The sequence below is a fragment of the Streptomyces sp. BPTC-684 genome, from assembly GCF_030028635.1.
Classification (GTDB): domain Bacteria; phylum Actinomycetota; class Actinomycetes; order Streptomycetales; family Streptomycetaceae; genus Streptomyces; species Streptomyces noboritoensis.
Genome location: NZ_CP124863.1, coordinates 1,411,636 through 1,640,423, shown reverse-complemented (window position 1 = coordinate 1,640,423; position 228,788 = coordinate 1,411,636). Strand labels below are relative to the sequence as shown.

At 70.9% G+C, this 228,788-nt stretch carries 181 protein-coding genes, 1 tRNA gene, 33 pseudogenes and 1 riboswitch (2 of these 216 only partly in view); of the genes and pseudogenes, 109 read left to right on the top strand and 106 right to left on the bottom strand.

Annotated elements, in window-relative coordinates:
• The 7 genes and pseudogenes from QIY60_RS07220 to def all read left to right on the top strand — a co-directional run.
• Positions 1 to 354 (top strand): annotated as a pseudogene (locus tag QIY60_RS07220) (alpha/beta family hydrolase) (it extends 282 nt beyond the left edge of the window).
• Between the two features lie 81 nt (positions 355 to 435).
• Positions 436 to 1,244: pseudogene (locus QIY60_RS07215) on the top strand (sigma-70 family RNA polymerase sigma factor).
• Positions 1,241 to 1,534: a mycothiol system anti-sigma-R factor gene (rsrA, locus tag QIY60_RS07210; RefSeq protein ID WP_283141673.1), complete on the top strand. Its 294-nt coding sequence runs from the start codon at positions 1,241 to 1,243 to the stop codon at positions 1,532 to 1,534. Before QIY60_RS07215 ends, rsrA begins: the two are co-directional and overlap by 4 nt.
• 214 nt (positions 1,535 to 1,748) lie before the next feature.
• A pseudogene (locus tag QIY60_RS07205) lies at positions 1,749 to 3,090 on the top strand (HD-GYP domain-containing protein).
• Positions 3,087 to 4,351 (top strand): annotated as a pseudogene (locus QIY60_RS07200) (HD domain-containing protein). The pseudogenes QIY60_RS07205 and QIY60_RS07200 overlap by 4 nt, the downstream one beginning before the upstream one ends.
• A 114-nt stretch (positions 4,352 to 4,465) precedes the next feature.
• Positions 4,466 to 5,453 (top strand): annotated as a pseudogene (locus tag QIY60_RS07195) (hypothetical protein).
• Positions 5,454 to 5,512: 59 nt separating this feature from the next.
• A pseudogene (def, locus tag QIY60_RS07190) lies at positions 5,513 to 6,144 on the top strand (peptide deformylase).
• A 111-nt stretch (positions 6,145 to 6,255) separates the two neighbouring features.
• Here the strand turns inward: def and QIY60_RS07185 are convergent.
• From QIY60_RS07185 to QIY60_RS07160, 6 genes and pseudogenes are all read right to left on the bottom strand, one after another.
• Positions 6,256 to 7,269, bottom strand: coding sequence for a ribonucleotide-diphosphate reductase subunit beta (locus tag QIY60_RS07185; protein ID WP_283141672.1), 1,014 nt, complete (start codon positions 7,267 to 7,269; stop codon positions 6,256 to 6,258).
• Complete coding sequence (locus QIY60_RS07180; protein WP_283146145.1) at positions 7,269 to 7,451, bottom strand: hypothetical protein; 183 nt, start codon at positions 7,449 to 7,451, stop codon at positions 7,269 to 7,271. Before QIY60_RS07180 ends, QIY60_RS07185 begins: the two co-directional genes overlap by 1 nt.
• A 12-nt stretch (positions 7,452 to 7,463) precedes the next feature.
• Positions 7,464 to 9,729, bottom strand: a pseudogene (locus QIY60_RS07175) (ribonucleoside-diphosphate reductase subunit alpha); the annotation flags it as partial.
• A gap of 35 nt (positions 9,730 to 9,764) precedes the next feature.
• Positions 9,765 to 9,906: riboswitch (cobalamin riboswitch) on the bottom strand.
• Between the two features lie 213 nt (positions 9,907 to 10,119).
• A pseudogene (locus QIY60_RS07170) lies at positions 10,120 to 11,713 on the bottom strand (sodium:solute symporter family protein).
• A 20-nt stretch (positions 11,714 to 11,733) separates the two neighbouring features.
• Complete coding sequence (locus QIY60_RS07165; RefSeq protein WP_190090063.1) at positions 11,734 to 11,988, bottom strand: DUF3311 domain-containing protein; 255 nt, start codon at positions 11,986 to 11,988, stop codon at positions 11,734 to 11,736.
• A gap of 136 nt (positions 11,989 to 12,124) precedes the next feature.
• Positions 12,125 to 12,887: pseudogene (locus tag QIY60_RS07160) on the bottom strand (GntR family transcriptional regulator).
• 281 nt (positions 12,888 to 13,168) lie between these two features.
• Here QIY60_RS07160 and QIY60_RS07155 point away from each other — a divergent pair.
• The 4 genes and pseudogenes from QIY60_RS07155 to QIY60_RS07140 all read left to right on the top strand — a co-directional run bounded on the left by QIY60_RS07155 (position 13,169) and on the right by QIY60_RS07140 (position 17,877).
• Positions 13,169 to 14,447 (top strand): annotated as a pseudogene (locus QIY60_RS07155) (extracellular solute-binding protein).
• Positions 14,448 to 14,525: 78 nt separating this feature from the next.
• Positions 14,526 to 15,519, top strand: a pseudogene (locus tag QIY60_RS07150) (sugar ABC transporter permease).
• Positions 15,520 to 15,522: 3 nt separating this feature from the next.
• Positions 15,523 to 16,377: a carbohydrate ABC transporter permease gene (locus QIY60_RS07145; RefSeq protein ID WP_283141671.1), complete on the top strand. Its 855-nt coding sequence runs from the start codon at positions 15,523 to 15,525 to the stop codon at positions 16,375 to 16,377.
• Between the two features lie 9 nt (positions 16,378 to 16,386).
• Positions 16,387 to 17,877: pseudogene (locus QIY60_RS07140) on the top strand (glycoside hydrolase family 3 protein).
• Between the two features lie 231 nt (positions 17,878 to 18,108).
• On the opposite strand, the pseudogene nagB reads toward QIY60_RS07140, so the two are convergent.
• Positions 18,109 to 18,891: pseudogene (gene nagB / locus QIY60_RS07135) on the bottom strand (glucosamine-6-phosphate deaminase); the annotation flags it as partial.
• 156 nt (positions 18,892 to 19,047) lie between these two features.
• Here nagB and QIY60_RS07130 point away from each other — a divergent pair.
• A pseudogene (locus tag QIY60_RS07130) lies at positions 19,048 to 20,116 on the top strand (SIS domain-containing protein).
• Positions 20,117 to 20,125: 9 nt separating this feature from the next.
• On the opposite strand, the pseudogene QIY60_RS07125 reads toward QIY60_RS07130, so the two are convergent.
• Positions 20,126 to 20,877 (bottom strand): annotated as a pseudogene (locus QIY60_RS07125) (SDR family oxidoreductase).
• Positions 20,878 to 20,968: 91 nt separating this feature from the next.
• Here QIY60_RS07125 and QIY60_RS07120 point away from each other — a divergent pair.
• Positions 20,969 to 21,572: pseudogene (locus QIY60_RS07120) on the top strand (TetR/AcrR family transcriptional regulator).
• Positions 21,573 to 21,868: 296 nt separating this feature from the next.
• Positions 21,869 to 23,331 (top strand): annotated as a pseudogene (locus QIY60_RS07115) (PAS domain-containing sensor histidine kinase).
• Between the two features lie 156 nt (positions 23,332 to 23,487).
• Here the strand turns inward: QIY60_RS07115 and QIY60_RS07110 are convergent.
• Both QIY60_RS07110 and QIY60_RS07105 read right to left on the bottom strand, forming a co-directional pair.
• Positions 23,488 to 23,744 (bottom strand): annotated as a pseudogene (locus tag QIY60_RS07110) (WhiB family transcriptional regulator).
• Between the two features lie 312 nt (positions 23,745 to 24,056).
• Positions 24,057 to 25,021 (bottom strand): annotated as a pseudogene (locus tag QIY60_RS07105) (diacylglycerol kinase family protein).
• 101 nt (positions 25,022 to 25,122) lie between these two features.
• Between QIY60_RS07105 and QIY60_RS07100 the strand changes: the two are divergent.
• A pseudogene (locus tag QIY60_RS07100) lies at positions 25,123 to 25,562 on the top strand (hypothetical protein).
• 86 nt (positions 25,563 to 25,648) lie between these two features.
• Here QIY60_RS07100 and QIY60_RS07095 read toward each other — a convergent pair.
• From QIY60_RS07095 to QIY60_RS07085, 3 genes are all read right to left on the bottom strand, one after another.
• The gene (locus QIY60_RS07095; protein WP_349253903.1) at positions 25,649 to 26,557 is read right to left on the bottom strand and encodes an RNA polymerase sigma factor SigF; all 909 of its coding nucleotides are present in this window, start codon (positions 26,555 to 26,557) and stop codon (positions 25,649 to 25,651) included.
• A gap of 52 nt (positions 26,558 to 26,609) precedes the next feature.
• Entirely contained in the window at positions 26,610 to 27,023 is a 414-nt protein-coding gene (locus QIY60_RS07090) for an anti-sigma regulatory factor (RefSeq protein WP_283141670.1), read from the bottom strand.
• Between the two features lie 303 nt (positions 27,024 to 27,326).
• Positions 27,327 to 27,596 carry a UBP-type zinc finger domain-containing protein gene (locus QIY60_RS07085; RefSeq protein WP_283145843.1) on the bottom strand — a complete coding sequence of 90 codons (270 nt, stop codon included), beginning with the start codon at positions 27,594 to 27,596 and terminating at the stop codon, positions 27,327 to 27,329.
• Between the two features lie 31 nt (positions 27,597 to 27,627).
• Here QIY60_RS07085 and QIY60_RS07080 point away from each other — a divergent pair.
• A pseudogene (locus QIY60_RS07080) lies at positions 27,628 to 29,225 on the top strand (cation:proton antiporter).
• 3 nt (positions 29,226 to 29,228) lie between these two features.
• Here QIY60_RS07080 and QIY60_RS07075 read toward each other — a convergent pair.
• The 6 genes and pseudogenes from QIY60_RS07075 to QIY60_RS07050 form a co-directional block, all read right to left on the bottom strand.
• A pseudogene (locus tag QIY60_RS07075) lies at positions 29,229 to 30,218 on the bottom strand (pyridoxal-phosphate dependent enzyme).
• Between the two features lie 178 nt (positions 30,219 to 30,396).
• Positions 30,397 to 30,747 (bottom strand): hypothetical protein, encoded by a 351-nt coding sequence (locus QIY60_RS07070; RefSeq protein ID WP_283141669.1) that lies wholly within the window; start codon positions 30,745 to 30,747, stop codon positions 30,397 to 30,399.
• 46 nt (positions 30,748 to 30,793) lie between these two features.
• Positions 30,794 to 31,072, bottom strand: a complete 279-nt coding sequence (locus tag QIY60_RS07065) for a hypothetical protein (protein ID WP_283141668.1) — start codon at positions 31,070 to 31,072, stop codon at positions 30,794 to 30,796.
• 1,003 nt (positions 31,073 to 32,075) lie between these two features.
• Positions 32,076 to 32,661: pseudogene (locus QIY60_RS07060) on the bottom strand (peptidoglycan recognition family protein); the annotation flags it as partial.
• 145 nt (positions 32,662 to 32,806) lie between these two features.
• Positions 32,807 to 34,021: pseudogene (locus tag QIY60_RS07055) on the bottom strand (globin domain-containing protein).
• A gap of 76 nt (positions 34,022 to 34,097) precedes the next feature.
• Positions 34,098 to 34,552: pseudogene (locus QIY60_RS07050) on the bottom strand (Rrf2 family transcriptional regulator).
• Positions 34,553 to 34,812: 260 nt separating this feature from the next.
• Here QIY60_RS07050 and QIY60_RS07045 point away from each other — a divergent pair.
• Both QIY60_RS07045 and QIY60_RS07040 read left to right on the top strand, forming a co-directional pair.
• Positions 34,813 to 36,142 (top strand): annotated as a pseudogene (locus QIY60_RS07045) (family 2B encapsulin nanocompartment shell protein).
• A 188-nt stretch (positions 36,143 to 36,330) separates the two neighbouring features.
• A pseudogene (locus QIY60_RS07040) lies at positions 36,331 to 37,329 on the top strand (family 2 encapsulin nanocompartment cargo protein polyprenyl transferase).
• A gap of 95 nt (positions 37,330 to 37,424) precedes the next feature.
• Here QIY60_RS07040 and QIY60_RS07035 read toward each other — a convergent pair.
• Complete coding sequence (locus QIY60_RS07035; protein ID WP_283146144.1) at positions 37,425 to 37,622, bottom strand: hypothetical protein; 198 nt, start codon at positions 37,620 to 37,622, stop codon at positions 37,425 to 37,427.
• Here QIY60_RS07035 and QIY60_RS07030 point away from each other — a divergent pair.
• Positions 37,533 to 38,065 (top strand): annotated as a pseudogene (locus tag QIY60_RS07030) (GNAT family N-acetyltransferase); the annotation flags it as partial. The gene QIY60_RS07035 and the pseudogene QIY60_RS07030 overlap by 90 nt on opposite strands.
• 48 nt (positions 38,066 to 38,113) lie before the next feature.
• Here the strand turns inward: QIY60_RS07030 and QIY60_RS07025 are convergent.
• Positions 38,114 to 38,689 (bottom strand): annotated as a pseudogene (locus QIY60_RS07025) (TetR family transcriptional regulator); the annotation flags it as partial.
• 126 nt (positions 38,690 to 38,815) lie between these two features.
• Here QIY60_RS07025 and QIY60_RS07020 point away from each other — a divergent pair.
• The 4 genes from QIY60_RS07020 to QIY60_RS07005 all read left to right on the top strand — a co-directional run bounded on the left by QIY60_RS07020 (position 38,816) and on the right by QIY60_RS07005 (position 41,369).
• Positions 38,816 to 39,391, top strand: a complete 576-nt coding sequence (locus QIY60_RS07020; protein WP_283141667.1) for a dihydrofolate reductase family protein — start codon at positions 38,816 to 38,818, stop codon at positions 39,389 to 39,391.
• Positions 39,392 to 39,449: 58 nt separating this feature from the next.
• Positions 39,450 to 39,893 (top strand): DUF6304 family protein, encoded by a 444-nt coding sequence (locus QIY60_RS07015; RefSeq protein WP_283141666.1) that lies wholly within the window; start codon positions 39,450 to 39,452, stop codon positions 39,891 to 39,893.
• 154 nt (positions 39,894 to 40,047) lie between these two features.
• The gene (locus tag QIY60_RS07010) at positions 40,048 to 41,013 is read left to right on the top strand and encodes a DUF1648 domain-containing protein (protein WP_283141665.1); all 966 of its coding nucleotides are present in this window, start codon (positions 40,048 to 40,050) and stop codon (positions 41,011 to 41,013) included.
• Positions 41,013 to 41,369 carry a GntR family transcriptional regulator gene (locus QIY60_RS07005; protein WP_283141664.1) on the top strand — a complete coding sequence of 119 codons (357 nt, stop codon included), beginning with the start codon at positions 41,013 to 41,015 and terminating at the stop codon, positions 41,367 to 41,369. The genes QIY60_RS07010 and QIY60_RS07005 overlap by 1 nt, the downstream gene beginning before the upstream one ends.
• Positions 41,370 to 41,511: 142 nt before the next feature.
• On the opposite strand, the gene QIY60_RS07000 is transcribed toward QIY60_RS07005, so the two are convergent.
• From QIY60_RS07000 to sodN, 6 genes are all read right to left on the bottom strand, one after another.
• Positions 41,512 to 41,919, bottom strand: coding sequence for a glyoxalase/bleomycin resistance/extradiol dioxygenase family protein (locus tag QIY60_RS07000; protein WP_283141663.1), 408 nt, complete (start codon positions 41,917 to 41,919; stop codon positions 41,512 to 41,514).
• Between the two features lie 9 nt (positions 41,920 to 41,928).
• Positions 41,929 to 42,561 carry a hypothetical protein gene (locus QIY60_RS06995; RefSeq protein ID WP_283141662.1) on the bottom strand — a complete coding sequence of 211 codons (633 nt, stop codon included), beginning with the start codon at positions 42,559 to 42,561 and terminating at the stop codon, positions 41,929 to 41,931.
• Positions 42,562 to 42,575: 14 nt separating this feature from the next.
• Complete coding sequence (locus QIY60_RS06990) at positions 42,576 to 43,139, bottom strand: hypothetical protein (RefSeq protein ID WP_283141661.1); 564 nt, start codon at positions 43,137 to 43,139, stop codon at positions 42,576 to 42,578.
• A complete protein-coding gene (locus QIY60_RS06985) occupies positions 43,139 to 44,725 on the bottom strand; it encodes a hypothetical protein (RefSeq protein ID WP_283141660.1) in 1,587 nt (528 codons plus the stop codon). The genes QIY60_RS06990 and QIY60_RS06985 overlap by 1 nt, the downstream gene beginning before the upstream one ends.
• A 79-nt stretch (positions 44,726 to 44,804) precedes the next feature.
• Positions 44,805 to 45,599, bottom strand: coding sequence for an AraC family transcriptional regulator (locus QIY60_RS06980; RefSeq protein ID WP_283141659.1), 795 nt, complete (start codon positions 45,597 to 45,599; stop codon positions 44,805 to 44,807).
• A gap of 295 nt (positions 45,600 to 45,894) precedes the next feature.
• Complete coding sequence (gene sodN, locus QIY60_RS06975) at positions 45,895 to 46,290, bottom strand: superoxide dismutase, Ni (protein ID WP_067163856.1); 396 nt, start codon at positions 46,288 to 46,290, stop codon at positions 45,895 to 45,897.
• A gap of 166 nt (positions 46,291 to 46,456) precedes the next feature.
• Here sodN and sodX point away from each other — a divergent pair, with 166 nt between their 5' ends.
• A complete protein-coding gene (gene sodX / locus QIY60_RS06970) occupies positions 46,457 to 46,882 on the top strand; it encodes a nickel-type superoxide dismutase maturation protease (RefSeq protein WP_283141658.1) in 426 nt (141 codons plus the stop codon).
• Here sodX and QIY60_RS06965 read toward each other — a convergent pair.
• The 4 genes from QIY60_RS06965 to QIY60_RS06950 all read right to left on the bottom strand — a co-directional run bounded on the left by QIY60_RS06965 (position 46,786) and on the right by QIY60_RS06950 (position 50,317).
• Positions 46,786 to 47,415: a CGNR zinc finger domain-containing protein gene (locus QIY60_RS06965; protein ID WP_283141657.1), complete on the bottom strand. Its 630-nt coding sequence runs from the start codon at positions 47,413 to 47,415 to the stop codon at positions 46,786 to 46,788. The genes sodX and QIY60_RS06965 overlap by 97 nt on opposite strands.
• 164 nt (positions 47,416 to 47,579) lie before the next feature.
• On the bottom strand, positions 47,580 to 48,341 hold the full coding sequence (locus QIY60_RS06960) for an amino acid ABC transporter ATP-binding protein (RefSeq protein WP_283141656.1): 762 nt from the start codon (positions 48,339 to 48,341) through the stop codon (positions 47,580 to 47,582).
• Positions 48,341 to 49,279, bottom strand: a complete 939-nt coding sequence (locus QIY60_RS06955; RefSeq protein ID WP_283141655.1) for an amino acid ABC transporter permease — start codon at positions 49,277 to 49,279, stop codon at positions 48,341 to 48,343. Before QIY60_RS06955 ends, QIY60_RS06960 begins: the two co-directional genes overlap by 1 nt.
• A gap of 72 nt (positions 49,280 to 49,351) precedes the next feature.
• Entirely contained in the window at positions 49,352 to 50,317 is a 966-nt protein-coding gene (locus QIY60_RS06950; protein WP_283141654.1) for an ABC transporter substrate-binding protein, read from the bottom strand.
• Between the two features lie 545 nt (positions 50,318 to 50,862).
• Between QIY60_RS06950 and QIY60_RS06945 the strand changes: the two genes are divergently transcribed.
• The 3 genes from QIY60_RS06945 (at position 50,863) to QIY60_RS06935 (ending at position 54,616) form a co-directional block, all read left to right on the top strand.
• Positions 50,863 to 52,077 (top strand): NADP-dependent malic enzyme, encoded by a 1,215-nt coding sequence (locus QIY60_RS06945; RefSeq protein WP_283141653.1) that lies wholly within the window; start codon positions 50,863 to 50,865, stop codon positions 52,075 to 52,077.
• A 147-nt stretch (positions 52,078 to 52,224) separates the two neighbouring features.
• Positions 52,225 to 53,190, top strand: a complete 966-nt coding sequence (locus tag QIY60_RS06940; RefSeq protein WP_283141652.1) for a zinc-binding dehydrogenase — start codon at positions 52,225 to 52,227, stop codon at positions 53,188 to 53,190.
• A 64-nt stretch (positions 53,191 to 53,254) separates the two neighbouring features.
• Positions 53,255 to 54,616: a cellulase family glycosylhydrolase gene (locus tag QIY60_RS06935; RefSeq protein ID WP_283141651.1), complete on the top strand. Its 1,362-nt coding sequence runs from the start codon at positions 53,255 to 53,257 to the stop codon at positions 54,614 to 54,616.
• Positions 54,617 to 54,629: 13 nt separating this feature from the next.
• Here QIY60_RS06935 and QIY60_RS06930 read toward each other — a convergent pair whose 3' ends face one another.
• From QIY60_RS06930 to QIY60_RS06920, 3 genes are all read right to left on the bottom strand, one after another.
• Entirely contained in the window at positions 54,630 to 55,487 is an 858-nt protein-coding gene (locus tag QIY60_RS06930) for an MBL fold metallo-hydrolase (RefSeq protein ID WP_283141650.1), read from the bottom strand.
• Between the two features lie 358 nt (positions 55,488 to 55,845).
• The gene (locus QIY60_RS06925) at positions 55,846 to 56,739 is read right to left on the bottom strand and encodes a PadR family transcriptional regulator (protein WP_283141649.1); all 894 of its coding nucleotides are present in this window, start codon (positions 56,737 to 56,739) and stop codon (positions 55,846 to 55,848) included.
• Between the two features lies 1 nt (position 56,740).
• The gene (locus QIY60_RS06920; protein ID WP_283141648.1) at positions 56,741 to 57,604 is read right to left on the bottom strand and encodes a DUF4097 family beta strand repeat-containing protein; all 864 of its coding nucleotides are present in this window, start codon (positions 57,602 to 57,604) and stop codon (positions 56,741 to 56,743) included.
• A 144-nt stretch (positions 57,605 to 57,748) separates the two neighbouring features.
• Here QIY60_RS06920 and QIY60_RS06915 point away from each other — a divergent pair, with 144 nt between their 5' ends.
• Complete coding sequence (locus QIY60_RS06915; RefSeq protein ID WP_283141647.1) at positions 57,749 to 58,573, top strand: hypothetical protein; 825 nt, start codon at positions 57,749 to 57,751, stop codon at positions 58,571 to 58,573.
• A 217-nt stretch (positions 58,574 to 58,790) separates the two neighbouring features.
• Here QIY60_RS06915 and QIY60_RS06910 read toward each other — a convergent pair whose 3' ends face one another.
• Positions 58,791 to 58,973, bottom strand: a complete 183-nt coding sequence (locus QIY60_RS06910) for a DUF6104 family protein (RefSeq protein ID WP_101390066.1) — start codon at positions 58,971 to 58,973, stop codon at positions 58,791 to 58,793.
• 137 nt (positions 58,974 to 59,110) lie between these two features.
• Between QIY60_RS06910 and QIY60_RS06905 the strand changes: the two genes are divergently transcribed.
• The 16 genes from QIY60_RS06905 (at position 59,111) to QIY60_RS06830 (ending at position 81,869) form a co-directional block, all read left to right on the top strand.
• Positions 59,111 to 59,515 carry a CU044_2847 family protein gene (locus QIY60_RS06905; RefSeq protein WP_283141646.1) on the top strand — a complete coding sequence of 135 codons (405 nt, stop codon included), beginning with the start codon at positions 59,111 to 59,113 and terminating at the stop codon, positions 59,513 to 59,515.
• Positions 59,508 to 61,478: a trypsin-like peptidase domain-containing protein gene (locus QIY60_RS06900; protein ID WP_283141645.1), complete on the top strand. Its 1,971-nt coding sequence runs from the start codon at positions 59,508 to 59,510 to the stop codon at positions 61,476 to 61,478. The genes QIY60_RS06905 and QIY60_RS06900 overlap by 8 nt, the downstream gene beginning before the upstream one ends.
• Positions 61,479 to 61,707: 229 nt before the next feature.
• Positions 61,708 to 62,709 (top strand): MoxR family ATPase, encoded by a 1,002-nt coding sequence (locus QIY60_RS06895; protein ID WP_283141644.1) that lies wholly within the window; start codon positions 61,708 to 61,710, stop codon positions 62,707 to 62,709.
• Between the two features lie 5 nt (positions 62,710 to 62,714).
• Entirely contained in the window at positions 62,715 to 66,119 is a 3,405-nt protein-coding gene (locus tag QIY60_RS06890) for an SAV_2336 N-terminal domain-related protein (protein ID WP_283141643.1), read from the top strand.
• On the top strand, positions 66,116 to 66,382 hold the full coding sequence (locus QIY60_RS06885) for a hypothetical protein (protein ID WP_283141642.1): 267 nt from the start codon (positions 66,116 to 66,118) through the stop codon (positions 66,380 to 66,382). Before QIY60_RS06890 ends, QIY60_RS06885 begins: the two co-directional genes overlap by 4 nt.
• Positions 66,379 to 67,617: an FxsB family cyclophane-forming radical SAM/SPASM peptide maturase gene (locus QIY60_RS06880; RefSeq protein ID WP_283141641.1), complete on the top strand. Its 1,239-nt coding sequence runs from the start codon at positions 66,379 to 66,381 to the stop codon at positions 67,615 to 67,617. Before QIY60_RS06885 ends, QIY60_RS06880 begins: the two co-directional genes overlap by 4 nt.
• Before the next feature lie 91 nt (positions 67,618 to 67,708).
• Positions 67,709 to 70,696 (top strand): FxSxx-COOH system tetratricopeptide repeat protein, encoded by a 2,988-nt coding sequence (gene fxsT / locus QIY60_RS06875; RefSeq protein ID WP_283141640.1) that lies wholly within the window; start codon positions 67,709 to 67,711, stop codon positions 70,694 to 70,696.
• A 295-nt stretch (positions 70,697 to 70,991) separates the two neighbouring features.
• Positions 70,992 to 72,242 (top strand): acyltransferase, encoded by a 1,251-nt coding sequence (locus tag QIY60_RS06870; protein ID WP_283141639.1) that lies wholly within the window; start codon positions 70,992 to 70,994, stop codon positions 72,240 to 72,242.
• A gap of 60 nt (positions 72,243 to 72,302) precedes the next feature.
• Entirely contained in the window at positions 72,303 to 73,013 is a 711-nt protein-coding gene (locus QIY60_RS06865; protein ID WP_283141638.1) for an SDR family oxidoreductase, read from the top strand.
• Between the two features lie 159 nt (positions 73,014 to 73,172).
• Positions 73,173 to 74,084 carry a sigma-70 family RNA polymerase sigma factor gene (locus QIY60_RS06860; RefSeq protein ID WP_283141637.1) on the top strand — a complete coding sequence of 304 codons (912 nt, stop codon included), beginning with the start codon at positions 73,173 to 73,175 and terminating at the stop codon, positions 74,082 to 74,084.
• A 419-nt stretch (positions 74,085 to 74,503) separates the two neighbouring features.
• On the top strand, positions 74,504 to 76,024 hold the full coding sequence (locus QIY60_RS06855; RefSeq protein WP_283141636.1) for an MFS transporter: 1,521 nt from the start codon (positions 74,504 to 74,506) through the stop codon (positions 76,022 to 76,024).
• Between the two features lie 147 nt (positions 76,025 to 76,171).
• Positions 76,172 to 76,588 (top strand): TIGR03618 family F420-dependent PPOX class oxidoreductase, encoded by a 417-nt coding sequence (locus QIY60_RS06850; protein WP_283141635.1) that lies wholly within the window; start codon positions 76,172 to 76,174, stop codon positions 76,586 to 76,588.
• A gap of 206 nt (positions 76,589 to 76,794) precedes the next feature.
• Positions 76,795 to 78,282 (top strand): FAD-dependent monooxygenase, encoded by a 1,488-nt coding sequence (locus QIY60_RS06845; protein ID WP_283141634.1) that lies wholly within the window; start codon positions 76,795 to 76,797, stop codon positions 78,280 to 78,282.
• Positions 78,283 to 78,418: 136 nt separating this feature from the next.
• The gene (locus tag QIY60_RS06840) at positions 78,419 to 79,255 is read left to right on the top strand and encodes an NAD(P)H-binding protein (protein ID WP_283141633.1); all 837 of its coding nucleotides are present in this window, start codon (positions 78,419 to 78,421) and stop codon (positions 79,253 to 79,255) included.
• 82 nt (positions 79,256 to 79,337) lie between these two features.
• Positions 79,338 to 80,324: an alpha/beta hydrolase gene (locus tag QIY60_RS06835; protein WP_283141632.1), complete on the top strand. Its 987-nt coding sequence runs from the start codon at positions 79,338 to 79,340 to the stop codon at positions 80,322 to 80,324.
• A gap of 75 nt (positions 80,325 to 80,399) precedes the next feature.
• Positions 80,400 to 81,869, top strand: coding sequence for an FAD-dependent monooxygenase (locus tag QIY60_RS06830; protein ID WP_283141631.1), 1,470 nt, complete (start codon positions 80,400 to 80,402; stop codon positions 81,867 to 81,869).
• Positions 81,870 to 81,939: 70 nt separating this feature from the next.
• Here QIY60_RS06830 and QIY60_RS06825 read toward each other — a convergent pair whose 3' ends face one another.
• The 3 genes from QIY60_RS06825 to QIY60_RS06815 all read right to left on the bottom strand — a co-directional run bounded on the left by QIY60_RS06825 (position 81,940) and on the right by QIY60_RS06815 (position 83,944).
• Positions 81,940 to 82,074, bottom strand: coding sequence for a hypothetical protein (locus QIY60_RS06825; RefSeq protein ID WP_257583886.1), 135 nt, complete (start codon positions 82,072 to 82,074; stop codon positions 81,940 to 81,942).
• A gap of 93 nt (positions 82,075 to 82,167) precedes the next feature.
• Positions 82,168 to 82,989, bottom strand: coding sequence for an AfsR/SARP family transcriptional regulator (locus QIY60_RS06820; RefSeq protein ID WP_283141630.1), 822 nt, complete (start codon positions 82,987 to 82,989; stop codon positions 82,168 to 82,170).
• A 106-nt stretch (positions 82,990 to 83,095) separates the two neighbouring features.
• Positions 83,096 to 83,944 carry an AfsR/SARP family transcriptional regulator gene (locus QIY60_RS06815; protein WP_283141629.1) on the bottom strand — a complete coding sequence of 283 codons (849 nt, stop codon included), beginning with the start codon at positions 83,942 to 83,944 and terminating at the stop codon, positions 83,096 to 83,098.
• A gap of 627 nt (positions 83,945 to 84,571) precedes the next feature.
• Here QIY60_RS06815 and QIY60_RS06810 point away from each other — a divergent pair.
• Positions 84,572 to 84,976: a carboxymuconolactone decarboxylase family protein gene (locus QIY60_RS06810; protein WP_349253902.1), complete on the top strand. Its 405-nt coding sequence runs from the start codon at positions 84,572 to 84,574 to the stop codon at positions 84,974 to 84,976.
• 205 nt (positions 84,977 to 85,181) lie between these two features.
• Here QIY60_RS06810 and QIY60_RS06805 read toward each other — a convergent pair whose 3' ends face one another.
• Positions 85,182 to 85,880, bottom strand: coding sequence for a gamma-glutamyl-gamma-aminobutyrate hydrolase family protein (locus QIY60_RS06805; RefSeq protein WP_283141627.1), 699 nt, complete (start codon positions 85,878 to 85,880; stop codon positions 85,182 to 85,184).
• A 339-nt stretch (positions 85,881 to 86,219) separates the two neighbouring features.
• Between QIY60_RS06805 and QIY60_RS06800 the strand changes: the two genes are divergently transcribed.
• Both QIY60_RS06800 and QIY60_RS06795 read left to right on the top strand, forming a co-directional pair.
• Positions 86,220 to 86,915 (top strand): hemerythrin domain-containing protein, encoded by a 696-nt coding sequence (locus QIY60_RS06800; protein WP_283141626.1) that lies wholly within the window; start codon positions 86,220 to 86,222, stop codon positions 86,913 to 86,915.
• 174 nt (positions 86,916 to 87,089) lie between these two features.
• Positions 87,090 to 87,272 carry a DUF6191 domain-containing protein gene (locus QIY60_RS06795; RefSeq protein WP_283141625.1) on the top strand — a complete coding sequence of 61 codons (183 nt, stop codon included), beginning with the start codon at positions 87,090 to 87,092 and terminating at the stop codon, positions 87,270 to 87,272.
• Between the two features lie 83 nt (positions 87,273 to 87,355).
• Here QIY60_RS06795 and QIY60_RS06790 read toward each other — a convergent pair whose 3' ends face one another.
• From QIY60_RS06790 to QIY60_RS06775, 4 genes are all read right to left on the bottom strand, one after another.
• A complete protein-coding gene (locus QIY60_RS06790; RefSeq protein WP_283141624.1) occupies positions 87,356 to 91,168 on the bottom strand; it encodes a multifunctional oxoglutarate decarboxylase/oxoglutarate dehydrogenase thiamine pyrophosphate-binding subunit/dihydrolipoyllysine-residue succinyltransferase subunit in 3,813 nt (1,270 codons plus the stop codon).
• A 259-nt stretch (positions 91,169 to 91,427) separates the two neighbouring features.
• The gene (locus QIY60_RS06785) at positions 91,428 to 92,588 is read right to left on the bottom strand and encodes a HAMP domain-containing sensor histidine kinase (RefSeq protein ID WP_283141623.1); all 1,161 of its coding nucleotides are present in this window, start codon (positions 92,586 to 92,588) and stop codon (positions 91,428 to 91,430) included.
• Positions 92,585 to 93,322, bottom strand: a complete 738-nt coding sequence (locus tag QIY60_RS06780) for a response regulator transcription factor (protein ID WP_067163879.1) — start codon at positions 93,320 to 93,322, stop codon at positions 92,585 to 92,587. Before QIY60_RS06780 ends, QIY60_RS06785 begins: the two co-directional genes overlap by 4 nt.
• A gap of 84 nt (positions 93,323 to 93,406) precedes the next feature.
• A complete protein-coding gene (locus QIY60_RS06775) occupies positions 93,407 to 94,093 on the bottom strand; it encodes a spermidine synthase (protein WP_283141622.1) in 687 nt (228 codons plus the stop codon).
• Between the two features lie 332 nt (positions 94,094 to 94,425).
• Between QIY60_RS06775 and QIY60_RS06770 the strand changes: the two genes are divergently transcribed.
• Complete coding sequence (locus QIY60_RS06770; RefSeq protein WP_283145842.1) at positions 94,426 to 95,142, top strand: rhomboid-like protein; 717 nt, start codon at positions 94,426 to 94,428, stop codon at positions 95,140 to 95,142.
• On the opposite strand, the gene QIY60_RS06765 is transcribed toward QIY60_RS06770, so the two are convergent.
• Both QIY60_RS06765 and QIY60_RS06760 read right to left on the bottom strand, forming a co-directional pair.
• Complete coding sequence (locus QIY60_RS06765) at positions 95,101 to 95,631, bottom strand: hypothetical protein (RefSeq protein WP_283141621.1); 531 nt, start codon at positions 95,629 to 95,631, stop codon at positions 95,101 to 95,103. The genes QIY60_RS06770 and QIY60_RS06765 overlap by 42 nt on opposite strands.
• Positions 95,628 to 96,284 (bottom strand): GNAT family N-acetyltransferase, encoded by a 657-nt coding sequence (locus QIY60_RS06760; RefSeq protein WP_283141620.1) that lies wholly within the window; start codon positions 96,282 to 96,284, stop codon positions 95,628 to 95,630. The genes QIY60_RS06765 and QIY60_RS06760 overlap by 4 nt, the downstream gene beginning before the upstream one ends.
• A 157-nt stretch (positions 96,285 to 96,441) precedes the next feature.
• Here QIY60_RS06760 and lon point away from each other — a divergent pair, with 157 nt between their 5' ends.
• Entirely contained in the window at positions 96,442 to 98,853 is a 2,412-nt protein-coding gene (gene lon, locus QIY60_RS06755) for an endopeptidase La (protein WP_283141619.1), read from the top strand.
• A 167-nt stretch (positions 98,854 to 99,020) separates the two neighbouring features.
• Here the strand turns inward: lon and QIY60_RS06750 are convergent, their stop codons facing one another.
• Both QIY60_RS06750 and QIY60_RS06745 read right to left on the bottom strand, forming a co-directional pair.
• The gene (locus tag QIY60_RS06750; protein WP_283141618.1) at positions 99,021 to 99,818 is read right to left on the bottom strand and encodes a trypsin-like serine protease; all 798 of its coding nucleotides are present in this window, start codon (positions 99,816 to 99,818) and stop codon (positions 99,021 to 99,023) included.
• A 79-nt stretch (positions 99,819 to 99,897) separates the two neighbouring features.
• Entirely contained in the window at positions 99,898 to 100,722 is an 825-nt protein-coding gene (locus QIY60_RS06745; RefSeq protein WP_283141617.1) for a lysozyme, read from the bottom strand.
• A 509-nt stretch (positions 100,723 to 101,231) separates the two neighbouring features.
• Here QIY60_RS06745 and QIY60_RS06740 point away from each other — a divergent pair.
• Positions 101,232 to 104,024 carry a M4 family metallopeptidase gene (locus QIY60_RS06740; RefSeq protein ID WP_283145841.1) on the top strand — a complete coding sequence of 931 codons (2,793 nt, stop codon included), beginning with the start codon at positions 101,232 to 101,234 and terminating at the stop codon, positions 104,022 to 104,024.
• 110 nt (positions 104,025 to 104,134) lie between these two features.
• Positions 104,135 to 104,611, top strand: a complete 477-nt coding sequence (locus QIY60_RS06735; protein WP_283141616.1) for a MarR family transcriptional regulator — start codon at positions 104,135 to 104,137, stop codon at positions 104,609 to 104,611.
• 48 nt (positions 104,612 to 104,659) lie between these two features.
• Here QIY60_RS06735 and QIY60_RS06730 read toward each other — a convergent pair whose 3' ends face one another.
• A complete protein-coding gene (locus QIY60_RS06730; protein ID WP_283141615.1) occupies positions 104,660 to 105,445 on the bottom strand; it encodes a hypothetical protein in 786 nt (261 codons plus the stop codon).
• A gap of 378 nt (positions 105,446 to 105,823) precedes the next feature.
• Here QIY60_RS06730 and QIY60_RS06725 point away from each other — a divergent pair, with 378 nt between their 5' ends.
• Genes QIY60_RS06725 through QIY60_RS06705 form a run of 5 tightly spaced genes read left to right on the top strand, consistent with a single transcriptional unit; the run spans position 105,824 to position 111,260 of the window.
• Entirely contained in the window at positions 105,824 to 108,418 is a 2,595-nt protein-coding gene (locus QIY60_RS06725; protein WP_283141614.1) for a nitrate- and nitrite sensing domain-containing protein, read from the top strand.
• Positions 108,415 to 108,900 carry a roadblock/LC7 domain-containing protein gene (locus QIY60_RS06720; RefSeq protein ID WP_283141613.1) on the top strand — a complete coding sequence of 162 codons (486 nt, stop codon included), beginning with the start codon at positions 108,415 to 108,417 and terminating at the stop codon, positions 108,898 to 108,900. Before QIY60_RS06725 ends, QIY60_RS06720 begins: the two co-directional genes overlap by 4 nt.
• A 23-nt stretch (positions 108,901 to 108,923) precedes the next feature.
• On the top strand, positions 108,924 to 109,334 hold the full coding sequence (locus QIY60_RS06715; protein WP_283145840.1) for a DUF742 domain-containing protein: 411 nt from the start codon (positions 108,924 to 108,926) through the stop codon (positions 109,332 to 109,334).
• Positions 109,315 to 109,959 carry an ATP/GTP-binding protein gene (locus tag QIY60_RS06710; RefSeq protein WP_283141612.1) on the top strand — a complete coding sequence of 215 codons (645 nt, stop codon included), beginning with the start codon at positions 109,315 to 109,317 and terminating at the stop codon, positions 109,957 to 109,959. The genes QIY60_RS06715 and QIY60_RS06710 overlap by 20 nt, the downstream gene beginning before the upstream one ends.
• Before the next feature lie 59 nt (positions 109,960 to 110,018).
• Positions 110,019 to 111,260, top strand: coding sequence for a styrene monooxygenase/indole monooxygenase family protein (locus QIY60_RS06705; RefSeq protein WP_283141611.1), 1,242 nt, complete (start codon positions 110,019 to 110,021; stop codon positions 111,258 to 111,260).
• 311 nt (positions 111,261 to 111,571) lie between these two features.
• Here the strand turns inward: QIY60_RS06705 and QIY60_RS06700 are convergent, their stop codons facing one another.
• The 5 genes from QIY60_RS06700 to QIY60_RS06680 form a co-directional block, all read right to left on the bottom strand.
• On the bottom strand, positions 111,572 to 112,705 hold the full coding sequence (locus QIY60_RS06700) for a C40 family peptidase (RefSeq protein WP_283141610.1): 1,134 nt from the start codon (positions 112,703 to 112,705) through the stop codon (positions 111,572 to 111,574).
• A 147-nt stretch (positions 112,706 to 112,852) separates the two neighbouring features.
• Positions 112,853 to 115,138 (bottom strand): PQQ-binding-like beta-propeller repeat protein, encoded by a 2,286-nt coding sequence (locus QIY60_RS06695; RefSeq protein ID WP_283141609.1) that lies wholly within the window; start codon positions 115,136 to 115,138, stop codon positions 112,853 to 112,855.
• 59 nt (positions 115,139 to 115,197) lie between these two features.
• Entirely contained in the window at positions 115,198 to 115,467 is a 270-nt protein-coding gene (locus tag QIY60_RS06690; protein ID WP_101390105.1) for a hypothetical protein, read from the bottom strand.
• A 39-nt stretch (positions 115,468 to 115,506) separates the two neighbouring features.
• A complete protein-coding gene (locus QIY60_RS06685) occupies positions 115,507 to 116,232 on the bottom strand; it encodes a TetR/AcrR family transcriptional regulator (RefSeq protein WP_283141608.1) in 726 nt (241 codons plus the stop codon).
• A gap of 106 nt (positions 116,233 to 116,338) precedes the next feature.
• Entirely contained in the window at positions 116,339 to 117,268 is a 930-nt protein-coding gene (locus QIY60_RS06680) for a diiron oxygenase (RefSeq protein ID WP_283141607.1), read from the bottom strand.
• 190 nt (positions 117,269 to 117,458) lie between these two features.
• Between QIY60_RS06680 and QIY60_RS06675 the strand changes: the two genes are divergently transcribed.
• Positions 117,459 to 118,565, top strand: coding sequence for a ferritin-like domain-containing protein (locus QIY60_RS06675; RefSeq protein WP_283141606.1), 1,107 nt, complete (start codon positions 117,459 to 117,461; stop codon positions 118,563 to 118,565).
• A 39-nt stretch (positions 118,566 to 118,604) separates the two neighbouring features.
• Here QIY60_RS06675 and QIY60_RS06670 read toward each other — a convergent pair whose 3' ends face one another.
• Both QIY60_RS06670 and QIY60_RS06665 read right to left on the bottom strand, forming a co-directional pair.
• A complete protein-coding gene (locus QIY60_RS06670) occupies positions 118,605 to 120,056 on the bottom strand; it encodes a penicillin-binding transpeptidase domain-containing protein (protein ID WP_283141605.1) in 1,452 nt (483 codons plus the stop codon).
• Positions 120,053 to 121,432, bottom strand: coding sequence for an FtsW/RodA/SpoVE family cell cycle protein (locus QIY60_RS06665; protein WP_283141604.1), 1,380 nt, complete (start codon positions 121,430 to 121,432; stop codon positions 120,053 to 120,055). Before QIY60_RS06665 ends, QIY60_RS06670 begins: the two co-directional genes overlap by 4 nt.
• Positions 121,433 to 121,555: 123 nt before the next feature.
• On the opposite strand from QIY60_RS06665, the gene QIY60_RS06660 reads away from it, so the two are divergent.
• Positions 121,556 to 121,990 (top strand): DUF6325 family protein, encoded by a 435-nt coding sequence (locus QIY60_RS06660; protein WP_283141603.1) that lies wholly within the window; start codon positions 121,556 to 121,558, stop codon positions 121,988 to 121,990.
• Positions 121,991 to 121,993: 3 nt separating this feature from the next.
• Positions 121,994 to 122,248: an SHOCT domain-containing protein gene (locus tag QIY60_RS06655; RefSeq protein WP_283141602.1), complete on the top strand. Its 255-nt coding sequence runs from the start codon at positions 121,994 to 121,996 to the stop codon at positions 122,246 to 122,248.
• A 9-nt stretch (positions 122,249 to 122,257) separates the two neighbouring features.
• Here QIY60_RS06655 and QIY60_RS06650 read toward each other — a convergent pair whose 3' ends face one another.
• The 5 genes from QIY60_RS06650 to QIY60_RS06630 form a co-directional block, all read right to left on the bottom strand.
• Positions 122,258 to 122,560 (bottom strand): SH3 domain-containing protein, encoded by a 303-nt coding sequence (locus QIY60_RS06650; protein WP_283145839.1) that lies wholly within the window; start codon positions 122,558 to 122,560, stop codon positions 122,258 to 122,260.
• A 127-nt stretch (positions 122,561 to 122,687) separates the two neighbouring features.
• Positions 122,688 to 123,977: a HAMP domain-containing sensor histidine kinase gene (locus QIY60_RS06645; RefSeq protein WP_283141601.1), complete on the bottom strand. Its 1,290-nt coding sequence runs from the start codon at positions 123,975 to 123,977 to the stop codon at positions 122,688 to 122,690.
• Positions 123,974 to 124,720, bottom strand: coding sequence for a hypothetical protein (locus QIY60_RS06640; protein ID WP_283141600.1), 747 nt, complete (start codon positions 124,718 to 124,720; stop codon positions 123,974 to 123,976). The genes QIY60_RS06645 and QIY60_RS06640 overlap by 4 nt, the downstream gene beginning before the upstream one ends.
• Before the next feature lie 48 nt (positions 124,721 to 124,768).
• Complete coding sequence (locus QIY60_RS06635; protein ID WP_283141599.1) at positions 124,769 to 125,407, bottom strand: class F sortase; 639 nt, start codon at positions 125,405 to 125,407, stop codon at positions 124,769 to 124,771.
• A 78-nt stretch (positions 125,408 to 125,485) separates the two neighbouring features.
• A complete protein-coding gene (locus QIY60_RS06630) occupies positions 125,486 to 125,803 on the bottom strand; it encodes a zinc-ribbon domain-containing protein (RefSeq protein ID WP_283141598.1) in 318 nt (105 codons plus the stop codon).
• A 122-nt stretch (positions 125,804 to 125,925) separates the two neighbouring features.
• Between QIY60_RS06630 and QIY60_RS06625 the strand changes: the two genes are divergently transcribed.
• The gene (locus QIY60_RS06625) at positions 125,926 to 126,726 is read left to right on the top strand and encodes an NERD domain-containing protein (protein ID WP_283141597.1); all 801 of its coding nucleotides are present in this window, start codon (positions 125,926 to 125,928) and stop codon (positions 126,724 to 126,726) included.
• A gap of 356 nt (positions 126,727 to 127,082) precedes the next feature.
• Here the strand turns inward: QIY60_RS06625 and QIY60_RS06620 are convergent, their stop codons facing one another.
• Positions 127,083 to 127,973: an ATP-dependent DNA ligase gene (locus tag QIY60_RS06620; RefSeq protein WP_283141596.1), complete on the bottom strand. Its 891-nt coding sequence runs from the start codon at positions 127,971 to 127,973 to the stop codon at positions 127,083 to 127,085.
• Positions 127,970 to 128,854: a non-homologous end-joining DNA ligase gene (gene ligD, locus QIY60_RS06615; RefSeq protein ID WP_283141595.1), complete on the bottom strand. Its 885-nt coding sequence runs from the start codon at positions 128,852 to 128,854 to the stop codon at positions 127,970 to 127,972. The genes QIY60_RS06620 and ligD overlap by 4 nt, the downstream gene beginning before the upstream one ends.
• Before the next feature lie 40 nt (positions 128,855 to 128,894).
• Here ligD and QIY60_RS06610 point away from each other — a divergent pair, with 40 nt between their 5' ends.
• The gene (locus tag QIY60_RS06610; RefSeq protein ID WP_283141594.1) at positions 128,895 to 129,923 is read left to right on the top strand and encodes a Ku protein; all 1,029 of its coding nucleotides are present in this window, start codon (positions 128,895 to 128,897) and stop codon (positions 129,921 to 129,923) included.
• Between the two features lie 60 nt (positions 129,924 to 129,983).
• On the opposite strand, the gene QIY60_RS06605 is transcribed toward QIY60_RS06610, so the two are convergent.
• The 5 genes from QIY60_RS06605 to QIY60_RS06585 form a co-directional block, all read right to left on the bottom strand.
• The gene (locus tag QIY60_RS06605; RefSeq protein WP_283141593.1) at positions 129,984 to 131,711 is read right to left on the bottom strand and encodes an MFS transporter; all 1,728 of its coding nucleotides are present in this window, start codon (positions 131,709 to 131,711) and stop codon (positions 129,984 to 129,986) included.
• Between the two features lie 409 nt (positions 131,712 to 132,120).
• Positions 132,121 to 132,669: a cupin domain-containing protein gene (locus tag QIY60_RS06600; RefSeq protein WP_283141592.1), complete on the bottom strand. Its 549-nt coding sequence runs from the start codon at positions 132,667 to 132,669 to the stop codon at positions 132,121 to 132,123.
• A 411-nt stretch (positions 132,670 to 133,080) separates the two neighbouring features.
• Positions 133,081 to 134,295 (bottom strand): FAD-dependent oxidoreductase, encoded by a 1,215-nt coding sequence (locus QIY60_RS06595; RefSeq protein ID WP_283141591.1) that lies wholly within the window; start codon positions 134,293 to 134,295, stop codon positions 133,081 to 133,083.
• Between the two features lie 152 nt (positions 134,296 to 134,447).
• Positions 134,448 to 134,903, bottom strand: a complete 456-nt coding sequence (locus tag QIY60_RS06590; RefSeq protein ID WP_283141590.1) for a carboxymuconolactone decarboxylase family protein — start codon at positions 134,901 to 134,903, stop codon at positions 134,448 to 134,450.
• Positions 134,904 to 135,188: 285 nt separating this feature from the next.
• On the bottom strand, positions 135,189 to 136,052 hold the full coding sequence (locus QIY60_RS06585) for a GNAT family N-acetyltransferase (protein WP_349253901.1): 864 nt from the start codon (positions 136,050 to 136,052) through the stop codon (positions 135,189 to 135,191).
• Positions 136,053 to 136,361: 309 nt separating this feature from the next.
• On the opposite strand from QIY60_RS06585, the gene kdpF reads away from it, so the two are divergent.
• From kdpF to QIY60_RS06550, 7 genes are all read left to right on the top strand, one after another.
• Positions 136,362 to 136,451: a K(+)-transporting ATPase subunit F gene (gene kdpF / locus QIY60_RS06580; protein WP_063801986.1), complete on the top strand. Its 90-nt coding sequence runs from the start codon at positions 136,362 to 136,364 to the stop codon at positions 136,449 to 136,451.
• Between the two features lie 8 nt (positions 136,452 to 136,459).
• Entirely contained in the window at positions 136,460 to 138,124 is a 1,665-nt protein-coding gene (gene kdpA / locus QIY60_RS06575; RefSeq protein WP_283141589.1) for a potassium-transporting ATPase subunit KdpA, read from the top strand.
• Entirely contained in the window at positions 138,121 to 140,274 is a 2,154-nt protein-coding gene (gene kdpB / locus QIY60_RS06570; protein ID WP_283141588.1) for a potassium-transporting ATPase subunit KdpB, read from the top strand. The genes kdpA and kdpB overlap by 4 nt, the downstream gene beginning before the upstream one ends.
• A gap of 6 nt (positions 140,275 to 140,280) precedes the next feature.
• Complete coding sequence (locus QIY60_RS06565; protein ID WP_283141587.1) at positions 140,281 to 140,964, top strand: potassium-transporting ATPase subunit C; 684 nt, start codon at positions 140,281 to 140,283, stop codon at positions 140,962 to 140,964.
• 31 nt (positions 140,965 to 140,995) lie between these two features.
• Positions 140,996 to 141,706: a response regulator transcription factor gene (locus QIY60_RS06560; RefSeq protein WP_283141586.1), complete on the top strand. Its 711-nt coding sequence runs from the start codon at positions 140,996 to 140,998 to the stop codon at positions 141,704 to 141,706.
• 182 nt (positions 141,707 to 141,888) lie between these two features.
• The gene (locus tag QIY60_RS06555) at positions 141,889 to 142,341 is read left to right on the top strand and encodes a nucleoside deaminase (protein ID WP_283141585.1); all 453 of its coding nucleotides are present in this window, start codon (positions 141,889 to 141,891) and stop codon (positions 142,339 to 142,341) included.
• Positions 142,342 to 142,438: 97 nt separating this feature from the next.
• Complete coding sequence (locus QIY60_RS06550) at positions 142,439 to 143,644, top strand: serine hydrolase domain-containing protein (protein ID WP_283141584.1); 1,206 nt, start codon at positions 142,439 to 142,441, stop codon at positions 143,642 to 143,644.
• Positions 143,645 to 143,678: 34 nt separating this feature from the next.
• Here QIY60_RS06550 and QIY60_RS06545 read toward each other — a convergent pair whose 3' ends face one another.
• The 3 genes from QIY60_RS06545 to QIY60_RS06535 all read right to left on the bottom strand — a co-directional run bounded on the left by QIY60_RS06545 (position 143,679) and on the right by QIY60_RS06535 (position 145,602).
• Positions 143,679 to 144,092, bottom strand: a complete 414-nt coding sequence (locus tag QIY60_RS06545; protein ID WP_283141583.1) for a DNA-binding protein — start codon at positions 144,090 to 144,092, stop codon at positions 143,679 to 143,681.
• A complete protein-coding gene (locus QIY60_RS06540; protein ID WP_283141582.1) occupies positions 144,089 to 144,352 on the bottom strand; it encodes a CopG family transcriptional regulator in 264 nt (87 codons plus the stop codon). Before QIY60_RS06540 ends, QIY60_RS06545 begins: the two co-directional genes overlap by 4 nt.
• Positions 144,353 to 145,194: 842 nt before the next feature.
• The gene (locus tag QIY60_RS06535; protein ID WP_283145837.1) at positions 145,195 to 145,602 is read right to left on the bottom strand and encodes an NUDIX hydrolase; all 408 of its coding nucleotides are present in this window, start codon (positions 145,600 to 145,602) and stop codon (positions 145,195 to 145,197) included.
• A 121-nt stretch (positions 145,603 to 145,723) separates the two neighbouring features.
• On the opposite strand from QIY60_RS06535, the pseudogene QIY60_RS06530 reads away from it, so the two are divergent.
• From QIY60_RS06530 to QIY60_RS06520, 3 genes and pseudogenes are all read left to right on the top strand, one after another.
• Positions 145,724 to 146,514, top strand: a pseudogene (locus tag QIY60_RS06530) (GntR family transcriptional regulator).
• A 242-nt stretch (positions 146,515 to 146,756) separates the two neighbouring features.
• Positions 146,757 to 146,918, top strand: a complete 162-nt coding sequence (locus tag QIY60_RS06525; protein ID WP_283141581.1) for a hypothetical protein — start codon at positions 146,757 to 146,759, stop codon at positions 146,916 to 146,918.
• A 302-nt stretch (positions 146,919 to 147,220) separates the two neighbouring features.
• Positions 147,221 to 147,589: pseudogene (locus QIY60_RS06520) on the top strand (hypothetical protein).
• A gap of 620 nt (positions 147,590 to 148,209) precedes the next feature.
• On the opposite strand, the gene QIY60_RS06515 reads toward QIY60_RS06520, so the two are convergent.
• Entirely contained in the window at positions 148,210 to 148,704 is a 495-nt protein-coding gene (locus QIY60_RS06515) for a hypothetical protein (RefSeq protein WP_283141580.1), read from the bottom strand.
• Positions 148,705 to 149,556: 852 nt separating this feature from the next.
• Positions 149,557 to 150,165: a hypothetical protein gene (locus tag QIY60_RS06510; RefSeq protein ID WP_283141579.1), complete on the bottom strand. Its 609-nt coding sequence runs from the start codon at positions 150,163 to 150,165 to the stop codon at positions 149,557 to 149,559.
• Between the two features lie 688 nt (positions 150,166 to 150,853).
• Here QIY60_RS06510 and QIY60_RS06505 point away from each other — a divergent pair.
• Positions 150,854 to 151,253 (top strand): annotated as a pseudogene (locus QIY60_RS06505) (transporter); the annotation flags it as partial.
• A gap of 59 nt (positions 151,254 to 151,312) precedes the next feature.
• On the opposite strand, the gene QIY60_RS06500 reads toward QIY60_RS06505, so the two are convergent.
• The 4 genes from QIY60_RS06500 to QIY60_RS06485 all read right to left on the bottom strand — a co-directional run bounded on the left by QIY60_RS06500 (position 151,313) and on the right by QIY60_RS06485 (position 158,393).
• Positions 151,313 to 153,382: an FG-GAP-like repeat-containing protein gene (locus QIY60_RS06500; RefSeq protein ID WP_283141578.1), complete on the bottom strand. Its 2,070-nt coding sequence runs from the start codon at positions 153,380 to 153,382 to the stop codon at positions 151,313 to 151,315.
• A 276-nt stretch (positions 153,383 to 153,658) separates the two neighbouring features.
• On the bottom strand, positions 153,659 to 155,464 hold the full coding sequence (locus QIY60_RS06495) for an FG-GAP-like repeat-containing protein (RefSeq protein ID WP_283141577.1): 1,806 nt from the start codon (positions 155,462 to 155,464) through the stop codon (positions 153,659 to 153,661).
• Between the two features lie 894 nt (positions 155,465 to 156,358).
• Positions 156,359 to 157,843 (bottom strand): FG-GAP-like repeat-containing protein, encoded by a 1,485-nt coding sequence (locus QIY60_RS06490; protein ID WP_283141576.1) that lies wholly within the window; start codon positions 157,841 to 157,843, stop codon positions 156,359 to 156,361.
• A 178-nt stretch (positions 157,844 to 158,021) separates the two neighbouring features.
• Positions 158,022 to 158,393, bottom strand: coding sequence for a hypothetical protein (locus tag QIY60_RS06485; protein ID WP_283141575.1), 372 nt, complete (start codon positions 158,391 to 158,393; stop codon positions 158,022 to 158,024).
• Between the two features lie 470 nt (positions 158,394 to 158,863).
• Here QIY60_RS06485 and QIY60_RS06480 point away from each other — a divergent pair, with 470 nt between their 5' ends.
• Both QIY60_RS06480 and QIY60_RS06475 read left to right on the top strand, forming a co-directional pair.
• Positions 158,864 to 162,784 (top strand): polymorphic toxin-type HINT domain-containing protein, encoded by a 3,921-nt coding sequence (locus QIY60_RS06480; RefSeq protein ID WP_283141574.1) that lies wholly within the window; start codon positions 158,864 to 158,866, stop codon positions 162,782 to 162,784.
• Positions 162,739 to 163,248 carry a hypothetical protein gene (locus QIY60_RS06475; RefSeq protein WP_283141573.1) on the top strand — a complete coding sequence of 170 codons (510 nt, stop codon included), beginning with the start codon at positions 162,739 to 162,741 and terminating at the stop codon, positions 163,246 to 163,248. The genes QIY60_RS06480 and QIY60_RS06475 overlap by 46 nt, the downstream gene beginning before the upstream one ends.
• Positions 163,249 to 163,494: 246 nt before the next feature.
• On the opposite strand, the gene QIY60_RS06470 is transcribed toward QIY60_RS06475, so the two are convergent.
• The 8 genes and pseudogenes from QIY60_RS06470 to QIY60_RS06435 form a co-directional block, all read right to left on the bottom strand.
• Positions 163,495 to 164,628, bottom strand: coding sequence for an IS630 family transposase (locus QIY60_RS06470; protein WP_283141572.1), 1,134 nt, complete (start codon positions 164,626 to 164,628; stop codon positions 163,495 to 163,497).
• A gap of 21 nt (positions 164,629 to 164,649) precedes the next feature.
• The gene (locus QIY60_RS06465; protein ID WP_283141571.1) at positions 164,650 to 165,018 is read right to left on the bottom strand and encodes a VOC family protein; all 369 of its coding nucleotides are present in this window, start codon (positions 165,016 to 165,018) and stop codon (positions 164,650 to 164,652) included.
• 98 nt (positions 165,019 to 165,116) lie between these two features.
• Complete coding sequence (locus tag QIY60_RS06460) at positions 165,117 to 166,823, bottom strand: mobilization protein (protein ID WP_283141570.1); 1,707 nt, start codon at positions 166,821 to 166,823, stop codon at positions 165,117 to 165,119.
• Between the two features lie 15 nt (positions 166,824 to 166,838).
• Positions 166,839 to 167,183, bottom strand: coding sequence for a plasmid mobilization relaxosome protein MobC (gene mobC, locus QIY60_RS06455; protein ID WP_283141569.1), 345 nt, complete (start codon positions 167,181 to 167,183; stop codon positions 166,839 to 166,841).
• A 413-nt stretch (positions 167,184 to 167,596) separates the two neighbouring features.
• Positions 167,597 to 167,788: a hypothetical protein gene (locus QIY60_RS06450; protein ID WP_283141568.1), complete on the bottom strand. Its 192-nt coding sequence runs from the start codon at positions 167,786 to 167,788 to the stop codon at positions 167,597 to 167,599.
• 800 nt (positions 167,789 to 168,588) lie between these two features.
• A pseudogene (locus QIY60_RS06445) lies at positions 168,589 to 169,002 on the bottom strand (DUF2637 domain-containing protein); the annotation flags it as partial.
• A gap of 390 nt (positions 169,003 to 169,392) precedes the next feature.
• Positions 169,393 to 170,160: an ATP-binding protein gene (locus QIY60_RS06440; protein WP_283141567.1), complete on the bottom strand. Its 768-nt coding sequence runs from the start codon at positions 170,158 to 170,160 to the stop codon at positions 169,393 to 169,395.
• A complete protein-coding gene (locus tag QIY60_RS06435) occupies positions 170,157 to 171,428 on the bottom strand; it encodes a hypothetical protein (RefSeq protein WP_283141566.1) in 1,272 nt (423 codons plus the stop codon). The genes QIY60_RS06440 and QIY60_RS06435 overlap by 4 nt, the downstream gene beginning before the upstream one ends.
• A 609-nt stretch (positions 171,429 to 172,037) precedes the next feature.
• Here QIY60_RS06435 and QIY60_RS06430 point away from each other — a divergent pair.
• On the top strand, positions 172,038 to 172,289 hold the full coding sequence (locus QIY60_RS06430) for a helix-turn-helix transcriptional regulator (RefSeq protein WP_283141565.1): 252 nt from the start codon (positions 172,038 to 172,040) through the stop codon (positions 172,287 to 172,289).
• Between the two features lie 72 nt (positions 172,290 to 172,361).
• On the opposite strand, the gene QIY60_RS06425 is transcribed toward QIY60_RS06430, so the two are convergent.
• The 10 genes from QIY60_RS06425 to QIY60_RS06380 form a co-directional block, all read right to left on the bottom strand.
• A complete protein-coding gene (locus QIY60_RS06425) occupies positions 172,362 to 174,344 on the bottom strand; it encodes an ABC transporter ATP-binding protein (RefSeq protein ID WP_283141564.1) in 1,983 nt (660 codons plus the stop codon).
• A 636-nt stretch (positions 174,345 to 174,980) separates the two neighbouring features.
• Positions 174,981 to 175,199, bottom strand: coding sequence for a hypothetical protein (locus QIY60_RS06420; RefSeq protein WP_283141563.1), 219 nt, complete (start codon positions 175,197 to 175,199; stop codon positions 174,981 to 174,983).
• Between the two features lie 84 nt (positions 175,200 to 175,283).
• Positions 175,284 to 175,631, bottom strand: coding sequence for a UDP-N-acetylmuramoylalanyl-D-glutamate--2,6-diaminopimelate ligase (locus tag QIY60_RS06415; RefSeq protein WP_283141562.1), 348 nt, complete (start codon positions 175,629 to 175,631; stop codon positions 175,284 to 175,286).
• Positions 175,624 to 176,259, bottom strand: a complete 636-nt coding sequence (locus QIY60_RS06410; RefSeq protein WP_283141561.1) for a C39 family peptidase — start codon at positions 176,257 to 176,259, stop codon at positions 175,624 to 175,626. Before QIY60_RS06410 ends, QIY60_RS06415 begins: the two co-directional genes overlap by 8 nt.
• A gap of 16 nt (positions 176,260 to 176,275) precedes the next feature.
• Positions 176,276 to 177,232: a D-alanine--D-alanine ligase gene (locus QIY60_RS06405; protein ID WP_283141560.1), complete on the bottom strand. Its 957-nt coding sequence runs from the start codon at positions 177,230 to 177,232 to the stop codon at positions 176,276 to 176,278.
• An 8-nt stretch (positions 177,233 to 177,240) separates the two neighbouring features.
• Positions 177,241 to 177,912, bottom strand: coding sequence for a hypothetical protein (locus QIY60_RS06400; protein WP_283141559.1), 672 nt, complete (start codon positions 177,910 to 177,912; stop codon positions 177,241 to 177,243).
• Between the two features lie 82 nt (positions 177,913 to 177,994).
• Positions 177,995 to 178,186, bottom strand: a complete 192-nt coding sequence (locus QIY60_RS06395) for a hypothetical protein (RefSeq protein ID WP_283141558.1) — start codon at positions 178,184 to 178,186, stop codon at positions 177,995 to 177,997.
• Entirely contained in the window at positions 178,183 to 178,794 is a 612-nt protein-coding gene (locus tag QIY60_RS06390) for a class I SAM-dependent methyltransferase (RefSeq protein ID WP_283141557.1), read from the bottom strand. The genes QIY60_RS06395 and QIY60_RS06390 overlap by 4 nt, the downstream gene beginning before the upstream one ends.
• A gap of 118 nt (positions 178,795 to 178,912) precedes the next feature.
• A complete protein-coding gene (locus QIY60_RS06385) occupies positions 178,913 to 179,398 on the bottom strand; it encodes an ATP-binding protein (protein ID WP_283141556.1) in 486 nt (161 codons plus the stop codon).
• 90 nt (positions 179,399 to 179,488) lie between these two features.
• Entirely contained in the window at positions 179,489 to 180,628 is a 1,140-nt protein-coding gene (locus QIY60_RS06380) for a methyltransferase domain-containing protein (protein WP_283141555.1), read from the bottom strand.
• Between the two features lie 398 nt (positions 180,629 to 181,026).
• On the opposite strand from QIY60_RS06380, the gene QIY60_RS06375 reads away from it, so the two are divergent.
• The gene (locus tag QIY60_RS06375; protein WP_283141554.1) at positions 181,027 to 182,265 is read left to right on the top strand and encodes a helix-turn-helix transcriptional regulator; all 1,239 of its coding nucleotides are present in this window, start codon (positions 181,027 to 181,029) and stop codon (positions 182,263 to 182,265) included.
• Between the two features lie 4 nt (positions 182,266 to 182,269).
• Here the strand turns inward: QIY60_RS06375 and cutA are convergent, their stop codons facing one another.
• Entirely contained in the window at positions 182,270 to 182,605 is a 336-nt protein-coding gene (cutA, locus tag QIY60_RS06370; protein ID WP_283141553.1) for a divalent-cation tolerance protein CutA, read from the bottom strand.
• A gap of 1,649 nt (positions 182,606 to 184,254) precedes the next feature.
• Here cutA and QIY60_RS06365 point away from each other — a divergent pair.
• Positions 184,255 to 184,428 carry a helix-turn-helix domain-containing protein gene (locus tag QIY60_RS06365; protein ID WP_349253984.1) on the top strand — a complete coding sequence of 58 codons (174 nt, stop codon included), beginning with the start codon at positions 184,255 to 184,257 and terminating at the stop codon, positions 184,426 to 184,428.
• On the top strand, positions 184,425 to 185,810 hold the full coding sequence (locus tag QIY60_RS06360) for a site-specific integrase (protein ID WP_283141551.1): 1,386 nt from the start codon (positions 184,425 to 184,427) through the stop codon (positions 185,808 to 185,810). Before QIY60_RS06365 ends, QIY60_RS06360 begins: the two co-directional genes overlap by 4 nt.
• 210 nt (positions 185,811 to 186,020) lie before the next feature.
• On the opposite strand, the gene QIY60_RS06355 is transcribed toward QIY60_RS06360, so the two are convergent.
• Positions 186,021 to 186,092, bottom strand: a tRNA-Arg gene (locus tag QIY60_RS06355).
• Between the two features lie 158 nt (positions 186,093 to 186,250).
• Between QIY60_RS06355 and QIY60_RS06350 the strand changes: the two genes are divergently transcribed.
• From QIY60_RS06350 to QIY60_RS06230, 25 genes are all read left to right on the top strand, one after another.
• Positions 186,251 to 186,697 carry a response regulator gene (locus QIY60_RS06350; protein WP_283141550.1) on the top strand — a complete coding sequence of 149 codons (447 nt, stop codon included), beginning with the start codon at positions 186,251 to 186,253 and terminating at the stop codon, positions 186,695 to 186,697.
• 394 nt (positions 186,698 to 187,091) lie between these two features.
• Positions 187,092 to 188,096, top strand: coding sequence for an ArgS-related anticodon-binding protein NrtL (nrtL, locus tag QIY60_RS06345; protein ID WP_283141549.1), 1,005 nt, complete (start codon positions 187,092 to 187,094; stop codon positions 188,094 to 188,096).
• 36 nt (positions 188,097 to 188,132) lie between these two features.
• Positions 188,133 to 189,524, top strand: coding sequence for a diaminopimelate decarboxylase (gene lysA, locus QIY60_RS06340; protein WP_283141548.1), 1,392 nt, complete (start codon positions 188,133 to 188,135; stop codon positions 189,522 to 189,524).
• 131 nt (positions 189,525 to 189,655) lie between these two features.
• Entirely contained in the window at positions 189,656 to 190,945 is a 1,290-nt protein-coding gene (locus QIY60_RS06335) for a homoserine dehydrogenase (protein ID WP_190091100.1), read from the top strand.
• A 6-nt stretch (positions 190,946 to 190,951) separates the two neighbouring features.
• On the top strand, positions 190,952 to 192,010 hold the full coding sequence (gene thrC / locus QIY60_RS06330; RefSeq protein WP_283141547.1) for a threonine synthase: 1,059 nt from the start codon (positions 190,952 to 190,954) through the stop codon (positions 192,008 to 192,010).
• Between the two features lie 229 nt (positions 192,011 to 192,239).
• The gene (thrB, locus tag QIY60_RS06325) at positions 192,240 to 193,157 is read left to right on the top strand and encodes a homoserine kinase (protein ID WP_283141546.1); all 918 of its coding nucleotides are present in this window, start codon (positions 192,240 to 192,242) and stop codon (positions 193,155 to 193,157) included.
• A 401-nt stretch (positions 193,158 to 193,558) separates the two neighbouring features.
• Positions 193,559 to 195,607 carry a transcription termination factor Rho gene (gene rho / locus QIY60_RS06320; RefSeq protein ID WP_283141545.1) on the top strand — a complete coding sequence of 683 codons (2,049 nt, stop codon included), beginning with the start codon at positions 193,559 to 193,561 and terminating at the stop codon, positions 195,605 to 195,607.
• 239 nt (positions 195,608 to 195,846) lie between these two features.
• Positions 195,847 to 196,962: an LCP family protein gene (locus QIY60_RS06315; protein ID WP_283141544.1), complete on the top strand. Its 1,116-nt coding sequence runs from the start codon at positions 195,847 to 195,849 to the stop codon at positions 196,960 to 196,962.
• Positions 196,963 to 197,122: 160 nt separating this feature from the next.
• On the top strand, positions 197,123 to 197,344 hold the full coding sequence (gene rpmE, locus QIY60_RS06310; protein WP_101390144.1) for a 50S ribosomal protein L31: 222 nt from the start codon (positions 197,123 to 197,125) through the stop codon (positions 197,342 to 197,344).
• 100 nt (positions 197,345 to 197,444) lie between these two features.
• The gene (gene prfA, locus QIY60_RS06305) at positions 197,445 to 198,524 is read left to right on the top strand and encodes a peptide chain release factor 1 (protein WP_283141543.1); all 1,080 of its coding nucleotides are present in this window, start codon (positions 197,445 to 197,447) and stop codon (positions 198,522 to 198,524) included.
• A 75-nt stretch (positions 198,525 to 198,599) separates the two neighbouring features.
• On the top strand, positions 198,600 to 199,481 hold the full coding sequence (gene prmC / locus QIY60_RS06300) for a peptide chain release factor N(5)-glutamine methyltransferase (protein WP_190090866.1): 882 nt from the start codon (positions 198,600 to 198,602) through the stop codon (positions 199,479 to 199,481).
• A 56-nt stretch (positions 199,482 to 199,537) separates the two neighbouring features.
• On the top strand, positions 199,538 to 200,185 hold the full coding sequence (locus tag QIY60_RS06295; protein ID WP_283141542.1) for an L-threonylcarbamoyladenylate synthase: 648 nt from the start codon (positions 199,538 to 199,540) through the stop codon (positions 200,183 to 200,185).
• Complete coding sequence (locus QIY60_RS06290; protein ID WP_283141541.1) at positions 200,182 to 200,832, top strand: protein-tyrosine-phosphatase; 651 nt, start codon at positions 200,182 to 200,184, stop codon at positions 200,830 to 200,832. Before QIY60_RS06295 ends, QIY60_RS06290 begins: the two co-directional genes overlap by 4 nt.
• A gap of 87 nt (positions 200,833 to 200,919) precedes the next feature.
• Positions 200,920 to 202,218: a serine hydroxymethyltransferase gene (gene glyA, locus QIY60_RS06285; RefSeq protein ID WP_283141540.1), complete on the top strand. Its 1,299-nt coding sequence runs from the start codon at positions 200,920 to 200,922 to the stop codon at positions 202,216 to 202,218.
• 115 nt (positions 202,219 to 202,333) lie between these two features.
• Entirely contained in the window at positions 202,334 to 203,680 is a 1,347-nt protein-coding gene (locus QIY60_RS06280) for an MraY family glycosyltransferase (RefSeq protein ID WP_283145836.1), read from the top strand.
• Between the two features lie 262 nt (positions 203,681 to 203,942).
• Complete coding sequence (locus QIY60_RS06275; RefSeq protein WP_283141539.1) at positions 203,943 to 204,377, top strand: hypothetical protein; 435 nt, start codon at positions 203,943 to 203,945, stop codon at positions 204,375 to 204,377.
• 273 nt (positions 204,378 to 204,650) lie between these two features.
• Positions 204,651 to 205,421: a F0F1 ATP synthase subunit A gene (gene atpB, locus QIY60_RS06270; RefSeq protein WP_283145835.1), complete on the top strand. Its 771-nt coding sequence runs from the start codon at positions 204,651 to 204,653 to the stop codon at positions 205,419 to 205,421.
• 79 nt (positions 205,422 to 205,500) lie between these two features.
• Positions 205,501 to 205,737: an ATP synthase F0 subunit C gene (atpE, locus tag QIY60_RS06265; protein WP_067163944.1), complete on the top strand. Its 237-nt coding sequence runs from the start codon at positions 205,501 to 205,503 to the stop codon at positions 205,735 to 205,737.
• Between the two features lie 38 nt (positions 205,738 to 205,775).
• Entirely contained in the window at positions 205,776 to 206,330 is a 555-nt protein-coding gene (locus QIY60_RS06260) for a F0F1 ATP synthase subunit B (protein WP_190090870.1), read from the top strand.
• The gene (locus QIY60_RS06255; RefSeq protein ID WP_283141538.1) at positions 206,327 to 207,142 is read left to right on the top strand and encodes a F0F1 ATP synthase subunit delta; all 816 of its coding nucleotides are present in this window, start codon (positions 206,327 to 206,329) and stop codon (positions 207,140 to 207,142) included. The genes QIY60_RS06260 and QIY60_RS06255 overlap by 4 nt, the downstream gene beginning before the upstream one ends.
• 138 nt (positions 207,143 to 207,280) lie before the next feature.
• A complete protein-coding gene (gene atpA / locus QIY60_RS06250; RefSeq protein WP_283141537.1) occupies positions 207,281 to 208,873 on the top strand; it encodes a F0F1 ATP synthase subunit alpha in 1,593 nt (530 codons plus the stop codon).
• A 20-nt stretch (positions 208,874 to 208,893) separates the two neighbouring features.
• Positions 208,894 to 209,811, top strand: coding sequence for a F0F1 ATP synthase subunit gamma (locus tag QIY60_RS06245; protein ID WP_283141536.1), 918 nt, complete (start codon positions 208,894 to 208,896; stop codon positions 209,809 to 209,811).
• A complete protein-coding gene (atpD, locus tag QIY60_RS06240) occupies positions 209,811 to 211,253 on the top strand; it encodes a F0F1 ATP synthase subunit beta (protein WP_283141535.1) in 1,443 nt (480 codons plus the stop codon). The genes QIY60_RS06245 and atpD overlap by 1 nt, the downstream gene beginning before the upstream one ends.
• A 210-nt stretch (positions 211,254 to 211,463) precedes the next feature.
• On the top strand, positions 211,464 to 211,838 hold the full coding sequence (locus QIY60_RS06235; RefSeq protein ID WP_101390157.1) for a F0F1 ATP synthase subunit epsilon: 375 nt from the start codon (positions 211,464 to 211,466) through the stop codon (positions 211,836 to 211,838).
• Positions 211,839 to 211,975: 137 nt separating this feature from the next.
• Positions 211,976 to 212,422, top strand: coding sequence for a DUF2550 domain-containing protein (locus QIY60_RS06230; protein WP_067163959.1), 447 nt, complete (start codon positions 211,976 to 211,978; stop codon positions 212,420 to 212,422).
• A 230-nt stretch (positions 212,423 to 212,652) separates the two neighbouring features.
• Here QIY60_RS06230 and QIY60_RS06225 read toward each other — a convergent pair whose 3' ends face one another.
• The 3 genes from QIY60_RS06225 to QIY60_RS06215 all read right to left on the bottom strand — a co-directional run bounded on the left by QIY60_RS06225 (position 212,653) and on the right by QIY60_RS06215 (position 216,510).
• Positions 212,653 to 214,512 carry a glycosyl hydrolase family 18 protein gene (locus QIY60_RS06225; RefSeq protein WP_283141534.1) on the bottom strand — a complete coding sequence of 620 codons (1,860 nt, stop codon included), beginning with the start codon at positions 214,510 to 214,512 and terminating at the stop codon, positions 212,653 to 212,655.
• A gap of 160 nt (positions 214,513 to 214,672) precedes the next feature.
• Positions 214,673 to 215,317 carry a response regulator transcription factor gene (locus tag QIY60_RS06220; RefSeq protein ID WP_283141533.1) on the bottom strand — a complete coding sequence of 215 codons (645 nt, stop codon included), beginning with the start codon at positions 215,315 to 215,317 and terminating at the stop codon, positions 214,673 to 214,675.
• Positions 215,314 to 216,510, bottom strand: a complete 1,197-nt coding sequence (locus tag QIY60_RS06215) for a histidine kinase (RefSeq protein WP_283141532.1) — start codon at positions 216,508 to 216,510, stop codon at positions 215,314 to 215,316. Before QIY60_RS06215 ends, QIY60_RS06220 begins: the two co-directional genes overlap by 4 nt.
• Before the next feature lie 156 nt (positions 216,511 to 216,666).
• On the opposite strand from QIY60_RS06215, the gene QIY60_RS06210 reads away from it, so the two are divergent.
• Positions 216,667 to 217,227, top strand: coding sequence for a hypothetical protein (locus QIY60_RS06210; protein ID WP_283141531.1), 561 nt, complete (start codon positions 216,667 to 216,669; stop codon positions 217,225 to 217,227).
• 178 nt (positions 217,228 to 217,405) lie between these two features.
• Here QIY60_RS06210 and QIY60_RS06205 read toward each other — a convergent pair whose 3' ends face one another.
• Positions 217,406 to 217,978, bottom strand: a complete 573-nt coding sequence (locus QIY60_RS06205) for a cob(I)yrinic acid a,c-diamide adenosyltransferase (RefSeq protein ID WP_283141530.1) — start codon at positions 217,976 to 217,978, stop codon at positions 217,406 to 217,408.
• Between the two features lie 270 nt (positions 217,979 to 218,248).
• Between QIY60_RS06205 and QIY60_RS06200 the strand changes: the two genes are divergently transcribed.
• The 3 genes from QIY60_RS06200 (at position 218,249) to QIY60_RS06190 (ending at position 222,329) form a co-directional block, all read left to right on the top strand.
• Positions 218,249 to 219,097, top strand: coding sequence for a 3-hydroxyacyl-CoA dehydrogenase family protein (locus QIY60_RS06200; protein WP_283141529.1), 849 nt, complete (start codon positions 218,249 to 218,251; stop codon positions 219,095 to 219,097).
• Between the two features lie 159 nt (positions 219,098 to 219,256).
• Positions 219,257 to 219,580, top strand: a complete 324-nt coding sequence (locus QIY60_RS06195) for an STAS domain-containing protein (RefSeq protein WP_067163978.1) — start codon at positions 219,257 to 219,259, stop codon at positions 219,578 to 219,580.
• Positions 219,581 to 219,869: 289 nt separating this feature from the next.
• Entirely contained in the window at positions 219,870 to 222,329 is a 2,460-nt protein-coding gene (locus QIY60_RS06190; protein ID WP_283141528.1) for an ATP-binding protein, read from the top strand.
• A gap of 284 nt (positions 222,330 to 222,613) precedes the next feature.
• Here the strand turns inward: QIY60_RS06190 and nucS are convergent, their stop codons facing one another.
• Complete coding sequence (gene nucS / locus QIY60_RS06185) at positions 222,614 to 223,285, bottom strand: endonuclease NucS (protein WP_190090883.1); 672 nt, start codon at positions 223,283 to 223,285, stop codon at positions 222,614 to 222,616.
• A gap of 214 nt (positions 223,286 to 223,499) precedes the next feature.
• Between nucS and QIY60_RS06180 the strand changes: the two genes are divergently transcribed.
• Positions 223,500 to 223,892, top strand: a complete 393-nt coding sequence (locus QIY60_RS06180) for an SCO5389 family protein (protein WP_190090884.1) — start codon at positions 223,500 to 223,502, stop codon at positions 223,890 to 223,892.
• Between the two features lie 108 nt (positions 223,893 to 224,000).
• Here QIY60_RS06180 and QIY60_RS06175 read toward each other — a convergent pair whose 3' ends face one another.
• Complete coding sequence (locus QIY60_RS06175; protein ID WP_283141527.1) at positions 224,001 to 225,032, bottom strand: LLM class flavin-dependent oxidoreductase; 1,032 nt, start codon at positions 225,030 to 225,032, stop codon at positions 224,001 to 224,003.
• A 215-nt stretch (positions 225,033 to 225,247) separates the two neighbouring features.
• Between QIY60_RS06175 and QIY60_RS06170 the strand changes: the two genes are divergently transcribed.
• A complete protein-coding gene (locus tag QIY60_RS06170) occupies positions 225,248 to 225,574 on the top strand; it encodes an ATP/GTP-binding protein (RefSeq protein WP_283141526.1) in 327 nt (108 codons plus the stop codon).
• A 19-nt stretch (positions 225,575 to 225,593) separates the two neighbouring features.
• Here QIY60_RS06170 and QIY60_RS06165 read toward each other — a convergent pair whose 3' ends face one another.
• From QIY60_RS06165 to QIY60_RS06150, 4 genes are all read right to left on the bottom strand, one after another.
• On the bottom strand, positions 225,594 to 226,430 hold the full coding sequence (locus QIY60_RS06165) for an ABC transporter permease (RefSeq protein ID WP_283141525.1): 837 nt from the start codon (positions 226,428 to 226,430) through the stop codon (positions 225,594 to 225,596).
• Complete coding sequence (locus tag QIY60_RS06160; RefSeq protein ID WP_283141524.1) at positions 226,427 to 227,626, bottom strand: ABC transporter ATP-binding protein; 1,200 nt, start codon at positions 227,624 to 227,626, stop codon at positions 226,427 to 226,429. Before QIY60_RS06160 ends, QIY60_RS06165 begins: the two co-directional genes overlap by 4 nt.
• Before the next feature lie 237 nt (positions 227,627 to 227,863).
• Complete coding sequence (locus QIY60_RS06155; RefSeq protein ID WP_283141523.1) at positions 227,864 to 228,643, bottom strand: ABC transporter permease subunit; 780 nt, start codon at positions 228,641 to 228,643, stop codon at positions 227,864 to 227,866.
• 3 nt (positions 228,644 to 228,646) lie between these two features.
• Positions 228,647 to 228,788, bottom strand: partial view of an ABC transporter ATP-binding protein gene (locus QIY60_RS06150; protein WP_283141522.1) — the 3' end only. 887 nt of this gene lie beyond the right edge of the window; 142 of the gene's 1,029 nt are visible here — the last part of the coding sequence; the start codon falls outside the window, past its right edge; its stop codon occupies positions 228,647 to 228,649.

Sequence of the window (228,788 nt, the reverse complement as noted above, 5' to 3'; positions counted from 1 at the left end):
CCATCGTCGCCGGGGACGCAGCGCCGGGGCACGGGTCGCCCGCCGCACCGCCGCCGAGCTCGGCGCGCACGCCGTCCTCGCGCTGAGCTTCCCCTCCACCCGCCCGGCCGCCCTGAGAAGTCCCGCGCGGACGAGCTGCTCGGCGCCGGCGTACCCACCCTGGTCGTACAGGGCGGGAACGATCCCTTCGGGCGGCCCGGGGAGTTCCCGGACGGTGATCACGGTAATTACGGGCTCATCGAAGTGCCCTTCGGTGACCACGGGTTCGCCGTCCCCAAGCGAGCCTCCCTCAGCCAGGAGGACGCCCTCGGGATCATCACCGAAGGCGTCGGGCAGTGGGCCGACACGCTCTAGGGAATGCCGCGTACCGGGCCGCTGTTGTGACGGACGTAAACATCCGTAGGCCTGGTATTTCGTGGAGAGGGAGTCCGTCGCATGGGTTCGACCATCTGCCCCAGCCGCTCGCGCGCCGCTGACCTCGAGTGGACGGTGCTGTCGGCGGCCAAGACCGCTCCTATTCGAGCGGCGGGCGGACCGGATCGTCGTCTATCCTCCGATTCGAGCTGGTCCAGCTTCGGACCCGCAACAGCGTTCGAGGAGGTGGGTCCGGTCACAGGGACCGACGACGGCCACGTGGAAGAGTCGACCGCCGAGCGAAACGCGCGCTTCGAGCGGGATGCCCTCGGCTACCTCGACCAGATGTACTCGGCCGCGCTGCGCATGACGCGCAACCCGGCCGATGCCGAGGACCTGGTGCAGGAGACCTACGCGAAGGCGTACGGATCCTTCCACCAGTTCCGGGAGGGGACGAACCTCAAGGCTTGGCTCTACCGGATTCTCACCAACACCTTCATCAACTCGTACCGGAAGAAGCAGCGCGAACCCCAGCGCAGCGCCGCCGAGGAGATCGAGGACTGGCAACTCGCGCGCGCGGAGTCGCTCATGTCGACCGGACTGCGGTCGGCCGAGTCGCAGGCGCTGGACCACCTGCCCGACTCCGACGTGAAGGAAGCGCTCCAGGCGATCCCCGAGGAGTTCCGTATCGCCGTGTATCTGGCGGACGTAGAGGGCTTTGCGTACAAGGAGATCGCGGACATCATGGGTACACCCATCGGTACGGTGATGTCCCGGCTGCACCGGGCCGCCGCCAACTGCGCGGAATGCTGGAGGACTACGCCCGTGACCGCGGGCTCGTCCCGGCCGGCGCCGGCGAGTCGGACGAAGCGAAAGGCTCGGGCTCATGAGCTGCGGAGAGCCGCACGAGACGGACTGCTCTGAGGTCCTGGACCATCTCTACGAGTTCCTCGACCACGAGATGCCCGACAGTGATTGCAACAAGTTCGAGGTGCATTTTGAGGAATGCTCGCCGTGCTTGGAGAAGTACGGGCTTGAGCAGGCCGTGAAGAAGCTGGTCAAGCGGTGCTGCGGGTCGGACGACGTGCCCGCCGACCTGCGCTCCAAGGTCATGGGCCGGATCGATCTGATCCGCTCGGGGCAGGCCGTGCCCGATCAGGACATCGTCGCCGAGAGCTGAGCCGCCGGCGGTTCCACGGAAGGGTCGCGACCTCGGTCGCGGCCCTTTTCCTCTCTCGAAGGTTCCTCCCACGTCACTCGAAGGTGCTAATCCGGCGGGACCGAAACGGTTCAATCCGACAATGCGCCTACTCGCCGTCCCGCGCGGGCCTATCCTCCCGATCCGGAGCTGGAGGGAGGCGTGCCATGGACGGACCGCGGCGGCGGAGCCTGCCCTGGGGGCGCGCGCCGTTCTGTTGGGCGCCGTCGTGGCCGCCGGGGCGTGCGTGTTACCCGTGGCGCGCGGAAGCATCCCCTGGGGCGCGTTCGGGCTGCTCGCCGGTCTGTACGCGCTCTGCGAATGGCCCGCGCGCTGCCCCTTCCTCGCAGGCCGGGTCACCGTCCCGACCGGCTCCGGCTCCTTCTTCCCCGTCCTGCTCGCCGCCGCGTTCCTGCTGCCGCCCGCCGCCGCCGCGCTGGCCGCCGTCCCGGGCGCGCTCCTCGGCCCAGTCGAACAGCCGCCCCGGTCCATACGCCGCGTCTGGCGCGCCGCCCAGCTGGCGCTCGCCGTGGGCGCCGCCGCCGAGGTGCACGGACGGCTCGGGGGGGGCCGCCGCTCTCGGGGCCCTCGCCCCCGACTTCCCGTACGTCCTGCTGCCCGCCGGGGCCGCCGCGCTGGTCTTCTGCGCGGTCCTGGCCGTGCTCGACGGGCTGATCCTGTGGACCGCCGAGCGGCTGCCCGCCCGCACCGCCTGGCGCGGACTGTTCCTGCGCTCCCTGGCCCCGTACTGCGTCCACGGGCTCGCCGGGCTGATGATGGCCGTGCTCTGGCGCAGCCCGTACGGCCCGCCCGCCGCCCTCCTGGTGCTGCTGCCGATGTACATCTCGTGCTGGGTCTTCGCCCAGTACCACCGCGAGCACGCCGCCCACCAGGCCACCATCCGGGCCCTGGTGCAGGCCGTCGACATCAAGGACACCTACACGCGCGGCCACAGCGAGCGCGTCGGCCTCGCCTCCGTGCTGATCGCCCGCGAACTCGGCATGGAGGAGAGCCGGCTGGAGGTGCTGCGGTTCGCCGGGATCCTGCACGACGTGGGCAAGCTGGGGGTGCCGACCCGGCTGCTGCGCAAGGACGGGCCGCTCACCCCGCAGGAGCGCGCGGTGATCGAGCTGCACCCCGAGTACGGCCACGAGATGGTGCGCGGCATCGGCTTCCTCGGCGAGGCGCGCGCCGCGATCCTGCACCACCACGAACGGCTCGACGGCAGCGGCTATCCGTACGGCCTGGCCGGTCCCCAGATCCCCGAGTTCGCCCGGGTCGTCGCCGTCGCCGACGCGTTCGACGCGATGACCTCGACCCGCTCCTACAGCCGCGCCCGGCCGGTCGGGGCGGCGGTCGAGGAGCTGGAGCGGTGCGCCGGGCGCCAGTTCGACCCCGCGATGGTGCGGGCGCTGGCGCGCGCGCTCGACCGGCACGGCTGGCACCCCGCGGTGACGGCGGACGAGCCGGACCGGGGCGGCGGAGCCGGCAGCGGAAACGTCCCGGCCTGCGACGCCGCCCCGGCCGGGCACGCATGAGACGGGCCGGGGCGCGTCCGCTGCCGGTCACCGTCGCCGGGGTCTACGGGGCCGCCGCCGCGCTCACCGTCTGGGCGCTGGCCCGGACCCTCTGGTACGGGGTCGACGAGCCCGGTGTCGCGCTCGCCTTCGGGACTCTCGTCGCGGTCGGGGAGCTGGTCCGCTGGGGCTCCCCGGGTGAGGAGCGGGAGTCCGCGCCGCTCGGCTCGGCGGGCGCCCTCGCGTACGCCCTGCTCGGCCAGAACGCCGGGCACGCCACCCACCACGGCGTCCTCGAGGCCGTCGCCGTCGTCCTCGCCGCCGCCCTGGTCGGCGCCGTCCCCACGTGGCCCTCGGCCGCGGCCCCACCCTGGACCAGGTGGCCCGGCGGGTGCTGACCGTCGCCTTCGCCGCCGCCTGCTTCCAGCCGCTCTACAACTCCGGCACCCTGGAGCGCCGGGTCGGGCACGGCCCGTACTACGCGCTCTTCCTGCTCCTCGTCCTGGTGCTCACCGCGCTGTGCGACGCGGTCGTCGCCGCCGCGCTGCTGCGGGCCCGCACCTCCTTCCCGTACGGCCCGCTGCTGCGCGACGAGCTGCGCGCGCTGGTCGGCGTCGGCTCGGCGGTCTGCGCCACCGGGGCCGTCATCGCGCTCGCGGTCGCGGTGGCGGGGCTGTGGGCGCTGCCGCTGTTCTGCGTGCCGCTGCTCCTCACCCAGCTGGCGTTGCGGCGGTACGCGGCGGTGCGCACCACCTACCGGCAGACCATCACCTCGCTCGCCCGCGCCACCGAGATCGCCGGGTACACCCAGCCGGGCCACGCCCGCCGGGTCGCGGTGCTCAGCCGGGCCGTGGGGCGCGAGCTGGGGCTCTCCGAGTCCGAGCTGACCGTCCTGGAGTACGCGGCCCTGATGCACGACATCGGGCAGCTCTCGCTGGTGGACCCGGTGCCGCCGGGGCCACCGCGCCGCTGCCCGCCGCCGAGCAGCGCCGGATAGCCCTGCTCGGCGGGGCCGTGGTGCGCCAGACCGGGGTGCCCGCCGAGGTCGCGGTGATCGTGGAGCGGCAGGCCGACCCGTACCGCGAGCAGCCGCTGCCCGCCCGGATCGTGCGCGCGGTCAACGCCTACGACGACCTGGCGGGCTCCCCGGGCGGCCCCGGGGCTCCTGAGCGCCCTGGAGCAGCTGCGCCTCGGAACCGGCCGGGACTACCAGCCCGAGGTCGTCGAATCACTCGCACGCGTCCTGGCCAGGGGCTGTCTGACCCTGGTGGCACCTGGGTAACCCAGGAGTACCGAGCGGCCTTCCGGCCGGGCATGGTTGGATGCGAAAGAACCCAGAAAACTGGGAGACCGAAAGACCGGCTCGGAGGCAGGCCGGTCTGGGCAGGCGGGAATCGTGAGGATCTTCGGCAAGGGACGGCACCGGCCCTCCGCCTCGTGGCGGCAGGCCACGGACCGTGCGTTCACGCTGATCGGCGACGGCAGGTACGAGGACGCCGGCGCGCTGCTGACGCGCGCCGCGGACCTGGAACCGTGGCTCTCCGAGTCCTGGTTCAACCTGGCGCTGCTGCACAAGTTCCGGCACGACTGGGAGCAGGCGCGGGCCGCGGCCTGCGGGCCGTCGCGCTGCTCGACAAGGAGACCGGGGCCCCCGACTGGTGGAACGTGGGGATCGCCGCCACCGCGCTCCAGGACTGGCCGCTGGCCCGCCGCGCCTGGCAGGCGTACGGCCTCAAGGTGCGCGGCTACCAGGAGACCGCCACCGGCACCGGCGAGCCGTCCGGCATGGAGCTGGGCAGCGCGGCCGTGCGGCTCTCGCCCGAGGGCGAGGCCGAGGTGGTGTGGGGCCGCAGGCTCGACCCTGCGCGGATCGAGGTCCTGTCGATCCCGCTGCCGTCCTCCGGGCGGCGCTGGGGCGAGGTGGTCCTGCACGACGGGGTGCCGCACGGCGAGCGGACGGTCGCGGCCGGGCCCTCCTTCCCGGTCTTCGACGAGATCGAGCTCTGGGCGCCCTCGCCGGTGCCCACCTGGGTGGTGCTCCTGGAGGCGGCCACCGAGGCCGACCGGGACGCGCTTGAGCGGCTCGCGGCCGACGCGGGCTTCGCCGCCGAGGACTGGTCCTCGTCGGTGCGGCTGCTGTGCCGGGCCTGCTCGGAGTCGCGGATGCCCAGCGACGAGGGCGACGGCGAGCACCTCGACCCGCACGACCACAGCGAGCCGGGCCACCCGGGCCCGCTGGGCCACCGCACGGCCGGTGAGCTGTGGGTGCCCGAGCGCGAGTGCGGCATCGCGGCGCCGCCCGGCCGGTGCGCGGCCTGCTCGACGGCTGGGTCGCGGACAGCCTGGACAGCCGCGAGTGGCGGGATCTCGAAGAAGTCTGCTGACCCTGCCCGTAGGCTGTACGGGTTGGGAATCGGGTTTTTCAGGAAGGCGTACGGCGGACATGTCGCAGCAGGAGACGGACCAGCAGGTCGAGAACGACGGGTTCGTCGTCGACACGGAGGACTGCGAGGAGCGCGAGGAGGCGTACCGCGCGCGGGGCACGTCCCGGCCGATCACGGTCGTCGGCAACCCGGTGCTGCACAAGGAGTGCAAGGACGTCACCGAGTTCGGCGACGAGCTCGCCGCGCTGATCGACGACATGTTCGCCAGCCAGCGCACCGCCGAGGGCGTGGGCCTGGCCGCCAACCAGATCGGTGTCGACCTCAAGGTCTTCGTCTACGACTGCATGGACGACGAGGGCGTGCGCCACGTCGGCGTCGTGTGCAACCCGGTCCTGGAGGAGTTGCCGGCCGACCGCCGGGTCCTGGACGAGTCCAACGAGGGCTGCCTGTCCGTTCCGACCGCCTACGCCGAGCTGGCCCGCCCCGACTACGCGGTGGTCAGCGGCCAGGACGCCGAGGGCAACCCGATCCGGTGCGCGGCACGGGCTACTTCGCGCGGTGCCTGCAGCACGAGACGGACCACCTGTACGGGTACCTGTACATCGACCGGCTCTCCAAGCGGGATCGCAAGGATGCGCTGAAGCAGATGGCGGAGGGTACGCCTCGGTACGAGGTTGTGCCGAACGCCTGATTTCCGGTCGCTGAAAGGGGCCCCGCACCCTTCTGGTGCGGGGCCCCTTTCTTTCTAGATCGTCTGCGGGCCGGTGGGGCTTGTCGCGCAGTTCCCCGCGCCCCTAAAAGACTAGAACTCCTCGTCGAAGCCCACCGAGCCCTCGACCGCGACCTGGTACGCGGACGGGCGGCGCTCGAAGAAGTTCGTGAGCTCCTGGACGCCCTGGAGCTCCATGAAGGAGAACGGGTTCGACGAGCCGTACACCGGGGCGAAGCCGAGGCGCTGGAGGCGCTGGTCGGCGACGCACTGGAGGTACTCGCGCATCGACTCGGTGTTCATGCCCGGCAGGCCCTCGCCGCACAGGTCGCGGCCGAACTGGAGCTCGGCCTCCACCGCTTCCTTGATCATGTCGGTGACCTGCTGCTGAAGCTGGTCGTCGAAGAGCTCCGGCTCCTCCTTGCGGACGGTGTCCACGACCTCGAAGGCGAAGTTCATGTGCATCGTCTCGTCGCGGAACACCCAGTTGGTGCCGGTGGCGAGGCCGTGCAGCAGACCGCGGCTGCGGAACCAGTACACGTACGCGAAGGCGCCGTAGAAGAACAGGCCCTCGATGCAGACCGCGAAGCAGATCAGGTTGAGCAGGAAGCGGCGGCGGTCGGCCTTCGTCTCCAGGCGCTCCAGCTTCTCGACCTCGTTGATCCACTTGAAGCAGAACTGGGCCTTCTCGCGGATCGAGGGGATGTTCTCGACCGCGTCGAACGCCGCCGCGCGGTCGTCCAGGTCAGGCAGATAGGTGTCGAGCAGCGTCAGATAGAACTGGACGTGCACGGCCTCCTCGAAGAGCTGACGGCTCAAGTAGAGCCGCGCCTCGGGGGAGTTGATGTGCTTGTACAGCGTCAGCACGAGGTTGTTCGCCACGATCGAGTCGCCGGTCGCGAAGAACGCGACCAGACGGCCGATCATGTGCTGCTCGCCCGGCGACAGCTTGGCGAGGTCGGCGACGTCGGAGTGGAGGTCGACCTCCTCCACCGTCCAGGTGTTCTTGATGGCGTCCCGGTAGCGCTCGTAGAAGTCCGGGTAGCGCATCGGACGCAGGGTCAGTTCGAAGCCCGGGTCGAGCAGGTTCTTTTCGGTGGAGCTCATTACTGGCAGGCCTCGCAGGACTCGGGGTTCTCAAGGGAGCAGGCGATCGCGTCGGCGTCGGGGGCCGCCTGCTGGACGGGGATCGGGGCGGTGGCCTGGGCGGCGCGGGCGATCCGGGTCGCCGGGCGCGAGCGCAGGTAGTACGTCGTCTTCAGACCCTGCTTCCAGGCGTACGCGTACATCGACGACAGCTTGCCGATGGTGGGCGTCTCCAGGAACAGGTTCAGCGACTGCGACTGGTCCAGGAACGGGGCGCGCCGCCGCCATGTCGATCAGGCCGCGCTGCGGATCTCCCACGCCGTGCGGTAGAGCGCGCGCACGTCGGCCGGGATCCAGCTGCAGTCCTGCACCGAGCCGCTGGCGTCGCGCAGCGCCTCGCGGGACTGCGCGTCCCACACGCCGAGCTTCTTCAGGTCCTCCACCAGGTAGCCGTTGACCTGGAGGAACTCACCCGACAGCGTCTCGCGCTTGAACAGGTTGGAGACCTGCGGCTCGATGCACTCGTAGACACCGGCGATGGACGCGATGGTCGCGGTCGGGGCGATCGCGAGCAGCAGCGAGTTGCGCATGCCCACCGAGGCGATCCGCTCGCGCAGCGCCGCCCAGCGCTCCGGCCAGTTCAGCTCGACGTCGTAGTGGTCGGGGTGCAGCACGCCGCGCGCGGCACGGGTCTTGTCCCACGCGGGCAGCGGGCCCGAGCGCTCGGCGAGGTCGCGGGACGCCTCGTACGCCGTGAGCATGATGCGCTCGGCGAGCTTGGTGGAGAGCGCCTTCGCCTCGGGGAGTCGAAGGGCAGGCGCAGCTTGAAGAAGACGTCCTGGAGGCCCATCGCGCCCAGGCCCACCGGACGCCACTTGGCGTTGGAGCGGCCGGCCTGCTCGGTCGGGTAGAAGTTGATGTCGACGACCCGGTCCAGGAAGGTCACGGCCGTACGGACGGTCTCGTCCAGGCGCTTCCAGTCGATCTCGCCGGAGGCGAGGACGAAGGCGCCGAGGTTGACCGAGCCGAGGTTGCAGACGGCCGTCTCGCCGTCGTCCGTGACCTCGAGGATCTCGGTGCAGAGGTTGGAGGAGTGGACCGTGTGGCCCGGCTCCGCCGTCTGGTTGGCGGTGCGGTTGGAGGCGTCCTTGAAGGTCATCCAGCCGTTGCCGGTCTGCGCCAGGGTGCGCATCATCCGGCCGTACAGGTCCCGGGCCGGGATGGTCTTCTGGGCGAGACCGGCCGCCTCGGCCTTGCGGTAGGCGGCGTCGAACTCGTCGCCCCACAGGTCGACCAGCTCGGGCACGTCGGCGGGGAGAACAGCGACCAGGTGCCGTCCGCGTCCACGCGGCGCATGAACTCGTCCAGGATCCAGTGCGCCAGGTTCAGGTTGTGCGTACGCCGGGCGTCCTCACCGGTGTTGTCGCGCAGCTCCAGGAACTCCTCGATGTCGGAGTGCCAGGTCTCCAGGTAGACCGCCGCCGCGCCCTTGCGCCGCCCGCCCTGGTTGACGGCCGCGACCGAGGCGTCCAGCGTCTTCAGGAACGGGACGATGCCGTTGGAGTGGCCGTTGGTGCCCCGGATGAGCGAGCCGCGCGAGCGGATGCGGGAGTACGAGAGGCCGATGCCGCCCGCGTGCTTCGACAGGCGGGCCACCTGGTGGTAGCGGTCGTAGATCGAGTCCAGCTCGTCCAGCGGCGAGTCCAGCAGGTAGCAGCTGGACATCTGCGGGTGGCGGGTGCCGGAGTTGAAGAGCGTGGGGGAGGACGGCAGGTAGTCGAGGCGGCTCATCAGGCCGTACAGCGAGGCGACCTCGTCGAGCGCGCGCACCGAGTCGTCCTCGGCCAGGCCCGCCGCGACCCGGAGCATGAAGTGCTGCGGGGTCTCGATGACCATGCGGGTGATCGGGTGCCGCAGCAGGTAGCGCGAGTAGAGCGTGCGCAGGCCGAAGTAGCCGAAGCGGTCGTCGGCGCCGTCCGCGAGGGAGTCCGCCACCAGCGCGTCCAGGCGGGCCGCGTGCAGCCGTACGAAGTCGGCGGTGCGGTCCGCGATCAGGCCCTCGCGGTGGCCGACCTCGACCGACTCGGAGAACGAGACCGAGCCCTGGGTCGCGGCCTCCTCGGCGATCGTGAGCGTCAGCAGCCGGGCGGCGAGGCGGGAGTACGCCGGGTCCTCGGAGATCAGACCGGCGGCGACCTCGGTGGCGAGCCCACGCAGCTCCGCCTCGTCCGAGCGCGCGTTGCGGCCGCGCAGCGCGGCGGCGGCGACACGGCCGGGGTCGGTGTCCGGCAGATCGGCGGTGAGGTCGGTCAGGGTCCGCAGCAGGGCGGTCCCGGGGGCATCGGCCGGCTCTTCGGCGATCGCTGAGGCGGGATCCGCAGGGGCGATGGTCACGTGGGGGCACTCGCTCGGCACGGGGCCTTGGGGAGGTGCGGGCACACGGACACACCCCCTCGGGGGTACGCCGCGTCCACTGCCCATTCCGCGAGGCCTGGACGTCTGGCACCCGGGCCGGACGGCCAGGGCGCGCTGTCGGCAGGTCCTCGGACTGACCAGGTACGCAAATGCGTACGAGTACACCGTTGCGGGACAGTTCCGGATTTGCACCGGATTCCCCTGCGGCGACAGCGAGCACGAGCATACATCTTGTGCCGGGCTGTGTGGTGCCCCCACATGTTGTGTTGCTGGGTAGTCGGTTGACTGCGGGCCGTCTTGGGCTGGTCGCGCCCACGCGGCGGAGCCGCACATGTCACACCCCCGCGCCCTCAAGGGGGTTGGGAGCGCCGTAGACCGAACCTTCTGGCGGTCGTGGGCATTCCCCAGGAACGGGCCGCCGGGTTTCACCGGCGGCCGGTTTTTCTGCGGCTTGCGTCAGTGTGTCGCCGCCGGGAGTTTCGTCTGTACGCCCGGGTCGCCCGCGTCCGCCGTGTAGTCCTCCGGGGACGTCTCGTCGACGCCGTCGAGGGCCTTCACGGCTCGCAGGACGACCGTGAGGACGACGGTGGTGGCGACGTTCAGGAGGAACGCGGTGAGGCCGATGTAGCCGATCTCACCGATGCCGGGGATCTCCTTGGAGCTGCCGCCGAAGTGCTTCTGGGTGGGCGAGGCGACCCCGTACGCGGCGAGCGTGCCGTACGCCATGCCCACCGCCCAGCCCGCGAGCAGCGCCCAGCGGTGGAACCAGCGGGTGAACAGACCGCCCACCAGGGCCGGGAAGGTCTGCAGGATCCAGATGCCGCCGAGCAGCTGGAAGTTGATCACGACCGTCTTGTCCATCGTCAGGACGAAGACCAGCGCGCCCACCTTCACCAGGAGCGAGACCAGCTTGGAGACCTTGGTCTCCTGCGCCGGCGTGGCGTTCGGCTTGAGGAAGTCCTTGTAGATGTTGCGGGTGAAGAGGTTCGCGGCCGCGATCGACATGATCGCCGCCGGGACGAGCGCGCCGATGCCGATGGCGGCGAACGCCACGCCCGCGAACCAGTCCGGGAACATGTCCTCGAACAGCTGCGGGATCGCCAGCTGGCCGTTCTTGACCTTGACCCCGGCCGCGATCGCCATGAAGCCGAGCAGCGCGAGCAGGCCCAGCATCAGCGAGTACAGCGGCAGGATCGTGGTGTTGCGGCGGATGACGTTGCGGCTGCGGGAGGAGAGGGTCGCCGTGATCGAGTGCGGGTACATGAAGAGCGCGAGCGCCGAGCCGAGGGCGAGCGTGGCGTACGTCCACTGCCCGGCCTCGGGGGCACGAGCGCGCCCGTGGGCTTCCCGGGCGCGTTGGGCGTCTCGAACTTGTGCCGGGCCGCCGCGAAGATGTCGTCGAAGCCGCCCAGCTTGATCGGGATGTAGATGATCGCCACCAGGATGACGATGTAGATCAGCGTGTCCTTCACGAACGCGATCAGCGCGGGGGCGCGCAGACCCGACGAGTACGTGTACGCGGCGAGCACCGCGAACGCGATCAGCAGCGGCAGGTCCTTGGCGAACCAGTTGCCCGACCCGCCGATGCCCATCACGTCGAGCACCGCCTGGATGCCGACCAGCTGGAGCGCGATGTACGGCATCGTGGCGAGGATGCCGGTGACCGCGACCGCGAGCGAGAGGCCCTTGGAGCCGAACCGGCGCGCACGAAGTCGGACGTCGTCACATAGCCGTGCTTGTGCGAGACCGACCAGAGCCGGGGCAGGAACGTGAAGATCAGCGGATAGACGAGGATCGTGTACGGCACGGCGAAGAACCCGGCCGCGCCCGCCGCGTACACCGCCGCCGGAACCGCGACGAACGTGTACGCCGTGTAGAGGTCGCCGCCCAGCAGGAACCAGGTGACCCAGGTGCCGAACGAGCGGCCGCCGAGCCCCCATTCGTCGAGGCTCTGCTCGTTCTCGGCGCGGCGCCAGCGGGCGGCCATGAAGCCGATGACCGTGACGGCCAGGAAGAAGAAGATGAAGACGCCGAGCGCGACGCCGTTCACCCCGTCGTTGGCTGCGAGAGTCACTTGCCCTCACCCGCCTTGCGGCCCTGCTGGTCGTGCTGCCACAGCTTGTACGCGAGCATCGTGAGCGCAGTCGAGATGACCACCCACAGCATCTGGTACCAGTAGAAGAACGGGATCCCGGCGAGGGCCGGGTCGGCCTTCGCGTACGAACCGACCCAGAGCATCGCCACGAAGGGCGCGATCAGGCAGAGGGCGATGACCACGCGCGCGGGCGTGATCACCGGTCTCCGCTCTTGCGTTGATTCCGGCATACGTTGGCTCCGTCCCCTCACTTCACCTGTGTAATGCGCAGGAAATCCAGGGGACGGATAACCGTCGCAACACCCCGTCCGGATAGCGGACGTGGCGAAGGAAGTCGGTGCAGGCCGGAGGCTATTTCCGGCTATGTCAGTCCGTCGGCCTTTTCAGCCGCGCGACGAACTTGTACCGGTCGCCCCGGTACACCGAGCGCACCCACTCCACCGGTTCGCCGTCGCCGTCCAGGGAGTGGCGGGAGAGCATCAGCATCGGCAGGCCCACGTCCGTGCCGAGCAGCCCGGCCTCGCGCGGGGTGGCGAGCGACGTCTCGATCGTCTCCTCGGCCTCGGCGAGCTGCACCCCGCACACCTCCGCGAGGGCGGTGTAGAGGAGGTGTACTTGACGAGCGAGCGGCGCAGCGCGGGGAAGCGCTTGGCCGACAGATGGGTCGTCTCGATCGCCATCGGCTCGCCGCTGGCCAGCCGCAGCCGCTCGATGCGCAGCACCCTGCCGCCCGCCGCGATGTCGAGCAGCCCCGCCAGTGTGTCGTCGGCGGTGACGTAGCCGATGTCCAGGAGCTGGGAGGTCGGCTCCAGGCCCTGGGCGCGCATGTCCTCGGTGTAGGAGGTGAGTTGCAGCGCCTGGGAGACCTTGGGCTTGGCGACGAACGTGCCCTTGCCCTGGATGCGCTCAAGACGCCCCTCGACCACCAGCTCCTGGAGGGCCTGGCGCACGGTGGTGCGGGAGGTGTCGAACTCGGCGGCCAGGGTGCGCTCGGGCGGCACCGGGGTGCCCGGCGGAAGGGTCTCCGTCATGTCGAGGAATGCTTCTTGAGGCGGTAGTACTTGGGCACGCGAGCGGTACGGGCGCCGGCGCCCGCCTCTGTCTCCGTACCGCTCCCGTCGGTGGTCATGGCCCGCCTTCCCGAGTGCTGCGCTGCTGCCGTCACCGGCTCCTCCGTCTGTCGCGGCTCACATGGTGGCACGGACCGGTCACGGGTCGTCGCCCTCCCTCTGGTGTCGGTCCGATAACGGACGCGACAGCCCTTCTTATACACCCTTGACACCCCTAAAGGTCTAGGCCAAGCTCCCGGTACTGGTCTAAACCATTAAAGACCAGGTCCAGCCCCACAGGCAGTACACGTCGTATGGCTTCGCGGTGGGCGGGGGTTGCAGCATCCCTGAGGAGGGTGGCGTGAAGCGCAAGCTCATCGCGGCGATCGGCGTCGCGGGCATGTTGGTCAGCATCGCGGCGTGCGGCGACGACGACAAGAAGGGCGACGACGCGAAGGGCGACGCCAAGTCGCTGACGGTCTGGCTGACGGTCGACGCCCAGAAGAACTGGCCGGACCTGGTCAAGGCGGCCGACGACGCGATCGTCGCCAAGCACCCGGGCCTGAAGATCAACCACGAGTACTACGGCTGGCCGGACAAGAACGCCAAGCTCGACGCGGTGCTCGCCACCGACAAGGCCCCCGACGTGGTCGAGATGGGCAACACCGAGATGCTCGCCTACTCGGTCAGGGCGCCTTCGCCGAGATCGACCCGTCGAAGTTCGACAACTCCTCCGCCTGGCTCGACGGCCTCAAGGCCTCGGTCACGTACGACAGCAAGACCTACGGCGTCCCCTACTACGCCGGTGGCCGCACGGCGACCTGGCGCAAGGACATCGCCGCCGGGGCCGGCGTCACCGCCGCCCCGAAGACGTACACCGAGCTGACCGCCGACCTGGACAAGATCCAGGAGAAGAAGGGCGACAAGTTCAGCGCCTGGTACCAGCCGACCCGCGACTGGTACGCGGCCATGTCGTACGTGTACGACGCCGGCGGCTCCATCGCCAAGGAGGACGGCGGCAAGTTCAAGGCGAACCTGTCCTCGCCGGAGTCCCTCAAGGGTCTGAACGAGTACAAGAACATCCTCGGCAAGTACATGCACGGCGACAAGACGAAGGACGAGGCCGACCGCCCGATCGTCTACGGCCAGGGCAAGTCCGGCCTGATCTTCAGCGCCGCCTGGGAGGGTGGCAGCGCCGCCTGCCCGAGAACGACAAGGTCGGCAAGCTCACCGACAAGCTCGAGTCGTTCGTGATGCCCGGCCCGTCCGGCAAGGCCATGCCGGTCTTCCTCGGCGGCTCCGACCTGGCCGTCCCGGTCAAGTCCAAGGCGCAGGCGCTCGCGGCCGAGTGGATCAACGCGTTCACCGGCACCCAGGGCCAGAAGGGCCTGATCGCCAAGCAGAACCTGCCCAACAACAAGACGGCCCTCGCTCCGCTGAAGTCGGACCCGAAGACGGCCGTCGCGGCCACCGCGGCCGAGTCCAGCTGGTTCGTGCCCATGGCGCCGGGCTGGGGCCAGGTCGAGAAGGCCAAGGTCCTCCAGGACATGCTGCAGGCCATCGGCACCGGCAAGAAGTCGGTCGAGCAGGCGGCGAAGGACGCGGACGCCGCGATCGACAAGGTCATCAACACCAAGTGACCTGTGGGCGAGGGCCCCGTCGGACAGCGACGGGGCCCTCGCCCGGCCACTACCGGAGAGGGACCGTAGGAGCGCGCGATGAGTGCCGCAGGGACAACCACCGCCAAGGTGCCGCCGGCGCAGCGCGACCCCGACCGGGTGGGGATCCGGGAAGCCCCCGAAGGGACCGGGCAGAAAGCGCAGTGCGGGACAGGCGGCCGTGCCCTGGGCGCTGCTCGCCCCCTGCCTCCTGGCGCTCGCCCTCGTACTGGGCTATCCGCTGGTACGCCTGGTCACCCTGTCCTTCCAGAAGTTCGGCCAGCCGCAGCTCTGGGGGTTCAAGGACCCCGAGTCGGTCGGCTTCGACACTTCACCAACGTCCTGAGCGACGGCGAGTTCTGGACCGTCGTCGTCCGTACGGTCCTGTTCGCCTTCACCGCGGTCGTGCTGACCATGGTGCTCGCATGCTGATCGCCCTGCTGCTCCAGCAGGTCTCCGGCTGGGTGAAGACCCTCGTCAACATCGCCCTGGTGGCGAGCTGGGGCATGCCGATCGTCGTCGCATCACCATCTTCAAGTGGATGTTCGACGGTGACTTCGGCGTACTGAACTGGCTGCTCAGCCAGGTGCCGGAAGTCGACATGGTCGGCCACAACTGGTTCGCCAGTGGCACCCAGGGCCTCGCCGTCATCATGCTGCTCGTGGTCTGGGGCGCGGTGCCGTTCGTCGTCATCACGCTGAGCGCGGGCCTCACCCAGGTCCCCAAGGAGCTCGAAGAGGCCGCGCGGCTCGACGGCGCCAGAGCCTGGGGCGTGTTCCGGCACGTCACCCTGCCGATCCTCAAGCCGATCATCGTGATGCTGGCGACGCTCTCGGTCATCTGGGACATGGGCGTCTTCCCGCAGGTCTTCGTGATGCGCGGCAACCACCCCGAGCCCGAGTTCCAGCTCCTCACCACGTACTCGTACGACAAGGCGTTCGTGGTCAACGACTACTCGCAGGGCTCCGCGATCGCGCTGCTCACCGTGCTGCTGCTGCTCGGTGTGATCGCCGTGTACATGCGCCAGATGCTGAAGATCGGAGAGGTGGAGTAACCGATGGCTACCTCGACCCAGGCGCTCGCGCGCCCCAAGCGCAAGAAGTCCAAGCTCGGCTGGAACCTGCTCGGCCTGCTGGTCTTCGCCACCGCGGGCTTCCCGGTCTACTGGATGCTCAACACGGCGCTCAAGCCCGCCAAGGACGTGATCGACCGGAGCCCGCACTTCTTCCCCCGGTCCTTCACCCTGGAGAACTTCCGCCGGGCGCTGGACATCGGTGACTTCTGGGGCTCGATCGGCCGCTCGCTGATCGTCTCCGTCGTCGTCGTGCTGATCGGCATCGTGGTCGGCCTGCTCGCGGCGCTCGCCATCTCGCGGTTCGCCTTCCGCGGCCGCAAGATCGTGATCGTCGGCATCCTGGCGGTCCAGATGGTCCCGCTGGTCGCGATGATCATCCCGGTCTTCCTGCTCCTGAACGACCTCGGTCAGTACGACAAGTTGTCCGGGCTGATCCTCACCTACCTCACCTTCATCCTCCCCTTCACGGTCTGGACGCTGCGCGGCTTCATCGTCAACGTCCCCAAGGAGCTGGAGGAGGCGGCGATGGTCGACGGGTGCAGCCGCACCGGCGCCTTCATCCGCGTGGTCTTCCCGCTGCTGGCCCCGGGCATGGTGGCCACCTCGGTTTACGGCTTCATCCAGGCGTGGAACGAATACCTCTACGCCCTGATGCTGATGAGCCAGAACCACCAGACCGCCACCGTCTGGCTGTCCAGCTTCACCACCCAGCACGGCACCGAGTTCGCCCCCATGATGGCCGGCTCCACCATGATGGCCGTCCCCATCGTGGCTCTGTTCCTCCTCGTCCAGCGCAAGATGGCCGCGGGTCTGACGGCCGGCGCAGTGAAGGGATAACGCCGCCTCATGACGACGATCGCACGCAGCACAGACACACTCACGCGCGACGCCCTGACCGTCCTGCAGCCCGGTTTCGTCGGCACCACCGCCCCCGACTGGCTGCTGCGTCGGATCGGCGAAGGCCTCACCTCGGTGGGCCTGTTCGGCCACAACATCGCCACCGCCGACCAACTGGCCGCGCTGACCGCCCAGTTGCGGTCCGAGCGGGACGACGTCCTGGTGGCCATCGACGAGGAGGGCGAGGACGTCACCCGCCTGGAGGTCCGTACGGGCTCGTCGTTCCCGGGCAACCTGGCGCTGGGTTCGGTGGACGACACGGACCTGACCCGAGCGGTGGCCCACGAGCTGGGCCGCCGCCTGGCGGCCTGCGGGGTGGACCTCAACTGGGCCCCGTCGGCGGACGTGAATTCAAATCCCGACAACCCGGTCATCGGCGTACGGTCCTTCGGCGCCGACCCGCAGCTCGTGGCGCGGCACACCGCCGCGTACATCGAGGAGCTGCAGGCCGCCGGGGTCGCCGCCTGCACCAAGCACTTCCCGGGCCACGGCGACACGGCGGTCGACTCGCACCACGCGCTGCCGCGCATCGACGTGGACCTCGACACGCTCCACGCCCGTGAACTGGTGCCGTTCCGCGCCGCGATCGCCGCGGGCTCCAAGTCGGTCATGAGCGCGCACATCCTTCTTCCCGCGCTCGACCCGACCCGCCCGGCGACGCTGAGCCCGCGCGTCCTGACCGGACTGCTGCGCGAGGAACTCGGCTACGACGGGCTGATCGTCACCGACGCCGTGGAGATGCAGGCCATCGCCTCGACGTACGGGATCGAGCGCGGCTCGGTCCTCGCGATCGCGGCCGGTGCCGACGCGCTGTGCGTCGGCGGCGGGTTGGCCGACGAGGACACCGTGCTGCGGCTGCGGACGCGCTGGTCGCGGCGGTACGGGCCGGTGAACTGCCCGAGTCGCGCCTCGCCGACGCGGCGGCCCAGGTACGCGCCCTCGCGTCCTGGACGCGGCAGGCCAGGGGGAACGTGGCGGGGCCGGGCGCGGAGGAGCAGGAGGGGACCGCGCCCGGTTCCGACATCGGCCTGGTGGCGGCGCGGCGTGCGCTGCGGGTGACGGGTTCGGCCGCGCCGCTGCAGTCCCCGCCCTACGTGGCTTCCTTCACCCCGTCGCGAACATCGCGGTCGGGGACGAGACACCGTGGGGGTGGCGGCGGGTCTGTCCGCTCTGCTGCCGGGGACGTCGACGGGTACGTACGGTCCGTCGGCGGATCCGGCCGCGGTCCTGGCCGCGGCGGGCTCGCGCCGTATCGTCGCCGTCGTCCGCGACGAGCACCGGCACCCGTGGATGTCCGCGGCCCTGTCCGCGCTGCTTTCGGCGCGGCCCGACACGGCGGTGATCGAGATGGGGGTGCCGCAGGCTGCGGCGCGGGGTGCTGTGCACATCGCCACGCACGGGGCGGCGCGGGTCTGCGGCCGGGCGGCCGCCGGGCCCTGACCCCCACCCACCCCTTCCCTAAAGCCCTCTGGCGGGCGGCCGGGTCCGCCGGCTGCGAGCCAGTGGGGGCTGGCCGCGCAGTTCCCCGCGCCCCTAGGTGGCTAGGGGCGCGGGGACTGCGCACAAACCAGCACGATCCGCAGACGAACGGGGTCCGGGGCCCCGCCCCCGCGTCACCTCCCGGCCCCTCCCACCCCCGGAGGGGCGGGAAGGGGCGGGGTGGGGGCTCCACAGGCCCTGCCACGTCGGCTTGTTCGCGTACGTGTGCCGGAAATAGTGCGCAAGCTTCAGCTTCGACGCAGCAGCCTCATCCACCACCACCGTCGCATGCGGGTGCAGCTGAAGCGCCGAGGCGGGCACGACAGAGGCGACCGGCCCCTCGACCGTCGCCGCCACCGCCTCCGCCTTCCCCTCACCCGTCGCCAGCAGCACCAGATGCCGCGCCTCCAGGATCGTCCCGATCCCCTGCGTGATCACGTGGTGCGGCACCTGCTCGATGTCGTCGTCGAAGAAGCGCGCGTTGTCCACCCGCGTCTGCTCCGTCAGCGTCTTGATCCAGGTACGGGACGCCAGCGACGAGCACGGCTCGTTGAAGCCGATGTGCCCGTCGGTGCCGATCCCCAGGATCTGGAGGTCCACGCCCCCGGCCGAAGACAGCGCCCGGTCGTACGCCTCGCACGCCGCCTGGACGTCCGCCGCCGAGCCGTCCGGCCCGATGAACGAGTCCGCGCCGAGCCCGAGCGGCTCCACGACCTGGCGGATCACGGTCGCGCGGTAGGACTCGGGGTGCCCCACCGGCAGCCCGACGTACTCGTCGAGCTGACAGACCCAGGCCCGCGACACGTCCACCGCACCCGCCGCGACCTTGGCCGTCAGCGCGTCGTAGATGGGCAGCAGGGTCGAGCCGGTGGCCACGCCGAGCAGGGCGTCGGGCTTGCGGCGCCACAGTGCCGCGATGGACTCCGCGATGAGCTCGCCGCCCGCCTTGGCGTCCGGGACGATGACAACTTCCACGTGGGCCTGCCGATCTGGAGACGTAAACTAACCAGGGTGGTATAGACCAATCTAGCAGAGCGGGCGGCGCTCCGGCTGGCGGTCGCGCCTTCTCCCATGGTCGACTGGAGGGGTTTCGGCAACGCGTACACAGACCGCCATTTGGAGGCATCGCGCATGTCGTCGACGTACCGTGAGGCGCACAGCGAGCAGCCCGGCCGGATCATGCACGGCGAGATGGCGGAGCAGCCCGCCGTACTGCGGCGGATCCTCGCCGACGGCGCGCCCTGCATCCGCGAGGTCGCGGCCGCGATCGCCGCCCGCAAGCCCCGCTTCGTCCTGCTGACCGCCCGCGGCACCTCCGACAACGCCGCCCTGTACGCGAAGTACTTGATCGAGATCCGGCTCGGGTTGCCGTGCGGGCTGACCTCGATGTCGACGATCACCGCGTACGGTGCCCGGCCCGATCTCAGCGACGTCCTCGTCATCACCGTCAGCCAGTCCGGCGGCTCGCCCGACCTCGTCGACTCCGCCCGGGCGGCCCGCGCCGCGGGCGCGATCACGCTGGCCGTCACCAACAACGCCGACTCGCCGCTCGCGGCCGTCTCCGAGCACCACATCGACATCCTGGCCGGGCCGGAGAAGGCGCTGCCCGCGACCAAGACGTACACCGCCTCGCTGCTCGCCCTCTACCTCTTCGTCGAGGGCCTGCGCGACGGCGACGTCTCGGCCGCGGGGCGCTGCCCGAGCTGGCGGACCGGATCCTGGCCCGGCAGGACGAGGTGAGGGCGCTGGCTTCCCGCTACCGGTTCGCCGAGCGGATGGTCATCACCTCGCGGGGGTACGGCTATCCCACGGCCAAGGAAGCCGCCCTCAAGCTGATGGAGACGAGCTACATCCCCGCCCTCTCCTACTCCGGCGCCGACCTGCTGCACGGCCCGCTGGCCATGGTCGACAACATCTCGCCGGTGATCGCGGTGGTCACCGACGGGCGCGGCGGCCAGGCGCTCCAGCCGGTGCTCGACCGGCTGCGCGGCCAGGCGCCGACCTCTTCGTCGTCGGCCCCAAGCCGCAGGTCGACGCGGCCTCGGCGGGGTTCGTCCTGCCGGTCGAGGGCGTCCCCGAGGAGCTCCAGCCGATCCTGGAGATCCTCCCGCTCCAACTCCTCGCGTACGAGGTGACCATCGCCCGCGGCCAGGACCCCGACGCACCGCGCGCCCTGGCTAAGGTGACGGAAACCCGCTGATACCCGGGCCTACGCCAGCGAGCCGCCCGTGGCGTCCACCCACGCCCCGTCACCCAGCGACCGTCCGCCGAGGCGAGGAACGCCACCACGTCCGCGATGTCGGACGGATCGCCCACCCGGCCGAGCGCCGACACCGCGGCGGCGCCCGCCCACGCCTCGTCGCTCGTGCGCAGCCAGTCCGCGTTGACGTCGGTGTCGACGATGCCCAGGGCCACCGAGTTCACCGTGATGCCCCGACTGCCCACGATCTTGGACAGGTTGCGGGTGAAGACGTCGAGCGCGCCCTTGGTCATGGCGTACGCGATCAGGTCCGGCAGCATCGCCGACTTCGAGGCGCCGGAGGAGATGTTGACGATCCGGCCGCCGTCCCGCATCCGCTCCAGGCCGAGCCGCGCCAGGAAGAACGGCGCCTTCGTGTTCACGGCGAACAGCCGCTCGTACTCGTCCTCGGCGATCTCCCCGAACGTCCAGACCGTGCCGATGCCCGCGTTGTTGACCAGGATGTCCACCCCGTCCGCGTGCCGGTCGAAGGCCGCCCACAGCGCCTCGGCGTCGCCGGGGACGCCCAGCTCCTGGCCGAGGGCGAAGGCCGAGCCGCCGGCCGCCTCGATCGCGGCGACCGTCTCCTTGGCGGCCACCTCGTTGCTGCCGTAGTGGACGGCGACCCGTGCCCCGTCCCGGCCGAGCAGTTCCGCGATGCCCCGGCCGATGCCGCGGCTGCCGCCGGTGACCAGTGCCGTCCTGCCCGTGAGTGCGCCCATGACGTATGTCCTCCCCGTGGATGAAAATCTGTAGCGCTCGCTGCAGAACGAAACGTAACACATTCTCTAGTGGTCGCTATAGAATTCGTCCATGACCACCGGACAGCGCGGCCGCCCCCGCTCCTTCGACCGTGCCCGCGCGCTCGAAAAGGCCACGCTGACCTTCTGGGAGCACGGCTACGAGGCGACCTCCGTGGCCAGGCTTGACCCGGGCGATGGGCATCGGGGCGCCCAGTATGTACGCGGCCTTCGGCGACAAGAGGGCCCTGTTCGACGAGGTCGTGGGGGCGTACGGGCAGACGTACGGGGCGTTCATCGGCCGGGCCGTCGCCGAGGAGTCCGGTGCGCGGGCGACGATCGGGCGGATCCTGCGCGAGGCCGCCACCGAGTTCACCCGGCCGGGCCGCCCGCGCGGCTGCCTGGTGCTCAGCGCCGCCGTCAACTGCACCAGCAAGGAGGTCGAGGAGGCCCTGCGCGAGGTGCGCAACGCCAACCTCGCCGAGTTCGAGCGCCTGATCGCCGCCGATGTCGCGGCCGGTGTGCTCCCCGCCGGAACCGACGCCCGCACCCTCGCCCGGTTCAGCGCGGGCGTGTTCCAGGGCATGTCCCAGCAGGCCAGGGACGGGGCAGGGGAGGAGGAGCTGGCGGCAGTGGCCGAACAGGCCATGCTCGGCTGGCCGGAGGAACGGGACTAGGCCTGCAACGGCCGGACGTGGCAGGCTCGGCACTGGCCGGAGCAGGGCCGGTAAACGGATGGACAGCGAGGAATGGTCGAGTCCACAATGGCCCGAGCAGGCCTCCGGCCTCCCCGCACAGGAGGCCGGACAGAGGTACGCGGCGCTCTCTGCCCTGACAGCGCCGAGCACCTCCCGTAAGGCCGAGGGGCACCGCACACCCGTCGGCCGGCAGTTCCGGGCTGCGGTGCCGGACGGGCCGAGGGTCCCGCCCCGGCGCCGTAGCCCGCGCGAGTACCCTCGCTGACGTGCCCTCCATGAACGACCTCGTACGTCAGCACACCGCTCTCGGTGAATCCGACCTGGAGTGGCTCCATCTGCTGGTCTCGGAGTGGCAACTGCTCTCCGACCTCTCCTTCGCCGACCTCGTGCTGTGGGTGCCCACGCTCGACGGCACCCGGTACGTCTCGGTCGCGCAGATGCGGCCCAACACCGGCCCCACCTCCTACCAGGACGACATGGTCGGCCGCCTCGTCCCGCGCGGCCGCCGCCCGCTGCTCGACGCCGCGCTCGACGAGGGCCGGATCGTGCGCGAGGGCGACCCGGAGTGGCGCGAGGAGGTGCCGGTGCAGGTCGAGTCCATCCCCGTACGCAGGGAAGGCCGCGTCCTCGGAGTGATCGCGCGCAACACCAATCTGCTCACCGTGCGTACACCCTCCCGGCTTGAGCTCACCTACCTCCAGTCCGCCTCCGACCTGGCGCAGATGATCGCCGCCGGGTCCTTCCCCTTTCCGGGGCAGCAGGTCGACATGGACGCGTCGCCGCGCGCCGGCGACGGGCTGATCAGGCTGGACGCGGACGGCATCGTCCAGTACGCCTCGCCCAACGCCCTCTCCGCGTACCACCGCCTCGGGCTCGCCTCCGACCTGGTCGGCCAGCACCTCGGCGAGCTCACCGCCCAGCTCGCGCCCTCGCGCGAGCCGGTGGACGAGGCCATCGTCAAGCTGGCCAGCGGCTACGCCCCGCGCAGACCGAGGTCGAGGGCAGCGGCAGGGTCATCCAGCTGCAGGCCATCCCGCTCAAGCCCAAGGGCATCCGCATCGGTTCGCTCGTCCTGCTGCGGGACGTCACCGAACTGCGCCGCCGCGAGCGCGAGTTGATCACCAAGGACGCCACCATCCGGGAGATCCACCACCGGGTGAAGAACAACCTCCAGACGGTCGCGGCCCTGCTGCGCCTGCAGGCCCGGCGGATCGACTCCGAGCAGGGGCGCGAGGCGCTCAACGAGGCGGTGCGGCGCGTCGGCTCGATCGCGATCGTGCACGAGACGCTCTCCCAGAACCTGGACGAGCGCGTCGAGTTCGACGAGATCGCCGACCGGGTGCTGGCGATGGTGGCGGAGATCTCCCCGGGCAAGGTCAGCTGCCGCCGTACGGGCCGCTTCGGCATCCTGGACGCCGAGGTCGCCACCCGCTCGCGATGGTCCTGACCGAGATCCTCCAGAACGCCCTTGAGCACGCCTTCGCCCAGGGGAGCAGGGCACCGTGGAGGTCTCGGCGGTGCGCGGCGGCACCCGCGACGACGCCCGGCTGCTGATCACGGTGCGCGACGACGACCGGGGGCTGCCCGAGGGCTTCGACCCGCAGAAGGCCGGGAACCTCGGCCTCCAGATCGTCCGCACCCTGGTCGAGGGCGAGCTGGGCGGCGCCTTCGACATGGTGGCGGCGCGGGGCAGGGCACCCAGGTGGTGCTCGACGTACCGGTGCGGGCGGACAAATAGCCCGCACGCCTGCGACACGGGCGGAAAGAGCAGCGAGCCCCGGACCGCGAACGGTCCGGGGCTCGAATGCTGTGGGTTACTGCGGCGCGCTGCGGCTCGGGGGGCGGTGAGTGCGTACTCGCTGTACGCGCCGCGCAGGCCTAGGCAGGTGGGGGATCAGGCGGTCGCGTTGCGCGCCCGGTTGCGAGCGGCACGGCGCTTCATCGCGCGGCGCTCGTCCTCGCTGAGGCCACCCCAGACGCCGGAGTCCTGGCCGGACTCGAGCGCCCACGCAGGCACTGCTCCATGACGGGGCAGCGGCGGCGGACGGCCTTGGCTTCCTCGATCTGCAGCAGCGCAGGACCGGTGTTGCCGATGGGGAAGAACAGCTCGGGGTCTTCCTCACGACAAACGGCGTTGTGACGCCAGTCCATGGCTGCTACCTCTCTTGGTATTACGTGCGGGTTGCTTGTGAATGTGAACGCTTTCACGAATCCCCCGCAAGGAAGGGCCGACTTCCAGTTGGACTGGTTGTGGTCCTGAGTTGAGGAGGGTTCTGGCTCTCACGGAGGCCGGTGTTGCGGGCCGTCCCGATCGCCATGTAGAGATTCGCAAACCTCGGCGGCGGATACAACCCCTTCCGGAAAGTTTTTTTGATTCCTCGGTGTCGACTGGGTCACAGTCGTACTTCTATGGGGTGGGGCCCAGCCCAAACGTTCGAGTTAAAGGACTTTCGGCCCTTCCACTCACACAATCACACGCAGTGCACGGCGTACGCCTGTGAACGTCACGCTCGTACGCAGACCCAGGTGGTCGCCGTCCATCTGGAAGGGCAGCGGGGCCTTGGAATGCAAGGTGAAGTCCGTGAGGTCGTGCAGTGAAACCGCGTGCTTGCCGTGTGGACCCTTCTCGGGGGTCGAGGTCAGCAGCTGGGTGGCGTAGCGGGCCGCCGACGCGGTCGAGAGCCGGAGAGGGAGAGCACGTCCAGGGCCGTGTCGAAGGACGCCTCCGGGGCCGCGTACACCGGGCGATTGCCCAGGTAGGTCCAGGGGAGGTGTTGCAGACTATCGACATCACCAGGTCCTCGACCGGGTCCTGGCCGAGGCGCTCCAGGGTGATCGTCCCGTGCCGGCGGTGCTGCTCGGCGAAGAACTGGCGGGCCACCTGGCGGATGTAGAGGCTGTGCGTGGAGCGTCTGCCGCGCTCCCGCTGCTGTTCGACCCGGCCGACGACCCCGGCGTCGAACCCGAGCCCGGCGCAGAACGTGAACCAGCGGTCCGGGACGCCCTCGTCCTCGCTGCCCGGCGTGCCGGCCGCCAGGCCGGGGCTCACCGTGCGGCCGCGTCCTCGCGCAGGGCGTCCAGCAGTATGCCGGTCGCCTCGACGGGCTCGTTGGGCAGTCCGACCGCGCGCGCGAAGACATTGGTGGAGCCGCCGGGGACCACCGCGAAGCTCGGCAGGTTCTCCAGGTCAGGGCCGTTGTGCAGCAGACCGTTGACGACCTCGTTGACCGTGCCGTCGCCGCCGAGCGCCACGACCAGGTCGATGTCGCTGCTCTCCGCCGCCCGCCGCCCGAGGTCGCGGGCGTGCCCCCGTACTCCGTCGTCACGGCCTCCAGCTTCATCTCGCTGGCCAGCGCGTGGATGAGGACATCACGGGTGCGGGCACTGGTGGTGGTAGCCGCCGGGTTGACCACGAGAAGTGCACGCATGGGCGCCAGAGTACCTACCGGGCGGTACCGGGCACAGTCCAGCCCCCTCTCCCAGGCCCCGGAGCGGGCTCCCGCCGAGGGCTACCCTGCTGGGGTGAGTACTGAGCAGCACCCTGACAGCGAGAGCGGCGCCGGCACCCCGAGGGGCCGCGCCCGGGCGGCTGACCGCGGCCGCCGCGATCGCCGCGATCGAGGGCCTGGCCCTGGTCGGCGGCGGCCTCTTCATGCTGGTGATGGGCCTGATGGGCAAGCCCGACCAGCCGCGGCAGGCCGAGACGGGCGGCGTGACGCTGATCGTCCTCGGGATCATCCCGCTGGTCGCGGCGCGCGGGCTGCTGCTGCGCCGCCGCTGGAGCCGGGGGCCCGCGCTGATCACCCAGATCCGGCGCTGCCGGTCGCCTGGATGTTCCTGAACGCGGACAGGGCGGCGATTCCCGCGGGGATCGTGATGGCCGTGGTCGCGGTGGCCGGGCTTGTCCTGCTGGTCAATCCGGCCACGGCGGAGGCGCTGGGTGTGCGCGGGGCGGGCGGGGCGCGGTAGCGCTTCGCGGGGTGCGGTGAGTTCGGCTGCGGGCCGGTGGAGGCTGGCCGCGCAGTTCCCCGCGCCCCTTGCGGGGCGCGCCCGTCCTACTCCTCCACCAGTAGCTTCTCCCGCAGCTGGGCCGGGGTTCTGGCCAGCAGCCGGGAGACGTGCATCTGGGAGATGCCGACCTCCTGCGCGATCTGCGACTGGGTCATGTTCCCGAAGAAGCGCAGCAGCAGGATCCGCTTCTCGCGCGGCGGCAGGTCCTCCAGGAGCGGCTTGAGCGACTCCCGGTACTCGACGCCCTCCAGCGCCTCGTCCTCCGCGCCCAGCGTGTCCGCGACCGCCGGCGACTCGTCGTCCGTGTCGGGGACGTCGAGCGAGAGCGTGGAGTACGCGTTCGCCGACTCCAGGCCCTCCAGGACCTCCTCCTCGGAGATGCCCAGGCGCTCCGCCAGCTCGTGCACCGTGGGCGAGCGGCCGTGCTGCTGGGAGAGCTCGGCCGTGGCCGTGGTGAGGGCCAGCCGCAGCTCCTGGAGGCGGCGCGGCACCCGGACCGCCCAGCCCTTGTCGCGGAAGTGCCGCTTGATCTCGCCGACGACCGTCGGGGTCGCGCACGTCGAGAACTCGACGCCGCGCTCCAGGTCGAACCGGTCCACCGACTTGATCAGGCCGATGGTGGCGACCTGGGTCAGGTCGTCCAGCGGCTCGCCGCGGTTGCGGAACCGCCGGGCCAGGTGCTCGACCAGCGGCAGGTGCATCCGGACCAGCTTGTTGCGCAGCTCGGCCTTCTCCGGCGAGCCGTCCGGAAGCTTGCGCAGCTCGATGAACATCGCCCGCGCCCCGCTGCGGTCCTGCGGATCGTGCTGGTGTTGCGTGTGCTCGATGTGCTCGCTCATGTGGGCCGCCCGCTCTGCCTGCCGCGTCTGCTCCGCCACGGCCTCAAGGCCGTCAAGTCCGTCCACCGGGTGCGGCCGGGCCTGCTGCTCCGGAATACCGACGGAGCGCGGCACCTCCAGGTGCGTCTCGGGGATGCCCTGTCGTCCCGCACCGGACCGTCCCCGCTCACGCCGGTCCGGGTCCCGCGCCGCGCTGTTTGTACAGGCTGATGGAGACCGTACGGTCGTCGGCGACCAAGGAGTCGACCTTGCCGGCGAGCGCGGAGAGCACCGTCCAGGCGAAGGTGTCGCGCTCGGGCGCCCGGCCGTCCGTGGTCAGGGCCGAGACCGTGACCTCCAGGGAGTCGTCGACGAGGCGGAAGACACAGCTCAGTACGGAGCCGGGAACGGCCTGCTGAAGCAGGATCGCGCAGACCTCGTCGACCGCGATACGCAGATCCTCGATCTCGTCGAGGGTGAAGTCCAAACGTGCCGCGAGACCGGCCGTGGCCGTACGCAGCACCGACAGGTAGGCACCTGCGGCCGGCAGCCGGACTTCCACGAAGTCCTGATTCCCGGGCTCGCCTGCGATCTGGGACACCCTCACCTCCAAGGTGGCACAAGCTCTCTCGGGCCCCGGCGGAGGGGACGCCTCCGGGGCCATGCGGTACGTAATGCGGTGATCGTGCGTCGTCCACGCGATCGTGGTGCTCGGAAGGGCGACGCTATCGCGATCCATGGTGTCGTGTCGCCGGGACCCCTCCCGGCAGGTGTCACTCATGGTAAGCATATGAGCACGGACAGTGGCTAGAGGTGTGCGGTGCCCAATTGCTGTGAACCGACGCCGGGTTGACGTACCAGGCCGCGGGCCGTCGAACCGTCCGGATCCTCCTGACCTCCCGCGTCACACCAGTACGTTGTCCACAAAGCACCAGCGCCAGTCCTCGCCCGCCTCCAGGGTGCGCATCACCGGGTGCCCGGTCTCCTGGTGGTGGGCGGTCGCGTGGCGCATCGGCGAGGAGTCGCAGCAACCCACATAGCCGCAGACCAGGCACTGCCGCAACTGTACGAAGTGGGTGCCCGCGGCCAGGCACTGCGGGCACGTCCCGGTCAGCGGCGCGGGCTCGGGGCGCGGCAGTTCGGCAACGTGCGGGCACTCGCTCGCGATTGCCAGGTTACGACGGTCCGGGTGTGAGGTGGCTGGGATGGACGCGTTGCCGCTGGTGGCACTGGTCGCGGGGAGCGCGGTGGTGGCCGGCGCCGCCCGCCGCACCCCGGTCCCGGCCCCGCTGCTCCTGGTCGCGGCGGGCCTCGCCGCCGCCTATGTGCCGGGCGTCCCGGACTACACGCTCGACCCGCACATCGTGCTGCCCCTGCTGCTGCCGCCGCTGCTGTACACGGCCGCCGTCGACAGCTCGTACCTCGATCTGCGGGCCAATCTGCGGCCCGTCGCGCTGCTCTCGGTCGGTTACGTCCTGTTCGCGACCGTGGCCGTGGGCTGGCTCGCCTATCTGGTGGTGCCCGATCTGCCGCTCACCGCCGCGCTGGTGCTCGGCGCGGTGGTCGCGCCGCCGGACGCGGTCGCGGCGACCGCGATCGCCCGCCGCCTCGGCCTGCCGAGCCGGATCACCACCATCCTGCAGGGCGAGTCGCTGGTGAACGACGCGACCGCGATCACCGCGTACAAGGTGGCGCTCGCGGCCGCGGTCGGGGAGGGGCGACCTGGGCGGGCGGGGCCGGGGAGTTCGCCCTCGCCTCCGTCGGCGGGATCGGGATCGGGCTCGTCCTGATGGTGCCGATCCAGTGGCTGCGCACGCATCTGACGGAGGCGCTGCTCCAGAACACCCTCTCGCTGCTCATCCCGTTCGTGGCGTACGCGGCGGCCGAGCAGGTCAGGGCGTCCGGGGTGCTGGCGGTGGTGGTCGTCGCGCTGCACCTGGGCCACCGCTCCTGGCGGGTGGACTTCGCCACCCGGCTCCAGGAGGCGGCGGTCTGGAAGATGGTCGCCTTCGTCCTGGAGTCGTCGGTGTTCGCGCTGATCGGGCTGCAGCTGCCGGTGGTGCTCAAGGGGCTCGGCGAGTACCGGGTGGGGGAGGCGGTGCTGTACGCGACCAGGGTCTTCGCCGCGGTCGTCGCGATGCGGTTCGTCTGGGTCTTCCCGGCCACGTTCCTGCCGAGGGCGCTCTCGGAGCGGATCCGCACGCGCGAGCCGGACACGGACTGGACGGCGCCGGTGATCGTGGGGTGGGCCGGGATGCGCGGGGTGGTCTCGCTCGCCATCGCCTTCTCGATCCCGATGACCATGCACGACGGCCGCCCCTTCCCGGCCCGGAACCTGGTGCTCTTCCTGACCTTCACCACGGTCATCGCCACCCTGGTGGTGCAGGGGCCGACGCTGCCGCCGCTGATCCGGGCGCTCAGGCTGCCGGGGCGGGACGCGCGGGCCGAGACGCTGGCCGAGGCGCAGGCCCAGAACGAGGCCTCGCTGGCCGCCGAGCGCCGCCTGGACGAGCTCCTGGCGGACGAGGCCAACGCGCTGCCGCCGCCGCTGGCCGACCGGCTGCGCACGGTCATGGAGCAGCGCCGCAACTCCGTGTGGGAGCGCCTCGGCGGGGTGAACGCGGTGACCGGCGAGTCGGCCGACGCCACCTACCGCAGGCTGTCGCGGGAGATGATCGGCGCCGAGCGCGAGGTGTTCGTCCAGCTGCGGGACGCGCGCCGCATCGACGACGAGATGCTGCGGACGCCGCTGCGCAGGCTCGACCTGGAGGAGGCGGCGGCGTACCGGGAGAGCGAGTCGTAGCGACTAGAACGGCTGACCGGTGACGACGGCCGAGACCGTCGTGCCCTCGGGGAACGCGCCCTCCTCGGCGAGGGTCAGCAGCCCGTACAGCATCTTGGCCACATAGAGGCGTTCCACGGGCAACTGGTGGCGGGCCTCGAAGTCGTCCGCGAAGGCGTCGAGTCCGGGGTCGTGCGGGCGTAGCCGCCGCAGTGGAAGCGCTCGTCGAGGGACCAGTTGTCCCCGGGCGCCCCGAACGTCTCGCGCTGCAACTCCCGTATCTCGCGCGCGAGGAACCCGCCCCGCAGCACCGGGAACCCGACGGCCCGCTGCCCCGGGGCGAGGCCGGCGGCGAGGCCGGCGAGGTGCCGCCGGTGCCGCAGGCCACGGCCACCACGTCGGCCAGGCCGTGCAGTTCGCGTCCGAGGTCCGTGCACCCCCGCACGGCGAGGAGTTGCTGCCGCCCTCGGGCACGACGTACGCGGCCTCGCCGAACCGCTCGCGCAGCGCGGCGAGCACCTCCGGCTCGGCCTTGCGCCGGTAGGTCGCGCGGTCCACGAAGTGCAGCCGCATGCCGTCCGCCGCGCACCGGGCGAGCGACGGGTTGAGGGGCCGGTCGGCGAGCTCGTCGCCCCGGACCACGCCGATGGTGGGGAAGCCGAGGAGGCGGCCCGCGGCGGCGGTGGCGCGCAGATGGTTGGAGTAGGCACCGCCGAAGGTCAGCACCGGCCGCCCGGCCGCCTCGCGCAGGTTCAGCGCGAGCTTGCGCCACTTGTTGCCCGGAGGGTACAGCTCCACTGGTCCGAGCGCACCGGGGCCGCCCGGCAGCGTGGTGTGGATCAAGTCGTCCCGCTTGAGCAGCAGCCGCACGCCCCGGCGCTCGAACCGCTCGTCGTGGGCTTCCTGGAGCGGGGAGGGCGGCCGGGGCTGCAAGGCGGTGGCAAGGTCTACGGGCTGGCTCACCAGTCCATTGTGGCTGCTCAGAGCCTCTGCTGCTGCTTGCCTGGTGCGCATCGGGAGCACCGGCACGGCGGCCACACGGAGGTGATCAACGGTGACAGCAGGGCGTCGGCCGCTTCGAGGCCACCTGACAGGCCGGATTGACCGAACGGTGATACGAACCCGGAACAGGTCCACGCAGGGCCGGCCTGCCGGCCGACACCCCGGGCGCGGGATTCGGGGCGGAGGCGGTCTATTTCTGCGCGACGACCCGGATGGTCGCGCCGGGCTCGACGTTCACGGTCTTCGTGCCTGCCGTGCCGGTCACCAGCTGTCGCAGTGCGTCCAGCCGGGTGGTGTCCAGGGACAGGTTGTACGGCACCATCTCCTGGGGCGCGGAGTCCGCCGTAACGGGGGCGAACTCGTAGATGTCCCCGGGGTTCATGAAGACCAGGGTCACCTTCTCCCCGGCATTGAGCTTGTCCAGCTTCAAGCCGTTGAGAGCCTGGCCGACAGGCGCCAGTAACTCGGGCGCGAGGCCCAGTTGTGTGACCTGGACCTGCTCCTTGGTGAACCGGCTGACGATGACCAGTCCTTCTTGCACGTTGATCGTCTCGACGTCCGTCTGTGACGCGGTCTTGGCGCCCCTCTCACTGCTCGCGGTGGAGTTCGGTGACGATCTTCACGCCCTTCTTGGTCACGTTCTCGTACAGCCGCTGCACTGCATCGGTGCCGGGCCGGCAGTCCATCGCCGACAGGGAGAAGTCGATCAGGTGCCGGACGGCGTAGGCACCGCGTTCGCTCTCCCTGTCCTTGTTGTTGTCGTCCACGTACTTCTCCGAGTCCTGCGGGTAGTAGATGCGGGACTCCTGCGTGCGTAGAACACTGCCCGCGCGGGCTTGGTCCTCAGTTCCAGGCTGAAGCCGCACACGCCGGTGTAGGGCTTGGCCCCGGGCTCGTGCTTGAGCGTCGTCACCTCCACGAGGCGCTGCCAGCGCTCGTCCATGTAGAAGCGGGCCGTGACGTCGAAGCTCTCGGTCGCCGCCGCCTCGGCGCTGCCGAACATGAAGTCCGCGAGGAGGAGCCCCGTCCCCGGCGGACCCCTTGGAGCCGAACACCATTCGGCTCATGGAGTCGGCCTGAGCCGTCATCGCGGCTTTGGCCATCTGAAACTCGGTCATTCCGTTCGCGAGCCGGACCGGCTCGCTTTTGCCCGTCCCCTTGAACGTCCCGATGTAGGACTCGAACGTCCCACCACACTGCTTCTCCACCATGGGCTCCAACCCTTCCTTGGTGTCCGGGAGTTGGCGCGGTACACCCTCACCGAGCCGCAGCAGTCCCACCCTGTCGCACCGCCCTGGGCGCTTCACTCCCCCGGGGAGACACGAATGAGCCAATGCGTCCGCGGGGCGGCGACTCTCGCCGGACTCCACCTCCGCGGAGCGCTCGTCCGGCTCCGCAGCCCCCGTCCCGCAACATGTTCCGAACGTGAGACAGGCCCTGGGAGGACAGCTGTCCAGGCCGTCCACATGAGCGGGCGGGCGAGCCCCTGACCGTCGAACCGGTCGAGAACCCGACCGACTTGGCCCGTGCCCGGCGGCTCGGCCGGTCGAGCTTCCACACCAGGAGATGCCGCACCTCTCCGGCCGGAACGGCCGAGATCGCGTTGTCGAACTCCTCGCGCTTGATCCCCGCCTTGAAGGCGGACAGCTCTTCTTTCCAGACCTCGCGGACCGTCAGTCCTCTCGCTGGGCGCGCCCCGTAGATCACGCTCGTGCGCTGTCGGCGTCGTCTCGTCGTCCTGCGCCGGACGCCGTGGCGGGTGAAGCGCTCGTCCTCGACCGGTTGCAGGGGCGAAGGGATGCGCGGCCGCAGGGCGGCGGCGAGGTCGAGCGCTTCTTCGGTCACCTGTCCATGGTGACCGGCGCCCCACTTCAGGCGCTCCTGGACCCGCTCCCGCAGCCAGTCCATGCCGAAGCCGCGCGGGTCGACCTTGCCGGGCTGCCACTCCCTGTGGCCGATCACCGACCGTTCCCCCAGCCGTAGTGGCGGCACCGGCCGTCGCGGCCTTCTCGATCGCCAGGAGCTGGGCCTCCGGCCGGTGGTCCTCGCCGTCGCCGAGGTTCTCGCACCCGAACCCGTAGAAGCGCGCGTTGCCGTCGGTTTCGGCCTTGCCGCAGGGCGGCAGGCGTTTCTCGGCGATCACCGCGCGCAGTACGTCGCTGTCGCCCGCGCCGGCGTGGTTGGCGCGGCCGTTGCCGACCAGGTGGACCGTGCCGTCCTTGGTGATCACGCCGTGGCAGAGCAGGCCGGGCAGGCTGTCGTAGCCTTCGTAGCAGATGCGAACGGTGGTGTCGGATCCCTGGGTGACGGTGTGGTGGATCATCACGCCGTTGATCGGACCCCAGGCGCCGTGCCCGGCCCGGTTGTGGGTGCGCCAGCCGTCGACCTCGACGACCCGGAGGCCTTCGGCGCGCAGGGCGGAGAGGAACTGGTCAGCGGACATGGGTGGGGCCATGGCCGACTCCTTCGATCTTGCGGTACCCCGGATCGCGGCACCGGGTGCGGTTGAGGCGGAGTGCTCGCCACCGCTTCTACCGGAACTTCCCTGCGGGGGCGATCTGTTCGGGCGGCGTGCGGGCCGGTCCGGACAGATCGCCCGATCACGGTCGGTCGTGTGCGAGCCAGAGGTCGGGGCCGAACACCTCGTAGTGGATGTCGGCGGCCGCGACCCCCTTGTCGAGCAGTTGGCCGCGCACCGCCGCATGAACGGCAGCGGACCGCACAGGTACGCGCGCGTGCCGGCGCCACCGTGACCGAGGAGAGGTCCACCAGGCCCGTGCGGTCGCCCGGGTGGCCCGGCTCGGGCCGCTCGTACCCAAGTGGGCCGAGGAGTGGGGGAGTTTGGCCGTCAGCGCCGCGTGGTCCTCGCGCAGGGCGTGGTCGGCGGGGGAGCGGTCGCCGTGCACCACGGTCACCGGGGCGCGGTGACCGGCGTCGGCCAGGTGCTCAAGCATCGACAGCGTCGGGGTGCAGCCGATCCCCGCCGAGGCGAGCAGCAGGGGCGCCCCGCTGCCGTCGAGGACGGATTCGTCGAGGACGAGATCGCCGTACAGGGCCGAGACGCGCAGCCGGTCGCCCTCGCGCACGCGCGCGTGCAGGTGGAGGGAGACCTCTCCGTCAGGCGCCCGGTCCCCGCCCCGGACCCGCTTGACCGTGATCGAGCGGGTGGCGGTGCCGGGGGCGCCGCGAGGCTGTACTGGCGTATCTGGCGGGCGCCGTCGGGGAGTTCGACCTGGACGGAGACGTACTGGCCGGGGCGGAAGCCGGGCGCCGGGGCGTCGTCGGCGGGCCGCAGCCGGAAGGTGGCGACGTCGGCCGTCTCCTCGGTGCGCCCCTCGACGGTCCACTCGCGCCACACGCCCCCGGCGGCCACGCCCCGCTCGGCGTAGAGCCGGGCCTCGACGGCGATCAGGGCGTTCGCCATCAGCCAGTACACCTCGTCCCAGGCGGCGGCGACCTCGGGCGCCACGGCCTCGCCGAGCACCTCGGCGATGGCCGCGACAGGTGCTCGTGGACCACGTCGTACTGCTCGACCGTGATGCCGAGCGAGGCGTGCTTGTGGGCGATGCGGCCCAGCATCACGTCGGGGCGCTCGTCCGGGTGGTCCAGGAGGTGGACCGCGAAGGCCGCGATGGACCCGGCGAGCGCCTGCCGCTGGACCCCGGCGGCCTGGTTGCCCCAGTTGAACAGGTCGCGCAGCAGCTCGGGACAGGCCGCGAACAGCCGTGCGTAGAACCGCTCGGTGACGGCGGGGAGGGCCGCGCCGACGGCGGGCAGGGTGGCGCGACGGTCGCGGCCGACTTCTCGGACAGCAAGGGGACTCCTCTTAATTGGAATCTAATACTCGTATTTTTGGCTGCGAAGCAAGCCCGCGAGCGGGCCGGGGGTGCCTCAGCCGTCCGTCCGGCGTCCGCCCGTGAGGCCGATGAGCAGCGGACCGGTGGGCGAGGTGACGAGGTCGGCGACGGTGAGGGTCGAGCGAGGCGCAGAACGCCTCCTGGGCCCGGCGCAGCGCTCCGCGCAGCCGGCATGCCGAGTTGAGCGGGCACGGCACGGCCCCCTCGCACTCGACCACATCGCCGAGGCCTCCAGTTCGCGGACCAGGCCGCCGACCGACGCCCGGCGGCCCGCCGGGGTGAGTGCGAGCCCGCCGCCGCGGCCGCGCCGCGCCTCGACGAGGCCGAGGTGCTGGAGCCCGGCGACCACCTTCGCGGTGTGCGTATAGGGCACCCGCATGGTCTCGGCCACCTCGCGGGTGGTGGGCGGGACTCCCGGTCGCCCTCGTCGGCGACGGCCAGACGCATCAGTACGCGAAGCGCCAGGTCCGTGAATCTCGTCAGCCGCATGGGGCCAGCGTAGATAACTTGCATATGCCATGCAAATTTGTGGCCGGAACTGCGAAGGTGCCCCGACGGAGAGCGCAACCTGCCCCGCCGAGGGCCGTTCTAGTCCCACTCGTTTGTGTAATGGCGCCCGCACGGTCCGTGCTGGAAGGCTTCTCGCGCAGGTCAACTCACGATCGGAAGATCGAGAGGAAACACATGTCGGTCGAGGCGGGCCCGGGAACCGCGCGCAGCAGAGTCTTGGCACCGCAGCCGCGCGGAATCTGGCGACCACCACCAAGTCCGCCCCGCAGATGCAGGAGATCACCTCCCGGTGGCTGCTGCGGATGCTGCCATGGGTCCAGGTGCAGGGCGGTACGTACCGGGTCAACCGGCGACTGAGCTACTCGGTGGGCGACGGGAAGATCACCTTTGGCAGACCGGTGGGCGGGTCGCCGTCATCCCGGCCGAGCTGGGGGAGCTGCCCGCGCTGCCGGGTTCGAGGACGAGTCCGCGCTGACCGAGCTGGCGAACCGGTGCGAGCAGCGCGAGTTCGCCGCCGGGGAAGTGCTGGCCACCCAGGGCGACCCGGTGGACACGGTCTACCTGCTGGCCCACGGCCGCGTGGAGCAGATCGGCACGGGGCCGTACGGGGACGAGGCGGTGCTCGGGGTCCTGGCGGACGGGGCGCACCTGGGCGAGCAGGCGCTGGTCTCCGGCGAGACCACCTGGGACGCCACGGCCCGGGCGGCGACGGCGTGCACGGTCCTGGCGCTGAGCCGGGCGGACGTGCTCAACCTCGCGGAGCGGGCGTCCTCGCTCGGCGAGCACCTCGCGGCGTACGCGCTGATCCCGGAGCAGCGCACCAGCAAGTACGGCGAGGCGGCGATCGACCTGGCGTCCGGCCACGTCGGCGAGCCGGTCATCCCGCACACGTACGTGGACTACGAGGGCGCGCCCCGCCAGTACGAACTCTCCGTCGCGCAGACGGTCCTGAAGGTCCACAGCAGGGTCGCGGACCTCTACAACCAGCCGATGAACCAGACCGAGCAGCAGTTGCGGCTCACCGTGGAGGCGCTGCGCGAGCGCCAGGAGGACGAACTCGTCAACAATCGAGAGTTCGGCCTGCTCAGCAACTGCGACTACGGACAGCGGCTCCAGCCGCACGACGGCGTGCCCGGCCCCGACGACATGGACGAACTGCTCTCCCGGCGGCGCGGCAGCAAGCTCTTCCTCGCCCACCCGCGCGCCATCGCCGCCTTCGGGCGCGAGTGCAGCAAGCGCGACCTGGTCCCGGAGAGCGTGGAGATCAGCGGCAACCGCATCCCGACCTGGCGCGGTGTGCCGATCTTCCCGTGCAACAAGATCCCGGTCAGCGACGCCCGTACGACCTCGATCATCTGCATGCGTACCGGCGAGGCCGAGCAGGGCGTCATCGGGCTCCAGCAGAGCGGCATCCCGGACGAGATCGAGCCGAGCCTGTCGGTGCGGTTCATGGGCATCGACGAGCAGGCGATCATCTCGTACCTGGTCACCGCCTACTACTCGGCCGCGATCCTGGTGCCGGACGCCCTCGGCGTCCTTGAGAACGTGGAAGTGAGCCGCTGGCGCTGACCTCGCAGGCAGACCCCGCGCGGGCGGTCGGCGGCCGGGGAGGTCCGCCGGCCGCCCGCGCGGAACCGCGTACCCGCGGGCGCCGCGTGAACGCGCGCACCGGCCACGACGTAGGGAAGACCACGTATCGAACACGGCGAGAGGAATGTCGAGTTGGTCATGGGGAAGCCGTCGAGGGGCGCGAGGCCGTGGACTTGCTGGAGCGGACCCGGGTGGCGGTCAATCCGCGGCTGAGGGCCACCGTGGAGTCGCTGCCGGGCTCGATACGGCGGGTGGCGATGTACCACTTCGGCTGGGAGCACGCGGACGGCACCCCGGCCGCCGGGCAGGCGGGCAAGGCGATCCGGCCCGCGCTCGTGCTCGCGACCGCCGGGGCGCTCGGCGGCGACCCCGAGGACGCGCTGCGGGCCGCGGCCGCCGTAGAACTCGTCCACAACTTCACGCTGCTGCACGACGACGTGATCGACGAGGACGCCACCCGGCGCCACCGGCCCACCGCCTGGACCGTGTTCGGCACCCCGGACGCGATCATCGTCGAGGACGCGCTGCTCGCGCTTGCGCTGCGGCTGCTCGCCGAGGACCGCCACCCGGCGGCCCCGGCCGCCTCGGCCCGGCTCGCGGCCTGTGTGATCGAGCTCTGCGCCGGACAGCAGGCCGACTGCGCCTTCGAGCAGCGCGGCCCGCAGGAGGTGTCCCTGGACGAGTGCCTGGACATGGCGATGGCCAAGACCGGGGCGCTGCTCGGGTGCGCCTGCTCGCTGGGGGCGCTGTACGCGGGGCGGGGCCCGAGGAGGTGGCCGCGCTCGACGCGTTCGGCCGCGAGGCCGGGCTCGCCTTCCAGCTCATCGACGATCTCATCGGCATCTGGGGCGACCCCGGCCGTACCGGCAAACCCGTCGGCGCCGATCTCGCCTCGCACAAGAAGTCGCTGCCGGTGGTGGCCGCCCTGACCTCGGGCACCCCGGCGGCGGCCGACTCGCCGAGCTGTACCGGGGCCCGATGGGGCGGCCGCGGTGCGGCGGGCGGCGGGAGCGGTGGACCGGGCGGGCGGCCGCGACTGGGCGCAGATCCACGCGGGCGACCGGATGGCCCAGGCGGTGGACCAGCTGTCCCGGGCGGTCCCGGACCTCGCGGCGGCGGGCGACCTGCTGGCCCTGGCGGAGTTCGTGACCCGGCGCTCGCGCTGACGGGGGCCCGAGGGGGAGCAGGGGCGAGGTGCCCGGGGCTGCCTCCGGGACACCTCGTCCCCTGGCTCGGGGAGGCAACTCTCGGATCGTTCCGATCAGTTGAGGATGAACGGAACGCGACAAGGGCGGCCGACATGGGTACGGGACCGGGCACGGGCATACGGCGGGTCGAGCGGGACGATGAGAAGGCGGTGGAGACGGCCGTGCGCCTCCTCGACGAGGCGTTCCAGGACGACCCGGTGAGCAGCTGGGTCTTCCCGGACCCGGCGCGCCGCCGCGAGGTGCACCGTCACCTCATGCGCGCTTTCCTGGAGATCTCGCTCGCCGAGGGCCGCGTCGACCTCGCCGAGGACGGCACGGCGACGGCCCTGTGGGTCGACGTCCCGGCCGAGCAGCCGGAGGACGGCGACGAGGACGGCCGGCCCAACTGCGGGCCGCCGTCGACCCGGAGAACGAGCGCGTCGAGCTGATCGGACGGCTCACCGGGTCCGTCCACCCGCACGGCCGGGCGCACACGTATCTGCTGCTGATCGCGGTCGCCCCGGACCGCCAGGGCCAGGGGAGCGGGGCCGCGCTGATCGCGCCCGTCCTGGAGCGGTGCGACCGGGAGGGCCTGCCCGCCTATCTGGAGGCGAGCAGCGCGCGCGGCTCCCTGCTGTACGAGCGGCTCGGCTTCGCGCACCTCGAGGAGCCGCTGCGGCTGCCGGACGGGCCGCTGATGTACCCGATGGCGCGAGCCGCGCGGCTGAAACGATTCTCCGCCGTACCGGGCCGGGTCGGGGTCAGCTCCGAGCACCCGGTCCACGATCATCTGCACCAGCCGCTCGGCCGTGTCCTCGTCCTCGCCGAGCACGCCCGGCAGGGTGAGGTGCTCGACCAGCAGCCCGGTCATGGCGAAGTAGAGCAGCCGTACCGTGTCCGCGTCGCCCGGCAGCCCGGCGTCCAGATGGAACGCGATGTTCGCGTCGAGGTCGGCGCGGATGGCACCGGTCAGCGCCTCCCTCAGCTCCGGCCTGCGGGTGGCTTCGAGGCGGAGCTCCAGCAGCGCGAGGTAGCCGGTGCGCTCCTTGACGATCCGCCGCAGCAGCCAGTGCATCAGCGAGGCGACCAGCTCGCGTGACGGCGCGGGCCGCATCGCCTCGCTCACCTCGGCCGGATCCGGTGTCATCCGTACGTGGATGTGCCGCCCCGCCTGGGTGAACAGGTCGTCCCTGCTGGTGAAGTAGTTGGAGGCGGTGCCGGGCGGCACCTTGGCCTCGGTGTCGACGGCGCGAAAGGTCAGCCCTCGCGCGCCCTCGCGCGCCAGCACCTCGATCGCCGCGTCCACGAGCGCGGTTCTGCGTTCCGGGTTCCTGACCATCTGAGTTCCTTCTCCTGCTTCCTTCGAAAGCCCGCGCCCAAAGGGCCTTGCGCAACCACTACGCACAAAGTACTTTACGTGCAGTGGTTGATCGACCGACCACCTCCCGAGCCAGAAGAGGCCAGTTTGCGCAAGCTTTCGTACTACATCGCTCTCTCCATCGACGGTTTCATCGCCGCCCCGGACGGGTCGTACGACTTCTATCCCCTGAGTGACGAGCTCTTCGGCTTCATGGGCTCCGACTTCCCCGAGGCCCTGCCGACCCCCGCCCGCCAGGCCCTGGGTGTCGACGGGGTGCCCAACCGGCGGTACGACACCGTGCTGATGGGGCGGGGTACGTACGAGCCCGGCATCAAGGCGGGCATGACCAGCCCGTACGCCCATCTGCGCCAGATCGTCTTCTCGCGCAGCCTCGGCGAGTCCCCGGACCCGGCGGTCGAGGTCGTCAGCGGCGACCCGGTGCCGCTCGTCCGCGCGCTGAAGCAGGAGGAGGGCGCCGACATCTATCTGTGCGGCGGTGCCGACCTCGCCGGGCAGCTCGTCGACGAGATCGACGAGCTCGTGGTCAAGAGCTATCCGATCGTGATGGGCGCCGGAATCCCCTTGTTCCGGACCGAGTTCATGCCCCGCTCCTTCGTGCCGACGGGCAGCCGTTCCTTCGAAAACGGTACAGTCGTCACCACTTACGCAAGGAAGCGCTAACTCCCATTTCGGTCACGCCCTGTGACGAACGGCAGGCTGCGGCGCTAATCTCCCGCCCATGACCACACAGTCCTGGGCGGGCTGGTACCGAGACCGCCATGGATCCGAAGCGCTGACGATCACCGCCGACGGGACCCAACTGCACACCCGTATCAGGGGGGTCGACTTCGCCGGGGCCGGGTTCGACTCGCTCGGCCCGGTGCCCGGCATACCGACGGAGGGCTCGTTCGCGCTCGACGGCGGCACCCTGCGCGACTTCGTCCTGGAATGGGACATGACGGTACCGGTCGCCTCCGACGACGGCGCGGTCCACCACGCCACCCTGAGCTGTCTGCTCTCCCTCAAGCCGCCCGAGCCCGATCTGGGGCTCGCGCTGCACCTCGGGGGAGCGGTGTACGCGTCGGGGCGCGCCGAGGTCGACTTCGGGTCCGTGCTCGACGACATCCGCCGCCAACTCCCTTGCGGGGCGCACCTCCAGCCGTCCGTCCTCGAAAGCATCTGACCCGCGAGCGGCCGTTGCGTACCGAGACCAGGTACGTAACGGCCGCTTCTTCTTTTCTTCTCTCTGTCCTCCCGTCAGGAAGCCGTCAAGAAGCAGCAGTTGAAGGTCGCCGCAGCCTCATTGTTCTACTACTGTGCGAACAATGAAGGTTTCGATGAACCGTGTCCGGTACCGCCTGGTGGCCGTCGCCGTGCTGCCCTTCCTGCTGGCGCTCGCCGTCGACCTGCTTCTCTTCGCGGCCCTGCGCGACCGGCTGCCGACGCGCCTGGCCACCCACTTCAGCGGCGGCGGCACCGCCGACGGCTATGCGGACCGGGGCTCGTACGTGACGGTGAACATCGGCCTCGCGGCCGGGCTCGCCGCCGTCTGGGCGGTCATCGCGGTCACCGCCGACTTCGCGGTGCGCGGGGCGCGCTGGGTGATCGGCGGGGGATACGCGGCCGCGGGCCTGACCGGCTATGTGATGGCGGCCGCGCTGTACGCGAACCTCGACGCCGCCGACGGCAGCGGGGTCCGGCTGCCGCTGTGGCAGCTCGCGGCGGGCCTCGCGGTGGCCGCGCTCGCCGCGGGCGCCGGGGCGCTGCTGCTGCGGCTCCTCGACCTGCCCGCGGCCGTGCCGCCGCCCGGCCCCGGCACGGTCGAACGGCTCGACCTCGCGGAGGGCGAGGTGGCGGGCTGGGCCCGGCGCGCCCCGTCGCGGACGCTGTGCGCGGTCGGCCTGGCGCTGCTCGTCGCCGGCGGCCTGCTGACGTACGTGTACGGCTGGGGGCGCGCCGCAGCGCCGCTGGCGTGCGGGCTGCTCACCCTCGCCTGCTCCTGCCCGTACGTGACGGTGGACCGGCACGGGCTGACCGCCCGCCCGACGGTGCTGCCCTGGCCCCGGGTGCGGATACCGCTGGCGGACGTGGACCGGGCGGTGAGCCGGGAGGTGAAGGCACTCCCGGAGTACGGCGGTTGGGGCTACCGGGTGCGCCCCGGGCGCTCGGGGCTGATCCTGCGCTCGGGCGAGGCGATCGTGGTGCGGCGCGCGGGCGGGCGGGAGTTCGCCGTGACGGTGGCCGACTCCGCGACGGCCGCGGCCCTGCTCAACACGCTGGCCGAGCGCGCGGCGGTGCGCTGATGCTGTTCCGGGTGGACCCGGCGTCCTCGGTGGCGCTGGGCGACCAGATCGCCGCGTCGGTGCGCCGCGCCATCGCCGAGGGCACGGTGGAGCCGGGCGAGCGCCTGCCCGCCGCCCGCGTCCTCGCCGACTCGCTGGGCGTCAACGTCCACACGGTGCTGCGCGGCTACCAGCGCCTGCGCGAGGAGGGCCTGATCGAGCTGCGGCGGGGCCGGGGCGCGGTGGTGGTCGAGGCGACCTCGTCCCGCGCCCGGGCCGGGCTGCTCGTGCGGGTGCGCGAACTGGTGGAGGAGGCACGGAGGTTGGGCCTGACGGAAGACGAGCTGGTCGACCTGGTCCGCACGGGCCTCCACTGACGTGTTGAGCGGTCTTGCGGAAGTCCGGTGCGGTGCCGCGGCCCCAAAGGGGCGCGGGGCTGTGACATATGCGGCTCCGCCGCGTGGGCGCGACCAGCCACAGACGGCCCGCAGTCGCATACCCGCCCTTCCAGCGGAGCGCCTAGTACGTCTGGAGCTCCACCAGATTGCCGTCGGGGTCGTGCAGATGGGCGGCCCGCATGGTCGGACCCCACTGCGGCCGGTCCTGCGCCGGGGCGATCACGGTGGCGCCGGCGGAGGTGCAGAGCTCGACCCCGGCGTCCAGCGCCTCGGGCCCGTCCACGCGGATGACGACGGACGCCCCCACGGGCACGTTCTCCTCCCCGACGGCCGCGGCCATCGCGGCCCGGGAGAACAGCGCGAACGTCGTACGCCCTTCGCAGTCGTCCCAACTCGCGTACCCCGAGCCCTCGGTCCCGCGCGCCAGCGAGCACCCGCTCAGCTTGGGCAGCACGGCCGCGTAGAAGCGGAAGGTCGGCTCGTATCGCTCCACCAGGAGCCGGGGGTACGGAGGTTCGAGAGGTGCCATGGCCCGAATTTACCCCGTCCGGCGGACCGAGGCGGAGGTGATCTCGCCGTCGTGCACGGTGTACGTACCCGTGAAGGTGCGTGTGCTGCCGTCCCGTTGCCGGGCGTCGATGTCCACGGAGACGGTGTCGTCCTGGACGGACAGGACGGTGACGTCGGCCCGCCGGGTGTCGGCGAAGCCCGCGACGTAGTCGGAGTAGCTGGTGGTGAGGTTCTTGCCGCCGAGGCTCCACGCGGTCTCGTAGTCACCGCTGTTGAGGGCGGCGTAGTAGGTCGTGATCGTGTTCCGGGGGCCCGGGGTGCTGGACGGGCTGCTGGTGTCGGAGGTCGGCTCGGCGGCCGCGGTCGGTTCGTCCGTGGTCGCCGGGAACGCCGTGTCCGGGTAGTCGGGGGTCGCCGTCGCCGTGTCCGTCGCGATGCCCGGGGCCGGGAGGTAGCGCGCCGCCGCGGGGCCGCCGCCCGTGTCGCGCGCCAGCGCCCAGATGCCGGTGCCGGCCGCCGCGCACAGCACCACCGCCACGAACACCACGATCAGCACGCGCCGCAGCCCGTCGTCCGGGGGCGGCTGCCCGGGTCCCCCGTCGCCCATGGCGGCCGTCGGGCCCTGCACCCAGCGCTGCGCGTCCGCGTCCCAGTAGCTCATGTCACCCGCGCTTCTCAGCCGGTCAGTTGGACGATGGTGTCGACGACGGCCGCGGCCGAGGCCAGCCCCGCCGCGGTCGTCGCGCCGAGGGTCAGCCGGTCGCGCAGCCACTGGAGCCGGTCGCGCCGCACCTGACCGGTACCGGCCATCGCCTCGTCGAGTTCGCTCAGCCCGGCGTCCAGCTCGGCGATCTCCGGTGTCCGCCGGAGCACGCCGAGGTGCTCGCGCAACGTCCGTACGGCGGCGGCAAGTTCAGGTGGCGCGTCGAGAAGCTGGGCCGAGGCGTCCGCGGCCCGGGCGTCGGCGCCCGCCGCGGCCGCGCCGCCCGTCATCACCCCGATGCCGATGCCGCCGGGGACGGCGGTGGGCGGGGCCGCACCCGCGTACGGGGGCGGGGGCAGCGGCGTGCCCGCCCGCCGCGAGCGGTCCTCGGCGGACGCGCGGTCCCCGGCCGCCGCCGCACCGCCGGTCATCACGCCGATGGAGATGCCACCGGACGGCGAACCCCCGGCGGTGGTCTCCTCGTCGGGAGTCTCGGGAGTCTCCGGCGTCTCCCGGCCTTCCTCGTCCACCGCCATCACTTCCCGCCTTCCGTGTGCGACGCCGACGACCGTTCCCCCGTCGCGACGGCGCCCCCGCTCATCGCCCCGATGAACACCCCGCCCCCGCTCACGGTGACGATCTGCTGCTCGAAGTCGCCCGTCTCGTAGTCCTTCGCCCGCAGGGCCTCGCGGACCCCGCTGGCGATCCGGTCCTGCACCGTCCGTACGTACCGCTTGACGTCCATCTCCTGGAACACCGACAGGTCGTCCGTGCTCCCCAGTTCCCGCACCGACGTGGCCGGTCCGTCCGGCAGGGCGTGCCGGGGGTTCGCCAGCCAGGTGCGGAACTCGGCGACGGCCGTGCTGACCAGGGACGTCGCCGCGGCGAAGTTCGCGGTCGGGGCCGCGAGCAGACCGCGGACCGTGTCCCGCAGGACATCGCCCTCGCCGCGCGCCTCGATCACGTCCACGGCCCGGAACTCGTGCCGTACGGGCATGAGGACGTGTGGCACGACCTCCAGGACCAGCATCCCGCCCTGGGTGTGGACGCGCACCAGGACCGAGACCACGACCTGCTCGTCCCACGTCCCGATCCGGATGCGCAGGAAGTGGCGGCGCGCCTCGCCGCCCTCGCCCACGGCCTCGTCCAGGTGCCGCCGGACCGTCGACGGGTCGTAGGCGACCTTCCAGCGGGCCACCCCGGTCGGCAGGTAGACGAACTCGTCCACTTCGAGCGCGCGCAGCCGGTCCCGGCTGGTGGCCGCGGCCGAGGTGCGCAGGGACTCCAGCTGCGGCTTGATGAGGTCGATGACCTCGCGTCCGGTGAGCGGCCCGGCCTCGGGCGCCGCGCCCTTGCGCCGCTTCAGCTCCATCACCAGCGACCACTGCTCGTCGTACGGCCGCCCGGCGCCGATGAACGGCCGGAACGGGTCGTAGATCGTGAGCGAGGCGTGCTGCTCGCGGTCGATGGCCTGGCCGATCCGCCGGTAGCGGTACGGCAGCGTCGGGCGGGGGCGCCGGGCGAACGACTCGGCGCCCAGCTCGTCGCGCATCACGGCGGTGACATGGGCGCGGTACGCCCAGACGGGGAGGACGAGCAGCAGCGGGAACACCACGCCCGTCCAGCCGTCGCCGCCGCTGAAGAGGGTGAACAGCGCGCCCGCCCAGTAGGCGACCGCGACCACGAACGGCACCAGCGGCAGCAGCATCCGCAGCCGTCCGCGGGTGGCCTCCTTGACCATGGTGCGGTCGAGGGTGAACACCGCGAGGCCGAGCCCGGACCCGGCGCGCACGCTCCCGAAGACGCCGCAGACGACGGCGTACGCCAGCCAGCCGGGGACGGGGAACACCGTCTCCGAACCGACCCCGGCCACCCCGAGCCCGATGAACACGCCCCACAGGCACAGCAGGGCGAGCGCGGTCTCGGCCTCCCGGCGGCGGGCGCGCAGCGCGTGCGCGAGGACGGGCAGCGCGTCGATGCCGAGCGAGAGGGCGACCGGGCGCTCCTCGTGCTGGACGAGCTCCTCGATCACCCGGCGCCGGAAGTCGCTGTCGAGGTGGACGCCCGCGCACAGCAGCCGGGTGGCCTCGCCGTCGCCGTGCTTCGGTCCCGTCGCCGTCATATGGGCCCCCTGCCCCGAGTCAGTGGGTGTGACGCGGGTGGACGATAGCGGCGGCGGCCGGAAGGGTCTTGGAGAAAGTTCACCTCGGCGTCCTCCCCTGGAGGGTGAGGGCCCCTTCCACCCGGCGGGCCGACAGCATCCGGCCGGGTGTGGTGTCGGCCAGGGCGCGGAACTCGCGGTTGAGGTGGGCCTGGTCGTAGAAGCCGCAGACGGCGGAGGTCTCGGCCAGCGTGACATCGCCGCGGGCGAGCATCCGTACGGCGCGGTCGAAGCGCAGCACCCGGCCGTACGTCTTCGGGGTGAGCCCGATCTGCTCGGTGAACCGGCGGATCAAGTAGCCCTTGCTCCAGCCGACTTCGGAACTGAGCCGGGCCACCGGGATCGTCCCGGCGGTGCGGGCGAGCAGGTGGTACGCGTGGGCGACCTCCGGCGCGGGGTCCGGGCCGCGGGCGAGCCGGTCCAGCAGTACGCCGTCCAGCAGGTCGAACCGCTCGGCCCAGTCGCGGGTGGCCGCCAGCCGCTCCACCAGCAGCTCGGCCCCCGGGCCCAGGACGTGGTGGAGTTCGACCACGTGCTGGGCCAACTCGCCCATGGGCAGGGCGAACAGGCGGTACGCGCCCAGCGGCGTCAGCTCCAGCCGGATCGCCTCCTGGCCGCCGTGGTGCGCGCACAGCGTGGGGCTGTCCTCCAGTCCCACGACCATCGACCCGATCCGCCCGCTGCCCGTGCCGGGCGCCCCGATCCGGCGCACCTGGGCGAACGGCTCGGCGAGGTTGACCACCACGACGGCCCGCCCGGTCGGCACGACCCGCACCTCGTACGGCGAGAGCCCCGAGTCCCAGTACCCCGCGTAACTCCGCAGAAAGGGCCGCAACCCCGGATGCCATGCCCGGGTGACCCGCCACAGCCCCCCGACCCGAACGATGTCGACCCCGGACCGAACACTCCCCCCACGCGCGACCTGGATCCCCAATGCCCCTCCCCCTGCCCGGCAGTACCCCCATGCTTACCCGGAAGCACGCCGGTCGGGTCCCGCCTTCCCAGCTCCTTCACACGCCGCTTGGACGGTGTCGTTGCCGGGCCGCTGGACGAGAAAATGCCGAAAGCACCCGGCTCCGCGCGGATGCCGGGTGCTGTCGTGTGCTGCTGCCGAAACGGCGAAGGAGGCGTTACGCCTTCTTCGTCTCCCAGAAGATGCGGTCGATCTCGGCGATGAGTTCGAGCGCCTTCTCGCCGGTCTTCGGGTCCGTCGACGCCTTGGCGGCCGAGAGGGCCTTCAGGGTGTCGTTGACCAGCTGGTGGAGCTGGGGGTACTTCTCGAAGTGCGGGGGCTTGAAGTAGTCGCTCCAGAGCACCGAGACGTGGTGCTTGGCGAGCTCCGCACGCTGCTCCTTGATGACCACGGCACGCGCACGGAAGTGCGGGTCCTCGTTGGCCTGGAACTTCTCCTGGACGGCCTTGACCGACTCGGCCTCGATCCGGGCCTGGGCCGGGTCGTACACGCCGCACGGCAGGTCGCAGTGGGCGCTGACCTTCACCTTGGGGGCAAACAGGCGGGAAAGCATTGAGCGGTCCTTCCTCGTGATCGTCTTCTCAGGTGGGACATTACTCGGTGAGAGAGCCGATTTCGCGAGTGCCCCCGGGGGCTTAGGACAAAAGTCCAGGGTCACCATGGGACTCGTGGCGGAACGTACCGTGGGAGTGGGCCGGGTACCGGGAGGTGGGTGGCGGATGACGGATCAGGGGCGGGAGCCGAGGGTGCCGTTGGGGATCGCGGAGGTGACCGGGACCTCCATGGTGCCGACGCTGCTCCACGGGGACCAGCTGCTGGTGCACTACGGGACCGAGTTGCGGGCGGGTGACATCGCCGTGCTGCGGCACCCGCTCCAGCAGGATCTGCTCATCGTCAAGCGGCTCATCGAGCTGCGCGAGGGCGGGTGGTGGGTGCTGGGGGACAACCCCGACGACGAGGTCGTCGACAGCCGGGCCTTCGGGACCGTGCCGTGCGAGCTCGTGCTCGGGCGGGTGCGCGGCCGCTACCGGCCGCTCACCCCCGGGCGTCAGCGCTCGCTCGGGGTGCTGCTCTCCTGGGCGGTCTCCGCGGTGCGGCCAGTGTTCGCCGACCGGTCGGTCTCCAGGCGCTTGCGCGCCCGGTAGGCGGCCACGTTCGCCCGGGTCGCGCACCGGTCCGAGCAGTAGCGCCGGGAGCGGTTGGTGGAGGTGTCCAGGTAGGCGTTGCGGCACGGCGCCGCCTGGCACAGGCCGAGGCGGTCCACGCCGTACTCCGTGAGGTGGAAGGCCAGGCCCATCGAGGCGAGCGCCGCGTAGCCCGCGGTCGCGTTCGAGGTGTGGTCGGCCAGGTGCATGTGCCACAGCGGGCTGTCGTCCTCGTCCCGGTGGTCGTGCCCGGAGACCTGCGGGCTGACCGGGAACTCCAGGAGGAGGGAGTTGAGCAGATCCACCGCCTGGACCTCCTCGCCCGCGTCCGCCGCCTCGAACACCGCCCGCAGCCGGGCCCGGACCGCCCGCAGGCGCGGCACGTCCGCCTCCGTCGCCCGCCGGGCCGTCGTCGACTCGGCGCCGAACAGCTCGCGGATCACCTCGACCGTCGTCAGGGAATCCTTGTTACGGGCCGGCTCCTCGGTGTTGACCAGGCGCACGGCGTAGTCCGAGTAATAGGCCAGTTCCACGTGTAATCCTTACGGCGACAGTAACGGCAGCAGTAACGGCTGTGCGCTGTCCGAGGGTATTACGTGAATCGCCTCGACGGGGACGGAACCCCGCTACGCCGAAAGGGGCGGTACGGGCTCCTCGGCCCGTACCGCCCCCGTCCGTACTCCTGCCGCCGCGGCGCCTACAGCACCTTCGACAGGAACGACTTCGTCCGGTCGTGCTGCGGGTTGGTCAGGACGTCGCGCGGGTGGCCGGACTCGACCACCACGCCGCCGTCCATGAAGACCAGCGAGTCGCCGACCTCGCGGGCGAAGCCCATCTCGTGGGTGACCACGATCATGGTCATGCCGTCCTCGGCCAGGCCCCGCATGACGTCCAGGACGTCACCGACCAGCTCCGGGTCGAGCGCGGAGGTCGGCTCGTCGAAGAGCATCAGCTTCGGCTGCATGGCCAGCGCGCGGGCGATCGCCACGCGCTGCTGCTGGCCGCCGGAGAGCTGCGAGGGGTAGTTGCGCGCCTTGTCGGCCAGGCCGACCCGGTCGAGCAGCTTCTGCGCGCGCTCGCGCACCACGGCCTTGGACTCGCCCCTGACCTGGATCGGCGCCTCCATGACGTTCTCCATGGCCGTCATGTGCGGGAACAGGTTGAAGCGCTGGAAGACCATGCCGATGTCGCGGCGCTTGAGCGCGACCTCGCTGTCCTTCAGCTCGTAGAGCTTGTCGCCCTTCTGGCGGTAGCCGACGAGCTCGCCGTCCACGTACAGCCGGCCGGCGTTGATCTTCTCCAGGTGGTTGATGCACCGCAGGAAGGTCGACTTGCCGGAGCCGGACGGGCCGATCAGGCAGAACACCTCGCCCTCGGCCACCTCCAGGTCGATGCCCTTGAGGACCTCGGTCGCGCCGAAGGACTTGTGCACGCCTTCGGACTTCACCATGGCGGTCATCAGCTCACCACCTTGGGGGTGCTGCGGAGCGAGACCAGGTTGGCCTTCACTCGCTGGAACGGGGTGGGCGGGAGCGCACGGCTGGCGCCGCGGGCGTAGTAGCGCTCCAGGTAGTACTGGCCGATCGAGAAGACCGTGGTGAGGATCAGGTACCAGGCGGCCGCCAGGAACAGCATCTCCACCGCGGCACCGGAGGTCTGGCCGATGTCCTGCGCCTGCCGCAGCAGCTCGTAGAACTGCACCGCCGAGACCAGCGAGGTGGTCTTCAGCATGTTGATGACCTCGTTGCCCGTCGGCGGCACGATCACGCGCATCGCCTGCGGGATCACGATCCGGCGCAGCGTCTTGGCGTGGCTCATGCCGAGCGCGTGGGACGCCTCGGTCTGGCCCTCGTCGACCGCGAGCAGACCGGCCCGGCAGATCTCCGCCATGTACGCGGCCTCGTTGAGCCCGAGCCCGAGCAGCGCCGTGAGCAGCGGCGTCATGAACGAGGACCAGTAGTCCTTGTAGATCGGGCCGAGGTTGATGTACTCGAAGACCAGGCCCAGGTTGAACCAGACCATCAGCTGGACCAGGACCGGGGTGCCCCGGAAGAACCAGATGTAGAACCAGGCGATCGACGAGGTCACCGGGTTCTTCGACAGGCGCATCACGGCGAGCAGGATGCCGCCCACGATGCCGATCGCCATCGACAGGACGGTCAGCAGCAGGGTCTGGCCGACGCCGTCGAGGATGCGGTCGTCGAAGAAGTAGTCCGGGACCGCGCCCCAGTTGATCTTGCCCTGGCTGAACGCGTAGATGATCGCGGCGAGCAGGGCGAGCGCGATCACCGCGGAGACATAGCGTCCGTAGTGGCGGACCGGGATCGCTTTGATGCTCTCCGGAGCGGCGGGGGGCGGGGTGTCCGCCGGCTCCGTCTTGTTGACGTCAACAGTCACGGGTGTTGCCTTTCAGAAGCCTTCAGGCCCTCCGCCCGGGGACGGGGCGGAGTGCGCCTGGAGCGGGGAGGTTCAGACGCCGCCGTTGATCTTGGCTTCCTTCACGGCGCCGGCCTCGACGCCCCACTTCGCGATGACCTTGTCGTAGTCGCCGCTCTTGATGATCGCGTCGAGCGCCTCCTTGAGGGCGTCGCGCAGCTGGGTGTTGTCCTTGGAGACCGCGATGCCGTACGGAGCGGCCTCGACCTGCTCGCCGACGATCTGGAAGTCCTTGCCGCCGCCCGAGGTCTTCACCGCGTACGCGGCGACCGGGAAGTCCGAGGAGCCGGCGTCGGCGCCGCCGGAGCGCAGCCGGGTCTGGGCCTGCTGGTCGGTGTCGAAGGGCTCGATCGAGATCTTGCCCTTGTCGCCGCACTTCTCGGACTGCTTCTTGGCGAGGTCCTCGGAGACCGTGCCGCGCTGCACCACGATCTTCTTGCCGCAGAGGTCGTCCCAGGTCTTGATGCCCTGGTCCTTGCCCTTCGGAGTGTAGATCGAGACACCGGCCGTGAAGTAGTCCACGAAGTCGGCGCCCTCGCCGACCTTCTTCTTGGTCTCCGAGTCGATGCCGTTCTGGCGGTCCTTGGTGTCCGTCATGGCCGACATGGCCATGTCGTAGCGCTTCGCGCGCAGGCCGGTGACGAGCGTGTCGAAGGTGCCGTTCTCGAACTGGAACTTCACGCCCAGCTGCTTGCCCATGGCGTCGGCGAGGTCCGGGTCGATACCGGCGGTCTTGCCGTCCTTGTCCTTGAATTCGACCGGGGCGTACGCGATGTCCGAGCCGACCTTGATGACGCCCTTGTCCTGAATGGCCTTGGGCAGCTTCGAGAAGAGCGGGGCCTTGCTGCTGGCGGCCGAGCTGCTGCCGCCGTCCTTGTCCTTGCTCTTCGTCTGGTCTCCGCAGCCGGTAAGGAGCAGGGCACCGGCGACCGCGATCGCGCCGACCGCGGCAATCCGGGACGAGGCGGCGGTCGTACGACGGGTGGTGCTTGCGGTCATGGTCGGGTTCCTCCGGCGGGTGATGGAGTGGCCAGTGAGTGAACAGTGAGCCGTGGTGCCCATCCTTGGGCGACACGACCGTGTTGTGTCGGCATCTTGCCATTCGGACCTGCGGAATCAGGGGGGCGCGCATGTCAAAATCGGATAACGGGTCACCCCCCGACCCCAACGGGCCGGTACACCAAGGCCGGACCATGTGCGGGCTTCACCTTTGCCGGCCGGAAAATCTGCGGTTCATCTCGCGTTGTGGACACGTTTCATGCCGCATAGCTCACTTGTCCCGACATGCCGCTATGAGTCGTGTCACCACGGCGTTCCGCAGTCGAAATGGACTACTCGGCGCACCCCTCCGTCCGGTAAGAAGGATCCTTACACCCCTCATCCGGGGCTCAGGGCGCGTTGTGCGGCGTGCCCGCGCGTACGTACCTCCTCCTCGCGGGGCGGGCCAACCGCTCCTCGCGGGGAACGTGCGTGGTGCCCACCCACCCCTCCTCAACAAGGAGTGGCCACCCTCAACTGATGAAGACTTAAGGGGTCAAATCAAAATGGCAGCGGAGATCGTCAATCCTCGCAGCGACAGCAGTACCGACCAGGGCTCCTCGGAGGAGCCCTTCGATCCGGCCTTCGCCCTGCACCGGGGCGGCAAGATGGCCGTGCAGGCCACCGTGCCCATCCGGGACCGGGACGACCTGTCCCTGGCCTACACGCCGGGTGTGGCGAAGGTGTGCACCGCGATCGCGGAGAACCCCGACCTGGTCCACGACTACACCTGGAAGTCCCAGGTCGTCGCCGTGGTCACGGACGGCACGGCCGTGCTCGGACTGGGTGACATCGGCCCCGAGGCGTCCCTCCCCGTGATGGAGGGCAAGGCCATCCTCTTCAAGCAGTTCGGCGGGGTCGACGCGGTGCCCATCGCGCTCGCGACCACCGACACGGACGAGATCATCGAGACGGTGGTGCGCCTGGCGCCCTCCTTCGGTGGAGTGAACCTCGAAGACATCTCCGCGCCGCGCTGCTTCGAGATCGAGCGGCGGCTGCAGGAGGCCCTGGACATCCCGGTCTTCCACGACGACCAGCACGGCACCGCCGTGGTCACCCTCGCGGCGCTGCGCAACGCGGCGAAGCTCACCGGGCGCACGCTCGGCGAGCTGCGCGGCGTGATCTCCGGCGCGGGCGCGGCCGGCGTGGCCATCGCCAAGTTCCTCCTGGAGGCGGGCCTCGGCGACGTGGCGGTCGCCGACCGCAAGGGCATCGTCAGCCGGGACCGCCAGGACCTGACCGACGTCAAGCGCGAGCTCGCGGAGATCACCAACAAGGCGGGCCTGACCGGCTCCCTGGAGACCGCCCTGGCCGGCGCGGACGTCTTCATCGGCGTCTCCGGCGGTACGGTCCCCGAGCCCGCGGTGGCCTCGATGGCGCCCGGCGCGTTCGTGTTCGCCATGGCCAACCCGAACCCGGAGGTCCACCCGGACACCGCGCACAAGTACGCGTCGGTGGTCGCCACGGGCCGTTCGGACTACCCGAACCAGATCAACAACGTGCTGGCGTTCCCGGGCATCTTCGCGGGCGCCCTCCAGGTCCGGGCCTCCCGGATCACCGAGGGCATGAAGATCGCGGCGGCCAACGCGCTGGCCGACGTCGTCGGCGACCAGCTGGCCGCGGACTACGTGATCCCGTCCCCGTTCGACGAGCGGGTTGCTCCTGCCGTGACGGCGGCCGTTGCCGCTGCCGCGCGGGCGGAGGGCGTGGCCCGTCGCTGACGCCTCCCTGCCGGGTCGCACTGTCCGTCTGCGGACCGTGCGTGGCTGGTCGCGCAGTTCCCCGCGCCCCTTTGGGGCGCGGTACGGGACGCGGCTCACACCTCGATGAGGTTCCGCCGCGTCCCGTACGCGTTCTAGGGTCAGGCCATGTTCGCCGCCTATGCCGCACGCATCGACCGTGACCAGCCGCTCTCCGGTCTGGAGTTGGGGGAGCGGCCCGCCCCCGAGGTACGCCCGGGCTGGTCCCTCATCGACGTCCGGGCGGCCTCGCTCAACCACCACGACCTGTGGTCGCTGCGCGGGGTCGGCCTCGGCGAGGACAAGCTGCCGATGATCCTGGGCTGCGACGCGGCCGGGGTCGACCAGGACGGCAACGAGGTCGTCCTGCACTCCGTCATCGGCCAGACGGGCCACGGGGTGGGCCCGGGCGAGGGCCGCTCCATCCTCACCGAGAAGTACCAGGGCACCTTCGCCGAGCAGGTCGCCGTGCCGACCTGGAACGTGCTGCCCAAGCCCAAGGAGCTCAGCTTCGCGGAGGCCGCCTGTCTGCCGACCGCCTGGCTCACGGCGTACCGGATGCTCTTCACCAACGCGGGCGTACGGCCCGGCGACTCCGTCCTCGTGCAGGGCGCGGGCGGTGGGGTCGCGACCGCCGCGATCGTGCTCGGCAAGGCCGCCGGACTGCGGGTCTACGCCACCAGCCGCGACGAGGCCAAGCGGAAGCGGGCGGTCGAGCTGGGCGCCCTGGAGGCGTACGAGCCGGGCGCGCGGCTGCCGCAGCGGGTGGACGCGGTGATCGAGACGGTCGGCGCGGCCACCTGGTCGCACTCGGTCAAGTCGCTCAAGCCCGGCGGCACGCTGGTCATCTCCGGCGCCACCAGCGGCGACCGGCCCGCGCACGCGGAGCTGACCCGGATCTTCTTCCTGGAGCTGAAGGTGGTCGGCTCGACCATGGGCACCAAGGATGAGCTGGAGGACCTGCTCGCGTTCTGCGCGGCGACGGGCGTACGGCCGGTCATCGACGAGGTGCTGCCGCTGGAGCGGGCCCGCGAGGGCTTCGAGAAGATCGAGTCGGGCGACGTCTTCGGGAAGATCGTGCTGACGACGTCTTGATGGAGCCCACGGGCCACTGATCTGATCTCCGCACGCTGTTCGACAACGTGCCGGAGGGTGTCCCATGCGTACGAACAAGTTCCTTGCAGTAGTGGGTTGTTGTGTGGTCCTTGCGGCCGGTGCGGTCGCGCCCGCCGCCCACGCCCGGGAGGCGGGCGCCGTCCCCCGGCTCACCGACGAGCAGGGGCGCGCGCTCACGCTCCGGGGCTGGAACGTGGAGGACAAGGCGCACCGGGGCGACCAGGCGCTCTCCGCGATCACCGAGAGGACCTTCCGCGACCTGCGGGCGCACGGCTTCGGCTTCGCCCGGCTGCTGGTCTTCTGGGACGACCTGGAGCCGGTGCGCGGGCAGTACAGCCGGCCGTACCTCCGCAAGATCGAACGGATCCTGGACTGGGCGCACCGCTATGACGTCCGGGTGCTGATCGACGCCCACCAGGACGTCTTCGGCCCGGCGTTCGGGCACCGGGGCATCCCCGAGTGGGCGACGCGGACGGACGGGCTGCCGTTCACCCCGCACCCGGACGACTGGTTCTCCGAGTACTACGAGCCCGCCGTGCAACGGGCGTTCACCCATCTGTACGGGGACGAGGACCTGCGGCGGGCGCAGGCCGCGATGTGGCAGGTGCTGGCGCGGCGGTTCGCGCACCACCCGGCGGTCCTCGGCTACGACCTGATCAACGAGCCGATGGGCGAGTTCCGGGAGGGCGAGGACCCGGCGACGGCGGCGCGCCGGATCGAGGCCGAGCAGCTCACCCCGATGTACAACCGCCTGGCGCGGGCGGTGCGTTCGGCGGACCGGCGGCACTGGGTCTTCGTGGAGCCCACCCCGGCGGTGGGGGAGGGCGTGCCGACGGGCCTGGGCAAGATCAAGGACCCCAAGGCGGTGTACGCGCCGCACTTCTACAACACCGAGATGGAGGCGGGCGCGGACTACGATCCGTCGGCGGGCTGGATCGAGTCGTACGAGTCCGCCGTGACGGCCTATCCGAAGAAGTACGGGGTGCCGGTGGTGGTGGGCGAGTGGGGCCCGCTCAACAGCGAACTCCCGCACATGGCCCGGTTCTACACCGACGCGCTCGCCTCGCTGGCGCGCTACACCTCCGGCTGGGCGGGCTATGTGTGGTGCTACGGGGGCGGCTACTGCGCGGCCGACGCGGGGGGTGCGCTGCGGGGCAACAAGGCGCTGACCGCGACGCCGTACGCGCGGGCGGTGGCGGGGCGGGTGCGGTCGGAGGCGTACGACCCGTCGACGCGGACGTACCGGCTTGTGTACGTGGCGGGGCGCGGCGCCACGGAGTTGTCGGTGCCGTCGGCGCCGCGGGGGTGGCGGATCCGGGTCGCGGGGCCGGGGGCGGTCCGGGGGCTGTCGGTGCGGGCGGTGGCGGGGGCGACGGTGACCGTGACGGTGGCGCCCCGCGCCTGACGCCGCTTCTCCGTCACCCCCGGTGTACGAGGATGAAGTCCCCGTACGGATGGGAGCCCGGGCGGCCGTCGGTCTCGGCGAGCGCGCGGCGCAGGGTGTGCAGGTGCGCGGCGGTGAGCTGGAGCGGCGGCTCGTCCGGCTGGTAGGTGGTGCCCCGGGGGTAGTCCTCGTCCGGGGTGGTGGTCATCTCGATGTGGCAGCCCAGGACGTGGGAGACGGGGTGGGTGGCGCAGAACTCGATGAGCCGGTCGGCGGTTTCGGCGTACGCGGTGGCGTCGTCGACGTACAGCCGCCCCGGGTACAGCGAGTCGCCGGTCAGCAGGGTCTGGGTGTGCCGGTCGTAGAAGACGACGGCGGCGGGGTGGTGGCCGGGGCCGGGGATGAGGTCGAGGATCCGGCCGCCGAGGTCGAGCTCGACGGGTTTGTGCGGCCAGTCATCGAACCCGAAGTGGCCGACCACGTCGTCTAGTCCCGGCGGGACGACGGTGGTGCGGGGGCGGTCCGCGAACTGTCCGTCGGCGGCGATGTGGTCACCGTGGCCGTGGGTGTGGGCGACGAGCAGCCCATATTCCGGCCGGGGGTTGTGAGTCAGCCAGTCGTCGATCAGGGCGTCGACGGTTTCGCGGAGCGGGAAGTGGGCGGGGTCGGCGCTGGCGCCGGTGTCCAGGAGGAGGGCGCGCTCATTCCCGAAGAGGAGGAAGAGGAAGGGGGCCTCGAAGTGGACGGACTTGTTCTGGCGGAGGAGGACGGTGTGGGGTGTGGCGTGGTGGATCTGGATTTCGGGGGCGGGGTCGTGTTTGGGGGAGGGGTGGCCTGCGTGCCAGGTGGTGGGGAGGGTGGGGGTGTCGGAGGTGCCGAGGAAGTCGATCACGGCCTCAGTCTGCCCCCGCCCCGCCCCTTCCCTGAAGCCCTGGGCGGGCGGCCGGGTGAGGGTTGAGGTCCGCCTCCCCCCGGGCGGGGCCTGCGGCCCCTGCGCCCCGGCCCCGTTCGTCTGCGGACCGTGCTGGGTTGCTCGCGCAGTTCCCCGCGCCCCTGGAAGGATGCCGCGCAGCGGCATTTTTAGGGGCGCGGGGCTGTGACATTTGCGGCTCCGCCGCGTGGGCGCGACCAGCCACACACCACCCGCAGACAACCACCGGGCCGACCAAGGGGCGCGGGGAACTGCGCGAACGGCCCCCGCCGGGCCGCAGGCGAACAGGGGGCTCGGGGGCGGAGCACCCGAGAAAGCCTCAACCCGTCCCGCCCCGCAGGATCGCTCCGATGTGGGCCGCCGCCGTCGACAAGTGGCGGCGGGTTTCGCGGAGTTGGGGCTCCGTCACGCCGTGGTCGCGGGCCGCGTCGCGGATGTCGTCGCGGAAGCGGTCCAGGAGGCGGTCCAGGTCGCGGGCCGGGTTGCCGGTGGCCGGGTCGTCGGCCCAGGCGGGGGGTGCGGGCTCCTTCGCCGGGGGGCGGGCGAAGCGGCCGAGCTCCTTCGTGATCTCGGCCAGCCCCTCCCGTACGCCCGTAGGCCAGTCGCCCCGCGCGAAGTGGTCCTGCACCTGCTCCGCCACCCGCTGCATCTGCTCGCGCGCGGTGTCCTGCGCCTCCTTCGCCTGGCGGCGGGCCTGCTGGGCGTCCTCGCGGGCCCGGCGCGACTCGTCCTTCGCGCGGCGCGCCTGCTCCTTCCACTCCTGCTTGGCGCGCTTGAACTCCTCCTTGGCCTGCAGCCAGGACTCGCCGTCCGCCGTACCGGACGCCCGCGTCTCGCGCGCCTGGCGGCGCACGTCGTCGCGCAGGTCGCCCGCCGCGCCCCGGACGTCCGCGCGGATCTCGGCGGCGAGCTCGGAGACCGACTCGCGGATCTCCAGCTCCAGGTCGGCCAACTCGCCGCTGCGGCCCGCGAGTTCGGCGCGGCCCGCGTCGGTGATGGAGTACACCTTGCGGCCGCCCTCGGTGGTGTGGGTGACCAGGCCCTCCGCCTCCAGCTTGGCGAGCCGCGGGTAGACCGTGCCGGCGCTCGGCGCGTACAGGCCCTGGAAGCGCTCCTCCAGGAGGCGGATCACCTCGTACCCGTGGCGCGGGGCCTCGTCGAGCAGCTTGAGGAGGTAGAGCCGCAGGCGGCCGTGGGCGAAGACGGGGGGCATGTCAGAGCACCTTCTTGGTCGAGGGGGCGGTCGGCTCCGCCGTGTCGTGCGGCTCGGGGCGGCGCAGCAGGGCGATCGAGCCGGAGACCGTGGTCGCCCGCAGCGTGCCGGTGCCCGCGCCGAGCGTCCCGGTGATCCTCTTGGCGCCCCACTGCCCGCTGACCCGCAGGTCGTCGAAGGCGTTGGAGACCGCGCCGCTGGTGGTGTTCGCCTCGACCGTGGCGTCCGCGGCCGGGTGCTCCAGGCGGATGGCGATCTCGCCGGACACCGTGGTCAGCTTGACGTCGGCGGGCCTCCCGGACGGGTCCAGGTCGAGCACCATGTCGCCGCTGACCGACTCCGCCCGTACGGACGTGGCCGCGCCCTCGATCACCGTCAGATCGCCGGAGACCGACTGGAAGCGGAGGTCGCCGGTGACGGCCTGGGCCTCCACGTTCCCGGAGACGGTGTCCGCGCGGACCGAGCCGGACAGGCCCACCAGTGTGGTGTCGCCGGTGACGCCGCGTACGTCCGTACGCCCCCGGATCCCGGAGACCACGGCGGCCGCGCCGACCACGCCCACCTCGACCCCGCACGCGGACGGCACCGTGAGCGAGACGACCGCGCTGCGCCGCCAGCCCTTGCGGTCGAACCACTTCAGGAAGCCCTTCCAGGGCAGGTCCTCGTAGGCGACGGTGAGCGTCGAGCCCTCCTGGGTGACGATCAGTGGCGGTCCGTCGAGGGCGGACACCTCCAGGCGCGCGGAACCTTCCTCGGTCCCCACGACGTTCACCGTTCCGTTGACGATCCGCACGTTGAGCGCGGTCACCGGAGCGTCGAAGGTGAGTGTGCGCGGCTCCGAAACGGTCCACGTCGACTCGGCCATGGCTCTGCCCTCCCTGGGCGGGTCATACGCAACATATCGCGTCTGCTGATGGACACGATATATCGCGGATGGGGGAAGTCAAGGAGGAGTCCTGGAATGGGGGACGGTGGGTGGAAACGGGTGAATTGCCCTAGCGTATGGATCATGTCCAGCGTCTCGGGCGCCGTCCCCGCTTCCGCCCCCGGAGCCCTGCTGCTGTGCCGCGCCGAGCCCGCGGCCGTCCGCCCCGCCGCGCACCTGCTGCGCGAGCGGATGCTGCTCGCCCCGGCCGGGGACGGCTGGAGCGTGCTGGTCCCGGAAAGCAAGCCGTGGCAGGGCGGTGCCGACCCGGTCGACCAGGTGCTCGCCGGGTGGGCGGCCGCGCTCGCCGTCGGCGCGAGCTGGCCCGTGGTGGCGCTGTGGTGGGACGAGGGCCGGGCCGGGTGCACGCTGGCCGCCGGGTTCCGCCGCACGGTCGGCTATGTGTGGCTGGCCGACGGGACGGCGGCGGGGGAGGACGAGGCGATGCGTACGTTCGCGGCGCGGCTCGGGCTCGATCCCGTGCTCGATCTGGAGGAGCTCGACCGGCTCACCCGGCCGGATCCGGCGGCCGACGCGCGGGCGCGGCTGCTCGGGCTCACCGCGGTGCTCGCCCGCGCGGGCGTCGCGCTGCCGGTCGGGCTCTCGCCGGGCGAGTCCGCGGACCGGCTGCGGTCGGTCGCGGCGGCGACGGGGGCGGAGCCGGTGGAGTGGTCAGGCTGGCGGGACGCGGTCCGCGCGGAGCTCGACGTGGTCGAGGGCGGGGTGCTGGGGCCGTGGCTGGTGGGGCCGCGGGCCCGGGTGGTGGGTGTGGTCCAGGTGGCGGTGGGGGTGCCGCTGGTGGGGTGGGGGGTGGCTCGGCGCAGCGGCGGGTGGGTCGCTGCGGGCGCGATCCTGGTCGCCCATGGGGCACTGGGGCTGGCGTACGACAGGGTGCGCGGGCGGTCGTGAGCGCGGGTTTGGCTGCGGGCCGGTGGTGGGTTGTGCCCACCCGTTCCGCCCTTGCGGAACGCCTGCCCACAACGAGAACGAGGGGGGCGTCGAGCCCAGGCGGTCCGGGCGAAGCCTGAAAGGCCAGGTCGGAAGCCGACCGGGCCTGAAGGCCGGGCCGGAAACCTGCCCCCGCGCCTCAGCCCTACTCGTCCTCGCCCCCGTCGTCCACCCGGACCTACTCGTCCTCGTCCTCGTCGTCCAAGCGGGCCAGCCACGTGGCGAGGCGTTCTACCGGGACCTCGAAGTCGGGGTTCAGGTCGACGAACGTGCGCAGCTGGTCGGCGAGCCACTCGAAAGTGACCTCCTCCTCGCCGCGCCGCTTCGCCAGCTCCTCGATGCCGCGGTCGGTGAAGTACACAACGTGCTCCTGAGAGTGCTCCGGGATGTTCCCCTCCAGGGTATCCGGCGCGGTGAAGGGGTCCCGTGCAACCGTTCGGCCCATTACCCTCGTCATCTCAAGTCAGGTGAATATGCGAGTGGTTCAGGGGGGCGGCCATGGCGCACTTACGGGAGATCGAGCTGCCGGACGGGACCGTGGTGTACGCCCGGGTGACCACGGCCGGGGGGTACGCGGCGGACGACGACGACGTCGGGGTGGTCGAGAACGCCGTCGCCAAGGTGGAGCGGCTCGGTGAGCTGATCAGCGGCGTCGGGCGGTCCGTGCTCGACGCGGCCGCCGCCGTACGGCCCGACGAGGCGAGCATCAGCTTCGGCGTCGAGCTGACCGCCAAGGCCGGGGCCGCCGTCGCGATCCTCGCCGACGGGGAGGCCAAGGCGTCGATCCAGGTCACGCTCACCTGGCGGCGCGCGGACCAGCCCGCGCCCCCGGTACCCCCGCCGCCGCCGAACCCGCCCGTCGTGGCCCCGGCCCCGGCCCCCGGCGGCTCGCCCGATGCCTGAGCACGCCCACGACCCCTTCATCGACGATCTGGCGCGCTCGGCCACCGTCCACCTGCTCCCGGCCGGTGGCGGCGCGATGTGGGGCAGCGGGTTCTTCGTCGCCCCCGGCTGGGTGCTGACCTGCGCGCACGTCCTGCGGCCGCATCTGAGCCGGGACCGCGAGCGGGTCTTCCACGTCGGCAGCGACCGGCTCGGCGGCGACCCGCTGCCCGCCCGGCTCGCGGCCTGGCTGGTCGACGACGAGCTGCGCGACGACATCCCCGTCGAACAGGACCTGGCGCTCGTCCGGCTCCTCGACGACGACGTGGAGCACGAGTGCGTCTGGCTCAGCGACTGCGCCGAGCCGCCCGGCGCGAGCGGCGCCGTGGTCTACGGGTTCAAGCCCGATGCGCAACCGGTGCGCTGGCACAGCACCATCAACATCCGTACGTACGACGGGAGTTACGGGCTCCGGTTCAGCGAGGTCGAGTTTCCCAAAGGGGTCTCCGGCGGGCCGGTGCTCGATCCGCAGACCGGCGCCGTGGTCGCCGTGATGAAGTCCCGCCGGATCGAGCGCGACGGCGGCCGGGCCATCGCGCTCCCGGCGCTGCGCCGGTTCGGCGACCTCTACCGGACCGTGCTCGCCGAGCACGACCGGTGGCACGGCGGCGAGTCCAGGCTCAGCGGCTACAACACCTGGGTCGACCGGCAGCAGCAGCTGCCCGCCGCCGGGCTGCACCACACGCCCGAGCAGTGGAGCCCGTACGACCGGCGCGCCGCCCTGAACCTGCTCGCCGCCGTCCCCGGGCCCGGCGGGGTGCCGCCGGTCGCGAAGCTGGCCCGCAAGGCGCGCGGCGGGATCGCGCCGCCGGGCAGCCTGCCCGACCCGCGCACCTGGCGCGACGGCCACGGCCTGCTCTACGAGGCGCACCGCCCGATGCCCGCCATCGCCTTCCTGCACTACCTCAAGCTCGTCGTGGAGTACGAGCGCGGGCGCGGCGGCGACCCGGCGCGGCTGGACACCTGGGTGGGCGAGCGGCTGCGCGGGGTCCCGCCGGTGGTGCACACCGTGGTCACCGAGGCCCGGCTGCCCGAGGGGCTGCTGCCGGTGCTCGGGCCCGGCGCGCCCGAGGAGATCCTCGCCGTACTGCCCTATCCCACCGTCGAGCGCGGCGGCGCCGTCGTCACCGTCGAGCTGGAGCCGCTCTCCGACGCGCCCGACCGGTTCTACTGGCGCATCCGGGTGCACGACGGCGACCGGGAGGGCTCCAGACCCGTGGCCGAGGAGTGCAGCGGCGAGGGGGTGGCCCCCGGCGAGCTGATCCGGCGGCTGCGCCGGCCGCTGGTCACCGCGTTCCAGAGCGTCGACACCGACGACTGCCCCGCGCCCCTCGAAGTCGCCCTGCCCGCCGACCACTTCGACACCGCCGTGCACCGCTGGCAGCTCACCGAGATCGGCCGCCTGTACCGGCCGCCCTACCTCGGGGTGCAGCGCCGGGTGGTGCTGCGCGACCTCGACCGGCGAGGCGAGGTGGACCCCGACTGGCGCGAGCGCTGGGACGGCCTGATGGCCGCCGAGGAGCTGGCCGCGGTGCCCGCGCCGCTCCCGGGGAAGGCGCCCCGGCTGCGCCACTTCGCCGAGCTGGAGCCGGGCGCGGTGCCGGTCCTGTGCAGGCCCGCCGGACGCGGGGTGGGCGGCGCGGCCATGCGGATGGCGCTGGAGGCCGGCCACGGAGTGGCGCTCTGGCACACCGACGGCCACCCCGAGCAGGGCTGCCACGACCTCTGCGTCGCCCTGCGCGCCGGGGCGGCCGATCTGCTCGGGCAGGCGAAGGACCCCACTGAACTCCCGGACCGGCTGCGCCGTATCAGGGAGGAGATCAGCGATTCCAAGGATGCCCAGCACTGGGCGGAGGGTGTGGCGATGCTCTACGACGACCCGGGACGGCCGCTGCCGGACTACGAGCGGGTGGACGCGCCGTGACCCGACCCCCCGCCACGCCCCGCGCGGGCACGCCGTGCGCCGCCGTGCGCCCGGCCAAGCGCCGCTGTGACCGCCCGTGCGTCCGCTCGCCAAGGTCCTGGCCGGAAAACGCATTTCGGCGGCCCGGGAGTGGGTACGTTCCGACTGGACTTCGACTCGCAACGACACGTGGCGCCACGCCATGTGGCCAGGAAGTGGTGCCCCGCCGAGCGTCGACGAGGAGCGAGCGATGGACGACTGGCTGATCTACCGAGGCTTCGGGGCACCGGATCCGGAGCGGATCCGTGCGCTGCCCCCGCCACCCCGCTGGCGCACCTTCGGCGGCGAGCCGCGCCCGTACACGGTGCCGGACATCGACATCGCGTCCAAGCGCAGGCTCGGCGACCGCGTCTCCGAGCTGTCCGCGCACGACGCCGAGACCCTCCAGCTGATCAACGCCGCGCTGTATCTGCGCCGCCCGCTGCTGATCACCGGAGAACCCGGCTCCGGAAAGTCGACCCTTGCGCACTCCATCGCGTACGAACTGGGCCTCGGCCGGGTCCTGCAGTGGCCCATCATCAGCCGCACCGAGCTCAAGGACGGGCTCTACACGTACGACGCCATCGGGCGGCTGCACGACGCGCAGCTCGCCGACGGCCAGGCCGACGACATCGGCCGCTACATCCGGCTCGGCCCGCTGGGCACCGCGCTGCTGCCCGCCACGCGGCCGCGCGTGCTGCTCATCGACGAGCTCGACAAGAGCGACATCGACCTGCCCAACGACCTGCTGAACGTGCTGGAGGAGGGCGAGTTCCCGCTCCCCGAGCTGGAGCGGATCGCCGACCGGCCGGGCCGCGACGTGGTCGAGGTCCTCACCGACGACGGCCACCGGGTCGCGGTGCCGAACGGCAAGATCAGCTGCCAGGCCTTCCCGGTCACCGTCCTGACCAGCAACGGAGAGCGCGACTTCCCGGCGCCGCTGCTGCGCCGCTGCATCCATCTGCACCTGGAGCCGCCGCGCGAGGAGCGCCTCGCGGCCTTCGTCCAGGCCCACTTCGGACCCGGCGCCGACGAGCGCAACGTCGATCTGCTCAGCCGGTTCACCCGCGACGACGGCGACGGCGAACTGCGCCCCACCGACCAGCTCCTGAACGCCATCTTCCTCACCCAGCAGGTGACCGAGGAGGGGCCGGAGCGGCGCGAGGAGATAGCCGAGCTGCTGCTGCGGCCGCTGGACACCAGGCAGCGGTGACCCCGATGACCGCAGCCCGGGGCCCGCGCCCCGCCGAGAGCGCCGTGAGCTCCACGCTCACGGCACTGGTGGCGCGCCTTCGGGAGGCGGAGATCCAGCCGACCGCCCAGGAGCTGGCGGACGCGCTGTGGCTGGCGGGCTTCGCCGGGCCGCTCACCCGGCCCCGGCCGCAGGTCCCGGACGCGGTGCGGCCCGTCGCCTCCGGCCCCGGCGTCAAGCCGCCGGACCCCGTCGACGGCGTGGGCCCGGCCCCAGCCGAGCGCGTCCCCGAACAGGGAGCCTCCGGCGGGCCCGTGGTCCGTACGTACGAGGGCCAGGCCGATCTGTTCACCCCCGGGCCCGGCGCCGGCCCCGGCCCGGGCGGTGACGCCGGAAGCACTCCGGGCGGCTCCGACGGGGTGCGGGTGGCCGCGCCCGCCGCCGCCACCCTGCCCGAACCCCTCGCCCTGCAACGGGCGCTGCGCCCCCTCCAGCACTACCGCCCGCCCGCCCGCACCACCGGCCGCCGCCTGGACGAGCAGGCCACCGCCGACCGGGCGGCCGACACCGGGCTGATCCTCCCGGTGCTCAAGCCCGACCGCCGCCGCCAGGCCAGGCTCGCCCTGCTGATGGACGTGTCCTCCTCGACCGTGGTGTGGGAGCAGACCTTCGACGAGCTGCGCCAGGTCTGCGAGCGGGCCGGGGCCTTCCGCGAGGTGCAGCTGCACTATCTGCACGAGGGCGCGGACGGCCGGCCGCGCGTCGGCACCGGCGTGGCCCCCGGCGGGCACCTCGTCGACCCGTCGCAGTTCTGGGACCCGGCCGGACGCCAGCTGACCCTGCTGCTCAGCGACTGCGCGGGCCCCATGTGGCGCAGCGGGCAGCTGCACCGGCTGCTGTACGGCTGGGCGCGCACCGCCCCGCTCGCCGTGGTCCAGCCGCTGCCCCAGCGCATGTGGCGCTCCACCCACCTGCCCACCCGGCAGGGCGTGCTGCGGCGCCGCGAAGGCCCGGCCGGGCGGCTGGAGTTCCGGCCGCGCAGGCCCGAGCGGGGCCGCGACGCCCGGGGGATCCCGGTGCCGGTGCTCGCCCTGCGCCAGTCCTCGTTCGGCGCCTGGGCGCGGCTGGTGAGCGGCTCGACCGAGCAGACCATGGAGGCGGCGGTCGGCCGGGTCCGCGCCGACCACGCCCCGGCCGCCGGAAGCGCCCGCGCCGAGCAGACGCTGACGCCCGCCGAGCGGGTCGCCGCGTTCCGCGCCACCGCTTCGCCCGACGCGGCCCAGCTCGCCGCCTGTCTGTCGGCGGCGCCGCTGGTGCTGCCCGTGATGCAGCTGGTCCAGCGGGCGATGCTGGTCGACAGCGGGCCCGAGGTGCTGGCCGAGGTGCTGCTCAGCGGGCTGATGCGGGTCGCCGAGGAGGAGAGCGGCGGCCGGGACGTGCTGCCCGGCTACGCCTTCCTGGACGGGGTGCGCGAGGAGCTGTTCGAGCACCTCGGCGCCGGGAGCGCGATCCTCGTGCTCAAGCACTGCTCGGAGTACGTGGAGCGGCGCTACGGGCGGACCGTGCGCAACTTTCCCGCGCTCGCCGCGGCCGTCCTGGCCGGGTCGGTCGACCCCGGCGGCAGCGCGCCCGCCGGGCCGTCCGACGACGCCCGGCTGCGGGTCTTCGCCCGGGTCTCGGCACAGGTGCTGCGGCGCTTCGGCCGGCCCGACCAGTTCGTCCAGCCGGGCGGCGCCGAGGGCGCGGGGGCGCGCGAGCTGTCCGAGCGGGCCCGCGACTGCCTGGACCGGTTCCGTTCGTACGGCACGGTCCGCGACCTCGACATGGGCGTCCAGCTGCTCGGCGCCGCCGTGCGCGGCGAGCGGCGGGTCGCCGAACGGGCGTATCTGTACGGGGAGTTGGCGCAGGCGCTGCTGCTGCGCTGGGAGCTGCGGCGGCTCGGCGAGGACCTGGGCGAGGCGCTGTCCGCCGTGGAGAACGCGCTGCCGCACGAGCGCCGGGCCCATCTGACCCTCGCCCGGATCCTGGAGGCGATGGCGGACGAGGCGGAGTCGGGCCGGGCCGGTGCGGACGAGGCGTGGTGGCTGACGGCGAAGGCCCGGGGGCGGGCGGAGTCCGGCGGCGAAGGCCCGGGGGAGGGCGGGGCGGCGGTCGCCGTCGAGCGCTCGGCCCACGAGGTCGCCCTGGAGTTCCTCAACCGCGCCCACAACAGCCTCGCCCTAATCGGCGGGATCCCCCCGGCCTCCGCCGCCCAGCGCGCCGACTGGCGGGCCGCCTCGCTGGCCCGGGTCCGGGTGCTGCGCCGGCTCGCGGAGCTGGAGCCGAAGTGGACGGGCGGCTGCCTGGACACCGCCGTCCAGGTCACCGACGCGCTCCTGAAGGAGGACCGCACCGCCGACGTCCTGCTGCTGCGCGGCTCGCTGCTGCTCGCCCTCGCCCACCACGCGGCCGCGGGCCCCGGCGAGGAGGCGCTGCTCACCGCCCGCGCCTACGCCGACCGCGCCGCCAAGGACCTCTACGCCGGGTTCGAGACGCCCACGCCGGGCGCGCTGAGCGACGCCGAGGTCAGCCGGGCCTGGCTGGACGTCGCCGACGCCGTGGAACTCTCCCAGGCCGAGACCGACGACGCCACCCGGCTGACCGTGCTCCAGGCCCTCGACCAGGCCCGCCGGTACGCCGGCCCCGACCGCGAGGCCCAGGCCGTGTGCCTGCTGCGGATGGCGAAGGTGCTGCGCGAGCGGTACGAGTCGACCCGCAGCCGCACCCACCTCGACTCGGCGGTGGTGGCCTGGTCGGAGGCGCTGGAGCTGATGGGCCCGGACGACCCGCGCCGCGCCGCCGCCTTCACCGAGCTCGGCGACGCGCTCACCGCGCGGGCCCGGGCCAAGGAGTCCGTGGACGACGCCCGGGCCGCGGTGCGCGCGCTGCGCCGGGCGCTCGACGAGACCTCCGAGTCCGACCCCGAACTCGCCCGCCGGCGCTATCTGCTGGGCGCCGCGCACGTACAGCGCTTCCACGCCGAGGAGGTCCTCTCCGACCTGCACGAGGCCCACTGGATACTGGGCGCGGCGGCCAGGGCCACCGACCGCAGCGCGGTCCTCGCCCGGATCTGGCTGCTGCGCGCCGAGGTGCTGCGGCTGCTGTCGGAGCGCACCGGTTCGCCGTCCCGGCTCGGCGAGGCGGCCGACCACGCGCTGCGGGCCGCGGAGGAGAGCAGGGCGGCCGGGGAGCCGCTGACGGAGGCGAGGGCGCGCCAGCTGAGGGCGTCACTCCTTGAGCGGACGGCGGGCCCGGCACGGGCACGGGAGGAGCACCTTGAAGTACTGCGCATCCTTTCGGAAGCGGCGGCGGCGGGACGGCCGGACGCCGAGGCGGAGGCCCTGAGCCGGGCGGCGACCGACCGGCTCGACGGCGAGCTGGGAGCGTCGTGACGGCGACCGCGACGGACGGGGCAACGGCGCTGCCGGACCCCGCGGCGTTACCGGACCTGCGCCCCCTGGCGGCCCGCTCCCCGCACGAGTGCGCCCACCCCGTGCTCGCCGCGGTCCTCGCCGACCTGTGCCACCGGCCCGGGGCCGACGGGCGCGCCGGGGCGTACTTCAGCGACGCGCCCGCGACGGAGGTGGCGGGGGCCTACTTCGCCGACACGCCCTCGGTCCGCCCCGGCGAGGTGCGCCCGGGAGACGCGCCGTGACCACCGCCGAGGAGCCCCGCTGGCCGCACCGCGAACTCGACCCGGACGCCGTGCGGCCCGTACCGCTGCGGCAGTTCGTCCTGAAGGTGCACAGCCGGTGCAACCTCGCCTGCGACTACTGCTACATCTACCGCGGCCAGGACGCGAGTTGGCGCGAGCGCCCGGCCCGGGTGCCCGAGACGACCGTGCGCCGCACCGCCCGGCGCATCGCCGAGCACGCCGCCGCCCACCGGCTGCCCGCGCTCCGCATTGACCTGCACGGCGGCGAGCCGCTGCTCGGCGGGGCCGGTCCCGTCGTGGCGTACGCGGCCGAGGTGCGCCGGGCCGTGCGCGAGGCCGTCCGGGGCGTGGTGCCCGGCGGCTGCGAGGTCACCGCGACCGTGCAGACCAACGGCACCCTGCTCACCCCGCGCACCCTCGACCGGCTCGCCGCCGCCCGCGTCCGGGTCGGGCTCAGCCTCGACGGGGGCGCGGCCCGGCTCAACACCCGCCGCACCGACCGCCGGGGCCGCTCCTCATGGCCCGCCGTCGCCGCGGCCGCCCGGCTGCTGGCCCGGCGCCCCGCCGCGTACGCGGGGATCCTGTGCACGGTCGACCTCGCCGCCGACCCCGAGGACGTCTACCGCTCGCTGCTGGCGCTCGGCCCGCCCGGCATCGACCTGCTGCTGCCGCACGGCAACTGGGCCGCGCCGCCGCCCGGGATCGCCCCGGCCCCGGTGCCGGGGCGGCGCGCGCGCCCCACCCCGTACGGGGACTGGCTGGTGCGGGTCTTCGACCTGTGGTGGGACGACGATCGGATGCGGACCGGGGTGCGGCTCTTCCAGGAGATCGTGGCGCTGCTCCTCGGCGTGCCGAGCTCGGTCGAGTCGGTGGGGCTCTCCCCGATGGTGGCCGTCGTGGTGGAGACGGACGGCGCGATCGAGCAGACGGGCGCGCTGCGCTCGGCGTACGAGGGCGCCTCCGCCACCGGACTCGACGTCTTCCGCCACTCCTTCGACCGGGCGCTGCGCCATCCCGGCGTCGCCGCCCGCCAGTTGGGGGCCGCGGGCCTTTCGCGGGACTGTGCGGAGTGCCCGGTGCGGGAGGTGTGCGGGGGCGGCAACTACGCCCACCGGTACGCCCCGTACAGCGGATTCCTCCACCCCAGCGTGTACTGCGCCGACCTGGAGCGGCTGATCCGCCACATCGCGGCCCGCCTTGCACAGGCCGACGGGCCCGAGCGGGGCCGCCCGTGACTGTCAACTCCTGCTCATTGACACCTTTGTGACGCACAATTGAAAGTGCGCGCACCAGCAGCTTCCGGCCCGAGCCGAGGGAGTCCGCCGCATGTCCGACCACGAGGGCGCCGTGGAGCCCACGCTGCCCGAGCCGGCCGAGGAGTCGCCCCGTGTCACCGTGCTCTTCGCCGGGCAGAGCCAGGCCTGGGCCGACTGGATCGGGCAGCAGTTGGAGCGGGCGGGTCACCCCGCCGTCCTCATAAGGTGGGACCCGCTGCACCTCAAGCCCGCCGACTCGGCCCTCGCCGACCTGCTGGAGCCGCCCGGCCACATCCTGGTGGTCCTGGACGACTGGTATCTGCGCTTCGACTCGGAGAAGTACCAGGGCTGGGCCCGGCTGCTGCGCGACACGCTGCCGCTGCACCGCGACCGCGTCGCCGCCGTCAGCGTCACCGCCAAACCGCTGCCGCCCGCCGCGGCCACCCTGCGCCCCGTCGCGCTGCGCGGGGTCGGCCCCGACGAGGCGCGCCGCCGGGTCCTGGAGTGCGCCGGGGCGCCGGGGCGCCCCGGCGGAGTCGTCCTGGAGCGGCCCATCCGCTTTCCCGACGACCGCCCCGGGATCTGGAACGCGCCGCGCCGCAACCGCCAGTTCACCGGCCGCGAGGACGCCTTCGAGCGGGTCCACGACATCCTGGCCGCCTCCGGCGAGGAGGGCGGCCGGGTGGTGGTGCACGGCCTGAGCGGCGTCGGCAAGACCCAGGCCGCGATGGAGTACGTGCACCGGTTCGCGGGCGAGTACGACATCGTCTGGTGGGTCGGCGCCGCCGCCAAGGCCAGCGCCCGCGAGGGGTTCGCGGCGCTCGCCCCGGCCCTGGGGCTGCCGCAGGGCAGCCGGCTCGGCGAGGTCATCACGGCCGTGCGCGGCGCCCTGGAGACGACCGGCCGGCGCTGGCTCATCGTCTTCGACGGCGCGGAGAGCCCGGAGGCGGTCGGCGAGCTGATCCCGGAGGGCCCCGGGCATGTCCTGGTCACCGCCAACTCGCCCGAGTGGCCGGGCCTGAGCGCCCAGCTGGTGCAGCTGCCGCCGTTCGACCGCGAGGAGAGCGTCGCCTTCGCCCGGCGCCGCGCCGAGCGACTCGGCGAGCAGGACGCGGACCGGCTCGCCGAGGCCGTCCAGGACCTGCCGCTGCTGCTCGACCAGACCGCCACCTGGATCGCCAACAACCCGGCCGCCTCCATCGCCGACTATGTGCGCGGCATCAGCCAGGGCGACCCGCACACCGTCTCCACCATGCCGTCCCGCGAGTACCCGGCCAGCTTCCAGGCCGCCTGGTCCAAGACGCTCAACAGCCTGCACGAGACCTCCGCCGAGGCCTGGGAGCTGCTGAAGCTCCTCGCCCACTTCTCGCCGGACTCCGTACCGCTGCGGCTCCTGCAGAACGCCCGGGTCAGCGATCTGCCGCCGCACCTGGCCGCCCTGGTCACCGACCCCAGCAGCTGGAACTCGGCGCTGCGCACGCTCTCCCGGGTGACCTCGACGCCGCTGGAGTACGACGACCCCGGCCGGCTCGGCACCCGTACCGTCGGCTCCCTGCGCATCCACCGGCTGCTGCACCGCTTCGTCCGCGGCAGCCTGCCCGACCAGGAGCACGAGCGGGCCACCGCCACCGCCTGCCGGGTCCTGGTCGCCGCCGATCCGCGCGACCCGGCGGGCTCGCACAACTGGCCGCGCTACGCCGAGCTCATCCCGCACCTGGAGCCGTCCGGCGCGCTCACCTCCACCGACCCGGACGTGCGCCGCCTCGTCCTCAACTGCATCGAGTACCTGCGGGTGCGCGGCGAGTTCCGCGAGGGGCGCAGGCTCAGCGGCCTCGCCGTGGAGTCCTGGCGGCCCCTGTCCGGCCCCACCGACGGCCTCGTCCTGGTCGCCACCCACCAACTCGCCCACATGCTGCGCCAGTTGGGGGAGTACGGACGCGCCGAGGAGCTGGGCCGCGACACCCTGCGGCGGCTGATGGCCGAGGGCCGCGGCGGCATCGAGGTGGTCCGCGCCAAGAACGGTCTGGGCGGCACGCTGATGGTGCTCGGCAAGTACGCCGAGGCGCGCGCCCTGTTCGAGGAGGCGGCGGGCGAGACCGCGGCCCTGCTCGGCGACTGGAAGGTGCCCCGGCTGCTCGCGATCCGCCACAACCTGGCGGTCACCCTCGCCCTCCAGGGCCACTACGCCAAGTCGCTCTCGCGCCACGACGAGGTCCTGGAGGAGTGCATCTCCGTTCTCGGCGGCAAGGACCACCTCACCCTCCAGGCCGGGCTGTACAAGGCCCAGATGCTGCGGCTGATGGGCCGGTACGGGGAGGCGCTGACCATCCAGGAGTACAACCACCGCCTGCACCGGCAGATACTGGGCGACGACCACCCCCAGACGCTCACCGCCCAGCACAACCTGGCCCTGTGCCTGCGCCGCGACGGCGAGCCCGAGCGGGCCAGGGGGCTGCTGCACGAGGCCCGCGAGGCGATGCTGCGACGCGCCGACGCGACCGCGTTCACCTGCGACTACGCCATGCTGCTGCGGGATTTGGGCCGCCACGACGAGGCCCACGAGCTGGCCGCCGAGGCGGCCGCCGGATACGAGGAGCTGCTGGGCGCGGACCACCCGTACACGATCGGCGCGTACGACAACGTGGCCCTGGTGCTGCGCGAGACGGGCGAGCACCGCGCCGCCCGCGACCTCTCCGAGCGCAACCTCAGGGCCTTCACCCGGGTGCTCGGCCACGCCCACCCCTGGACGCTGGGGTGCGCCATGAACGTCGCCTCGGCCCGGGCGGCCGACGGCGATCTGCCGGGCGCGGCCGAGCTCGGCCGCTCCGCGCTGGTGCGGGCGGTCACCTCGGTCGGCCAGACACACGTCCTGTCCGTCAACCTCCAGGCGGGCCTGGCCCAGGACCTGCGGGCGCTCGGCCGCCGGGCCCAGGCCGCCGAGCTGCTCCGGGACGCGGTGACGACCCTGACGGTGGCGCTGGGCGAGAACCACCGCCAGACCGCCTATATGAGGAGCGGGGCGCGGCCGTACTGGGACTTCGAGCCGATGCCGGTGTGAGGCGGCTGTGAGGAAAGCCACGGACGGCTGGATCTGACACTTCTCTGACGTTCTTCTGACCTGGAGCAGGCAATTCCCGTACGTGGACGTGCGGTTCCTGTAGCTTCTGACCGAACTCCGCGCTGTCCCGGATGACCCCTCCTTGAAGCGGAGCGGGATCCTCAAGATCCTTGAAGGGGCCCGGAGCATCGCTCAAGGGGCGCTCCCTTGGCGTGGGCGACGATCGGATGTGCCGAGAACCTCTCTCCTGATCACGGCGAGAGGCCGACTCCCCATGCCTTCAGGAGGGTTTGCCATGACTCAAGGCGACACGATCGGCGCCGGGCCGCCGACCGCGGCAGCCGACTCGTCCCGCGGGGCACGGTCCGCGCGCCTGGGGAAGTCCGGGTTACGCACGGTCGCCACCCGGGACGGCTGGCTGCGCCCGGAGGCGACCCGGCTGCCGTCGCTGACGGGACTGCGCTTCCCCGCGGCCCTCCTGGTCTTCCTCAACCACACCGGACTGCCGTTCCCGTTCCTGCGCCTGGTCAAGGACGAGGACGCGGCGATGGACTGGTTCGACGTCACCCGGAACGCGGGCGCCCTCGGCGTCACGTTCTTCTTCGTCCTCAGCGGATTCGTCCTCACCTGGGCCGTCCGGGAAACGGACACCACACGCGCTTTCTGGCGCCGCAGGATCGTGAAGATCTACCCGAACTACGCGATCACCTGGGGCCTGGCGATGGTCCTCTTCGCCTCTGCCTATACGCCGACCAGGACCGCGATACTGAACCTGCTCATGGTGCACGTATGGGTCCCGAAGTTCGACGTGTTCTCCAGTGTGAACCAGCCCAGTTGGTCGCTGGGCTGTGAATTGCTCTTCTATCTTTCCTTCCCGCTGCTGCACAAGGTGTTCCGCCGCATCAAGGCCGGGCACCTCAAGTACTGGATATCCGGTGTGACGGCGGCCATCATCGCCACGCCGTTCTTCACCTATCTGCTGCTGCCGGACGACCCCAACTTCCCCGGCGGCCTCGCGCTCGGCGCCCGCGCCTCCACCCACCAGTACTGGTTCGCGTACAACTTCCCGCCGGTGCGGCTGCTCGACTTCGCGCTCGGCATGCTGGTCGCGCAGGCCGTCCTCAACGGCCGCTGGTGGAACATCGGCATGATCTGGTCGAGCCTGCTGCTGGCCGGCAGCTATGTGTGGGCCTCCCACGTGCCGTTCCTCTACTCGCAGCGGTCCATGACCATCATCCCGATCATCTTCCTGATCGCGGCCGCCGCCACCGCCGACGCGAAGAACCGGTTCACGCTCTTCCGCAATCGCGCGATGATCTGGCTCGGTGAAGTCTCCTTCGCCTTCTACCTCGTCCACTTCGTCGTCCTCGCCTACGGGCGCAAGTGGCTCGGCCACACCATGTACTCGGTGCCGCAGACCATCGGCATCGTCCTCGTGGAATTCACGATCGCCCTGCTCGTCTCCTGGGCGCTGTACGCACTGATCGAGCGCCCCATCACGCGCAACTGGTCAAAGCCCCGGCGCCCCCGGGCCGCGGCGAGCTGATCCGCTCGGAACCACTTGCATTCAAGTGGAGTTCAAGATTCGACTGTAAGGATTCCCCCCATGAAGACCATTGCCCTCATTACAGGTGCCAACAAAGGAATCGGATTCGAGATCGCCCGACAGCTCGGTGAGCTGGGCATCACCGCGATCGTGGGCGCGCGCGACGAGGAGCTCGGCAAGGCCGCCGCCGAGAAGCTCGGCCAGCCCTTCGTGCAGATCGACGTGACCGACCCGGAGAGCATCAAGAAGGCCGCCACCTACATCGACCTCGCCTACGGCAAGCTCGACATCCTGGTGAACAACGCCGGCATCACGGTCCCGCACGAGGACGGCAGGCCCAGCACCACCTCGCCGGAGACCATCCGCGCGATCTACGAGACCAATGTGTTCGGTGTGGTCGCGGTGACCAACGCGTTCCTGCCGCTGCTGCGCAAGTCGCCGGCGGGCCGGATCGTCAACCAGTCCAGCGAGATGGGCTCGCTCACCAACGTGCTCAACCAGGACCACCCGATCTGGCACGTGAACAACCTGCCGTACAACTCCTCCAAGACGGCGCTCAACATGGTCACGGTGTCCTACGCCAAGGAGCTGTGGGACACCCCGATCAAGGTCAACGCGGTCGACCCGGGCTGGTGCCGCACCGACATCACCGGCGGCGAGGGCTACAAGTCGGCCGAGCAGGGCGCGGCGATCGCGGTGAAGCTCGCCACCCTGGACGCGGACGGCCCCACCGCCACGTTCGTGCAGGACCAGGGCGAACTGCCCTGGTAGCCGCGTCGCACACGGCCGGGGACCCGATTCCCCGGCGGTGTGCGACAGTTGGCCGGCCGGGGGACCGGCGAACGAGCCCACCGGCGGCGGACGCTGTCACATTTGCCGGGCCCGGTTCGTCAGGGGATTGACGGGACGCGAACCAAAAGGATGTGACCGATGGACGAGCGCGAGTGGCTGGCGCAGCGATTCGAGGAGAACCGGAGCCATCTGAGAGCGGTGGCCTACCGGATGCTCGGCTCGCTGAGCGAGGCCGACGACGCCGTCCAGGAGTCCTGGCTGAGGCTCAGCCGCGCCGACACGGACGACATCGAGAACCTGGTCGGCTGGCTGACGACGATCGTGGGCCGGGTCTGTCTGGACATGCTGCGCTCCCGCCGGGCCCGCCGTGAGGACCCGCTGGAAGCCCAGGTCACCGAGCCCGCCCTGGACCCGGAGGACGGCGCCGACCCCGAACACCAGGCGCTCCTCGCCGACTCGGTGGGCCTGGCCCTGCTGGTCGTCCTGGAGACGCTCGACCCCGCCGAGCGGCTGGCGTTCGTCCTGCACGACATGTTCGCGGTGCCCTTCGAGGAGATCGCGCCCATCGTGGACCGCAGCCCCGCGGCCGCCCGGCAGCTGGCCAGCCGCGCCCGCCGCCGCGTCCAGGGCGTGAACACCCCGCCCGCCCCCGACCTCACCCGCCAGCGCGAGGTCGTCGAGGCGTTCCTCACCGCGGCCCGCGGCGGCGACTTCGACGCCCTGGTCGCCGTGCTCGACCCCGACGTCGTGGCCCGCTCGTACGCGGCCGACCGCGCCGGGGCGTCCACCGTGCTGCGCGGCGCCGCGGCCGTGGCCCGACAGGCGCTCACCTTCGCCCAGTTCGCCAAGTCCGCCGAGCCCGCGCTGGTGGACGGCTCGCCCGGTGTGGTGGCGGACCGCGGCAAGCCCGGCTACCGCGTGATGAGCTTCGGCTTCTCCGACGGGGGTTTCTCCGAGGAGGGCTTCGCCGACGCGGTGATCACCGAGATCGAGGTCATCACCGACCCGGCGCGATTGGACGCGCTCGATCTGGTGCTGCTCGACGCCTGAGAGAGGCCTGAACAAGGGCCCCACACGGGCCGCACAAGGGCTCAAAACGGCCCGGGACCGCTTCGGCGGACCCGGGCCGTCGTGCTTTTCGGGTGCATCGCCGCAGGTCAGATACCGTTCTAAAACTATTTTTCGTCCAGCGGTCACATTCGCCGCGCGGGATCCGTCATATCAGTGACGGACGAGTCCGGGCCGGCGAGCCGAGGGGGGCAGCGCCGGTGGGGCGTCCGTCGCCCTCGTTCGGGGGCGCCCGTACGACAAGCCCCCGATGGAGAGCAGCCTTTGACACGTATGGCCCGCGTCCCGAACAGAACTCTCGGGCGGCGTTCCGTATGCGGACGCGGTTGTGTCCGGCAGCCATCCGGCAGCACCGGGGGCGCTCTCACCCACTCGATTTCCCATGATTTAGGAGTCTCGTAATGGCTGCCGCCGACTCACTCCCGAGGTCGGGACCCGCGACGGGCGTGAAGCCCGGCCTGATCCTGGCATTCCTGTGCCTGGGCCAGTTCATGGTCTTCCTCGACGTGTCGATCGTGAACCTCGCCCTCCCGTCCATCCAGGACGGGCTCGACATGTCCGATGTCAGTCTCAACTACATCGTCACCGCCTACTCCACCGTGCTCGGCGGCTTCCTGCTGCTCAGCGGCCGGCTCGCCGACACCTTCGGGCGCCGGCGGCTCCTGATGACCGGCTTCGTGGTGTTCGCCATCGCCTCGCTCACCTCGGGCCTCGCGCAGAACGCCGCCATGCTGATCACCTCGCGCGGCTTCCAGGGCCTCGGCTCCTCGATGATCGCGCCCGCCGCGCTCTCGATCCTCACCAACACCTTCCCCGAGGGCGCCGAGCGCAACAAGGCGCTGGGCGTGTGGGGTTCGCTGGCCGGTATCGCCTCGATCGTCGGCGTGATGCTCGGCGGCGTCCTGGCGGACGGCCCGGGCTGGGAGTGGATCTTCTGGATCAACGTGCCGATCGGTCTGGGCGTCGTGCTCCTGGCCCCGCGGATCCTGCCCGAGAGCAAGTCGGACGCCCCGCGCCAGCGCTTCGACTTCGCCGGCGCCGCGACCCTCACCGCCGGTCTGCTGCTCCTCATCTTCACCCTCGGTGAGGCCATCAACGTCGGCTGGGGCACCACGCGTACGATCGGCAGCCTGATCGGTGTCGCCGTCCTGCTCATCGCCTTCCTCGTCATCGAGACCAAGGTCGAGGCTCCGATGATGCCGCTGCGCATCTTCCGCCTCAAGACCATGCGCGTCGCCAACTTCTCCGCGATCCTGGTCTTCGGTACGTTCGGTGCGCTGTTCTTCTTCGCCAGCCTCTTCATGCAGCAGGCGTTCGGATACTCGCCGATGAAGGCCGGCTTCGCCTATGTGCCGCTCGCCCTCGCGGTGGCGTTCGGCGCCGGCGCCGCCTCCGGCATGATCACCAAGATGGCCGCCCGCCCGGTGCTCGCCGTGGGTCTGACGCTCACCACCTCCGGCTTGCTGATCCTGTGGCGCACCGGCGCCGGCAGCTCGTACGCGACGCATCTGCTGCCCGCGTTCGTCCTGCTCGGCCTCGGCTGCGGCATGGTCTTCGTGACGCTCCAGATCGCCGCGTTCGTCGGCATCCCGGACGAGGAGGCCGGTATCGGCGCCGGTCTCATCAACACCAGCCAGGAGGCCGGTGGCGCCCTCGGCCTCGCCGTGATCGCGACCATCGCGTACAACGGCCTGGAGGACAAGCTCGCCAAGACCGGCGGCAACCCCGTCAAGATCCACGACATCCAGGCGACGGCCAACCACCACGCGTTCCTCGCCGCCGCGATCCTCTGCTTCAGCGCCCTCCTGGTCGCGCTGTTCTTCATGCCGAAGGGCGCGCAGTCGATGAGCTCGGCGCACGCGCAGGGCGACGGCGACGCGGAGGTCGCGGGCACGCCCGAGGCCGCCGGCGTCGAGAAGTGACCTTTGTGAACCGCCCGCCCGCCGCATAGGGCAGGGCAGGCCGTGGCGCTCCTCCGCCCCCCTGGCGGAGGAGCGCCACCGGTCGATGTACGGGGGCCGGGCCGCTGTGGCCACGGCCCCCTGGAACGCCTGGAAGGACGTATCCGCATGACGCTGCCCCGAGGGCGGACGAGCGCTGTGAAGGTCTCCGCCTCGGTGGAGGCGTTCCTCACCGAGCCGCTCACCGCCACGCTGACCACCCTGCGGCCCGACGGCTCGCCCCATGTGGCGCCCGTACGGTTCACCTGGGACGCGGCGTCGGGGCTGGCCCGGGTCATGACGGTCGTCACCTCGCGCAAGGCGCGCAACGTGCTGGCGAACCCGGGCGGCCGGGCCGTCCTGTGCCAGGTGGAGGGCTTCGCCTGGGTCACCCTGGAAGGCACCGGCACGGTGTCGGACGACCCGGCGCGGGTGGCCGAGGGCGTCAAGCGCTATGCCAAGCGCTATTGGTCGGCCCCGCCGAATCCGCCCGGCCGGGTGGTTCTGGAGATCGCGGTCGACCGGGTGATGAACCTCAATACGTAAATTCACCCGCAGCACACCGTACGGCTTTATCGGCGCGGCACCACCGGATGCACCACATTCGGAGGCGCCGCGCTTTTGTATTCCCTGCACTCCAACTCCCGTACGAGATTGATGACTTGAGTCGTACTCAGGTGCCCGCTGCCACGATCGGTGATATCGGCTGATCCGTGTCATCCATGTCATCCATCTGCACGAGGAGTGCGAATATGACCCAGGGCGCAATTGTTGTCGGTGCCGGTCCGGTCGGGCTGATGCTCGCCGGCGAACTCCGCCTTGCCGGTGTGGAGGTCGCCCTCTACGACAAGCTGCCGGCTCCCAGCGGAGAATCGCGCGGCCTCGGATTCACCGGCCGCACGGCCGAAGTACTCGACCAGCGCGGCCTGTTGAGCAAGCTCGGCGAGTTCCGCTGGGGCAAGCAGGGCCACTTCGGCGGGGTCCGCATCAACTTCGACGAGCTCGACGAGAGCCACTACGGCATCATGGGCCTGGCCCAGTCCCGCACCGAGGACACCCTCGGCAAGTGGGTCGAGGAGCTGGGCGTCACCGTGCGCCGTGGATACGAGGTCACCGGCTACCGCGAGACCGAGGACGGCGTCGTCGTCGAGTACGAGGGCCCCGACGGCCCCGGCGAGGAGGCCGCCCAGTACCTCGTCGGCACCGACGGCGGCCGCTCCACCATCCGCCGCCTGGCCGGCATCGACTTCCCGGGCGAGCCCGCCACCCGCGGCATGTACCTGGCCGACGTGGTCGGCGCCGGACTGCGGATGCGCCCCATCGGCGAGCGCATCGAGGGCGGCGGCATGGTCCTCTCGGTCACCCTGGAGCCGGGCATCGACCGCATCGTCATCCACGAGCCGGGTGTGCGCCCGCACCACGGCGAGGGCGAGCTGACGTTCTCCGAGGTCGCGGACGCCTGGGAGCGCATGACCGGCGAGGACATCCACGGCGCGAGCGCCCGCTGGATGTGCGCGCTGACCAACTACACCGGCCAGGCCACCGACTACCGCAAGGGCCGGGTCTTCCTCGCAGGCGACTCCGCCCACGACCACGCCCCGCTCGGCGCCCAGGGCGTCAGCGTCGGCCTCCAGGACGCCGTCAACCTCGGCTGGAAGCTGGCCGCCGCCATCAAGGGCCAGGCCCCCGACGGGCTGCTCGACACCTACCACTCCGAACGGCACCCGATCGGCGAGCAGTTGCTGCGCAACACGCTCGCCCAGTCGCTGATCTACCTCAGCGGCGAGGAGATGGAGCCGCTGCGCGCCGTGCTGCGCGAGCTGGTGCAGATCCCGGACGCCGCCCGCCACCTCGCGGGCCTGGTCAGCGGTCTGGACGTACGGTACGACGTCGACACCGACGACAGCGGCCACCCGCTGCTCGGGCTGCGCCTGGCCCCGGGCCGCGAGGTCGAGCTCGCGGGCGGCGGGCGGAAGCGGGTCGCCGAGCTGCTGCACTCCGCGCGCGGCGTCCTGATCACCACCGGCGACTCGCGCGAGGCGGCCGAGCTCGCCGAGGGCTGGGCGGACCGCGTCGACGTGGTCACCGGCAGCTGGGTCCCCTCGGACACCGCCTCCGGAGCGGACCCCGAGGCCGTTCTCGTACGCCCCGACGGACACGTCGTGTGGGCCTCGCCCGACGGCGGCAAGCTCCGCGACGCGCTGGAGCGGTGGTTCGGCGCGGCTCAAGTGGCCGGCTAAGCGCGCCGCTGGAGGTGCGTGACGCTTTGGCTGCGGACCGTGCGTGGCTTGTCGCGCAGTTCCCCGCGCCCCTTCGGGGCACGCGGCACCGGACTTCCACATACCCACCCAGCCCACATCCGAAAGGGAATCCACCATGACCGTCCTCGTCACCGGCAGCAGCGGCAAAGTCGGCTCGCACCTCGTGCGGCTCCTGCACGCCAGGGGCTTACCCTTACGCGCCGGCTCGCGCAGCCCCGAGAAGCTGACGCTGCCCCAGGGCATCGGGTCCGTGAAGCTGGCGCTCGACGAGCCCGCCGACTTCCCGGCCGCGCTCGCCGGGGTGACCTCGGTGTTCCTGTACTGCGAGGCCGCCACCGTCGGCGAGTTCGTCGAGCGGGCCGAGGAGGCCGGTGTCGAGCACGTCGTCGTCATGTCCGCCGACGCGGTGCTGCGCCCCGGCGCGGCCGTCGACCCGATCGCCGCGCCCCACCTCGCGGTCGAGCAGGCGCTCGCCGCCTCCTCGATCACCTCGACCCCGCTGAACTGCGGCGCCCTCGCCAGCAACGCCCTGCCGTGGGCCTGGCAGCTCAAGGCGCGCGGCACGGTCGGCCTGCCGTACCCGCACAGCTACTCCGACCCGGTCAACGAGCGGGACATCGCCGAGGCCGCCCTCGCGGTGCTCACCGACCCGTCCCTGCGCGGCCGTTCGTACCACCTCACCGGCCCCGAGGCGCTCACCTTCACCCAGCACATCGCGGCCATCGAGGCCGCCGCGGGCCGGTCCATCCCGGTCACCGAAGTGCCCCCGGCCGTGTGGCGGGCGAACAAGCCCGACTCCATGCCGGGTGACATCGCGGACGCGCTGCTCGACCTCTGGGCGGCCAGCTCCTCCCCGGTTCCGCTCACCGGAGACGTCGAGAAGCTGACCGGCCACCCCGCCCGGCCCTTCTCCGAGTGGGCCGAGGAGTACGCGGGCCCGTTCCGCGCCTGACGGCCGGCCGCCATCCGCCACCCCCCACAGCACTGGCAAGTCCCCCCCCATGTAGGCACACGTATGACAGGTAGGACGAAGCATGCCGCTGGACCGCAGAAAGATGATCAGCCTGGGCGCCGGGTCCGCCGCCCTCGCGATGGCCGGTGGTGTCGCCGTGGCCGAGCCCGCCCCGGCGACCCCGCGGCGCCGCGTCCCGAGTGACGCCGTGCTGGCCAGGTCCCTCTCCGGCGGTTTCCGCAGCCGCTACGCGCACGCCAACGGCGTACGGCTGCACTACGTCACCGGCGGCTCCGGTGAACCGGTGGTCCTGCTCGCGGGCTGGCCGCAGACCTGGTGGGCCTGGCGGCACGTCATGCCGGAGCTGGCCCGCCGCCACCGCGTCATCGCGGTCGACATCCGCGGCATGGGCGGTTCCGACAAGCCGCAGGGCGGCTACGACAAGAAGAACATGGCCCGCGACGTGCACGAACTGGTGCGCTCGCTCGGCCACCGCCGGGTCGACATCGTCGGCCACGACATGGGCGCGATGGTGGCGTTCAGCTTCGCCGCCAACCACCCGGAGGCCACCCGCAGGCTGGGTCTCGTCGACACCCTGCACGTCGACGAGACCCAGTACGACATCCCGCTGCTGCCCCGGCCCGGCCAGGGCTTCAACCTCTGGTGGTGGGCGTTCAACCAGGTGCGGGGCCTGCCCGCGCAGCTGGCGGCGGGCCGGATGCGGCACATCGTCGACTGGCTCTTCGCCAACTCCCTCCCCGACCAGCGCCTCGTCCCCGACTTCGACCGCGCGGTGTACGCGCACGCGTACGACTCGCCGGACGCCGTCCGGGCGGGCACCGCCTGGTACCAGGCCGCCCACCAGGACATCGCGGACCTGAAGACCTACGGCAAGGTGACCGCGCCCCTGCTCGGCGTCGGCTCACAGCTCACGTACGACCAGTTCCGGCAGGTGCTGCCGACGTTGGCGACGGACGTCCGCGTGGTGCGCGCGGACCAGTCGATCCACTACATCCCCGAGGAGCAGCCCGAGCTGCTCAGCCGCGAACTGCTGAAGTTCCTCGCCTGACCGGCCCGATCCGGGGCGGTCCGGTCAACAGCGCCTGTTCCATGGCCTGTTCAACATCTGTACGAGGAGTGTGACATGACTCAGGGCGCAATCGTCGTCGGTGCCGGTCCGGTCGGGTTGATGCTCGCCGGTGAGCTGAAGCTCGGTGGCGTGGAGGTGGCGGTCTATGACCGGTTGCCGGCGCCGAGTGGGGAGTCGCGGGGTGTCGGGTTCACCCGGCGTGCCGCGGAGGTCTTCGATCAGCGGGGTCTGCTGGCCCGGTTCGGGGATGTGGAGTGGGCGCAGGGGCATTTCGGTGGGGTGCGGATCGATTTCTCGAAGCTGGATGACAATCATTTCAGTGTGCGGGGGGTGCCGCAGTTCCGTACCGAGGAGATCCTGGAGGGCTGGCTCGCCGAGCTGGGGGTCATCGTCCACCGCAACCACGAGGTGACCGGGTTCCGGGAGACCGAGGACGGGGTCGTCATCTCCTTCGAGGGCCCCGGCGGGCCCGGCGAGGCCGAGGGCCGCTATCTCGTCGGCTGTGACGGGGCCCGCTCGGTGGTGCGCAAGACGGCGGGGATCGACTTCCCGGGCTGGGATGCCACCCGGGGGATGTACATGGCCGACCTGGTGGGGGCGGGGGTGCGGCAGCGGCCGATCGGGGAGCAGGTGCCCGGGGGCATGGTGATGGCGTTCAACCTGGAGAACGGGGTGGACCGGATCGTCATCCATGACGAGAAGCTGCGCCCGCACGAGGACAAGAGCCGGCTCACCTTCGCGACGATCGCCGATGCCTGGCAGCGGATGACGGGCGAGTCGCTGCACCATGCGGAGGTCCGGTGGATCAGCTCGTTCACCGACACCACCCGCCAGGCCTCCCAGTACCGCAAGGGGCGTGTCTTCCTGGTCGGGGACGCCACCCACATCCACATGCCCGCCGGTGCGCAGGGCATGAGTGTCGGGGTGCAGGACGCGGTGAACCTGGGCTGGAAACTGGCCGCCGCGATCAGCGGCTGGGCGCCCGAGGGGCTGCTGGACACCTTCCAGTCCGAGCGGCATCCCGTCGGCGAGCAGCTGATGCGCAACACCCGCGCCCAGACCCGCCTGTATCTGACCGGTGACGAGATGGAACCGCTGCGCGCGGTCATGCGCGAGCTGGTGCAGTCCCCGGACGTGGCCCGCCATCTGGCCGGACAGGTCAGCGGACTCGACGTCCGCTACGACATGGGCACCACCGGCACGCACCGGCTGCTGGGCCTGCGCTTCGCGCCCGACCGGGAGCTCAAGCTCGCTGAGGGCGGGCAGGTACGCATCGCCGAGCTGCTGCACTCCGCGCGCGGCGTCCTGATCACCACCGGTGACTCGCGCGAGGCCGCCGAGCTCGCCGAGGGCTGGGCCGACCGCGTCGACGTCGTCACCGGCGACTGGATCCCCGCCGGCGAACCCACCACCGACGACCCCGAGGCGGTCCTGCTGCGCCCCGACGGGCACGTGGCCTGGGCCTCGCCCGACGGCGGCAAGCTCCGCGACGCACTGGAGCGCTGGTTCGGCACGGAGGGCTAGCCGGACGTCCGGGCGGCCGGGCAGACGAAGGCGCCCCCTGTCGGCGGGGGGCGTCTTTCGTCCAGTGCGATCAGTCGATCCCCCGAATGATGTTCAACTCGACGTCGTCCTCCTCCGCCCCGGCCAGCCGGAGCGGAGGAGCGACGGCGACGAGGTCACCCGGCCGAAGCTCGTGATCTTCCCGGTCTTCCCTGTTCTCGTACATCTGCTCCCCCTTCGCATGGATACGAGCACGGGCTGTTCGAGCATGGCCGTACGGTGGCGGCACGGCGAGCCGCCGGGTTGCACAGGGCTCGGTTCAGGCCGCGTACAGATCGAAGGTGGAGGTGCGGCGCGGGCCGGCGACGACGTCGAGCTGGGGGTCGACGGCGAGGATCGCCTGGTGCAGCCGCTGGAGCTGCGGCGAGGGCTCCACACCGAGGTCCTCGATGAGCCGGCCGCGCAGCTTGCGGTACACATCGAGCGCGGTGGCCTGCCGTCCGGAGCGGTAGAGCGCCACCATGGCCTGCGAGTGCAGCCCCTCGTGCTGGGGGTGACGGGCAATCAGGTCGGTGAGCTCGGCGGTGAGTTCGGCGTGCCGTCCGAGCCGTAAGTCGGCGTCGATCCGGCGCTCCTTGACCACCAGACGGCTCTCCTCCAGGCGCATCACCTCGATGTCGAGGATCGGCCCGACCCGCACGTCGACCAGCGCGGGCCCCTCCCACAGGTCGAGCGCGCGCCGGAAGCAGTCCGCCGCCCGCTCGTTGTGGCCCTCGTCGAACGCCAACTGACCCTCCGCCGCCAGCTGTTCGTACGCGTGGACGTCGACCGCCTCGGACGGGATCTGGAGCAGATAGCCGCCGTAGCGGGTGGCCAGAACATCCTTGGCCGAAAGTTGTGCGTCGGGTCCCATGGCACCGGCGAGCCGCCGCCGCAGCTGGAGGATGTACGTCTGGAGGGTGGTCAGCGCGCTCTGCGGCAGATCGGTGCCCCAGATCTCCTCCATCAGCGTGGGTACGGGGATGACGCGCCCCGGGTACAGGGCGAGCAGCGCGAGGATCTGACGGGGCTTGCCCGCCGTGGGGACGACGGAGACTCTGTTCACTTCGGCACTCAAAGGGCCCAGGACCTGAATTTTCACGGCTTCCTCTCGGATAAAAGGCGGGGGTGCGCCGGGACATCGTTGTCTCCCCCCGAGGACGGGCCGCCGGGGGAGCGGTCGTACGCGTACGGGTCGGCTGCGGGGGTCAGCTCGCGCGGGCGACGAGCTGCTGGGTGACGGGGGCGCCGTCGGGCACCGGCGAGCCGGGCCGGGCCGCGAGGATGGCCATCTGGAGTCGGCCGAGCGCGGCCGAGGGCTCCAGACCGGCCTGGGCGACGAGGGTCGCGCGCAGCCGCTGGTAGGCGCCGAGTGCCTCGCTGCGCCGCCCGGAGCGGTGCAGCGCCAGCATGAACTGGCCGTGCAGCGCCTCGTGCATGGGGTAGCGGCTGACCAGAACGGTCAGCTCGGAGAGCAGTTCGCGGTGGCGGCCGAGGCGCAGATCGGCCTCGATGCGCCGGTCAAGCGCGGCGAGCCGGGCCTCTTCGAGCCGCTCGGCCTCGGTGCGCAGCCGGGTGCCCTGATGGACGCCGGTGAGCGCGGGCCCGGTCCACAGGGCGAGCGCCTCGCGGAGCAGCCGGGCGGCCCCGGTGTGGTCGCCGGCGTCCATGGCGCGGTGGCCGGCCGTGGCGCGCCGCTCGAACTCGCGGAAGTCCACGCTCCCTTCGGCGCCCTCGGTGCCGTCGCCCTCGGTCTCCAGGCGGTAGCCGCCGGGCAGGGTGACGAGGACGTCCTTGGCGGTGCGCCGCTCGCCGTCCCGGCGGGCCAGCGCCTCGCCGATGAGCTCGCGGAGCTGCATCACATACGTCTGCACGGTGGTGCGGGCACTGCGCGGCGGGGCGTCGTCCCAGAGTTCTTCTGCCAGCGTCGCCAGCGGCACCACCTGATCGGAGTGCAGCGCGAGGAGTGCCAGCACCTGCCGCGGCTTCGGGGCAGTGGGCGCGATGGATAACCCGTTCTTCCGCACCGACAGTGCACCCAGCACTTCGATGTCCATGTTTCTCCCCAGAGTCGGGAAATGCGGGGGGTAAGGGTATTCGGGTCGGAAGTGTCCGCTCGGCTGGCAGGCCCTCGGCGGCAACCCGCTTTGATCATGTGCTCGAACCCACCCACCGCGGCAAGCCCGCCTGTGGCCGATCTGACGTACCTGTCAAAGTCCTGACCGCGTTGTCAAAATCCTGTAGCAGTCGCGAATTCGGCTCGGATTGGAGCCGCTCGACTCTGGGTAAAGAACGGCCGGATGTGGCGGATTTCTCGGGCCGTGCGCCCCGCCCCGCCCGGCTCCCGCTCCCGCTTCGACCCCGCTCCCGTGGTGCTCCGGGATCCGGATCTTACGCCGTCTTTAGGTAAGCGCCCAGCGCACGGGCACCCCTCGCCGTCAGATGTGGCGTGGGTCACACCTGACTCCCGTCACATTCACGAGCCACGTTTCGTCATAGCTGTGACGGAGGAAGCCGACCGGTGTGGATGTTCTGGCAGGGCCGGTCGGCGTCCGGCGTCGTAGTTCCCGCATTTTTCTGTGTGAAGTGTTCGGCGTTTACGTGAGATCTTTTGAGGAGAGCAAATCATGACTGCTCGGGCGAAGCACCCTGCTTTTGTCGTTCCCGGTGCCATTGACGCTTTGGTGGCCCTCGGAAAGGCCAGCAAGGAGGTTCCCGGGGTCGATGTGAAGCTGCTGGAGCTGCTGCATCTGCGCGCGAGCCAGATCAACGGCGACGGTGCCAACGCGGACCGTCACCCGCGGCTGGCGAAGGCCGCGGGCGAGACCTCGGACGAGCGCCTGTTCGCCGTGGCCGCCTGGCGCAACACGCCGTACTTCACGGACGCCGAGCGCGCCGCCCTGGCGCTCGCCGAGGCCGTGACCCGCCTCGCGGACCGCGAGGACGCGGTCTCGGACGAGGTGTGGAACGACGCGGCCAAGCACTTCAACGAGCAGCAGCTCGCGGCGATCGTCCTCTCGGTCGCCACCGCGAACCTGTGGAACCGTCTGCACGTGGCCATCGGCCAGGTTGCCGACCCCAACAGCTGACCACCCCCGTTCAGCTGCTGGTGCCGGCCGACACCCCCGACGGCCGGCAAGGTCGGGCGGACGGCTCGACGGCGGGCGGCCCGGTCACCGCAAGGACGTTGCGGTGACCGGGCCGCTTTTGTACGTCGGGGTGTACGCGGGGGGAGTGCGGCGGGGTGCGGCTCCCCGCTGGGAACCACACCCCGCCACCCCTCCTGTTGCTCTGCTACTTCTGCTTCTTCGCGGCCTCGATGAAGGCCTCGAAGAGGGGGAGGGTGTCGTCGCCCAGCTCGCCGTGGGCCTGGAGTCCGGCGAGGAACGGGGCCGAGGGGTCCTCGACCTCGGCGCCCTCGATGATGCCGTCGTCCGACCAGGCGGTGGCGACGAGGCCGGCGCCGAGCTTGTCGATGCCCTGGTGGTGGTGGCAGTAGACGGTGGCGGTCGGCCCGAGGGTGCTGCCGAGCAGCGAATCCGGCTTCACCTGGATCTGGCGCGGCTCGTACTTCCCGGGGACGGCGGGGGAGTGCTCGGGAAGGTGCTGGTTGAGGGTGCCGCCGCGAATGATGGATATCAGCTGGAGGCCGCGGCAGAGGCCGAGCACCGGAATCCGGCGCCGCTCGGCGATCGTGAGGGCGGCGAGCTCGGAGGTGTCCCGGGCCTTGTGCGGGGGGAACGTGAACTTCTCCCGCTCGGCGCCGTAAAGAGCGGGCTCGATATCGGCGCCGCCGCTCATCAGCAGCGCGTCGGCCTTCTCCATCACGGCGTCCACCGCCTCGGGAATCGGCGGCACCAGAATCGGCGCGCCACCCGCCTGGTGGACCTTCTCCATGTACTCCCAAGGGAGCATGGCCACCGAAAGGTCTCCCCAGATGTTCCAGTTCACCGTAGTCAGATCGGCGGTCACCGCCACGACGGGGCGAGTCATAGAATGTCGTCCTTCCCATTCCAGCGAAATCGAGTTTCACTAGAGCGTCACTAGTGCGCTTCTCGGGTGCGCTCCACTTGTCCGCATCGGGTACGGAGGCTTGGATCAAGAATTACACAGAGCATGCCTCTTTGGAAGAAATCCCAAAATAGGTATCGTGGAAACATGGCGGCTTTCCGGAGGAAAGCGGCTCGTTATCGCGCGCGTTCAACTGCGAGGTGATCGCAGTCGAACACCCCTATGGGGCGTGCGAGGCCCTTGCGTACCCTCACGACAAGTGATCGGTCCATCGACCATCGGTCCATCGATCCATCGGTCCAATAAATGGGGGAGACAACCATGACGGCCGCGACAGAGAACCCCGGCGCCGGTATGTATCAGGAGTTTCTCGGCGTCCACGCGATCCTGCGCCGGGGAACGGAACTGGTGGCGAACGCATTCGAGCGCCTCGGCGACGGCGATCAGGTCAGCGTCAAGGAACTCATCGACACGACGCAGTGGCTCATCGACTTCACGCACCACCACCACGAGGCGGAGGACGAGCTCTTCTGGCCCGTGCTGCACGGGCTCTACCCCGAGTCGGTGGCGTCCTTCGACACCCTCAACGAGGAGCACGCGGAGCTGGACCGGGAACTGGGCGGCCTGACCCGGGCGGTGGAGCTCCTGACGGCGGCCAACGAGGCGGGCGGGCAGGTGGGCGACTCCGCGGTGACCGAGGCGGCCCACGCCGGCACGGCGGCGGCCCGCAAGGTCCGCGACATCCTGGCGGGCCACCTCGACACGGAGGAGCCGGTCGTACGCGACCTCTTCCCCGGCGTCCCCGCCGCGGAGGTCGACCGCCTCCGCACCGCGATCACCGAGGGCAGCCCCAAGTCCGGCGGCCACCTGATCTTCGGCCTCCTGGAGGACCCGGACCTGGCCGAGGGCTACGACGCGCTCATCGCCAGCTTCCCCCCGCCCTTCCGCTCCCACCGCCCCGAGCTGCTCCGGGTGTACGCGGCCAGCAAGAAGGCGCTGGGCCTGGCGTCGGACTGACGGGGCCCCGCCTGCACGCGGCAGGACGTGCCGTTGCCGGAGGATACCGGCGCTCGCCGTCCCCCGCGCGGCCTGGGACGTCTTCGTCGCGCACATCTGCCGTCCATGATCGGGATCTGACAGCCCCCGCACAGCGTTATGCGGGTACGAGACCCGCACACGGAGGGACCGCTCATGTTCGGTTCGGCGTTGAACGAGATCTTCGCGCCCGGGAAGCGGCACGAAGAGGAAGAGCGGCGGCGGCTTGAGATCACTCTCGACGAGGTGGGGGACGCCGATCCCGGGCGGGGGCCCATAGACCTTGCCAGTGGGACCGTCGTCATACGGGTTCCGCCGCCCGCCCCCGACGAGGAGTAGCGCTTGCGCCGGAGGGCCCGGCACCCCGTTGCTCAACGGGGTGCCGGGCCCTCCGCCCGTACTACAGCCACAGCGGCCGGCGACTACGCGTCGAAGACCTCCGACACCAGCTGCTCCTGCTCCTGCTCGTGCCGCTTCTTCGAGCCCACCGCCGGGGACGAGGAGTGCGGGCGCGAGATGCGGCGCAGGCGTTCGCCGTGCGGGACGTCCGCGCCGACCGCCAGGTCCAGGTGGTCGATCAGGTTGAGCGCGATGAACGGCCAGGCACCCTGGTTCGCCGGCTCCTCCTGGGCCCACAGGTACTTCTCGGCGTTCGGGAACTTGGCGATCTCGGCCTGGAGCTCGGCACCCGGCAGCGGGTACAGACGCTCCAGACGGATCAGCGCCGTGTCCGTCGCGCCGCGCTTGTCGCGCTCCGCCTTCAGGTCGTAGTAGACCTTGCCGGCGCAGAAGACGACCTTGCGGACCGCGTTCGGGTCGACGAACTCGTCACCGATCACCGGGCGGAAGCCGCCGGTGGTGAACTCCTCCGCCTTCGACGCCGCCGCCTTCAGACGCAGCATCGACTTCGGCGTGAAGACGATGAGCGGCTTGTGGTGCGGGTTGTGCACCTGCCAGCGCAGGAGGTGGAAGTAGTTCGACGGGAGCGTCGGCATGGCGACCGTCATGTTGTTCTGCGCGCACATCTGCAGGAAGCGCTCGGGGCGCGCGGACGAGTGGTCCGGGCCCTGGCCCTCGTAGCCGTGCGGCAGGAGGAGCGTGACGCCGGACGTCTGCGCCCACTTCTGCTCCGCCGACGAGATGAACTCGTCCACGACCGTCTGCGCGCCGTTGACGAAGTCGCCGAACTGGGCTTCCCACATCACGAGGGACTCGGGACGGGCCAGCGAGTAGCCGTACTCGAAGCCCATCGCCGCGTACTCGGAGAGCAGCGAGTCGTAGACGTTGTACCGCGCCTGCTCCTCGGTGAGGTACATCAGCGGCGTGTAGTCCTCGCCGGTCTCCTGGTCGACCAGGACCGCGTGGCGCTGGCCGAAGGTGCCGCGGCGGGTGTCCTGGCCGGAGAGGCGCACCGGGGTGCCCTCCATCAGCAGCGAGCCGATGGCCAGGGTCTCGCCCATGCCCCAGTCGATCGTGCCGTCCTCGACGGAGGCGGCACGGCGCTGCAGCTGCGGCATCAGACGCGGGTGGACCTTGATCCGCTCGGGGATGTTCACCTGCGACTCGGCGATGCGCTTCACGACCTCCTGGGAGACCGCGGTGGTCAGCGCCGCCGGGAACTCGGCCTGCGGCTCCGGGGACTGGATCTCGCCCGGGTGCGAGGTGGCCTCGCGGACCTCGGCGAAGACCTTCTCCAGCTGGCCCTGGAAGTCCTGGAGCGCCTGCTCGGCCTCTTCCAGGGTGATGTCGCCGCGACCGATCAGCGACTCGGTGTACAGCTTGCGCACCGAGCGCTTCTTGTCGATCAGGTTGTACATCTGCGGGTTGGTGAACTGCGGGTTGTCGCCCTCGTTGTGACCGCGGCGGCGGTAGCAGATGAGGTCGATCACGACGTCCTTGTTGAACGTCTGGCGGAACTCGAAGGCCAGGCGGGCCACGCGGACCACGGCCTCCGGGTCGTCGCCGTTCACGTGGATGATCGGGGCCTCGATCATGCGGGCCACGTCGGTCGCGTACATCGACGAGCGCGACGACTCCGGGGCGGCCGTGAAGCCGACCTGGTTGTTGATGACGATGTGGACCGTGCCGCCGGTGCGGTAGCCGCGCAGCTGCGACATGTTCAGGGTCTCGGCGACGACACCCTGGCCCGCGAACGCCGCGTCACCGTGCAGGGCGACCGGCAGGACCGTGAAGTCCGTGCCGCCCTTGTTGATGACGTCCTGCTTGGCGCGGACCACGCCCTCCAGGACCGGGTCCACCGCCTCCAGGTGCGAGGGGTTGGCGACCAGCGAGACCTTGATCTGCTCGCCGTCCAGGCCGGTGAAGGTGCCCTCGGCGCCCAGGTGGTACTTGACGTCGCCGGAGCCGTGCATGGACTTCGGGTCGAGGTTGCCCTCGAACTCGCGGAAGATCTGCGCGTACGACTTGCCCACGATGTTGGCGAGGACGTTCAGGCGGCCGCGGTGGGCCATGCCGATGACGACCTCGTCCAGGCGCGACTCGGCGGCGCTGTCGATGACCGCGTCGAGCAGCGGGATGACGGACTCGCCGCCCTCCAGGCTGAAGCGCTTCTGGCCGACGTACTTCGTCTGCAGGAACGTCTCGAACGCCTCCGCCGCGTTCAGACGGCGCAGGATCCGCAGCTGCTCCTCGCGCTCCGGCTTGGAGTGCGGGCGCTCCACGCGGTCCTGGATCCACTTGCGCTGCTTGGGGTCCTGGATGTGCATGAACTCGATGCCGGTGGTGCGGCAGTACGAGTCGCGCAGCACGCCGAGGACGTCGCGCAGCTTCATCAGGGACTTGCCCGCGAAGCCGCCGACCGCGAACTCGCGCTCCAGGTCCCACAGGGTGAGCCCGTGCTCGGTGATGTCCAGGTCGGGGTGCTTGCGCTGGCGGTACTCCAGCGGGTCGGTGTCGGCCATGACGTGGCCGCGGACCCGGTAGGAGTGGATCAGCTCGAAGACGCGCGCGGCCTTGGTGACGTCGTCGTCGTGCGAGGCGTCGATGTCCTTGAGCCAGCGGACCGGCTCGTAGGGGATGCGCAGCGACTCGAAGATGCCGTCGTAGAAGCCGTCGTCACCGAGCAGCAGGTTGGCGACGATCCGCAGGAACTCGCCGGAGGCGGCGCCCTGGATGACCCGGTGGTCGTACGTCGAGGTGAGGGTCATCACCTTGGAGATGCCCAGCTTGTTCAGGGTGTCCTGGGAGGTGCCCTGGAACTCGGCCGGGTAGTCCATCGAGCCGACGCCCATGATGACCGACTGTCCGGGCATCAGACGCGGCACGGAGTGGACGGTGCCGAGGCCGCCGGGGTTGGTCAGGGAGACCGTCACGCCGGAGAAGTCGTCCATCGTCAGCTTGCCCTGGCGGGCCCGCTTGACGATGTCCTCGTACGCCTGCCAGAACTCGAAGAAGTTGAGCGTCTCGGCCTTCTTGATGCCCGCGACGACCAGCTGGCGGTCGCCGTTGGGCTTCACCAGGTCGATGGCGAGACCGAAGTTGATGTGCTCCGGCTTGACCAGGGTGGGCTTGCCGTCCTTCTCCGTGAAGGAGTAGTTCATCGACGGCATGGCCTTGATGGCCTGCACCATCGCGTACCCGATGAGGTGGGTGAAGGAGATCTTCCCGCCCCGGGCGCGCTTCAGGTGGTTGTTGATCACGATCCGGTTGTCGAACAGCAGCTTCACCGGGACCGCGCGGACGGACGTGGCCGTCGGGACGTCGATGGAGGCGTGCATGTTCTTCGCCACGGCGGCGGCGGGGCCGCGCAGCGTGACGTACTCCGGACCGGCCGGGGCCTCGGTCGCCGGGGCGGCCTTGGCGGGGGCGGGGGCGGCGGCGGGCTTCGCGGCGGGCGCCGGGGCGGCCTTCGCGGGAGCCGGGGCCGGGGCCGGGGCCTGCGCCGGGGCAGCGGCCGCGGGCTGCGCGACCGGAGCCGGAGCCGGAGCGGCGGGTGCCGGGGTGACCGGGGCCGGAGCGGCAGGGGTGGCTACCGCAGCCCCCGCGGCTGCGGCGGGGACGCCCGCGACGGGCTTGTCCGCCGTACCGGTCGAACCCGGCTTGTAGTCGGCGAAGAAGTCCCACCAGGCACGGTCGACCGAATTGGGGTCCTGGAGGTACTGCTGGTAGATCTCGTCGACGAGCCACTCATTGGCACCGAAGCCGGCTGCAGGGTTCTTGCCCTGCCCGTCTTGGTCGGTCGAGACGCTCGAATTACTGGGGGACTGAGACGACACGGCGGCAACCGCCCTCTTCCGCTTCACAAGGTGATGGACAGCGGAAATAAAGGCTACGCCTCCCTGGCCTGGAGGTGCAGACCGGGCGTGCCACAGTCGCGTAAGTCACACCGGAAAGCGAGTTTCAGGGCAGGATTTGGCGGGAAACAGATCAGGTTCTGCTGCCCAGTGGGTACGCCTCGCAGCGGCCACGGCCCTCAAGACCGCACGCCCCTGACCACCTACACGCAGAACGTCTGCTTCCGGTTCGAACCCTACGTCAATTCGTCGTCCGGGGTGCCCCCGGAAGAGTGACCTGGATGCGGCATCCACGCGACGATTCGGCCACGCCTATGTGGCCGCCGTGCAGATCCACCGCCCAGCGGGCGATCGCCAGACCCAGGCCCGTACCGCCGTCGCTGCCCGGCCCGTGCGGGGCCGAGGCGTCGCCCCGGTTGAACCGCTCGAAGACCCGGTGCCACTCGGACTTCGGGATGCCCGGGCCCTCGTCCAGGACCTCCAGGTCCAGCGACTCGGGCTGCGGGCCGCGCCGGGCCCGTACGGTGACGCGGCCGTGCGGCGGCGAGTGCTTGACCGCGTTGTCGATGAGGTTGGCCACCACCTGGTGCAGCCGCTCCCGGTCCGCGTGCGCGGTCAGCTCCGGCGGCGAGACGTCCAGGTGCAGATGGACGTCGGTACGGGTGTGGTTGCCGGAGCCGGAGGAGAGGCCGCGCCGGGAGGCGGCCAGATTGGCCTCCTTGAGCACCCCGGACAGATACGGCCACACCTCGAAGCGGTGCGCCCGCAGCGGTACGACACCGTTGTCCAGGCGGGACAGGTCCAGCAGGGTCTCCACCAGGCGCCCCAGCCGTTCCGTCTGCTTCAGGGCCGTGCGCATCGTCTCGGGGTCGGCGGCCGAGACGCCGTCCACCACGTTCTCCAGGACCGCCCGCAGCGCCGCGATCGGGGTGCGCAGCTCGTGGGAGACGTTCGCCACCAGCTCCTTGCGGTGGCGGTCCACGGCCTCCAGGTCGTCCGCCATGCGGTTGATCGTGGAGGCGAGGTCGCCGAGCTCGTCGCGGCGGCCGTCGCCGCGCACCCGGCGGGTGTAGTCGCCGTGCGAGATCGCCCGGGCGACGGTGTTCATCTCGTCCAGCGGCGCGGTCAGGCCGTGCGCCACGAACTGGGTGATCAGCAGGGTGGCTATCACCGAGAAGACGGTGATGAACCGCAGCTCGGTGCGGGTCTGCACGGCCACCATCAGCAGCCCGGTGGTGATGAAGACCGAGACCACGACCAGCGTGCCCAGCTTCGTCTTGATGGAGATCGAGACCTCCCGCAGACCGCCCTTGAGCCTCTCGCGCACCCGGTCGCGGGCCCGGGCGTGCGGCCCGTTCCGCCGGGCCCGCCCGTTCACCGCCCCGGCCGCCGCCCGGCTCATGGCGCCGGGGTCTCCAGCGCGTAGCCCACGCCGTGGACCGTGCGGATGCGCTCGGCCCCGATCTTCCGGCGCAGCGCCTTGATGTGGCTGTCCACGGTCCGGGTGCCCGAGGCGTCCGCCCAGTCCCAGACCTCCGCGAGCAGCTGCTCCCGGGAGAGCACCGCGCGCGGGGTGTTGGCCAGGCAGCTCAGCAGGTCGAACTCGGTCGGGGTGAGGTGCACGTCCTCGCCGCGCACCCGGACCCGGCGCTGCGCGTGGTCGATCTCCAGCTCGCCCAGGCGCAGGATCCCGGTGCGCGGGGTGGCCGCCGCGAGCGTGGCCCGCTCGACCCGGCGCAGCAGCACGTGCACCCGGGCCGCCAGCTCCCGCATGGAGAACGGCTTGGTCATGTAGTCGTCCGCGCCGACGCCGAGCCCGACCAGCATGTCCGTCTCGTCGTCGCGGGCCGTCAGCATCAGCACCGGGACCGGCCGGCGGGCCTGCACCCGGCGGCAGACCTCCAGGCCGTCGAAGCCCGGCAGCATGATGTCCAGGACCATCAGGTCCGGCTGCCACGCCTCGGCCGTGTCCACGGCCGCCGGGCCGTCGAGCGCGGTCTGGACCTGGAAGCCCTCGGCCCTCAGCCGTGCCGCGATGGCGTCGACGATCGTCGTGTCGTCCTCGACGACCAGCACCCGGCGCTGGGCGCCGGGGGTCGCCGCGACGCCGTTGTGGGTGGTGTGTGCCTGCTCCATCGCCCCGCCCTGATATTGCTTCCGGGGATCCGTGGGGTGATCCCCTGTGTCCGTCAGAGACTAGAGGCACCGGCCGCGTCCCGGCTACGCAGGGCGAACGGCGAGATGGACCACGTCGGGGACGCCCCGGGCAACTGTGATCTCTTCGGTCCTAACCCCGGAGAATCCGGCATTTTGGAGAGCCTCCTCGAAGGCGGGGGACGGCTGGGCGGACCACACCGCGAGCACTCCGCCGGGGGTGAGGCGGTCCCGGCAGGCCGCGAGACCGGTGGGGGAGTAGAGGCTGTCGTTGCTCCGGGTGACGGTCCAGTCGGGCCCGTTGTCGATGTCCAGGCAGAGCGCGTCGAAGGTGTCCTGGCTGCTCGTCACGTACGCGACCAGATCGGTGTGCAGGACCTCGGTGCGGGGGTCGGCCAGAGCGGTTTCGGAGAGCGGTGCCAGGGGGCCCGAGCGGTGCCAGTCGATGACCGCCAACTCGCGTTCCACCACGGCGATCCGGCCCCACCGGGGATCGGCGGCGGCGTGCGCGAGCGAGAAGCCGACGCCGAGCCCGCCGATGAGCACCGAGGGCCGCTCGCGGCCGCCCGGCAGCGCCTCGTACGCGGCGTCCACGAGCAGCCTCTCCGAGCGCCCGTCGGAGGTGTCCATCAGGAACGTGCCGTTGGCGATGATCTCGAAGTGCGGGCCGCGCCGCCGGAGCACGACCTCTCCGTACGGCCCCTCGCGCCGGTCGAGTACGACCGGGGTGGCGATCGGGTCGGCGATGGACATCGAAGGACCTCCTCGTAAGCGGAGCGAACGGCTCGGAGGCCGACGCGCGGCCTGCGTCAAAGGTTGTCCAATGTGGCACAAGTCATAGACGTGATGGGGAGCGTTCGCAGAGGGTGAGCGTTGTACAAGCGTAAGCATCAAGGCCGGACGATCACCGGCGCGGCTTGTGGTTCCGGGCGAGCGTGCGGCGCCCGGTGGAAGGGGCCTCACCGGTGAACCCTGGAACGACGCGGGACCAGACTGGGCTGCTCGACGGCATCCCGCGGCAGCGGCCGACGGCTCGGCGGACGGCAGACGAGACGCCGGAGGGCGGGGACATCGCGAAGACCCCTGTGGCGGCCGGGACGCCCGTCGGTCCGCAGGTGCGCGGCCTGCTGCGCCGCGCCGTCCAGTTGGTGCCGACCCCCACGGGCACGCCCTTCACCTTCGCGTACACCCTGCTGCTGCTCCTCACGTCGCTGTACATGGAGTTCGGCGACCCGGACACGGTCCGCACGCTGATCGAAGGCTCCAGCACCGATGTGCAGCACCTCAGCCGCACCCCGGTGCTCGTGCTGCTCGCCAGCGCGCTGTGGATCGCGGGCGGCATCTCCTCGCCGTGGGCCGTCGGCTTCGTCTTCGTCCTCACCGCCCTGGAGCGCCGCGTCGGCGGGCTGCGCACGGTCGGGGTGTTCCTGCTCGGCCATGTGGTGGCGACGCTGGTCACCGAGGTGCCGGTGGGCGTCTCCGTCATGGCGGGGCAGCTCCCGGACTCCTCGCTGCACCGCCTCGACTACGGCATCAGCTTCGGCCTGATGGCGAGCGTCGGCGCGCTCGCGGGGCTGCTGTCCCCGCTGCTGCGGTGGCCGCTGCTCGGCGTGATGGCCGTGCTCCTCACCCAGGACCTGCTCGACATGGCGGATCCGCTGGCCAGCTGGGGCCATCCGACCGCCCTGCTCGTCGGCGTCGCCTGCTGGCCGGTGCTGCGCCGGGCGGACCGGCGCAGGGCCGGGCGCGCCGACGAGCCGTCAGCGGTAGCCGACGGGCAGATGGGTTCGTACGTTCCGTAGCGCCGGGCCTTGATGGATGTCGTCGGTGAGGACGACGTGTCCCTCGTACGTGAACTGGTACATCAGCGCGTCGGCGATCGGGCGTCCGGTCGGGCGCGGCGGCAGATGCGCGAAGTCAGCGTCTTTGAGGGCCGTGCGGAGCTTGGCCAGGGCATCGGGCGGCAGCGTGCCAGTGGTGGTCTTCCCGTCCCGGCTCGTCGAGGTGTACGAGCCGTCCGCCTTGACCACCAGCTCGTTGTGCAGCCCCGCGAACCCGCCGCTCACCACCAGCTTGAGCAGCTGCCCGTGCCGGGCGGGCGGCGTGGGCGTGGCGCTCTCCGGCGAGCTGGGCGGCGGGGTCAGCGCGCTCAGGGTGGTGCTCGGCGCCGGGGTGGGCGACTTGGAGGCGCCGTCCGCCGTGGAGCTCGTGGAGTCGCAGGCCGTCGCCGCGAGCAAAGTGACGAGCAGCAGCGCTCCGGTCGTCGTCCAGGTCCTGCCGGTGAGGCTCATGCAGCCGAGGATGCCGGATCGGTGGGAGCGAAGTACAGGCCGGCCATGGGTGAGTGCGTCGTCCAGCCGAGCGATTCGTACAGCGCCTGCCCGTCGGGGGTGCCGACCAGGACGCCGGTGGTGGCCCCCGCCGCGTGCGCGCCGCTCTGGAGCGTGCGCATGACCAGGCTGCCGAGCCCCCGGCGCCGGTGCTCGGGCGACGTCTCGATCTGGTCGGCCACGGCGGTCGCGCCGGTGGGGGCGATCTGGCCGCGCGCGGCGAAGTGGCCCGCCTCGGTGCGCACCAGGACGCGCAGTACGCCGCCGGTGGTCCAGCGGGTGAGCGTGTAACCGGCCGGGACCTCGGCGGGGGCCGGGGCCAGCCGCACCGTCATCAGGAAGCCGGGCTCGTCGTCCTGCCAGCCGGGGCCGAGCCACGGCCGGACCGTGTCGCCCCGAGCGAAGAGCTTCAGCCAGGTGCCGGGCGCGGTGGTCGCCTCGGCCAGCTTGCGCACCGAGGCCTCGTCGGGCTCGGGCAGGACGTGCCGGGAGACCTGCTTGACCTGGCCGACGTCGATGGTCCAGCCCCAGGGCTCGGCGACCGGCGCCGCCGCGCCGCGCGACACGACCCACCCCTTGGTCCAGGCCTCGACGAGCTCCGGTACGGATTCCATGGCTGTCCCTCCCGTAATAGCGATGCGGGTAATAGTTCTTTCCGCTACGCGACTCTTACAAGTGGTGATCGCTCAGAGCGAACACCCGTTGGGGAACATTCCTTCGCTCACATGCATTGAGTCGGCATAGCTCAACTTGACTGCCGAAGGGGAGATCATGGCTCACTCGTCCGCACCGCTCACCCTGCCTGTGCTGCCGCTCGACGACGAGGTCGTGCTGCCCGGGATGGTCGTGCCACTGGATCTGTCCGACACCGAGGTGCGGGCCGCCGTGGAGGCCGCCCAGGCGGCCGTCCGGGCCGACGGCCCCTCGGCGGGCAAGCCCAGGGTGCTGCTCGTCCCGCGCATCGACGGGGCCTACGCCGCGACCGGCGTCCTCGGCACCGTGGAGCAGGTCGGCCGGCTCTCCGACGGCGACCCGGGCGCGCTCATCCGGGGTGTGGCCCGGGTGCGCATCGGCGCCGGGACCACCGGCCCCGGCGGGGCCCTGTGGGTGGAGGGCGCCACGGTCGAGGAGACCGTGCCCGACCCCCTGCCCGGCCAGGTGACCGAACTGGTCAAGGAGTACAAGGCGCTCGCCACCGACTGGCTGAAGAAGCGCGGTGCCTGGCAGGTCGTCGACCGCGTCCAGCAGATCGAGGGCGTCTCGGCCCTCGCCGACAACTCCGGCTACTCGCCGTTCCTCACCACCGCCCAGAAGGTCGAGCTCCTGGAGACCGCCGACCCGGTCGCCCGCCTCAAGCTCGCCACCGAGCACCTGCGCGAGCACCTCGCCGAGCAGGACGTGGCCGAGTCCATCGCCAAGGACGTGCAGGAGGGCGTGGACAAGCAGCAGCGCGAGTTCCTGCTGCGCCGCCAGCTCGACGCCGTACGCAAGGAGCTGCGCGAGCTCAACGGCGAGTCGGAGGGCGACGAGTCCGACGACTACCGGGCCCGCGTGGAGGCCGCCGACCTGCCCGAGAAGGTCCGCGAGGCCGCCCTCAAGGAGGTCGAGAAGCTGGAGCGCTCCAGCGACCAGTCCCCCGAGGGCTCCTGGATCCGCACCTGGCTGGACACCGTCCTGGAACTGCCGTGGCAGGAGCGGACGGAGGACGTGTACGACATCGCGGGCGCCCGGGCGGTCCTGGACGCCGAGCACGCGGGCCTGGAGGACGTGAAGGAGCGCATCACCGAGTACCTGGCGGTTCGCAAGCGGCGGGCCGACCGGGGCCTGGGCGTGGTCGGCGGGCGGCGCGGGGGCGCGGTGCTCGCGCTCGTCGGCCCGCCCGGCGTGGGAAAGACGAGCGTCGCGGAGAGCGTGGCCCACGCCATGGGCCGCAAGTTCGTCCGCGTCGCCCTCGGCGGCGTCCGCGACGAGGCCGAGATCCGCGGCCACCGGCGTACGTACGTGGGCGCGCTGCCCGGCCGGATCGTCCGGGCCGTCAAGGAGGCCGGGTCGATGAACCCGGTGGTGCTGCTCGACGAGATCGACAAGATCGGCTCCGACTTCCGCGGCGACCCGGCCGCGGCCCTGCTCGAAGTCCTCGACCCGGCGCAGAACCACACGTTCCGCGACCACTACCTGGAGGTCGAGCTCGATCTGAGCGACGTCGTCTTCCTGGCCACGGCCAACGTCCTGGAGGCCATCCCGGAGGCGCTGCTCGACCGTATGGAGCTCGTCCGCCTCGACGGCTACACCGAGGACGAGAAGGTCGTCATCGCCCGCGACCACCTGCTCCCGCGCCAGCTGGAGCGGGCCGGGCTCGACGCCGGCGAGGTGGTCCTGGAGGAGGGCGCCCTGCGCAGGCTCGCGGGGGAGTACACCCGCGAGGCGGGCGTGCGGAACCTGGAGCGCTCGCTCGCCCGGCTGCTGCGCAAGGTGGCGGCCCAGCACGAGACCGGCGAGCGCGCACTGCCCTTCACGGTGACGCCCGACGACCTGCGCGGGCTCATCGGGCGCCCGCACCACGTCCCCGAGTCCGCCCAGGACCCGGCGGAGCGGCGCACCTCGGTGCCCGGCGTGGCCACCGGCCTCGCGGTGACCGGGGCGGGCGGCGACGTCCTGTTCGTCGAGGCGTCGCTCGCCGACCCGGAGACGGGCGCGGCGGGCCTGACCCTCACCGGCCAGCTGGGCGACGTGATGAAGGAGTCGGCGCAGATCGCGCTGAGCTTCCTGCGCTCGCACGGCGCCGAGCTGGAGCTGCCGGTCGCCGACCTCAAGGACCGGGGCGTGCACGTCCACTTCCCGGCGGGCGCGGTCCCCAAGGACGGCCCGAGCGCGGGCATCACCCTGGTGACCGCCCTGTCCTCGCTGCTCAGCGGGCGCCTGGTGCGCACCGACGTGGCGATGACCGGAGAGGTGTCGCTGACCGGCCGGGTGCTGCCGATCGGCGGTCTGAAGCAGAAGCTGCTCGCCGCGCACCGGGCGGGCATCACCACCGTGGTGATCCCCAAGCGCAACGAGCCGGATCTGGACGACGTGCCCGCGGAGGTGCTGGAGAAGCTGGAGGTCCACCCGGTCAGCGACGTCCGCCAGGTCCTGGAGATCGCCCTGGCCCCGGCGGAGGTGCGGGTACCGCTGGCGGCGTGACTTTCGGCTGCGGGCCGGTGGGGGCTGGTCGCGCAGTTCCCCGCGCCCCTTAGGTAGTCGGCCGCAGCCGGAGAACCCAGCTCAGCCACAGACTTCCAGGGGCGCGGGGAACTGCGCGAGCAACCCAGCACGGTCCGCAGACAAAACACTCCGCCTCCCGCGGAGCGCTACGCGCGCGCGGCTCGTTCGTACAGTGCGCGCGCTCGCGCGTCGAACAGCACCGCCGTGGAGGCCACGTCCGTGTCGCCGCCGCTCAGCACGCCGATGAGCCGGCCGCGGTGGTCCGGCCCCCGGTAGTCCGCCAGCCACGGGCTGCCGCTGGTGCCGGTCCAGAACCCGGCGCAGTCGATCCGTACGTCGCTCGCCAGCTCGGTGTCCGGGCGGGTGTCGGTGGTGCAGGCGATGGGCCGGTTCCCCGGGTTGTGGTCCTCGTCCGGATAGCCGAAGACGGTCACCCGGCGCCGCGGCCCCGAGCTCCAGTCGGGCTGGGCCGCGCCCACCACGCTCTGCACACTGCGGCCCCGGGCGTCCGGCTCCAGGGTCAGGAAGGCGTAGTCGAAGGAGTCGTCGCCGTCCCCGGACCACCGCTCGTCGGTCTGGACGGCCCTGACCTTCCAGGTCCCGTACGGGTACGAGCCCTTGACCGCGCCGGAGAAGCCGGGCGCGAACGCCATCGAGCCCACCGTACCGGCGTCCGCGCAGTGCGCGGCGGTGGCGACGACGTTCCCCTTGGGGCTGGCGACGACGCTGGCCGTGCACCAGTGCTTGTCGCCGTCGACCAGCACGCCCACGGACGGCAGTCCGGAGGTCGCGGCGGCGGACGTCTGCGGGGTGGGCGCGGGCGCAGGCGGCACCTGGTCGGGCTGGTCCGGCTGGGGCGCGGACACGGCCGCCCCGCCGCACCCCGTGACCAGGGCCAGCATCCCGGCGGCGGACACCCGCAGCACCCTTCGCAGCACGCGCATGGCGACCATCCTGTCGTATGACGGGACGGAAAGCGGTGAGGCCCCCGGGGCGCGTCGGCACACCGGGGGCGGGGGTGCGCTAGCCGTTGGCCAGAGCCTGGAGCCGGTCGTAGGCGCCGTTGAACTTCGAGTGGTCGCCCACCGTCGGGCCGGACGAGGTGTACTGCCACATCGTGTAGTAGCCCCAGCCGGCCGGGAGGGTGCCCGGGTCGGTGTTGTAGCGGGCGATCCACAGCGGGTTGGTGGAGCCGAAGGCGGCCGAGTTGCCGGTGCACTGGGTCCACCAGCTGGTGGCGGTGTAGATGACCGCGTCACGGCCGGTGCGGGCCCGGTACTGGTTCACGAAGTCGCGGATCCAGTTGACCATCGAGGCCTGGGAGAGGCCGTAGCAGGCGGCGCCGTACGGGTTCCACTCGATGTCGAGCGCGCCCGGCAGCGTACGGCCGTCGCGCGACCAGCCGCCGCCGTGGTCCACGAAGTAGTTGGCCTGGGTCGCGCCGCTCGTGGTGTCCGGCGTCGCGAAGTGGTACGCGCCGCGGATCATGCCGACGTTGTACGAGCCGTTGTACTGCTGCGCGAAGTACGGGTTGGTGTAGTACGTGCCCTCGGTGGCCTTGACGTAGGCCCACTTCACCCCGCTGTTCCACAGGGTGGTCCAGGCGACGTTGCCGTTGTGGCTGCTGGTGTCGACGCCCTCGGTCTGGACGACCGTCGAGCCGGTCGGCGCACCGCCGGTGCCGTCGTGGGCGGCCACGCCCATGCCCATGGTGGCGGAGCCGCGGGCGGGAGTCTGGGCCGCGCCGGACGTGCCGGGGGCGGTGAGGAGGAGGGCGAGGGCCGAGAGGAGGATTCCGGCCGCGGCGAGGGGACCGCGACGGGCCGTTCCGGGTCTGTGCACGGGCATTGCGTGCCTCCGAAAGGCGTGGGTGGGGGGACGTGCCGGGGAATCGACATGTCGTTGTGGACATGTCATACGGGAAAAGCTACGCACGTAGACCGTGACGCGAAAGAGGTTCTGGAACTGCCATTGGCCCAGGCCTCTGGCGGGGCGACGGAGGTCGGTGCGAGCTGCGCCGACCGCGAGCGGCCGCAAGTGACTTTCAGCCGTGGGCAGTTGACGGACGAATGGTCCGCCCCGCCGTGCCGCCCGCGCCCCCGCCCGCTCTCCCGGGTCGCATTCGCGCCAAAGTCCCCATGTCAACTCACATGCCCCATTGAGGAGTTCACGCCCCACAGGCTTGCATGGTCATGACCAGTCGGCGCCCACCGGCGCCACCGGCCTCCCGTGCGGCCGACGCCGTTCGCGGGAGGCACCTCGCATCGGCCCGTGGAGGAAAGACCTTGCACAAGCCCAGAGCAGGCAGAGCCGGAGCAAGCGGCACCCGGGGGAGCAGGACCGGCACGGGCGCGGGGGTGGCCGCGCTCCTGGGGGCCGCCGCCCTCCTCGCCACCGCGGTACCGGCGGCCCACGCCGCGCCCCCGGCGCAGGCACCGGCCGCCGACGTCGTCCCCGGCACCGGCACCGAGACCCCCGCCCTCGTGGACGGACTCCACGAGAGTGCCGACGCCAAGGCGGCGCCCGCCGACGCGGCCCGCGGCCACCTCGCCGCCAAGGAGAGCCGCTACCGGATAGCCGACCCCGGCCGCGACCTCACCCCCGTACAGACGCTCAAGCAGGGCGCGGACGAGACCGTACGGCTCCAGCAGAAGCACCACGGCGTCGAGGTGCTCGGCGGCCAGTACGTGGTGCGGATGGAGAACAAGGACGGCAAGCGCGTCGTCACCGGCACCTCCGGCAAGTACTTCACCGGTCTGACCACCGGCACGAAGGCGACCGTCGCCGAGGACGTCGCCGTGCGCCGGGCCGTCACCTCGGTCGCCGCCCGCATCGGCGGCGCCACCCTCGGCAAGAAGGACGTCCAGCCCTCCGAGGGCGCCAAGACGAAGGCGGCGGCCGCGCTCACCGGCAAGGCGGGCGGCCTGGTCGTCGTCCCCAAGGGCCCGGGCATCCTCACCTACCGCGTCACCGTGCGCGGCACCGACACCGCCACCGGCAGGCCGGTCCTGCAGGACGTCTACGTCGACGCGCACGCGGGCTTCCCGGTGCTCCAGTACAGCCTGATCAAGACGATCACCGCGCCGAAGCCCGCGACCGGCACGGAGCGAACGACCCGGAAGACGGCCGCTCGGCAGGCGCCCGCCGCCACCACCAACCCCGGCACCACCGGCACCGGCGTCAAGTACAACGGCGAGCAGGTCGCGCTGGACATCTACTTCGACGAGGCGGCCAAGCAGTACAGCCTCGTCGACTACGCGCGGATGGCCACCACCAGCAAGAACACCCTGCACACCTGGGACGCGCGCGCGGTCGACGTCAACGACGCCTCGGGGCGCTGGCCGGACGGGCTCAAGGAGTTCACCAGCGCGGCCCCCGACTACAGCGGCGACGCCACCGCCGCGGGCGCGGTCGACGCCCACTGGGCGGCCGGGCAGGTCTACGACTACTACAAGAAGGTGCACGGCCGCGACAGCCTGGACGGGCGCGGCATGACCATCAACTCGCTGGTCGGCGTGACGTACGCGGGCGGCCCGTTCGTCAACGCCTTCTGGGACGGCCAGAAGATGGTGTACGGCGCCGGGGACGACCAGTACAAGACGCTCTCCGCCGACCTCGACGTCGTCGGCCACGAGATGACCCACGGCGTGGTCGAGAACACCGCGAACCTCGTCTACGCGGGCCAGTCCGGCGCCCTCAACGAGGCGCTCGCGGACTACTTCGGCAACGCCATCGACGTCACCGCCAGCGGCACGAAGATGGACGACCCGGACTCCGGGCTCCTCGGCGAGGACCTGTGCCGCACCGCCAAGCCGCGCGAGTGCGCCTTCCGCGACCTCAACGACGGCCGCACCACGGCCAAGGACTACCTCGGCGTCACCTTCGGCACCGACAACGGCGGCGTCCACCTCAACTCGACGATCTTCTCGGGCGCCCTGTGGGACATCCGCCAGGACCTCGACCCGAAGGACCCGTTCCTCGCGGACCGGCTGGTCTACAAGGCGCTCTCCACGTACATGACCCCGCTGGACGGCTACACCGAGGCCCGCAACGCGGTCGTCGCGGCCGCCAAGGACCTGGGGCTCTCGGCGAAGCAGCAGAACGTCGTCAAGCGGTCGTTCAACGCCCACGGCATCGTGCCCGGCTGGGAGAACGCCATCGGCGTCGACTCCGACCGCCTCTTCGGCAAGCTCAACATCGCCGGTACGGGCACGGCCGCGGGCGGCGGCTGGTGGGCCACGTCCAAGTCCAACGACGACGGCAGCGAGGCCTACTCGGTCTACGCCGGCCGGGTCGACGGCAAGGGCACGCCCAAGCTGATCAGCCCCAACGACGGCCGCTACCACGTGTATCCGGCCACCGACGGCAAGACGGTGGTGTGGGCCGCGTTCGGCACGTCCAGCCTCGACATCCTCTCGCGGCCGATCGCGGGCGGCCCGATCAAGACGCTGTACACCTCGTACACCAACGTCCAGAACCTGCACGTGGAGAACGGCACGGTGGTCTTCGAGGCCTTCGACCCGTTCGGCGGGCGGCACGTCGGCTTCCTCAAGCCCGGCGACCGCGAGCCCACCTGGGTGGACGGCGGCAGGTACGAGCTCGGCACCGGACTGCCCTCGCTGAAGAACGGCAGGATCGCGTACGCCAAGCTCTACCCGGGCGAAAACGACTACAAGATCGGCACCGAGACGTACGACATCGCCACCGGCAAGACGCAGCTCGCCCAGCAGCTCGGTGAGCCGCAGGCGATCGGCCAGACCGGCATCACCGGCAAGAACGTGTTCTGGCTCGTCGACGAGAACTTCGCCGACCAGGGACAGATGGCGGTCCGCCGGGCCACCCTGGAGGGCACCGGCACGGCGGACATCAGCGCCGAGTCCGGCCCCGGCGCGCTGATCCCGTTCGACCTGACCGCGTCGGACGACGCGGTCACGGTGAACACCCTGCTGCCGGACACCCAGTACCGCAATGAGACCCTGCCCAAGCTGTGGCAGCTGAGCGCCGACGGCACGCGCAGGGAGCGCCTCTCCTGCAACCGCGGCGAGCAGCTGTACCCGTCCGCCGCGGGCGGGCGGCAGGTCGTCTGGCTGGACGGCACCACTGGCTGGACGGACCTGGTCACCCGGGAGCGGCCGGCCGGCACCTGCTGAATGCGCTCCCCGCGTGACTCGTAATTGAGCCAAAGGGCCCCCGGTGCTCGGCACCGGGGGCCCCTGTCCGCAGGGGACTGGGAAATACTGTCCCGTCGGGACAGCGTGGGATGGGAGCTGATGTGCACGGTCCGGACCAGGAGTTTCTCGCACTCGAACGCGAGCTGGCGGTGTTCCTGAGGCGTGCCCGGGCGTCCTCCGGCGAGATGGCCCGTGCGGTCCATCCCGAGCTGGAGGCCGCGGCCTACGGGCTCTTCGTGCGCCTGGAGGAGGGCGGCCCGCAGCGGGCCACCGAGCTCGCCGCGTACTTCGGCGTGGGCAAGGCGACCATGAGCCGCCAGCTGCGCGCCCTGGAGGACCTGGGCCTGGTGGCGCGCGAGCCGGACCCGGCCGACGGCCGCGCCTCGCTGGTACGCCTCACCGAGGAGGGCCTGGCCCGCTTCCGCCGCGTCCGCGACGCCCGCCGCGCCCAGTACGTCACCAAACTGGCCGACTGGGACCGCAAGGAGATCGCAGAACTGGCGAGACTGCTGCACCAGCTGAACGCGAGGGCGGACATGCAGGAACCGGGGGCGGCGCCCCGTTAGGAGCGCGGGGAACTGCGCGACCAGCCCTCACCGGCCGGCAGCCGCCGCTCAAAGCTCCACATACACGGCGGTGGCGTCATCATGCGTCTTACTGCGCCGCAGATACGTACGATCCGTGTCGCCGAGCTCCAGCTCGCGCACACGGTCGATCACCCCCTGCGGCCCGGCCTTGCGCAGCAGAGCCAGACACCCCGCCCAGTCGCCCTCGCGAAACGTCTCGACCCACCGGCTCGCGCCATCGCTGAGCGCGGCGAGTGCCCGTACATCCCGTACGGGGGTGCGGCCCGTGACCGCAAGCTCGGCCACAGCGGGGTCCGCAGCCGCGGTGAAGAACCCCCCCTCCCGGTTACGGGCAACCGCGTCGGCCACCTCATCCGACACGAGCAAAGACCGCGGCACCCGGTCGAGCCGGTCGTCCAGGACCGCCCGGACCACCCCGTCGGGCGACGACAGGAGCAGCACGGAGTCGGAGAGCACCAGATGCTCCACGACCTCCTCGTCCCAACGCGCCACGACCACCGTCGCCTGAGGCGTACGCGGGTGAGAAAGGTCACAGGTGTCACGGTGGGCGTCGGCGGTGCGCCTGATGGACTCGGCGAGGATCCCCGTCAGCGGTATGTCGCGCCGCGAACCGGACAGTTCGGTCAGAGCGCCACCGAGCCGCGCGGTGAACCAGGGCACGTCGTGCACACAGTCGCCGTTGCCCGGTGGTGGGGTCACCCCGTCGAGCACCACCAGCACCCCGCCCCGTCCGGCGGCGGGCAGCACGGTGGCGGCCCAGTCCTCGTTGGGGCGTGCGGGGTCACCGGGGGCCGTGGCGAGTTCGATGCGCATACGGCCAGTCTGCACGACGCCTCCACGCGGCCTTCATGGCGGCCAATTGGCCTGGACCACTGGGCCGGAACGCGGCTCCGGCCGGGCCCGACGCCCTGCCGGGAAGCTGTGGGCGGGCATCCTGCCAAAGGCCGCGCGGAAGTTCCAACCGGCCTGCCACACGAGCGGGGGCAGGCATTCCGCGGGAGTTGATGGCCAACTCCCGAGTGTTGTTCACTCGTTCGGGTGGCGGAGTGGATGTTGCATGCCTCCTTCCGAAAACCACTGGAATGGTCGGAAGCCGTGCAGGGGTGGGAACGCGTCGCATAGGACGCAAGAGACGCATGACCGGTCGTCACCTCGGCTTCATGGGTGGACGAGTCAAGATTGAGAGCACCGGTGCAGAACAAGCGGCCTCGGGGCAAGGGCGGCGAGACCGTCAAGGGCGCCGCGGGCGCTGAGGGCGCCGCGGACACCGCGGGCGCCGGACGCACCGTGCGCGTACGGACCCGGCTGGTCACCTCGGTCGCCCTGGTCTCCCTCACCGTCCTGGGCGCGGGCGCCCCCGCGCTGCTCACCGCCTCCTCGGACCTCAACGAGTCCCAGAGCCTGGTCACCCTGGCCGAGCTGAACCAGCAGGCCGTCACCCTGGCCCACGCCCTCGCCGACGAACGCGACGACGTCACCGCGTACATCGCGGGCGGTCGCGATGTACGCAAGGACGCCGCGCTCAAGGACCGCGCCACCCGCGTCGACCGGCGCATCGACGAGATCCGCGCCACCGCGCCCGCGGCCCTCGGCCGCGACCTGGCCACCGTGCCCTCCCTGCGCCGCACCGCCCTCACCGGCAAGGGCACCGCCCTGGAGGCGCACCGCACGTACTCCGACGTGATCGCCAAGCTGCTCGGCCTCGCCGACGAGCTGGCCGACAGGACGCCCCCGCGCGCCGCCGAGGCCACCCGCGCCCCGGCCGACCTCGGCCGCGCCGTCGAACAGGCCTCCGCCACCCGGGGCCTGCTGGTCGCCGCGCTCTCGGTGCCGCAGAAGCCCGGCACCACGGTCTACGACCCGATCACCGGGCGGTACGTGCAGAAGGACGCGGGCGACGGCGAAGAGGGGCGCACCCGGGACGCGTTGAGCGCCGCCGGGCAGCAGGCGCGGGTGCGCGAGCAGTCCGCGCTCGCCGACTTCGACCAGGCGGCCGCCGCCACCGCGCGCGAGAAGCTCTCCACCACGGTCACCGGCCCGGACGTGGACGCCGCCGAGCGCTATCTCGCCCGCCTCACCGACCAGCCGCAACTCGGCACCTCCGACCGCAAGTTGGGTGCCGACAAGGTCGCCGCCGCGCTCACCGCGCGGATCGACCGGATGCGCGGCACCGAGTCGGCGCTCGCCACGGCCGAGGTGAAGCGGTTCGGGGCGCTGCGCGACGACGACGTGACCGGGCTCGAACTCCGGGTCGCGCTGGTCGGCGCGCTGCTGCTGCTCGCCGTCGGCGTGTCGTCCGCCAGCGCCCGCAGCCTGACCCGGCCGCTCGCCGTGCTGCGGCGCGGGGCGGCCCGGCTGGCCACGGCTCCCGAGACGGAGGAGCCGGTCCGCTTCACCGGCCGCAACGACGAGTTCGCCCAGGCCGTACGGTCCCTCAACACCCTCCACGACCGGCTGCGCGACCACGCGTCCCGCGCCGACGCGCTCGGCGCGGAGCTGGCCGACGCCCGCGAGGGGCAGACCGCCCTCGCCGTCGAGCGGGCCGAACTGGCCGAGTCCGTACGGGAGTTGACCGCGCAGCTGGAGCGGGCGCGCGGCACCGTGCAGCACACCTTCGTCAACCTCGGGCTGCGCAGCCTCGGCCTGGTCGAGCGTCAGCTCGGCATCATCGAGGGCCTGGAGGAGCGCGAGCAGGACCCGGACCAGCTCGCCACGCTCTTCAAGCTCGACCACATGGCCACGGTCATCCGCCGCCACGGCGAGAACCTGCTGGTCCTCGCGGGCGCCGAACACCACCACAACCACCCGGGCCCGGTCCCGCTCGTCGATGTGCTGCGGGCCGCCGTCAGCGAGATCGAGCGGTACGAGCGGGTCGTCATCCAGGCCCTGCCGCCGCACGCCCAGGTGGCCGGGTTCGCCGCCGACGACCTCAGCCACCTGGTCGCCGAGCTGCTTGAGAACGCCACCTCGTTCTCACCGCCGGACGCCCAGGTCCAGCTCTCCGGCTGGCAGCTGGAGAGCGGCGAGGTCATGCTCTCGGTCCAGGACGAGGGCATCGGGGTCGGCCCGGCGCGCCGCACCGAGCTCAACATGCGGCTCGCGGACCCGTCCACGTACGAGCCGGGGGAGCCCGGCACCGAGACCGGCGGGCTCGGGCTGCACGTCGCCGCGCTGCTCGCCCGCCGCCACGGGGTGCGGATCGAACTGCGCGAGCAGAAGCAGGGCGGGCTCGCGGCCGTGGTCGTGCTGCCCGAGCCGATCCTGCCGAAGACGCCCCCGGCCGCGCCGCCGCACGTGCCGCCGGCACAGGGCGACGCGCCGCGCTTCACGCTGCCGGGCGCGCTGGCGGAGGCCAACTCCAACGTGCTGCCCGAGCGGGCGGAGCGTACGGCGGAGATCCCGGTCCTGGCCCCTGTGACGGCAGAGCCGGACACGCACGAGCGGGTCGACGAGCCGACGTTCGAGATGCGGCTGCCGACGCCGGAGCCCACGCCGGAACCCGAGGTCCGGCCCACCGTCCCCGCGCAGCGCGTCACCGACAAGGGGCTGCCCAAGCGCACCCCGAAGGTGGTCAGGGCGGGTACCACCGCCCCGGCCCCGCGCAAGGGCGGCGCGGAGGTCGCCGACGCGCTCCGGCGGCGGCTCGGCGGGTTCCAGCAGGGCGCCCTGGAGGGCCGCAGGCACGTCGAGACCGAGATCCAGGAAGCACAGAGCGAAGCACACGTCGAAGAGAAGAAGGCATCCACGCCACAGACGGGGGAGACAGTCGAGGAGGCACGCAGTTGACTGCGACCGGCACCGGCACGTTCGGACTGAGCAGCGAAGCCCGCAATCTGCACTGGCTGTTGCGGAACCTGGTCGAGGAGGTGCCCGGGCTGCTTTCGGTCGCGGTCGTCTCCTCGGACGGTCTGCTGCTGCTCTCGTCCGACCCGGACCAGCGGCAGACCCGCACGGAGCCCCGCCCCGAGGGGCCGCGCGGCTCCAGCGCCGACCTCGCCACCATCGTCTCCGGCATCGGCAGCCTCACCTACGGCGCCGCGCGGCTCATGGACGGCGGCGGCGTCAAGCAGACCGTGGTCGCGATGGAGGAGGGCAGCGTCTTCGTCATGGCGATCAGCGACGGCTCGCTGCTCGGGGTGCACGCCACCCCGGACTGCGACGTGAGCGTCGTCGCGTACCACATGGCCCTCTTCGTCGGCCGCGCCGGACACGTGCTCACCCCCGAACTCCGCAGCGAGCTGCGCCAGTCGATGGAGGCCGTCCAGTGACTTCGTCCGCTCCCAAGCTGCCGATACGAGGTGCCGGCCTTCCCCAAGCTCTCAACTACGTTCGAGCAGGGGAGACCCCAACCCCCGCGCGGGTCCGCCCGTACTCGCTCACCGGCGGGCGCACCCGCTTCGGTCACGTACTCCTCGTGGAGACGTTCGTGGCGGCCATCGAGGCGCCCGAGGAGCGAAAGGCGCTGGGCGGATCGCCGCTGCGGATGATGCCGGAGATGCGGGCGATCGTGGAGATCTGCCGGGCGATGCGCACGGTCGCGGAGATCTCGGCGCTGCTGAGCATGCCGCTGGGGGTCGTCCGGGTGCTGCTCAGCGACCTGGCCGACCAGGGAAGGATCCGTGTGTACGGGACCGGGCACGGCCCCGGGCGGCCCGACCGCGCGCTGCTCGAAAGGGTCATGAGTGGACTCCGCCGCCTCTGAACTCCTGACGCCCGAAGCGGCCGAGTCCGCCGAGTCCGTCGAGGAGGAGCTGCGGCCCTGGCAGCAGGACCGCACGAGGGCCCCCATCGCGACGAAGGTCGTGGTGGCGGGCGGCTTCGGCGTAGGAAAGACGACGTTCGTGTCGTCCGTCTCGGAAATCACTCCGCTCCGGACGGAGGCGGTGATGACCGAGGCGAGCGAGGGCACGGACGACCTCTCGTCGACCCCGGAGAAGACCACCACGACCGTGGCCATGGACTTCGGCCGCATCACGCTCGACGACGACCTCGTCCTGTACGTGTTCGGCACGCCCGGGCAGCAGCGGTTCTGGTTCATGTGGGACGACATCGTGCGCGGGGCGATCGGCGCGGTGGTGCTCGCCGACACCCGGCGGCTGTCCGACTGCTTCCCGGCGCTCGACTACTTCGAGAGCTGCGACCTGCCGTACATCGTGGCGGTCAACCACTTCGAGGGCACCGAGTCGTTCGAGCCCGAGGACGTCCGGGAGGCGCTGACGGTGCCGCCGCACATCCCTGTCGTGATCATGGACGCGCGCGACAAGATCACGGTGATCGAGTCGCTGCTGAGTCTGGTGGCGCACGCGCTGGAAGAGCTCCCGGAGTAGCGGCGCACGCACTCGTTTTCATTGCTCACGTATCTGCTGACGTATCGGAGAACACTCGCATGCGGCGAATCCTGATAGTCGGGGCCGGTCAGTCCGGGCTCCAGCTGGCCCTCGGACTCCAGTCGAAGGGGTACGAGGTCACCCTGATGTCCAACCGCACGGCCGACGAGATCCGCTCCGGGCGGGTCATGTCGACGCAGTGCATGTTCCACACGGCGCTCCAGCACGAGCGGGACCTGGGTCTGAACTTCTGGGAGTCCCAGGCCCCGCGCATCGAGGGCCTGGGCGTCTCGGTGGCCGGCCCCGACGCCTCGCGCCCCGTCGACTGGGTCGGCCGCCTGGACGGCTTCGCGCAGTCGGTCGACCAGCGGGTCAAGATGGCGGGCTGGATGGAGACGTTCGCGCAGCGCGGCGGCCAGCTGGTCATCCACGGCGCGGCGGTCTCGGACCTGGACTTCTTCGCGCGGACGTACGACCTGGTGCTGGTGTCGGCGGGCAAGGGCGAGCTGGTGTCCATGTTCGGCCGCGACGCCTCGCGCTCCCCGTACGCGGAGCCGCAGCGGGCGCTCGCGGTGTCGTACGTGCACGGGCTCGGCCCGCGCCCCGAGCACCCGGACTTCGACGCGGTCCGGTGCAACCTGGTGCCCGGGGTGGGCGAGCTGTTCGTGATGCCGACGCTGACGACGTCGGGCCGGGCGGACATCCTCTTCTGGGAGGGCGTCCCGGGCGGCCCGCTGGACGTGTTCCGGGGCGTGACGGACCCGGGCGAGCACCTGTCCCTCACCCTTGAGCTGATGGAGCGCTTCACGCCCTGGGAGTACGCGCGGGCGACGAAGGTCGAGCTGACGGACGCCGGGGGCACGCTGGCGGGGCGGTACGCGCCCACCGTCCGCAACCCCGTCGGCCGGCTGCCCGGCGGGGGCCTGGTCCTGGGCGTGGCGGACGTGGTCGTCGCCAACGACCCGATCACCGGTCAGGGCTCCAACTCGGCGTCCAAGTGCGCGGCGTCGTACCTGGCGTCGATCGTGGAGCGGGGGGAGTCGGCGTTCGACGAGGAGTGGATGCGTTCGACGTTCGACCGGTACTGGTCGACTGCCCAGCACGTGGTGAAGTGGACGAACGCGATGCTGGGTGTGCCGCCGGAGCACGTCCTCGACCTGATCGGTGCGGCGACCGAACTCCAGCCGGTCGCCGACCGCTTCGCGAACGGTTTCGACGACCCGTCGGACTTCGAGGACTTCTTCTTCGAGGAGGAGAAGGCGGGGGCGTATTTGGCGGAGGTGACCGCGCAAGCGGCGTGAGTTGGCCCCTCCCCGCCCCTTCCCTAAACCCTCCGGGGGAGAGGGGGCGGAAGGTGGTTTCCCGGGGGCTGCGCCCCCGGACCCCATTGCGGGGCCTGCGGCCCCTGCACCCCGCTTCGTTCGTCTGCGGACCGTCGTTGGTTGCTCGCGCAGTTCCCCGCGCCCCTGGAAGCGCCCCTCCGGGGCGCCCAGGGGATGCCGCGCAGCGGCATTTAAGGGGCGCGGGGAACTGCGCGACCAGCCCAGCACGGTCCGCAGCCGAAGCACCCGGCCGCCCGCCCAGGGCTTTCGGGAAGGGGCGGGGTGGGGGCTCAATCCCCCGGAGGGGCCTCCGACCCGTAGCCCTCGTCCGAATCCGCCCCCACCCCCACCGGCAACCTCGGCGGGAGATACGACCCCACAGGATCCGCCCCCGGATCCGGCCGCACCGCCCCCAGCAGCGGATTCGACGCGATCGGCGAGACCTTCACCCGGGTGCCGGGGCGCGGCGCCTGGACCACCAGGCCGTCGCCCAGATACAGGGCCACGTGCGTCGCACGCGGGTAGTAGACCACCAGGTCACCGGGCCGCAGGGACCGCAGCGGGACCCGGCGCAGCGACGCCCACTGCTCCTGACTCGTACGCGGAATGGACCGCCCCGCATGCGCCCACGCCTGCGAGGTCAACCCCGAGCAGTCGTACGACCCCGGCCCCTCCGCCCCCCACACATACGGCTTGCCGAGCTGCCCGACCGCGTACCGCAGCGCCTGCTCGCCCTCCTCCGACGGCGCCCGCACCCCGCTCAGCGCCCCCGTCGCCAGCAGATCCCGCTGCGCCTTCGCCGTCCCGTCCCGCTCCAGGCGGGCCAGCTCGGCGAGTTGGTCCTCGCTCAGGGACGCCAGCAGGCCCTCCACGTCCTTGAGCCGGGCCTGTACGTCGTCGCGCGCCCGACGCTGGCGCGCGGTCAGCAGCGCCTGCTCGTCCAGGGCCTTGCGCGCCGCCCGCGCCAGACCGTCCGCCCGCTTCTCCGTCGAGGCGAGCCGCGCGAGCGACGCCCGGCGCTCGTCCGAGGCGCGCCGGATCAGATGCCCCTGGTCGAGCGCCCCCTGCGGGTCCCTCGCCAGCAACAGCTGCATGTACGTGGAGAGTTCGCTGCGGCCCTGGTACTGCTCCCGGGCCAGCCGGCCCGCCGCCTCCCGGCTCTCCGCCAGCGCGCCCCGCGCCTTCATCAGCCCGGCCGTGACCTTCTTCTCGTCCGCCTCGCGCCGCTTCAGCTGCTCCTCGGCCGCGTTGTACGCCTCGGACGCCTCCTCGGCCTGCCGGTACAGCGTCTGCAGCTGCGTCAGCAGGCCGGACACCGAACTCTCCGGCGGAGTGGGTGCGGCCTGCGCCGTGGGGACGCCCGACACGAGCGCCGCCGCGACGGCCGCCGCCGTGCACACCGTACGCAGGGATTTGTCTGACACGTGCTCACCTCCGGTCGGATGGTGGCACGGTGATCCGGGGCGCGGCCCGCCGAGTCGGGTGAACGGTGCGGATCCTTCCCCCGTACGGCCGTACTCCGGCGCGGGCGCTTGCCCCCGGCGGCCGTCATGTGCGTACGAGGAGAACGGTCACCGCACCGGCAGCGCGTACAGCGTCGCCCCGTGCCACACCACCGCCGCGTCCGCGCCCGCCGCCACCGCCCGGTAGGTGCCCCGGTCCGCCGACTGCTCCAGGGTGCCCGCGTCCTGGAACTTCCACAGCCGCTCGCCGCTCGCCGCGTCCAGCGCCGTCACCTGGAACGGGTCGAGCGCCAGGACCGTACGCCCGGACGCGCTCGCCACCGCACGGGTCTCCACCGAGGTGGTCGGCGCCAGGTCCGTCGAGCCGACCCACACCTCCCGGCCGTCCGGCGCGGCGACCGCCGCCACCTTGGTGGTGGTGTCGGGGGCGTACACAACTCCCTTGTCCAGCAAGGGGGTTCCGTACGTCCCCATGCCCTTCCCGCGCTGCCAGCGCAGCTTCGCCGTCTCCAGGTCGAACGCCTGGAGGCCGCCGCCCGCCGTGGTGAGCAGCGTGCCGTCGGGCGACAGCACCGCCGCGTCGGTGGGCAGCACCGTCCCGTACGACCGCGCCCACAGGTCCTTGCCCGTCTTCGGGTCGACCGCGAAGAACTCCGCGAGCACCTGCTTGGCGCCCTTCGGCGGGGCGGCGGCGGGGCGGCGCGCGATCAGTCGGCCGCCGACGGCGGTCGCCCACTCGAACGTCTCGCCCCGGCCGAGCGGGCGCCGCCACAGCGTGGTGCGCGTGGCGATGTCGTACGCGTACAGCGCCGTGTCCTTGCCGACCGTGGCCGTGAACCACACCGTCGTGCCGTCGTGCGCGCGCACCTCGGGGGTGCCCATGCCGGGTGCGAGCTGGGCGTACGCCACCTTCTGGCGGATCGCGCCGTCCGCCACCGCGAACCAGGTGAAGTCGGTGGGGCCGACGCCGAACGCCACCGCCGGGTCCGGGCCCGCCGGCTGGAGCTGGGCGAGACCGGCCAGCTCGGGGCGGGTCCACAGCTGCTTGCCGGTGCGCAGGTCGACGCCGGTGGGCGCGGCGCCGGGCACCACCAGGACCGCGCCCTGGACGAGCGGGGTGCCGAGGAGCTTGCCGCCGGGCACCGCGTACCCCCAGCGGGCCGCCGGGGGCGCTCCGGGTACCGGCTGCGGGCGGGCGGCGGGCTTGCTGTCGGCGGCGGGGGCCTTCCCGTCGCCGTCGTCCCCGTCGAACGCCAGCACTCCGGCCGCGCCGACCGCAAGCCCCGCCACCGCCGCCAGCCCGGCCGTCAGCAGCGACCGGCGGTCGGCGGCCAGCCGGGACAGGGCGTTGGTGGCGGGCCGAGCGGGCTCGGGAGCCCGGGTCGGCGGTACGGGCAGGGGCTGCGGCGCCGACCAGGCGGGCTGCGGGGGAGCCTGCCCGTTCAGGGCCGGTGCGGGCAGCGGCGCGGCGGGCTCCGGCACCCGGTCGGCTACCGCCGGGCCGGGCAACTCCTGGGCCTGCGCGGCCCGTTCGGCGATCGCGGCCGTCAGACGCGGCGGCAGCCACCCCGCGCCGGGCGCCGGGTCGGCACCGCCGGGGACCAGCTCGGCGGCCACCTCGGCCGGGGCCGGGCGCGCCCCGGGCGCCTTGGCCAGACAGCGGCCGAGCAGCGGGCGCAGGGCGGCCGGGACCGGGGTGAGGTCCGGGACCGAGTGCGCGATGCGGTGGGCGGCCGCGTCGGCGGGGCCGGAGTCGAACGGGCCCGCGCCCCCGGCCGCGTACGCGAGGAGCATGCCCAGCATGAAGACGTCGGCGGCGGGGCCGGGCTTCTCCCCGGCGACCTGTTCCGGCGTCAGATAGCCGACGGTCACGCCGAGGCTGCCGCCCTCCCCGGCGCTCGCCGCACTCGCGCCGCCGAGCACGCCGAAGGCGGTGACCAGCGGTCCTTCGGCGGTGAGCAGCACGACGTCGGGGCCCAGGCCCTGGAAGGCCTCGCCGGTCACCGCGTGCGCCCGCTCCAGGGTGGCGGCGAGCGCCGCGCCCAGGGTGCGCACGGCCGGCTCGGGCAGCGGTCCGGCCAGCGCCACCGCCTCGGCGAGGGTGAGCGCGGCCGTGAACGGGGTGGCCAGCCACGGCAGCCACTCCTCGGGGCCGGTGGCGAGGACCGGCGGCACCCAGGGCCCGGCGAGCCGCTCGGCCGCTTGTGCCTCGGCCCGGAAGCGGGTGCGGAAGGCGGGCAGCGCGGCCAGGTCGGGGCGGGCGGCGGTGACGGAGACGCCGCGCCCGTCCGCCCCGTGGGCGAGATAGACCCGGGCGGTGCCGGTCTCGCGCAGCCTGGCCCGCATCCGGTACGGACCGAGCTCGCGCGGTTCCTCGGCGGTCAGCGCCTCCATGGTTCAACTCCCCCTGCGGCACGGCGTGGACCAGCGAGCTTATCGCGCCACAAGAGCCCCTACGCGCGCGGCTTCGGCTTGGTCCAGGGCCAGCGGCGCGGCTCGCGCCCCTCCGGGACGTAGGTGTACTTCCAGCCGCGCGGCAGCCCGAGCCGCTTGCCGTGTCCGGCGGGTTCGCGCCGGTAGGCGTGGACGGTCGGCGGGCCGCCGTCGGCGTCCGGGACCGGGACCTCGTACCACTGGGGCGGCTTGTCCGTGGGGCCGACCAGGACGGGCAGGACGCGCCCGTCGAGGGGCCCGCCCACAAAGAGGGTGTTCTCGCTTCGCACGCCTCAAGTGTCACACCGGTGCGGTCCGCGCCGCGCGCGTCACAGCAGGTGGGCGGCTTCGGCCAGGACCGGGAGCACCCGGCGGGCGAGGAGCCCGGCCGGGCCGTCGGCGGGCTCCAGGGCCAGTGCCGCCCGCACCACGGCGGCCGCCTGCGGGTCGGTGGCGGCGGTCGCGGTGAGCAGGGCCACCAGGTGGTCGACCAGCCAGTCGCGCAGCTCCGGCAGCGGCGGCTGCTTCTCCTCGTCGAGCCAGATCAGGGAGGCGGCCTCGACCGCCGCGATCCAGGTGCGCACCATCATCCGCAGCCGTGCACCCGGGCTCTCCACCCCCAGGTGGAGGAGGATCTGCTCGGCGGCGGCCCGGCGCACCTCGTCGACTATCGCGGTCGTCCGGGAGGTCTCGGCGACGCTGCCGCCCTGGAGCAGGGCGGAGAACCCGGCGTCGTGCTCGTCGACGAAGGCGAGGTAGCGGTCCAGGGCGTGGGTCAGGCGCTGGGTGAGCGGGCCGGTCTGGGGCTGGGCGAAGCAGAGTTCGAGCTCGTCGGCGGCCGAGCGCAGCGCCGCCTCGTACAGCTGCTGCTTGCCGCCGGGGAAGTAGCGGTAGACCAGCGGGCGCGAGACCCCGGCCGCCTCGGCGACGTCGTCGAGCGAGACGTCCTCCGGCGCCCGGTGCGCGAAGAGCGACAGCGCGGCGTCGAGGAGCTGGGTGCGGCGCTCCTCGACACTGAGCCTGCGGTACGCGGGGGTGGCGGCCGGTGAGGTCATACGGGCAGCGTAATCCCCGGGTCGGCGCTTCAGGCCGCTGCTCGCGCGCGGTTGGCCGGGAGTGAAGGGTTCGGTGAATTGCTCGTTGAAGGGCATGCGGGGCGCGTCAGGCCAGCAGCCCCGAGCTCTGCCACAGCCGGCGGCCCACGCCGCGCAGCACGCCTATGTCGTCGAGGAAGTCGGTGAGCCGCTTGGCGCCGCTCTGCATGACCTCGCGCCGGTGGCCGCTGGCCTTCACCTGGGCGACGGCCTCCCGGCGGTCCAGGCCCACGTTCTCGTACACCTTGGGGTTGACGAAGCAGGTGGAGAAGACGCGGGCCGCCTCGCCGCAGCTGACCCTGGTCAGCTCCCGCTCCCAGGCGGGCGCGGTGACCATCTGGCGCCGCAACTCCTCGCGGGCGTACCGGACATGGCGGGCCTCCTCGACCACGTGGATGCGGGTGACGCCGCGCATCAGGGTCTGCACCCGCTCGTCCGGGAAGGTCAGCCGCTGCATCCAGTCGAGGATCTCCTCGCCGAGCAGGGTGGCCGCGAAGGAGCCGGGGGTGGTGGAGACGGTCTTCAGGACGCGCGCGAGGTTGTGGTAGAGCCGGGGGACCGGGTAGGTGGGCGATCCGCCCTTCTGGATCACGCGGGCGAACATCATCGAGTGCCGGCACTCGTCGGCTATCTCGGTGAGCGCATAGCGGACGTGCTTGCTGGTCACCGGCTTGTCGTAGATGTGCCGTACGAGCAGCTGCATCAGGATGATCTCGAACCAGATGCCCAGCGAGCCGAGCGAGGCGGCCTCGTGGCGGGCCAGCTCGAAGCGCTGGTCCTCGGACATTTTGCGCCACATCGGGGTGTCGTAGAGGGAGAGCAGCTCCGGGGGCCAGAACCACTTGCCGTCCTCGAACGGCGCATCCCAGTCCAGTTCCTTGTCGGGGTCGAAGGAGTGCTTGGCGGACGACGCGAGCAGCCGCTCGGCGACCTCCTCGCGGTCCCGGAGCAGTCCGAGCGCGTCGCGGAGCACTTCGCTGTCGGTCACGGTGGTCATGGCTGGGGCACCTCGGTGAGTCGGCCTCGAAGGGGTTACCGGCGGTCAACTCTTATGAGACTGCTTGTCAGCAAGCGCGTCAATCCCTTGGGCCCGACTTGTTGACCCGGCGTCTACCAACGTGTGAGCCTGCCAATGAGCCAGCGTGTAACGGTCAGTCAGGTAGTTCCGCGAGGCGAAGGAGCCGCACGTGTCGACGCACGACCTGTATGTGAACGGCCCACAAGACCCCCTCTGGGAGGTCCCGGCCTCGGGAGCGGCGCGCTTCAGCTGGGACTACGACGACGGACGCGAGCGACTCCTCGCCCTGTACCAGAAGGGCAAGGACAAGCAGTGGGACGGCGCCAAGCGGATCGACTGGGGCATCGAGGTCGACCCGTACGACCCGCTGGGGACGCCCGACGAGTCGCTGACCCTGTACGGGACGCGCCACTGGGCCAAGATGACCGACAAGGACAAGGGCGAGCTGCGCAAGCACTACGCCTCCTGGCAGTTCAGCCAGTTCCTGCACGGCGAGCAGGGCGCGATGGTGTGCGCGGCGCGGATCGTGGAGTCGGTGCCGGACCTGGACGCGAAGTTCTACTCCGCCACCCAGACCATGGACGAGGCCCGGCACGCCGAGGTCTACGGCCGGTTCCTGCACGAGAAGATCGGCATGCTCTACCCGGTCAACGACAACCTCCAGGGGCTGCTCGGCGACACCCTGCGCGACTCGCGCTGGGACATGCCCTACCTCGGGATGCAGGTCCTCATAGAAGGCCTCGCGCTCGCCGCGTTCGGCATGATCCGCGACACCACCGACAAGCCGCTGCCCAAGCAGATCCTGGCGTACGTGATGCAGGACGAGGCCCGGCACGTGGCGTTCGGGCGGATGGCCCTGCGCGACTACTACAAGCAGCTCGGCGACGCGGAGCTGCGCGAGCGCGAGGAATTCGTCATCGAGGGCTGCTACTTGATGCGCGACCGGCTGCGCGGGGTCGAGGTCCTGGAGAACTTCGGCATCTCCAAGGCGGAGGCCGAGCAGTTCTCGGAGCAGAACGAGTTCCTGCACCTGTTCCGCAAGCTGCTGTTCAGCCGCATCGTCCCCTGCGTCAAGGACATCGGCCTGTGGGGCAAGCGCCTCCAGCAGGCGTACGTGGACATGGGCGTCCTGGAACTGGGCGACTCCAACCTCGACCTGCTGATGGCCGAGGACGAGGAGATAGCGGAGCAACTGGACCGCGACCGGTTCGCCCAGGAGGAGACGGCGCGGGTCGCGGAGGTGGAGCAGATGATCGCGGAGGGGGCGGCGGGCTGAGGGCGGGTCCTCGCGCCCGGCTTCGGGCGGAGGCGGCGCTCACCCCGCCAGCGCCGCCTCCATCACCGCCTTCGCGATCGGGGCCGCGTCGCCGCCGCCGCTGATGTCCGCGCGGTTGGCCGCCGCGTCCTCGACGACCACCGCGACCGCCACCGCCGGCTGGCCCGCGTCGGCGGCCTGGGCCCAGGAGATGAACCAGGCGTACGGGTGGCCCCGGTTGCCCACGCCGTTCTGCGCGGTGCCGGTCTTGCCGCCGACCTTCGCCCCGGGGATCGCCGCGTTGGTGCCGGTGCCCTTCTCCACCACGTCCACCATCAGCTGCTGGAGCTGCACGGCGGTGGTCGGGTTCATCGCCTGGCGGTAGGTGCGCGGGCCGTTCTGGGCGACCGTCGTGCCGCGTGCGGTGGTCGTCCGCTCCACCAGGTACGGGTACTTGAGCTCCCCGCCGTTGGCCACCGCCGCCGCGACCATCGCCATCTGCAGCGGCGTCGCCGTCGTGTCGAACTGGCCGATGGATGAGAGCGCCAGCTGGTCGGGGCCCATCTTCTTGTCGAAGTTGGACTTGGCCACCCCGGACGGGATCCGCAGCCCCGTGTCGTTGAACCCGAACCGGCCCACCGCCTCCAGCATCCCGGGCAGCCCCACCTTCACCCCCAGGTGCGCCATCACCGTGTTGCAGGAGACGACCACGGCGTACGCGAGCGAGGCCTTGCCGCAGCCGTCCGCCTCGTTGGGCAGCGTGGTGCTGGTGCCGGGCAGGACGTAGGGGTCGGGCGTGGTGGTCGGCGCGTTCACATCGGTCACCGCGCCCGCGTCGAGCGCGGCCGCCGCCGTCACGATCTTGAAGGCGGAGCCCGGCGGATAGGTCTGCCGGATCGCCCGGTCGAGCATCGGCTGGTCGGGGTCCGCGTTCAGCGCGGTCCAGGCGCCCTTGGCCGCCCGCCCGGTCCCCGACAGCCGCCCCGGGTCGTACGAGGGGCTGCTGACCAGCGCGAGGATCCGGCCCGTGGCCGGCTCCACGGCGGCGACCGCGCCCCGCTTGCCGGCGAGCCCCCGGTAGGCGGCCCGCTGCATGCTCGCCCTGATGGTGGTGACCGCGTCGCCGCCGCGCTGCCGTTTGCGGGTGAGGCCGCCCCACAGCGGCTTGAGCAGCGGGGAGGTGCCGGAGAGCACCGGGTCCTCGGCGGCCTCGACGAGCGTCGTGCCGTACACCTGCGAGGCGTATCCGGTGATGGGCGCGTAGAGGGGCCCGTCGGTGTACGTGCGCTCGTACCGCAGCGGCTGACCGGTGTCCTCGGAGCCGGTGACCGCGTCGCCGTCCACCAGGATGTCGCCGCGCGGCTGGCCGTAACGGGCCAGTGTGGTACGGCGGTTGGCCGGGTTCGCGTCCAGCGCGTCGGCCTGGAAGACCTGGACGCGGGCCGCGTTGACCAGCAGCGCGACCAGCAGGACCAGACAGCAGGCGGCGGCCCGCCGGATGTAGCGGATCATCGGCTTCCCGTCCGGACGGGGGTGATCGCGGCGCTCTCCACGGCCGGGCGCGGGGTGCGCGCGCTGTCGCTGACCCGGATGAGGAGCGCCACGATCACCCAGTTGGTGACCACCGAGGAGCCGCCCTGGGCCAGGAACGGCATCGCCATGCCGGTGAGCGGGATCAGCCCCGTCACCCCGCCCGCGATCACGAACACCTGGAGGGCGAGGATCGAGGCGAGCCCGATGGCGAGCAGCCGCCCGAACGGGTCGCTCAGCGCGAGGGCCGCGCGGTAGCCCCGGGCGACGAGCAGCGCGTACAGCAGGAAGACGGCCGTAAGTCCCGCGAGTCCCAGCTCCTCGCCCGCCGTCGCCAGGATGAAGTCGGACTTCGCGGCGAACCCGATCAGGATGGAGTGCCCGGCGCCGAGGCCGGTGCCGAGCATGCCGCCCGCCGCGAAGGCGAAGAGCGACTGGGCGAGCTGGCCGGGGCCCTGGCCCGCGTCGATGGAGGCGAACGGGTGGAGCCAGTCCTGCACCCGGCTGTGGACGTGCGGCTCCAGCGAGCCGACCGCCGCCGCGCCGACCGCCGCGAGCAGCAGCCCGACCGCGATCCAGCCGGTGCGGCCCGTCGCCACGTACAGCATGATCACGAAGAGGCCGAAGAAGAGCAGCGAGGTGCCGAGGTCGCGCTCCAGGACGAGGAGGCCGACGCTGAGCAGCCAGATCGCCACGATCGGGCCGAGCACCCGGCCGGTGGGCAGTTGGAGCCGCCGGACGCGGCGGCCGGTGTACGCGAGCGCGTTGCGGTTGGCGGCCAGGTACCCGGCGAAGAAGACCGCGAACAGGATCTTGGCGAACTCGCCCGGCTGGAAGGAGAATCCGCCCGCCCGGATCCAGATCTTGGCGCCGTTCACGGCGGGGAACGGGATCGGCGCCGCCATCAGGGCCAGGGCGGAGGCGGCCGAGAGGTAGGCGTACCGCTGCAGGACGCGGTGGTCGCGCAGGGCCAGGACGACCGCGGTGAAGAGCCCCACGCCGATCGTGGACCAGACGAGCTGGGTGGCGGCGGCCCTGCTGTGCGGGGTCTCCAGGTCGAGGCGGTAGATCAGGACCAGGCCGAGCCCGTTGAGCAGCACCGCGATGGGCAGCAGCAGCGGGTCGGCGTGCGGGGCGCGCCTGCGGACCGCGAGATGGGCGAGCAGGGCGAGCAGCCCGAGGCCCGCGCCGTAGCGGGCCGCGTCGGGCGGGACGGCGCCGCTCTTGGCCAGGCCCACGCCCGCGTACCCGTAGACCGAGGCGAGGACGGCGCAGACGAGCAGCGAGAGTTCGACGCCCCGGCGCTTGGCGAGGCGCGGGGCGGGCGGGGGTACGTCCGCCGCCGTCGGTCCGGTCATGTCGGGCAACGTAGCAAGCGAGGACGTATATGTCTCTTATGTCATAGTGTGCCGAGGGGCGGGAACGCCGAAGCGGGCAACCGCGGGCGGGAAACTGACGGACCGTCACTGAGGAGTACGGCCATGGGGCCCGTGGAGTTCATCGTCCTCGCCTTCCCCGAGGAGCAGCTTCGGGTCGAGGCCGTCGACTCGCTCGTGGGGGTGCGCCGGTCCCGCGCCGTACGGATGGTCGACGCGCTGGTGGTCACCAGGACGGCGGCGGGCGAGGTGCTCGCCGCCGAGCTCGACGAGTTCGAGGAGCTCGCCGGGGTGCTGGTCGGCGAGGGCGTCGAGCGGCTGATCGGGCCGGAGGACGTCAAGGAGGCGGCGGACCTGCTCGACCTGGGCAGTTGCGCGCTGGTGGTCCTGATCGAGCACCTGTGGGCCGAGGAGGCGGCGAAGGGGGTGCGGGCCGCGGGCGGGCACGTCGCCGGGTCGGTGCGGATCCCGCCGGAGCGCCTGGAGGCGGTCAGGGCGGCCCTGGCCGCGCGCGCCGGGACCGTACGAGAGGAAGGCTGAGCCATGTTCATCCGGCCCGTCGAAGCGGCGGTACGACCTGTGGTGCGCCCGTCCGGCGCCCCGCTGCTGCGCGGCCTCCTGGTGGGCGGCCCGCGCCCCGCGAAGCCCGCGCCCGCCCCGGAGGCGCCGCCCGGGGCCCCCGGCCCCGGCGACGCCGAACTGGTGGACCTGCTGACCCAGCTGGGACGGCTGGCTCAGCAGGGGGTGCTCACCCCCGAGGAGTTCGCGGCCGCGAAGGCGAGGCTGCTCGGGCTGTGAGGTGACGGCTCAGCACCAGCGGGGCGCCGGGCCGATGTTGTCGATGTAGAACGCCGAGCCCCACGCCCAGGTGCCGTCCATCAGCAGGTACCAGCGGTTGTTGCCCTCGACGCTGCTGCCGCGGGTCTTGCAGAAGATGTGGACGATCGAGCCGTAGGGCGCCTTGCCGACGACCCTGCTGCTGCGGGTCGGCTTGTCCCGCAGGAGCAGGCCGGACTTGGCCGTCACCCGTCCTTTGTAGCCGTTGTGGACGGATTCCTCGGCGGTCGCGGGGCCGGCCGCGGCGAGGGCGGCGACCGCGCCGGTGGCCATGCACAGGCCGAACAGGGCAAGCGGGGAACGGCGGGACACAGTGCCTCCTGGGGAGTGGAGGGCCGTGCTCCACGGCCCTTGGCTCGCCCCGCTCACGTTAGGTTCGCTCGTTGCCGCCCGCAAAGCACTAAGGACCGTCCGGGTGCCCGGGGCCTTCCGGCGAGCCGTCGGGGTCCACGTACTCCGGCAGGGTCAGCCGGGCCACCGCGCCGCCGCCCGCCGCGTTGGCGAAGCTCAGCCGGGCGCCGAGGACCGAGGCCTGGCCGACCGCGATGGTCAGGCCGAGCCCGTGCCCCTTGGTGCCGCCCTCGGTCCGGAAGCGCTGGGGGCCGTGGTCGAGCAGATACGGGGGATAGCCGGAGCCGTGGTCCCGCACCGTCACCACCGGGCCGTCCACGCGCAGCACCACCGGCAGCGCGCCGTGCTTGTGGGCGTTGCCCAGGAGGTTGGCGAGCACCCGCTCCAGGCGGCGCTTGTCGGTCTCCACGCAGGTGTCGCGGACGATCACGAGCTCGGTCTGCGTCCCGGAGGTCCGCACCACGCGCTCCACCAGCGGCCCCAGCTGCTCCAGGTCCAGGTCGACCCGCTCGCTGCCCGCCTCCAGACGGGAGATCTCCAGGAGGTCCTCGGTGAGCGAGCGCATCGCCTGCACCCGGTCCCGTACCAGCTCGGCGGGCCGCCCCTCGGGCAGCAGTTCGGCGGCCGCGTGCAGTCCGGTCAGCGGGGTGCGCAGCTCGTGGGCCACGTCCGCGGTGAAGCGCTGCTCGCTCAGCAGCTTGTTCTGGAGCGTCCCGGCCATGGTGTCGAGCGCCCCGGCGACCGTGGCCACCTCGTCCTGGGGGCGCGAAGGGTCCTTCGTACGGGGGTCGTTGACCCGGGCGTCCAGGTCGCCCGCGCCGATCCGGCGGGCCACCGTCGCCGTCTGGTGCAGTCGGCGGGTGACCCGGGTGACGCCGAAGACGCCGACCAGGAGGGTCGCGCCGATGGCGAGGATGGAGGAGCCGAGGATCGCCTGGTCCAGGCCCGTGATGGTGCGGGCGCTCTGGCTGTAGTCGATCGAGACGGCGATCGCGCGGCCGTCGGCCGGGCCCGCCGCCCACATGGTGGGGCGGCCCTTGTCGTCGGCGACGAGCGTGCCGCGCTTGCCGGAGACGGCCAGCTTGCGAAGGGAGGAGGGCAGGTCCTGCGGGTCCAGACCGGCGCCCGGCGGCAGCGGCTCGCCCGCCTCGTACGCGCGCGAGACCTCCTCCAGCTTGTCCAGCGCCTTGTCGCGGGCCTGGCCGACGGTCTGCCGGGTCACCGAGACGTGCACGAGCACACCGAGCAGCGCCGCGAGCGCGCAGCACATCACGGTGATGAAGACGGCGGCCTTCCAGGTGAGCGTGGCCGTCCAGGCGGGCAGGCGCGGCCCCCTCACCGGGCGCTCGCGGAGGCGCGCGGCGACGGGCCGGAGGTCTTGGGGCGGGGCACCGGGTTCGGGGAGCGCTGCGGCTCCACCCGGATGATCTCGTCGCGGGTGGGCAGCATCGCGCGCTGGTGGTCGTCCCACGACCAGGCCGTGCGGTACTCGTACCCCGGGATGCCCGCCGACACCGAGTGCAGGATGACGTCCCGCCCGGCCAGCTCCACGCCGACCAGCTGGTCCGAGGTGGACATGATCCGGGTGAGGGCGCCGCGGTCGGGCATGTAGCAGCGCACGGCCAGCTGCTGCTCCGGCATCTTGATGCCGAGGATCAGCTCGTCCCTGCCGTCGCCGGTCAGATCGCGGTAGTACGCCCTGAGCACCGGGCAGCCCTTCGGCTTCTCCCGGCACCGATTGAGCTGGCGAACCGTTTCCTCGTAGAGCCCGTCGGCGCCCGTGTACTGGTCCGGGTGGGCCCGCACCTCGGCCTGGACGACCGCGACCGGGTCGAGCGCGCGGACGTCGTCGCCGGGCACCTTGATGCCGGGCACCCGTTCCGTCTGGCCCTCGCCGAAGTCCAGGGGCGTCGTCGTGGGCTTGGGCAGCTCGGGCCACAGATGGACCGGGCCGACCGCCGTGGGGGTCGCGCCCGCGCCCTCCAGGCTGCCCGCGTTGCCGCAGCCGGTGAGCAGCAGGGCTGCGGCGCCGGTGGTGAGCAGCAGGAGTGCTGCGCGGGCGGGGCGGCGGTGGCGGGTCAAGGTGCTCCTGTCGTGCGGACGGCGGCACCGGGAGCGGCACCGCCCCGGCTACTTCACCTTCACCAGGTCGGCGTAGAAGATGATGTTGGCCGAGCGGTGGCCGTTCTTGATCGGGCCGCCGCAGGTGATGAGGCGGAGTTCCGGACGGTCGGTCTTCCCGTAAACCTTATTCGTAGGGAAGTCTGTTTTGTCCACTTGCTGAGTCTCGCGGATCCGGAAGACGGCGGTGGACCCGTCCGCCCTGCCGACCTCGATGACGTCCCCCACGTGCATCTTCTTCACGTCGCGCATCAGGGCCGGGCCCTTCGCGGTGTCGTAGTGCGCGACGATCACGGACGCGCCCTTCTCGCCGGGCGTGACGCTGCCGGTGTACCAGCCCGCCAGCTCCGCCTTGTCGACCGGGGGCACCTCCAGCTCCTGCTTCTCGTCCACGCCGAGCCGCAGCACCGGGCTCGCGTCGACGCCCGCCGCCGGAACGACCACCCGGGTCGGCTCGCTCGCCTTCAGCGGGCCCACCTGCTGGCGGGCCTGGGTGGTGGTGGCGTTCTGGACGGTGACGTCGGGAGCCTTGGTCCCGGACGAACCCGAGCCGCAGGCCGCGAGCCCGCCGCCCACGGCGAGGGCGAGCGCGGCGGCGGCCGCGAGCCGGGCCGTGCGGCGCGGGCGGGAGGGGGTGGACGCAGTCATGTCACCACCGTAGGCGGGCGGTGTTGCGGAGCTTTCCCGGCTTTGTAACAGCTCTCCATAACCGCGGCGACGACGTCGTTACTGCTGGTAGGGGTTCTGCCCGTGCGGCTGCCCGGGGGCCTGGCCCTGCATCTGCTGCGGCTGGTAGCCCGGCTGCGGCGCGGCGGCCGTCGCGAGCAGCTGCTCGGCGGCCTCCTTGGTGATCTGCTGCTCCATGCCGCAGAAGGTGCACTGCGTGCGGTACTTGGTGGAGACCGGGAAGAGCGGGATGAAGAACAGCGTGAACTTGGTGACGTACTTGCGCAGGCCGTGGGCGGCCGGATTGCCGCAGTTCCCGCAGACGAGCGTCATCATGGCGAGCTGGTGCAGATATCCCTTGGTGCCCCAAATGAGCATTGGACTTCCCCTCCCGAGGTAAAGCGGTGCGTGTGGCACGCGGTAGCGGCTCCGCACTATACGAGCCGCGATATTGCCCTGCGCGGCCGGTGCTGTTCCCATGGTCGTGGGGGTGATGCGGGATGTCGGGACTGCGGGTGACACCGGTGCACCGGCACGGACGGGCACGGCTGTATGTCAGCCTCCCGGACGGGAGGAGCGCCGCCTGGTACGACCGGGACAGCGGGCGGGTCAGCCTGCTCCTGGAGGAGTGCCGCGACGCCGTCCTGGCCGCGCTCGCGCCCTTCGCGGTGGGCGAGGTGACGGTGGGCCCGCCACCCGTACCGACCTCCGCCGACCTGGCCCGGCTCTCCCTGCACCCCGACGACGACCTGGCGCCGAACCGCCCCGGCGAGGCGCTCCTCGGCGAGCTGGAGTCCGCGGGTCCGCCGCGCCGCTTCCGCGAGGACCCGCGCCGGGTGCTGCTCGCCGCGCAGGAGCGGGTGGGGGCGGGCCTCGACGCGCTGGAGGGGGCGGGGTGGCGGGTGCTGCACTCGGTGCCGCTGCCGGGGGACGGCCTCCTCGACCACCTCGTGGTCGGCCCGGCCGGGGTGCTCACGTTCCGTACGGTCGCGGCGCACCGGCACCGGGTGCGGGTCGCCGACCCCCTGGTCGGGGTCGGGCGTGCCGCGCCCGCGCCGGTGCTGCGGTGGGTGCGGCGGGACGCGGAGCGGGCGTCGCTGGCGCTGGCGGTGGGGGTGCGGGGGGTGTTGGTGGTGGCGGACTCCGACCGGGTCGAGCTGCCGTGCCCGCCCCGGGACGTCCGGATCCTCCGCGACGCGGAACTTCCCGACTTGGCGCGGCTGGGCGGGGTGCTGAAACCGGCGGATGTGGAGGGGCTGTATTGGAGGGCGCGGGACCGCCGCACGTGGCTGAGGGTGTGATGCCCCCACCCCGCCCCTTCCCTAAACCCTCCGGGGGTGGGCGGGGGTTGAGGTGGGGTTCCCGGGGCTGTGCCCCCGGACCCCGTCGCGGGGCCTGCGACCCCCGCACCCCGCTCCGTTCGTCTGCGGGCCGGTGGGGGCTGGTCGCGCAGTTCCCCGCGCCCCTAGAAGCGGCCCTCCGGGCCGCTCCCGAGGATGCCGCGCAGCGGCACTTAAGGGGCGCGGGGAACTGCGCGACCAGCCCCCACCAGCCCGCAGACAAACCAGGGACCCGGGGTCCGGGGGCGTAGCCCCCGGGAGAACCACCTTCCGCCCCCTCTCCCCCGGAGGGTTTAGGGAAGGGGCGGGGTGGGGGCTCAAACCCGGCGCAGGCGCAGCACCGTCGTCACCCCCAACCGCCCAGACCCCCGCTCCACCTCCGCCAACAACCCACCCCCCTCCACCGCCGTGTACCCCACCTCCCCCCACCCCGGCGCCACAGCCGTACGCGTAGGAGAAGCCGGCGGCAGCCGAGCCCGCCCCGCCTCCGCGCGCAGCGGAGACGACAGCGGCGAAGACACCGTCACCGCGTCGTCCCCCGGCAGCACCAGCACCAGCGCGCTGGGCCGCCGCGCGGAGCCCACGTACCCCACCACCACCCCCTCCCACGTCTCCGTGTGCCGCAGCTTGCGCCACGCGCGCGTGCCGCCCCGGTACGGGGAGTCGTCCCGCTTGGCCACCAGGCCCTCGATCCCGCTCGCGGGGAGCGTCTCGTACCAGGTCAGGGCCGTCTCCACATCATCAGTCGCCGGGACCGGCTGGAGCGGAGGGCCCAACGCAGACAGGAGGGACTCCAGGCGGGCCCGGCGCTCCCCGTACCCGAGGCGCCGCACGTCCTCCCCCCGGTCCGCCAGGACGTCGAACGCCGCGTACGACGCCGGCAGCCGGGCCGCGAGCAGCCCGGCCCGCCCCGGCGTCGCCGCCGCCCGCCGCTGCACCGCCGCGAAGTCCGTGCGGCCGCCCGTCCACACCACCACCTCCCCGTCGAACACGCACCCCGCGGGCACCTCAAGCGCCGCCGTCACCAGGTCCGGGAACGCGGCCGTCACGATCCGCCCCGACCGGGCCTGGAGCACCACCCCGTCCGCCTCCCGGAACACCACCATCCGGTGGCCGTCGAACTTCGGCTCGTACCACCAGCCCGGCCCGCGCGGCAGCTCCCGTACCGACTGGGCGAGCGCCACCCGTACCGGCGGCCGCACGCTCACGGCAGCCGCCCCGCCCGGTTGAGGTTGATCAGGGGGCCGAGCAGGTCCCCGTCCCGCGACAGGCGGGGCTCCATGTCGCCCAGCAGGAAGACCAGATCACCCGCCCTGCCGCACGACTCCACCTCCTCCCACGACACCGGCGCCGACACCGTCGGCCGCTCGCGCGCCCGGAGCGTGTACGGCGCCGCCGTCGTCTTCGCCGCCGCGTTCTGGCTGTGGTCGACGAACACCTTGCCGGGGCGGAGTGTCTTCGCCATGCGGTGCGTGACCAGGTCCGGGAGCGCCGCCTCCGCCTCCTGGGCCAGGCCCTTCGCGTACTGGGAGACCCGCTCGGACGGGGTCGGCTCCAGGGGGACGAGCAGGTGCAGGCCCTTGGAGCCGGAGGTCTTCGCGTACGCGTGCAGGCCGTCCGCCGTCAGGCGCTCACGCAGCCACCGCGCCACCAGGCAGCACTCCACCACCGTCGCCGGGGCCCCGGGGTCCAGGTCGAAGACCATCCGGTCGGCCCGCGCGGGCGCGTCCGCCTGCCACTGGGGGGTGTGGAACTCCACCACCAGGTTCGCCGCCCACATCAGGGTCGACAGGTCCGGGACCGTCACCTGCCGCGCCCCGCTGTCCTCGGAGCGCGGCACCGGGGCCGTCGTCACCCAGGAGGGTGTGCCCGGCGGGGGATTCTTGGTGAAGAAGAGCTGGCCCTCGGGGCCGTCCGGGTAGCGCAGGAACGACACCGGCCGGTTGTGCAGATGGGCGAGGAGCGCCCCGGCGACGGACGCGTAGTAGTGCAGCACCTCGCCCTTGGTGGTGCCGGTCGCCGGATACAGCACCTTCTCCAGGCGGGAGAGCGCGATCCGCCGCCCCTCCACCCATGTGATCGGCGTCATACGATGAGAATCCCACTAATCCCGGCAGAGGGGATGAAGAGTGCGATCCATATGGAACGGTGCGATCTCATTCGGGCTGGTCAGCATTCCGATCAAGCTCTTCAACGCCACCGAGAGCCACTCGATCTCGTTCCGGCAGATCCACACGGAGGACGGCGGACGGGTCCGCTACCGCAAGGTGTGCGAGCTGGACGGCGAGGAGCTGGACGCGTCCGAGATCGGCAAGGCGTACGAGGACGCGGACGGGTCGCTGGTCCCGATCACCGACGACGACCTGGCCGCGCTGCCGCTGCCCACCGCCAAGACCATCGAGATCGTCGCGTTCGTGCCGGCCGACTCCATCGACCCGCTCCAGATCGACACGGCGTACTACCTGAGCGCCAGCGGTGTCCCGGCGGCCAAGCCGTACACCCTGCTCAGGGAGGCGCTCAAGCGGAGCCGGAAGGTGGCCGTCGCCAAGTTCGCGCTGCGCGGGCGCGAGCGGCTCGGGATGCTGCGGGTCGTGGACGACGTCATCGCCATGCACGGGCTGCTGTGGCCGGACGAGATCCGCGCCCCCGAGGGCGTCGCCCCGGACAGCGGGGTGAAGATCCGCGACGCCGAGCTCGATCTGGCCGACGCCCTGATGGACACCCTCGGCGAGGTCGACGTCGACTCGCTGCACGACGACTACCGGGAGGCCGTGGAGTCCCTCATCGCCTCCAAGGCGGGCGGCGCGCTGCCCCCGGCCGAGGCCCCGGAGACCAAGGGCGGCGGCAAGGTCATCGACCTGATGGCCGCGCTGGAGAAGAGCGTGCGCGCGGCGAAGGAGGCGCGCGGCGAGGAGGCGGCGGAGCCCGCCGAGGTCACCGAGCTCAAGCCGCGCAAGACGGCGGCGAAGAAGACGGCGAAGGCGGCCACGAAGACCACTTCGGCCAAGACCGCCACCAAGTCGACCTCGAAGACCGCCGCCGCCAAGAAGTCGGCCGCGTCCCCCAAGGCCTCCGCCGCCGGGGCCAAGAAGTCCACCGCCACCACGGCCAAGAAGGCCGCGAAGAAGGCGGCTCCCCGCAAGCGCGCGTCGGCCTGACGGCCTTCGTACGCCCACGGGGAGCCGGGTCGGAGCGTGCGGGCGCCCCTCAACGTGCCGTCACACGCCCCGGGCCACCGGCTCGCCCAGCGCCTCCAGCTCCGCGTCCAGGTCGCGCGCGTGCACCTCGCGGGGCAGCGCGAACATGCCGAGCGCCACGAGCACCAGGATCCCGACCCCGTACCAGAGGCTCAGGTCGAAGCTCTTGACGAAGTTGTGGCTGACGGCCTTCTGGCCCTGCTCGGTCAGGATCGGCTGGACCTTGTCGGCGCCCGGCACCGAGGAGGGCAGACAGCTGGCCGGGACCTTGGTCGGGTCCGACTCGGCCGACCGGTCGTGCACACACGCCCGGAAGCCCTTGACGATGTCGTCGACGCCGCCCGCCGGGACCCCGGCGGTCACCAGCTCCTGGCGCAGGGCCGGGGTGACCTTGTCGACGCCGTGGTCGGAGTCGTCGGCCAGGTGGCCGAAGAAGAGCACGCCGACCAGGGCGACGCCGAGCGCCATGCCGACCTGCTGGGTGGTGCCGAGCAGACCGGAGGCGGAGCCCGCGTCCTTGGCGGGCACCTTGGTGAGGATCGCGTCGATCATCGGGGCGACCACCAGACCGAAGCCGAAGCCGGTCACCACCAGCGGCGCGATCATCTGCCAGGACGGGATGCCCGGACCGTAGTGGTGGGCGACGAAGATGTACGCGGCGAAGCCGAGCGCGTTCAGGAGCGCTCCGCCGATCAGCGTGAGGCGGCCGATGCGCGGGGTGAACACCTCGACCGCGAGGCCGGAGCCCGCGGCGGCGCCGACCGCGAAGGCCGCGCCGGTCAGACCGGCGCGCATCGGCGACCAGCCAAGACCCAGCTGCATGTACAGCGTCCACACCAGGAAGAAGCCGCCGAGCGCGATCCAGAACAGCGTCCACACCAGCATGCCCGCGGTGAACGCCCGCTCCTTGAACAGGCTGAGCACCACCAGCGGCGAGCCCACGGTCCGGGTGCGGTACCGCTCGAAGGCGACCAGGACGCCGAACACCACGACCGAGCCGCCCATCAGGAAGAACGTCCAGGCCGGCCAGTCGAGCGCACGGCCCTCGGCGAGCGGATAGACCAGCATCAGGATGCCGGTCACGGCGATCACCACGCCGATCGGGTCCAGCTTGGGCGCGGCGGCCGACTTGGACTCGCGTACGAAGAACCAGGCGGCGATCAGCGCGCCGATGCCGACCGGGATGTTGACCAGGAAGATCGGACGCCACTCCAGGTCGGCGATGTTCGCGTCGACCAGCACACCGCCGACGATCAGACCGGCCACCGACGCGGAGCCGAGCACACCGCCCCAGATGCCGAGCACCTTGCCGCGCTCCTCGGACGGGAACGTGACGTGGATGATCGCCAGGATCTGCGGGACCATCAGGCCGGCCATGGCGCCCTGGAAGAAGCGCGCGCCGATGAGCATGCCGGGGCCGCTGGCGACACCGCAGAGCGTCGAGGCGACGGTGAAGCCCGCCACGCCGATGAGGAACATCTTCTTGCGGCCGTAGATGTCGCCGAGCCGTCCGCCGGTGATCAGCAGGGCCGCGAAGCCCAGTACGTAACCGGCCACGACCCATTCGATCTGGGTGTAGTCGGCGTGCAGGTCCTTCTGGATGCTCGGGATGACGACGTTGACGATCGTCACGTCGAGCATGTCCATGAACCCGGCCACCAGAACGATGATCAGGGCGAGCCAGCGGCGGGGGTCGAGCGGCGGCGCTTCGCCGGACGCGTCGGCTCCGGCGTGGGTGTCGTGAGTCATGGCGTTTCTACCTCTGGCCGATCGTGGTGACCGGGGCCGTCCGAGCCCGGTCGTGACGGATGGAGCGTGATGAGACGAGTGCCATTTGCGGGTCTCCTTGCCACAGCGGCAGGAAAAAGTGCGTCACTGAGATGACGACACAGGGTCTGGGGGTGTGACTTTTCGCAGGTCACACCCCTTTTCCAGGGCTGACGCCCGGTCTGCGACCGGTCCGGTGCCGTCCGGGCAGGCGGCCGCCCCGCGGCGCGCTCCGGTGAGCGGGCGGGGCGGGGGCGCGGACGGGCGGGAGGGGCGTGGAGGGCGCATGAAAGCGCCCTCCCGCAAGGGGTGTTGGGCCCATGACGGGCCGACACCACCGCTCAAGAAGGCACTCACATGCTCCGGCGGCCTAAGCCGCTGCCTAAGTCGTTCAAGCTCGGGCGACCGGCTGCTTGGTGTACTCGGCGAGCAGGCGCTTGGCCTCCGCGTCGGCCTGGTCCGCCGGGACGAGGACGCCCTCGGGGGTGAGGCGCAGCGGCTCGGTGCCCGCCATCCGCCAGTCGAACTTCGCCGCCAGCTCGAAGAGGTCCGACTGGATCAGCGGGCCGCCCTTCTCGTGCTCGGCGGCGAGCGCGGCCGGGTGGTACAGCTCGTAACCGCCCGGCAGGTGCAGCGTCAGGAAGTAGCAGCCGCCCTCGACCGTGGTGGACCAGGTGTGCTCGGTGCCCTTGGAGATGTGCGCCATGCCGCCGGGGCCGAGCCTGGTCACCTCGCCGTCGATGTACATGACCAAGGAGCCCTCCAGGACGAAGTACGTCTCGTCGGACTCGGCGTGCGTGTGGAGCGGCGGTCCAGGGGTGGCGGCGGCTATCTCGCCTTCCACGAGGGCGGCGGCGCCGTCTGTGGCACCGCTCGGCAGGACGATTTCAAACCCACGGCGGCCGGCAGGGCGGTCCTCGGGGTGGATGATGGTCGTCATGAATCCCTCTCTGGCTTGATTTCTATCAAGTGGTTACGGGTTTAGCACGGGGCGGCGGGTGCGGGTCAAGCAGCGCTCAACTTGCCCGTCGGGCACGGCTCCAGTGGTACTCCTGCCCCCTGGTGAACAGCTCTAGCACGCCTGTGTGCGAGCGCGGGATTTCCGCAGTTGGACAGTTGCGGATACGGACTTGTTGTCCCGTCAACGAAATTGACCGGGAGTTCGTGGATGGGCGGCGGAAAGAACCGGGCTGTCGATTTTCCGTCCGGCGTCCATACGGCATCTGTCCGATGTCCATCCGATGTCTGGCTGGTTTTCCGCGTGTCGCCGGTTGTGGAATTTCCCGAAATGCCGACGGGCGGGTACGGAACGCGGTGAGCGCCCGTACCCGCCCGTACGGCGGCCGTCGTCTCAGACCCGCTCGGGGGTCCGTACGTGCTCGGGCCGGGGCCCGTACCCGATCATCCGGGCGATCAGCTTCCGCATCGGCCGCACATGCTCGGCGACCGCCAGGAACCGCGGTGGCTTGGACTCGCGGGTGCCGTGCAGCGTCGGCGCGATGAGCTGGTTCTGGAGCAGGATCTGCATGCGCTGGATGGCGACCGCCGGGGGCAGCCGCCGGCGCTGCACGGCCGCCAGGTCCTCGGTGCTCACCGCGCCCCGCCGCAGCGGTTCGGCCAGCAGGTTGGCGGTGGCCACCGCGTCCTGCACGGCGACGTTGATCCCGAACCCGCCGACCGGGGACATCGCGTGCGCGGCGTCCCCGATGAACAGCAGCCCCGGCCGGTACCAGCGCTTGAGCCGCTCGACGCGGACCTCCAGCATCCGCGCGTCCGAGAACTCGATCTTGTCCGGCCGGTCGCCCATCCACGGCAGCAGCGCGCGCACGCTCCTGCGCAGCGACTCGATGCCCTCGGCCTGGAGCTCCGCGTACCGGCCCTTGGGGATGACGTACGCGAACTGCCAGTACGTCTCCCGGCAGATGCCGATGAGCAGGCCCTGCTGACCCATGCGGATGAAGGTGTCCGGCGGGTCGCTCGCCTCGCGGGGGATGCGGAACCACAGGTCGTCCATCGGCGCCCCGAACCCCTGCGGGACGAGCCCGGCCGGGCGGCGCAGCACCGAGTCGCGGCCGTCGGCGGCCACGGTGAGCTCCGCGCGCAGCTCGTGCTCGCCGTCGGCGTCGCGGTAGCGCACGCCCCGGGCCCGGTCGCCCTCGCGGATCAGCCCGTGCACCTCGGCCCCCATCTTCAGGTGGAAGGTGGGGTACTTGGCGGCCTCGGCGGCGAGCAGGTCGAGGAAGTCCCACTGGGGGACGAAGGCGATGTACGGATACGCGCCGGACAGCAGCCGCTGGTCGGCGACGAGCACGTCCTGGGTGTCGGTGACCATGTTGATCCCCGGCGTGGTGCGGTGCGGCAGCTCCAGGAAGCGCTCGGCGAGCCCCAGCTCGGCGAGGACGTCCAGGGTGGAGGGGTGGATCGTGTCGCCGCGGAAGTCCCGCAGGAAGTCCCGGTGCTTCTCCAGGACGGTGACCTCGATGCCGGCCCGGGCGAGCAGCAGCCCCAGCATCGCGCCGGCCGGTCCGCCCCCGACAATGCAGCAGGTGGTTGTCTCGGTTGCCATTCGTGCCACCTCGGCGTCGCGCATGGATGTCGTACTGAGTCGATCTCGGCGAGCATGCCCCACGGTTGTCGCGGGTGCCAAGGTCGAACGGATCGTACGGAGCGTCAGATCCCTTGCAGTAACCGGAAGTTGAGGTTCAGGGAGTCATCGGATCACCAGGTCTGGCCGCCCTGCTGGCGGGTGGCCGCGTTGAGGCGGTTGTAGAAGTTGCTGACGCCGATCCACAGCACCAGGGCCGCGAGCGGCTTCTCCTCGTAGTGCCGGGCGGCCTCGTCCCAGACGTCGTCGGGGACCGGCTCGGCGCGGTCGCCGAGCCGGGTCACGGACTCGGTGAGGGCCAGCGCGGCCCGTTCGGCGTCCGTGAAGTACGGCGTCTCGCGCCAGGCGGCCACCGCGAACAGGCGCTCCGCGCTCTCGCCGCCCTTCATCGCGTACCGGGTGCCGGAGTCGACGCAGGCGCTGCATCCGTTGATCTGGCTGGCGCGCAGATGGACGAGGTGCATCGTGGTGGCGGGCACTCCGGCGCCGTGGGTCGCCTTCTGAAGTCCCCGAACGGCCTCCATCGCCCCCGGGACGAGCGTCGCCGGGCTCGGCATCCGTGCTTCCATGACTGTTCTCCTGGCTGCCACTCGCTGCGTGGCCTGGGCTCCGACTGTCATGGAATTGACGAAGTCGGACAGGGAAGTGTGACGGCTCCTTTGCGCCCGGTGTTCGTCTGCGGGCCGGTGGGGGCTGGTCGCGCCCACGCGGCGGAGCCGCAAATGTCACAGCCCCGCGCCCCTGGGGGCCGGGGTGCTCAGTTCAGGCCCGACGTCCTGAACACCCCCGCGCCGTCTCCCGGTCCACCCGCGCCGGGACCTGGCGCAGTGCCGTTTCGCCGCACCGGACAGGCCCTAGGCCGCCCGCAGCCTCGGGCTGTGCGCCGCCGTCGCGTAGTGCGTGTACTCGCGGACGAGTCGGAAGCCCGCGTTCCAGGCCAGCAGGCGGCTGGGCCGGTTGTGGCGCGAGCAGGACCAGCTGGCGCCGCGCCCGCGCGCCGCGACGTCGGCGCACAGCCCCGCCACACAGGCGAGCGCGAGCTGCCGGCGCCGCTGGTCGGGGGCGGTGACCGCGGCGATGTCCTCGTACGCGCTGCCCACGAAGTAGGAGCAGGCCACCGCGGCGAGGCGTCCCTTGTGGAAGGCGCCCCAGCCGTACCCGGAAGCGGCGAGCCCCACCGGACCGCCCCAACTGGCGTGGATCCAGGCCGAGTCGGGGTCGAGCGCGGCGAGTTCAGGGGCGTCGGCCGGGTTCAGCCTGCGGACCGTCACCCCGCGCGGCGGCCGGGGATCGGCGACGGGCGCCTCCTGCCGTACGTACACCATCCGCTCCCACGGTACGACCGGCCCGAAGGAGGCTCCGAGGACCGGCAGGAAGCGGTCGGGCGCCTCGATGTAGCGGCCCGCGAGCGGGGCGAGGGCGTCGGGGCTCAGGGCGGCGGGGTCGCCGCGCAGCAGGACGTGCCCGGCGCAGTCCACCGCGAGCGCACGGGGGTGGACGGCCCGGTCGGCCCACAGCCGCCCGGTGCCGCCGGTCGCCACGTGTTCGGCCAGGGCGGTGGGCCCGGGAGCGCCCACCGGAAACGCGCGGGCGTGCACGGCCAGCTGGGACGACGGCAGCTCGATCACGGCGGGACTCCTTCGGACGGCGGCGCGGGCGAACCCCGCGTAGTCGCGGGCGTACCCCGCGTACTGCGTACCAACGGAATCTAGATCCATGTACGGGCCATACGGGCCCGCCTTAACGGCCTTCTGGCAGTCGTTTACGCGGTTCGCACGCCGCCGCGGCCGCTGTGGCCGGAAGCCGCGTATGAAAGGCGTCAAGGACGCGCCGGTAGCCGTAAGGGGCCCGTCAACGAAACGTGCGGAGGCCGCGCGGAGGGGTTTGCTCTAGAGGTCCGCCCATTCCCCGCTCATTTCCGAGCCTCTTCGAGTTCTGGAGTTCGCGATGGCCGATCTGGCCTTCGTCGTCACCACGGTCGCGGTTTTCGCGTTGGTGGCGCTCATTGCCAAGGGGGTGGCGAAGCTGTGACTGCCGAGAACATCGTCGGTCTGATCGTGGCCGTCGCCCTGCTGGGTTACCTCGTCCTCGCCCTTGTGTACCCGGAGAGGTTCTGAGCCCCGATATGTCTTCCGTCCTTGCTGGTGTACTCCAGCTCCTCGCCCTGTTCGTGGCGCTTGCGCTCGCGTACCGGCCGCTGGGCGATTACATGGCCCGTGTCTACTCCTCGGAGAAGCATCTCCGGGTGGAGAAGTGGATCTATAAGGCGGTCGGGGCCAACCCGTCGACGCAGATGCGCTGGCCGGCGTATCTGCGGGGGGTGCTGGCCTTCTCGGCGGTGAGTGTCCTCTTCCTGTATCTGCTGCAGCGTCTGCAGGGGCATCTGCCGGGCTCGCTGGGTTTCGTGTCGATCCCGGCGGACCAGGCGTTCAATACGGCGGCGTCGTTCGTGTCGAACACGAACTGGCAGTCGTATTCGGGCGAGCAGGCGATGGGTCATGTGGTGCAGACCGGTGGTCTGGCGGTGCAGAACTTCGTCTCGGCTGCGGTCGGTATGGCGGTGGCGGTCGCGCTGGTGCGGGGTTTCGCCCGCTCGCGTACGGGTGAGCTGGGGAACTTCTGGTCGGATCTGGTGCGTGGCACGGTGCGGATCCTGCTGCCGATCGCGGTGGTCGGCGCGCTGGTGCTGGTGGCGTGCGGTGCGATTCAGAACTTTGCCGGGATTCACTCGGTGGGTCAGTTCCTGGGTGGTTCGCAGGAGTGGAACGGCGGGGCGGTTGCTTCGCAGGAGGCGATCAAGGAGCTGGGGACGAACGGTGGCGGGTACTTCAACGCCAACTCGGCCCATCCCTTCGAGAACCCCAACGGGCTGTCGAACCTGTTCGAGGTCTTCCTGATCCTGGTGATCCCGTTCGCGCTGACGCGCACCTTCGGGAAGATGGTCGGCTCGGTGAAGCAGGGGTACGCGATCCTGGCGACGATGGTCGCCATCTGGATCGGGTTCACCGCGCTGATGATGTGGACCGAGTTCGCCCATCATGGTCCGGCGTTCGATGTTGCCGGTGGTGCGTTGGAGGGCAAGGAGACCCGTTTCGGGGTGGGCGGCTCCGCGGTCTTCTCGGTGGCCACGACGCTGACGTCGACGGGTGCGGTGAACTCGTTCCATTCCTCGTTCACCGGTTTCGGCGGCGGTATCCAGCTTTTGGGGATGCAGCTGGGGGAGATCGCGCCGGGCGGTACCGGGTCGGGTCTGTACGGCATGCTGGTCATGGCGATCATCGCGGTGTTCATCGCGGGTCTGATGGTGGGCCGCACCCCGGAGTATCTGGGCAAGAAGATCGGCACGCGTGAGATCAAGTTCGCGGCCTGCTACATCCTGATCACCCCGGCGCTGGTGCTGTGCTTCACGGCGGCGGCGATGGCGATGGGGTCCACGCTCGACTCGATGACCAACTCCGGTGCGCACGGCTTCTCCGAGGTGCTCTACGCCTACACCTCGGGGGCGAACAACAACGGCTCCGCCTTCGCGGGTCTGAACGCGAACACGGAGTGGTTCAACACCTCGATCGGTCTGGCGATGCTCCTTGGGCGCTTCTTGCCGATGGTGTTCGTGCTGGCGCTGGCGGGTTCGCTGGCGGAGCAGAAGCCGGTTCCGGAGACGGCGGGCACGCTGCGGACCAACAAGCCGCTGTTCACGGGGCTGCTGGCCGGCACGATCCTGATCGTCACCGGTCTGACCTACTTCCCCGCGCTTGCGCTGGGGCCGCTGGCCGAGGGGCTGGCGTCATGACCACCGACATCAAGAAGTCTGAGAAGTCTGAGGAGCCCGGCTCCATGTCCACCGCCACCCCCACCCCCACCCGTGCTCCGCACAGTGATGTTCCCACCGGCCACAAGCCGGAGACCGGGAAGGTCGGCGGGGGGCTGTTCGACCCGAAGCAGCTTCTGAAGTCGTTCCCGGACGCGATCCGGAAGCTGGATCCGCGGGTGATGGTCAAGTCGCCGGTGATGTTCGTCGTCGAGATCGGCTCGGTCCTGACCACGGTTCTGGCGGTGAAGGATCCGGGGGACTGGTTCGGGTGGGCGATCGCCGCCTGGCTGTGGCTGACCACCATCTTCGCGAACCTCGCGGAGGCGGTCGCGGAGGGCCGGGGCAAGGCACAGGCCGACACCCTGCGCAAGGCCAAGACCGACACCGTCGCCCGCCGCCTCAACGGCTCTGCCGAGGAGCAGGTGCCCGGCACCGAGCTGAAGATCGGTGACCTGGTGGTGTGCGAGGCGGGTGACATCATCCCCGGCGACGGTGACGTCGTCGAAGGCGTCGCCTCCGTCGACGAGTCGGCGATCACGGGTGAGTCCGCGCCGGTGATCCGCGAGTCGGGCGGTGACCGCAGCGCGGTCACCGGCGGTACGAAGGTTTTGTCCGACCGCGTGGTCATCAAGATCACGACGCGGCCGGGTGAGACGTTCATCGACCGGATGATCAACCTGGTCGAGGGCGCGGCCCGGCAGAAGACGCCGAACGAGATCGCGCTGAACATCCTGCTCGCCTCCCTGACGATCGTGTTCCTTTTGGCGGTGGTCACGCTCCAGCCGTTCGCGAAGTACGCGCACGCCGAGCAGTCGATGATCGTCCTCGCGGCCCTGCTGGTGTGCCTGATCCCGACGACGATCGGGGCGCTGCTCTCGGCGATCGGTATCGCGGGCATGGACCGCCTGGTCCAGCGCAACGTCCTGGCCATGTCGGGACGGGCCGTCGAAGCGGCGGGCGACGTCTCCACGCTGCTGCTGGACAAGACCGGCACCATCACCCTGGGCAACCGCCAGGCCTCCGAGTTCGTGCCGGTCAAGGGCACGACGGAGGCGGAGGTGGCCGATGCCGCCCAGCTCTCCTCCCTCTCGGACGAGACCCCCGAGGGCCGCTCCATCGTGGTCCTCGCCAAGGAGAAGTACGGGCTGCGCGAGCGCCACCAGGGCGAGTTGACGGACGCCGAGTGGATCGCGTTCACCGCCCAGACCCGCATGTCGGGCGTGGACGTGGACGGGCGCAAGGTCCGCAAGGGTGCGGCGGGTTCGGTCGTGGCGTGGGTGAAGGAACGGGGCGGCCATGTCGCACAGGACGCCCAGGCGCTCACCGACCGGATTTCCCAGGCTGGTGGCACGCCGCTGCTGGTGGCTGTGGAAGACGCGGAAGGCGCCCGCGTCCTGGGCGTGATCCACCTCAAGGACGTGGTCAAGGAGGGCATGCGGGAGCGGTTCGCCGAGCTGCGCCGGATGGGCATCAAGACGGTCATGATCACGGGTGACAACCCGCTGACCGCCAAGGCCATCGCCGAAGAGGCCGGTGTCGACGACTTCCTCGCCGAGGCCACGCCCGAGGACAAGATGGCCCTGATCAAGCGCGAGCAGGCCGGCGGCAAGCTGGTCGCGATGACCGGGGATGGCACCAACGACGCCCCCGCACTCGCCCAGGCGGACGTGGGGGTGGCGATGAACACGGGCACGTCGGCCGCCAAGGAGGCCGGCAACATGGTCGACCTCGACTCCAACCCCACCAAACTCATCGAGATCGTCGAGATCGGCAAACAGCTGCTGATCACCCGCGGCGCACTCACCACGTTCTCGATCGCCAACGATGTGGCGAAGTACTTCGCGATCATCCCGGCGATGTTCGCGGTGGTCTACCCCGGCCTGGACAAGCTCAACATCATGAGCCTGCACAGCCCCGAGTCCGCGATCCTCTCGGCGGTCATCTTCAACGCCCTGATCATCGTCGCGCTCGTCCCGCTCGCCCTGAAGGGCGTGCAGTACAAGCCGATGAGCGCCGACAGGATGCTGCGCCGCAACCTCGCCGTCTACGGCCTGGGCGGCCTCATCGCCCCCTTCATCGGCATCAAACTCATCGACCTGCTCATCTCCCTCATCCCCGGAATCGGCTGACCTGCCATGAACAACACAGTTGGAAACACCGCCCGGCTGCTCGGCGCCGGCCTGCGCGCCCTCCTGGTCCTCACGGTGGTCTGCGGGATCCTGTACCCGCTGGCCGTCACCGGCATCGCCCAGGCCGCCCTCAGTGACAAGGCCAACGGCTCCGAGGTCAAGTCGCAGGGCAGGGTGGCCGGTTCGGAGCTCATCGGCCAGCGCTACGACCTGCCGAAGAAGAACCCCGACGACGCCGAGGAGGCGGCCCGCCCGGACCTGCACTGGTTCCAGCCCCGCCCCTCCAACGGGCTGGGCTCCAACAAGGCCAACGGCGTCAACACCCAGTACGACCTGATCGTCTCCGGCGCCACCAACCTCTCCGGCGACAACGACAAACTCATCCAGCAGGTCAAGGACGCCAAGGCGGCCGTGGTCAAGGACAACTCGACGCCGACGTACAAGGTCAACCCGGCTGACGTCCCCGCCGAGGCAGTCACGTCTTCCGGCTCTGGCCTGGACCCGGACATCTCCCCGGCGTATGCCAAGCTCCAGATCCACCGCGTCGCCGAGGTCAACCACCTCGACGTCCAGCAGGTCCAGAAGCTCGTCGACGACAACACCAGCGGCCGCATCCTCGGCTTCATCGGCGAACCCCGCGTCAACGTCCTCAAGCTCAACATCGCGCTGAAGGAGGCAGTGGGGAAATGACGGGCTTAGGGCGGGATCAGGGAGCGGGCCGATGACCCGGGTGCTGGTGGTGGAGGACGAGCCGCAGCTCGTACGGGCGCTGGAGATCAACCTCAGAGCGCGCCGGTACGACGTGGACGCGGCCCCCGACGGCGAGGCGGCCCTCACCCTGGCCGCCGCGAACCCACCGGACGCGGTGCTCCTGGACCTGGGCCTGCCGGACATGGACGGCATCGACGTGATGCGCACCCTGCGCCGCTGGTCACGGGCGCCGATCCTGGTGGTCTCGGCCCGGAGCACGTCGGACGAGAAGGTGGAGGCGCTGGACGCGGGCGCGGACGACTACATCACGAAGCCGTTCAGCATGGACGAGCTGCTGGCGCGGCTGCGGGCGGCGACGCGGAGGGGGGACGGGGGTAGGGGAGGGCGGAGTCCTGAGGCGGACTCCGCCGACGGAGGCCCGGCCCGGGTGTCGACCCCGGTCTTCACCCTGGACCTCCTGGCGAAGAAGGCGACCCGGGACGGCGCGCCCGTACGCCTGACGCCGACGGAGTGGCACCTCCTGGAGGTCCTGATACGCCACCGGGGCCGCCTGGTCACCCAGCGCCAGCTGCTCCAGGAGGTCTGGGGCCCGACGTACCGCACTCAGAGCAACTACCTCCGCGTCTACATGGCCCAACTGCGCCGCAAGCTGGAGGCGGACCCGTCGCAGCCGAGGTATCTGGTGACGGCGCCGGGGATGGGATACCGGTTCGAGGTGTGAGGGGGAGGACCGGAACGTAAGGTGACAAAAGGGGTCACCGTGACCTCCCTGGAACCTGACGCAAGGAGCCGAGGCACATGTCGAAGCGAGGCAACAAGCGACGGGCGCGGAAGAAGAAGAGCGCGAACCACGGGAAGCGGCCGAACTCGTAATACGGGTCGGGGCAAGGCCACACTGAGGTCATGGAACTGGCGGCAGCACGTGCCCTGCTCCCCGTAGCGCTCCAGGAGGCGCGAGCAGGGCTGACCGAAGGCGGCATCCCGATCGGCGCGGCGCTCTACGGCGCCGACGGCCGCCTCCTGGGCCGCGGCCGCAACCGCCGCGTCCAGGACGACGACCCGTCCATGCACGCGGAAACGGCGGCGTTCCGCGCGGCGGGCCGCCAGCGGTCGTACAGCGGCACGACGATGGTGACGACACTCTCCCCCTGCTGGTACTGCAGCGGCTTGGTCCGCCAGTTCGGCGTTTCGAGGGTGGTGATCGGCGAGGCGACCACTTTCGTTGGTGGGCGTGAGTGGCTGGCGGAGTGCGGGGTGGAGATCGTGGTGGTGGACGACGAGGAATGCCGGTCGCTGATGCGGAAGTTCGTGGCGGCGAATCCGGAGCTGTGGGGGGAGGACATCGGGGAAGGGTGACGCGTGGGCCCGACGCGGGCGGCACGGGGGTCCGTCTGCGTGATCCGGATGGTGGCGTTGCTGTTCACGGCCCCGATCCGGAAGAGGCGCCCACGCCATGCGACGCACACCCGCCCGACGTCTGTTCGCCGTCGTGCTACTGGTGGCGTCGGTACTGGCCCCGACGACAGCGACACCTGCCATGGCGGGCCAGGCGGTGGGATGCGACCGGCACGACCCGTACAGCTGCCCGTCGGACGGCGGCCGGGGCCGCGAGCTGACGGCCCGGCTGGACAAGGCGATCGAGGACGTACGCCGACAGGCCGCGATCCCCGGCGTCGTGGTCGGACTGTGGATGCCGGGCAAGGGAAACTACGTCCGTGCGACCGGAGTCGCTGACAAGACCACCGGCGAGCCGATGAACACCGGCTTCTTCTCGCGGATCGGCAGCGAGACGAAGACGTTCACGGTGACGGCGCTGCTCAAGTTGGTGGACGACGGCCGGATCCGCCTGGACGACCCGATCTCGGCCTACGTCCGAGGCGTACCGAACGGCGACCGGATCACCCTGCGCCACCTCGCCGAGATGCGCAGCGGCCTCTTCCCGTACACCGCCGACCCGGACTTCGTGCACCTGCTGAGCGACCCGAGCCGTACGTTCACGCCGCGGGAGGTCCTGGCGTACGGCTACAAGCACGCGAACACCTTCGCGCCGGGAGCGCAGTTCCAGTACTCGAACACCAACCTGGTCCTCCTGGGCCTGGTGATCGAGAAGGTGAGCGGGCGACGAGTCGAGGACTTCATCCACGACCGGGTACTCCGCCCGGCGCACCTGGACCACACACTTTTCCCCACGCGTACTCATCCGGTGTTCCCCGATCCGCACGCGCGCGGCTACACCAACCAGACGCTGAGCGGCGACATCGAGGACTCCACGGACTGGAACCCCAGCTGGGCCTGGTCGGCAGGCGCCATGATCTCGAACCTCCAGGACCTCCACCGCTGGGCGAAGATCGTCGCCACAGGAGCACTGCTGAGCCCGGCGACCCAACGCCAGCGCCTGAAGACGCTCCCAACGGGCTACCCCGGCACGAGCTACGGCCTGGGCATCTTCAAAAGCGGCGGCTGGACCGGCCGCAACGGCTCCATCCCCGGCTACGAGAGCGTGACGGTCTACCTCCCGTCGAAGAAGGCGACGCTGGTGGTGCTGCTGAACACGGACGTCACGTATGGGGGGAAGGAGCCGTCTTCGCTGGTGGCCCGGGCGGTCACGCAGATCGTGACGCCGGGCAATGTTTATGACCGGCCGGTGCCGCCGCGGTAGGTCTTTCACCGGGTCGGTGTGGCCCGGCTCGTGATCAGACCTTGATCACGGTGACGCGGCCACCGCACAGGGCGGTGAGGTCCTCGGGGTCGGAGGTCAGTACGGCTACGGGCCCCGGGGCGGCAAGGGCGGTCGCGCAGAGCATGGCGTCGATGGCGTACTTGTGGCCGTGCAGACCGGCGTCGGCGAGCAGACCGGCGGCGTCCCGGGCGAGGGATTCCGTGACCGGCTCGACGACGAGACGGGACAGGGTCCACTCCAGTGCGGGGCGGTTGATCCGGGGGTGGACCACTTCGACGAGCGTGGCCGCAGACGTGATGACCCGCAGGTCGTCGGCGCGGGCCAGGGCGAGCCAAGCGGTGACGGTCCGGTCGCGCAACACGGCCTTGGCCAGCCCCTCGCTGTCGAGCACGAGCGTGCCACCCGGGGCGGCGGGCGACGGACTCACGCGGCGTCCGCCCCGGTGCCCGCCTGCTCCCGCCGCGCCTGCTGAAGCTGCTCCCGCAGGGCCTGGATCTCATCCTCGGCAACGGGCCCGTGCTCGGCCTCGGCGACCTGGATGAGCTCATTGAGATTGTCCCGCTCGATCTGCCGGGCGACGGCGGCGGCGACGTACGCGGACAGCCCGGAGGGACCACCGCGGGCGCGAGCGGCTTCGGCGATGTCGCGGGGCATGGTGATCGAGTACTTGCCGGTGGGGTCGGGCATGCTACCTATCCTACCGCTGGTATTCCCAATGTGTCGTGCCTCTTGCGTGAGTAGGGGTGGGTGTGGCAGGCGCAGCTGTACGTGTAGGAGTAGTCGGGCTGTTGCGGCGCGCCCAGTGGCTGAGCCAGCGGCAAGAAGGCGACGCGTCGAGCAGACCATTCGATGCGGCTGCCGCCTTGGACGACGACCAAGATGGTGGGACGCCCGATGGCCAGGGCGGTCTCGACGGTGCGGGAGCGTTCCAGGAACGCCAAGGCGGTCTCGTACGCCTCGCCTTCCAGCCCTGACATGACCGTACGCAACACCACCCTGATCCACCGGACTGCTTGCCCGGGCGTCTTGACGTCGGGAGCCGCAGAGAGGTGAGGCTGGTCGGCGCCGTCGGACGTCATCGTGCACTCGCACCAGTAGCCCCGCCTCAGCACGAGTACGCACCCCGCGCCGAGGGCTGAAGCGTTGCCATCGCCGTGCGCCCGGCTTCGTCACCGGTGACCGTGAGGCGGCAGGTGAGAGCCATGACGATGCTGAGTCCACGGTCATGGGGCGAATCCCGTGTCCGCCTCGCTCGCCGTGGGCTCGTCCCGGGTCCCGCCGCAGTCGGTGACGGCGACGGAGCCGGTGCTCCGTGATGGCGAGCATGACGCGGAACGGATCGCCTGCCGTGCGCGTGAGGGTGTTGGTGCCGAGCTTGCTCACGACTAACTCGGCCTCGTCCGCGCAGGAGTGGCCACTCAACACGTCCCGCGCCCAGCGCCGGGCGCGGCCCACTTCCTCCAGGGAACCTGGGCAGATCAAACGGTGCAGGTAGGCGGCCGTACGCCCAAGCGTTGCTTCAGCTCGTTCTAGACGAGCCGAACGCCGTCGTGGGCGCGGACGGCCGGTGGGGTGGTGTTGTCGAGCGAGTCCAGAACGCGGACCGCGTACGCCTCGTCGGCGAGGGCGACGGCCTCTTCCCGGGTGACCCAGCGCAGCGCGCGGGTCTCGTCGCCGACAGTCGGAGCGCCGTCCATGGCCTCGCAGCGGAAGACCAGAGAGACGATCAGGCCGGTCATGTTCTTGTAGACGTCGGTCAGGGTCGCCGGGAGAGCAATCTTGATCCCGGTCTCTTCGAGCACTTCGCGCTGCAGGGCGTCAGGGATGGTCTCGTCCCTTTCCAGCACGCCGCCGGGCGGCTCCCACTTGCCGTTGTCCCGCCGCTCGATCAGCAGTGCCCGGCCCTCGTCGTCGACGATGACCCCGGCGACACTCACGGAGTGCGGGCGATCGGTGGTGGTCACGCTTGTCGGCCTCCCGACTGGCCCCGTCTGACTGGGCTCGCCACCGTACCAACTCAGGTCACCTGCTCGTCAGATATCTATACGGAGCACGCACATGGCGTCGTCTCAACCCCCCGGCCTGCTAGGCGCGTTGGATCCGACCAGCGACCGCGCTGTCTTCCGGCAGATCGCGGACCGGCTCAGAGAGGCGATCGACAAGGGCCGCTTCCGCGAGGGCGACAAGCTTCCGTCCGAGACGGAGCTGGTCGAGCACTATGGCGTCTCGCGCATGACCGTCCGCAACGCGCTGTCCATCCTCCAGGGTGAGGGACTCGCGGTCTCGGAACACGGCAGGGGAGTCTTCGTACGCCCGCGCCCACCGGTCCGCCGCCTCGCCTCCGACCGATTCGCACGCCGCCACCGCAAGGAGGGCAAACCGCGTTCACGGTGGAGGCCGAAGCCGCGGGCATCCACTCGGAGGTGGACAGCCTGGAGGTGACCGAGCAGAAGCCGTCGGCGGACATCGCCGGTCGCCTCGGCTCGCCCCGAAAGGTCCTCGCCCGCCGCCGCCGGTATCTCCTCGACGGCCGCCCGGTCGAGTACGCGACGTCGTACATCCCCCTGGACATCGCCCAAGGCACCCCGATCACCGACCTGAACCCCGGCCCCGGCGGCATCTACGCCCGCCTGGAGGAAAACGGCCACCGCCTGTCCCACTTCGACGAGGAGATCCGCGCCCGCAGGCCCTCGCGGGCCGAGGTCCGCGTGCTGCAACTGACCACCGGCGTCCCGGTCATCCACCTGATCCGCACGGCGTACGACACGGAGGGCCGCGCGGTGGAGGTCTGCGACACGCTCATGGCGGCCGATGCTTTCGTTTTGGCTTATCAGCTTCCGGCTACGTGACGGGGTTGGCCCTGATCCCGGGCGGGGCGGACCTCCGATGGCCTCCAATGAGACGCAGGGTCACCCAAAGGGGTTACGGCAAAGCCAGGTTGCCCTCACACCCCCGCCACTCGCGGCATCGTCTCTCCAGCAACTCACCTCTGGGGGCACTATGGCGAGCTACAGCGACGTGCAAAAAGGCCGTACGAGTCGAGAAGTTCCGCATCTGGTTCGCGTGGACGTCCGGCGGGGCCATCTGGCTAATGATCACCAGCGCCACCAAGAACATCGCGATCGTCAGTGTGATCACTCAAGTGCTGCTGGTGGTCCTCGGACTGCTGTTCACCATCGCCGCGGTGACGATGACGAACAGGCTCAATCGGAAGGCAGAAGCAGCGCGTAGAGAGGTTCTCGGCGACCTGTAGCCCAGGGGCGACTTTCCGAGCCCTGCGGCAGGGCGCTGAGAGATGCTCTGGGGATAAGGCCATTCGGTCGGGGTGCGTTGCCAACGGATCTGGCCGCCACCAGTGCGGAGCGTCACGACCTGGACCGGGAGGCTCGTTCGCGGGTGAGGCCTTACGGCTGGTCTCAGGGCACCATCGCCCAGCCATGGCGCCGTAGACTCCAGCCCCTGCAAGCTGAGTTCGAGCCCCTGGCCGCGACCGCTGCATTGCCGAGCGGGTGTCGAGATCAGCGCACCGAGCACGAAGTGACGAGAGGGGTGGGCATGTCGCGGATCGAGGGCGCGTGGCTGTTCCGCGAGGCGTGGATCGCCGGTGTACGCAAGCACTTCCCGGGCGAACCGAAGGCCGGCTACGTGACGCCGTGGGAGGAGACTCCCGAGTGAGAACGCGCCGCCGCAGGGGCGGTCCACGCCCAAATCCGCCAGTTCCTGGACCTGAGCGCCGGCCACGCCTCCCGCCTCACCCGCGAACAGAAGAGCCGCTTCGTCGCCACGTGCTGGACGGCCCAGATGTACCACCACTTCGAGAACCCGAAGCCGGGCTATGTGGCCGACTGGGCCGAACTGCCGGAGTGGCAGCGGGAGACTGATGCGGACATTTTTGAGGCGGTTGAGGGTAGGGGAGCGGGCTGAGCGGGTTGGGGTGCGGTTGACCTGGAGTGCCTGACGCGCCAGGGCTCCGGCGGCCGGGGGAAGGGCAGGATCTTTCGTCCCGAAGCAACTTGAGGGAGGGGTTGAGCAGGGCTGAGTGCCTGGCTGACCTGCTGTGACGGGGCGTTGCCATTCGCGTTTGTTTGGCGTCGTCCGTGGGCGTTGTCACGCAGTTAGACACTCACCCTTGCTCTTGAGGTCAGCGGCCGAACAGCTCCGGGTGTGGGCAGGGTTCCGGCGAGACCTCCGGCCGGTCCGCCCACTGCCACCAGATGTGCCGCTGTGGGCAGCCCCAGAGGCTGCGGCAAAACCCGCTTGTCATCGTCTTCACGCCCGCAGAGCGCGAACCCTCCGAACCTCATCGGCTGGCTGCACTCAGGACAGGCGGGAAGGGAGCCGGACGACATGAGCGGGCCGTACTCCGCCGACCGACTCCCTGCATCATCGACCTTCTGTTCCGTAGCTCTACAGAGCTCGGTCATTGGAGGTCATAGAGGCTGCCGGGATTCCCGTGAGGGTAGGTATTGGGCACTGCCAGTTGCTGGGGCTGCCGTACTTCGTTGCTGTACCGCATCATGGAATAGCGGAGCATTTGGCTGGCCTCAGTCCATCTTACTCAGTGACCCTTCAATGGTTTGATGACTCCTGTCTCTTTTGGTCCCTGCGTAGCTGAAATTGAGTCTCATCGTGCCGTCGAGAGTGACACGAATGATGCCGGACGGAACGCAACTACCTTGGTCAATGCGCTCGTCTAGATGCAAGGTGTTGCCACTGACTGACGAGAGGCGGACTGTTCCTTTGCAGCGCTTACCTGAGAATACGTAGTCGGTCTCGCCAACTTCAGAGCCTTCTGTGCCGTCGCGGAGAGTAAGTGTTGTGTCGTACGTCGCCGTCTGACCGTTGTCATGCTCCGCGGTGTCCCCCTGCCACCGACCAACAAAGGCAGCTGGCACATCGCTCTTGTCGGGTGAGCCTGTGTCATCACGGTTCGAGATGTAAGCCGCGATGATCGTTGCGGCGGCTCCGATCAGAGCAACCAGGACAGCACTCGACCAGATCGGATGATGGCGGATAGTGTCAACCGGCGACCTTGCCACTCTGTCCTCCTGGCCAATGCAGCTTGCGATGGTCGTCCGTGCAAGCCCCCTTGCTGGCGCCAGTGCCTGCTTAGCCATAGTCGGCCCCAGCTTCACCCTTCGCCCACCGACTGGCGCGTCCGAGTGACATCAGCTTGGGAATCGCCGATTATTTCGCGCGGATCATGCATCTGACCTGCTGAGACGTGCCTGGCATACAGGCTTCTCGACGTCGGATCTCTGCTTCTGATGACCGTGGTTTACCGGTGTGCCTGGTGCGGTCGCGTGAGGTTGGTGGGGCGGAGGCTGGTATCAGAAGTCGAAGAAATGCCCCGGGCCTGGCTGACCTGGGGATCTCTCGGCGACCAACGCTGTGACCTGTGGCTAGACCGTCGGCGGTTGTCATCGTTGGTCGCTGTTGTGTGCCTCCGCGAGGCCCCGCGACGGCCCCAGCTCTGGGGAGTCGGAGCTGGTGAACCAAGTCGGATGGCGAAGAGGGCTACCGTCTGTCTGTGCTGCTTCTACGCTGCAAGTCATGCAGTGGACGGCAATAGTTGCGACTGCGTTCGGTGCGGTCATTGGCATTGTGAGCACCTTGACCGTGGACCGTGCGCGATGGCGGCGCGAGTTATCTGAGCGTGACAGAGATGCCATGCGGACTACATACGCCGCATATGTGGAGGCACTGACTCAGGCACGCGATGAAATCACCCAAGCCAGTCGAGACCCTGGCCTCACGGCCGACCAACGAGCAGAGGCCGTGCGCACGGTCATCGGTCGACACGGCGTGTACTCCAAGCAGCACCAGCTCGAACTCATAGCGCCCGCGAACGTCGTGAGGCTCGCACTTGGTGCCGCGCATAAACTTGCGGTCTATCGCGACAGTGTGATCGATGGTTTCACGCGGGAAGATCCTGAATGTGCTGCGGCGCGGAGGGCATATCGGGAAGTTCGGTATAGCTTAATTGATGAGATGCGCCTGAGCCTAGAGCGTCCGTAGGCAACCTGAAAAACCGTCGTGGCGCGAGTCACCGTGGCATGAGGTTGGTGCACGGTCCTGGCTCGGCTGTGCGGCTTTGGCCCCAGCTTGCCGAGACGGGACCGGATCGCGCTCGGTTGCCGTCCGAATTCCTTCCCCAGCTCCTCGAAGTCCTCGTTGCCATCGCGGTAGAGGGCCAGGAGCTTGGTGTCGTCCTCGACGGTCCAAGGGAAGCCCATGTTCGGGTACTTGATCCGCAGCTCGACGGGGACCACTGGGCTGGTGCGGGAAGGCTCCCTCACCGCACTGATGGCCTCAATGGCGCTGAGAGCGAAGCGGTTGATCACGACGTCTCCGAGCCAGAAGATCGCGTCTCCGTCGGCGATGGTGAGCCGATCGGCGGACACGGTGACTGCTCGCCGTAGGCAGTCGGCGTCTTTCGGATCCGGGATGAAGCCGGTGAACGTCAGGCGGAATGCCGCATGGTTGTTGGATGCCCCCATGACCTCAGCGTGCCGGGTGAATATCCCTGCATGGAAGACCGCCTGTGACCCCGGCCTGGTCTATGTCCAGGGCGGGTGTCGGATGGGGGCATCGGGACGCCGTTGGGCCAAGCGGAGCGCCCCCGAGTGGTCGGGGAGGGGCACTTGGGCGCGCAGGTACTCCCTGAAGTGGAGTTCGTGGCGCTCGCTGCCTATGGCGTGCTTCTGGCGCTGCGGTGGACCAGGTCGGCTGCAGTCAGGTGGACGGGTCTCGTGGCCCGGCTGAGCTGGGATGCACCCCGCCAAGATCATCACGTCGCTATTACGTGATCAGTGGCGAACCGCAGCCTCCGCCCGCACATGCAACAAGACCCCGCACCCAGCAAAGTGGCTGGTGGCGGGGTCTTTAGGCACTCCGTAAGGGGTGCCCCCGGCAGGATTCGAACCTGCGCACACGGCTCCGGAGGCCGTCGCGGAAAACCAGGTTCTCGCAGGTCAGAGAGGTAGCTGACGTTTTGTCAGGGTCCCGGTCCCGCGTATGTCCCGCCAGAACGAAATGTCCGATAGCTTCCGCATGGAAGTTTAGTCAGGTCCCGCGATCCTGGGAAAGGGGGCCGGAAATATTCGTGCCGCTCCCCGGTGTTCCGCCTCGGCGTTCACACGATCCGGGGGGGCGGGCCTGAAGCTTTTCCGTGCGACGAAGCACGGCGTGACGGAGGTCGTGCCGCGTCTGGCCGGGGCGGAGGCCGATGTGCAGCTTCTCGTCGAGGCGCATATGGAGGCGGTGCTGAGGGTGCGGTTCCTGGCGAGTGAGTACAGCACCGGGCCCGTGCACGGGGCCGGATCGACTCGTTGGGCCTGGACGAGAACAACGCGCCGGTCATCATCGAGTACAAGCGCGCTACCGATCCGGGCGTGTCCTGTCGCAGGGCTTGTTCTATCTGGCGTGGCTGCTGGAGGCGGGCCGTGCGGAGGTCCGACACCTGGTGCGCGAGCGCCTGGAGCCGACGGCGGCTACGCAGGTGCCGTGGTGGGCCCCAGGCTGGTCCTGGTCGCGGGGCACCTCAACCCGCTACGACCTGCACGCCATCGGTCAGCTGCGGCACTCGCCTGCCGGGTCCGCTCGGCGACGGCCCTGCCGGTGGCAGCGGCCGCCGCTGGGCGGGTATTACCAGCCGTTGGTGAGGCGGAGGGGGTGGGTGAGTTGCGTGGTTCCGTCGTTTTGCCATTGGTTGAGGTCGCCGGTGGTGTCGCTGCGGGCGATGAGGTCGTCGTGGCCCGGTCCGCGGAAAGCTCCTGCGGTGGTCTGGGTGAAGGCCCAGTCGTGGCTGAGGAGTTCCTTGGTGCGGAAGGTGCTGTTTCCGTTGGCCTTCCAGATATACAGGTCGCCCTGGCCGTCTTTGGCGATCAGGTCGGGCTTGCCGTCGCCGGTGTAGTCGCCGGCGGTGGTCTCGGTGAAGTTCCAGCCACCCGTCAGCTGACGGGGGCGGTCAAAGGAGCCGTCGCCTCTGCCTGCCCACAGGGACAGGTTGTTGGCGGAGTCTTTGGCGATCAGGTCGGGCTTGCCGTCGCCGGTGTAGTCGCCGGCGGTGGTCTCGGTGAAGTTCCAGCCACCCGTCAGCTGACGGGGGCGGTCAAAGGAGCCGTCGCCTCTGCCTGCCCACAGGGACAGGTTGTTGGCGGAGTCTTTGGCGATCAGGTCGGGCTTGCCGTCGCCGGTGAAGTCGCCGGCGGTGGTCTCGGTAAAGTTCCAGCCACCCGTCAGCTGACGGGGGCGGCCGAAGGTTCCGTCGCCGCGCTGCGGGGCGTCGATGTCCTGGTTGCCGGGCCAGAGGTAGAGGTTGCCTTGGCCGTCACGGGCGATGAGGTCTGCGGTGCCGTCGCGGTCGAAGTCGGCTGCTCTGGTCTGGGTGTAGCGGGGGGCGGGGCGGGTGGCCGGGGCAGGCGCCAGGGCGTTGGCCATGGCCTGGTTGCCGTTGTCGTTAAGGTGCAGGCGGTCATCACCGCGGGTGTAGTAGCCGGCGAACAGGCGTGTGTGATAGAGCGGGTCACGTGTGGCCTGGTCGAAGTCGACGTAGCTGTCGATGTCGTGGGTGGTGCGGATGTAGCGGTTGTATTCCTGGCGTACTTGTTCCTTCGCCGGGCTGTAGTCCGGGTTTCCCTCGAATGCGGGGAGTGTGGCGACGGTGAAGGTGAGTCCGGCGGTGTGGGCTCGTGCTGCGAGGTCGCGGACGGCTGCCACGAGGGCCTCGCTGGTGGCATCGTCGTACAGAATGTCGTTGACGCCGGAGTAGAGGATCACGTGCGTGGCGTTGGGCTGGGCCAGGGCGTCGCGGTCGAACCGGTGGAGCACCGAGGGCCCGTAGAAGGCGCGGGTTCCGGTGCTGTCGGTGAGGAGCCGATTGCCGGAAATCCCGGCGTTGACGATGCCGCTGGGGCGCGCGGACTTCTGCAGGGCCCGGCCGTAGGCGTCGGTCCATCGCTGATTGGTGTCGGGAGTGGTGTGCCCGCCGTCGGTCTGCGAGTCACCGATGGCCACAACGGTGCCGCCACCGGCGCTCGCGGTGACGTCCAGTCCACTGAGATAGGCCCAGTACCGGAAGCGCGCGGGGAAGCTTTTGCTGCCGCTCGCTGCGGCCTGGTCCGTGGTGTCGCCTGGCGCCGAAGTGTAGGAGGTCGTCAGGGTGTACTCGTGGTAGGGCGCCGAAGCCACCGGCTGGGGCAGGTAGATACTGACAAGCAGGTTCTCGTCGGCCTTGACAGGGAATGCCGCGGGATCGCTGTCGATGCTCTCGCCCGGCTGGATCTCGACCTGTCGCGCGCCGCCGAACGTCAAGGAAAGCGGTGTGCCCTGTGCTGCGGCTCCCTGGTCCTGGCGGGCGATCGTGGCATGCCCGATGGTCACGGGCTCCGTGCTGAAGGTATTGGCCAGGTGGATGCGGGCGGTGCTGCCGGCGATGCTGCTGTGCACCACCATGCGGACTGTCTGCTGTCCGGTGACCTTCGACTCGCTGGCAGGGGCCGCGGTGCCGAGGGCCGTGCCCCAGGTCCGGGTCCACTGGGCCGCGGAGGAGCGGACCACTGCCACGGCTGACGACTCCTGCGGTGCTTGCACAGCTGCCGGGTCGGGCACACCGAAGCCGCACAGCACTGTGGACAGTGCTGCCGTCAGTATCACCGTCACCGCCGGGCGGATGCGTGTGATTTCTCGATGCCGGTGCTGGCGAGCGGTCGCCATCGGTTGTTCTCCTTGTACGTGGTGGTGTGCGGCAGGCTGTGGTGGCGACATGGCAGGGGGTATCCGTGTGCGGGCGCACGGATACCCCCTGCCATCGAACGGGAAGAGCGGCTAACATGCCGCAGCCTCGCCAGGGTTATCCGGTCAGGAGTGCCGTTTGCCGGGCGGCTTCGCTGCCCGGAACGCCACGGCTATACCACTCGGCAGAACCCGAGGATTTGGGCGATGGAAGGGTCTTTGAGGTAGGGAAGAAGAACCTCGACCGTCATGCTGCCCTTACCAGCTGCCGTTGAGTCGGAGGGGGTTGGTGAGCTGCGGGGTAATGGCGGTCCACTGGTTGAGGTCGCCGGTGGTGTCGCTGCGGGCGATGAGGTGGTCGCGGCCCGGTCCGCGGAAAGCTCCTGCGGTGGTCTGGGTGTTGGTCCAGTTGCGGCTGAAGAGTTCCTTGGCGCGGAATGTGCCGTCTCCGGTGCCCTTCCAGATGAAGAGGTCGCCTCGGCTGTCCTGGGCGATGAGGTCGATTTTGCGGTCGCCGTTGAAGTCGCCCGCAGTGGTCTGGGAGAAGTTCCAGCCACCGGTCAGGCGGCGGGAGCGGTCAAAGGTGCCGTTGCCCCGGCCCGTCCACAGGTGGAGGTTCTTGGCGGAGTCCTGGGCGATGAGGTCGATTTTGCCGTCGCGGTTGAAGTCGCCCGCAGTGGTCTGGGAGAAGTTCCAGCCACCGGTCAGGCGGCGGGAGCGGTCAAAGGTGCCGTTGCCCCGGCCCGTCCACAGGTGGAGGTTCTTGGCGGAGTCCTGGGCGATGAGGTCGATTTTGCCGTCGCGGTTGAAGTCGCCCGCAGTGGTCTGGGAGAAGTTCCAGCCACCGGTCAGGCGGCGGGGGCGGCCGAAGGTTCCGTCGCCGCGCTGCGGGGCGTCGATGTCCTGGTTGCCGGGCCAGAGGTAGAGGTTGCCTTGGCCGTCACGGGCGATGAGGTCTGCGGTGCCGTCGCGGTCGAAGTCGGCTGCTCTGGTCTGGGTGTAGCGGGGGGCGGGGCGGGTGGCCGGGGCAGGCGCCAGGGCGTTGGCCATGGCCTGGTTGCCGTTGTCGTTGAGGTGCAGGCGGTCATCACCGCGGGTGTAGTAGCCGGCGAACAGGCGGGTGGGATCCAGGGGGTCACGTGTGGCCTGGTCGAAGTCGACGTAGCTGTCGATGTCGTGGGTAGTGCGGATGTAGTCGTTGAACTCCTGGCGGGTCTGTTCCTTGGCCAGGGTGTAGTCGGGATCACCCCTGAATGGGGGGATGGTGGCAACGGTCACGGTGAGCCCTGCGGCGTGTGCGCGCTGGGCGAGCTCGCGGATGGCCTGGGAGAGGGCCTGGCTCGTGGCGTGGCCGTAGAGGATGTCGTTGACGCCGACGTAGATGATGACCTTGCGGACGCCGGGCTGGGCCAGGGCGTCGCGGTCGAACCGGTGGAGCACCGAGGGCCCGTAGAAGGCGCGGGTTCCGGTGCTGTCGGTGAGGAGCCGATTGCCGGAAATCCCGGCGTTGACGATGCCGCTGGGGCGCGCGGACTTCTGCAGGGCCCGGCTATAGGCGTCGGTCCATCGCTGATTGGTGTCGGGAGTGGTGTGCCCGCCGTCGGTCTGCGAGTCACCGATGGCCACAACGGTGCCGCCACCGGCGCTCGCGGTGACGTCCAGTCCACTGAGATAGGCCCAGTTCCCAAAGCGCGTGGGAAAGCTCGTACCGCTGCTGACTGCGGCGCGGTCAGCGGTGTCTCCCGGCGCCGAGGAGTAGGACGTCGTCAGGGTGTACTCGTGGTACGGAGCCGTCGCGACCGGCTTGGGCAGGTAGAGGGTGACCAGGAGGTTCTCGTCGGCCTTGACGGGGAACGCCGCGGGATCGCTGTCGATGCCGGCGCCCGGCGGGATCTCCGTCTGGCGGGCACCGTTGAAGGTCAGGGAGACAGGAGTGCCCTGGGCAGCGGGGCCCTTGTCCTGGCGTGCGATCGTGGCATGCCCGATGGTCACGGGCTCCGTGCTGAAGGTATTGGCCAGGTGGATGCGGGCGGTGCTGCCAGCGATGCTGCTGTGCACCACCATGCGGATTGTCTGACCTCCGGTGACCTTCGACTCGCTGGCGGGGCCCGCAGTGGCAAGGGCCGTGCCCCAGGTCCGGGTCCACGGACCGCTGGAGGGCTGTCCGGCGGCCGCGGACGACCTTGTGTGTGAAGGCTGCGCGGCGGGCGCGGACGACCTCGCAGGTGACGGCTGCACGGCGGCTGCGGACGACCCTGCGGGTGAACGCTGCCCATCGGCTGCGGACGACTCCGCGGGTGACGGCTGCGTGTCGGGCGCGGACGACCCCGTGGGTGACGGCTGGGCGTCGGGCGCGGACGACCCCACGGGTGACGGCTGCGCAGCTGCCGGGCTGGGCACGCCGAAGGCGAACAGCGCGGTGGACATTCCAGCGGTGTGCATGCCCACCATCGCCGCGCGCACACGTGGGCTGCGCCGGTCGCGGGGTTTGCGATGGATCCCCATGAACAGTTCTCCTTTGGTGCGGGTTGAGGCTGCAACAAGTACTGGTCACGCCAGGGGAGGGATGCGATGGGTGGCCTGGCAACTCGGTGCGGGAGCCGCTGCTGCGCGAAGGTGCGCACGCTTGGTACCGCCGGAACGGTGCTAACGGCATCGGAGTCACCACGAGGCAGAGCCGGGCACCCGGCACATAGAGGCCGTTTGCCCGGCAGAGCAACGCCGGGTAGGCGCGAGCCTCCGGTCCGGAGGGGTTACGGCCGCACCACACTCGGCCTGCAGGCAAGAGCCTGATGATCTCCGGTTTCGGAAGCATCGCTCTCGTGAGTTGTCCGCGCAGCTGGCTGTCCAATTCACTGCGGAACGACTGCCCGTGCCAGAACCGTGAGGGGTGCCCGTGAGGCACACGGACACCCCTGCTATGCGTCAGTCAGGGCATCTGATCGGGCGGTACGGGTGCTACTGCCCGGGTGCGGTGGCGCTGCCGAAGGTGCCGTTGCCGTTACCGGCCCACATACGCAGCTCTCCACCCGTGGTGCGGGCCATGAGGTCCACCTTGCCGTCCCCGGTGAAGTCACCCGCCACCGTCTGCGTAAAGTTCCAGCCCCCGGTCACCGTCCGCGCGCTGCCGAAGGTGCCGTTGCCGTTGCCAGCCCACATACGCAGGTCACCGCCCGCGGTGCGGGCCATGAGGTCTACCTTGCCGTCCCCGGTGAAGTCACCCGCGATGGTCTGGGTGAAGTCCCAGCCCCCAGTGATCTGGCGCGGCGCGCCGAAGGTGCCGTTGCCGTTACCGGACCACATACGCAGGTCACCGCCCGCGGTGCGGGCCATGAGGTCTACCTTGCCGTCCCCGGTGAAGTCACCCGCGATGGTCTGGGTGAAGTTCCAGCCATCGGTCAGCTTCTTGGACGCGCTGTAGATTCCGCTGCTATTGCCCGTCCACAGGAACAGGTCACCACTCGCGTTGGTAGCGACCAGATCCGCCAGACGGTCGCCGGTGAAGTCGCCCGCGGTGGTCTGGGTGAATCCCCAGCCGCCGGTCAGCTGCCGGGCCGCGCCGAACAACCCATTGCGGGCACCGCTGCGCACACTGAGCGTCTTGTCGCCGGCGATGGTGTACAGGTCGGCGACACCATCACCGTTGTCGTCACCAGCGACGGTCACGGCCGGGGCCGCAGCCGCGTCCCGGAACGCCACCGTGCTCACCCACGGCGCGAGGTTGTCGAGGCGGGCATCCAGCGCGCTGGTGCGCTTCTCGTTCTCGTCGGTGCCCAGGCAGCCGCCCTGCCAGGAACGGATGTTGAGAGCGACGAGCTCCGCGCTGTCGCCCGTGCCGCGCAAGGCGGGGGCGCCGGCGTCGCCCTGGCAGATCACCGCGTTCTCGGAGCCGTTGAGCCCGATAGAGGCGGGGTCGGTGGAGGCCACGGTGAAGGCCGAGGCGTGCAGCTTGTTGGGCACCCACTCGGTCTTGGTCCGGCCGAACCCGGCGACCTGCAGCTGCTCGCCCTCGACGGGGGCCTTGGTGGCGACCTTGACCGGCTTGGCCGCGCTCTCCGGGACACGCTGGGCGAGCTTGACCATCACCACGTCGCGGTCCGGGCGCGGGACCAGCTCGACAGCCTCCTGCACATTGCCGGTCGCCTGGGTCAGATCCGCACGGCCCACGGTCACCGTCGTCTTCACCGTGGGCTTGCCCGCCGGGACCGGCTTGCCACCATCGCTGAAGCAGGTTGCTGCGGTGATGACCCACTGGGCGTCGACCAGCGCACCCGAGCAGGCGGTCCGGTCGCCGATGTTCAGCTTCGCGGTGAAGGCATAGCTGCCGTCTGCGGAGTCGCTGCCAGTGAGAGCAGTGGCAGGGGCGGCGGTCAAGAGTCCGGCTCCCACCGCGGTGGCGAGCAAGGCGGTCGTCCACGCGGTGCGTGAACTCTGTGCAGACATGGTGGTCCTTTGGGATGTTACAGAGGAAGAAAGAGCCCGATCGGGGCAGGACGGCAGCCAGCGGGCGCCGGGATGTGCCGAGAGCGGAAGCCCGGATGCCGTGTACCGGCTCCAGCGGCGTATCGCCGGGTACTTCGCGGAGTGCGCGGACGGGGCGCCGTGCGGGTGCGTGTGGTCGTCAGCCGGTGACGCGGAGCTCGACCAGCATGGACGGTGTTCCGTCGTTGCCCGTCTCACCCATGGGCTTGTAGGCGCCCTTGGGGGCATTGACGATCGTTTCCGTACCGTCGGCGGTGATCTTCGCTTGGACCGGGTGGGTCTGGGCCCACAGGCCATAGGCCTCGGGCAGTTCCATCGTTACGAAGCCCTGCTTGCCCGTGACCGCGAAACAGAAGTACATCCCGCCGGTCCTCGACTCGACCTTGATGTCATACGCGGAGGCGCAGTCGGTGAGGAGGATGTGGCCGTCGCCCTGCTTGAGGGTGATCTTCTTGTCCTTGAGGATCTGCGCCGCATTCGGGTACGCGAACTGCTCGACCGAGGACGGCATGTCCGTGGCGGACGAGGCGGCACTAGCCGCCTCTTTGCTGTCGCGGGGGGACGCTTGGGCGACGGAGAAAGCTGCGACGGCGGCGCAAACGGTGAGTGCCGCTATAGCGCCGGTAACTACGGTCTTCCGGGCAGGAGTTGTCCCCACGGGTACTTCCGATCGATAAGAGGGGCACCATGCGCCCGCGATATGGACGCAAGTAAAGCATATGTAAGAATCATGCATCGCTTACCCCAGGCACTCCTGGCTTGGGGTCTGCCGTAGCACGTCTACCTTGCAGTTTCCGCTTGAACGGCCTGCCGCAAGAGCGGAACTAGTGTCTCCGTTTGTATGCAGAGCCCGCCTGAAAAGGCGGTTCCCGCCTCGGTGGCGTGCCACAGCAGTGCGTCAACTGGAGGGGAATAAACGTGAATTGGCCACTGCACTCCAAAGGAGTGCCGCAGCCCGCAAGACCCGGTCGTCGCAGAACGGTGCGTCTGCGCAACACCTGCGCCACCCTGATCCCCGCCGCCCTGGTCGCAGGCCTTCTGGGAGCGTCTCCTGCATCGGCCGATGAGGCCACCAACCCCTTGTTCTTGCGCAGCCTCACTGTGAGGTCTTGGGAGTCAGGCGATCGGGGTATCAAGGAGCAGGCCGAGAAGGCGCTTCTGGGCTCGGACGACGACATCAAGGCGTTCGTCGCTGGCAGGGACAAGACGCGGGACGTTGATGATCGTGTGGCGGTCAGCCGCATGATCAACTTCGGCGGCCGGGGCGTGCGCGCTGCGGGCACGGCGGCGCTGGCGAGCGGCAAGCCCGAGGACGTGCAGGCGTTCCTGACGGACGGGTGGAAGGCTCCGCTGGACCAGGACCGACGTGTTGAGGTCTCCACGATCATCAACGCCGGCGGCCGGGGCGTGCAGCTGGCAGGCACCGAGGCCCTGAAAGGCACGCCCGAGGACGTCAAGCAGTTCCTCGAGGTCGGCCAGTACAAGGCCCGAGAGACGGACGACCGCGTCGCGGTCTCCAAGCTGATCAATTTCGGTGGGCCCGCAATGCAGGCCGCCGGTACCGTCGCCCTGCAGGGCACCCCGGACGATGTGCGGGAGTTCCTGGAGATCGGGCAGTTCACGGCCCGCAACCGTGACCAGGAGACCGCCACCCTGCAGCAGCTGCTCGAGCAGGCCAAGCTGGCAGGCGCGCAGGCCGATGTGGCCACCAAGGAGGCCGAGGAGGCCTCTGCCCGCGCGGTGACCGCCTCCGACCTGGCCAAGCAGGCCGCGCAGACCGCCGCCAACGAGGCCGCTGCCGCCAACATCGACTCGAAGACGGCCGCGAAAAAGGCGCAGCAGGCCGCGGAGGCCGCGATGGCCGCAGCCGAAGCCTCTCAGCAGGCCATCCAGGCCGCGAACGCGGCGAACAGGTCGGCCCGCGTCGCTGCCCTGGCAGCTGCCCAGACCTCGGCTGCGGCCAGCGCCGCCGCCGACGCGGCCAGCCGTGCCTACGACTCCTCGGTGGCCGCCCTGGGAAATGCCTCCCAGGCGGACAAGGCCAAGAACGACGCCGCCGCCGCCCGGAAGGCCGGCGACCTGGCCAAGCAGTCGGGCATCGCCGCCGAGCGCGCCGCTGCAGCCTCACGCGCCGCCGCCACCGCGGTGAACGCGGCCCTGAGCGCCGCCGGCAACTCCGACGACGCGGCCGACGCGGCCGATCAGGCCGATAAGAGCGCCAATGCCGCGGGCGCGCACTCCAACGAGGCCCACCAGGCTGCGGTCGAGACCCGCCGCCACGCAGCCGAAGCCAACCGCGCCGCCCAGGCGGCCATGGCACTGGCCAACAAGGCCGCCGACGCCGCCACCGAAGCGAGAGATGCGGCGAACTCGGCCGCCGGACACGCGAACAAGGCCGCCGATGCGGCCGAGGAAGCCGTCAAACACGCCGGTGAAGCCGGCAAGGCCTCAGCCCAGTCCGCCGCCTATGCCACGGCCGCCGCGGAGGCCGCCACCAGCGCGGAGAACGCCGCCGCAACCAGCGGCAAGGTCTTCGGGCTGGCCCGCGAGGTCGACGCAGCAGACCTCACCACCCGCACGAACGCCGCCATCGAACGCGCCAAGTCCCAGAAAACCATCAATGACAGCGCCGTCTCCAAGCTGGCGAAGGCCGCGCTGGAGGGCAAGGCGATCGACGACGACACCACAGCCCTCGCAGCCGAGGCCGACAAGCCCGGCGCCGACACCAAGGCCATCGCCGGCAAGGGCCGCGCGATCGCCATGCGCGCGATGAAGTCCTTCGGGTCCTGGCGCCAGTCCGCTGCTGCCCAGGCCCTGGCCGGCAGCGATGACGACGTCCTGACCTACTTGCGCACCGGCGTGAAGAAGGCCAGCAGCGACGAAATCCGCCAGCAGGTCGCCGACCTCGCCTCCCAGAGCCCCTACGAAGCGGTCCGGACCGGCGCCGCCGAAGCGCTGAAGGGCAGCGACCAGCAGATCCGCGACTTCTACACCACGGGCCAGTTCCAGGTCGCGCTCGTTGAGTACCGCGTCCTCATATCGAAGATCAACAATGCGGGTGGGCCCAGCGTCAAGAAGGCCTCCCAGGATGCCCTGGCGGACGGCAGTGTCCAGGCCCTGACCGCGTTCCTCAACACTGGCCAGTACCAGGCCCGCAACACCGACGAACGGGTCATCGCCAGTAAGCTCTACAACGACGGCGGGCCCGAGGTGAAGGCCGCCGCCATGGTCGCCCTGACCGGCCCCGCCGACAAGCTGCACGACTTCGTCGAGCTCGGCCAGTACATGGCCGACCGCAAGGACAAACTCACCGACAACCACGTCGCCCAGGCCCAGCGGCTGCTGAACGAAACCCTCGAAGTCGCCGCCAACGCCCGCAAGAAGGCCAATACCGCGGCCCAGGCCGCCGCCCTCGCCAAGGGCGCCAAGGACGTCGCCGACAAGGCCGCCGCTGCCGCGCTCGAATCGGCCGCCCAGGCTACGAAGTACGCGGCCGACGCCGCCAAGTCCGCCGACGCCGCCCAGGCCAGCGCCGACCAGGCCGCCAAATCCGCCGCCACCGCCCGCGCCGCCGCCGACCGAGCCAGCAACGACGCCGTCGCCGCCGACGAATCCGCCGCCCAGGCCCAGTTCTCCGCCACCTACGCCCGCCAGTCCGCAGACGCCGCCAACCGCTCCGCCGCCATCGCGTACAGGGCTAAACTCGGCGCCGGTAAAAGCCGCGACGAAGCCGTCCAGGCCGCCGGCGACGCCTGGAAGCACGTCGCCGACTTGCGTCGGGCTGAGGAAGCAGAAGCACGTCGGCAGGCAGCGGAAGAGCGCAAGAAACAGCAGGAAGGCAAGCAGAAGAAGCCCTGCATCCCGCGCATCAACTGGGACCACCTCCCGCCCTGTGCCGGGCACTCGGACTACGTCCTCCAGCAGCCCAACATGGACAACGCATTCAACCGTTTCCTCACCAATGTGTTCATGATGGTCACGCCCATCGGCGCCGTCGTTCAGTGCGCCGAGAACCCCACCACGACGGAATGCCTCGGCGCAGGCTCCGACCTCGCCCTCGCCAGCAAGGTGTCCCTCGCCCAGAAGCTCATCGGTAAGGGCATCGGAGCGGTCGAAGACCTCGGCAAGGAGACACGCTTCAATAGGGGAGGTAACTGCACCCAGTGCTTCCTTGCTGGCACCAAGGTACTCATGGCGGACAACACCGCCAAAACTATCGAATCCGTCAAGGTTGGCGACCAGGTCACCGCAACTGACCCGCTCAGCGGCAAGACCGGGCCGCGCAGAGTGACAGCCCTGATCGTCACCGAACACGACAAAATCTTCAACGACCTCACCATCAAGACCCGCCGAGGCCATGAACGTCTCACCGCGACCACCGAACACCCCTTCTGGTCGCCGTCCCAGCAGATGTGGGTAGAGGCAGGAAAGCTCACCAGGGGCATGACCCTGCGCGCTGTCGATGGAACCACCGTCGAAGTCGAGGGAAACCGCTCCTACGAAAAGAACGCCCGTACCTACAACCTCACCATCGACGACCTCCACACGTACTATGTACTCGCGGGGTCTACGCCGATTCTCGTGCACAATAGCGGTCCATTCTGCGGGGAGCCGATCGGCGGAAAGATCGGTGACCGTCTTGGCGGAGAGGACTTCCATGGAAGCGAGTACTCGCTTGACGAGATCGTGGAATTTGTAAATGGGCATACGGGAGATGGGAACCCGACCATGGGGCGGCCGACAGTAACAGAGATTGAAACGGCTTTGCGCGAGGCTGGCCCGGTTCGCATCGGCAAGCAGAACGCCGCACAGTTTGACCACGGAGGCGTGAGGGTGATCGTTAACTATGATATGCCGTGGAAGAGCACGGCATACTATCCCGGTTCGCTTGGAAAGCCGTGACTATCATGACAAATCCTGACCTGTCCTGGATTTCTGGACGCTTGCACCCCGACGATCTTCGTGCATTGGAGGGGGTGATCGTCCACCTCTCTGGCCAGCGGAGTATTACTCTTCCCCAGCTTCTGGCTTCCTGGAAGCATCACGTAGAGAAGCTTGAGGCAGACCTCTCCTTGCCCAGCTCGGACAGGTCTGTATGGGGGGCGCACGACTTGGTCGCCGCTTTGGTCCTCCGGGATTTCATCCAGGATGGACTGGGCGCTCTTGATGTCGCACTGAGATCCAAATTCGAAATCCTACTCTCGGAAATCGACAGCCTTTTTATCTCCTTCACGGAGCCGGATGATCTGCTCCGTGTTGAAAAGGTGGACGCTCGCCCTGGGAGTGAACGTGAATGGTGGTGGAAGCGGATCCCCGTGACCGGACCGGCGCGTGAAGAGGTGATTCTTTACAGTGGGCTTAATTAGCGCCCTGTAAATAAGGGCCAACGATAGAAGTCCTCCCCGTGGTGCGCCCTGGGGAGGACTTCCGGGCGTCTTGACGGCAACGTCAGCGGACGGTTTCTGCACTTGGCGGGTCGTCAAGGGTCTCGGGTGCCCGGAGCGCGTTGCCGAGGGTGTCGATGGCTTGGGCTGGAGGCGGAGTCGGACGTGGGCGTACACGGTGGCGGTGACGCCGATGTGGACGTGTCCGAGGAGCTGGCTAGTGCCGCATCAGGCAACGTTTGCCCTTTCGATCACGGCTCGTAGCCGCTGATCGTCAGCGTGACGATTTCGCCAGATGATGTAGCGGCGGATCATGCTGCCCTGTTCCTTGTGGCTGGCATGATCGGTGCCGTCGAGGGTGAAGTAGCGCAGGGCGGTGAACTGGGCCTTGATGCGGTTGAGCCAGGAGCTGTTGGTGGGGGTGTAGGCGATCTCGACGTTGTTCGCCGTCGCCCAGGTGCCGACCCGCTGGCACTTCTTCGTGGTCAGGTGCGGGGAGAAGTTGTCGCAGACGATCGCGATACGGACCTTGGGCGGATAGAGGCTGCGCAGGTAGTGGCAGAACTCCAGGAACTGGGTGCGCCTCTTGACCGGCTTGATGTGGCCGTAGAGCCTGTCCTTGGCCAGGTCATAAGCGGCGAACAGGTGCCGCACCCCGCCGTAGCGGTTGTAGGTCGCCCGCCGCCTGCGGCGGGGTTCGCGGCCGGGGTCCTTGTGCCTGCCGCCGCGTTCGGCCCACTGCCGGCCCGGGCGGGGCACCAGGTTGAGCGGGCCGAACTCGTCCAGGCATAAGACTACTTCGGGCTCGCCGTCCTCGGGTATGACCTCGCCGTCGGCGATCGCGTAGAGGTGTTCGACGCGGGCCTTCTTGGCGGCGTAGTCGGGGTCGTGGGAGGTCTTCCAGGTCTTTATGCGTTGAAACGACACGCCCTCCTCGCGGAGCAGGGCCCGAAGGCCCTCGTGGCTGATGTCGTCGACCACCCCCTCGGCGACCAGGAAGTCGGCCAGCTTGGCCAGGCTCCAGGCCGAGAACGGCAGGCCGTGTTCGGCTGGCTTCGATTTGGCGATCTTCTTGACCTCGCGCCGCTCGGGCAAAGTGAACGTCCTGGGCCGGCCGCCCCTGTACTTCGGGTACAGCGAACCGAAGCCGTCGGCGTTGAAGTTGTGGATCACATCCCGGACCCGGTCCGCGCTGGTGAACGTCACCTTGGCGATCTTCGCCACGCTCATGCCCTGCGCGGACAGCAGCACCATCTGCGCCCGCCGCCAGGTCACCACCGACCCCGTGCCCCGGCGGACGATCCGCAGCAGCCGCCGCCCCTCGTCGCTGCCGATCTCCCGCACCCGCACCCGTTCCGCCATGCAAGCCGCCTCCGGTCTCCGTCAGTGGTGACCGGTGTCGATGACACAGAAGCGGTTGCCCTCGGGATCGGCGAGCACGACGAAGTCGGCGTCGTCCGGATAAAGATCCCAGTCGACGCGCCGGGCCCCCAGGGACACCAGCCGCCCGACTTCGGCGGCCTGGTCGGCCGCGTCCCCGGCATACAGGTCAAGATGAATCCGCGGATGCTCCTGGACCGGCGTCTCGCTGAGACCGAGTGCCAGCTGCACCCCAGCCCCTTCCGCCGGCACCAGCACCACCCAGTCGTCTTCCATCTCCTCGCGCGGGACGTATCCCAGGGCCTCCATCCAGAACGCGGCCGCACGCGGCACATCGGAGACACCCAAAACAACGGAACCAACTCTCAGCATGCGCCGATTCTGACGGACAACAGCAAGCCGACGACACCGACTACACCCTCAACAACGAGGCGAACGTTGCCTGATGCGGCACTAGAAACCGTCAGGGATCACCTCCGTCCGCCCCGCTGCGGACCCTGTCCTGCGGGGCCGTTCGCGGGCCGGGCCGGACGCTGCCCGGGGCCGCCTGGCAGGGGCATCGTCTGAGCGTCGGCGGGCAGGTCGGCTGCCTGGCGCAGCCGCCACACCAGCACGTCGCTGATCTGCTCCGCGCTCGCCAGCTCCCGTCGGGCGGCGACGTCGGCGAGCAGCGCGGCGGTGTCGTGTCCGGCGGCTTCGGCGTCGGCCAGGGTCGCCGCCAGCGCCGCCCACCCCGGCTCGGCCAGCACCTGCCCGGCCAGGTGGGGCAGGGCTTCCCGCAGCCGGGCCCTCTGGCGGTGCAGCACCGGCAGGGCCAGGGAGCGGCCCCGTAGGGCGAGGACGGCCATCGGCTGCGTAGCGGCGGCCCGGTAGGCGAGGCGCAGGTGGTCGGCGGCCAGGCGGGCGGCAGCGGCCTGCTGCGCGTGCTCCTTACGGGCGTGCCAGTGCGCGGCGGCGGTGACCAGGAAGAACACCATGTCGATCACCATCGCGGTCATCGCCCCGTCCTCCCCGCGTTCCGCTACGGGGCCGCTGTAGACGAGGTCGCGGGCGGCTTGGCGCAGCGCCCGGTCATGCCCGCGTACGGCGCGTACGTGGGAACGGGTGGCCCGCTCGAACACGGCGGCGGCCTCACGGAGTTCGCTGCGGGTGTGGGCGGCGGAGGTCTGCGCGAGCGCGTCCAGGATCTCCCCGGCCGCCGCAATGTACCCCGCCGCGACCACATCCTCCGCACCGTCCATGACCAGCACCGCCTGCCACAGGGCCGCGCTCGCCCGGCGCCGCGCCCGCGCCGGCCCCGACGGCCCCGCGTGCTCACCGGTACGGCCGGGGGGCTGCCGATCGGACCAGCGGTCTCGGATTCGCGGCAGCGACAGGTCCGGGGCGAGCTTCGAACCGGGGTAATAGACCGGTTCCCCGTCCTTGTTGAGGTCGTCGGCCAGGGCGACCTTGTAGCCCAGCAGGTCCCCGGACGGTGCAGTGCGGGTACGGACGAGCACCCCGGCGGCGGTGAGCCGGGCGAAGAGCTCCGCCTCGCTGGCGGCGCCCGCGGCGGCCTGTCGGACGGTCTCGCGCAACTCCTCCCGCGCCGTGCGGGTGCGGCCCTGGCGGGTGGCCTTGTGCCGCTCGGCACTGGCGGGGCGCTTGGCGGCGGTGCCGTCACCGGGATTGAGGCAGCGGTCCAGGCCGAGTTCCGCCTCCAGCAGCCGAGCCTCGGCCTGCACACGCACGGCGTCGTTGTTCAGCCGGGGCTTGCGGCCGTCCTCGCGGACGAGGGTGGCCAGGATGTGGATGTGGTCGTCGGCGTGGCGCACGGCCACCCACCTACAGCCCGCGCCCAGTTCGGGGTCGTCGATCCCGGCGGCGGCGACCATCCGACGGGCGGCCTCTGCCCACTCGTCGTCGGTGAGGTGCCGGTCGGTGGCCGCGTTGCGTACGGACAGATGCCACACATGCTTCTTGGGCTGCCGGTCGTCGGGGAGGGCGTGGACGGGCTGGTCGAGGAGCTGCTGCAGCTGCTTGAGGGTGACGGTGGGGTGGCGGCCGGGGTCGGGGGCGGCGTGGCCCCAGGAGGCCACGAGGTGCGGGTCGGTGTGCTCCTCGGCCTTGCCGGGCCCGTAGAGGTAGGCGAGCAGGCCGAGGGTGCGCGTCCCGCGCTTGTGGATCTTGGGGACCATGGGGTGGGGATGTTCCTAGTGATGCTGGAGGAGTTGGTCGGTGGCGGCCTGGACGCGGGCGGTGGCCCGGTGCACGGCGTCGAGTACGGCGTCGAGGTGGGCATCTGCTGGGCGGTCGCCCGAGTTGATGGCTCGGGTTATCTGGTTGAGGTTGTTGCCGACGTGGCCGAGGTGACGGCGGGCGGCGAACAGCTCCGCGACCAGCTCGCGTTCACCCGCCACCGCAGCGGCAGCGCGGTCGAGGTCACGGGCCGCACTGAGAGCAGCGCGGGCGAGGAAGCCGGCGACGGTGACGCCCGCAGCGTTGGCGGCGGTGGTGATGCGGGCGAGCTCGTCGTCGCTCAGACGCGTGGTGCGCACATGGGGACGCTGGCGGCGTTGGTAGGAGCGACGGCGCGTTCGCGACGACGCAGGCGACGGGGCGCTGCGCGTCGGCGCGGCGGGCTGCTGGTCTTCTCCTGGTTGCGGTCCGCCCCCGGTCGCAGCCTCCTCGTCCGGCGTCCCCCGGCGCCGGACGGACCCCGGCCCCCCAGGGGCGGGGGACCCTTTGGAGTCTCCGCCGATGGCGGAGACTCCAAAGGGATAACTTGCTCCGCCCGGAAGCGAGAAGTCCTGTGGCGAACTGCCGTCCTGAGCAGGGGGTTCGGACCGCAATGCGGGTCGGTACGTGCCGGATACGCCGGGCGGTGTTGCGTGGTTCACCGGGTGGTTCGGGTCCTTCCAAGAGGGGCGGGGGCGGCCCGGCGCTGGGCCGGGCCGCCGCGAAGGTGGGGTCAGCTGCAGATGAGGCAGCGGGTGTAGTGGCGGGACAGGGCGCGGGCCATGTTCTGTCTCACGCCCAGGGCGTGGCGGGCGCTGGCTTTCGCGGCGCTGCTGCCGGAGTGGCGTTGGGCGTGTTCGCGCAGGAAGCGGATGTCCTGCTCGAAGCCGGACTTGATGCTGGCGAACCGGTCGCAGGTCTTCACCGGGGGGTGGCTCCTTCGAAGGGGGTGGGTGGTGTGAGTTCGGCGCGCAGGCGTTTGAGGACCGGGCCGAGATGGTCGTTGCTGAGCGGGATGCCCTGGGTGCGCATGATGCGCCGCAGCTGGTCCCGGGTCAGCTGGGCGTTGCCGTCCGCTTCCAGGACCGCGGGGACGTGGGGCAGGAGCCGGGCGACGGCCTCGTCCTCGGACAGCCGGACCGGTCCGGACCGGCGCTGCCGTCCGGCGGCGACCTTCGCCCGCACCGTCCGCGGACGCGGCGCCGTCCGGGTTCGGCCCAGCCCCTGCTCCCGTCCGGGTTCGGTCCGGTCCGGGTTGCTGTCCGGGTTCGGTGCGGCGGTCCGGTCTGGCTCCGGGCGCCGTCCGGGTTCGCTCCCGTCCGGGTTACCAGGCGTCGTCCGGGTTCCGGTCCGGGTTGGGAACGGTCCGAGTTCGTTGCCGTCCAGGTTCGGCGTTGCCGTGCGGCCTGCTGCCGGGAGCCTTCCGGGTTCCGTCCGGGTTCGGCGCACCGGACCATCCCCGTCCCCGTCCGGGGTCCGTCCGGCTTCGGTCCCGTCCGGGTTCGTCGTAGTCCGGGTTGGGGCCGGTCCGGGTTCGGACCAGGTCCGGTGCGCCGGACCGTTCCCGTCCGGGTTCGGTCCGAGTTCGGTCCCGTTCGGGTTGTCGGACGCAGTCCGGGTTCCCTCCCGTCCGGGTTCGTCGTGGTCCGGGTTCGGTGCCGCGGTTCGGGTTCGCCGTGGTCCAGGTTGCCGTCCGGGTTCGGGTTGGGCAGTCCGGGTGGTGTGGGCGACGCGTTGGTGGATCTGGCGCATCAGGACGCCGAAGGCGAGCATGGCGCCGGTCGGTGGGACGGCGGCGACCACGTAGTCCAGGACCGGGACGGGGCCGGTGGTGGTGCCCGCGACGCCGGCGACGTTCAACGCGATCGATCCGGTCGAGCCGGTGACGGTGAGGCCGATGGCCCACCAGTCCGTCACCTTGCGCAGGCCCGCTCGGAGCATCAGCAGTTCGCCCGCGATGATGAAGGCGTCCAGGGTGGCGGGCCAGGCCCACTGCCGCTCGGGTGAGCGGGCAAGGCCGTGGCGTGCGGCGACTTCGGCGAGGTGGGCGTATGAGAGCCAGAACCCGGCGATGGTCAGGACGAGGATGACCGTTCCGGCGGCGAGCAGGGCGTAGCGGTCGGCGGTGTCCTCGGTCAACGACGGCTCCCCTTCGTTGTGGTGGGTGGCGGGTGGTGCGGTGCGGGCGGGGTGCAGGGCGATGAGCGGACCGGCGAGCAGGACCAGGCGGGCGAGGACCTGGGTGGTGGAGTGGCCGGGCCAGTCGCCGCTCACCAGGTCCAGCCGGTCCGCCTCCGCGGGGGCATGCCCGTGGCAGCGCCTCCGGCATGCCAGGACGTATCGGCGATACCCCGCAGGGCGGGGACAGGCTGGGTGTTGGTGGTGATGTGACGCATGAGAGAGGGGTCTCCAGGGGATGCCGCAGGGGCAGCAGCGGGCGACACCGGGGCTGGGTGCTGGCCGGGCGGTGTACGGGCCGTGCGGCGGGATGGTCGAGGCGTGGGATGCGGCGCGTGGGCGCGATGGTGCTCAGGCGGCGGTGCGGTAGCGGCGGTCCGGGCCGTCCAGACGGACCGGCGTGCACATGCCCGACAGGCGGGAGAGGATCCGGTCGCCGACCCGGTCGCGCAGCACCGGCTGGCGGGGGTCCGTCCGCTCGGTGCGCAGGGGGGCGAGGTTGGTGGTGATCAGGGTGGGTAGGTGGTGCTCGGCCCGCCGGCTCAGCAGCCGGAAGTTGATCTCCTCGGTCCACTCGGAGTGCTTCGCGGCGCCGAGGTCGTCCAGGAGCAGCAGCGGGGTCCGCGCGATGCGGCGCAGCAGGGATTCGGGGTCGGTGCCGCTGCGGGGGCGCATCTGCCCGTACAGGTCGGCGGCCTTGACAGCCTGCCACCGCACGCCGCACCCGGCCGCCGTTAGCGCCCGGATCGCCGCGTACGACTGGTGGGTCTTGCCCGCACCGGTCTCGCCCCACAGCAGCAGCGACGGACCGTGCGCGATCCGGCGCCGCCCGGACGCACCGAACTGCGGCGCCAGCGGATCATCGCCCGGCGCCGCCGCCGCACCGGCGACGGCGTCCACCCACGCAGCCACGTCCGGGTGGGTGACGCGGGCGTCGCGGTAGTCGACGGGGATGCGCAGCTGCGCGGCCTCCAGCGCCGGAGAAGGCTCCGGGGTGTCCGCCTTGGGTTCGGGGGCGGCGGGGTCGAAGGCGATGTTGCGTTCGGCGAGCTTGCGGGCGATCCAGGCCATCGCCGGGCTCTCGCCGCTCGTACGCGGGCCGCAGGCCAGGGTGGTCACAGGGCGACTCCGAAGATCCCGGTCGGCTCGCTGGCGTTGAGGTACGGCGTGTACGCGGTGGCGGGGGAGGGGGCGTGGCCCCAGGGCCCCGCGCCGGAGGCGGACGACACGCTCCAGCCCGGCGACGGCGCGGGGACCGGCTCGGCGTTGAGGACCTCGTTCACCAGCGAGGGCAGCACGCTGGGGTGCAGGCCCTTGGCCCGCAGCCGCTCCAGGGCCGGGCGCAGCACCTCGGGCCCGTAGCCCTCCTCCACCAGCAGCCGGATCTGCTTGCCGAGGTGGCCGAGGAACGCTTTCGGCGCGCGTCCACCGGGGCAGGCCCGGATGTACTCGCTCATCAGCCGCTTGACCGACCACTCACCCGCACCCGCCTCCTCCGGCGGTTCCTCGGAAGCGGAGGGCGGCGCGGGTGCCTCGCGCCCCCTACGGGAAGTTCCAGGATCCAAGATCCTAGATCCAGTACGTGAAGCCTCACTGAATGTGGCCCCGATCACCACGCCTTCCCGCTCGGCAAGGCCCTGACCTGCGGAGTCGTCATCCAGCGGGACCGGAGCGGCGGGCGCGGGGGCGAGTGGTGCACAAGCGGCCTCCGTCGGGATGTCAGGGGTCATGGTGGTCCGGGTCACACCCGTCATGGTGGCCTGGGTCACAACCGGCGGCGCCATGGTGACGTGGGTCACCATGGACTTGGTGGCCTGGGTCACAGCGCGGATGGAGGTCTGGGTCACTTCGGCGGCTGCGGCGGGGGTGGTCGGGGAGGCCGACAGTGCGATACCGAAGCGGGGCACCAGCGCCTCGCCACTCGGCGCGGTGACTGCGGACCCGGCGGCGTCACGCACCTCCGGCGCGCCTGCGGCAGGCCCCGGGTCGTGGTGTGCGGCGGGGCACGGGGTGCGCTCGCATTCCCCGCACGCCTTCACGGTGTCGTGGGCCGGGCAGCGCGGCAGGCGTGAATCGCTCGGCCGGTTGATGCGCTGGTGGCGGTCCCAGGTGACGATGTGCAGCCACCGCTTGCCGTCGCACCCGGTATAGCGGCAGATCAGCCCCGCCTGGGCGAGCTGCTCCAGGTCGTCGGCGACGTCGGCGGGGGTGTGCTCGCGGCGCAGCGCCCACAGCCGCCCGGCGATGACCGCCGGATGATCGCGAAAGCGCCCGGCGTCGTCGGACTGGGTGAGCAGCCCGAAGAACGTCACCATCGCGGTGACTGAAACGCTGGCCAGGTCCTCGGATTCGAAGGCTTCGGGCTTGATGGTGCGTATCCGCGCCATGCCTATCGCCCCGCCTTCGCGGTGGGAGCCGGTGACGCGGGGGAGTGGGCGGAAAGGGGTGCGAGTAGTGCCGTGCAGGCCCTACTGTGGAGCATAGACGTTCCTCACCCGGTGGCATGCGACGCCACCGCTTGATTGCTCAGATGCGGGCGATATCGGTAGGGGACTCTGGGCCCTCGGCGTTGGCGCGCCGGGGGCCGTCTTCGTTTCAGGCATGGCCAACACAGCCACACCCACCCCGCACAAGTCCAGCAATTCGCCGGGAAAGCAAACAGCTGACGGCGAACACGTCCCTGCGAGGGGACCCAAACAGTAAGCCCGAATCCCCGGTCGGCGAAATAGTCCGCCATTGCAGCGGGGCGAAAAGGGGGCAACCGGCAAGACTCGGGCGGCAGGCACACTATGGCTCCATGCCCGATGTCATGCCAGGTCAGGGTCGATGTTCTGGTGGAGTGCCCCGCGTCGCGTCCCGATGATTTCGCCAACCGGGAATCCCGGTCTATATTGCGCCCAGCACCGGTCCGGGCAGGAGACCTGACAACAAATCCGCGGAATATAGCAGCGGATCCACGGTTTCCGAAACCGGGGATCCAGAGCTACAAAATAGGCATGATCAAAACCCCTTTGGGAATCGGCCTGACCGGGCAGCGCACCGCCCGGTCCATCGAACGGACCCGCGCCGCAGGCGGTGTCAGCCAGCGGCAGCTGGCCGAGCGCGTGACGGCGCTGGGCCGCCCGATGACCTTCACGATGCTGTCCCGCATCGAGCGCAGGCAGCGCCGCTGCGATGTCGACGACCTCGTCGCCATCGCCACCGCCCTCGGCGTCTCCCCGCTCGACCTCCTCAGCGAGGCCCCGTAGCAGCCCGGCCGCCAGTCGCACCCGGGCGCGCCAACGCCCCGGAGCCACAGCCCAGCCTCGGCTGAGTCGCGTTCAGGGTGTGGGCTCGTCTGCTGGCGTGGTGCCGGCTGCCGGGCGCGGGATGGTGTGTCCGGTGCCGTTCCCCTCGCTTTGGTATTGGGCGGCCTGGGTCTGGAACATGGCGGCGTAGCGGCCGTCTGCGCTGATCAGCTCGTCGTGGTTGCCGGATTCCACCAGGCGTCCCCGGTCCAGGACATGGATGATGTCGGCCTGCCGTACGCCGGACATGCGGTGGGTGACCAGGACGACGGCGCGGTGCGGGCCGGCGAGGCGGCGGATGCGGTCGAACGTTTCGATCTCGGCTTCGGGGTCGAGGGCTGCGGTCGGCTCGTCGACGATGAGGAGGCTGTCGCTGTCGCAGGTCGCGCTGCGCCGGTGGGCCCGCGCGACGCCGATCCGCTGCCATTCGCCCCCGCTGATCTCGGAGGCCCCGCGGAAGATGCGGGCCAGCAGTGTGTTCAGACCGTGTGGGAGCTTGTCGATGACCGGCGTTGCCCCGGCGTAGTCCACCGACGCTTGGAGCTCGCCGGGGGTGGCGGGGTGGTGGGGGCGGCCGATCTGGACGTTGACGGCGGCGGTCATCGGCCACTGCTGAAAGTCCTGGGTGAGCAGGCTGACCCGGTCGAAGACCTGGGTGCGGTCCAGGTCGGTCAGATCGTGCTCGCCCCACCGCACCTGGCCGCTGTGGGGCAGGAGCAGCCCGGCGAGCACCTTCATCAGCGTCGACTTGCCGGACCCGTTCGCCCCGACGACGGCGACGACCGCGCCGATGGGGATGGACAGGGACACGCCATCGAGCGCGGGCTCGTCCCGGTCCGGATAGCGGTAGCTCACCTTGTCGAGCACGACTGCCTCCAGATGGGTGGGCACGCTCAATCCGCCGCGTGGGATGGCGCGGTGGTCCGCCTCGGCGAGGAACCGCTCGTGGTCGAGCACGTACAGGGACTCTTCGTGGAGCTGGTTGACGTTCATGACCAGCGCGCCCAGCGACGCCGAGCCGGTGCGCACGGCGATCACTGCGGTCCCGGCGACCGCGAGTTCCATGTGCCCGGCCAGGATCAGCCAGAGCAGCACGCCGTAGGTGGCGGCCTTGGCCAGGCCCGACAGGCCGGCAGCGACCAGCTCGGTGAGCGCCTTGTTGTCGGCCAGGCGCCGCTGCTCGGCCTCCGCGCTCGCGGCCATCGTCCGGTACCGGTCGAGGAGGAACGCCCCGACGTGGTGCAGGCGCACTTCTTGCGCGGCCTGACGCGCGGTGAGGAGGTCGCCGATCAGGCGGCTGGCCCGCACGTGCTCGACCCAGGTGAGCACGGACACGTACCGCTCCTGCGCCACCCGCATCGCCCCCCACCCCCGCGGTGCCGCGATCAGCAGCATCGGCAGCAGCACCGGATGCAGCACGGTGAGCACCCCGGCGGTCGCGATCAGGGAGATGGTGCTGTTGAGCGCGGCCACGCAGGCACTGATCATGCGGCGAGCTGAAGACGATGCGTACTGGGCGATATCGACCAGACGCCTGAACTCCGGATCCTCGATCGCTTCCAGCTCCACGATCGTGGCCGCCTCCAGGTATTCGACGGTGGTCATCCGCTCCACCAGCGGCTCCAGCCGCCCCGCCCGCGAAGTCGACCAGCTGGCGAGGACGGCGGTGGCCACCGCCGTCGCGGACACGGTGATCAGCGCGGGTAGCGCCGTGTGCAGGCGGTCGACGGGGGCGCCCGCGCCGAGCAGGGCGTGCATGACCGCGTTGACCGCGAGGAGACTGACCGCGGCCGCGATGCCCTGCCCCACTTCGCTGATCCCCACGCTGAGCAGCGAGGGCCGGTCCGCCCGCCAGGCCCTGCGCAGGGTTGCGCCCACCAGGCGGGGCATCGCCCGGATCGCGGTGAACATCGTCAGGTGCAGCCGGGCCCGCTCATGCTCCGCCCAGCCCATGTCGTACCGCAGCGGCCCACCGAACAACTCCTGCTCCGCCGCCGACACTGCGGGTTCTTCCATACGTACGCGCCTGAGGAACCGCTTCACGCCACACCCCCCGAACCGGTGACTGCCTGAGCTGGAGCACGGTGCGTGTCGTCTGAGCCAGACCTCTGTCGCGCGACCCCGTCCTCGATACAGGCCGCGTCTTTGGTCGCCAGGGCTTGCAGGCTGAGGAACCCCGTTTTGTGCCGACTACTGTGGGGCGGAGCCGCAGCGTGGGAGGGTGCGACGACGAGCATGTCGTCGACCAGGACGAGTGGCACCGGTTGGTTCCTCGGCACGGCTACGGTGCCCGCCTGCGGGAGCACGCCTTGGCGAAGGGAGCGCCGGAAAATGCCCCAGGTGGCGAATTGGTCGCGCAGCCATGCTTCTTCGACTCCGTACAGCGACGCCAGCAGCGGCAGCCGGGTGCCGGTGAGGTAGCGGTGGGAGACCGCCTCACGGACCTGGAGGACTAGGTCCCGGCGCAGGGCGACCTGCCGCTGGTCGACTGCTCCCATCAGGACTGCCTGCCCGTACCGGCCGCAGCGACGAGCGCGAGGGCCAGGAGGTTTCCTAAGCCGCTGCCGCCGGTGGCGGCCTTCTTCGTTCCAGTGCCCGTTGCCACAGGCCCTCTCCTTGTCCGCTGAGGAATGCTTCACCAGGTGCGGGGGGTCAGCCGAGTGCTTTGGCGAGGCCCCATATGAAGCGGAGCCAGAGGCTGCCGATCACGAGCAGCACCAATGCTGCGGCGACCAGTGGCGGGCCGATGCGCTCTCCGGCCCGCTCTTTCGCCTCGGCTTTGGCCTTCTCCTGCGTCAGCTCGGTCTGCTGTACCACCCAGCACTCGTGGCAGTGCGCGCCCGGTCCGGCGTGCGGTATGTGGCTCTCCATCAGGAGACCTGCTGTCTGGACGACGCCTCCGGGCGGAGGCTGGCGCTCGTCGTGCAGAACGCTTTCCGGAGCATGGGTGCCCTCCTATCCGTTGCGGTTCCAGTCCCCCCACTCCGCGACGCTCTGCCCGGCAAGCTGTTGGGCGATCTGCCAGTGCATCCCGCCCCGCGAGCCCTTGACCAGAACGGTGTCCCCGGGTTCGAGCCGGGAGGCGACGAAAGCGGTCGCGGTCTTGTTGTCCCCGACGATCGCGACGTCCGGGACGCCGGCCGCGCCGGCGGCCGCGGCGAGGATGCGGGCGTTGATGCCGCCCACGGCCACGACCAGGTCGATGCCCTGCTCGGCGGCGAACAAGCCGAGGTCGTGGTGCTGCTGGGCGGCGTCGGCGCCGAGTTCGAGCATTTCGCCCAGGACGGCGATGCGCTTAGCCACGGAGGCCGCCTTCCAGGATGATGCCGCGCCCGGCGTAGAAGCGGCCGAGATCGGACCAGGGGACGGGGGCGGACTGCTGGGAGGCGTTGGTGGGGAATCCGGACGGATTGTTGACCAGGACATGGTCGGGGGTGGCGCCGACCGCGAGAACGAGGTGCCCGCCCTTGCCGGCGGGGGTGGGGTCGAGGGTGCGGATCGTCTTGTGCACGGACAGCATCACCAGCGCCCCGCCGTCGAGGGCCTGCTGGATCTCGGACACCGGCAGGTCGGGCACGCTGCGGGCCTCGATGCCCCAACGGGCGGTCACATGGCGGGCGAACGGCTGGTAGATCAGGCCCTTCACAGTGTCTCCTTCACGAACGTATGCCCCGGCCTCGACAAGTTCGTGGACGAGGGGGACGGACGGGGGGACCGGGTGGCCCCAGAAATCCAAGGCCATCCGCAGGCAGGCGACGCCGCACATGCGCGGGGCCCAGAACGCGTACTCCTGCGGGGTGTCGGCACCGGACTTCATCCACAGCGGATCGGTGGCCGCGTCGCGGGTCCCGGTGACGAAGTCGGGGACCAGGCCGGCGGATTCCCACTGCGAGTAGTACGGGACCGGGTGCTTGATCGTGGGTGCAGTCATGCCCCCACAGTCTGGCCTACGGCAGATAGCCGGGCTTGGTGTACGCGGTGCGGATGAGATGCTTGATCAGCTCCGGGTACGGGATTCCCCCAGCGCGCGCCATGGTCGCGAGATTTCCTCTCTGGGACAGGCCGGGCAGCGTGTTGGCCTCCAGCATCGTCACCCTCCCGCCCTTGGTCGCGAGGAAGTCGACCCGCAGCACGCCGTGGGCTCCGATCATCTGGAACACCCGCCGGGCGAGGTACTGCATGTTCTCGGTGGTCGGTGCGGGCAGGATCGAGGGGCAGTGCTCGCGGCGCTGGGCGGGGTCGTGTTTGGCGGTGTAGTCGTAGAACTCCCGGTCGGTCTCCACATCGTGCACCGGCAGCGTCCGTAACCGGCCCTCCACCTCGACCAGGCCGACGGTGCACGGCAGGCCGGGCACGTACTCCTCGATCATGAACTCGGTGTACGGATCCCCGTCGGCCCGAGTGAGCAGTGCCCGCAGCTCGGCGTCGTCACGGGCGATCCCGGCCGCGAGGCTGCCGCCGCCCGAGGACGGCTTCACGAACACCGGAAACCCCAGCGTCAGGCGGACCGTGTTGATGGTCGACTCGATCGACACCTCCGGCTGGCGCATGGTCCACCGGGGGGTGTCCATCCGCTGCTGTACCGCGAGGGTCTTGAACGTCGGCTTGTGCATCCCGAGCGCCGACGCCAGTACCCCCGACCCCGTGTACGGGATACCCAGCGTGTCCAGGGCTCCCTGGACCTTGCCGTCCTCCCCGCCGAGCCCGTGAAGCCCGAGGAGGGCGACGTCGATGCGGTCGCGCAGCGCGGACAGCGCCGTATCGGCCATGTCGATCAGCTCTGTCATCAGCCCGGCCTCCGCCAGGGCCTTCGCTGCCGCTTCGCCCGACGCGAGGGATCCGGGCCGTTCCGGGGACGCCCCGCCGCACAGGACACCGACGCGCAGAGCCTCGATTGCGGGCATGGTCGTGATCACATGTGCCTCCAAGGTGAAGCAGACAGGGGGTGTGCCTGGGGTGGTGTACCGACCGGGGTGTCGGTCGTCGGGGGAATCCCGAGGAGTGCCGACGGGCCGGTGGGGATCAGCGTCGTGAGGCCGGGCTTGGTTTCGGGCCGGTGCTGGAGCAGATGCACCGTGGTGCCGTCGGCCCCGGTGCCGGAGCGGATGTGTGTCCAGCCCCACCGGTCGCGCAGGAGGTGCAGCAGCCGCCGGTGCGGAACCGCGCAGCGCGCCCATTCGGCCTGGGGATAGGTGCGGGCGACATGGTCGAGGGCCCAGCAGGCCATCATCCAGCCCACCCGGCTCTGCGCGGGGCCCGGATGGCTGTAGACGTGTCCCAGGCTCAGAGACGGCTCGGCGAGTTCCTGCCTGCTCCACAGCGCGGTGTGGGGGACCTGGTCGGTGAGGAGCAGACAACCCGCGACGGGGGCCTCGTCGCTGGTGTCGTACGGAGCGCGGGGGACCGTCTCGTCGGTGAACACCCACACCTGCTGGGCAAACGGGCCGGGTTGTGCCATCAGGGAGCGGATGGTGTTGGCCTCGTTGCGGATGCTGTGGCGGCGGATCAGGTCCGCGCACCGCAGGTCGATCACCCGGGTGATGCCCTCCACGTCGGCAAGGGCGGCGGGCCGCATCGCGTACATCACGCTCTCCAAAGAGGGGGGTTGGCAGGGGACGGAGGCACCCGCCCGGCGGGGGAGCACCGTGCCGGACGCCTGCGGGGGGTTAGTCGTCGGGGCCGGGAAGATCCGGTACGGAGACCGGAGGAACGCGGGCGAGCAGGTCCACCGGTTCGGTGGCTTCGCTGCGGAGCGCACTCACGCACGGCACCAGCCACGTCAGAACCACGGCGGCCAGGCAGCAGCGGTGCCGGGCCTCCGCCCAGTCGACGTGCACCCGGGGCCGTAACCGGCTCACCTCTCCCTCACCGGCCCCTCGGGCCCGTGCAGCATGATCCCTCGCAGCCCGGGGCCGGCGCGCCACTCGTCGGCGCGCAGCCAGCCCTTCGCGCGCACCAGGTCATCGATCTGTTGCCCCGTCAGTCCCCGCCGGTAGGGGTCGCGTCCGGCCTCGCCGCCGACCGAGTCGAGGGGGGTGAGCGCGTAGAACGTGCCCTCGGGCCGTAGCCAGCGTGCGACGTCGGTGAGCAGGCGGCTCCAGTCGAGGTAGGCCAGTGACAGGCGGCACGTCACCAGGTCGACCTGACCGGGCTGGATGTCGGTGGGGATCTGATCGGCGGTGATGTCCCACCGCGCGAAGGCGAGTCGGGGATGCCCGGCCGCGGCCTTGCGGGCCTGCTCCAAAGCTTCGGTGCTGAAGTCGTAGCCGGTGGCGTACATGCCCCAGGTCACGAGCTGCCGGGTCCACTGGCCCGTGCCGCAGCCAAGATCGATGGCGGTTCGGCCCGCGAGCGGACCCGCGCACGTCAGGAACCGCCCGCACTCCTTCTCCGAGATCAGGCGCGGGGCGTGGAGCGCGTGCCACTCGTTCCAGGTGAGGGCATCGGGCAAGGCGAGCACGGTCATGGTGCCAACTCCGTCAATCAGGGGTGAAGGATGGGCCGCCGCGGAGAGGCAGGGGCGGCAAAGGGACTGGGGCAGGCGCGGGCGAGCCGGGCAGGGACGCCCGCGCGACGGGACGGGCTTACGAGACGTCGGCCAGGGCCAGCGCCCGCGGGGGTCTGGTGGGGGTGGGGCGGGTGAAGAACTGGCGGAGCACGGTGGCGCGTTGCGTCGGCGCTGAGGCCGGTACCTTCAACAGGGCCCAGACGCGTTTGCCGGACTGGGTGGGTTCCCAGCCCGTGCTCGTGGCGAGGGCGTCGACGAGCTCCAGGCCGCGGCCGCGTTCTTCTGCGGTTCCGGCGGTGCGGGGGAGCGGGGGTGTGGGGCTGTGGTCGAGGACGTCGATCACGAGGTGGCCGGGCTGGTGGTAGAGCACGACGGTCACCGGCCCGTCGGTGTGCTGCACGGCGTTGGTGACCAGCTCGGACGTAACCAGGCGGATAGTGTCCTCGGCGGCGGCATCGAGCGGCACGTCCCAGGCCCGGACCGCGCCGACCACCTGCCGCCGGGCCAGAGCAACCTCGTCCTTCTTCCCGGTGTAGACGAGGAGCGTCGTGCGGGTGGACATGGGGATGCCTCCGATACGGATGGGCACGGCTGGGAAAGGGCCGGCTTGCGCGGGCCGCGGACCGGGCTGGGTCCGGAGTTCAGGCCGTCGTCAGCGCGGCCACGTCGGTACGGGGGTGCGGTCCTCGCCCAGCCAGAGCGTCAGACGGGTGCCTGGGCCATCGGCGGTGACGGTGGCACCGAAGTCGAAGAGTCTGGGCCGGTTGTGCTGCTCCCACCAGGCCAGGGCGGCGCGGACCTCGGCGATCAGGTCACGCGGCCCGTAAAGCAGTGCCGAGTCGGAATCCACACGGGCCCAGGAGCGGCGGTCGCCGGTGAGGAAGAACCAACCGTCGCCCTCTTGGAAGGCGGAGACCCCGGGCAGGCAGGCCGCCAGCACGAATTCGCCGTGCACATCGAGGGCGGGCAGCTGCTGGTGCTGCTGGTCCTCGCGGGCGTCGTCGCGGGTGGCCCGCCAGATCCCGGCCAGGTCGGGACGTTCGTGGCGCTGGGCGCGGATGGCCATGAACGTCTCCGCCCCGTGGACGTACCCGCGGGCCACTCCGGGCTCCCGCATCCTCAGCCACAACAGACCCAGCCCCTGGTCATTGGGTAGCCACGGCACGACGAGCTCCCCGTCGGGCGTCATCTGCTCCAGCCACGCAGCCGGGATCTCGCGGGCGGCCGCGGTCGCGATCAGCCGGTCGAACGGCGCGTGATCCGGGGCACCGGCCAGCCCGTCGCCGTGGATGACCTCGGGCCCATAGCCGCATGCCGCCAGCCGGCGGCGGGCGTGCCGTACCACGTCAGCATCGACCTCCACCGTCACCACCCGCTGCGCACCGACGCGTTCACACAGCAAGGCGGCGTTGTAGCCGGTGCCGGTGCCGATCTCCAGCACCCGGTGGTTGGGTGCCGGGTCCAGTGAGGCGAGCATGTTCACCACCGCGCCGGCGGAGCTCATCGAGCTGGTGGGAATGCGGCCGCTGCCGTCGTCGGCCGTGCGGCCGTCGTCGACCTGCGTCACCAGGGCATCGTCCGCGTGGTAGACCAGCTCGCTCCACTGCTCGGGGGCGTCAGCGCGGTGCAGCGGCCGCCAGCGCTCCTCCTGCCACGTCCAGACGGTGTCAGGCGCGAAGTCGTGGCGTGCCACGGCATCGAGCAGGCCCCGAATCCACGGTTCCCGGAAGGCCCCCTGGGCCGTCAGCGACTCGGCGAGCCGCTGACGGAGGGGACCGAACTCATCGGTCACGATGTGCGCCTTTCCCTACTTGTCCTTGCGGTGGGTTCCGGAGTCCCCGCCGCCGACCGTCGGAGACTTTCCGTCCGTGTTGCCGGGCGGAGGCTTCGGGTCTTCCTTCGGCTCCGGCTTGTCGTGCTTGCCCATACGCCCTGCTCCCTTCGTGTGCCGTACCGGACGCCGGGCACGGATTCGGGGCTCCGTGATGTCGAAGAGCCCGGCGTCCGCGCCGTCGCACCCAGCACCAGGTGGTGCTCGTGCCGACCGGCCGTGGCCGTGGTCCTCGAACCGTTTCGTGACTCGGGGTGCTCTGCCAGGGGAATTCAGAGGGGGAAAATTCTGTCAAGGGGGAAACTGGCGGGGGGAGTTGAGGCCATGATTGAAATCCATCCAGGGACGAGGTCACACTCATGGCAATCGAGTTCGCCGATTTGCTGCTTCGGCTCCGTCGGGATGCGGGGCGGACGCAGGACCAGCAGGCAGACGCGATCAACGCTGTCTCCGGTCGGCCCACGATGACTCGGCGGGAGATCAACCGGTACGAGCAGGGGAAGAACATCCCGACGAACCACACGCTTGCGCACATCGCGGTGGCTTGCGGCTACTCCCTTGAGTACCTGCAACGGGAGGCGGCAGCCGCCCGTGCGCGGCGCAAGAAGGATGCTTGTCGTGAAGCGGAGGAACAGGACGACGTGAAACGCCGCACGTTGCTCGGGAGCGCTGTCGGCGCAGCCGCTGCTGCCGAGCCATGGGAACGCCTCGCGCGTGCCCTCGAAAGGGGGAGAAAGCTCGACGCGGATGCTGTCGCTGGCCTTGCCGACCGGACAGGGGTCCTTCATGCGAGTGAGGGAGGACTGACGGCCCGTGAGCTGAAGAGGATGGTGGAATCGCACCTTGATGCGATCGTGGCAGCGCTGCCACGGGCCGGTGAACACGAGCGGGCCATGACGATCGCCGGTGGCGAGACCGCCGCCCTGGCAGGGTGGGTCGCGTGGGACCTGGGAGACCATGCCCGGGCACACGCCTACTACCAGGTCGCCACGGACTGCGCGGAGGCTGCCGGGCACCCGCCCCTGCGCGCCCTGGCCCTGACCTACGCGAGCTATGGAGCGGCTACCCCCGCCGAGGCCGCACAGCTACTGACCCAGGCAACCAAGGATGTGCGAGGCCCGGGCAACGCGGCTGCCGCTGCCTGGGCCTACGGCCGCTTGGCGGAAGAAGCCGCCGGCGTCGGCGACGAGACGACCGCCCTCCGTGCCCTGGACCGCGCCCACTTCGCGTACGACTTCGCCGATCACACGGCAGAGCAGTCCTGGGTGCGCTTCATGACGCCCTACCGCATGGACGCGCTGGCGCTCTCGGTATACGGGCAACTCGGACGCCAAGAACTGGCCGAGACTGCACACCGCGCGGTAGACCGCCTGGGCCGGGAACTGCCGGAATCCGGTGTCGTCGTCCTGGGCGATCTGGCCTCCGCACTCCTGCGCGGAGGAGATATCGGCCAAGGCATCCACGTGGCCCATCAGTTCGCGGCAGCCGCCGCCGCACGCCCCAACACCATGGGACGAGCACGCGCCCGGGCCGTGGTCTCCCGCCTCCCGGCCAGTGAGCACGAGCTCGCCCGGCACCTTGAACAGTGCACAGCGTGACGCCTTACGCGGGGGACTGTGGCGTCGACTGCTCGACCGCCCACGCCAGATACGCCTCGGACCCCCCAGTGACCGGGAGGGTGATCCACTCCGGAACCTCGTAACTGTGCTCCGCGGCCACCCAAGCCTCCAACGCGGGAAGCCGGTCCGGGGTCGTCTTGTATGAAATCCGCCATTCCCGGTCGGTTTCGATCGCATCCTTCCATCGATACACCGCAGTGAACGGCGGGTCGATGTGAGCGCAGGCGGCCAGACGGCCCTCAACCGCGCCCCGAGCGAGAAGCATCGCTAGCTCCTCGTCGTTGATGGTCGTCTGCGCAATCACGATCTCGTTCGGCATGTGACTTCCCTCCCAGGTCAGTGTGACGACACTACCCAGTGATCCGAACATTCATCGTTGCTACTTGGCGATGCCCCGAGAGAGCAGCCTGGTGCGAGAGTTCGGAATCGGGAACGGCGTGTACCCGGGCCGCGGCTTGGCCGGTTGCCGCAGGCAGGTGCCGGAGGGGATCACGGGGGGCGCGAGGCCCGGAGCGCCACAGGACCGGGGCGGGGGCGGCTGTGGCTGCCATGTACACCGCCCTGGGTGCCGTAGCAGAGGGTTCGAGTCCTTCTCCCCGTCCCGCGCGCCCCCTGTCTCGCCCCGGTTCGGCGTCGCGGCAGCAGTATCCGTCAGGGGGCAGTGTGTTGCTGTTCGCGCCGCACGGCACGACGGCGCCCCGCCCGTCTCTCAGCCGACGCCACGCCATGGGGAGCTCCGGAGATGGCGAAGCGCCGCCTCGGCGGGGCCGGGGCGGCGCTCAGGTCACTGCGTGAAGGTGAGGACCCGAAAAAGCCGAAGATCACACCGTCGAACGCGGGTTCTGTGGACGTCGCCATTCTCAAAGCCTACGGGCGATAGGCGAGTTGGAACAGGACGGCCATGGGACAGCGGGTTGCCGCCAGTACCGCTACCACTCGGGACCGTCGACGCGTCCAACCGCCTCCGTGTCCGAAGGATTTCGAAAGCCCACGCGACGACAAGTGGCGTCCAGCCGCACAGCCGTCGGGCGAGCGTGTGGGCAGAGTGCCGATGCGTGTGCGGCTGTCCTCCGCTGGCGGTAGGCAGCTACGGCCCGTAGAGGGCGATCCCGGGATCGCTCACGGCAGACGGTTAATCCCCTGGGAGAACTGGAATATCGGGCAGGGGCATGTCAATCTACACACCCTTAACCAGACAGGGGCCTGCAAACAGGAGATGCCCGTCGCCGTGCTGGCGCCCCCGAGGAGGAGATCTACCCAAGACCGGCTTCAAATTCTCACCGCCACCCCACCTCGCTGCTCGCGCCGTCCGTATCAGGGGGCTAGCCGCTGCGGCCCGGTTCCGAAGCCACGACAAAAGCACGGGGGCGAATAAGGACGGCCCATGTGTCTGGATAGCGGAGGCGGAGTGCGGGGACTGCGGATGGCGTCGTGACGCCCAGTTCGAGGAAGGCATCGTGGTCGAGTCCGGTCATGACTGCGAAGAAGACGACTGACCCGCCACCTGGGGTTCGGAAACAGCTCTCTGCCGCGCGGTGGCAGGAATACGGCGACGCATACGTTCCGCCTTCCTCTGCCCTCGGTCCTGCTGGCGGATATATACACGACGATCCCCGGTTTCCGAAACCGGGGATCGTGTGGACTATCGGGGGTGCGTACCGGCTGCTTGGCGGTGGACCGGGGCGCAGTCCGTGATTGTCGCTGGCTCCCGAGTTCCGGCGGTGAACCCCGCGTCACCTGAAAGGCTTGTCTCCCTGAACTCGGTAAGCCCCTGAACTTCTTCCGCAAGGACCCTTCCATGCTTCTTCGATCCGTACTGCCCCCTGCCCTGAAACCGAATGCCGCACCAGCCTGCGTGCCCCGTGCTGCGATGGCGGGCTTCCTTTCGCGGATGTGTCGTCATGGCGTATGCGGGGCCGCGTGGTGAGGCGGCAGAGGACGGCGAAGGTGCGTGCTGGTGACGAGCTGATGACGGTTCCCGAGGTGCTGGCGGAACTGAAGGGCGTATCGCGCCGCACCTTCTATCGGTGGAGGGAACTCGGTACCGGGCCTGCCACGTTCAAGCTCCCCAATGGCGAACTGCGCCTGTGGCGGAGTGACTTTATGGAATGGCTGCAGGAAAGAGAGGAAATCTTCGCTTGAAGTCCACGGACGTGAGCCTGTGGGAGATCCGGACGAAACAGCGTCGCGGGCGTGACACCTTCGAGGTGCGCTGGGTGGTCTCCGGACGCGAGTTCTCCCGCTCGCGTAAGTCCTTCGGCCTTGCCCAGAAGCTGCACTCGAAGCTGCTCATGGCTCAGGATGCGGGCGAGCAGTTCGATACGGAGAGCGGCCTGCCGCCCTCGATGGAGGAGGAGCCGAAGGAGCCGAAGGCCCGTTCGTGGTACGAGTTCGCTCTTGCCTACATGGCGCGCCGCTGGCCGATGGTCTCACCCAACTACCGGGACGAGATCAACGAGTCCCTGACCGCCGTCACGAAAGCGGTGCTACCCCAGGGGCCTGGCAGGCCGGAAGACGTGGCGCTGCAGCGGGCATTGCGGGACTGGGCATTCGTCCTGCCGGGGCCGGATGACCGGGAGATACCCGAGCAGGCGCGGGCGGTCCTGACATGGGTGGCCGAGAATTCGCCGCCCCTTGCGAAACTGGGGGACAAGGAGCTGGTCCACAAGGTCCTGGATGCACTGAAGCTGAAGCTCGACGGGACTGCGGCGGCCACGGAGACAGCCAAGAGGAAAAGGAAGGGATTCGTTGCCGCACTGAACTACGCCACAGAGATCGGCGAGTTCACGGCGAATCCGGTCAAGCAGGTCACGGAGACCCGTGCTCCGAAAATCGTGGAGGTTGACCCCCGGGTTGTTGCGAATCCCCGCCAGGCCGCCAACCTCATCGGCGCCGTCTCGTACGTGGGGCTGTACGGACGTGCGCGGGGCCGACGCCTCGTCGGCATGTTCGCCAGCATGTACTACGGGGGCCTGCGCCCGGCCGAGGCCGTGGGGCTGGCAGAACCGGACTGTTACCTTCCGGAAGAGGGGTGGGGCCGTGCCACGCTCCACCGGACCCGTCCGACGGTCGGCAAGAAGTGGACCCGGACCGGCGAGGTCCACGACGACCGCGGCCTGAAGAACCGCGCTCCGGAAGACGTCCGGGTCGCCCCTCTCCCGCCCGTCCTGGTTCATATCCTTCGCGACAGTATCGACGAATTTGGTACAGCTGATGATGGAAGGCTGTTCTTCAACGAACGTGGCGGTGTAGTCGGATCATCCACCTATAGCCGTGTATGGTCCGAGGCGCGTGAATTCGGACTTCCGCCCGAGTTGGTCGACAGTCCGCTCGCGGAAGTCCCCTACGACCTTCGACACTCGGCCCTGTCGACGTGGCTGAACGCAGGGATGGATCCCACCGAGGCGGCGCAGCGCGCCGGGAACACGGTCGAGGTGCTCCTGGCGCGTTACGCCAAGTGCCTACACGGCCGAGCCGTGGTTGCCAACCAGAAGATCGAGAATTTCTACGCCGAATACGCATGACGATGATCACATTGAGTGCCCCGAGGGTTCCCCTTCGGGGCACTCCCTTTGCCTGACTGTGGGGCTTATGTGCGGTAAGTCCGATCCCGCGTATGTCCCGCGGGACGTGTCCTAGGGGTGCTTCCGGCGGCATATGCCTGCACATAACAGCAGACCCTCTGACTGGGCTGAACGCCTGGCCAGAGGGTCTTTTAGGCACCTGAACTGCGGTGCCCCCGGCAGGATTCGAACCTGCGCACACGGCTCCGGAGGCCGTTGCTCTATCCCCTGAGCTACGGGGGCGTTCACCGCGCTTGGCGGCGACGGGTTGAACACTACCAGCTCTCGCGGGGTGGCTGTGAACAGGTATTTCCCGGGGCCGGCGGGGGTGGGGTCCCCCGCAGGGGGCGGAAGTGGGGAAAACCCGGACGCGGCGACGGTCGCGGACCTAACCTCGAGATGTGTCAGGCGTGTCCGGCCGGGTGCTTGTTGTCGACGACAACAAGGTCATCCGGCAGCTGATCAGGGTCAACCTCGAGCTGGAGGGCTTCGAGGTCGTGACCGCGGCCGATGGTGCCGAGTGTCTGGAAGTGGTGCACCGGGTCTGTCCGGATGTCATCACTCTGGACGTCGTGATGCCACGGCTCGACGGGCTGCGTACGGCCGCGCGGCTGCGGGCGGACGCGCGTACGCGGCATCTGCCGCTCGCGATCATCAGTGCCTGTACGCAGTACGAGGTCGAGACCGGGCTCGCGGCCGGTGTGGACGCGTTCCTGGCCAAGCCCTTCGAGCCGGCCGAGCTGGTCAAGGTCGTACGGCAGCTGATGCACCGGGAGGCTCCGCCGTCCGCCGACGGCAACAGGCACCCCGGACGAGCCGGGCGGGCGGCCGGTACGAGTCGCGGCTGAGGCGTGTCAGTCGCGTCAGCTGCGTCAGCCGAGGTGGGTACGCCCTTCGCGCCCCGCCCCGCCCCGGTGCGGTGGGCCCCCATCCCGTCAGCTCCTTCGGCCTCGCCGTCCGCCGACAGCAACAGGCAGCAGCCCGTACGAGTCGCGCCTGAGGGGTAGGGGAGTACGCCCCCTCGGCGCGGGCGGAGTCCGCCCGCCCGGAGCATGGGCGCGGCCAGTCCGGCCCCACGCCCCCACCCCGGCCCCGCCGCGCCCCCGCAGCCCAGCCCCGGCACGGCGGACCCCACCCTCCGGCCCCGCCGCACCCCCCATTCCCCCCGCCCCCCGGAGGGCCCGCGCCCACATCCCGAAACCGATTACCCGCCCCCACCCCCCTCTCCCATACGCTGGTCCCGTGACCCCCGCAGAGCTCTCCCGTACCGTCGTGCGTGCCGTGCGCAGCGCCGTCGACGAGGGTGTGCTGTGTGTGGCCGTGCCCGATGACGTCAAGGTCGAGCGGCCCCGGCCGGGCGGGGGAGGGGACTACGCCAGTGCCGTCGCGCTGAAGCTCGCCGCCGCCTCCGGGCTCGCGCCCCGCGCCGTGGCCGAGGCCCTGCGCGGGCGGCTCACCGGCGCCCCCGGGGTCGCGCGCGTCGAGATCACCGGGCCGGGGTTCCTGAACTTCACCCTCGACGCCGGCCCCGCCGCCCACGACGAGCTCGTACGCCGGGTCCTCGCACTCGGCCCGCGCTACGGGTACGGCGACTCCCTCGCCGGGCAGCACACCTCCTTCGCCCCCGCCGACGAGCCCCGCGCCCTCGCCGTCACCTCCGTGGTCGTCGAGCTGCTGCGCTCACAGGGCGCCACCGCCGAGATCACCCCGTACGGGAGCGAGCGGATCCACGTGCTGCCCGACCCCCTCCCCGGAGCCGGCCCCGACGCCGCCCGCTGGGCCTACCTCCGCGCCGCCGCCCACGACCGGCCCGCCCCGGCCGCCGAGCTCCTCGCCCAGCGCGACAGCAACTCGTACTTCCGTGTGCGGTACGCGTACACCCGCACCCGTGCCCTCACCCGCAACGCCCACGACCTGGGCTTCACCAGCGCCCCGGGCGACCTCGGCCTCCCCGAAGGCACCCCCGGCGGCCCCGGCAACTCCGGCGCCACCCACCTCCACCGCCTCCTCGCCGACCACCCCGACGTCCTCCTCCGCGCCGCCCGCCTCGCCGCCCCCGACCGGGTCGCCCGGCAGCTCGAAGGGGTCGCCGACGCCGTTCTCGACTTCCAGCACTCCGTGCTGCCGCTCGGGGACGAGAAACCCTTGGCCGCCCACCGTGCCCGGCTCGCGCTCGCCGAAGCCGCCGGGGCGGTGCTGGCCGGTGGCCTGTCCCTGTTCGGCATCGACGCCCCTGAATTCCTGTGAACTCGTGAGAGTCGTAAGAGTTGTGAGAGTGACAGCATGAGCCGTTCCGCACATCCCGCCGGGCCCCGTCACGCCGACGTCCTCCCCGAAGGGCACTATTCGGCGCCGCCCGCCGACCTCAACTTCCTTGATCCGAAGGTCTGGTCGCAGGCCGTCGGACGAAACGGCGACGGAATCGCCACCGTCGCCGGTCTCGATGTCGCCTCGCTCGCCGAGGAGTTCGGCACCCCCGCCTACTTCCTCGACGAAGCCGACTTCCGCGCCCGCTGCCGCGCCTGGGCCGACGCCTTCGGCAAGGACGCCGATGTCTTTTACGCCGGGAAGGCCTTCCTCTCCCGCGCCATCGTCCGCTGGCTCCACGAGGAAGGGCTCAACCTCGACGTCTGCTCCGGCACCGAGCTCGCCACCGCCCTCTCCGCCGGAATGCCTGCCGAGCGCATCGCCTTCCATGGCAACAACAAGTCCGAGGATGAAATCCGGCGGGCCGTTGACGTCGGCGTCGGGCGCATCGTTCTCGACTCCTTCCAGGAGATCGTCCGCGTCGCCCACATCGCCCAGAGCCTCGGCAAGCGCCAGCGCGTCCAGATCCGCGTGACCGTGGGCGTCGAGGCGCACACCCATGAGTTCATCGCCACCGCCCATGAAGATCAGAAGTTCGGCATCGCGCTCGCGGGCGGACAGGCCGCCGAGGCCGTGCGCCGCGCCCTCAAGCTCGACGGGCTCGAGCTCATCGGCATTCACTCCCATATCGGGTCTCAGATCTTTGACATGGCGGGGTTTGAAGTCTCCGCCCGCCGTGTCGTTCAGCTGCTCGCCGACGTTCGCGACGAGCACGGCGTCGAGCTTCCCGAGATCGACCTCGGCGGCGGGCTCGGCATCGCGTACACCTCCGACGACGACCCCCGTGAGCCGCACGAGATCGCCAAGGCGCTCAACGAGATCGTCACCCGTGAGTGCGAGGCCGCCGGGCTGCGTACGCCGCGCATCTCCGTCGAGCCGGGGCGCGCGATCGTCGGGCCCAGCGCCTTCACGCTGTACGAAGTCGGGACGATCAAGCCGTTGGACGGGCTGCGCACGTACGTCAGTGTCGACGGGGGGATGTCCGACAACATTCGGACCGCCCTGTACGACGCCGAGTACTCCGTCTCGCTCGTCTCGCGCACTTCCGACGCCGAGCCGATGCTGGTACGGGTCGTGGGCAAGCACTGCGAGAGCGGCGACATCGTCGTGCGGGACGCGTTCCTGCCCGCCGACCTGGCCCCCGGTGACCTCATCGCGGTGCCCGCCACCGGCGCGTACTGCCGCTCCATGGCCAGCAACTACAACCACGCCCTGCGGCCGCCCGTCGTGGCGGTCCGCGACGGCGAGGCGCGCGTCATCGTCCGCCGCGAGACCGAGGAAGATCTCCTGCGGCTCGACGTCGGATGATGAATAAATGAATAGATCGATGAATAAATAGTGGAATATGTGTCTCAGGATCCGGACGGAGGGCGGAAACCTCCGTCCGGTGAGTGAGACTGGTTCGCATTCAAGCTGGTAGAAGGAAACGAGGTCGGATGATGCGTACGCGTCCGCTGAAGGTGGCGCTGCTGGGCTGTGGAGTGGTCGGCTCAGAGGTGGCGCGCATCATGACGACGCACGCCGACGACCTCACGGCGCGCATCGGCGCGCCCGTCGAGCTCGCCGGTGTCGCCGTGCGCCGGCCCTCGAAGGTACGCGAGGGCATCGACCCCGCCCTCGTCACCACCGACGCCACCGCCCTCGTCAAACGCGGCGACATCGACGTCATCATCGAGGTCATCGGCGGCATCGAGCCCGCCCGTACGCTCATCACCACCGCCTTCGAGCACGGCGCCTCCGTCGTCTCCGCCAACAAGGCGCTGCTCGCCCAGGACGGCGCCGCTCTGCACGCCGCCGCCACCGAGCACGGGCGGGACCTGTACTACGAGGCCGCGGTGGCCGGTGCCATTCCGCTGATCCGGCCGCTGCGCGAGTCGCTCGCCGGTGACAAGGTCAACCGGGTGCTCGGCATCGTCAACGGCACGACCAACTTCATCCTCGACAAGATGGACTCCACCGGGGCCGGGTACCAGGAGGCCCTCGACGAGGCCACCGCCCTGGGGTACGCGGAGGCCGACCCGACCGCCGACGTCGAGGGCTTCGACGCCGCCGCCAAGGCCGCCATCCTCGCCGGGATCGCCTTCCACACCCGGGTCCGACTCGACGACGTCTACCGCGAGGGCATGACCGAGGTCACCGCCGCCGACTTCGCCTCGGCGAAGGAGATGGGCTGCACCATCAAGCTGCTCGCCATCTGCGAGCGCGCGGCCGACGGCGAGTCCGTGACCGCCCGTGTCCACCCGGCGATGATCCCGCTCGACCACCCGCTGGCCTCCGTGCGCGGCGCGTACAACGCCGTGTTCGTCGAGGCCGAGGCCGCCGGACAGCTGATGTTCTACGGGCCGGGCGCGGGCGGCGCGCCGACCGCCTCCGCGGTCCTGGGCGACCTGGTCGCGGTCTGCCGCAACAAGCTCGCCGAGTCCACCGGACCGGGTGAGTCCGCGTACACCCAGCTGCCCGTGAGCCCCATGGGCGACGTGGTGACGCGCTACCACATCAGCCTCGACGTGGCCGACAAACCGGGTGTGCTCGCCCAGGTGGCCACCGTCTTCGCCGAGCACGGGGTGTCCATCGACACCGTTCGCCAGCAGGGGAAGGACGGCGAGGCCTCCCTTGTCGTCGTCACCCACCGCGCGGCCGACGCGGCCCTCACCGGGACCGTGGACGTCCTGCGGGGGCTCGACACCGTGCGGGGTGTCGCCAGCATCATGCGTGTTGAAGGGGAGTAACGAGCAATGACCCACCAGTGGCGCGGAATCATCGAGGAGTACCGGGACCGGCTCCCCGTCTCCGCTACGACCCCGGTCGTCACCCTCCGCGAGGGCGGCACGCCGCTCGTGCCCGCGCAGGTGCTCTCCGAGCGCACGGGCTGCGAGGTCCACCTCAAGGTCGAGGGCGCCAACCCGACCGGGTCCTTCAAGGACCGCGGGATGACGATGGCGATCACCCGGGCGAAGGAAGAGGGCGCGAAGGCGGTCATCTGCGCCTCCACCGGCAACACCTCCGCCTCCGCGGCCGCCTATGCGGTACGGGCCGGGATGGTCTGCGCCGTGCTGGTGCCGCAGGGCAAGATCGCGCTCGGCAAGATGGGCCAGGCGCTGGTCCACGGGGCGAAGATCCTCCAGGTGGACGGGAACTTCGACGACTGTCTGACGCTGGCGCGCAGCCTCTCCGACAACTACCCGGTGGCGCTGGTCAATTCGGTCAACCCGGTCCGTATCGAGGGCCAGAAGACCGCCGCGTTCGAGATCGTGGACATGCTCGGCGACGCGCCCGACATCCACGTTCTTCCCGTTGGCAACGCCGGCAACATCACGGCGTACTGGCGGGGGTACCGGGAGTACGCGGCCGACGAGCTCGCCACCCGCACGCCCCGCATGTGGGGCTTCCAGGCCTCCGGCGCGGCGCCGATCGTGCGCGGCGAGGTGGTCAAGGACCCCTCGACCATCGCCACCGCGATTCGCATCGGCAACCCCGCGTCCTGGCAGTTCGCGGAGGCCGCGCGCGATGAATCGGGCGGTCTCATCGACGAGGTGACGGACCGTGAGATCCTGCGGGCCTACCGGCTGCTCGCCGCCCAGGAGGGCGTCTTCGTGGAGCCCGCGTCGGCCGCCTCGGTCGCCGGACTGCTCAAGGCCGCCGAGCAGGGCCTGGTCGACCCCGGCCAGACGATCGTGTGTACGGTCACGGGCAACGGCCTGAAGGACCCGGACTGGGCCGTCGCGGGCGCTCCGCAGCCGGTCACGGTCCCGGTGGACGCGGCGGCCGCGGCCGAGCGCCTCGGTCTGGCGTAGCCGAAACCCGTACAACGCCGTGCAACTCGGCACGTAGGGGCGCAGGGGGCTCGCGACACGCATCGTGCGCCTCCTGTGCGCCCTATGTCGCCACTGAACCTTCCTTCGATAGGCTGTACCCAACCCACCCCGCCGCATATGCCGCGGTGCAGTTGCCCCCGTGGCCGTCGGGTCTTGGGTACCTCTTCGAAAATCTCGCAGCAGTCTCACAAGGAGAGTCATCAGAGCGATGGCCGGTCCCGCATTCCGCGCCGCCGCCGTACGGGTGCGCGTCCCCGCCACCAGTGCCAACCTCGGCCCGGGCTTCGACTCCCTGGGCCTGTCACTGGGGCTGTACGACGACGTGGTCGTCCGCGTCGCCGACTCCGGCCTGCACATCGACATCGCGGGCGAGGGCGCCGAGACGCTGCCCCGCGACGAGAGCCACCTCCTCGTACGGTCGCTGCGCACCGCGTTCGACCTGCTCGGCGGGCAGCCGCGCGGCCTGGAGGTCGTCTGCGCCAACCGCATCCCGCACGGCCGCGGCCTGGGCTCCTCGTCGGCCGCCATCTGCGCCGGCATCGTCGCGGCGCGCGCGGTGACGATAGGCGGCGACGCCAAGCTCGACGACGCCGCGCTCCTTGAACTGGCCACCGAGATCGAGGGCCACCCCGACAACGTCGCGGCCTGTCTGCTCGGCGGGTTCACGCTCTCCTGGATGGAGGGGGGAGCGGCGCGGGCGATCAGGATGGACCCTGCGGATTCCGTCGTTCCGGTGGTCTTCGTGCCCGGCAAGCCGGTGCTGACGGAGACCGCGCGGGGACTGCTGCCGCGCACCGTCCCGCACGGGGACGCGGCCGCCAACGCCGGGCGTGCGGCCCTGCTCGTGGAGGCGCTGACCAGGCGCCCCGAGCTGCTGCTCCCGGCCACCGAGGACCGGCTCCACCAGGAATACCGGGCACCCGCGATGCCCGAGAGTGTGGCGCTGGTCAACCGGCTGCGCGCGGACGGCGTCCCCGCAGTCATCTCCGGCGCGGGGCCCACGGTCCTGGCGCTGGTCGAGGACGGTGCGGCCGACAAGGTCGCACGGCTGGCGGGCGACGGGTGGGCCGCGAACCGGCTCCGCCTCGACGCCTCGGGCGCGAGCGTCCTGCCACTGGGGTCATAGGGGGCCTCACGGCGGGACACGCGGCTTGCCGGTGAACGAGAGGGGGAATGTTTGTTGGATCCGGTAGTGTTAACCTCAAGTCTGCATCGGTCGTCATTGTGGCGCGGTGCTTCGTGTCCCCTTCAGGGACCGCCATTCTTCCGGGAGCCTCCCAAACTGTCTGCGCAGCCTGCCTGAGCAGTTTCCGAGCACGCTCCGGAACCGGCTTGACACCCCCCGCTTTTCCCAGGGGGCCGAGTAGGGGAACTCGGGCCGGACCCCACGCACGTTTATCTCTCCGCCGTACGCGGCGGACCACCGCCCCGGCACGGTCAGTGACCCCAGGTCACGGGCCGCGTTCGGACAGCACAACCGGTCGCCGAGCCAGACAGGCCGACGTCCGCTCCAGGGAAGGACCCTTCGTGAGCGACACCACCGATCTGATGGGCGTGACTGCCGACACTTCTGTCGGCGACGCCGCGCCCGCCGCAGGTGCTGCCTCGGGCACCACCTCACGGCGCCGCCGCTCCGGCACCGGCCTCGACGGCATGGTCCTGGCCGAGCTGCAGCAGGTCGCGTCCGGCCTCGGCATCAGGGGCACCGCGCGGATGCGCAAGAGCCAGCTGATCGAGGTCATCAAGGAGGCGCAGTCCGGCTCCGCCGCCCCGGCCAAGGGCGCCGACGCGGCCGAGAGCAAGCCCAAGCGCCGCGCCACCTCCAAGGCCCGTACGGGTGACGAGGCCGCCGAGAAGCCTGCCGCCCAGCAGCAGATCGAGATCCCCGGCCAGCCGGCGCCGGCCGGGGGCGCCCCCCAGGTCGAGCGAAGCCGAGAGCTCGGGGGAGATGACCAGCCGGTGGGCGAGCGCCGTCGCCGGCGCGCCACCGCGGCCGCCGGCTCGCCGGAGTCCGCGACGGTCGTCGCCGAGCCGCAGACCGCCAAGGCCGAGGCCAAGACGGACGCGCGGGCCGAGCAGAAGACCGACGCCCAGCCGGACGCCAAGGCCGCCGAGGCCGTCGACGGCGCCGAGGGCCGGCGCGACCGCCGGGACCGCGGCGAGCGCGGTGGCGAGCGGGGCGACCGCCAGGGCCGTCAGCGCGGCGACCGCGACCGCGGCGACCGGGGTGACCGCCGCGGCAAGGGCGACGACCAGCAGGGCCAGGGCGGCCAGCGCCAGCAGCGCCAGGGCGGTCAGCAGGGCCAGCAGAACAGCGGTCCGCAGGACGACAGTTACGACGACGAGGGCCGCCGCGGCCGCCGTGGCCGTTACCGGGACCGCCGCGGCCGCCGCGGTGGCCGCGAGGAGTTCGGCGCCGAGCCGCAGGTCAACGACGACGACGTGCTGATCCCCGTCGCGGGCATCCTGGACATCCTCGACAACTACGCGTTCATCCGGACCTCCGGCTACCTGCCGGGCCCGAACGACGTGTACGTGTCGCTGGCCCAGGTCCGCAAGAACGGTCTGCGCAAGGGTGACCACGTCACCGGCGCGGTCCGCCAGCCCAAGGAGGGCGAGCGCCGCGAGAAGTTCAACGCGCTGGTCCGCCTGGACTCGGCGAACGGCATGGCGGCCGACTCCGGCCGGGGCCGTCCCGAGTTCAACAAGCTGACCCCGCTCTACCCGCAGGACCGCCTCCGCCTGGAGACCGACCCGGGCGTGCTGACCACCCGCATCATCGACCTCGTGTCGCCGATCGGTAAGGGCCAGCGCGGTCTGATCGTGGCCCCGCCGAAGACCGGCAAGACCATGATCATGCAGGCGATCGCCAACGCGATCACGCACAACAGCCCCGAGTGCCACCTGATGGTCGTCCTGGTCGACGAGCGTCCGGAAGAGGTCACCGACATGCAGCGGTCGGTGAAGGGCGAGGTCATCTCCTCGACCTTCGACCGCCCGGCCGAGGACCACACCACGGTCGCCGAGCTCGCCATCGAGCGCGCCAAGCGTCTCGTCGAGCTGGGTCACGACGTGGTCGTCCTGCTGGACTCGATCACCCGTCTGGGCCGCGCCTACAACCTGGCGGCCCCGGCCTCCGGGCGCATCCTGTCCGGTGGTGTCGACTCGACCGCGCTCTACCCGCCGAAGCGCTTCTTCGGTGCCGCGCGCAACATCGAGGACGGCGGCTCGCTGACCATCCTCGCCACCGCGCTCGTGGAGACCGGCTCGCGCATGGACGAGGTGATCTTCGAGGAGTTCAAGGGCACGGGCAACATGGAGCTCAAGCTCGACCGCAAGCTCTCCGACAAGCGCATCTTCCCGGCGGTGGACGTCGACGCGTCCAGCACCCGCAAGGAAGAGATCCTGCTCGGCAGCGACGAGCTCGCGGTCGTCTGGAAGCTGCGCCGGGTGCTGCACGCGCTCGACCAGCAGCAGGCGATCGAGCTGCTCCTGGACAAGATGAAGCAGACGAAGTCGAACGCCGAGTTCCTGCTCCAGATCCAGAAGACGACCCCGGGCAACGGCAACGACTGACGTCACCGCCGCAGCCTGCGAGAACGCCCCCGGCACCTCGGTGCCGGGGGCGTTCTCCGTACGTTACGAGGCCATACGGGGCGTACGAGAGCTTCACCACACGCCCAGGGCGTTCTTAAGGCGTTCTTAGAACCCTGTGCAACCCTTCTTGGTGCTTCGCCGTCTGACGAGTGTCGACAAACCGTGCCTGACAGACACGGCGGGGGGTACCAGGAGCGGCAGCGAGGACTGAGGAGACCATGGCCGAGCAGAGCGAGAGCGGCAGCGCCCGAATAACCGGCGGTGGCCGGGGACGGCGCCGCAGGCGCCCGACCACAGGCCGCCGCGCCGTGAAGATAGCGGCCTGGTCCGCGGCGGGCGTCGTGCTGGCCGGCGGGGCCAGCCTCGGGTACGTCTACTTCAAGCTGAACGGCAACATCAAGGGCGTCGACATCAACGCCCAGCTCGGCACCGACCGCCCCCAGGACGTCGACAACGGCTCCATGGACATCCTCGTCCTCGGCTCCGACTCCCGGGCCGGCGCCAACAAGGAGTACGGCAAGGACGACGGCGGTGCCCGCTCCGACACCGCGATGGTCGTCCACGTCTACGAGGGCCACAAAACGGCCAGCGTCGTCTCCATCCCGCGCGACACCCTGGTCACCCGGCCCTCCTGCACCACCACGGACGGCAAGACGGACCCCGGCGGCAAGCGCCAGATGTTCAACACCGCGTACGAGGTCGGCGGCCCGGCCTGTGCGGTCAAGACGGTCGAGCAGATGTCCGGCATCCGTATGGACCACTACATCGAGGTCGACTTCACCGGCTTCAAGAAGCTCATCGACGAGCTCGGCGGGGTGCCCGTCACCACCGCGAAGCCGATCAAGGACGCCAAGAGCCATCTGGACCTGCCGGCCGGCAGGCACACCCTCAACGGCGAGCAGGCGCTCGGCCTGGTGCGCACCCGGCACGGCGTCGGCGACGGCTCCGACCTCGGCCGCATCCAGCTCCAGCAGGCCTTCATCAAGGCGCTGATCGAGCGGGTCAAGGGCGTGGGCGTCTTCACCAGCCCCACCAAGCTCTACGGCCTTGCGGACGCCGCCACCAAGGCGATCACCACCGACTCCGACCTGAACTCGATCAACAAGCTGATCGGCTTCGGCAACGGGCTCAAGGGCCTGGGCGCCGACGACGTCCACATGGTCACCCTGCCGGTGCTGTACGACCCGGCCGACCCCAACCGCGTACTGCCGCAGCAGGCCCAGGCCAAGGAGGTCTGGGACGCCCTGCTCGGGGACCAGCCGATCCCGGCCTCCGCGACCAAGGACTCGGCGGGCGACAAGGGTGACGCCGGCGCCGTGGTGAAAACCGGCTGACCTGCGGTTTCGCCGAGCGGGACGGGCCGTGGAATAGATCGGGGCAGACCCCGGTTTTGGGAGATACGGCCAGTCCTGGCAGACTGGTACGTCGGCCCCGGTTCACGTGTGCGCATTCCCGCGCGGACGACCCGGAGCCCTCCCTGAACTAGGAGACACCTTGAAGCGCGACATCCACCCCGAGTACGTCGAGACGCAGGTCAGCTGCACCTGTGGCGCGTCGTTCACCACCCGTAGCACCCTGGCCGAGGGCACCATCCGTGCCGAGGTCTGCTCCGAGTGCCACCCGTTCTACACGGGCAAGCAGAAGATCCTCGACACCGGTGGCCGCGTGGCCCGCTTCGAGGCCCGCTTCGGCAAGGCTGCTGCCGCCAAGAAGTAGCGAGCCACTGCGCCGGTCTTCGGCCGCCCCCGTGCGGGGCGGCTGGGACCGGCGCTTTGCCGTCTGCCGCAGCCACTCAACGATTACCCAGGAGCCCCCGATGTTCGAGGCGGTCGAGGAACTGATCGGCGAACACGCCGATCTGGAGAAGAAGCTCGCCGACCCTTCGGTCCACGCCGACCAGGCGAACGCGCGCAAGCTCAACAAGCGCTACGCCGAGCTGACGCCGATCGTCGGGACGTACCGCTCCTGGAAGCAGACGGGCGAGGACATCGAGACGGCCAAGGAGTTCGCGGCGGACGACCCCGACTTCGCGGCCGAGGTCAAGGAGCTGGAGAAGCAGCGCGAGGTGCTGACGGAGAAGCTGCGGCTGCTCCTGGTCCCGCGCGACCCCAGCGACGACAAGGACGTCCTCCTGGAGATCAAGGCGGGCGCGGGCGGCGACGAGTCGGCCCTGTTCGCCGGCGACCTGCTGCGGATGTATCTGCGGTACGCCGAGCGCGTCGGCTGGAAGACCGAGATCATCGACGCCACCGAGTCCGACCAGGGCGGCTACAAGGACGTCCAGGTCGCGGTGAAGACCAAGGGCGGCAACGGCGCCACCGAGCCCGGCCAGGGCGTCTGGGCGCGGCTGAAGTACGAGGGCGGGGTGCACCGCGTGCAGCGCGTGCCCGCGACCGAGTCGGCGGGCCGCATCCACACCTCCGCCGCCGGCGTGCTCGTCACGCCCGAGGCCGAGGAGGTCGACGTCGAGATCAACATGAACGACCTGCGCATCGACGTGTACCGCTCGTCGGGCCCCGGCGGCCAGTCCGTCAACACCACCGACTCGGCCGTGCGCATCACGCACCTCCCGACCGGTGTGGTCGCCTCCTGCCAGAACGAGAAGAGCCAGCTCCAGAACAAGGAGCAGGCCATGCGCATCCTGCGCTCCCGGCTGCTCGCCGCCGCCCAGGAGAAGGCCGAGGCCGAGGCCGCCGACGCCCGGCGCAGCCAGGTGCGTACCGTGGACCGCTCCGAGAAGATCCGCACGTACAACTTCCCGGAGAACCGCATCTCGGACCACCGCGTCGGCTTCAAGGCGTACAACTTGGACCAGGTGCTCGACGGCGACCTGGACGCCATGATCCAGGCGTGCGTCGACGCCGACTCCGCCGCCAAGCTCGCCGCGGCGAGCTGACACCCGTAAGACACCCGGTACTTCCCCCGCCGCACGACCGGGCGGGGGAGGCCCATTGCAGCCCGGAGGACCAGCGTGCCGCAACATTCTGGGGGGCGAACCCCAGGCCCCCGCAGTGTGCTGCTCGCGGAGGTGGCCCAGGCCACCCAGCGGCTGGCCGACGCCGGCGTGCCCTCGCCGCGCTTCGACGCGGAGGAGCTCGCCGCGCACATCCACGGCGTCAAGCGGGGAGAGCTGCACCTGGTCAAGGACGCCGACTTCGACGCCCGGTACTGGGAGGCGATCGCCCGTCGTGAGGCGCGCGAGCCGCTCCAGCACATCACCGGGCGCGCGTTCTTCCGCTATCTGGAGCTCCAGGTCGGCCCCGGCGTCTTCGTGCCGCGCCCCGAGACCGAGTCGGTCGTCGGCTGGGCCATAGACGCCGTGCGCGCCATGGACGTGGTCGAGCCGCTCATCGTCGACCTGTGCACCGGCTCCGGCGCGATCGCCCTCGCCATGGCCCAGGAGGTGCCCCGCTCGCGGGTGCACGCCGTGGAGCTGTCCGAGGACGCGCTGGAGTGGACCCGCAAGAACGTCGAGGGCTCGCGCGTCGTGCTGCACCAGGGCGACGCCCTGACCGCGCTGCCCGAGCTGGACGGCCAGGTCGACCTGGTCATCTCCAACCCGCCGTACATCCCGCTCACCGAGTGGGAGTACGTCGCCCCCGAGGCCCGGGACCACGACCCCGAGCTCGCCCTCTTCTCCGGCGAGGACGGCCTCGACACGATCCGGGGCATCGAGCGCACCGCCCACCGGCTGCTGCGGCCCGGCGGCCTCGTCGTGATCGAGCACGCCGACACGCAGGGCGGCCAGGTGCCGTGGATCTTCAACGAGGAGGCCGGCTGGGCGGACGCCGCCGACCACCCCGACCTGAACAACCGTCCGCGCTTCGCCACGGCCCGCAAGGCCCTGCCGTGACCGTCGTCACCCCCAACCGCTTCAAGACCGCGTACGTGTACGAGGAGGCCCCGTAAATGGCTCGGCGATACGACTGCAACGACGCGACCGACCGCACGACCGGTCTGCGCGAGGCCGCCTCCGCAGTGCGCCGCGGCGAGCTCGTCGTCCTCCCGACGGACACCGTCTACGGCATCGGCGCCGACGCGTTCAGCTCCGAGGCCGTCGCGTCCCTGCTGGACGCCAAGGGCCGCGGCCGCAACATGCCCACCCCCGTCCTGATCGGGTCCCCGAACACGCTGCACGGCCTGGTCACGGACTTCACCGAGCAGGCGTGGGAGCTCGTCGACGCGTTCTGGCCGGGCGCCCTGACGCTGGTCGCCAAGCACCAGCCCTCCCTCCAGTGGGACCTGGGCGACACCCGGGGCACCGTCGCGATCCGGATGCCGCTGCACCCGGTCGCCATCGAGCTGCTCACCGAGGTCGGCCCGATGGCCGTCTCCTCCGCCAACCTCACCGGGCACCCCGCGCCCGAGGACTGCGACGCCGCGCAGGAGATGCTGGGCGACGCCGTCTCGGTGTACCTGGACGGCGGCCCCACCCCGGGCATCGTCCCGTCGTCGATCGTCGACGTCACGGGCAAGGTGCCGGTGCTGCTGCGTACGGGCGCGCTCGACGCCGACGAGCTGCGCAAGGTGGTACCCGACCTCGAGGTGGCGAATTGACAGCCCCTGAGACGGGGCGTGGCATAGGCACCGGGCTCACCGGCACCACCTTCCGCATCCTCCACGTCAGCACCGGCAACGTGTGCCGCTCGCCCATCACCGAGCGGCTGACCCGGCATGCCCTGACCGATCGCCTCGGCGACCCCTTCACGGGCGGCCTGATCGTGGAGAGCGCGGGCACCTGGGGCCACGAGGGCGCCCCGATGGAGGCCAACGCGGCGGCCGTCCTCGCGGACTTCGGCGCGGACGCCTCCGGCTTCACGGGGCGCGAGCTCCTGGACGAGCACGTCATCACCGCGGACCTGGTCCTCACGGCCACCCGCGACCACCGCGCCCAGGTCATCTCCATGGGCCACTCGGCGGGCCTGCGCACCTTCACCCTGAAGGAGTTCACCCGCCTGGTCCGCGCCATAGACCCGGCGACCCTGCCCGACCCCCTCCAGGACGGCATGGTCGAGCGCGCCCGCGCCCTGGTCCGCGCGGCCGCGGCCCTGCGCGGCTGGCTGCTGGCCCCGAGCGCGGAGGCGGACGAGGTGAACGACCCGTACGGGGCACCGATCACGTTCTTCCGGTCGATCGGGGACGAGATCAATACGGCGCTTGAGCCGGTCGTGACCGCTCTTACGGGTGTGCCCGCGCCGCACTGACGGGATTCTGTCGGGCGTCGGTGCACGCCTCGGCCTACATTGGATCTGACGCCTCACACCACCCCCCTGTCAGGCCCGGAGACCCCGATGACGGTCACCACCGCAGCCGTGTCCGCTGCCCGCGCCACCGCCCCCGAGGGGGCGTACGACGCCCTGCGGCGGCAGGATCCCGAGATCGCCGACGTGCTGCTCGGCGAGACGCGGCGGCAGGCCACCTCGCTCCAGCTCATCGCCGCCGAGAACTTCACCTCGCCCGCCGTGCTCGCGGCGCTCGGCTCCCCGCTCAGCAACAAGTACGCCGAGGGCTACCCCGGCGCCCGCCACCACGGCGGCTGCGAGATCGTGGACGTGGCCGAGCGGATCGCCGTGGACCGGGCCAGAGCGCTCTTCGGGGCCGAGCACGCCAACGTACAGCCGCACTCCGGCTCCTCGGCCGTCCTGGCGGCCTACGCGGCGCTGCTGCGCCCGGGGGACACGGTGCTCGCCATGGGGCTCCCGTACGGGGGACACCTCACCCACGGCTCGCCCGCCAACTTCTCCGGCCGGTGGTTCGACTTCGTCGGCTACGGCGTCGACCCGGAGACCGGACTCATCGACTACGAAGAGGTCGCGGCGCTGGCCGAGCGCCGCCGCCCCAAGGCGATCGTCTGCGGCTCGATCTGCTACCCGCGCCACCCCGACTACGAGGCGTTCCGCGAGATCGCGGACTCGGTGGGCGCCTACCTCATCGCGGACGCGGCGCACCCCATGGGCCTGGTGGCCGGGGGAGCGGCGCCCAGCCCCGTCCCGTACGCCGACGTGGTCTGCGCGACCACCCACAAGGTGCTGCGCGGGCCCCGCGGCGGGCTGCTGCTGTGCGGCGGGGAGCTGGCGGCCCGGATCGACCGGGCGGTCTTCCCCTTCACCCAGGGCGGCGCCCAGATGCACACCATCGCCGCCAAGGCGGTCGCGTTCGGGGAGGCGGCGACCCCGGGGTTCACGGGGTACGCCCATCAGGTGGTCGCCAACGCGCGCGTGCTCGCGGCCGGGCTGGCCGCCGAGGGGTTCGGCGTGGTGACCGGCGGCACCGACACCCACATCATCCTGGCCGACCCCGGCCCGCTGGGAGCCGACGGAAGGGCCGCCAGGGGCCGTCTGGCGGGCGCCGGGCTGGTCCTGGACACCTGTGCCCTGCCGTACGACGAAGCGCGCGGCATCCGGCTCGGTACGGCCGCGCTGACCACCCAGGGGATGGGCGAGGCGGAGATGGCCAGGATCGCGGTGCTGTTCTCGGCGGCGCTGCGCGGGGACGGAGGTGCGGGCGGCGGGGGCCGGTCCGAAGCGCACGCCGACGTCCGTGCCGAAGTGCGGGAACTGGCGGGAAGATTTCCCCCGTATCCGCACTAGACGGGGTTGATATCCCCACAGGATGGGGTTGACTGCAACCATCTCGTGTACCCGCATGTCCTCAAGCATGTGGGCGCGAAGCTAGTGTGTGGGGCTGAGATGGCCAGCGATACCTCTGGGGCAGCCCGTGCGTGAATACCTGCTGACGCTCTGCGTCACGGCCGCGGTGACCTACCTGCTCACCGGGCCGGTGCGGAAGTTCGCCATCGCGACCGGCGCGATGCCGGAGATCCGCGCCCGGGACGTGCACCGCGAACCGACGCCGCGGCTCGGCGGCATCGCCATGTTCGGCGGACTGTGCGCGGGCCTGCTCGTCGCCGACCACCTCGACAGCCTCAACGGCGTCTTCGAGCGCTCCAACGAACCGCGCGCGCTGCTCTCCGGCGCCGCGCTGATCTGGATCATCGGCGTCCTGGACGACAAGTTCGAGATCGACGCCCTGATCAAGCTGGGCGGCCAGATGATCGCCGCCGGTGTGATGGTCGTGCAGGGCCTGACGATCCTGTGGCTGCCCATCCCGGGCGTCGGCACGGTCTCGCTGACCTCGTGGCAGTCCACCCTGCTCACGGTCGCCCTGGTGGTCATCACCATCAACGCGGTGAACTTCGTCGACGGCCTCGACGGCCTCGCCGCCGGCACGGTCTGCATCGCCTCCGCCGCGTTCTTCATGTACGCGTACCGGATCTGGTTCGGTTACGGGATCGAGGCCGCGGCCCCGGCCACCCTCTTCGCCGCCATCCTGATGGGCATGTGCCTGGGCTTCCTGCCGCACAACATGCACCCCGCGCGGATCTTCATGGGCGACTCGGGGTCGATGCTGATCGGCCTGGTGCTCGCGGCGGGCGCGATCTCGATCACCGGGCAGGTGGACCCGGACTCCATGAACCTGTTCGTCGGCGGCGAGCGCGCGGCCACGCACGCGATGCTGCCGGTCTTCATCCCGCTGCTGCTGCCGCTGACGATCATCGCGCTGCCGATGACCGACCTGGTGCTTGCGATCGTGCGCCGCACCTGGAAGGGCCAGTCGCCGTTCGCGGCCGACCGCGGGCATCTGCACCACCGCCTCCTGGAGATCGGCCACTCGCACAGCCGCGCGGTGCTGATCATGTACTTCTGGTCGGCGCTGCTCTCCTTCGGTGCGGTGGCGTACTCGGTGCACTCGGCGTCGATGTGGATCGTCTTCGTGATCGTCGCGCTGAGCGCGGTCGGTCTGGTCCTGCTGCTGCTCCCGCGCTTCACACCGCGCGCCCCGCGCTGGGCCGAGGCGTTCGTCCCGCCGCGCTACCGGCGCCGTACGCGGCTCGCCACGGCGTCCGCGGCCGCGGAGGGCACCGAGGAGTGGGACGGGGCCGAGGAGGAGCGCACACCGGTCGGCGCGGGCGTCTCCGGCGTCAACGGGGCGACCGCCGTCGGCCCCCGTTCGCGCTTCCCCGACCGGCGGAAGACCGGCGCGTCACGCTGACGAATTGCCGCAGCGGGCCCTAATACCAGACAAGTCGCCGCCCGTTCTGCACATGCGCGCGCGTTCACTCTCATGTGTGACGGGCAGCACACCATCATGGTAAAGACCTCATCAAATAGTTTGTGATACGGTTCACGAGACCCGGCAACAGAGCCGAAGGACCGTAGTGCGACGGCCCATTGGCCCGAGGGATCCCCTCGGCCGGGGCCTACGCTCGTCCATGACGACACCCTGCCCCCACCCAGTAAGCGGAGCTGCCGCCATGCCGTCCAACGACGCCCGCACCCTCCTTCGGACCGCCCTACCCACCGCTGCCGCCGGCGTGATCGCCGTCGCTGTCAGCGCCGGGGTAGCGGGCGGCAAGGGGGCCATCGGCGCCGCCATCGCGACGGTCGTGGTCATCTGCTTCATGGGTATCGGGCTGCTCGTCCTGGAACGTACGGCCAAGAACCTGCCCCACCTGTTCCAGGCCATGGGGCTGATGCTGTACACGGCTCAGTTGCTGCTGCTCTTGATCTTCGTCGCGGTCTTCAAGGACACGACGCTGTTCAACCCCAAGGCATTCGCCGCCACACTCGTCGCGCTGACCCTCGTCTGGATCGGCATGCAGGCACGTGCGCACATGAAGGCCAAGATCCTTTACGTCGAGCCGGATTCGGAGGCTCAGAAGCCCACGAAATCCGGGTCTTCGTCGTGAAAGGTAGGGGCGGAATAAATGCGAGTTCGAGACCCTGCTATCGTCCGGTGCCAACTGCGGCACTGCGGGCGCGGGCATCTGAGCTGACGCCTGCTCGATCGCGAGGCTTGATGCCCGACCGCCGCCCCATCATCCGTAACACCAGTCCAGTGCCGAACCGCGGCTGTGCGCCGCGCCGACACAACGAGGTTGCCGTACCTATGCGCCACGCTGAAGGAGCCCGCGGTGAGTGCTGACCAGACCCAGCTCGCCTTCGACTGGAACTGCCGCATCCTGTCCGACAACGGCTGTGGCTTTCCGGCTCCGGGCCTGCACTCCTTCCTCTTCAAGCCGCTCTTCACCGTCGGCGGCTACGAGTTCAACAAGGTGATGCTGCTCGCGCTCGTCACCACCCTGCTCATCGTCGGCTTCTTCTGGGTGGCCTTCGGACAGGCCAAGGTGGTCCCGGGCAAGCTCCAGATGGTCGGCGAGGCCGGCTACAACTTCGTGCGCCGCAACATCGTGTACGAGACGCTGGGCAAGCGGGAGGGCGAGAAGTACGTCCCGCTGATGGTCTCGCTGTTCTTCTTCATCTGGATCATGAACGTCTGGTCCGTGATTCCGCTGGCGCAGTTCCCGGTCTCCTCGGTCATCGCCTTCCCGATGGTGCTCGCAGGCCTCGTCTGGGTCCTCTGGGTCGGCGTGACCTTCAAGCGCCACGGCTTCGTCGGCGGCCTGAAGAACATCACCGGCTACGACAAGAGCCTCGGCGCGGTGCTGCCGCTGGTGATGGTGATCGAGTTCCTGTCGAACCTGTTCGTCCGGCCGTTCACGCACGCGGTGCGACTCTTCGCCAACATGTTCGCCGGCCACCTGATGCTGGTCATGTTCACGGTCGCGTCCTGGTACCTGATGAACAGCTACATGATTCCGGCCGCCGGAGTCTCGTTCGTCATGACCATCGTCATGATCCTCTTCGAGCTTTTCGTGCAGGCGGTCCAGGCGTACGTCTTCGTGCTCCTTGCCTGCTCGTACCTCCAGGGCGCCCTGGCCGAGCACCACTGAGCCCTGGCCCGCCCCGCAAAACCCCCAGTCGTCCGGTGGCCAACCCCCACCGGTCCATGAAAGAGAAGGAAGAACTGGCATGTCCCAGATCCTCGCTGCCTCCGAAGTCACCGGCTCGCTCGGCTCGATCGGCTACGGCCTCGCCGCCATCGGCCCCGGCGTCGGCGTCGGCATCATCTTCGGTAACGGCACCCAGGCCATGGCCCGTCAGCCCGAGGCCGCGGGCCTGATCCGCGCCAACCAGATCCTGGGCTTCGCCTTCTGTGAGGCGCTCGCCCTCATCGGCATCGTTATGCCGTTCGTGTTCGGTAAGTAAGTACCAATTACTGACACGCATCGACGAAAGGCACTGATGTGATCGCCAACCTGGCTGCACTCGCGGCCGAGGAAGAGCAGAACCCGCTCATCCCCGCGGGCCCCGAGCTGCTCGTCGGCGCCATCGCCTTCGCCATCGTCTTCTTCGTCTTCGCCACGAAGCTGCTCCCGCGTATCAACAAGACGCTGGAGGAACGCCGCGAAGCCATCGAGGGCGGTATCGAGAAGGCCGAGGCCGCGCAGACCGAGGCTCAGAGCGTGCTGGAGCAGTACAAGGCCCAGCTCGCCGAGGCCCGCCACGAGGCTGCCCGCCTGCGCCAGGAGGCGACCGAGCAGGGCACCGCGCTCATCCAGGAGATGAGGGCGGAAGGCCAGCGGCAGCGTGAGGAGATCATCGCTGCCGGCCACGCCCAGATCGAGGCCGACCGCAAGGCCGCGGCGCACGCGCTCCGCCAGGACGTGGGCAAGCTTGCCACCGATCTGGCCGGCAAGCTCGTCGGCGAGTCCCTTGAGGACCACGCCCGGCAGAGCCGCACCATCGACCGCTTCCTCGAGGGTCTCGAGGACGCTTCGAAGGCCGAGGCCACGCGATGAACGGAGCGAGCCGCGAGGCACTGGCTGCCGCGCGCGAGCGTCTCGACGCGCTGATGGACAACACGTCCGTCGACGCGGCGAAGCTCGCCGGGGAGCTGGCGGCCGTCACCGCGCTGCTCGACCGCGAGGTGTCGCTGCGCCGGGTCCTCACCGACCCGTCGCAGGCCGGCGAGGCCAAGGCCGAGCTGGCCGGGCGCCTCCTCGGCGGCCAGGTCGGCGGCGAGACCGCCGACCTGGTGAGCGGCATGGTCCGCTCCCGCTGGTCGCAGTCGCGCGACCTGGTGGACGCGCTGGAGGAGCTGGCGAGCACCGCCGACCTCACCGCGGCGCAGAAGGCCGGCGCGCTGGACGACGTGGAGGACGAGCTGTTCCGGTTCGGCCGGATCGTCACCTCCAGCACCGACCTGCGCTCCGCGCTGACGAACCGCGCCGCCACGGAGTCCGCCAAGGGCGAGCTGCTGAGCGGCCTGCTCGGCGGCAAGGCGAACGCGGTCACCGAGCGGCTCGTCACGCGTCTTGTGACCAAGCCGCGTGGACGTAGCCTGGAAGCGGGACTCGAGTCCCTCTCCAAGCTCGCCGCGGAGCGCCGGGACCGCATGGTCGCCGTGGTCACCTCGGCGGTGCCGCTGACCGACGTACAGAAGCAGCGCCTCGGCGCCGCTCTGGCGAAGGTGTACGGCCGCCAGATGCACCTGAACCTGGACGTGGACCCGACGGTCCTCGGCGGGATCTCGGTGCGGGTGGGCGACGAGGTCATCGACGGCACGATCGCGCAGCGTCTCGACGAGGCGAGCCGGCGACTGGCCGGCTGACCTGCCTCGGCAGCGTCACCAAGTACACAGCATCACAGCGGCCCGGTTGGGCCGTGCAGAACTTGCAGAAGATTCCTGGGGGTCGCCCCCAGACCCCCTAAGAAGCTTCAGGCCCAACAAGGAGAGCAGGGAACCCAGATGGCGGAGCTCACGATCCGGCCGGAGGAGATCCGGGACGCACTGGAGAACTTCGTCCAGTCGTACCAGCCGGACGCGGCCTCGCGCGAGGAGGTCGGTACGGTCAGCGTTGCCGGCGACGGCATCGCGAAGGTGGAGGGCCTGCCCTCCGCCATGGCGAACGAGCTGCTGAAGTTCGAGGACGGCACCCTCGGTCTCGCCCTCAACCTCGAGGAGCGCGAGATCGGTGCGATCGTCCTCGGCGAATTCAACGGCATCGAGGAGGGCCAGCCGGTGCAGCGCACCGGTGAGGTCCTCTCCGTAGGCGTCGGCGAGGGCTACCTCGGCCGCGTCGTCGACCCGCTCGGCAACCCGATCGACGGTCTCGGCGAGATCGCGACCGAAGGCCGCCGCGCCCTCGAGCTGCAGGCCCCGGGCGTCATGGTCCGCAAGTCGGTGCACGAGCCGATGCAGACCGGCTACAAGGCCGTCGACGCGATGGTGCCGATCGGCCGCGGCCAGCGTCAGCTGATCATTGGTGACCGTCAGACCGGCAAGACCGCTCTGGCCGTCGACACGATCATCAACCAGCGCGACAACTGGCGCTCGGGCGACGTGAACAAGCAGGTCCGCTGCATCTACGTCGCCATCGGCCAGAAGGGCTCGACCATCGCGTCCGTTCGCGGCGCCCTGGAAGAGGCCGGCGCGCTCGAGTACACGACGATCGTCGCCGCCCCGGCGTCCGACCCGGCCGGCTTCAAGTACCTGGCGCCGTACACCGGTTCCGCCATCGGCCAGCACTGGATGTACGCCGGCAAGCACGTCCTGATCATCTTCGACGACCTGTCGAAGCAGGCCGACGCCTACCGCGCCGTGTCGCTGCTGCTGCGCCGCCCGCCGGGCCGCGAGGCCTACCCGGGTGACGTCTTCTACCTGCACTCGCGTCTGCTGGAGCGCTGCGCCAAGCTCTCCGATGACATGGGTGCCGGTTCGATGACCGGTCTGCCGATCGTCGAGACCAAGGCGAACGACGTGTCGGCGTTCATCCCGACCAACGTCATCTCCATCACCGACGGCCAGTGCTTCCTGGAGTCCGACCTGTTCAACGCGGGCCAGCGCCCGGCGCTGAACGTCGGTATCTCGGTCTCCCGCGTCGGTGGCTCGGCCCAGCACAAGGCCATGAAGCAGGTGTCCGGCCGACTCCGCGTGGACCTCGCCCAGTACCGCGAGCTGGAGGCGTTCGCCGCCTTCGGTTCCGACCTGGACGCCGCGTCGAAGGCCTCCCTTGAGCGCGGCAAGCGCATGGTCGAGCTGCTGAAGCAGGGCCAGTACCAGCCGATGCCCGTCGAGGAGCAGGTCGTCTCCGTCTGGGCCGGTACCACCGGCAAGATGGACGACGTCCCGGTCAACGACATCCGCCGCTTCGAGTCGGAGCTGCTGGAGCACCTGCGCCGTGAGCGCAAGGAGCTCCTCACCTCCATCGCCGAGGGCGGCAAGATGTCGGACGACACCCTGACGTCCATCGCTGACGCCATCGCTGCCTTCAAGCGGCAGTTCGAGACCTCGGACGGCAAGCTCCTGGGCGACGACGCGCCGGTCTCCACCAGCAAGTGACGACGGAAGGGACCTGACTCATGGGAGCGCAGCTCCGGGTCTACAAGCGTCGCATCCGTGCCGTCACCGCGACCAAGAAGATCACCAAGGCGATGGAGATGATCGCCGCCTCGCGCATCGTCAAGGCGCAGCGCAAGGTGGCGGCGTCGATGCCGTACGCGACCGAGCTCACCCGTGCGGTGACCGCGGTGGCGACCGGCTCGAACACCACGCACGCCCTGACCACCGAGGCCCAGGCGCCGACCCGTGCCGCGATCCTGCTCATCACGAGCGACCGCGGTCTGGCCGGCGGCTACTCCTCGAACGCCATCAAGCAGGCGGAGCGGCTCACCGAGCGGCTGCGCGGCGAGGGCAAGGAGGTCGACGCCTACGTCGTCGGCCGCAAGGGTGTGGCCTACTACGGCTTCCGTGAGCGCAAGATCGCGGATTCGTGGACGGGCTTCACCGACAGCCCGGCCTACGCCGACGCCAAGCGCGTCGCGGCGCCGCTGATCGAGGCCATCCAGACGGAGACGGCCGAGGGCGGCGTCGACGAGCTGCACATCGTCTACACGGAGTTCGTGTCGATGATGACGCAGAACGCGGTGGACAACCGGATGCTGCCGCTGTCGCTGGAAGCGGCCGAGGAGGAGAGCGGCACGAAGGGCGAGATCCTTCCGCTGTTCGACTTCGAGCCGTCGGCGGAGGACGTCCTCGACGCCCTGCTGCCGCGCTACGTCGAGAGCCGTATCTACAACGCACTGCTGCAGTCGGCCGCTTCCGAGCACGCCGCCCGCCGCCGCGCGATGAAGTCGGCCACCGACAACGCCGGGGACCTCATCAAGAGCCTCTCCCGGCTTGCCAACGCGGCCCGCCAGGCCGAAATCACCCAGGAAATCAGCGAGATCGTCGGTGGCGCGAGCGCCATGGCTGACGCGACCGCGGGGAGTGACAAGTAATGACGACCACTGTTGAGACGGCCGCCGCCACGGGCCGCGTCGCCCGGGTCATCGGCCCGGTCGTCGACGTGGAGTTCCCCGTCGACGCCATGCCCGAGATCTACAACGCGCTCACCGTCCAGGTGGCCGACCCGGCCGAGGACGGCAAGCTCAAGACGCTGACCCTGGAAGTCGCCCAGCACCTGGGTGACGGCCTGGTCCGCACCATCTCGATGCAGCCCACCGACGGCCTGGTCCGCCAGGCCCCGGTGACCGACACGGGCACGGGCATCACCGTCCCGGTCGGTGACTTCACCAAGGGCAAGGTGTTCAACACCCTGGGCGAGGTGCTCAACTACCCCGAGGCGAACGCCGAGGTCACCGAGCGCTGGCCGATCCACCGCAAGGCGCCGAACTTCGACGAGCTCGAGTCGAAGACCGAGATGTTCGAGACCGGCGTCAAGGTCATCGACCTCCTCACCCCGTACGTCAAGGGTGGAAAGATCGGTCTGTTCGGTGGTGCCGGTGTCGGCAAGACCGTTCTGATCCAGGAAATGATCTACCGCGTCGCCAACAACCACGACGGTGTGTCGGTGTTCGCGGGCGTCGGTGAGCGTACCCGTGAGGGCAACGACCTCATCGAGGAGATGGGCGACTCCGGCGTCATCGACAAGACGGCGCTCGTCTTCGGCCAGATGGACGAGCCCCCGGGCACCCGTCTTCGGGTCGCGCTGGCCGGTCTGACGATGGCGGAGTACTTCCGTGACGTCCAGAAGCAGGACGTCCTCTTCTTCATCGACAACATCTTCCGGTACACCCAGGCGGGTTCCGAGGTGTCGACCCTGCTCGGCCGTATGCCCTCCGCGGTGGGTTACCAGCCGAACCTGGCCGACGAGATGGGTCTCCTCCAGGAGCGCATCACCTCGACCCGTGGTCACTCGATCACCTCGATGCAGGCGATCTACGTCCCCGCGGACGACCTGACCGACCCGGCCCCGGCCACCACGTTCGCCCACCTCGACGCGACGACGGTTCTCTCCCGTCCGATCTCCGAGAAGGGCATCTACCCGGCCGTGGACCCGCTGGACTCGACGTCCCGCATCCTCGACCCGCGGTACATCGCGGCGGACCACTACTCGACCGCCATGCGTGTCAAGGGAATCCTTCAGAAGTACAAGGACCTCCAGGACATCATCGCGATCCTCGGTATCGACGAGCTGGGCGAGGAGGACAAGCTCGTTGTCCACCGTGCCCGTCGCGTCGAGCGCTTCCTGTCGCAGAACACCCACGTCGCCAAGCAGTTCACCGGCGTGGACGGTTCGGACGTGCCGCTCGACGAGTCGATCACCGCGTTCAACGCGATCTGCGACGGTGAGTACGACCACTTCCCCGAGCAGGCGTTCTTCATGTGCGGTGGCATCGAGGACCTGAAGGCCAACGCCAAGGAGCTGGGCGTCTCCTGAATCGCCTGACTCGTAAGAGTCGCGTTTCGGTGGATGGGGGCGGGCGCGTCCCGCCCCCATCCGTACGCCCACGCTGCATCTCCCGGGGGACAACCCCCGGACCCCCGGCCGAATGGCCGGGTGGGCCCCGGCGCTCTGTTGCTCCGGGCCCTACTAGACTTGACCCAACACCCGGCTCCAATCGCCGGGTGGTGACCCGAGGAGCCCACCTTGGCTGCTGAGCTGCACGTCGAGCTCGTCGCCGCGGACCGCAGTGTCTGGTCCGGCGAGGCCACCCTGGTCGTCGCGCGCACCACGTCCGGCGACATCGGCGTCATGCCCGGTCACCAGCCGCTCCTCGGAGTGCTGGAGTCCGGCCCGGTGACCATCCGTACGAGCGAGGGCAGCACCGTCGTCGCCGCTGTGCACGGCGGGTTCATCTCGTTCGCGGACAACAAGCTCTCCATGCTCGCGGAGATCGCGGAGCTCGCGGACGAGATCGATGTCCAGCGTGCCGAGCGGGCGCTGGAGAGCGCCAAGTCGGCCGAGGACGGCGCCGCCGAGCGTCGCGCCGAGGTCCGGCTGCGTACGGTGTCGGTGCGCTAGCACCCCGCCGAAGAGTTTTGCCCTCAGCCGCGGTCACGGGTCTGGAATTTTCCGGACCCGGCCGCGGCTGAGGCGATGCAGGCACAAGAGACCGGGGCGATCCCCCGGCCCCGAATGGAGCGAGGAGGTCGGTGTAGATGACCCTCGTTCTGCTTGTGGGCGGCCTGGTCGTCGCGCTGGTACTGGTGGGACTCTTCGTCTTCGGTCTGCGCCGGCGGCTGATCCAGCGTTCCGGCGGGACCTTCGACTGCAGTCTGCGCTGGGACGTGCCGGAGGGCGGCGACCCCAGCGGCAAGGGCTGGGTGTACGGAGTCGCACGGTACAGCGGTGACCGGATCGAGTGGTTCCGCGTGTTCTCGTACGCGCCTCGGCCGCGGCGGCTCCTGGAGCGGTCCGCGATCGAGGTCGTGGCGCGCCGCAAGCCGGCGGGCGAGGAGGAGCTGGCGCTCCTGTCCGACGCGATCGTCCTCGGCTGTACGCATCGGGGCGTGCGCCTCGAACTCGCGATGAGCGAGGACGCGCTGACGGGATTTCTGGCGTGGCTGGAGGCGGCGCCGCCGGGCCAGCGCGTGAACGTGGCGTAGTCCGGGGCTGCGCCCCCGGCCCCCTTGTTTGTCTGCAGACCGGTGGGGGCTGGTCGCGCAGTTCCCCGCGCCCCTGAGATGCGCCCCTTCGGGGCGCCCAGGGGATTGCCGCGCAGCGGCATTTTTAGGGGCGCGGGGAACTGCGCGACCAGCCCCCACCGGGCCGCAGACAAACGGTGACACCGGGGGACGGGGACGGGCCGCCCGCCCGGTGCCGTACCAGGAGCGGGTTACCTGAGGCCGCTGTCGATCGCCGAGATCAGCTCGCCACCAGCCGTGTCGCCGCTGAATTCCCAGAAGAAGGCACCCTTCAATCCCTGGGCCTTCACATACGACATCTTCCCCGCGATCGTCGACGGCGTGTCGTAGCTCCACCAGTTGGAGCCGCAGCGGGCGTACGCCGTGCCCGCGATCGTCCCCGTCGCCGGGCACGTGCTCTTGAGGACCTTGTAGTCCTCGATGCCCTGCTCGTACGTCCCGGGGGCCGGCCCCGTCGCCGTACCGCCCGGCGCGTCCTGGGTGACGCCGGTCCAGCCGCGGCCGTAGAACCCGATCCCCAGGTTGAGCTTGCTCGCCGGGATGCCCTTGCCCCGGTACTTCTGGATCGCCGCGTCCGTGTTGAAGCCCGCGATCGGGATGCCGTTGTACGAGGTGAGCGGGGAGTGCGGAGCCGTCGGCCCCTTCGCGTCCCAGGCACCGAAGAAGTCGTACGTCATCACGTTGTACCAGTCGACGTACTGCGCCGCCCCGGCGTAGTCGGCCTGGTCCATCTTGCCGTTGGCCGAGCCGTCGGCCGTCACGGCCGCCGTCACCAGGTTCGAGGAGCCGAACTTGGCCCGCAGCGCGGACAGCAGGTTCTTCAGCGCGGCCTGGCCGCTGGTGTCGCAGGAGAGCCCGCAGGCGTTCGGGTACTCCCAGTCGATGTCGATGCCGTCGAAGACATCGGCCCAGCGCGGGTCCTCCACCAGGCTGTAGCAGGAGTTGGCGAACGCCGTCGGGTTGGCCGCCGCCGCGCCGAAGCCGCCCGACCAGGTCCAGCCGCCGAACGACCACAGCACCTTGATGTTCGGGTACTTCTTCTTCAGCTCGCGCAGCTGGTTGATGTTGCCCGCGACCGGCTGGTCCCAGGTGTCGGCGGTGCCGTCGACGCTGGACGAGGCGTCGTACGTCTTCTGGTAGTCGGCGTAGGCGTCACCGATGGCGCACTGGCCGTTGGTGACGTTGCCGAACGCGTAGTTGATGTGGGTCAGCTTGGCCGCCGAGCCCGAGGTGACGATGTTCTTCACGTGGTAGTTGCGCTGGTAGACGCCCCAGTCGGTGAAGTAGCCGAGCTTGACCGTGGAGCCCGGGTCCGGGTTGCCGCCGCCGCCCGTGGTGGTGACGGTGGTCGAGCCGGAGGAGGGGCCGGTCTGGTCGGCGGTGTCGCGCGCGGTCACGCTGTACGTGTACGTCGTCCCGGCGGTGAGGCCCGAGTCGGCGTACGTCGTACCGGTCACCGTCGCGATCTTCGCCGAGCCGCGGTAGACGTCGTAGTTCTTGACGCCCTTGTCGTCGGTGGCGGCGGTCCACGACAGGTTCACCGAGGTGTTGGTGACGCCGCTCGCCGTCGGAGTGCCCGGCGCGGACGGCGGGTTGTCGCCCGGCGGGGTGGTACTCCCGTCGCAGGAACCCCCGTTGAGCTTGCAGCCGGACGGGGCGCCGGAGCCCGCGCCGTTGAAGCCGAAGGTGACGCTGGCGCCGGGTGCGAGAGTGCCGTTGTACGACTTGTTCTTGGCGGTCCAGTGGTTGACGGCATGGGTGACGTCCGCGTCCCAGAACGAGGTCACGGACGTACCGGAGGGGTAGTCCCACTCCACGGTCCAGGAGGTGAGCGTCGTGGTGCCGGTGTTCTTGACGGTCCACTGGGCGCCGAAGCCGGAGCCCCAGTCCTGGGTCTTGGCGTAGGTGGCGGTCGCCGAGGCGGCGGCCGCGGCGGGAGTGGCGCCGGCCAGGCCGACGAGTGCGGCCAGGGGAAGGGCCAGCGCGGTGAGGACGGCTGCGGCTCTGGTTCTGAAGCGGGTGCGGGTGCGGATGCGCGTTGCAGTGCTCAAGGAAGCTCCTCGAGTGAGGTCCGACGGGTGTGGGGGTGGGACCCTGCTCCGCCCGGTGAGCACACGGTGGGTCGTGGGCACGCTCACACAGCAGTGCCGTGAGCGTAGAAAGGTCTGTACCAATCGTCAAGAGGTCCAGACCAACGGCCGGAAGTCGCCGTCAGACCCCCAACTCCTGTGCCAGTACGGCCGCTTGGACCCGGCTGCGCAGCTCCAGCTTCCCAAGGAGTCGGCTGACGTGGGTCTTCACCGTCGCCTCGGCCATCGCGAGCCGTCCCGCGATCTCGGCGTTCGACAGCCCCTCACCGAGGCACGACAGCACCTCCCGCTCGCGGCGGGTCAGCGCGTCGAGGGCGGCCGGGCGCACGGCGGGCGCCCTGGTCGCCGGTGCCGCGAACTCCGCGATCAGCCGGCGGGTGACGGCCGGGGCGATCGTGCCCTCGCCGCGCGCCACCGTCCGTACCGCCTCGATCAGGTCCCTCGCCTCGGTGTTCTTCAGCAGGAAGCCCGCCGCGCCCGCGCGCAGCGCCCCGAAGACGTACTCGTCGAGGTCGAACGTCGTCAGCACCAGCACATCGGCCAGCCGCTCCGCGACCACCTGGCGGGTCGCCGCGACGCCGTCGAGCCGGGGCATCTGCACGTCCATCAGGACCAGGTCCGGGCGCAGTTCGCGCGCCAGGCGCACCGCCTCCTCGCCGTCGGCGGCCTCCCCGGCCACCTCGATGTCCGGGGCGCTGCCCAGGATCAGGACGAGCCCGGCCCGTACCGACGACTGGTCCTCCGCGACCAGTACCCGGATCGTCATGTGGCCGACTCGCTTTCCCGGATGGGCAGTTCGGCCCGGACCCGCCAGATCTTGGTGCCGTCGTCCCCCGGCTCGGGGCCCGACTCGAAGCTCCCGCCGAGCAGTACGGCCCGCTCCCGCATCCCGACGAGCCCCGCGCCCGAGCCCGGTGCGCGCGGCCCCGGACGCTCACCGTACGGGCTGGTCACCCGGACCGTCAGCGCCCGCCCGGTGTGCGCGAGCGCGGCGGTGACCGTGCCCGGCGAGGCGTGCTTGAGGGCGTTGGTCAGCGACTCCTGGACGATCCGGTACGCGGCCAGCTCGACCGGGGCGGGCAGCGCGGCCCCCTTGGGGCGGGTGTCGTGGAGGTCGAAGTCGAGCCCGCTGGAGGCGCCGTTGGTACGGGCCTGGGTGATCAGCGCGTCGAGGCCCGCCAGCGTGGGCGCGGCGGCCGGGGCGCGCCCGGCGCCGCTGTCGCGCAGCAGCCCGATCAGCCGGCGCATCTCCGCGAGCCCGTCCACGCTGTTCGTCCGGATCACCGTGAGTGCCTGGCGGGTGGTGGCCGGGTCGTCGAGGGAGAGCGCGGCGGTGGAGTGGATGGCGATCGCCGAGAGGTGGTTGGCGACCATGTCGTGCAGCTCGCGGGCCATCCGGGCGCGCTCGGCCACCACCGCCTGGGTGCGGTCGATCTCGGCGAGCAGCGCGGTCTGCTCGGCGCGCAGGGTGGCCGCCTCGGCGGCGTCGCGGTGGTTGCGCACCAGCGCGCCGGTGGTGGCGGGCGCGAACGAGACGATGCCGGTGACCAGGCCGATCAGCAGGGCCTCGGGCTTGTGCAGCCAGGCCAGGAAGCCGAGGGCGGTCGCGACCGAGATCAGCCCGGTGGTGACGGGGATGCGCCGGGCGGCGGCCGGGGTGCCGTACAGGACGGCCGCGTAGACCAGATCCGTGAACATCAGGACCGTCACCACGCTGCCGAGCGTGAACTGGTCCGCGATGATCGCGAAGGTGCCGGTGACCAGGGCGAACTGCGGGGCGGTCCGGCGCACGAGTTCGAGGGCCGCGGTGACGGCCAGCGGCAGCAGCACCCACGCGCCGCCGAACGGGTGCCCGCCCTGGGTGTGCAGCCCGAGCGCCCAGCCCGCCAGGCCGGTCAGCAGGCCGACGACGGCGATGATCACGTCATGGCGGTGCGGGCGGCGGCGGAAGAGGTTCACGTTCCCATGAAACACGGGGTCGGGGGCCCGGGCCTCCACGTGTGGGGCGATCCCGTACTACATCGAAGGGTGCAGTGCCGTTTCCTCACTGCCGACGACGAGCGGGCCCGATCGCGGGCCGACGCTGGAAGGGAGTCCGAGGGAACGGGGTATGCCGTGATCGTCACACTGATCGTCATCTGCGAGGTCGGCTTCTGGGTGCTGCTCGCCGGGGGCCTGGCGCTGCGCTACTTCGCCAAGATGCCCAGGACGTCGGTGGCGGTGCTGCTCTGCGAGCCGCTGCTGGAGGCGCTGCTCCTCGTCGTCACCGTGATCGACCTCAAGAACGGCGCCGAGCCGGACTGGAAGCACGGCCTCGCCGCCGTGTACATCGGCTTCTCGGTGGCGATGGGCCACTCCATGGTGAAGCGGGCCGACGTCTGGTTCGCCCACCGCTTCGCGGGCGGCCCGCGCCCCGCCAAGGCCCCGGCGGGCGGCGCGGCCCGCGCGCTCCACGAGTGGAAGACCGCGGGCCGCTGGGCCCTCGCCGCCGCGATCGCGATCGGCCTGCTCCAGGGCGGCATCTGGTACGTGGACGGCGCCGGGGACGCGAGCTCCCTACGAATGTGGCAGCAGCGAATGCTGTGGCTGATCGGCATCAACGTGGTCATCGCACTGAGCTATACGGTGTTCCCGAAGCGGGTGGAGGCGGCGCGGTCGCGCAAGAGCCTGTTCTAAGCGCTCCGCTGGAGGTGCGTGATGCTTTGGCTGCGGACCGTGCTGGGCTGGTCGCGCAGTTCCCCGCGCCCCTAAGGGGCGCCGTGCCGTGCGCTACCGCGGGTCCACCAGGGGCGCGGGGCTGTGACATATGCGGCTCCGCCGCGGGGCGCGACCAGCCGCAGACGGCCCGCAGATGTCAGCGCTCGCCGCCGGGTACCCACAGAACGTCCCCGGTCTCCTTGTTCGCCGTCCGCGCGAGGATGAACAGCAGGTCGGACAGGCGGTTCAGATACGTCGCAGTCAGCGGGTTCATCGAATCGCCGTGCACCTCCAGCGCCGCCCACGTCGAACGCTCGGCGCGGCGCACCACCGTGCACGCCTGGTGCAGCAGCGCCGCGCCCGGCGTGCCGCCCGGCAGGATGAAGCTGCGCAGCTTCTCCAGCCGCTCGTTGAACCGGTCGCAGTCCGCCTCAAGGCGGTCCACGTAGAACTGCTCGACCCGCAGCGGCGGGTACTTCGGGTCCTCGACCACCGGCGTCGACAGATCCGCGCCCACGTCGAACAGGTCGTTCTGCACGCGGGTGAGGACCTGCACGACCTCCTCCTCCAGACCGCCCAGGGCGATCGCCGTGCCGATCACCGCGTTCGCCTCGTTGGCGTCCGCGTACGCCGAGATCCGCAGATCCGTCTTGGCGGTACGGCTCATGTCGCCCAGGGCGGTGGTGCCCTTGTCGCCGGTACGGGTGTAGATGCGCGTCAGATTGACCATGGGGTCAGCCTAGTTACGCGGGGCCCGTCCGCCACGCTCTTGTGCCGACCGTCACGGCCGCCCGCCGGGCACGGACATTCCCCGCCCAAGTACGCGGTACGGGACGACCGGTGGGCCCCGTCGGGCCCCTCCGTGAGACGCCGCTCACCCGTCTTGGTGTGATGTCCGTCATCTGAGACGTGACGCGCATCTCTTACGGCTCCCAAGACGCCTCACGGCCGATAGCCTCCGCCGGAGAGCCGTATCAGTAAGCCGTCAAAGGGGTGTGAAGTGGCCAGGAAGCTCGCCGTCATCGGGGCCGGACTCATGGGTTCGGGCATCGCGCAGGTCTCGGCCCAGGCGGGCTGGGACGTGGTGCTGCGCGACGTCACCGACGAGGCGCTGGCCCGTGGCACCGACGGCATCAAGGCCTCGTACGACAAGTTCGTGAGCAAGGGCAAGCTGGCCGCCGAGGACGCGGAGGCCGCGCTCGCCCGCATCACCACCACGACCGACCTGGACGCGGCCGCCGACGTGGACGTCGTCGTCGAGGCCGTCTTCGAGAAGCTGGAGGTCAAGCACGACATCTTCCGTACGCTCGACAAGATCGTGCGTCCGGACGCCGTGCTCGCCTCCAACACCTCCGCCATCCCGATCACCAAGATCGCGGCGGCCACCGAGAACCCCGAGCGGGTCGTCGGCGTCCACTTCTTCTCGCCGGTCCCGATGATGCAGCTCTGCGAACTGGTGCGCGGCTACAAGACGAGCGACGAAACCCTGGCCACCGCCCGGGAGTTCGCCGAGTCCGTCGGCAAGACCTGCATCGTCGTCAACCGCGACGTCGCCGGTTTCGTCACCACCCGCCTCATCTCGGCGCTCGTCGTCGAGGCGGCGAAGCTGTACGAGTCGGGCGTGGCCACCGCCGAGGACATCGACCTGGCCTGCAAGCTGGGCTTCGGTCACGCGATGGGCCCGCTGGCCACCGCCGACCTCACCGGCGTGGACATCCTGCTCCACGCCACCAGCAACATCTACACCGAGTCCCAGGACGAGAAGTTCGCGCCGCCGGAGCTGATGCGCCGGATGGTTGACGCGGGTGACATCGGCCGCAAGAGCGGGCAGGGCTTCTACAAGCACTGATTGACGCACCCTCACCTCCCCTCGCCCCGGAATCACTCCATGGGGTGAATTAGGTATCGGTTCGCTTACAGACGGCAACTTCCCTGCGGTCTGTGCAGTCAGTTGGTGCAGTAAGAGACGACAGGCAGACAGGCATACGGAGCACTCCGGGGAGTACATATGCACATCAGGGGCGACCACGTCGAGCTGGTCGTCGGGGGCCGCCTCGACGTCCGCAGCGCGGCGGACGCCCGTACGGTCCTGCACTCGGCGGTCGACGACGGAGCCGGCGACCTGGTGCTCGACCTGACCGAGCTGGACTCCTGGGACGCCACCGGCCTCGGTGTGATCATGGGTGCCCACCGGCGGGCCGGCCGCTGCGGCCGGCGGCTTGTGCTGCGGGGCGTGCCGCCCCAGATGCAGCGCCTGCTGGTGGCGACCCGGCTGCACCGCATCCTCGCCATCGAGGGCGGTATCGCCGCGGAGGCGCTGCCGCGCGTGTGAGCGCGCGCGGCGCCACCGCCGTACGAGCGTCGTACGGCCCTGTTGAGCACGACCTGTGCGGCAGTTGTGCGGGTGATGTGGAATCCGGTCCTCCGTGGGCAATCCTCACCGGACTGTGACGCTCTGGGCGGGGTGGCACCCCGCCCGTTCGGAGATACTGGGCGAAGGTTTAGGGTGCGGTCTCCCGCCGGTCGACATCCCTGCGGCGGGTACCGGACCAGAGCGACAGCGCAGTGCGTAGCGGCCGGGAGGGGCAAGGTTACGCAGGCGCATCTGGGGGGCTTTCACCATGAACCCGATGGACACCCGGGGACCCGACGACTTCGACCACGAGCAGGACGGACCGGGCACCGGCGCCGCCGCGCCGCGCAAGGAGCGCGACCGCGACGCCGTCACCCCCGAGATCGGCGCGCGCGCCGCCGGACTCGCGCGCACGGTCCAGCTCGTCTCGGGCGACTTCCTGCTCACCGTCAACCCCGTCGACGGCAGCGAGATCGAGCCCTGCCCGCCCGGCGAGATCCCCGGCCGCCCCGAACGCCAGTCCGCCGCCGAACGCGCCGACCGCGAGCGCGCCCTGCGCCCGCCGGTGCCCGCCGGGCCCGCGGCGCCCGCGCCGGTCCTGTTGGAGCGCGGCGAGGAGCGCGAGCGCCTCGTGCGCCTGCTCGGCCGGGGCCGCTCGGTACGGCTCACCGGGCCCGCCGGATCCGGGCGCACGGTCCTGCTCGACGCAGTGGCCGCCGACTGCGCCCAGCTCGCGCCCGACGGCGTCGTCCGCCTCAGCGGCCACCGCCGCACCCCCCAGGAACTGCTGCACGAGCTGTACGCGACGGTGTACCGCGCCCCGCTGCACCGGCCCGACCGGGCCGGGCTGCTCGACCAGGTGCGCGAGATCGGGGCGGTCGTCCTCGTCGACGACCTGGAGTTCGGCGGCGCCGCACTCGAAGAACTGCTCGCCGCCGCCCCCGAATGCGCCTTCCTGCTCGCCGCGACGCCCGAGGTGGCGGCGCCGCCGGCCGAGTCGCACCTCGAAGAGGTCTTCCTGACCGGGCTCGGGCGCAGCGCCTCCCTGGAACTCCTGGAGCAGGCCGTGGACCGGCCGCTCAGCGACGAGGAGGCCAACTGGGCGGGCGACCTCTGGTTCGAGTCGGAGGGCCTGCCGCTGCGGTTCGTCGAGGCGGGCGCGCTGCTGCGGCAGCGGGACGGGCTGCGCGGCGAGGGCGTCCCGCGCGACGAGTTCGGGCTGCCGGTGGACGAGCCCTCCGACGTCTCCGTCTTCTCGGCCGAGGGCCGCGAGGTGCCGCTGCCGTCGCTGGGCGAGGGCGCGGCCCCCGCCGCGCCGCTCGCGGCCCGGCTCGGGCAGGCCGCCCGGGAGACCCTGCGGTTCGCCGTCGCCCTCGGCGGCGAGGTGCCGCACCAGGCGCATCTGCCCGCGCTCGTCGGGGACACCCACGCGGACGCCGCGCTCGGCGAACTGCTCGGCTGCGGGCTGCTCTCCCCGGTCGGTACGCGCTACCGGCTCGCGGCGGGCGTGCTCACCCAGCTGGAGGCGGCCGGGTACGGGGAGGACGCGGGGGAGCGGGCGCACACCGCCGCCCAGCACTACGCCTGGTGGACCGGGCACCCCTCGGTCACGCCCGAGCGGGCGGCGGCCGAGGCGGACGCGGTCCTGGCGGCCCTGGGCGCGCTGGTCCCGGGCGGCGACCCCGGTCACCCCGCCACGGCCGTCAAGCTCGCCCGCAGCGCGGCGCCCGCGTTCGCGGCGGGGCTGCACTGGGGGGCGTGGGAGCGGGCCCTGCGGATCGGCTCGGCGGCGGCCCGGCTCACCGGCGAGGTGGCGGAGGAGGCGTACTTCCACCACGAGCTGGGCGTTCTGGCGCTGTGCGCGGGGAACGTGGACCGCGCCCGTGCCGAACTGGAGGCGTCCATCGGTCTGAAGGGCGCGCTGTCCGACAAGCGGGGCACGGTCGCGGGGCGGCGCGCGCTGGCCCTGGTCGAGGACCGCTCGGGCGGCCCGGTGGTCTCGGGCGGCCGCACCCCGTCCGGCGACGAGGTCCCCGCGGCGCGCTACGAGGAGTCCCAGTCGCCCCCGGCCGGCGTCCCGGCCCCGCCCGACACCACTCCCACGGTGCTGATCCCCGGCGGGGTGTCCCCCGCCAAGCGGACGCTGTTCACCGGTACGCGTCGCAATCTGGTGGCGGCGGGGGCGGGGGCGGTGCTCGCGGCGGTGCTGGGCACGGTGGTGACGCTGGGCGCGACGTCCGGCTCCGACGCGCCCGACAAGGTCGAGCAGCGTCAGTCGGCGAACGAGGACGCCACCGACCCGGGGCTCCCGGCGGACACGCCTACGCCGGGTGCGCCGTCGCACGGGTCGGGGGCGGGGTCGACGACGCCGACGCCGTCGAGGCCGGGGGTGCCGGGGACGACGCCGTCGTCGGCTTCATCCCCGGGGACGACTCCTTCCGGGGAGGCGCCGACGCCTTCGGGGAGGCCGTCGGGGCCGTCGACGTCGCCGGGTGGGCCGAAGCCGTCGAGTCCGGGGCACGCGTCGCCGACGCCCAAGCCTTCGGCGACGAAGTCGTCGAGCCCGACGCCGACGCCGACGCCGACGCCGCCGACTCCGACCAGTCCCTCACCGACGCCGACCGAGTCCACGCCGACGACCACGGGTGGCTCGTCCAGTGGCACGCCCCCGAGCAACAGTGCGTCGGGACCCACGACCCAGAGCCCGGCGTCGTCGCCTACGGCGTAGGCCCCTCCCCGCCCCTTCCCTAAACCCTCCGGGGGTGGGGGGAGGGTTGAGGTGGTCTCCCGGGGCTGCGCCCCGGACCCCTTGCGGGGCCTGCGGCCCCTGCACCCCGCTTTTTCGTCTGCGGGCCGTGCGGGGTTGCTCGCGCAGTTCCCCGCGCCTCTAAGGATGCCGCTGCGCGGCATCCCCTGGGCGCCCCGCAGGGGCGCATCCAGGGGCGCGGGGAACTGCGCGACCAGCCGCAGACGGTCCGCAGGCGAACGGGGTCCGGGGCGTAGCCCCCGGCGTCAGAACAGGCGGAGTTTGTCGTCCTCGATGCCTCGCATGGCGTCGTAGTCGAGCACGACGCAGCCGATGCCGCGGTCCGTCGCCAGCACGCGCGCCTGCGGCTTGATCTCCTGCGCCGCGAACACCCCCCGCACCGGCGCGAGATGCGGATCCCGGTTCAGCAGCTCCAGGTAGCGCGTGAGCTGCTCGACCCCGTCGATCTCACCGCGGCGCTTGATCTCGACCGCCACCGTCCCGCCGGACGCGTCCCGGCACAGGATGTCCACCGGACCGATCGCCGTCGCGTACTCGCGGCGGATCAGCGTGTACCCCTCGCCCAGCGTCTCGATCCGGTCCGCGAGCAGCTCCTGCAGGTGCGCTTCCACGCCGTCCTTGATGAGGCCCGGGTCCACGCCCAGCTCGTGCGACGAGTCGTGGAGGATCTCCTCCATCTTGATGATGAGCTTCTCGCCCGCCTTGTTCACGACCGTCCAGACGCCCGAATCGTCCCCCGTCCCCTCCTTGAGGGTGCACGGTGGAGACATCCAGTTGAGGGGCTTGTACGCCCGGTCGTCCGCGTGAATGGAGACGCTGTTGTCCGCCTTCACCAGGATCAGCCGGGTGGCGGAGGGCAGATGGGCGGTGAGGCGGCCCGCGTAGTCGACGGAGCAGCGGGCGATGACGAGACGCATGGTCGGCAACGCTACTCGAATCCCCCCGCCGAACGCGATTCGTCCGGCAAAGCGCTGTTCGTTATTGGCCGGTTACGTGCCAAGTAGCTGTCGCAGCCACCATGCCGCGCCTACCGTATAAGCGGGAGGTTGTCGGTCAGGCACGCTGCGTGGCCGACTTCGTTCCTTTCCCTGCCCGTAAGACCCCCTCCCCGGGGTCGCGAGAGGAGAAACCATGTCGCTCGACGTCTCACCGGCCCTACTCGAACAGGCCGAGCGAGGCGAGGTCGACGAAGCCGATTTCGTCGACTGCGTCCGGACCTCCCTGCCGTACGCATGGGAGATGATCAGTTCTCTGGTGGCCCAGCTGAAGGTGGACGGTGGTGAGTTCGCCGACAACCAGACGCCTCCGCCGGACGAGCAGGCGCGCGGCCAGCTTCTTCGCGCGCTCGCGAGTGACGCCATCCGCGGTTCGCTCCAGCGGCACTTCGGTGTCCGCCTGGCGTTCCAGAACTGCCACCGCGTCGCCGTGTTCCCCCTGGACCCGTCGTCCGACGAGCGGCTCGCCCGCTTCACCTCGGTCCGGGGCCAGCTGCTCAACCAGTCCCCGGAGCTGAGGGACTGCTGACGTCTTCGCCGCCGCTCCGCATCGCGGGAGGTGCAACTGATGCGGAGCGGGGGCCTTTTGTGGGGCCCCGAGCCCCCGCGCCCCGGTGGGCGCCGTCCCCCTCGGGCCTCACCCCAGCAGCGGCAGCACTTCGGTGCCCAGCCTCCGTACGTTCTCCTCCGTCGCGGCCAGGTCCCCCGATCCCTCCACCAGGAAGGCGAAGCGCGTGATGCCCGTCTTCTCCGAGGTCGCCGCGATACGGTCCGCCGCCTGGCGCGGGGTGCCCACCGGGTGGAGGCCGCACAGCAGTTCCGTGTACAGCACGGGGTCGCGCATCGCGCGGTGGCGGCCGTCGACCGTCACATGCGCGTCGAGGCCCTGCTTCAGCCAGCCCGGCATCGCCTTGAGCAGCGTCTCGGCGGCCTGGGCGCGGTGGTCCTCGATCTGCGCCACCCCGGCCGACACATGCGGCGCGGCCGCCACCGCCTCCGGCGCGACGCCGGACGCCAGCGCGTGCGAACGCCACAGCGCGACCATCTCCGCCTTCTCCTCGTCGCCGCAGTGCATCCCGAGCAGCATCGGCAGCCCCCGCTCGGCGGCCAGCTTCACGCTCTTCGGCGAGGTGCACGCCACGATGACCTCGGGGCCCGCGGGACCGTCTGAGAGCAGCTCGTCGGGCCTCGGCACCACCGGGACCTCCCGGAAGGTGAAACGTTCGCCCAGACTCGACACCCGCGGTTCGGACAGCCACCGCAGCAGCAGGTCCAGGGACTCCGGGAAGCCCTCCTCGTACGCCCGCAGGCCCGAGCCGAAGACCTCCAGGTCGACCCAGGGCCCACCGCGGCCCACGCCCAGCGAGAACCGGCCGCCGGACGTCAGGTGCAGCAGCGCCGCCTGTTCGCCCAGTGCCACCGGGTGCGCGCTCGGCAGGACGCTGACCGCCGTCCCGACGCGGATCCTGCGCGTGCGCCCGAGCAGCAGCGCCGCCAGCGTCACCGCCGATGGGCACACCCCGTACGGAACGAAGTGGTGCTCGGCGAGCCACACCGCGTCCAGGCCCGACTCCTCGGCCACCTCGGCGGACCGCACCGCCCTGTGCAGTGCCTCCCCCTGGCCCTGGCCCGGGAATTGGGCTGCCAGTACAAAAGTTCCGACACGCATCGCCTTCTGCCTCCTCGCGGCCGACGCGGCTCCCCCTCTTACCGGCAACAACGCCTGACAAGTGCCAAGGGCACGGCCCAACGCGAACTTCTTGCGATAGTCCGGTAAGTGTCCCCCGTACGAGTTACCGTGCCACCCCTGTGCGAGCTCGGGTACCCGGGGCAAGTACCTCTACGCTGGAGGCAGTCATCCGTCCGGCCCCGTGAGGTGTTTCCGTGTCCCCGCGCCGCAACCGCCCCAAGGGCGGCGACCAGCCGACCGAACCGACCGGCGGGGCGGGCGACCGCTTCGGCCTCCAGCGCTCCGAGACGTACCAGGGCGAGGAGTGGTCCGTCCGGCACGTCAGCGGCGCGAGCGCGCAGGGCAAGCGCTACCGCTGCCCGGGGTGCGACCAGGAGATCCCCTCCGGCGTCCCGCACGTGGTGGCCTGGCCGGAATACGGCGGCGTGGACGACCGCAGGCACTGGCACAAGGCCTGCTGGAACGCGAAGGACCGCCGCACCAGCAGGGTGCAGCGGTCCAGGAACGCGCCGAGGTACTAGGCCCCCGGGTTAGGGCTCGTCATACGTCCCGGCTGTTCAGCGCGGCGAACGCGCCGCCGAGCGCGGCGGCCGTGACGGCTCCCAGGATCAGCAGCGGCGTCCAGCCGGTCGGGCCCGAGTCGCTCACCGTCGAGCCGTAGAACACGGCCAGCTGGCTGGGGATCGAGTACTCCAGCAGGGCCTGGCGCACCGAGTCGAGCGACGGCGCGAACATGAACAGCGCGAGCACCAGCGGCAGCAGCACCACGCCGATCATGACCGTGATCGCGCCGGCCGAGTGCCGGATCAGCGCGCCGATCGCGAGCGAGAGCAGGCCGAGCAGCGAGACGTAGAGGCTGACGCCGACCGTCGCCTTGAACAGCTCGGAGCCGGTCGGCTGCTCGGCGGATTCCACCATCCCCGTCTGCAGCATCGCCACCAGGCCGGTGGAGACCGTCAGGATGACGAAGGACAGCAGGAAGAAGACGACCGACTTGGCGGCGAGGATCCGGGCCCGGCTGGGGCACGCGGTCAGCGTCGTACGGATCATCCCCGTGCCGTACTCGGACGCGATGGTCAGCACGCCGAGGGTGATCACGCAGATCGAGCCGAGCAGCACGCCGTAGAAGCCGAGGCTGAGCAGCGGGGTGTCGCCCATGTGCGCGTCGGAGGCGTTGACCGCGACCGCCGCGAGCAGCCCGATGCCGAGCACGAGCACGACGAGCACGCCCAGCGTCCACATGGTGGAGCGCACCGAGCGGATCTTGGTCCACTCGGAGGCGAGCGCGTCGCCGAGGCTGGCGGGCCGCACCGGGATCGGCGAGGTGTACGTCCCGAGGGGCGCACCCGGTGCCTGCTGCTGGTAGGGGGTGGTCATCGGGCGTCCTCGGGCTTGGTCAGGGCGGGGGCGGGCGCGGCGGCGGGCCGGTCGGCCGGGGGAGCGGCGGGGGCGGCCGGAACGGGCTGAGGGGCCGCGGCCGGGGCCTGCGGCACGGGCGCCTGCATCGGGGCCGCCGGGGCCTGTCCGGGGGCCTGCGGGGCCGCGTACGGGTTCTGTCCGGGCGGCGGCGGGGCGTACCAGCCCTGCGTCGGCACCTCGGGCACCGACGGCGGCGGCTGATAGCCGGGCGGTATCGGCTGCATCAGACCGGCCTTCTGGTCGGCCGTGGAGCGGTAGTCCACCGCGCCCTGCGTCATCCGCATGTACGCCTCTTCCAGCGAGGCCTGGTGCGGCGACAGCTCCCACAGGCGTACGTCCGCGTCATGCGCGAGGTCGCTGATGCGGGGCAGCGCGAGGCCGGTCACCCGCAGGGCGCCGTCCGGCTCGGGCATGACCTGGCCGCCGGCCTCGGTCAGCGCGGACGTCAGCTTCTCCCGGCCGGTGGGCTCGGGGGTGCGCACGCGCGCGAAGTCGGCGGAGTTGTGGGAGATGAAGTCCTTGACGCTCATGTCGGCGAGCAGCTGGCCGCGGCCGATCACGATGAGGTGGTCGGCGGTCAGCGCCATCTCGCTCATCAGGTGCGAGGAGACGAAGACGGTCCGGCCCTCGGCGGCGAGCTGCTTCATGAGGTTGCGCACCCACAGGATGCCCTCGGGGTCGAGGCCGTTGACCGGCTCGTCGAAGAGCAGCACCTGGGGGTCGCCGAGGAGGGCCGCGGCGATGCCGAGCCGCTGGCCCATGCCGAGCGAGAACCCCTTGGATCGCTTGCCCGCGACCTCCTGGAGGCCGACGACCCCGAGCACCTCGTCGACCCGGCGGGCCGGGATGCCGGAGAGCTGGGCGAGCGAGAGCAGGTGGTTGCGGGCGCTGCGGCCGCCGTGCACGGCCTTGGCGTCGAGCAGCGCGCCGACCTGGCGGGGCGCGTTGGGGAGCGTACGGAAGGGGTGGCCGCCGATGGTGACATGGCCGGAAGTGGGCTGGTCCAGGCCGAGGATCATGCGCATGGTCGTCGACTTGCCGGAGCCGTTGGGCCCCAGGAAGCCGGTGACGGCGCCGGGCCTCACCTGGAAGGAAAGGTTGTACACGGCTGTCTTGGCGCCGTAGCGCTTCGTCAGGCCGACTGCCTCGATCATTCTCCAGCCCCATCGACGGTGTGGGTCGTCGGGGCGGTGGCGGATCGCCAGGGTGCCCCCGTATGAGTGAGGAGCTTATCCAGGACTTTACGGTTCCGGCCAAGCGATGAGACATGCGTTACGTAGGTATATGTCCGAAAAGGTGCGGTGCGGCGCCGCGCCCGTAAGGGGCGCGGGGAACTGCGCGACCAGCCACGGACGGCCCGCAGCCGAATCACCGCACGGCCCAGCGGAGCGCTAGGCGTCGCGCTTCTTCAGGACCAGGTAGCCGCCCGCCAGCGCCGCGATCACCCATAGCGCCATGATCCCGAGCCCGGCCCACGGGCCGTACGGCGGTGGCTCGCTGTTCATCGCGTTCGGCACCACCTGCATGATCTTGGAGCCCGCCTGGTCGGGGAAGTAGCGGGCCACCTTCTTGGCGCCCGGCACCGCCGACAGGATCTGCGAGATCAGGAAGAAGAACGGCATCAGGATGCCGAGCGAGAGCATCGAGCTGCGCAGCATCGTGGCCACGCCCATCGAGAAGAGCGCGATCAGCGCCATGTACAGGCCCGCCCCGAAGACCGCCCGCAGCACATTGGGCTCGCCGATGGTGGTGCGGTGCGGGCCGAGCAGCGCCTGGCCGAGGAAGAAGGAGAGGAAGCTGGTCGCCATGCCCACGACCAGCGCGAGCGCGGTGGCGACCAGGAGCTTGGAGAAGAGGAAGGTGGCCCGCTGCGGCACGGCGGCGAGCGAGGTGCGGATCATGCCCGAGCTGTACTCGGTGCCGACCACCAGGACGCCGAACACCACCATCGCCAGCTGGCCGAGCACCATCCCGGAGAAGCTGATGAAGGTCGGGTCGAAGGTCAGCCGTTCGGCCGGCTTGAGGTCGTCGAACTGCGACTTCATCAGCGCGCACAGGGCCGCGCTCACCGCGACCGTGACGACCAGCGCGCTGACCAGCGTCCAGGAGGTCGAGGAGACCGTACGGATCTTGGTCCACTCGGACTTGAGGACCGCGGGCACCGATGCCATGGGTCAGGCCCCCTCGCCGTCGGACGCCGAGCGCTCGGCCGTGATGTTCCCGGCGGCGCCCTGGGCCTTCGCCCGGTAGCTCTCGCCCCAGCTCGCGGCGGGTGCCGGGGGCGGCCCGTGGCCGGTGTCCGAGTGCGCGTGGTAC

What these genes read in the sequence shown, in the direction of transcription:
- QIY60_RS06525 (WP_283141581.1), top strand. Translation starts at nt 146,757, where the DNA reads ATGATCACCAGCGCCACCAAGAACATCGCGATCGTCAGTGTGATCACT.
- QIY60_RS06400 (WP_283141559.1), bottom strand. Translation starts at nt 177,912, where the DNA reads ATGTACGCGATGCGGCCCGCCGCCCTTGCCGACGTGGAGGGCATCACC.
- QIY60_RS06460 (WP_283141570.1), bottom strand. Translation starts at nt 166,823, where the DNA reads ATGGTCCCCAAGATCCACAAGCGCGGGACGCGCACCCTCGGCCTGCTC.
- QIY60_RS06870 (WP_283141639.1), top strand. Translation starts at nt 70,992, where the DNA reads ATGACTCAAGGCGACACGATCGGCGCCGGGCCGCCGACCGCGGCAGCC.
- QIY60_RS06915 (WP_283141647.1), top strand. Translation starts at nt 57,749, where the DNA reads ATGTCCAGCGTCTCGGGCGCCGTCCCCGCTTCCGCCCCCGGAGCCCTG.
- QIY60_RS06650 (WP_283145839.1), bottom strand. Translation starts at nt 122,560, where the DNA reads ATGGCCACCGGCGCGGTCGCCGCCCTCGCCGCGGCCGGCCCCGCGACC.
- QIY60_RS06855 (WP_283141636.1), top strand. Translation starts at nt 74,504, where the DNA reads ATGGCTGCCGCCGACTCACTCCCGAGGTCGGGACCCGCGACGGGCGTG.
- QIY60_RS06695 (WP_283141609.1), bottom strand. Translation starts at nt 115,138, where the DNA reads ATGGAGGCGCTGACCGCCGAGGAACCGCGCGAGCTCGGTCCGTACCGG.
- QIY60_RS06765 (WP_283141621.1), bottom strand. Translation starts at nt 95,631, where the DNA reads ATGAGCCTCACCGGCAGGACCTGGACGACGACCGGAGCGCTGCTGCTC.
- QIY60_RS06190 (WP_283141528.1), top strand. Translation starts at nt 219,870, where the DNA reads ATGAACCCGATGGACACCCGGGGACCCGACGACTTCGACCACGAGCAG.
- QIY60_RS06245 (WP_283141536.1), top strand. Translation starts at nt 208,894, where the DNA reads ATGGGAGCGCAGCTCCGGGTCTACAAGCGTCGCATCCGTGCCGTCACC.
- QIY60_RS06960 (WP_283141656.1), bottom strand. Translation starts at nt 48,341, where the DNA reads ATGACCGCCATGGTGAAGTCCGAAGGCGTGCACAAGTCCTTCGGCGCG.
- atpD (WP_283141535.1), top strand. Translation starts at nt 209,811, where the DNA reads ATGACGACCACTGTTGAGACGGCCGCCGCCACGGGCCGCGTCGCCCGG.
- ligD (WP_283141595.1), bottom strand. Translation starts at nt 128,854, where the DNA reads ATGACGCCGATCACATGGGTGGAGGGGCGGCGGATCGCGCTCTCCCGC.
- kdpB (WP_283141588.1), top strand. Translation starts at nt 138,121, where the DNA reads ATGACCACCGACATCAAGAAGTCTGAGAAGTCTGAGGAGCCCGGCTCC.
- QIY60_RS06925 (WP_283141649.1), bottom strand. Translation starts at nt 56,739, where the DNA reads ATGCCCCCCGTCTTCGCCCACGGCCGCCTGCGGCTCTACCTCCTCAAG.
- QIY60_RS06940 (WP_283141652.1), top strand. Translation starts at nt 52,225, where the DNA reads ATGTTCGCCGCCTATGCCGCACGCATCGACCGTGACCAGCCGCTCTCC.
- QIY60_RS06590 (WP_283141590.1), bottom strand. Translation starts at nt 134,903, where the DNA reads ATGGAAGCACGGATGCCGAGCCCGGCGACGCTCGTCCCGGGGGCGATG.
- QIY60_RS06605 (WP_283141593.1), bottom strand. Translation starts at nt 131,711, where the DNA reads ATGACTCACGACACCCACGCCGGAGCCGACGCGTCCGGCGAAGCGCCG.
- QIY60_RS06985 (WP_283141660.1), bottom strand. Translation starts at nt 44,725, where the DNA reads ATGACGGCGACGGGACCGAAGCACGGCGACGGCGAGGCCACCCGGCTG.
- QIY60_RS06660 (WP_283141603.1), top strand. Translation starts at nt 121,556, where the DNA reads ATGGGGCCCGTGGAGTTCATCGTCCTCGCCTTCCCCGAGGAGCAGCTT.
- QIY60_RS06160 (WP_283141524.1), bottom strand. Translation starts at nt 227,626, where the DNA reads ATGATCGAGGCAGTCGGCCTGACGAAGCGCTACGGCGCCAAGACAGCC.
- QIY60_RS07185 (WP_283141672.1), bottom strand. Translation starts at nt 7,269, where the DNA reads ATGAGCTCCACCGAAAAGAACCTGCTCGACCCGGGCTTCGAACTGACC.
- QIY60_RS06435 (WP_283141566.1), bottom strand. Translation starts at nt 171,428, where the DNA reads ATGGCGCGGATACGCACCATCAAGCCCGAAGCCTTCGAATCCGAGGAC.
- QIY60_RS06825 (WP_257583886.1), bottom strand. Translation starts at nt 82,074, where the DNA reads ATGTACGAGAACAGGGAAGACCGGGAAGATCACGAGCTTCGGCCGGGT.
- QIY60_RS06550 (WP_283141584.1), top strand. Translation starts at nt 142,439, where the DNA reads ATGCGACGCACACCCGCCCGACGTCTGTTCGCCGTCGTGCTACTGGTG.
- QIY60_RS06730 (WP_283141615.1), bottom strand. Translation starts at nt 105,445, where the DNA reads ATGCGCATCGAACTCGCCACGGCCCCCGGTGACCCCGCACGCCCCAAC.
- thrC (WP_283141547.1), top strand. Translation starts at nt 190,952, where the DNA reads ATGACCCACCAGTGGCGCGGAATCATCGAGGAGTACCGGGACCGGCTC.
- lon (WP_283141619.1), top strand. Translation starts at nt 96,442, where the DNA reads ATGGCTCACTCGTCCGCACCGCTCACCCTGCCTGTGCTGCCGCTCGAC.
- QIY60_RS06180 (WP_190090884.1), top strand. Translation starts at nt 223,500, where the DNA reads ATGTCGCTCGACGTCTCACCGGCCCTACTCGAACAGGCCGAGCGAGGC.
- nucS (WP_190090883.1), bottom strand. Translation starts at nt 223,285, where the DNA reads ATGCGTCTCGTCATCGCCCGCTGCTCCGTCGACTACGCGGGCCGCCTC.
- QIY60_RS06230 (WP_067163959.1), top strand. Translation starts at nt 211,976, where the DNA reads ATGACCCTCGTTCTGCTTGTGGGCGGCCTGGTCGTCGCGCTGGTACTG.
- rsrA (WP_283141673.1), top strand. Translation starts at nt 1,241, where the DNA reads ATGAGCTGCGGAGAGCCGCACGAGACGGACTGCTCTGAGGTCCTGGAC.
- QIY60_RS07180 (WP_283146145.1), bottom strand. Translation starts at nt 7,451, where the DNA reads ATGTACGCGTACGCCTGGAAGCAGGGTCTGAAGACGACGTACTACCTG.
- QIY60_RS06275 (WP_283141539.1), top strand. Translation starts at nt 203,943, where the DNA reads ATGCCGTCCAACGACGCCCGCACCCTCCTTCGGACCGCCCTACCCACC.
- sodN (WP_067163856.1), bottom strand. Translation starts at nt 46,290, where the DNA reads ATGCTTTCCCGCCTGTTTGCCCCCAAGGTGAAGGTCAGCGCCCACTGC.
- QIY60_RS06745 (WP_283141617.1), bottom strand. Translation starts at nt 100,722, where the DNA reads ATGCCCGTGCACAGACCCGGAACGGCCCGTCGCGGTCCCCTCGCCGCG.
- QIY60_RS06760 (WP_283141620.1), bottom strand. Translation starts at nt 96,284, where the DNA reads ATGGAATCCGTACCGGAGCTCGTCGAGGCCTGGACCAAGGGGTGGGTC.
- QIY60_RS06735 (WP_283141616.1), top strand. Translation starts at nt 104,135, where the DNA reads ATGGGAGCTGATGTGCACGGTCCGGACCAGGAGTTTCTCGCACTCGAA.
- QIY60_RS06995 (WP_283141662.1), bottom strand. Translation starts at nt 42,561, where the DNA reads ATGAGCTACTGGGACGCGGACGCGCAGCGCTGGGTGCAGGGCCCGACG.
- QIY60_RS06500 (WP_283141578.1), bottom strand. Translation starts at nt 153,382, where the DNA reads ATGGCGACCGCTCGCCAGCACCGGCATCGAGAAATCACACGCATCCGC.
- QIY60_RS06195 (WP_067163978.1), top strand. Translation starts at nt 219,257, where the DNA reads ATGCACATCAGGGGCGACCACGTCGAGCTGGTCGTCGGGGGCCGCCTC.
- QIY60_RS06335 (WP_190091100.1), top strand. Translation starts at nt 189,656, where the DNA reads ATGCGTACGCGTCCGCTGAAGGTGGCGCTGCTGGGCTGTGGAGTGGTC.
- QIY60_RS06255 (WP_283141538.1), top strand. Translation starts at nt 206,327, where the DNA reads ATGAACGGAGCGAGCCGCGAGGCACTGGCTGCCGCGCGCGAGCGTCTC.
- QIY60_RS06555 (WP_283141585.1), top strand. Translation starts at nt 141,889, where the DNA reads ATGGAACTGGCGGCAGCACGTGCCCTGCTCCCCGTAGCGCTCCAGGAG.
- cutA (WP_283141553.1), bottom strand. Translation starts at nt 182,605, where the DNA reads ATGCCGAACGAGATCGTGATTGCGCAGACGACCATCAACGACGAGGAG.
- QIY60_RS06410 (WP_283141561.1), bottom strand. Translation starts at nt 176,259, where the DNA reads ATGACTGCACCCACGATCAAGCACCCGGTCCCGTACTACTCGCAGTGG.
- QIY60_RS06365 (WP_349253984.1), top strand. Translation starts at nt 184,255, where the DNA reads ATGACGGTTCCCGAGGTGCTGGCGGAACTGAAGGGCGTATCGCGCCGC.
- QIY60_RS06595 (WP_283141591.1), bottom strand. Translation starts at nt 134,295, where the DNA reads ATGGCAACCGAGACAACCACCTGCTGCATTGTCGGGGGCGGACCGGCC.
- atpE (WP_067163944.1), top strand. Translation starts at nt 205,501, where the DNA reads ATGTCCCAGATCCTCGCTGCCTCCGAAGTCACCGGCTCGCTCGGCTCG.
- QIY60_RS06750 (WP_283141618.1), bottom strand. Translation starts at nt 99,818, where the DNA reads ATGCGCGTGCTGCGAAGGGTGCTGCGGGTGTCCGCCGCCGGGATGCTG.
- QIY60_RS06560 (WP_283141586.1), top strand. Translation starts at nt 140,996, where the DNA reads ATGACCCGGGTGCTGGTGGTGGAGGACGAGCCGCAGCTCGTACGGGCG.
- QIY60_RS06670 (WP_283141605.1), bottom strand. Translation starts at nt 120,056, where the DNA reads ATGATCCGCTACATCCGGCGGGCCGCCGCCTGCTGTCTGGTCCTGCTG.
- QIY60_RS06165 (WP_283141525.1), bottom strand. Translation starts at nt 226,430, where the DNA reads ATGACCACCCCCTACCAGCAGCAGGCACCGGGTGCGCCCCTCGGGACG.
- QIY60_RS06780 (WP_067163879.1), bottom strand. Translation starts at nt 93,322, where the DNA reads ATGGAGCAGGCACACACCACCCACAACGGCGTCGCGGCGACCCCCGGC.
- QIY60_RS06465 (WP_283141571.1), bottom strand. Translation starts at nt 165,018, where the DNA reads ATGCTGAGAGTTGGTTCCGTTGTTTTGGGTGTCTCCGATGTGCCGCGT.
- QIY60_RS07010 (WP_283141665.1), top strand. Translation starts at nt 40,048, where the DNA reads ATGAACCGTGTCCGGTACCGCCTGGTGGCCGTCGCCGTGCTGCCCTTC.
- QIY60_RS07000 (WP_283141663.1), bottom strand. Translation starts at nt 41,919, where the DNA reads ATGGCACCTCTCGAACCTCCGTACCCCCGGCTCCTGGTGGAGCGATAC.
- QIY60_RS06805 (WP_283141627.1), bottom strand. Translation starts at nt 85,880, where the DNA reads ATGACTCGCCCCGTCGTGGCGGTGACCGCCGATCTGACTACGGTGAAC.
- QIY60_RS06680 (WP_283141607.1), bottom strand. Translation starts at nt 117,268, where the DNA reads ATGACCACCGTGACCGACAGCGAAGTGCTCCGCGACGCGCTCGGACTG.
- QIY60_RS07005 (WP_283141664.1), top strand. Translation starts at nt 41,013, where the DNA reads ATGCTGTTCCGGGTGGACCCGGCGTCCTCGGTGGCGCTGGGCGACCAG.
- QIY60_RS06470 (WP_283141572.1), bottom strand. Translation starts at nt 164,628, where the DNA reads ATGGCGGAACGGGTGCGGGTGCGGGAGATCGGCAGCGACGAGGGGCGG.
- QIY60_RS07165 (WP_190090063.1), bottom strand. Translation starts at nt 11,988, where the DNA reads ATGCCGGAATCAACGCAAGAGCGGAGACCGGTGATCACGCCCGCGCGC.
- QIY60_RS06405 (WP_283141560.1), bottom strand. Translation starts at nt 177,232, where the DNA reads ATGCCCGCAATCGAGGCTCTGCGCGTCGGTGTCCTGTGCGGCGGGGCG.
- QIY60_RS06860 (WP_283141637.1), top strand. Translation starts at nt 73,173, where the DNA reads ATGGACGAGCGCGAGTGGCTGGCGCAGCGATTCGAGGAGAACCGGAGC.
- QIY60_RS06785 (WP_283141623.1), bottom strand. Translation starts at nt 92,588, where the DNA reads ATGAGCCGGGCGGCGGCCGGGGCGGTGAACGGGCGGGCCCGGCGGAAC.
- QIY60_RS06585 (WP_349253901.1), bottom strand. Translation starts at nt 136,052, where the DNA reads ATGGATCTAGATTCCGTTGGTACGCAGTACGCGGGGTACGCCCGCGAC.
- QIY60_RS06775 (WP_283141622.1), bottom strand. Translation starts at nt 94,093, where the DNA reads ATGTCCATCGCCGACCCGATCGCCACCCCGGTCGTACTCGACCGGCGC.
- QIY60_RS06385 (WP_283141556.1), bottom strand. Translation starts at nt 179,398, where the DNA reads ATGTCCACCCGCACGACGCTCCTCGTCTACACCGGGAAGAAGGACGAG.
- QIY60_RS06830 (WP_283141631.1), top strand. Translation starts at nt 80,400, where the DNA reads ATGACTCAGGGCGCAATCGTCGTCGGTGCCGGTCCGGTCGGGTTGATG.
- QIY60_RS06220 (WP_283141533.1), bottom strand. Translation starts at nt 215,317, where the DNA reads ATGACGATCCGGGTACTGGTCGCGGAGGACCAGTCGTCGGTACGGGCC.
- QIY60_RS06175 (WP_283141527.1), bottom strand. Translation starts at nt 225,032, where the DNA reads ATGCGTGTCGGAACTTTTGTACTGGCAGCCCAATTCCCGGGCCAGGGC.
- QIY60_RS06945 (WP_283141653.1), top strand. Translation starts at nt 50,863, where the DNA reads ATGGCAGCGGAGATCGTCAATCCTCGCAGCGACAGCAGTACCGACCAG.
- QIY60_RS06705 (WP_283141611.1), top strand. Translation starts at nt 110,019, where the DNA reads ATGCGGCGAATCCTGATAGTCGGGGCCGGTCAGTCCGGGCTCCAGCTG.
- QIY60_RS06565 (WP_283141587.1), top strand. Translation starts at nt 140,281, where the DNA reads ATGAACAACACAGTTGGAAACACCGCCCGGCTGCTCGGCGCCGGCCTG.
- QIY60_RS06815 (WP_283141629.1), bottom strand. Translation starts at nt 83,944, where the DNA reads ATGGACATCGAAGTGCTGGGTGCACTGTCGGTGCGGAAGAACGGGTTA.
- QIY60_RS06510 (WP_283141579.1), bottom strand. Translation starts at nt 150,165, where the DNA reads ATGGGGGCATCCAACAACCATGCGGCATTCCGCCTGACGTTCACCGGC.
- QIY60_RS06495 (WP_283141577.1), bottom strand. Translation starts at nt 155,464, where the DNA reads ATGGTGGTGCACAGCAGCATCGCTGGCAGCACCGCCCGCATCCACCTG.
- QIY60_RS06540 (WP_283141582.1), bottom strand. Translation starts at nt 144,352, where the DNA reads ATGCCCGACCCCACCGGCAAGTACTCGATCACCATGCCCCGCGACATC.
- QIY60_RS06635 (WP_283141599.1), bottom strand. Translation starts at nt 125,407, where the DNA reads ATGACTGCGTCCACCCCCTCCCGCCCGCGCCGCACGGCCCGGCTCGCG.
- kdpA (WP_283141589.1), top strand. Translation starts at nt 136,460, where the DNA reads ATGTCTTCCGTCCTTGCTGGTGTACTCCAGCTCCTCGCCCTGTTCGTG.
- QIY60_RS06375 (WP_283141554.1), top strand. Translation starts at nt 181,027, where the DNA reads ATGGCAATCGAGTTCGCCGATTTGCTGCTTCGGCTCCGTCGGGATGCG.
- fxsT (WP_283141640.1), top strand. Translation starts at nt 67,709, where the DNA reads ATGTCCGACCACGAGGGCGCCGTGGAGCCCACGCTGCCCGAGCCGGCC.
- QIY60_RS06155 (WP_283141523.1), bottom strand. Translation starts at nt 228,643, where the DNA reads ATGGCATCGGTGCCCGCGGTCCTCAAGTCCGAGTGGACCAAGATCCGT.
- QIY60_RS06795 (WP_283141625.1), top strand. Translation starts at nt 87,090, where the DNA reads ATGTTCGGTTCGGCGTTGAACGAGATCTTCGCGCCCGGGAAGCGGCAC.
- QIY60_RS06390 (WP_283141557.1), bottom strand. Translation starts at nt 178,794, where the DNA reads ATGACCGTGCTCGCCTTGCCCGATGCCCTCACCTGGAACGAGTGGCAC.
- QIY60_RS06420 (WP_283141563.1), bottom strand. Translation starts at nt 175,199, where the DNA reads ATGGAGAGCCACATACCGCACGCCGGACCGGGCGCGCACTGCCACGAG.
- atpA (WP_283141537.1), top strand. Translation starts at nt 207,281, where the DNA reads ATGGCGGAGCTCACGATCCGGCCGGAGGAGATCCGGGACGCACTGGAG.
- QIY60_RS06990 (WP_283141661.1), bottom strand. Translation starts at nt 43,139, where the DNA reads ATGGCGGTGGACGAGGAAGGCCGGGAGACGCCGGAGACTCCCGAGACT.
- lysA (WP_283141548.1), top strand. Translation starts at nt 188,133, where the DNA reads ATGAGCCGTTCCGCACATCCCGCCGGGCCCCGTCACGCCGACGTCCTC.
- QIY60_RS06935 (WP_283141651.1), top strand. Translation starts at nt 53,255, where the DNA reads ATGCGTACGAACAAGTTCCTTGCAGTAGTGGGTTGTTGTGTGGTCCTT.
- QIY60_RS06490 (WP_283141576.1), bottom strand. Translation starts at nt 157,843, where the DNA reads ATGTCTGCACAGAGTTCACGCACCGCGTGGACGACCGCCTTGCTCGCC.
- QIY60_RS06425 (WP_283141564.1), bottom strand. Translation starts at nt 174,344, where the DNA reads ATGGAAGAACCCGCAGTGTCGGCGGCGGAGCAGGAGTTGTTCGGTGGG.
- QIY60_RS06800 (WP_283141626.1), top strand. Translation starts at nt 86,220, where the DNA reads ATGACGGCCGCGACAGAGAACCCCGGCGCCGGTATGTATCAGGAGTTT.
- QIY60_RS06905 (WP_283141646.1), top strand. Translation starts at nt 59,111, where the DNA reads ATGGCGCACTTACGGGAGATCGAGCTGCCGGACGGGACCGTGGTGTAC.
- thrB (WP_283141546.1), top strand. Translation starts at nt 192,240, where the DNA reads ATGGCCGGTCCCGCATTCCGCGCCGCCGCCGTACGGGTGCGCGTCCCC.
- prfA (WP_283141543.1), top strand. Translation starts at nt 197,445, where the DNA reads ATGTTCGAGGCGGTCGAGGAACTGATCGGCGAACACGCCGATCTGGAG.
- QIY60_RS06845 (WP_283141634.1), top strand. Translation starts at nt 76,795, where the DNA reads ATGACCCAGGGCGCAATTGTTGTCGGTGCCGGTCCGGTCGGGCTGATG.
- QIY60_RS06850 (WP_283141635.1), top strand. Translation starts at nt 76,172, where the DNA reads ATGACGCTGCCCCGAGGGCGGACGAGCGCTGTGAAGGTCTCCGCCTCG.
- QIY60_RS06430 (WP_283141565.1), top strand. Translation starts at nt 172,038, where the DNA reads ATGATCAAAACCCCTTTGGGAATCGGCCTGACCGGGCAGCGCACCGCC.
- sodX (WP_283141658.1), top strand. Translation starts at nt 46,457, where the DNA reads ATGACGGATCAGGGGCGGGAGCCGAGGGTGCCGTTGGGGATCGCGGAG.
- QIY60_RS06485 (WP_283141575.1), bottom strand. Translation starts at nt 158,393, where the DNA reads ATGCCGTCCTCGGTCGAGCAGTTCGCGTACCCGAATGCGGCGCAGATC.
- QIY60_RS06835 (WP_283141632.1), top strand. Translation starts at nt 79,338, where the DNA reads ATGCCGCTGGACCGCAGAAAGATGATCAGCCTGGGCGCCGGGTCCGCC.
- QIY60_RS06600 (WP_283141592.1), bottom strand. Translation starts at nt 132,669, where the DNA reads ATGACGACCATCATCCACCCCGAGGACCGCCCTGCCGGCCGCCGTGGG.
- QIY60_RS06655 (WP_283141602.1), top strand. Translation starts at nt 121,994, where the DNA reads ATGTTCATCCGGCCCGTCGAAGCGGCGGTACGACCTGTGGTGCGCCCG.
- QIY60_RS06315 (WP_283141544.1), top strand. Translation starts at nt 195,847, where the DNA reads ATGGCCGAGCAGAGCGAGAGCGGCAGCGCCCGAATAACCGGCGGTGGC.
- QIY60_RS06295 (WP_283141542.1), top strand. Translation starts at nt 199,538, where the DNA reads ATGGCTCGGCGATACGACTGCAACGACGCGACCGACCGCACGACCGGT.
- QIY60_RS06890 (WP_283141643.1), top strand. Translation starts at nt 62,715, where the DNA reads ATGACCGCAGCCCGGGGCCCGCGCCCCGCCGAGAGCGCCGTGAGCTCC.
- QIY60_RS06665 (WP_283141604.1), bottom strand. Translation starts at nt 121,432, where the DNA reads ATGACCGGACCGACGGCGGCGGACGTACCCCCGCCCGCCCCGCGCCTC.
- QIY60_RS06895 (WP_283141644.1), top strand. Translation starts at nt 61,708, where the DNA reads ATGGACGACTGGCTGATCTACCGAGGCTTCGGGGCACCGGATCCGGAG.
- QIY60_RS06865 (WP_283141638.1), top strand. Translation starts at nt 72,303, where the DNA reads ATGAAGACCATTGCCCTCATTACAGGTGCCAACAAAGGAATCGGATTC.
- glyA (WP_283141540.1), top strand. Translation starts at nt 200,920, where the DNA reads ATGACGGTCACCACCGCAGCCGTGTCCGCTGCCCGCGCCACCGCCCCC.
- QIY60_RS06630 (WP_283141598.1), bottom strand. Translation starts at nt 125,803, where the DNA reads ATGCTCATTTGGGGCACCAAGGGATATCTGCACCAGCTCGCCATGATG.
- QIY60_RS06205 (WP_283141530.1), bottom strand. Translation starts at nt 217,978, where the DNA reads ATGGTCAATCTGACGCGCATCTACACCCGTACCGGCGACAAGGGCACC.
- QIY60_RS06900 (WP_283141645.1), top strand. Translation starts at nt 59,508, where the DNA reads ATGCCTGAGCACGCCCACGACCCCTTCATCGACGATCTGGCGCGCTCG.
- QIY60_RS06685 (WP_283141608.1), bottom strand. Translation starts at nt 116,232, where the DNA reads ATGACCTCACCGGCCGCCACCCCCGCGTACCGCAGGCTCAGTGTCGAG.
- QIY60_RS06840 (WP_283141633.1), top strand. Translation starts at nt 78,419, where the DNA reads ATGACCGTCCTCGTCACCGGCAGCAGCGGCAAAGTCGGCTCGCACCTC.
- QIY60_RS06950 (WP_283141654.1), bottom strand. Translation starts at nt 50,317, where the DNA reads ATGACCGCAAGCACCACCCGTCGTACGACCGCCGCCTCGTCCCGGATT.
- QIY60_RS06920 (WP_283141648.1), bottom strand. Translation starts at nt 57,604, where the DNA reads ATGGCCGAGTCGACGTGGACCGTTTCGGAGCCGCGCACACTCACCTTC.
- QIY60_RS07145 (WP_283141671.1), top strand. Translation starts at nt 15,523, where the DNA reads ATGGCTACCTCGACCCAGGCGCTCGCGCGCCCCAAGCGCAAGAAGTCC.
- QIY60_RS07015 (WP_283141666.1), top strand. Translation starts at nt 39,450, where the DNA reads ATGACCACACAGTCCTGGGCGGGCTGGTACCGAGACCGCCATGGATCC.
- QIY60_RS06625 (WP_283141597.1), top strand. Translation starts at nt 125,926, where the DNA reads ATGTCGGGACTGCGGGTGACACCGGTGCACCGGCACGGACGGGCACGG.